The following is a 225,235-nucleotide window of genomic DNA, read 5'->3' as shown; positions in this document are numbered from 1 at the left end:
CGTACGGCCCTGACCGTGTCGGTCGCCTTGGTGGTGCAAGGCGTGCCGGTCGCGCCGGCGAGCGTGCGGGCGGCCCGGCGCGCGGAGCGCAGCGCGTCGCCCGTGAGGAGCAGAAGTGCCAGCCAGACCAGGGCGAAACCGGCCCAGCGCTCGGGCGGCATGGCCTCGTGGAAGTAGAGGATGCCGAGCAGGAACTGGAAGACGGGCGTCAGATACTGCAGCAGGCCCAGCGTGGACAGCGGTACGCGGATCGCCGCCGCGCCGAAGCAGACCAGCGGCAGCGCGGTGACGACCCCGGTGGAGGCGAGCAGGGCCGCGTGCCCGGCGCCGTCGTCCAGGAAGCTCGACTCGCCGTGCGCGCCGAGCCACAGCAGATAGCCGAGCGCGGGCAGGAACTGGATCGCGGTCTCGGCGGCCAGCGACTCGATGCCGCCCAGACCGACCCTCTTCTTGACCAGGCCGTAGGTGGCGAAGGAGAAGGCGAGGACGAGCGAGATCCACGGCGGCCGGCCGTAGCCGACGGTCAGTACGACGACCGCGGCGAAGCCGGTCGCGACCGCCGCCCACTGCACGGGCCGCAGCCGCTCCTTCAGCAGCAGCACGCCCATCGCGATGGTCACCAGCGGGTTGATGAAGTACCCCAAGGAGGCCTCGACCACACGGCCGGAGTTCACGGCCCAGATGTAGACGCCCCAGTTCACGGTGATGACGGTGGCGGCCACGGTGACCAGCCCGAGCCGGCGCGGCCGGCGCAGCAGCTCTCCGGCCCAGGCCCAGCGCCGGACGAAGAGCAGGGCCACGGCGACGACGGCCAGGGACCACACCATGCGGTGGGCGAGGACCTCCACCGCCCCGGCGGGCTTCAGCAGAGGCCAGAACAGGGGCACGAGGCCCCACATGCCGTAGGCGGCGAAGCCGTTGAGCAGGCCTGTTCGGTGCTCACCCTTGGACGTCCCGGCCACGGCCCCTCCCTCTCACATCAGGCATGCGAGAACGAAGGTAGCGCCGGACACCCTCGCCTGTCATGTGCGTATCGGCATACGGTCATGACAGGCGAGGGTGTCCGGCGGCGAGGGTCTCGGAGAGGTCAGTTCCCGAGCGCGGCCGTGACCGCCTCCGCCAGCGGCGTCGTCGGGCGGCCGATCAGGCGCGACAGGTCGCCGGAGGAGATCTCCAGCTCGCCCTTCTCGATCGCGGCGTCCACGCCGGCCAGGATCGCGGCCAGCGGCCCGGGGAGCCCGGCGCCGGTCAGGATGTCGCTGAAGGTCTCGACGGAGACCGGGGTGTAGGCGATCGCCTCGCCGGTCTGCCGGCTCAGCTCGGCCGCGTACTCGGCGAAGCCGAACGCCTCGTCGCCGCCCAGCTCGTACGTCTGGTTCTCGTGGCCCTCGCCGGTCAGCACCGCGACCGCTGCGGCGGCGTAGTCGGCGCGGGAGGCGGCCGAGATCCGGCCGTCACCGGCGGCCTGGACGACCGCGTGGTGCTCCAGCACCGGGGCGAGGTTCTCGGTGTAGTTCTCGAAGTACCAGCCGTTGCGCAGCAGCGTGTACGGCAGGCCGGAGGCGAGCAGCGCCTTCTCCGTCGCCCGGTGGTCGTCCGCCAGTGCGGCCGTGAGGCTGCCCGGCGCGCTGGTGTACGCGAGCAGCGCCACGCCCGCCGCCTTCGCCGCGTCGATGACGACCTGGTGCTGGGCCGGACGGCCCTTGTCGAACTCGTTGCCCGAGATCAGCAGGACCTTGTCGCCCGCGGCGAAGACGTCGTCGAAGGTCTCGGGCGTGTTGTAGTCGGCGACGGCCAGTTTCACTCCGCGGGCCGCGAAGCCGGCGGCCTTCTGCTCGTCGCGCACGACAGCGGTGATCTGCTCCGCCGGAACCTTCTCCAGCAACTGCTCTACGACGAGGCGGCCGAGGTGTCCGGTGGATCCGGTGACGACGATGCTCATGGTTCAGAACTCCTGGTGGGGGTGTGGCTTGTGACACTCACCCTAGGAGGTGCACTAACTCGGCGAAAGTACCCACTTTGAAGTAAGGTACTGGCATGGGAGTAAGGCAGAAGCAGTCCACGGACGCCGAGGCGCTGTGCCCGTACCGGCTCGTCCTGGAGCACGTCACCAGCCGCTGGGGTGTCCTCGTCCTGACCGAGCTGCTGGAGCGGCCGTACCGGTTCAGTGAGCTGCGCCGGGCGGTCAGCCGCTTCGGCGGGCGGACCGTCAGCGAGAAGATGCTCACCCAGACCCTGCAGACCCTGGAGCGCGACGGTCTGGTCCACCGGGACGCCAAGCCGGTCATCCCGCCCCGCGTCGACTACTCCCTCACCGACCTCGGCCGCGAGGCGGCGCAGCAGGTGCGCTCCCTCGCCCAGTGGACACACGACCGCTTGGGCCGGGTGGAGCAGGCCCGCGCCGCCTACGACGAGAAGCGCCGGGCACACGACGAGGCCCGGGAAATCCAGTCCCGGGCCTCGTGAAACGCCGGCTCAGCCGGTGACTTGGCCGGTGGCTCAGCCGACGACCGTCCAGGTGTCCCCGCCGGCCAGCAGCGCGGCCAGGTCGCCCTTGCCCTTCTGCTCGATCGCGGTGTCCAGCTGCTCGGCCATCGCCGTGTCGTACACCGGCCGTTCGACCGAGCGGAAGACACCGATCGGGGTGTGGTGCAGGGTGTCGGGGTCGGCGAGCCGGGACAGTGCGAAGGCGGTGGTCGGGGACGCGGCGTGTGCGTCGTGGACCACGATCTCCGCCTCGTTCTCCGGTGTCACGGTGACGACCTCCAGGTCCCCGGTGGCCCGGTTGCGCACGACACCGCGCGCACCGTCGGTACCGAAGCGGATCGGCTGCCCGTGCTCCAGCCGGATCAGCGTGTCCTCGGCCTGCTGCTTGTCCTTGAGGGCGTCGAAGGCGCCGTCGTTGAAGATGTTGCAGTTCTGGTAGATCTCGATCAGGGCCGTGCCGGGGTGGTCGGCGGCCTGGCGCAGGACCTCGGTGAGGTGTTTGCGGTCGGAGTCGATGGTGCGGGCGACGAAGGACGCCTCGGCGCCGATGGCCAGGGACACCGGGTTGAACGGCGCGTCCAGCGAGCCCATCGGCGTCGACTTGGTGATCTTGCCGAGCTCGGAGGTGGGGGAGTACTGGCCTTTGGTGAGGCCGTAGATCCGGTTGTTGAACAGCAGGATCTTCAGGTTGACGTTGCGGCGCAGGGCGTGGATCAGGTGGTTGCCGCCGATGGACAGCGCGTCGCCGTCACCGGTCACCACCCACACCGACAGGTCCCGCCTGCTGGTGGCCAGTCCGGTGGCGATGGCGGGGGCGCGGCCGTGGATGGAGTGCATCCCGTAGGTGTTCATGTAGTACGGGAAGCGGGAGGAGCAGCCGATGCCGGAGACGAAGACGATGTTCTCCTTGGCCAGCCCCAGCTCCGGCATGAAGCCCTGGACGGCGGCGAGGATCGCGTAGTCACCGCAGCCGGGGCACCAGCGCACCTCCTGGTCCGACTTGAAGTCCTTCATCGACTGCTTGGCCTCGGCCTTGGGGACCAGCTGCAGCAGTCCGTTGCCGGTGTCAGTCATCGATGGCCTCCTTCAGTGCCGCGGCGAGCTGTTCCGCCTTGAACGGCATGCCGTTGACCTGGTTGTAGGAGTGGGCGTCGACCAGGTACTTCGCCCGGATCAGGGTGGCGAGCTGACCGAGGTTCATCTCGGGGATCACCACCTTGTCGTACGACTCGACCACCGTCCCGAGATTGCGCGGGAACGGGTTGAGGTGGCGCAGATGGGCCTGGGCGATCGACTCGCCGGCGCGGCGCAGCCGCCGTACCGCGGCTGTGATCGGCCCGTAGGTCGAGCCCCAGCCCAGGACCAGCGTCTTCGCGCCGTGCGGGTCGTCGACCTCGATGTCCGCCACCTCGATGCCGTCGATCTTGGCCTGGCGGGTGCGGACCATGAAGTCGTGGTTGGCCGGGTCGTAGGAGATGTTGCCCGTGCCGTCCTGCTTCTCGATGCCGCCGATGCGGTGCTCCAGACCCGGCGTGCCCGGGATCGCCCACGGCCGGGCGAGGGTCTGCGGATCCCGCTTGTACGGCCAGAAGACCTCGGTGCCGTCCCCCAGCGTGTGGTTCGGGGCGGAGGCGAACTGCACGCGCAGATCCGGCAGCTCGTCCAGGTCCGGGATCCGCCACGGCTCGGAGCCGTTGGCCAGGTAGCCGTCGGAGAGCAGCATCACCGGCGTGCGGTACGTCAGCGCGATCCGGGCCGCCTCCAGCGCGGCGTCGAAGCAGTCGGCCGGGGTCCGCGGCGCGACGATCGGCACCGGCGCCTCGCCGTTGCGGCCGAACATCGCCTGCAGCAGGTCCGCCTGCTCGGTCTTGGTCGGCAGACCGGTCGACGGGCCGCCGCGCTGGATGTCGACGACCAGCAGCGGCAGCTCCAGGGAGACCGCCAGACCGATCGTCTCGCTCTTCAGCGCCACACCCGGGCCGGAGGTCGTGGTCACCGCGAGCGAGCCGCCGAACGCCGCGCCCAGGGCCGCGCCGATGCCCGCGATCTCGTCCTCCGCCTGGAAGGTCCGCACGCCGAAGTTCTTGTGCCGGCTCAGCTCGTGCAGGATGTCGGACGCCGGCGTGATCGGGTACGAGCCCAGGAACAGCGGCAGGTCCGCCTGCTGGGAGGCGCTGATCAGGCCGTAGGCCAGGGCGAGGTTGCCGGAGATGTTGCGGTAGGTGCCCACGGGGAAGGCCTGGGCGGCCGGGGCGACCTCGTAGGAGACCGCGAAGTCCTCCGTCGTCTCGCCGAAGTTCCAGCCCGCCCGGAACGCGGCGATGTTCGCCGCCATGATCTCCGGCTTCTTCGCGAACTTCGCCTTCAGGAACTTCTCGGTGCCCTCGGTGGGCCGGTGGTACATCCACGACAGCAGACCCAGCGCGAACATGTTCTTGCTGCGCTCGGCCTCCTTGCGGGAGAGGTCGAATTCCTTCAGCGCCTCCACCGTGAGGGTGGTCAGCGGCACCGGATGGAGGTTGTAGCCGTCCAGCGAGCCGTCCTGAAGCGGGGAGGCGGCATAGCCGACCTTCTGCAGGGCGCGCTTGGTGAACTCGTCCGTGTTGACGATGATCTCGGCGCCGCGCGGCAGATCGCCGACGTTCGCCTTCAGCGCGGCCGGGTTCATGGCGACGAGCACGTTCGGCGCGTCGCCCGGGGTGAGGATGTCGTGGTCCGCGAAGTGGAGCTGGAAGCTGGAGACGCCGGGCAGGGTGCCGGCGGGCGCGCGGATCTCGGCGGGGAAGTTCGGAAGAGTGGAGAGGTCGTTGCCGAAGGACGCGGTCTCCGAGGTGAACCGGTCACCGGTGAGCTGCATGCCGTCACCCGAGTCCCCCGCGAACCGGATGATCACCCGGTCCAGGCGCCGCACGTCCTTCGCGCCGCCCGGTGTGCGCTGCTCTCCCACGACGGTTCCGTCGGTCTGCTCCGTTGGGCTGCTGACCTGGCTGGTCACTGAACTGGACCTCCTTCGAGGCGGCTGTCCGGGGCGTGGTCGTCCCACGGACCATCCCAGGATCAACACTACGTCGGTTAGGGTCGCCTTCCCGAGGCGATCCGCAGATTGGACGACATTTCGAGTCGGCCTGTAGCGCATTCGAGTCGGCCTTGAGCTCACTCACGAGCCCGGCCCTGGGCGCCGAAACGCCGGAACTCCTTCCCCCGTTTGTTTTCCGGCACGTTGTGTGCCGGGTGCGCTGTACTGAGTGTCGTTACCGAGTGTCGTTCGCTCAGGAATTCAGGTAGGTGAGCACTGCCAGAACACGCCGGTGGTCCCCGTCGCTCGGGGCCAGGCCGAGCTTCAGGAAGATATTGCTGACGTGCTTCTCCACGGCCCCGTCGCTCACCACCAGTTGCCGGGCGATCGCCGAGTTCGTGCGCCCCTCGGCCATCAGCCCGAGCACCTCGCGTTCGCGCGGGGTCAGCCCCGCGAGCACGTCCTGCTTACGGCTGCGGCCGAGCAGCTGCGCGACCACCTCCGGGTCCAGCGCCGTACCGCCCTGGGCGACCCGTACCACCGCGTCCACGAACTCGCGCACCTCGGCGACCCGGTCCTTGAGCAGATAGCCCACACCCCGGCTGGAACCGGCCAGGAGCTCGGTGGCGTAACGCTCCTCCACGTACTGCGACAGCACCAGCACCCCGAGCCCCGGATGTGCCTTCCGCAGCCGTACGGCCGCCCGCACGCCCTCGTCGGTGTGCGTCGGCGGCATCCGTACGTCCGCCACCACCACGTCGGGCAGCAGGCCCTGTGCCTCAAGGTCGGCGACGGTCTTCACCAGTGCCTCCGCGTCCCCCACACCGGCCACGACATCGTGCCCGCGGTCGGTCAACAGCCGGGTCAGGCCCTCCCTGAGCAGCACTGAATCCTCGGCGATGACCACCCGCACCCTGTCCTCCACGATCTCCTGGCCCCCCAAGCCCGATCCCGCTCCCGACGACGTTCGTCGGTACGTCGTACGAAGGTCCAGCATTCCAGCATTCGGCCCGTGCCGCCGCCCCGCCGGAACAATCCCCCCGCCGGGGAAGGGCGGGGGGACCGGCGGTGTCACCGTGGGTGGCGAATGGGTGACGAATGAGTGATGGGGGGAGGGAGGGTGGGGGACGGGTGTCAGGCCCGCCAGGGCAGTTCCGCGATCACCCGGGTGGGGCCGCCCGTGGGGGAGTCCACGACGAGGACGCCGTCCACCGCGCCCAGGCGTCCGGCGAGACCGGCCAGGCCCGAGCCTCGGGAGACGTCCGCGCCGCCCACACCGTCGTCGGTCACCTGCAGCATCAGCCGGTCCTCGGTGTGCCACACGTCCACCGACGCGGAGCGGGCCCGGCTGTGCTTGCTGATGTTCTGCAGCAGTTCGGAGACCGTGAAGTAGGCGATCCCCTCGATGGCCGGTGCCGGGCGGGCCGGCAGATCCACCTCGACCCGCACCGGGACCGTGCAGCGGGAGGCGACCGAGGACAGCGCCGCGTCCAGACCACGGTCGGTCAGCACGGCCGGATGGATGCCGCGGGCCAGGTCGCGCAGTTCCTGCAGCGCCGTCTTCACCTCGCCGTGCGCCTCCTCCACCATCCGGGCCGCCGCTCGCGGATCCTCCTGCAGCTTCTCCTTCGCCAGCCCCAGATCCATGGCCAGACTGACCAGCCGGGCCTGTGCCCCGTCGTGCAGGTCGCGCTCGATGCGCCGCAGGTCCGCGGCGGCCGTGTCGACCACGACCCCGCGGTCCGACTCCAGCTCCACCACCCGCGCCGACAGCGGCGACGGCCCCAGCAGCCCCCGGACCAGCAGTCCGTCCACCGTCGTCAGGGCCCGTACGATCCACGGCGTGGCCAGCGTGAACAGCAGCCCGACCAGCGCCGTCACGGTGATCTCCCACGGGTTGTCCAGATAGACGCTGTGGTGCTCGTCTCCGTACAGCTGCAGCCCGCCCTGGCCGGCGTACGCGGGGAAGACCCAGAACCACAGCGGGTACGTCAGCAGGGCCCAGCCCATCGTCCACAGGCTCGCCACCGAGAACGAGAACACCGCCCACGGGAACTGCAGCAGCGCGTACAGCATGTTCCGCCAGGAGGTGCCGCTCTTGAGTACCGCGCCCATCCAGGCCAGCGCGCCCGGCCCGCGCATCCGCAGCGGTTCCGGCTCGGCCACGTCCAGCCGGAGCAGTCCGCGCGCCCGCGCCCGCTCCAGCGCGCCGAAGCCCCGGCAGCCGGCGAGCGCCGCCGCGAGCACCGGGACGCCGATGAAGGTCACCAGCAGGCCGGCGCCGAGCGACACCATGGTCACCGTCCAGGTGAACAGCACGATGGAGAGCGGCAGGCTCAGCAGGACATAGCCGAACTCGCGCCAGCTGCGCGCCTCGAAGGGCGCCCGCAGTGCGGCGGGCAGCCGATGGCCTCCGGCGGAGCCGCCGTCCCCCCGCCCGTATCCGTACTCGTGTCCGTACTCCGTGGCCATCGTTCTCGTCCCGTTCTCGTCGTCCGAGCGGCTGTCCAGCCGTGTGTCCAGAGTCGTGTTTCGCGGTGCGCCGGGCCATGGAGTCCGTCGGCGTCTTGGGGCGGGGGTTTTCCCCACCCCGGCCTCCGGCGGTTCGGCCGTCGGCCGGTTCCGTCGGCTTCTCGATGCTGGTGGCCGCGGTTGCCGTAAGGGCTCGCCGTAGGGGCTCGCCGTAGGGGGTTCTGTTCCCGGTCGGCCGCAGGTTTCGTCGTGGCCGGTCGCACAGTTCCCCACGCCCTGGGGGTGCGGGCGCCGCACCCGTAAGGGGGAGCCGTCGGCTACTCGGCCCGGTCCCGCCAGGGCAGCTCGGCCGTGATCACCGTCGGGCCGCCCGTCGGCGAGTCGAGTACGAAGAGGCCGTCCACCGCGCCCAGCCGCTCGGACAGGCCGCGCATGCCGGTGCCGGACTCCAGCCGGGCGCCGCCCCGGCCGTCGTCGCGGACCTGGATGAGCAGGCGTTCCTCCGTGCGCCACACGTCCACGGACGCGGAGCGGGCCCGGCTGTGCTTGCTGATGTTCTGCAGGAGTTCGGAGACCGTGAAGTAGGCGATGCCCTCGATGGCCGGCGCCGGGCGGTCCGGCAGGTCCACGGTGACCTTCACCGGGACCGTGCAGCGGGAGGCGACCGAGGACAGGGCCGCGTCCAGGCCGCGGTCCGTGAGTACGGCCGGATGGATGCCGCGGGCGAGGTCGCGCAGCTCCTGCAGGGCCAGCTTCACCTCGCCGTGCGCCTCCTCCACCATCGCCGCCGCCGAGTCGGGGTCCTCCAGCAGCTTCTCCTTGGCCAGACCGAGCCCCATGGCCAGGTTGACCAGCCGGGCCTGTGCCCCGTCGTGCAGGTCGCGCTCGATGCGCCGCAGGTCGGCGGCGGCCGTGTCGACCACGACCCCGCGGTCCGACTCCAGCTCGGCGATACGGCGTTCCAGCTCGTCCGAGGGCGACAGCAGCCCGCGCACCATGAAACGGTCCACGTTGGTGAACGCACGCGCCACGTACGGCAGCACCGGCCACAGCACGAACAGCGAGGTCAGCGCCATGGCGAAGGTGAGGACGCCCCAGGGCAGCCGGATGGCGTCGTAGAGGAGCGTCCGCCAGCCCACCGGGTCCTTCAGCGCCATCCACAGCCGCTGCGTCAGCCCGCCGGTCTTCGCGAGCGGCAGCGGTGTCGGCTCCTCCACCCGGACCCCGAGCAGCCGCCGGGCGCGGGCCCGCTCCAGCTTTCCCAGCTGCCGGGCACCCAGCAGACCGAGCGCGAGCAGTGGAAGACCGATGACGGTGATCGTCAGGGCCCCGCCGACGGCCAGCGCGGTGACCGCGTAGACGAAGCCGAACACCGTCACCGGCAGGTTCAGCAGGAGATACAGGATCTCCTTCCACGTGTGCGCGTCGTACGCCGGCCGGATCGGCGGCAGCCGGTCGGTGCCGTCCGCCCGGCCGGGGGCAGAGCTGCTGGTAGCGGTCATACCGGTCAGCCTGCCGTGCCGGGCGCCCTCCGCGCCATGCGGTACGCCGCCCTCCGCCTCCGGGGGAAAACCCCACCCCAGGGCTCATCACCTGTCTCAACCTGTCTCATGCCGTGACGGGCTGCTTACCGGTTCTTTATCAGGGCCTAGACTCCGGTGCGTACAGATCGTCGAATCAGGTGCGTCAGTCGAAGCGCGGCGCATCACAGGATTCACGGTTCACCAGGGTCACGAGGTCAGGGAGCGAGGTCGGACGACGGTGCGGGAGACGTTGGGGGACTCGACGGCCGCCGCGGCGCAGGTCATCGCGGCCGGCTACTTCCGGTCGTACTCGGTGGTGGGACTGCTCGCCGTCATCGGCGTGCTGTTCGTCGCGGTCGCGTTCGGCGCCGGCCGCCTGCTGCGCCCGATCGTGCCGACCCCCGAGAAACTCCTGACCTACGAGTGCGGCGTCGACCCCGTCGGTGAGGGCTGGGCCCACACCCAGGTCCGCTACTACGTCTACGCCTTCCTCTACGTGATCTTCGCGGTCGACTCGATCTTCCTCTTCCCCTGGGCGACGATCTTCGCCGCCCCCGGCTACGGCGCCACGACCCTGGTGGAGATGTTCGTCTTCCTCGGCTTCCTCGCCGTGGGCCTGCTGTACGCATACAAGAAGGGCGTCCTGGCATGGACGTGACCCCGGATCCCGTGTACCTGCCGGAGCCCAAGCGGCTCGGCACCCTGGCGCGCCTGGCTCCCGAGCCGATGAAGGTGGTCCTCAACTGGGGCCGCCGCTACTCGCTCTGGGTCTTCAACTTCGGCCTCGCCTGCTGCGCGATCGAGTTCATCGCCGCGTCGATGGCCCGCCACGACTTCATCCGCCTCGGCGTGATCCCGTTCGCGCCCGGCCCCCGCCAGGCCGACCTGATGGTGGTGTCGGGCACGGTGACGGACAAGATGGCCCCGGCCGTGAAGCGTCTGTACGAGCAGATGCCCGAGCCCAAGTACGTCATCTCCTTCGGCGCCTGCTCCAACTGCGGCGGCCCCTACTGGGACTCGTACTCCGTCACCAAGGGCGTCGACCAGATCATCCCGGTGGACGTGTACGTCCCCGGCTGCCCGCCGCGCCCCGAGGCGCTGCTCCAGGGCATCCTCAAGCTCCAGGAGAAGATCGCCCGCGAGTCGCTGGGGGAGCGGTACGGCACCGGGTCCGCCCGGCCGTCGGCGGCCGCGCTGACCAGCGACCTGGTGAAGCCCCCGGCCGTTCAGGGGGACGCACGATGAGCACGGTCGGCTGGCTGCCCGCCCCGGTCGAGGACCTCTTCGGTACGGACGCCACGGCCGAGGAGTCGTACGACCTCCTGACCGTGGACGTACCCCCGTCCTCCTGGCTCACCGCCCTGGAGACGGCCCGTACGACCCTGGGCTGCACCTACTTCGACTGGCTGAGCGCGGTCGACGAACCGGGCACGGGCTTCCGCGTCTCGGCCCACGTCGTCGCCCTGCACCCGGTCCGCCGCCTCCTCGTCCGTACGACCGTCCCGCACGAGGCGCCGACGCTGCCCTCCGCCGTCGGCGTCTACGCGGGCGCCGCCTGGCACGAGCGCGAGACCCACGAGATGTTCGGCGTCCGCTTCGAAGGCCATCCCTCGCTCGAACACCTCCTCCTCCCCGAGAACTTCGAGGGCCACCCCCTCCGCAAGGACTTCATCCTCGCCGCCCGCGTCGCCAAGGCCTGGCCCGGCGCGAAGGAGCCCGGGGAGCCTGCGGCGGGTGCGGCGCACGGTGGCCCCAAGCGCCGCCAGATGCTGCCCCCGGGCGTCCCCGACCCCAACGAGTGGGGCCCCCTGAAGGGCCAGCTCCCCCCAGCCCCGGCCCGCCCGGCGCGCGCCGCGGGTGCGGGTGCGGCGGCGCGCGCCGCCGGTGAGCGCCCGGCCCGCACAGCCGCGGACCGCCCGGTACGACGCACCCGCACGGCAGCAGAGGGCTCGGCAAGCCAGACAACACCGACCACACCGACCGAGCCGACCGGTGAGGCTGTCGCGGGTGCTGGGGGTGCTGGGGGTGCTGGGGGTGCTGGGGGTGCCCCGGGTGCCGGTGCCTCTGCCGGTGCGCGGCCGCGCCGGATGCGGAGCGCGGGCCAGGGCTCGGTGAGCCAGACGGCGACGCGGGGCGAGGCCGACACCGGCCCGACGACGGAAGGCTCGTCCGCCGGGTCTGCCGGTTCCGCCGAGTCCGCTGGGTCCGCCGCGGTGCAGGCATCCGGTCCGGCACCGGCCAGTCCGCGCCGTGCCCGCAGCGCCTCGGAGGGCTCGGCCTCACAACGGGCCGAGGCCCAGCCGCCGGGGCCGGAGCCGGAGCAGGAGCAGCCGCCTGCGCCCACGCAGGAACAGACACCGGCGGAACCGGAGGGTACGGCCCGCCGCAGCACCGCCCCGCGCAGCTCGGACGCTCCGTGGCACCACGCCCGGCCGGCCTTCGACGAGCCGACGCCGCTGCAGGAACCCAAGCCGGTACCGGAGCCCAAGCCGGTACCGGAGCCCAAGCCGGTACCGGAGCCCAAGCTGACGCCGGAGCCGGAGCCGGAGCCGGAGCCGGAGCCGGAGCCTGGACCGCAACGCGAGCAATCTGAGCCGAATCCCGAACCCGGGCGCGAGCCCGAACCCGAGCGGCCGGAGTCGCAGAGCGGGCGAGTCGAACGACCCGTCGCCGAAACCCCCGACGACCACCCCACAGGAGGCCCGCAGTGAACGGCGCGCTGGACGTCGCCCTGCGACTCCTGGTCGTGTTCGTCGTCTTCCTCACCTTCCCGCTGATCGTCGGCCAGACCGAGCACAAGGTGATGGCTCATATGCAGGGCCGCCTCGGCCCGATGTACGCGGGCGGTTTCCACGGCTGGGCCCAGCTCATCGCCGACGGCGTGAAGTTCGCGCAGAAGGAGGACGTGGTCCCGGCCGGTGCTGACCGCCGTGTCTTCCAACTCGCCCCCGCCGTCGCCCTGCTGCCGTACCTCCTCGTCCTGCTCGCCATCCCGATCGGCCCGAGCGAGGGCGCCGTCGGGCAGGTCCTGGACGCGGGCGTGTTCTTCGTGCTCGCGGTGATGGGTGTCGGCGTGCTCGGCTCGCTCATGGCCGGCTGGGCCAGCGCGAACAAGTTCTCCCTCCTCGGCGGTCTGCGCACCGCCGCCCAGCTGCTCGCCTACGAACTCCCGATGCTGCTCGCCGCAGCCTCGGTCGCCATGGCCGCGGGAACGGTCTCCCTGCCCGGCATCCTGCACTCCTTCCACTGGTGGTGGGTGCCCTGGCAGCTCGTCGGCGCGGTCGTCTTCTTCGTCGCCGGACTCGCCGAACTGCAGCGCCCGCCGTTCGACATGCCCGTCGCCGACTCGGAGATCATCTTCGGCGCGTACACCGAGTACACGGGCCTGCGTTTCGCGCTCTTCCTGCTCGCCGAGTACGCCGGCATCGTCGTCCTGTGCGGCCTGACCACCGTCCTCTTCCTGGGCGGCTGGCACGGCCCCTGGGGTGCCGACGGCCTCGGCTGGGTCTGGACCCTGCTGAAGGCCGCGATCCTCGCCTTCCTCGTCATCTGGCTCCGCGTCACCTACCCCCGCCTGCGCGAGGACCAGCTCCAGAAGCTCTCCTGGACCCTCCTCGTCCCCCTCTCCCTCGCCCAGATCGCCCTCACCGGCATCGTCAAGGTGGTGATCTCGTAACCATGGCTGTGCCGCCCACGCCCTCCCGTTCCCGCATCCCAGGCTCCGGCCTCGCCAAGGGTCTGGCCGTCACCCTGCGCACGATGACCAGGAAGTCGGTCACGGAGCAGTACCCGGAAGCCCAGCCCGAACTGCCGCCCCGCACCCGCGGGGTGATCGGCCTGTTCGAGGAGAACTGCACGGTCTGCATGCTCTGCGCCCGTGAGTGCCCGGACTGGTGCATCTACATCGACTCCCACAAGGAGACGGTCCCGCCGACCGCCCCCGGCGGCCGCGAGCGCAGCCGCAACGTCCTCGACCGGTTCGCCATCGACTTCTCCCTGTGCATGTACTGCGGTATCTGCATCGAGGTCTGTCCTTTCGACGCGCTGTTCTGGTCCCCGGAGTTCGAGTACGCCGAGACCGACATCCACGACCTCACCCACGAACGGGACAAACTCCGCGAGTGGATGTGGACCGTCCCGGCCCCGCCGGCCCTGGACCCCGCCGCCGAGGAGCCGAAGGAGATCGCCGCCGCCCGCAAGACCGCCGAGAAGCTGGCGGCCGCGCAGGCCGAACCGGGGGAGGGCGACGCGTGAGACCCGCCTCGTCCCTGAGCCTGGCCGCGGCCCAGCACGGCTTCCTGTCCCCGACCGGCGTCGAGATCGCCTTCCTCCTCGTCGGCCTGGCCACCTTCGGCGCCGCGCTGGTCACCGTCACCACCCGCCAGCTGGTGCACGCCGCCCTGTGGCTGGTGGTCGCGCTCGGCGGCCTCGCCGTCGAATACCTCCTCCTCACCGCCGAGTTCATCGCCTGGGTGCAGGTCCTCATCTATGTCGGTTCCGTCGTCGTTCTCCTTCTGTTCGGTCTGATGCTCACCAAGGCGCCCATCGGCCGCTCCCCCGACGCCGACTCCGGCAACCGCTGGGCCGCCCTGACCGTGGCGGTCGCCGCCGCCGTCGCCCTGGTGTGGGTGGTCGTCGACGCCTTCCGTACCACCTGGATCGATCTGAACGGCCCCGCAGCCGGCAGTACTCGAGTCACCGGCGAGAGCCTCTTCCGGACCTGGGTACTGCCCTTCGAGGCCCTGTCCGTCCTCCTCCTCGCGGCACTGGTCGGCGCGATCGTCCTGTCCCGCAAGGCGAAGGCGGAGCCGAGCCCTCCCCCTGTGAACTCCCGGGCGGTCACCGAGAGTTCCCCTTCCGCCACGGATTCCGGAATTCACCCGGCCGAGAAGGAAGGCGCCCGCTGATGCACCTCGCCTACCCCGCCGTACTCTCCGCCCTCCTCTTCTGCACCGGCCTGTACGGCGTCCTCGCCCGCCGCAACGCCATCCTGGTCCTCATGTCGGTCGAGCTGATGCTCAACGCCGTCAACCTCAACCTGGTCGCCTTCGACGTCTGGCTCAGCCGGGCCGCCAAGGAGAACCTGCACTCCGGCCAGGCGCTGACGCTGTTCACCATCGCCATCGCCGCCGCCGAGATCGGCATCGGCCTGGCGATCGTGCTCGCCGTCTACCGCAACCGCGGCACCTCCGACATCGACAAGCTCCGCGACACCGCCGAGGGCCCCGACACGGCCGGTCCCGACACCGAGGGCCCCGGCACCTCCGCGGCCGAGAAGGCTGAGGCCACCGCGTGACCACGACCACCCTCGCCGTCCTCGTCCCCCTCCTGCCGTTCCTGGGCGCCGTCGCCGGACTGCTGCTCGGCCGCACCGCCCCAGGGTTCGTCCGCCCGCTCGCCGTGCTGCCGCCACTGGCCTCGCTCGTCCTGGCCGCACTGGTCGCTGTACGCCAGGGCGGCGACCAGGCCGTCGACACACACGCCGAGCTGACGCCCACTGGTTCGGTCCCGATCGAGCTGGCGCTGCACATCGACGGCTTCGCCGCGCTCGTCGCGATCCTGGTCGCGTTCGTCGCGGCCTGCGTGCAGATCTACTCGACGGGCTATCTGCGCGACGACCCGCGCTACCCCTCGTACGCCGCCCTCGTCTCCCTGTTCAGCTCCGCGATGCTCCTGGTCGTCTACTCCGGCGACCTGATCGTGCTGCTGGTCGGCTGGGAAGTCATGGGCATCTGTTCCTACTTCCTGGTCGGCCACTACTGGGAGACCCCGGAGGCCCGCGCCGCCTCCCTGAAGGCCTTCCTGGTCACCAAGCTCGGCGACGTGCCGTTCCTCATCGGCCTGTTCGCGCTGGCCACCGACGCAGGGTCCTTCCGCATCACCCGCGTCCTCGGCACCGTGGCGAGCGGCAACCTGCACCACCCGACCCTGATCGCCCTGCTGCTCCTCGCGGGCGTCGCGGGCAAGTCGGCGCAGTTCCCGCTGCATACCTGGCTGCCGGACGCGATGGCGGGCCCCACGCCCGTCTCGGCGCTGATCCACGCCGCGACGATGGTCGCCGCCGGTGTCTACTTCATCGCCCGGCTCCTCCCCGTGTTCGAGGCCTCCCAGGCCGCGATGATCGTCCTGGCCGTCATGGCCGCCGTCACGATGGCCGGCTCGGCGCTCGCCGCGCTCGCCCAGGACGACATCAAGCGCGTCCTCGCCTACTCGACGATCGGCCAGCTCGGCTACATGACCGGCGCCCTCGCCGTCGGTGACCGCGGTGCCGCGGTCTTCCACCTCCTGTCCCACGGCGCCTTCAAGGCGCTGCTGTTCCTCGCGGCCGGCGTGATCATCCACGCCGCCGGCACCAACTCGCTGGCCGCCATGTCCCGTATGCGCGGACTGCGCGACCGCGTCCCGGACGCCTACTGGACGATGACCGTGGCACTCCTCGCACTTGCCGCGATCCCGCCGTTCAGCGGTTTCTTCTCCAAGGAGTCCGTCCTCGGTGCCGCCGAGCACGTCGCCACCGGGAACACCGACCACGCGCCCGGCGCCGCCGGCTGGATCGTCCTCGTCGCCGGCCTGCTCACCGCCCTGCTCACCGCCGCCTACGCGGCCCGGCTGTGGCTGCTGGCCTTCCGCGGCCGGGGCGCCGAGGCCCCCGACCACGGTCGCCAGCCGCTGACGATGACCGTGGTGCTGTGGGTGCTCGCCGTGCCGTCCCTGGCCTTCGGCGGGCTCGCCTACCGCTCGCTGCCCGGCTGGTTCGACGGCCGCGACCTGACCCCGACCCTGCTCACCTCCATCCTCGGCACCGGCCTCGCCGTGGTCGGCGGGCTGCTCACCTACGGCGCCTGGCAGCGCACCAGCGCGCTCGCCGCCCGTGTCCCGGCAGCGCCCACGCCCTCCTTCGCGTGGGAGCACCTCCAGGGCGAGGCCGCCGCACACCCGGAGGGCGACGCGAGCCTGGTCGAGGCCCACGCCCTCGCCGACCACGGGCCGGCCGACCTCGCCCACGCACCCGACCCCGGCCGACTGCTCCTCGGCCCGCTGTACCGGCCCGCGGCCGCCGGTTTCCACCTGGACGCCGTGTACACGGCACTGTTCGTCCGCCCGGTCCAGGCCGGAGCGAGCCTCGTTCGCTTCCTCGACAGCGAGGTCGTCGACACCTACGTACGCGGCGCCGCCGCCCTGCCCCGGCTGCTCGGGGCAGCCGTACGGCGGGCGCAGACCGGCAATGTGCAGACCTATGTGAGCGCGCTGCTCGCCGGCACCGTCGTCCTGGCGGTCGCCGTCGTCCTCGTCGCCACGGGAGCGTGAGCAGGCGTGATCGATATCAACGAGTCCGTGATGCAGTTCCTTCTGGCGTTCGTCGTCGTCGGCCCGCTCCTCGGCGCCGTCGCCGCTCTCCTGCCGGCCCCGCCCGGACTGAAGGGGAAGTCGCCTGAGCAGGCCGTGCTGCGGCACGGTGTGACCGTGACCGGCGCGATCCTCATCGCCGCGATCGTCCTCGCGCTCGGCTTCGACCACGACCATGCGTCGAAGATGCAGGCCACCACCGACATCAGCTGGATCCCCGCACTGGACGTGCGGATCCACCTCGGCATCGACGGCATCTCCCTCCCCCTTCTGGTCCTGACCGCGTTGCTGACCTTCCTCTGCGCGCTGTACTCCTACTTCAAGCCGCCCGCGGGCGGCTCCCCCAAGGCGTTCGTCGCGCTGCTGCTGCTGCTCGAGTCCGGCACCCTCGCGACCTTCGCCGTCCTCGACCTGCTGCTGTTCTTCCTCGCGTTCGAGATGGTGCTCATCCCGATGTACTTCCTCATCGCCCGCTGGGGAGGCGAGGGGCGGACCCGGGCCGCGTGGAAGTTCATCCTGTTCACGCTGCTCGGCTCCGTCGTCATGCTGCTCGGCCTGCTCCTGATCGGAATCAAGGCGGGCACGTTCGACATGGTGGCACTCGCCACTGACAACGGCCGGTCGCTGACCGCATCCGTGCAGGTCATCGCCGTTCTGGCGATCGGGATCGGGCTCGCGGTGAAGACGCCGATGTGGCCGCTGCACAGCTGGCTGCCGGACGCCCACACCGCCGCGCCGACTGTCGGCTCGGTCCTGCTGGCCGGCGTCCTGCTCAAGATGGGTACGTACGGGTTCGTCCGGATTCTGCTGCCGATCGCGCCCCACGGCTTCCACACCTTCGCGCCGTACCTCGCCGCGTTCGCCGTGGTCGGGATCATCTACGGATCCCTCGCCTGCCTGGCCCTGGCCAAGCGGGGCGCGAAGGGCGACCTCAAGCGGCTGATCGCCTACTCCTCCGTCGGCCACATGGGCTTCGTCCTGCTGGGCATCGCCACCATGACCCCGACCGGCGTCAACGGCGCCCTGTTCGCCAACATCGCCCACGGCCTCATCACCGGCCTGCTGTTCTTCCTGGTCGGCGCGCTGAAAGACCGCACCGGCACGACCGACCTCGACTCCTTGGCCGAAGAGACCGGCGCCGCGCTGTACGGCAAGGCGCCCCGCCTCGGCGGGCTGCTCGCCTTCGGCGCCGTCGCCTCGCTCGGCCTGCCGGGCCTCGCCGGGTTCTGGGGCGAGATGCTGGCCCTGTTCGGCGCATTCAAGCCCGCCGCGGACCTCAGCCGGCCCGCGTTCCTCACCTTCATGGCGATCGGCGCGTTCGGCACCCTGCTGACGGCCGCGTACATGCTGATCGTGGTCCGTCGCGTCTGCATGGGCGGCGTCGAACAGGAAGTCCCCAAGCTCGCCGACGTCCACGGCTACGAGTTCGCTGCCTGGACCCCGCTCGTCGCCCTCACCGTCGTCGCCGGACTGTGGCCGAGGGCGCTGCTCGGCCTGACCGACCCGGCCGTGCACCAGCTCCTCGCAGGAGGCACTCGATGAGCGCCCAGCCCGTCGCCGAGTCGCTCGTCCAGTCCGTCGACTGGCTCGCCGTCGCCCCGCCGACCATCGCCGCCGCCGTGGGACTCGTCGTCCTGGTCGCCGACCTCTTCCTGCCCGAGGCCCGCAAGGCCGTCCTGGGCTGGGTCTCGGTCGCCGGACTGGCCGCGGCCGCGCTGATGCTCCTGCCGCTCCTGAACGGCGACCGCAGCACCTTCTGCGTGAACGGCCCCACGCGCGCGTGCAGCTACACCGCCGACCACTTCACGCTCGTCATCCAGTTCCTGGTCCTCGGCGGCGCGCTGCTGGCCGCCCTGCTGTCCGTCACGAACCTCAAGGACGACGAGCGGCGCGTCCCGCCGGGCGAATTCTGGTTCCTGCTGCTGTCCTCGGCGGCCGGCGCCGCCCTGCTGCCCGCCTCCCGTGACCTGGCCACCCTGATCGTCGCCCTGGAGGTCGCCTCCCTGCCCGCCTTCGCCCTCGTCGGCATCCGGCACGGCGACAAGCGGTCCTCCGAGGCCGCCCTGAAGTTCTTCCTGTCCTCGGTGACCGCCACTGCTGTCAGCCTGATGGGCATCAGCTTCGTCTACGCCTCCACCGGCACCCTCTACCTCACCCAGGTCGCCGAGCGCCTGCCGCACGTCGACGGCCAGCTGCACACGCTCGCCCAGACGGGCGTCGTCCTCACCCTCGTCGGCTTCGCCTTCAAGACGGCCGCCGTCCCCTTCCACTTCTGGGTGCCCGACACCTACGTCGGCGCGCCGCTGCCCGTCGCCGCCTACCTGTCGGTCGTCGGGAAGGCGGTCGGCTTCTCCGGTCTGATCCTCGTCACCGTCGTAGCGTTCCCCTCCTACGCCGACGTCTGGGGTCCCGCACTCGCCGCCCTGGCCGCCCTCACCATGACCGTCGGCAATGTCGGTGCCCTGCGCCAGCAAGCCACGCGCGCGTACAGCGCCGTACGGCTCCTCGCCTGGTCCTCCGTCGGCCAGGCCGGCTATCTGCTGGTGCCGATCGCCGCTGCCGGCTACGCCAAGGACCCGCAGAAGGCGATCGGCTCCACGGTGGCCTACGCGCTGATGTACGCCGCCGTGAACCTCGGCGCCTTCGCGGTGGCCGCCCTGGTGGGCCGCAGCCGGGCCCTGAACCGGATCAGCGACTACCGGGGCCTGTACGCCACCAACCCGCTCACCGCGCTGCTGCTGGCGTTCTTCCTGCTGTGCCTGGCCGGGCTGCCGCCGGGCGTCATCGGGCTGTTCGCCAAGGTCACCGTGTTCTCGGCGGCCGTCGACGCGGGCCTCGGCTGGCTCGCCGTCGTGATGGCCGTCAACGTCGTGATCGCCCTCTTCTACTACCTGCAGTGGACGGCCCTGCTGTTCCGCGCCCCCGAGGGCGAACCCGCCCGGCACCGCGTCCCGGCTCCTCTCACGGCCGCCCTCGCCCTCACCGGCGTCCTCGGCGTCGCCCTGTCCGGAGCACCCCAGCTGGTCCTGCGCTTCGCCGCCACCGGCCTGTTCTGAGCCTGTTCCGAGAAGGCCACCGGACCGTACCGAGGACGACACCGGACGGCTGCGAGAAGCCGCCCCGCGCGCGTGGCGCATCCGTGCCGCCACGCGCGCGTGCGCGTGAATGAGCACGTCACCCGTACGGCCGACCGGCGCCCGCGCAGGTATCGGGGAACTCGTGGCCGTCGCCTGGCGTTGTCACAAGCGGGAGGGTCCACTGGACCAAAGTGTTCCCCAGCTGCACGATTTGGAGGGCGCACGGTGCACCGCCGGCACAACGGGCTCAGGACCGCAGTACTCCTCGGGGGACTGTCCGCACTCATCATCGTCATCGGCAGCTTCTTCGGCCGTATGGGACTGATCGTCGCAGTCCTGATCGCCCTGGGGACGAACGCGTACGCGTACTGGAACAGCGACAAGCTGGCGCTCCGCGCGATGCGCGCCCGCCCGGTCAGCGAGTTCGAGGCCCCCGCGCTCTACCGCATGGTCCGCGAGCTGTCCACGCAGGCCCGCCAGCCCATGCCCCGGCTGTACATCTCGCCCACGGAGGCTCCCAACGCCTTCGCCACGGGCCGCAACCCGCGCAACGCCGCGGTGTGCTGCACCGAGGGCATCCTGCGCCTGCTGGACGAGCGCGAGCTGCGCGGCGTCATCGGCCACGAGCTCAGCCATGTCTACAACCGGGACATCCTGATCTCCTCGGTCGCCGGCGCGCTCGCCTCGGTGATCATGTTCCTGGTGAACTTCGCCTGGCTGGTCCCGATCGGCCGCTCGGACGACGATGACGGCCCCGGCCTGCTCGGCATGCTCCTGATCATGATCCTCGGCCCGCTCGCCGCCACCCTCATCCAGCTGGCCATCAGCCGCTCCCGCGAGTACGAGGCGGACGCCTCCGGTGCTCAGCTCACCGGCGACCCGCTGGCCCTCGCCGGTGCCCTGCGCAAGCTGGAGGCCGGCACCCAGCAGCTCCCGCTGCCCCCCGAGCCCCGGATCGAGACCGCCAGCCACATGATGATCGCGAACCCCTTCCGCGCGGGACAGGGACTGACCAAGATGTTCTCCACGCACCCGCCCATGGCGGACCGCATCGCCCGGCTGGAGAAAATGGCAGGTCGCCACCAGTGAAGTGGCTCGTCCTGAGCGGCTTCTGGCTTTTCCTCGGCTACCTGCTCGCCGGCGTCCTGCTCTGCATCACGATCATCGGCATCCCCTCCGGGATCGTTCTTCTGGGTGCAGCATTGCGCTCGGGCCGACGCGTCCTTCGATGATCATCGGAGGCATTGGCTCGGGCCCAGGGAGGGGTCGCCTCCACGGAACGCCGGACGGTGCCCATCCGCCCCTTCAGCAGCGATGGAGCGACCTTGGCCCAGTCGTCATCCGATAGCGAAACCGTGGGGATGTCGAGGCCGGTAGCGGTGTACCAGGCCCGCACTGTGCAGGGGACTCCACCACGGCGCCCATCGGGCACTGGCCCGGTAGTTGTGACCTTCAGCTCCAGCATCGACAGAATCGCGGCCTGCTGCTGTGGGGTCATGTCGGGAAACCACTTCCGCGCCATGCTCGCGAGCCCCCAACGGCGCCCTCCTCTCGCGGTGCGGGCGGCTTGGCCGGGGCCGTGCGCGGATGCGCCAACTTGGGACACAAGGCATGACACAAGGCATGAGGAGTGCGACCCCTTCGCATCAAAAGCAACGCATTTGCTTTAAGTCGCCGTAGGTTCTACAGTCATCTAACGCAAAGCCTTAGCTTTTGTTGTGCGGAGGGCTTCCGATACCTCAGCTGATCAGGAGACAGATCCGTGTCCGCCGATGAACTCACTCCGCCGGAGGCGGCCCGCTGGGCCGCCCGTGCCGGACTCCCGCTGCCGGCCGACCGCCACGACGGGGTCGCGGCCACCGCCAACCACATCCATTCCGTCGTCGCCGTCCTGCGGGAACTCGACTTCGGGGACACCCCGCCCGCCTTCGCCTACCGCGCAGGAGAGGAGAAGCACCATGCAGCCGTTCGAACTGGCTCTGACCGCAGCCGCTGACGCGATCCGGGCACGGCAGCTGTCCCCGGTCGAGCTGGTGGACTCCGTCCTCGACCGCATCGAGAAGGTGGAACCGCACCTTCAGGCCTACGTCACCGTCACGGCCGAGGAGGCCCGCCGGGAAGCCCGCGAGGCCGCGAACGATGCCGCGGGCGGCCGCCTCCGGAGTCCGCTGCACGGCATCCCCATGGGGCTGAAGGACTTGATCGACGTCGCCGGTCTGGCGACGTCGGCCAGTTCCAGGGTTCGCGCGGGCCACCGCGCAGGGGCCGACAGCGCCGTCGCCGCGCGCCTGTCGACAGCCGGTGCGGTCCTGTTGGGCAAGACCCACACCCATGAGTTCGCCTACGGTCTGACCACCCCGCAGACCAACAACGCCTGGAACCGTGACCGGATCGCGGGCGGCTCCAGCGGCGGGTCCGCCGTGGCTGTCGCCGCGGGCACCGCGACCTTCAGCCTGGGCACCGACACCGGCGGGTCCATCCGGGTGCCCGCCGCGCTCAACGGGGTCGTCGGCCTCAAGCCGACCTACGGCCTCGTCCCCCGCACGGGCATCACGTCACTGTCCTGGTCGCTGGACCACGTCGGCCCGATCACCCGGACCGTGGAGGACGCGGCCCTGGTCCTGTCCGTCCTCGCCGGCCACGACCCCCACGATCCCGCCTCGCTGGTCGCGCCCCAGGTGGACTACCGGCCCGGGCCGGGTACGGACCTGACCGGGCTGCGCGTCGGCGTGCCGCGCAACTACTACTTCGACCATGTCGACGCAGAGGTGGAAGCCGCCGTGCGGCACGCCATCGACCAGCTTCAAGCCCTCGGTGCGCGGCTCGTCGAGGTGGAGATCCCGATGACGCGCTACATCCAGCCCACCCAGTGGGGCCTGATGGTGCCGGAGGCCACCGCCTACCACGAGCAGACCCTGCGGACGGTTCCCGAGCTGTACCAGGCGGACGTCCGCATCCTCCTCGAGGCCGGTCAACTCATGCCCGCCGGGGACTACTTGCACGCCCAACGCTCCCGCTCGCTCATGCGGCAGGCCTGGGTCCGCCTGCTGGACGAGGTCGACGTCATCGCCGCCCCCACGGTCCCGGCCACCGCGGTGGCAGCCGACAAGGAGGTGATCACCTGGCCCGACGGCACGGTCGAGAGCGTCTCCGACGCTTACGTACGCCTCTCGTCCCCGGCCAACATCACCGGCGTGCCGTCCCTGTCCGTCCCGGTCGGCTTCGACGCGGCGGGCCTGCCGGTAGGCATGCAACTGCTCGGCCCTCCCCTCGGGGAAAGCGTGCTGCTGCGGGTCGGTCGCGCCTACGAGCAGACCCAGCCGGCCCGCGAACTCGCGCCGGTGGCCTGAGCAAGAGTGTGGGCCCGGGCGGAGCGATCCGCCGGGCCCATTCCCCGGCCGTCGGCCGGGCGGGACGTGAGGTCACAGCAGTGCAGTCGGCGGGATGACGGCATCGAAGGCGGCTCGCTTCAGGTCGCTTCAGAGGTGTGCATCCACACCCTTTTTGACTCCACACCCTTTTTGACTCCACACCCTTTTGACTCCACACCCTTTAGACGCAACAGATTTGCTTTAAGCTGGTGTCATGAGTCGCGAGATGGTACGCCCCGGCGGGCGCAGCGCCCGAGTCCAGGCATCGGTGCACGCCGCCGTCCGCGAACTCGCCTCGGAGGTGGGCCGGGACGCCCTGACCGTACCGCTGGTCGCCCAGCGCGCGGGCGTAACGCCGTCGACCATCTACCGCCGCTGGGGAGACCTACAGGAACTGATGTCGGACGTGGCGGTCGAGCGTCTGCGCCCCGACACGGCGCCCAAGGACCTCGGTGACCTGGCGTCCGACCTGACCGCCTGGGCCGAGCAGTTCTTCGAAGAGATGGCCTCCCCCGCAGGCCGTGCCTACGTCCGCGACGCCCTGCTCGGCGACCCGGACGGCAGCAACGCCGGCCAGTGCTCCGCCTACGCCGCCGAGCAGATCGACGTCATCCTCACCCGCGCAACCGAACGTGACGAGAACACACCCGACACCGAAACGGTCATCGACCAGGTCATCGCCCCCCTGATGTACCGCATCCTCTTCCGCCCGGACGGGCTCGACGCCTCTTACGCCCGCCGACTCGTGGCAACCGCGGTGACTCCCTCACGCACGGGCTCACCGCCTACGGCCTGACCGGCAACCGCCACCGTGCATCGTGAAGTTGCTGGTGATGGCTTTGGCGTGCGTGGGCTTTGGGGTGCCCGGCCTGGTGATGGGCGGGTAGCCACGGTCAGCCGGCTTCGTCAGCTTCCCGCGCAGCGGCTCCGGCTTGCCCCGCACCTCCGTGTCCAGGCCCAGCACCTCGCCGATCTGCCGGACCGCGACCGGAGCGGCGGCCTGCCGCACCGCGGCGAGGATGCGCTGGTACTCCGCCGGCAGCGCGGACTCGGCCACGCCCGGCGCTCGGTCCGGGACCAATCGCACTGTCCGGCTCGCTATGCGGAGCTGCCGCTGGGACATGCTCCGCACGGCTGCGGGCGTCGTCACGCCGTCCACAGCGCGCCGGAAACGTCTGCTCAGGTGCCCCTCACGGGTGGGACGGCTGCCCTTTCTGGCGATTCCGTCCCCGTCACGCCGTGCTCAGAGGCTCGGGTGGGTTGCAGGGGCAGAGAGGGCCACCGGATCGTCTGGGGGCCGTCGGACGGCGCCATCGGCCATGACACGTGTGGATCGGCTGGGTTGGACGGCGTTGACGGTGTGGCGGGGGTACGCGCTCGGGTGTGGGGGAGGGTGTGGTTGCGGATGCCGGAGCGGGTTTCGTGCGGGCCCAGGCTCTGCGGGTGGCGGCGGACGGATTTCACGTATGCGGCGATCAGGGTCAGGCAGGCGGCTGGGGGCAGCAGCAGGACGAACGCTGACGCAGGGTCTGCCGAGAGGGTTCGATGGACGACCTCGTCAGCGATCTTGATCAGCAGGGAGGGGTCGGCGGCGATGGCGAGGACCGCGCCCGTGGCGAGGCATGCGAGCACGAGGGGAGGACTCAGCACCAGGGCGCGCAGAGCGAGCCTGGCGGGGCTCGGCCGTCCGCCGTCCGGCGTGGCCAGCCGTAGCAGCAGCACGTGTTTGCCCGGTGTCGCGCCCGTCAGCCATGGGATGACGACGAACCAGAGCGCGAAGGCCGACGGCAGCGCGCACAGTACTGTGCACTCGCCGAGTTCGCGGTACGTGATGGCCCCGATCAGCCAGCTCATGATGGTGACGCCCGTCGTATCCAGGATGAGTGCGACGAGACGGCGGCCGAAGGGGACCTTGCCGGAGGCGAGAGCCAGGTCGTCGAGGGTGTCCAGCTCGGGCAGTGATCGGGCGAGCGGTCCGGCGATGGCCCAGCCGAGTGCGGCGCCCGCTGTGTTGACGATGAGGTCGTCGACGGCGAAGAGGCGGTAGGGGCAGGCGTAGAGGCCCCAGAGCCCGGTGTACTGGGTCAGTTCGAAGAAGAGTGAGGTGGTGAACCCGGCTGCCGTGGCGGCGGTGAGGCCGCGTCGGAAGTGGATCCGTACGAAGACCCCGAGCGGCAGCAGCAGGAGCACGTTGAACACGTTCTGCCAGAAGGCGGGGTTGTGCAGTACCAGTGCGTCGAGTGTGGCGTGGTGGTGTGCCTCCTTCCAGATGTCGGTGACGGCGACACCCGGTGTGAGCTGGGGGTGGGCGAAGGCCGGATACGCTTTGCAGACGTCCACCGAGGGTTTCGGCAGGGGCACGATCGTCATGCAGAAGGCGGTGAGCGCGTAGTACACGCCGCCGTACAGCGACAGTGCTCGCCAGCGGGTCATCACGCCGTGCCGCCGGTAGAGGACGATCGCCGTCGGCACGAACATCAGCAGCGCCAGCGCGGGGAAGAGCAGCGCGGCCGTACGGATCGGCAGCAGGTACGTCGAGTTCATGTCTTCTCGGTCGGTTTCGTCTCTGCGGTGCGGGCATGTGCAGGCATGTGCGGGGAAGCCATGGCGTTTGCGGGTCCTGGGGCCTGACCCACCGGACAGGCCCTAGTGCGCCTGGATCGCCCGGAGCATGTTCAGCCGTGCGGCTCTGCGGGCCGGCCAGATGGCCGCGAGTACTCCGATCAGCAGGGCCAGCGCGAGGAAGAGCCCGAGCTCGGCCCAGGGCAGGAGCGTCTCGTACAGCGGCATCGACGCTGTTGTCAGGCTGCCCGCGGCCCAGGCCAGGAAGGTGCCCGTGCCGATCCCGAGCAGGGCGCCGAAGAGGGAGATGACCACCGATTCGAGCCGGACCATCTGCCTGATCCCGGAGCGGTCCAGGCCGATGGCCCGCAGCATCCCGATCTCCCGGGTGCGCTCGAAGACCGACATGGCGAGGGTGTTGACGACGCCGAGCACCGCGATGACGACGGCCATGGCGAGCAGCCCGTACAGCATGGTGAGGACGGTCGTCATGGATCCACTGCCGGCCTTGATGAGCTGTTCCTGGGTCTGGACCTTCAGCAGCGGGCTGTTGCCGAGCGCCTGGCGGATCTTCTGCTCCAGTCCTGCGGCCTTGCCGGGCTCGGCCTTGACCAGGACGTTGTCGAGTTTGTGGGTCTCGGCGGAGGGGAGGACGTCGGCCACGGTGCCCAGCGCGTCGTACGCGGCACGGGTCTTGGCGTAGACGGCGACGACCGTCAGCTTCTTCTTGTTCTTCGTGTTCGGCGTGTTCGGCGTGTTCGGCGTGCCCCCGCCGGTGTTCATGTCGGCGTCGATCGTGTCGCGGACATGCAGTCCGGCCTGCCGTGCGAACTCGTCGGAGACCGCGATCCTCCCGGGACCGACGTCACGCAGCGAGCCGGCCTGGAAGTTCAGGTCCACCACCTTGCCGAACGTCTTCGGGTCCGTGCCCGTGATCGTGGCGAAGGCGCCCTGGGTGTCGAAGTTTGCCGAGGTGACGGGGGCGGCCGCCGCGACGCCCGGCAGTTTGGCGATGTCGTCGGCCGCGGCGGTGTCGAGGCCGCGGTAGGCGCCGTTGGAAACCTTGTAGTCGGCGGCCAGGCCCTGGGTCGCTTCCTCGTCGAGGGCCCGCTGGGTGGAGTACCCGCCGACGGCGAGACCGGTGATCAGGGTGAGGCCGATCATCAGGGCCGAGGCGGTCGCGGCGGTGCGCCGCGGGTTGCGCAGGGCGTTCTCCTTGGCCAGCTTGCCGCTGACGCCGAAGCGCGCGGTGACCTTGCCGGCCAGGGTGATCAGCGGCCGGGAGAGCAGCGGGGCCAGCACGATCATGCCGCACAGGGTCAGGGCGGAGCCGAGCATGGCGGTCATCAGGTTCGACTCCTTGCTGGTCTTCAGCGTGGAGACGTACAGCATGACCGCGACACCGAGTCCGGTCAGGAGCGTGCCGAGGACGTTGCGGACCTTCAGGGTGCGGGCGGGCGGTGCCAGGCCGGCGCTGCTGAGCACCGCGACCGGCGCGATCTTCGCGGCCCTGTGGGACGGCAGCCAGGCGGCCAGGACGGTCACGGCGACGCCGACCGCCAGCGATGCCAGCGGGGCGGTGGGCGAGACGACCAGGGGGCCGTCGGGCAACTCGGCGCCGCCGGTGCTGAGCAGGGGGCGCAGGGCGGTGGCGATGCCGAGGCCGAGTACGAATCCGGCGGCGGAGGCGCCGAGTCCGACGAGGGCGGCCTCGATGAGGACGGAGCGGACGACCTGGCGGCGCGAGGCGCCCACGGCCCGCAGCAGGGCGATCTCACGGCTGCGCTGGGCGATCAGCATGGTGAAGGTGTTGACGATGATGAACACCCCGACGAACAGCGCGATGCCCGCGAAGCCCAGCAGCGTCTTGGTCAGCCGCGTGGTGTTCTCGGCGATCTGCTGGGACTGTTCGGCAGCCAGGTCGGCGCCGCTGGTGGCCCTGGCGCCCTTGGCGGGAAGCAGGGACCGCACCTGGGCGGTCAGCGCGCGCTCGTCGGTCCCGGGCTTGGCCGCCACCGCTATCGCGTCGAACCGGCCAGGGGTGAGGAACAGCTTCTGCGCGGTCGTGGTGTCGAACAGCGTCAGCGTGCCGCCCGCGGTGACGCGCGGGTCGTCGGTGGTGACGATGCCGACCAGCTTCTTGTTCAGCGCGGGCCCGTCGGTGGCGAAGCGGACGGTGTCACCGACGCGGTAGCCGGCCTTCTCGGCGGTCGTGGCGTCCAGGGCCAGCTCACCATCGGTGGCCGGGCCACGGCCCGCTTGCAGCGGGAAGCGGCTGTCCTTGCCGTCGTTGCCGGGCAGATAGTTGGTGGCCAGGTTCTGCCGGCTGCTGTCGGCGTTGACCGGGCGGCCGTCCTTGCCGGCCAGCGTGGCCTGGCCGTTGACGGTGGGCCGCACCGAGTCGACGCCCGGCAGCGCGCGGATCTTCTGTGCCAGCGCGGCGTCGAGGACAGAGGTGCGCCCGCCGTCCTTGCCGGCGGCGGTGCCGGCGCCGGGGGGCGCCTGTGTCTCGTCGCCGGGGGACTCCCCCGCCTGGACGGCGACGGCGACGCCCTTGAGGCTCTGGGCGGAGGCGTTGCGGAAGGCGTTCGCGGTGGTGTCGCCGAAGACGAGGGTGCCGGAGACGAAGGCGACGCCGAGCAGGACCGCGAGCGCGGTCATCATCAATCGGCCTTTGTGCGCAAGGACGTTGCGCAGGGCGGTACGCAGCATGGTGGTGGTGTCAGTCCTGGAGGTACGCGGCGGGAAGTTGGAGTCGTGCGGCGGAGGAACGCGTCAGCTCGTCCGGCCGCTGGTGTCGAAGCGCCGCATCCGGTCGAGTACGTCTTCGGCGGTGGGGGCGGGCAACTCGTCGATGAGACGTCCGTCGGCGAGGAAGATGACGCGGTCGGCGTAGGAGGCGGCCACCGGGTCGTGGGTGACCATGACGATGGTCTGGCCCAGTTCGCGTACGGAGTCCCTGAGGAAGCCCAGGACTTCGGCTCCCGAGCGGGAGTCGAGGTTGCCGGTCGGCTCGTCCGCGAAGATGATCTCCGGCCGGCTCGCCAGCGCGCGGGCCACGGCGACCCGCTGCTGCTGTCCGCCGGAGAGTTGTGAGGGGCGGTGCCGGAGCCGTTCGGCCAGGCCGACGGTCCCTACGACGAGGTCCAGCCACTGCTGGTCGGCGTTGCGGCCGGCGATGTCCATCGGCAGCGTGATGTTCTCGATGGCGTTCAGCGTGGGCAGGAGGTTGAACGCCTGGAAGATGAAGCCGATCTTGTCTCGGCGGAGCCTGGTGAGCTGCCGGTCGCCCAGGCGGGAGAGCTCGGTGTCACCGACCCGGGCGGAGCCCGCGGAGATGGTGTCGAGCCCCGCCATGCAGTGCATCAGGGTCGACTTGCCCGAGCCGGACGGGCCCATGATCGCGGTGAACCGGCCGCGCCCGAACTCCACGGAGACCGAGTCGAGCGCCACGACGCGGGTCTCGCCCTCGCCGTAGATCTTGCTCAGTCCGGCGGCGCGTGCGGCGGCCGGGGCGGATGCCGGGACACGCGGGGGTGCAGGGGTGGCGGCTGTGTACGACATGGACGACTGCGGCATGGGGACTCCGGGGACTCCTGGAAGGGGTGCTCGACTCGCCTCCATCGTGGTCGCGCAGGTGGCCCGGATCCGTCGCCCTCAGGTCCCGAATCAACGGCCTGCCAAAGGGCAGAGCCGCCGGACGTGCGTATGCCCCGAGGGAGACAGCGCCTCTACCGAAAGGAAGGCGTGAACGACGGAGCCTCTGTCCGGAGAAAGACCCGCAGTCCGGGCGCCCGCGCGGTAGGCGGCATGTCGGGGCGGTCGTCCGCCTTGTCGGCGCGCCCCAACTCCCGTCCTCCGCCGCTTCCGGCGCACCGCGTCAAGCACATGAAATCGGTCGAGGGTTCACTGTTCGTCACGCGGTACAACCTCAGCGGCGTCGGCCTCCAGGGCTACCACCTGCTCGACCATGTCTTCGCCGCCATGCAGGAACGTGAGCCCTCCCTCGTCACCGACGAGTCACCGACGACGCCCGAGGAGACCAACAGCTACTGCTCCACCGCTCGTTGGCCTCGAACGAGGCCCGTCAGCGCCGGCTGTCCCCCACGGTCCTGTGGGGGACAGCCACGGTCGGGCCGTAGAGGTGCCCCTAGCCCATCAGGCCCGCCTGGTGTGCGAGCAGCGCCGCCTGGACCCGGCTGTCCGACCCCGTCTTGTCCAGGATGGACCGGACGTGCGTCTTGACCGTCCCGACGCCGATGCCCAGCCGCTTGCCGATGCCGAGGTTGGACAGTCCCTCTCCCAGCATGGTCAGCACTTCGCGCTCGCGGGCGGTAAGTCCCGCCAGCCGCTGGTCCGTTGGGCCGTTCAGGCTCTTTGCGCTGTTCGTGACGGATGCTGCGTCGCCGCGCAGCATCCGCTGGATGACGGTCCCGGTGACTCCGGGCGAGAGGACCGCGTCCCCGGCGGCGGCCGCCCGTACGGCGCTGATCAGCTCCTGCGGGCCCTCGTCCTTGAGCAGGAAGCCGGCGGCGCCGGCCGCCAGGGCCCGCAGGACGTTCTCCTCGTCTCCGAAGGTGGTGAGCATGACGACCTGCGGGGCAGGGTCGAGCACGCACAGCCGGTCGATGGCGGCGAGGCCGTCGAGTACCGGCATGCGGATGTCGAGGAGCACCACGTCGGGCCGGCGCTCGGCGGCAAGCTGAACGGCTTCGGCTCCGTTGGCGGCTTCGCCGACCACGTCGATGCCCTCCGCGTGCCGGAGGATCAGCCGGACGCCGTGCCGGATCATCTGCTCGTCGTCGGCGAGCAGCACCCGGATCGCCGAGCCGGCCGCGGAGGTGGTGGAGTCGGCCTGGTCAGTCATGTGTCCTGCTCCCATGCGGCGGTCGCGGTTCGGTGACCAAAGGCACCGTGAAACGGTCGATCGAGATCAGGATGTCGGAGCGGAAGCAGTAGCGGACCATCTGCAGCCGCCCGCCCTTGGCCTGCTCGTCGTCCCACGGGTACATGCAGTCCTGGGCGGACCGAGGGCGTCGCGGTTCCCGGCCGGCGGCGGCCGCCCGCACCACGTTGTAGTCGGAGATCCCCTTGCTCTGCAGCTGGCCCCGGGGCATGCCCACCCGGGGCTCGAAGGGTCGGTATTCGGGGTGTGGCTTCGCCTTGTCCGCCAGGACGACCCCGAACAGCATCATCGCCCCCACGCCCACCAGGCCGAGCAGCCCGGTGGCCGCCCTCGTCAGGCCCTGCTGAAGGCTCCGGTGCCGTCGGTCGGGCCGGGGCCGGCCGGCCGCGCCCTGCAGTCGTTCCTCGTCCGGTGCCGCGTCCGCCGCCCGATCTCCCGGGGCCGGGCGCGCGGCGTCTGCCGGGTCGGCGGGGATGTCGGCCGTCACGCTGAATCCGCCGCCCGGTGTCGCGCCCGCATCGAAGGTGCCGCCGAGCAGGTCCACTCGCTCCCGCAGGCCGGTCAGCCCGCGTCCGGAGCCCAGCCCCGTGGCGGCGGTGGGCGGTACGGGCGGAGCGCCGTTACGCACCCGGACCTCCACCCGCTCTGCGGTGTGGATGACCGCAACCGTCACATGGGCCCCGGTCGCGTACCGGTGCACGTTGGTGAGCGACTCGCGCACCACCCGGTGCACCGCCCGCCGCACCCGGGCAGGCAGCGCGTAGAGATCGTCCCCCTCCCAGGAGAACTCGACGGGAACGCCGACACCACGTGACTCCGCCACCAGTGCCTCGATGTCGGAACGGGTGCCGGTGGCGTCGGTCAGTGCGTCGGTGCCGGTGTCCCGCCCCAGGGGGCCCAGGACCCCCAGCGCCTCACGCAGTTCCCGCATGGCATCGCGGGTGGCACAGCGCACCAGCGACGCCTCCTCCTGCAGCTCGGGGGCCTTCCGCTGCAGTGCGATCTCCAGGCCGCCCGCGTGCAGCGAGATCAGACTGAGCCGGTGCCCGACCAGGTCGTGCATCTCCGCCGCGATGCGCGACCGCTCGTGCATCCGCGACTCGCTGTCGGCCAGCCGCCGTGCCTCCTCGGCGGCGGCCGTGCGCTCCCGCAGTGCCCGCACCAGCTGGTCCTGCTGCCCGCGCGCGGTGCCGACCAAGCCCGGTACCAGGACCGTGGTCGCGGCGAGCACCGCACCGAGCCCGAGCCCGTACGACCTGCTGCCGAGCCCGGTGACGGGAGCCGACGCGAAGCAGGCCAGCATGGCCGACGCAAGCCCCGCGAGCAACAGCGCGATACGCCGTCGCCGCGACTCCGTCTGCCGGGCCGCGGTGTAGGAGGCCACTGCGGTCAGCAGCCCCGTGGGAGGCAGCACGCCCATCAGCGCGGACAGCCCCAGCACGCTCGCCGCAGGGAACCGGCGCCGCACCAGCACCAGCCCGATCCCGGCCAGCGCCAGCACCACCATGACCCAGCCGTCGAGCGTCATGCCGAGCATCGACGGCACACCCCTGTACCAGTCCAGCACCAGGTAGGTGAGCAGCACCAACAGCCCGCCGAGGACCGCCTCACCCACCGTCCGCCACAGCCGCCACCCCTGTTCTCCCGGCCCGGCGAAGGGGCCCCGGGCAGACGCACGCGGTGCGGAGGCTGGTGGAGCGCTGAACGACATACCACCGATTGTCAGGCCCGCTCGCGCTGGAATCCTGCGACCTACGGGGGACTGTCCCTCTACCGGAAGGCAGAGGGACATCCGCCGGTGCGGCGGGGTACGACCGGCCACATGCGACGAACCCGTCCCCATGCGGCTGCGGCATGAGCGGTGCATCAGCTCCCCATCAGCGGTCCGGCAGTGCCTCGGATCACGCTCGAAGCACAACGGACCGACCGTGCCCCCCCGTCCCGGGATGGGGCGTGCACCAGCAGACGAGGCCGCCACCCGCTCGGGCGCCGCGGGCGGCACCGTCCGACTGAAGCCCGGACAGAGCGCACACGCCGTGCTGCACACCGTCAACGACGGTGTCTCGGACACGCCGTGCTGGTCCACGGCGCAACTGGTCCGCGCCTACCCGCCCGGCTCCAGGAACACGGTGACCACCGGTACCGACGGGCTGTGGGTGTGCGGCGGACAGTTCGACGGCCGTCGGTGAAGCCCGGGGCCACGGACTGACGGCGCCGCCGCCCTGCTATGAGGATTCTGAAGAGCCTCTGCCTTGGGGGAGAGGAGCGGTAGACCGTGAGAGGGACACGTCCGCGGCGGGTCTGCCCATGGGCAGGCGGCATATACCCGCCTTGAGAGCGACGCATACGGGGTGCCCCGCGGCCACGATGGTCGGGAGTCCTGCACCCCTTGCAGGAGCACTCATGTCGCAGCCCGCAACCCCGCCCTACGGCCTTCGGCCTCTTTCGGCGCCGCCGCCCGCGACCGGAGATGGTCTTTGCGGACGGGCCGACCGGCAGCCTCGGCTCCCGTTCTGAATACCGGCGCAGCCGACCGGCCGCCGACGTCCGAGCAGTTCCCGGCAAGTAAATGGAGATCCGCGTGTCCACACTTCGCACCGCCCCTGCTCGTCGACACTCACGAAAGGGCGCGCTGGTGACAGGCGCCCTCGCCACCGCCTTCCTCACCGGCATATCGCTGATCGGCTCCTCCACCTCGGCCCACGCCGACGACGGCAACACCTACTTCAAGACCCCTGAGGAAGTCATCGACTTCCTCAGCCAGAGCGCGCCCCTGAACCGGAACGAAGCCATCAAGGGCTACCCGGCCAACGGTCAGGACTCGCAGCAGATCAAGCTCGACGACGTCGAGAAGGTCTACCCGCACGACCAGGCGCTCAACGACGTCTCGTCCAAGCTGGGCAGCGGATTCGACCTCCCGGCGTCGATCCCCACCGAGGATCCCGACATCCGCAAGAGCAGCAGCGACGACAAGGAGCCGTGGCTGAGCAACTGGGACGCCAAGTCGATGTGCGGCCAGCCCAGCCACAACCCCGGCGGTGAGCCGATGCCCTGCGGCTTCGTCGGTGTACTCGACGAGAAGTACCCGATCATGCAGACCTCGGCAGGGGTGATGGGCAAGGCGTCGTTCGACTACAAGTACGGGGCCACCGTCGGCCAGGACACCAGCCAGACCAGTGGCTGGTCCGTGGGTGGAAAGGTCACCTCGCAACTGAACACCCCCGGTGGTCCGGGCGGCGGCAACGCCGGTACGGAGCTCAACTTCACCTACAGCGAGTCGACCACCACCACCAACAAGTGGACGACCATGGTGGAGCAGACCAACAAGTACGAGGTCCCCGACCGCGTGAACGGCTGGGTCGAGGGGCGCGCCAACGGCGGTAAGTACATCGGGTACATCGTCTACAAGCTCGACTTCACCGACGGCAGCGGCAACCGGAAGCAGAAGATGGTCCTGATCCCGGCCCGCGTCCTGATCCAGGCACCGGGCAACTCCGTCCCGATGACGTTCGTCAAGCGCCAGGGGTAGCAGCGCACCTCTGGCGAATGGCACGCACCCCAAAAATGGTCTAGGCAACAACTAAGCCCCAGGTTGCCGACCTGGGGCTTTCGCTATGCAGCGGGTGACGGGAATCGAACCCGCGCTCTGAGCTTGGGAAGCCGAGGTCTTCTGGCGGCAGTTGTTGCACTTACCTGCGGCGGGTCGGCTCCAGCCGGGACTTCCCTCTCACGCGAGGGCGGGTGTCACGTTGGCGTGCCCCTCAGCAGGCGAATACTTCGTGTTGCCGTTGTAGACAGCCTTGTATCCCGTGGTGACCGCCTTGAACCAGAACGCGGGATCCCCCAGGTAGGTTCCGGAGTTCACTTCCGCATTGCCGTTGCTATCGGTGATGCCCGTGCCTGGCCGTCCTGACTGCCCCCGTGCTGACCGTCCTTGTCGGTCGCGTTTTGTTGCTGCTTCTTCTTCAGCTCCTCTTTTTCCTTCTTCAGCTGGTCGCTCTCTGCCTGCAGCCGGGTGATCTGATCCATCAGCTGCTTCTGGAAATCGGTGCTGGTGTCCGGCAGGGGGGCCTCCTTGCTTCTCGTGCCTCGCGGGTTGCGACGACGTCACCAGAATCGACACAAGGGCGTGCCCTCGGCATATGCAACCACTCCCATCGGGTGAGTTCCCGGTGAGTCAACGAGGCGCCGGCAGATCACTCCGGTTCACCCCGGAGGACGAATGCCTCCTGCCGTGCCATGTCATCTGGAGCGAGGAACGACCAGCTCCCAAGAGTGTCCGGCCCGATCACTCATTCGACTCGTTCCGGTCGCGGACCGACGTCTGGTGGCAAAAGGATGGAGGCGAAAGCGGCGATGCCTTTGGCACTTGCCAGCGTCAGACCAGTCGTCTGTAGCCCTGCCGAACACGGAGGAGCCTCATGCCCATCACACCCGTACGCCCTGTACCCCCCTCAGACGCCCCACAGGTGATCGTGCACTCGGTCAGCGGCCTGTTCATCACGCCGGTCGGCCATACGCACGCGTCCGGGGAGGTCCGGTTGTGGCGAGGAGGTCTGAGGACCGGCAACAAGCAGGACATGTGGGAGTTTCTGGCCGCCGACGAACAAGGACTGTGGCGGATCAAGAACGGGCAGGACGATCTCTACCTGACGGTCCGGGACAAGCATCCGAAGGCGGTCGTCTACCAAGACCCGTGGAGCGACAGCAACAAAGGACAGCTCTGGCGAATGGTCCAGGCCGACCCCGCTCAAGCCGACGTGGTCATCGCTTCGGCGCTGGACGAACGACTCGTGATCTCGCCGGTCGAGAGCTGCCAGTCGGCCGAGGCCACCCTGGAGGTCGACCAGGTCGGACCGTACTCGGACCAGTTCTGGCGCTGGCGCAGCCCGCGCGGCTGACCTCTTCGACCACTCGGAGTCGATCGCACGCGACTCGCCAGGCATAAGGCCGTCAGAGGCATGAGAAGAGCCCCCTCCATGTTTTGGAGGGGGCTTCGCTGCGGGCCGTCGCCTCTGGCCAGGGGACGCGTGGCTCGGGCAGACACAATTTCAGTCACCGCAGGTCACTACGGCGTGGTCAGCGCCCGCCGAACGCCTCGTCCGTGGGGACGACCTCACGTCCCAAAGGCATGAGCGAGATGGGGATGAGCTTCAGGTTTGCCCAGCCGAAGGGGATCCCGATGATCGACAGGAACAGAGGGATGCTCGTGATCAGGTGGGCCAGCGCCAGCCACCATCCCGCGAAGATCACCCAGATCACGTTGCCGATGCACGACGGCGCCCCAGCGTCCGGCCGCTCCACGGTGGTCCGGCCGAACGGCCACAGAACGAACCCGGCGATACGCAGCGACGCGATGCCGAATGGGATGGTGACGATGAAGATGAAGCAGATCACCGCAGCGATCACGTAGCCGATCGCCATCCAGAGGCCGCAGAAGAAGAGCCACAGGAGGTTGAGCAGCAGGTTGAGCAGCTTCATGATCGATCCTTCTCCAGGTCACTCCGTCGGCAGGGCCTGCTTCCACAAGTATCAGCTGATCAGACGTCCAGGCGGAACCGGAGGGCCCTTGTAGCGCGATCGGGAACGTTCCGAGACGATTCCGTTCGGCATCGCCAACTTCAAGCTGATCCCCGTCTCCCTGCTGCCGCTGGGCCGCGAAAGCGTCCCCACGGACCAGCCGTTCGCGACCCGCTGAGCGCACCGGTGTACGCAGGACAGGGCACGCGCGTGTGGCCGTAGCCGCGCTGACGGTGCGTCACTCGCTCCGCCGCCGGGCCCATCGCCGTACGCCGTAGGCCGCCGCCCCCACCGCCAGTACGCCCGCCCCGCCGGCCACCGAGACGGCCGGCAGCGCGAACGCCAGCGCGGCGCAGCCCAGCAGGCCGACCACGGGCACTGCACGGGCCGTCGGGGCGGGACCGAGGGTCCAGGCGGAGGCGTTGGCGACGGCGTAGTAGGCGAGCACGCCGAAGGAGGAGAAGCCGATCGCGCCGCGTACGTCCACCGTCGCGGCCAGTACGGCGACCACCACGCCCACGGCCGGCTCGGCCCGGTGCGGCACCTGGAAACGGGGGTGTACGGCCGCCAGCGCCCCCGGCAGATGCCCGTCCCGGGCCATGGCGAGCGTCGTACGGGAGACGCCGAGGATCAGCGCCAGCAGCGAGCCGAGGGCCGCCAGCGCCGCCCCGGCCCGCACCACCGGCACCAGCCCCGGCACGCCGGCCGTCCGTACCGCGTCGGCCAGCGGAGCCGTCGCGTGCCCGAGCCGGTCCGCGCCGAGGACACCGAGCACCGCGACGGCCACGCACGCGTACACCACAAGTGCGATCCCCAGGGCCAGCGGGATCGCGCGCGGAATCGTGCGCGCCGGATCCCGCACCTCCTCCCCGAGCGTCGCGATCCGCGCGTACCCGGCGAACGCGAAGAACAGCAGTCCCGCCGCCTGGAGCACCCCTCCCACGTCCGACGACAGCCCGACGTCCAGTCGTCCGGCGGCGGCCCGCCCGGAGGCCAGGCACACGACCACCACGGCCGCGAGAACGGCCAGCACCACCGCCACGATCACACGCGTCAGCCACGCCGACTTCTGAATGCCGCCGTAGTTCACGGCGGTCAGGGCCACCACGGCCGCGACCGCCACCGCGTGCGCCTGCCCCGGCCAGATATAGGCGCCCACGGTGAGCGCCATGGCCGCACAGGACGCCGTTTTGCCGACCACGAACGCCCAGCCCGCGAGATACCCCCAGAAGGGGCCCAGCCGCTCCCGCCCGTACACGTACGTCCCGCCGGAGGCCGGGTAGCGGGCCGCCAGGCGGGCCGAGGACATGGCGTTGCAGTAGGCCACCACGGCCGCGAGCGCCAGCCCCGGCAGCAGCCCCGTTCCGGCCGCGTGCGCGGCGGGCCCCAGGGCCGAGAAGACGCCGGCCCCGACCATCGATCCGAGACCGACGGCCACGGCGTCCCGCACGCCCAGGGTGCGGCGCAGTTCCGTACCGGAAGGCGTCATGCGCCGCACCCTACTGAGCGCGGCAACCGTGTGATGGACCTGTGGCGTCCTCTTCGACGACACGGCACGAACACGCGCGCGTGTACAGCGGGTCCTCACCGGATTTTCAGCGGCAGGACAGTTCGTACACAACGCGGAAGGGCAGGTTCACGGCATGAGCATCATCGCTTGGATCATCCTGGGACTGCTGGCCGGAGCCATCGCCAAGGTCCTGCTGCCGGGCCGTGACCCCGGTGGCTTCATCGGCACGACCCTCATCGGCATCGCGGGCGCCTTCATCGGCGGCTGGATCTCGGCGCGTTGGCTGCACCACCCGGTCACCAAGAGCTTCTACGACGGCGCCACCTGGGCCGCGGCCATCGGCGGTTCCCTGGTGCTGCTGATCATCTACCGCATTCTGTTCGGCAACTCACGCGACTGAGGAGTCGACAGCGCGGAGCCGGCAGCATGGGCCGGCAGCACGCAAGGGTGGGCACCGCTCGGGGATGCCCACCCTTCTTGCTTCTCGCTTCCTGTGGCCGTCCTGTCCTGTGGCCGTCCTGCCGGTCTCTTACCGGTAGTTCACGAACTGCAGCGCGAAGTCGAAGTCCTTGCCCTTCAACAGCGCGATCACGGCCTGCAGATCGTCCCGGCTCTTGGAGGAGACGCGCAGTTCGTCGCCCTGGACCTGGGCCTTCACGCCCTTCGGGCCCTCGTCGCGGATGATCTTCGCCACCTTCTTCGCGTTCTCCTGGGAGATGCCCTCCTCGATGGACGCGAAGATCTTGTACTCCTTGCCGGACAGCTGCGGCTCGCCCGCGTCCAGCGCCTTCAGCGAGATGCCGCGCTTGATCAGCTTGGACTGGAAGACGTCGAGGACAGCCTTCACCCGGTCCTCGGAGTTCGCCTCCATGAGGATCTTGTCACCGGACCACGAGATCGAGGCACCCACGCCCTTGAAGTCGTAGCGCTGCGAGATCTCCTTGGCGGCCTGGTTGAGGGCGTTGTCGACCTCCTGCCGCTCGACCTTCGAGACGATGTCGAAACTGGAGTCGGCCATGTCCTGTGGCTCCTTGTATCGGGGTGCGAATCGGGTGCGTGCCGGCGTGCGCGGCGGCGGCCGGGCCCGGCCTGGCGCCGAGCCTCATCCGCACCAGCCTAGTCACCTCACGAGCCAAGGGGTGGAGGTCAACCGGGTGGCGAAGCACCCCTGTGTATCGGGTATCGTTTACGACGTCGCCAGCGAGCGCCGCCACAAAGCGGTCCGTCTGGTGGCCAACCCGGCGGTGTGCCCGAGCGGCCAAAGGGAGCAGACTGTAAATCTGCCGGCTCAGCCTTCCCAGGTTCGAATCCTGGCGCCGCCACACGGGAACGAGAGCCCGGTGATCTGTGAGAGCAGATCACCGGGCTCTCGTCGTCGTGCGGCCGCCCCGCACGGCCGCCCCCACAGCTTCCGTGAGGCCTTCCGTGCGGCGGCGGGTCGTCAGTGGAACTTGGCGACCATGCCGGCCTCGTAGTCCCCGGCGGGCTGCTGGGTGATCACGTTTCCGCGGTTGAAGGCGTTGATGACGGCGATCTGGGTCACCAGGTCGGCGAGCTGTTCCTCGTCGTAGTGCTTGGCCGCGTTCGCCCAGACCTCGTCCGGGACGCCACCGGACGCGTCCGCGATACGGGTGCCCTGCTCCGTCAGTTCCAGCGCGGCGCGCTCGGCGTCGGTGAAGACCTTGGCCTCCCTCCAGGCGGCGACCAGGTGGAGGCGCACCGCGGTCTCCCCGGCCGCGGCGGCTTCCTTGGTGTGCATGTCGATGCACCCGGCGCAGCCGTTGATCTGGCTGGCGCGGAGCATCATCAGTTCGCGCGTCGAGGCCGGCACGGTGGATTCCGAGAGCGCCTTGCCCGCGGCGATGATGTGCTTGAAGGCCTTGGCGGCGACCGGGCTGGCCATGACGTTCAGACGAGCTTCCACGGTGTGCTCCTGCGTTCGTTGTCCGATGGTTACGCCTCTTAGACCGAACAGCCCCGCGCGTTGTGACAGCGGCGGATGTGACCCGCGTCTCAGCGGCGATGGTCGTTGCCCGGAAATCCGCTGAGGCGTATGCGGCCGGCCGCACTTTCCGACCCACCTTTCGCCCGTTGTGCCGCCTCGGCACCGCGTCGGGGACTCTGGAATGACCGGTCCGGGTGCGGGCCCCGGTGGTCCGGACGATGCTGGAGCCATGGCCGGGAAGCGACCCATCATCGTGCACTTGCGGTCCCCGACCGGCGGCCGCCGGGTGCGGGTGGGCGGCGAGATCCTGGGCTTGGCGCACAGCGTGCGGGACCTGGTGGAGTTCCTGCGCCGGGCGGGGCTGGAGATGGAGCCGGAGCAGGTGGCCGACTCGCCGCTGATCGACTGGCGTGGCGTGGGCCCCGACCGTTGGGAAGCCGAGACCCGCACCTGACGGCGGTGTCGCCGCCGCCTCGGTGCGGGCACACTGACGGCATGTCCTCCCGACGCAGAACCTGCCCCGTGTGCCACCGCGACATCGCAGTCGTCGCGGGACGCTTCGCGCGGCACGACCCGCCCGGGGCGCGGGAGAACAGTGAACTCGTCTCCTGCGCGGGATCACGGCGGCAAGCACAACTCGGGTCTGTCCAGCCGACGTTGGACGGTTACGCCGTACCGGAGTTCCCCGGGCAGTTGGCCCTGTTCTGAGCCGCGGGGTGCGGCATGCCGGAGGTGTGTGGGACGCGGGACTACGGGATCTGACGGGGCGGCGGCCGGCGGCGCTGAAGGGGTTCGTGACGGGTCCGACCGTTCAACTGCCGGTGACTTTTCGGTGGCCGGTGGCCGGTGGCCATGGCCGGTAACCGGTCAACGGCCGGTGGTCGGTCTCAGTTCCCGGCCACCGACTTCACCGCGACCGACACCGGCGTCGATCCGCTGATCAGCTCCAGCGTCAGGCCGGTCGTCGCCGGGGTGTCCACCAACTCCGCGAGGACGGCCGCCACATCGTCCCGCGGGATCGCGCCGCGCCCGGTGTGCGCCTCCAGACGGACCAGACCGGTGCCGGCGTCGTCCACGAGCGAGCCGGGGCGCAGGATCGTCCAGTCCAGGGCCTCCTGGCGGGTGACGTGCGCGTCCGCCTCGCCCTTGGCGCGCAGGTACGCGTCGAAGACCTCGTCGCCCTGGTGCGCGGGATCGGCGCCCATCGAGGACACGACCACGAAACGGCGCACCCCCGCGCGGACGGCCGCGTCCGCGAACAGCACCGCCGCGCCTCTGTCCACCGTCGCCTTGCGGCCCACTCCGCTGCCCGGGCCCGCGCCGGCCGCGAAGACCGCCGCGTCGGCGCCCTGCAGGTGCGCCGCGACCTCCTCCACCGAGGCGGACTCAAGGTCGAGAAGGACCGGTTCGGCGCCGGCCGCCCGTAGATCGTCGCCCTGCTCGGCGTTGCGGATGATCCCCGCGACCTCGTCTCCGCGCGCGGCGAGCAGGCGCTCCAGCCGCAGCGCGATCTGACCATGACCACCAGCGATGACAATGCGCATGATTCCGACCGTACGCCGGAAGGGGCGCATCCGCCGCACGAGTTAACCGGCATGGCCGGAGCGCGCCGGGCTCACACACAGAGGCACGCGCCGGGCGCGCACAGCACACGCAGGGCGCGCGCTCAGGGGCGGGTGCGAGGCGCACGAACGCGTTCACGTGTCCACGCGCCCGAGGCGACCTTACGACTGCCCGAGCTGCCTCGCGACCCCGAGCTGCCTCGCGACCCCGTGCCGCCTCGCCACGCCCGGGACCGGCTCACAACAGGCTCAGCCACCTCACGACAACTCGCCCCGCCCCTGCCGCGGCAACCCGAGTTCCACCGAGGCCGCCGAGTTGCAGTACTCCCGCACCGCGCTCGTACGCGCCACCACCCGGCCCCGGTGGACCACGATCCGGCTGTAGGCCAGGGACAGGGCGCCGGGCAGGCCGCCGCCGCGCACGGCCAGGAGGTCGGCGGGGAAGCCCGCCTCCACGCGTACCTCCGGCAGGCCCAACACCGCGCGGGCCGAGGCGCTCACGGCCTCGTAGGCGTCCTCCGGGCGCAGGCCGTGGGCGGAGGCGAGGAGGTAGGCGGCCTCCAGGGGGTCGCCGCGGCCGACGGGGTTGGAGGCGTCGCGCAGCGCGCCGCTGCCGGCCGCCACGCGCACCCCGGCCGCGCGCAGCAGCCGTACCGGAGCGGTCCCCCGGCGGTCGGCGCCGCCGCAGCAGCCCTGGGGCAGGCACACGACCGTCACACCGGCCGCCGCGAGCTGGTCCGCGGCGCGGGACGCGGCCTCGGCGGGCAGGCGTGTGATACCGGCGCACGGCCCGATGGTCACGCCGGGGCGCAAGCCGCCCGCCATGGCCGCGAGCCGGGACAACCGGGCCGGGTCGGAGGCGTCCGTGTGCAGGTCCACCGGGCAGCCGTGTTCGGAGGCCACGTCCAGGACGGCCTCGACATAGCCCGTGGGGTCGGGGTCCAGGTCGGGGCAGCCGCCCACCACGGAGGCGCCCATCTTGACCGCGTCGCGCAGCATCGCCAGCCCGTCGGCCCCGGCCGCGCCGGTCAGCAGCCGTGGCATCGCCACCGTCGTCAGCTCCGCGAGCCCCCGTAGTGAGCGCCGGGCGTGCAGGACGGCACCCAGCGCCCCGAGCCCCTGGACATCGCCCACGCGCACGTGCGCGCGTACCGCCGTCGCGCCGTGACCGAGCTGCAGCAGAGTCGCCTCCGTCGCACGGCGCTGGACGTCCTCCGGGGCGTACGACACCGGGCCGGAGTGTTCGGCGGAGAGCGCGGTGTCACCGTGGGCATGCGGTTCGGCGGGGGCCGGCAGGAGCAGGTAGCCGTTCAGGTCCACGCGCGTGGCGCCCGACCGGGCCGGGCCCGGCGCCAGACTGCCCGCCGTGCCCACCGCCTCGATGCGTCCGCCGCCCAGCCGTACGTCCACGGTCCGGCCGTCGGTGAGCCGCGCCCCGCAGAGCAGCAGGGTGGCCGGGTCGGACTGTCCCGAGGATCCCGAGGAGCCCGAGGAGTTCGACGGCGGGTGGGGTTGCGGCTGGCTGTCGGGCATCGCGCTCCAGGGTCGGTGCCGGGGGCTCGGGCGGGCTCCCGCGTCAGGGATCGGGGCGCGGACGCCCGAAGATCACACAGAGTGAGTCGAGCCTAGGGTGACGAGCCGCGCGGGGCGCGCAGGAGCGCAATAGTCGTACCGGTGTGGCCCGCCCTTGGCGGTACGTCTGTCGCCCAGCCGCGTGGCCGCGGCCGACCTCGGCTGTGGCTTCCCGAGTCGTTCCCGCTCGTGTCGACGACCCCCGCCGAGTCGTTTCCGCTCGACCCCCACGCGCGCGTGGCCACACCTGATTCGGCAACGCCCCCTGCGTGTGGCCCGGCCCTCCCCGACGACGTCCGTGCGCGTGTGCCGCTGTCCACGCGCGTGTGCCCGCTTCCCGCGCCGGATGCTCGATGTTCGGCGCCCGGCGAGCGATGCGCAGGCCCTCGTCCTGACCGGCCAGGCTTCGTTTTCCCCGGTCTCGGTCGGCCACCGCTGCGGCTCATGAGGCCGTTGCGCGGGCCGGGATGGGAGGTGCGGTGGGCGGCCGGATACGGATTTGGGTGAACGGCGGCGGACCGTGTAATGTCTTCATCGCTCGCCCCAATAGCTCAGTCGGCAGAGCGTCTCCATGGTAAGGAGAAGGTCAACGGTTCGATTCCGTTTTGGGGCTCTGGTGTGAGAGGCTCCCGTCGCAAGGCGGGGCCCGATCGCATCGCAGCGGTGTAGCTCAGTCGGTAGAGCAAGCGGCTCATAATCGCTGTGTCACCGGTTCAAGTCCGGTCACCGCTACTGACAGTAGCCGATTGCGGGGTCGGTCCTTCGATCGGCTACTCTTTCTTGCGTTGAATTAGTCCATCCGTTCGTCTTAGGAGCACTCACGTGGCTGCCACCGACGTCCGCCCGAAGATCACGCTGGCCTGCGTGGAGTGCAAGGAGCGGAACTACATCACCAAGAAGAACCGGCGTAACAACCCGGATCGTCTTGAGATGAAGAAGCACTGCCCGCGTTGCAATGCGCACACCGCGCACCGCGAAACGCGATAAACAGGCTCGTACGCGAGGCCGTCCCCTTCCGGGGGGACGGCCTCGCGTCGTTTCACCGGCTGCCCGCTGGGCGGTCACCGGCGCAACCGCTGGTCGGCCCGCCCGTCCCCCCGCGCAATTCCCAGCCGGGATCCGGCTAATTTGGGGCCAGCACAGCAAAGATCAGGAGGTGCCGGGCCATGGCGCTCGACCAGTCCTTCGTAGGACGGACCTACCCGCCCACCGCGCCCTATGAAGTGGGCCGGGAGAAGATCCGCGAGTTCGCCGAGGCGGTGGGTGAGACCAACCCGGTGTACACGGATCCCGAGGCCGCGAAGGCGTTCGGTCATTCTGATGTGATCGCCCCGCCGACCTTTGTGTTCTCGATCACCTTCCGGGCCGCGGGACTGGTCATCGAGGACCCCCAACTCGGCCTCGACTACAGCCGCGTGGTGCATGGCGACCAGAAGTTCGCCTACAGCCGCCCGGTGCGTGCCGGCGACCGGCTCACGGTCACCTCCACCATCGAGGGCATCAAGTCCCTCGCGGGCAACGACATCCTGGACATCCGCGGTGAGGTGCGCGACGAGGCGGGCGAGCACGTCGTGACCGCCTGGACCAAGCTCGTGGCCCGCGCGGCCGAGGAGGCGTGAGGACCCTGATGACGGCGAAGACCGCATACGACGACGTCGAGGTCGGCACCGAACTGCCGGCACAGACCTTCCCCGTGACCCGCGCCACGCTCGTGCGGTACGCGGGCGCCTCCGGGGACTTCAACCCGATCCACTGGAACGAGAAGTTCGCCAAGGAGGTGGGCCTGCCGGACGTCATCGCGCACGGCATGTTCACCATGGCGGAGGCGATCCGTGTGGTCACCGACTGGACCGGGGACCCGGGCGCGGTCGTGGAGTACGGCGTCCGCTTCACCAAGCCCGTCGTCGTGCCGAACGACGACCAGGGCGCGCTGATCGAGGTCAGCGGCAAGGTCGCGGCCAAGCTGGACGACAACGCCGTACGCGTGGACCTGACGGCGACCAGCGGCGGCCAGAAGGTGCTGGGCATGTCCCGGGCGGTCGTACGACTGGCCTGACGGCGCGAACGAAGTGCAGAGGTAAGGGGCGTCCTCCTGGTGGGGCGCCCCTTACCTGCGTCTGCGTCACCTGCCCCTGACCGGGAAGGCTTTTGCGGCCGCTCTCCAAGGGATTGCCAAGTTAGTGATTGAGTACTAACTTACGATGCATGGTCAGAATGAGCGCAGCGGAGCGACGCGAGAGCGTCATCCGCGCGGCGATCGAGGAGTTCGCACAGAAGGGCTTCTACGGCACGTCCACGGAAGCGATCGCGACCCGCGTGGGTGTCTCGCAGCCGTACCTCTTCCGGCTCTTCGCGGGCAAGAAGGCGATCTTCGCCGCCGCGTCGCTGCGGTGTGTGGAGGACACGTGCCGGGTCTTCGAGGAGGCGGCCGAGGGGCTGGAGGGCGAGGAGGCCCTGCACGCCATGGCGAACGCCTATGTGCGGCTGATCACGGAGCAGCCCGAGAAGCTCCAGATGCAGATGCAGACGTACATCACGGTCGCGGCGGCCGAGGCGGAGGGCGATCGCGAGTTCGGCGAGGCCGTACGGGCCGCCTGGTTGAAGCTCTGGGACACGGTTCATCTGCCGCTCGGGGCCGACGAGAGCGAGACCACGACCTTCCTGGCGTACGGAATGCTCATCAACACCCTGGCCGCCATGGGGTTTCCGCCCGAACACCGGGTCTGGCAGGGGATGTATCCCTCGGCTCGGATCACCGGGCGGCTGGAGAAGTAGCGCGCGGCTGGAGAAGTAGCGCATCGAGGCGGTGGCCCCGCCTCTTTCATGGCCCAATTCATGGCTCGAACATGGCCCAAAAAGTTAGTCATCAATAACTAACTAGAGATGCTCTCTGGGGGAGAGATGTCGGATCAGACAGCGCAGGGCAGCGCGCGGCGCGGAAGCGCCGCCTGGGCTCTCGTCATCACCAGTGTCGCCGGATTCATGGCGGCGCTCGACAACCTCGTCGTCACCACCGCCCTGCCCTCCATCCGCAAGGACTTCGGCGGTGCGCTGGACGACCTCGAGTGGACCGTGAGCGCGTACACGCTCACCTTCGCCGTCCTGCTGATGTTCGGCGCCGCGCTCGGCGACCGCTTTGGGCGCCGCCGGCTCTTCATAGCCGGTCTCGCCGTCTTCGCGGGCGCCTCCGCCGCCGCGGCCATGGCACCCGGCATCGGCTCCCTGATCGCCGCCCGCGCGGTCCAGGGCGTCGGCGCGGCCGTGATGATGCCGCTCACGCTCACCTTGCTGACGGCGGCCGTACCCGCCGCCAAACGCGGGACGGTGTACGGCATCTGGGGCGCCGTCAACGGGCTCGCCGTCGCCTCCGGACCGCTCATCGGCGGCAGTCTCACCGAGCACGTGTCCTGGCACTGGATCTTCTGGCTGAACGTCCCGCTCGGCCTGATCGCGCTGCCGCTCGCCCGGCTGCGCCTCGCCGAGTCCTACGGCACCGGAGCCCCGCTCGACCTCCCCGGCACCCTCCTCGCCAGCGGCGGCCTCTTCGGGATCGTGTACGGCCTGGTCCGCGGGCCCGCCGACGGCTGGACCGACGTCGTGGTGCTCACCGCGCTGTCCGTGGGCGCCGCGCTGCTCGCCGGCTTTGTGCACCACGGCATCCACAACAAGAACCCCATGCTGCCCATGCGGCTGTTCCGGTCCCGTGCCTTCTCCGGGATCAATGCGGCCAGCCTGCTGATGTTCGTCGGCATGTTCGGCTCGATCTTCCTGCTCAGCCAGTACATGCAGGGCGTGCTCGGCTACTCGCCCACCGAGGCGGGACTGAGGATGCTGCCCTGGACCGGCATGCCGATGCTCGTCGCGCCGGTGGCCGGGATCCTCTCCGACCGCATCGGCGGCCGGCCGGTCGTCGCCGCGGGCCTGTTGCTGCAGGCCGTCGGTCTCGGCTGCATGGCCGTCGTGGCGACCGCGGACGCGTCCTACGCCGCCCAGCTGCCCGCCCTGATCATCAGCGGAGTCGGCATGGCCCTGTACTTCGCGCCGGCCGCCAACCTGGTCATGTCCAGCGTCCGTCCGCAGGAGCAGGGCATCGCCTCCGGCGCCAACAACGCGCTGCGCGAGGTGGGCGGTGCGCTCGGTATCGCGGTGATGTCGTCGATCTTCTCCGCGCAGGGCGGCTACGAGAGCGCGCAGAGCTTCGTGGACGGCCTGCGGCCCGCCCTGGTCACCGGCTCGGCAGTCGTCGCCCTCGCCGCGCTCGCGGCCCTGGTGATCCCGGCCCGGCGGAACACCGTCCGGCTCGCCGCGGCGGACGGACGGACGCCCACGACCGGCCCAGGGGCCACGGCCACGGAGGCTCCCGCCGTGGAGATGCCCACCACGGAGGCTCCCGCAGTGGAGGCGCCTGCCGATGCCTCGTCGGCCGCCGCTACGCGGACCACTGCCCTGGAGACCACCGCCCGCTGAAGCCCGCCCGGAACCTCGCCCCGGAACTCGCCCGGAAAGCTCGCCACAAGGAGATCGCGATGCCCGGCATTCCCGCACTTCCCTGGATCGTGCCGAACACTCCGCCGCAGGACACCGAGGTGCACGTCTTCGCCTCGCGCTTCGAGACCCGCACTCTGTGGGGCGCGCTCCGTTTCCTCGTCCGTACCCCGGCCGTGTGGCGGCAGGTCGGCCGGGCGCCCGGCGCCTACGGAGCCTCCCTCAAGGCACAGCCCCTGCGGAAGACGTTCTGGACGCTGTCGGCCTGGGAGTCCGCCGACGCGCTGAAGGCCTTCGCCCGCTCCGGCGCCCACCGGCCCACCTCGCGTGCCCTGGCCGGCCGGATGCGCGACGCCGCGTTCGCCACCTGGCAGACATCCAGCGATCAGCTGCCGGTGAGCTGGGAGGAGGCGGAGCGGCGGCTCGCGTAGACCGCGGGCCGGCCGTCCTTCACTTCCCGATACGCGCGCGTGGGCTTCGAGAAGAGTCCACGCGCGCGTACACGTGTGTCCCCACAGGGCAGCGAGTGAGCGCCGCCCGCGCGGATGCGGTGCTGTCGGAGCCGTCTCGTAGTCTTGGGCCCGTGCAGGTACTCCATGACGCCCCTCTTGCCCCGCTGACCACCTTCCGGCTGGGCGGTCCCGCGACGCGGCTGGTCACCGCCGTGACCGACGCCGAGGTGATCGCCGCCGTCCGTGCTGCCGACGACAGCGGGACGCCGCTGCTGATCATCGGCGGCGGATCGAACCTGGTCATCGGCGACAAGGGCTTCGACGGCACCGTCGTACGCATCGCCACGCGCGGTGTCGAGCTGCGCGGCACGACACTGGAGCTGGCGGCCGGCGAGGTGTGGACGGATGCCGTCGCCCGCACGGTCGAGGCCGGGCTCGCCGGGATCGAGTGCCTGGCAGGCATCCCGGGATCGGCGGGAGCCACGCCGATCCAGAACGTGGGTGCCTACGGCCAGGAGGTCTCCTCCACCCTCACCGAGGTCGTCGCCTACGACCGGCGCGCAGGCGAGACCGTCACGCTGACGAACGAGGAGTGCGCGTTCTCGTACCGCCACAGCCGCTTCAAGGCGGACCCGGATCGCCATGTCGTGCTGCGTGTCCGCTTCGAGCTGGAGGACGCGGGCGGGCTGTCGGCGCCGCTCAAGTACGCCGAGGCGGCCCGCGCGCTCGGCGTCGAGCAGGGCGACCGGGTGCCGCTGGCCGACGCCCGCGCGACCGTGCTCAAGCTGCGGGCCGGGAAAGGCATGGTCCTCGACGCCGAGGACCACGACACCTGGTCCGCCGGGTCCTTCTTCACCAACCCGATCCTCACCGACGAGCAGTTCGCCGCGTTCCACGCGCGCGTGCGCGAACGGCTGGGCGACGGCGTCGAGCCGCCCGCCTACCCGGCAGGGGAGGGCCGTACGAAGACGTCCTCGGCCTGGCTGATCGACAAGGCGGGCTTCACCAAGGGCTACGGCAGCGGGCCGGCCCGTATCTCCACCAAGCACACCCTCGCCCTCACCAACCGGGGCGAGGCCACCACCGAGGACCTGCTGGCGCTGGCCCGCGAGGTGGTCGCGGGCGTCCGCGAGGCCTTCGGGATCACCCTCGTCAACGAGCCGGTGACGGTGGGCGTCAGCCTGTAGAGCCAATATGACGAGCCTGTAGGGCCGGTGGGCGAGCCGGCAGGGCCGGTGCCCACCTCGCGGCATCCAGGCCCTGGGTGTGACGTCCCGGGACGACACACCTTGGCCTAGTACGCCACCCCCACCCCCTGCTTCACCGTCCCCTCGTCGTCGATCATCGCCAGCATCGCGTGCGCGACGTCCGCGCGTGCGATGAAGCGGCCCTTGCGCGGGAAGCCGCCGACGACGGTGCGGTAGCGGCCGGTGAGCGGCTTGTTCTGCAGGCGTGGCGGCCGTACGGACGTCCAGTCCGTGCTGCTGCGGGCCAGCTCGGCCTCCATCCTGCGCAGGTCGGTGTAGACGTCCTTGAGGACGGCCGACACCACCCCGCGCATGGCCCGGTCCAGGGGACCGTCGCCCTCGGGAGCCGGGCCGACGGGAGCGGCGCTGACCACGAGCAGCCGTCGTACCCCCTCCGCCTCCATGGCACGCAGGAGCGTGCGGGTCAGCCGGGTGGCGACCCCGGCGTCCTTGCGGCTGCGCGCGCCCAGACCGGAGAGGACCGCGCCGCGGCCCCGGACGGCGGCGCGCAGCTCCTCGGGGTCGGTCAGGTCGGCGCGGAACACCTCCAGCGTGTCCCCCGTGACGTCCAGCCGGGCCGGATCGCGGACCACGGCGGTCACCCGGTGGCCGGCGTTGAGCGCCTGACGCACGATCTCCCGGCCGATGCCGCCGGTGGCGCCGAAAACGGTGAGGTTCATGTGTGCTCCCGTACTCGGGATAGGTGGGTGAGTATTCACTCACCTCTGCTTCCCTCTAGAGTGAGTAAGTACTCACCCACTCGTCAAGCCTGAGGGGACGACCCATGGACCCGAAGCCGGCGCGCGTCCGCATCCTCGACGCCGCCCACGAGCTGATGCTCACCGTCGGACTCGCCCGCGCCACCACCAAGGAGATCGCCCGTGCGGCCGGCTGCTCCGAAGCGGCCCTCTACAAGTACTTCGACAGCAAGGAAGAGCTGTTCGTCCGGGTGCTCGCCGAGCGCCTGCCGCAGCTCACCCCGCTGCTGGGCCGCCTCGCCGCCGAACCGGGACCGGGCACCCTGGAAGGCAACCTCACCGAGATCGCCCGCGAGGCCGCCCTCTTCTACGAGCAGAGCTTCCCGATCGCCGCCTCCCTGTACGCCGAGACCCAGCTCAAGCGGCGCCACTTCGAGGCCCTGCGCAAGCTCGGCTCGGGCCCGCACCGGCCCATCCAGGAGCTGGACGCCTACCTCCGCGCCGAACAGGCCCTCGGCCGGGTGCGCGCCGACGCCGACACCTTCGCGGCCGCCTCGTTGCTGCTGGGCGCCTGTGCGCAGCGCGTGTTCGCCTACGAAGCGACCGACCCGGGGGAGCGGCCGCCGGTCGACGACTTCGCCGCGCGGCTCGCGAAGACGCTGCTGGGCGGAATCTCCGTTGCGCCGGGCTCCGCGTGAACCGCATGCTGGGGCCATGACAAGCGCCTCCGGGGTCACGACCCCATGCGGCTGAGACTGCGCGAGTTCCGGCCCCGGATCGGGCCCTGCGAACACCGGGTCGTCCAGCCCTGGCAGCCGCTGCGCCACACCTCGCTGCGCGCACCCGCGCCGATCGGCACGCTCATGGGCGACCACGACGGACTCAACCGGCTCGCCGGGCTGATCTCGTTCGCCGCGCATGCGCGGCACACGATCGTCCATGTGCCGCTGCGGGAGGGCCTGCCGCCCGACGAGGGCCAGGGGCCGCTCGTCGATCTCGTCCTGGCCCACCACTCGCTGGGCCTGCGCGCCTCACAATGGCCCGAAGTGCGCCGCCGGCTGCGGCAGGGCGGCTCCCCGCTCACCGTCCGCACCGACGAGGCGCGCACCGCGCGGGACGCCGCCGCCTGGCGCGCGCGGGAACAGCGCGCCGACTGCCGGGACGAGCTGCGCCACACCACCCACGCGAACACGTTCTTCCTCTTCGGCAGCCGCGACGTCTTCGCCGAGGCCGCCATGTCCCTGGCCTACGCCGCCGGCCAGGGGCCGCGCGAGAAGAACGCGCCCAAGGGACACGCGTCTGTGGTGTCCGGGCTGCGGGGGCTCGAGCAGCCGCCCGGCGGCGGGCACCCGGTCGAGGTCCTGGTCTGCTTCACGGCGTATCCGCCCTACGCCCACTTCAGACGGCCGGGCGCGCCAGCCAGTCGTCGACGTCGGCCAGCAGCCGCGCCCTGACGTCCTCCGGGGCGGCCGAGGCCCGCACCGACTGGCGGGCCAGTTCGGCGAGTTCGGCGTCCGAGAAGCCGTGGGCGTGCCGGGCGATCTCGTACTGGGCCGCCAGCCGGGAGCCGAACAGCAGCGGGTCGTCGGCGCCGAGAGCCATCGGGACGCCGGCCTCGAAGAGGGTCCGCAGCGGCACGTCCTCGGGCTTCTCGTACACACCGAGCGCCACGTTCGACGCCGGGCACACCTCGCAGGTCACGCCCCGGTCGGCCAGCTGCTTCAGCAGCCGCGGGTCCTCCGCAGCGCGCACGCCGTGCCCGATCCGGGAGGCGTGCAGGTCGTCCAGGCAGTCGCGCACCGAGGCCGGGCCGGTCAGCTCGCCGCCGTGCGGGGCCGACAGCAGACCGCCCTCGCGCGCGATGTGGAAGGCCCGGTCGAAGTCCCGCGCCATGCCCCGCCGCTCGTCGTTGGAGAGCCCGAAACCGACCACGCCCCGGTCCGTGTACCGCACCGCCAGCCGGGCCAGCGTCCGGGCGTCCAGCGGGTGCTTCATCCGGTTGGCGGCGACCAGCACGCGCATCCCGAGGCCGGTCTCCCGGGAGGCGGTCTCCACCGCGTCCAGGATGATCTCCAGCGCCGGGATCAGCCCGCCCAGCCTCGGCGCGTACGACGTCGGGTCCACCTGGATCTCCAGCCAGCCCGAGCCGTCCTTCAGGTCCTCCTCGGCGGCCTCCCGCACCAGGCGCTGGATGTCCTCCGGCTGCCTCAGGCAGGAGCGCGCCGCGTCGTACAGCCGCTGGAAACGGAACCAGCCGCGTTCGTCCGTGGCCCGCAGCTTGGGCGGTTCGCCGCTGGTCAGTGCTTCCGTCAGGGTCTCGGGCAGCCGTACGCCGTACTTGTCGGCCAGTTCCAGGACGGTCCCGGGTCGCATCGAACCGGTGAAGTGCAGGTGCAGATGGGCTTTCGGCAGCTCAGAGAGGTCACGTACACGCTCCATCCAAGGATCCTGCCGTACGTCCCCGAATTCCCGGAAGCCATTTCCCTGAACGTGGTCTTGCTCGCACACAGAAGCGGGCCGCCTCCCCGAAGGGAAACGGCCCGCACACACGCGTGTCGCGCAGGAACTAGTCCCGCGCCTCCGCCAGCAGCTTCTGCATACGGCTCACGCCCTCGACGAGGTCCTCGTCACCGAGCGCGTACGACAGCCGCAGATAGCCCGGCGTGCCGAAGGCCTCGCCCGGGACGACCGCGACCTCGGCCTCCTCCAGGATCAGCGCGGCCAGCTCGACGGTGTCCTGCGGGCGCTTGCCGCGGATCTCCTTGCCGAGCAGGGCCTTGACCGACGGATAGGCGTAGAACGCGCCCTCGGGCTCCGGGCAGAGCACGCCGTCGATCTCGTTGAGCATCCGCACCATGGTCTTGCGGCGGCGGTCGAAGGCCTCGCGCATCTTCGCCACGGCCTCCAGGTCACCGGAGACGGCGGCCAGCGCGGCCACCTGGGCCACGTTGGAGACGTTCGACGTGGCGTGCGACTGCAGGTTGGTGGCGGCCTTGACGACGTCCTTCGGGCCGATGACCCAGCCCACGCGCCAGCCGGTCATGGCGTACGTCTTCGCCACGCCGTTGACCACGACGCACTTGTCGCGCAGCTCGGGCAGCAGCGCCGGCAGGGACACCGCGGAGGCGTCGCCGTAGACCAGGTGCTCGTAGATCTCGTCGGTGAGCACCCACAGACCGTGCTCCACGGCCCAGCGGCCGATCGCCTCGGTCTCGGCCTCGGAGTACACCGCGCCGGTCGGGTTGGACGGGGAGACGAAGAGCACGACCTTCGTCCGCTCCGTGCGGGCCGCCTCCAGCTGCTCGACCGTGACGCGGTAGCCGGTGGTCTCGTCGGCCACCACCTCCACCGGGACACCGCCCGCGAGCCGGATCGACTCCGGGTACGTCGTCCAGTACGGCGCCGGGACGATGACCTCGTCGCCCGGGTCGAGGATCGCGGCGAACGCCTCGTAGATGGCCTGCTTGCCGCCGTTGGTGACGAGGATCTGGGAGACGTCGGGCTCCCACCCGGAGTCGCGCAGCGTCTTCGCGGCGATGGCGGCCTTCAGCTCGGGCAGGCCGCCGGCCGGGGTGTAGCGGTGGTACTTGGGGTTCTTGCAGGCCTCGACGGCCGCCTCGACGATGTAGTCCGGGGTCGGGAAGTCGGGCTCGCCCGCGCCGAAGCCGATCACCGGACGCCCGGCGGCCTTCAGGGCCTTGGCCTTGGCGTCCACGGCGAGGGTGGCGGACTCGGAGATCGCGCCGACTCGGGCGGAGACCCGGCGCTCGGTGGGAGGGGTTGCAGCGCTCATGGAGCCCATCGTTCCAGACCGGAAACTTCTCCGGCACGCGGGTTTCACGGACTGAACAGCCAGGGGGCGGGGTATGAACACGGATCCGAATCCGGGCTCCGGCCAGGACGATCTTTGGTCAAGTGGCTCCGGACGGGCACTTTCTGTTCGACGCCGGGCCCCGGACCACGTACACTCTCACCTCGTTGGCCTTCAGCAGCCACCGCCGAAACCGGTGCACACCGCGCACCCGGTCGGATGCGGTACGTTGGGGGACACACAAAGGGTCGTAGCTCAATTGGTAGAGCACCGGTCTCCAAAACCGGCGGTTGGGGGTTCAAGTCCCTCCGGCCCTGCTACACACACCGCCAAGATGTGTGCGCATGTACGTACAGCAATGCACCGCCGTGCGGCTCAGGAACCGGGCGCGGCACGGCCACGACCCGGGATCAGGTGAGGACGAATGACGGACGCCGTGGGCTCCATCGACACGCCTGATGCCCAGGACGAGGTGTCGGAGTCCAAGAAGAAGGCTCGCAAGGGTGGTAAGCGCGCCAAGAAGGGCCCGCTGAAGCGCCTCGCCACCTTCTACCGCCAGATCATCGCGGAGCTCCGCAAGGTCGTCTGGCCGACGCGCAACCAGCTGACGTCGTACACCACCGTGGTGATCTTCTTCGTCGCCATCATGATCGCGCTGGTGACCGTGATTGACTATGGGCTCAACCACGCGGCCAAGTACGTCTTCGGCTGAGCCAAGAGCGAAGGGCGCCGTGGCACCGGCGCCCGTTTTCGCATGTTCCACCCCTATGTATCCAGGAAGAAGCAGCCATCGTGTCTGATCCGAACCTGAACGACGACGCCACCGAGCCTCGCGGGACCGCCGCCGAGATGGTGGACGACGAGCTCGACATCGTCGAGGGCGCGGACGAGCAGGACGAGTTCGAGGCTGCCGAGGCCGAGGCGGGGGAGCCGGCCGAAGAGGCGGCCCTGCACGTCGAGGACGAGAGCGAAGAGGCATCCGAGGAGGCCGACGCCGAGGCCGGCGAGGAAGAGCCGGCCGAGCCCGTCGACCCCATCGCGGCCCTGCGCGAGGAACTGCGCACCCTGCCCGGCGAGTGGTACGTCATCCACACCTACGCCGGCTACGAGAACCGCGTGAAGACCAACCTGGAGCAGCGCGCCGTCTCGCTGAACGTCGAGGACTACATCTTCCAGGCCGAGGTGCCGCAGGAAGAGGTCGTCCAGATCAAGAACGGCGACCGCAAGACGATCAAGCAGAACAAGCTGCCGGGTTACGTCCTGGTCCGCATGGACCTGACCAACGAGTCCTGGGGCGTCGTCCGCAACACCCCGGGTGTCACCGGCTTCGTCGGCAACGCCTACGACCCGTACCCGCTGACTCTGGACGAGATCGTCAAGATGCTCGCCCCGGAGGCCGAGGAGAAGGCCGCCCGCGAGGCCGCCGAGGCCGAGGGCAAGCCCGCCCCGCAGCGCAAGGTCGAGGTCCAGGTGCTGGACTTCGAGGTCGGCGACTCGGTCACGGTCACCGACGGCCCGTTCGCCACGCTGCAGGCGACCATCAACGAGATCAACCCCGACTCGAAGAAGGTCAAGGGCCTGGTGGAGATCTTCGGCCGGGAGACCCCGGTCGAGCTGTCCTTCGACCAGATCCAGAAGAACTGATCCAGAAGAGCTGGTCCGTTTTTGGACTTCATGCTTCCGCGCAGGTCAGGCAGGCCGTCCCGGTCCGCCTGACCTGCACGGTTTTTGGCCGCGCATCCATACCCGTTATCGTTGTGCGGTATGCCTGCGTCAGGATCGCGATCCTCGCGCGGGCATGGACCCGAATGAAAGGACCCGGAGAGCAATGCCTCCCAAGAAGAAGAAGGTCACGGGGCTCATCAAGCTCCAGATCAACGCCGGTGCGGCGAACCCGGCCCCGCCGGTCGGCCCCGCGCTCGGTCAGCACGGCGTCAACATCATGGAGTTCTGCAAGGCCTACAACGCCGCGACCGAGTCGCAGCGTGGCTGGGTCATCCCGGTGGAGATCACGGTCTACGAGGACCGTTCCTTCACCTTCGTCACCAAGACCCCGCCGGCCGCGAAGATGATCCTCAAGGCCGCTGGTGTCGAGAAGGGCTCCGGCGAGCCGCACAAGACCAAGGTCGCCAAGATCACCGAGGCGCAGGTCCGCGAGATCGCCCAGACCAAGATGCCCGACCTCAACGCCAACGACCTGGACGCCGCGTCGAAGATCATCGCCGGCACCGCCCGCTCCATGGGCATCACGGTCGAGGGCTGACCTCACCCCCCAGCAGTCATGCGGCCGTAGCCGGTCGCACGTGGCAGGGCCTGCTCGGCCCAGAGACCACGACTCCTTTCAGAACACACAGGAGCAAGTTGTGAGCAAGCGCAGCAAGGCTCTCCGCGCTGCGGACGCCAAGGTCGACCGGGAGAAGCTCTACGCCCCGCTCGAGGCCGTCCGTCTCGCCAAGGAGACCTCCACGACCAAGTTCGACGGCACCGTCGAGGTCGCCTTCCGTCTGGGTGTCGACCCGCGCAAGGCCGACCAGATGGTCCGTGGCACCGTGAACCTCCCGCACGGCACCGGTAAGACCGCCCGGGTCCTGGTCTTCGCGACCGGTGACCGTGCCGAGGCCGCGCGTGCCGCGGGCGCCGACATCGTCGGCGCCGACGAGCTGATCGACGAGGTGGCGAAGGGCCGTCTGGACTTCGACGCCGTCGTCGCCACCCCGGACCTCATGGGCAAGGTCGGCCGCCTCGGCCGCGTCCTCGGCCCGCGTGGTCTGATGCCGAACCCGAAGACCGGCACCGTGACCCCGGACACCGCCAAGGCCGTGACCGAGATCAAGGGCGGCAAGATCGAGTTCCGCGTCGACAAGCACTCGAACCTGCACTTCATCATCGGCAAGGCGTCCTTCGACGACGCCAAGCTGGTGGAGAACTACGGCGCCGCGCTGGAGGAGATCCTCCGTCTGAAGCCGTCCGCCGCCAAGGGTCGCTACATCAAGAAGGCCGCCATCACCACCACGATGGGCCCCGGCATCCCGGTCGACCCGAACCGCACCCGCAACCTCCTCGTCGAGGAGGACCCGGCCGCCGTCTGAGCCTCCCGCTCACCCGGTAGCCGCGTCAGGTACGCGTAAGTAGAGGGCGGGCCCTGCAACCTTCCAGGTGCAGGGCCCGTCCTTTCTTCGTACGAGCTGTCGCACGACTGTCAGTGGCCTGGGCTACGGTGCGGGCACACGACTTGCATGGGGGTAGGACACGATGAAGAGCACGACGGCGCGCCGGATGAGCCTTTCCGTGGCGGTGGTCGCCGCGCTGACCGGGGTGGCCGCCTGCGGTTCCTCGGACTCCAGGAAGGGCGACAAGGCGGCCGGCGATGCCGCGATCCACGTCAGCCCCATCGCCGCGCTGCGCTCCGCCGAGCAGTCCACCGACAAGGCGGACTCGGCCAAGGTGCGCTCCACCACCTCCATCGGCGACCTGATGGCGATGACGGCGAACGGCGCGCTCACCTGGGGCGACGGCCTCAAGGGCAACCTCACCATCACCTACACCGGCGGCAAGATGGCCGACATGATGCGCCAGGCCGGCACGTCGTCGATGGAGGCCCGCTATCTGCCGGACGCCTACTACGCGCACATGAGCGAGGCCTACGCCCAGCACACGGGCGGCAAGCACTGGATCAAGTACTCGTACGACGAGCTGGCCAAGCTCGGCGGCGCCTCGGGCTCGTACCTGAAGGACCAGCTGCAGAACTCCACGCCGAAGCAGTCCGTGAAGATGCTGCTGGCCTCCGGTGACGTCAAGAAGGTCGGCGAGGAGACGGTCTCCGGCGCCCACACCACGCACTACGCGGGCACGGTGAACGTCGCCGACCTCGCGGGCAAGAGCAGCAATCTCAGCGCGGACCAGCTGGCGGCCCTGAAGAAGCAGCTCGACCAGGCGGGCGTCACCACCGACACCATCGACATCTGGATCAACGACCAGAATCTGCTGGTCAAGAAGTCCGAGAAGGCCGACACGGCGAACGGCAGGATGACCAGCACCGCCTACTACAGCGACTACGGCGTGAAGGTCTCCGCCGAGGCACCGCCGGCCGGCGACACCACCGACTTCGCGAACCTGCTCAAGTCCGGTGGTATGACCGGCGGCACGACGGGTGGCATGTCCGGCGGCACCGGCACCGGCGCGGGCACCGTGGCGGGCGGCTCCGGCACCAGCTCCTGAGGCTCGTGAACACCAGCTCCTGAGCCTTGTGAGCAACCAGCTCCTGAGCCCTGTGAACACCAGCTCCTAGCCCCAGGACGCAGCGGGACCGGGGCGCCGTAGAGCCCGATTTGCTCGGCGGCGCCCCGGTCCCGTACTCTCTTGCAGAAGCCAAAGACCGCTGGTCGTTGCCGTGCGCTCTGAACGAGGGTGCGGTGGCCGAAGGATCCGCTGAAAAGTGGGCGACCCGCGCAGGTGTCAGTGGAAGAACTCCCGGAGTGCGCGCGCCGAGCGCGTGTGCGGCCGGTCGAGTCCGCCCCGTGCGCCTGCGCCGGGGCGTTTCGTTTACCCAGTCCTCCTTCGGGTCCGCGCGGTCCGAATCACCCGGAAGGAGGCCGAGGCTCTATGGCGAGGCCCGACAAGGCTGCCGCGGTTGCCGAGCTGACGGACAAGTTCCGCAACTCGAACGCCGCCGTGCTGACCGAGTACCGCGGTCTTACCGTGGCGCAGCTCAAGACGCTGCGTCGTTCTCTCGGTGAGAACGCCCAGTACGCCGTGGTGAAGAACACGCTGACCAAGATTGCGGCCGACGAGGCCGGGATCACGCTGCCGGGCGAGCTTTTCGCTGGTCCGACGGCCGTCGCCTTCGTCACCGGTGACCCGGTGGAGTCGGCGAAGGGTCTCCGTGACTTCGCCAAGGAAAACCCGAATCTCGTCATCAAGGGCGGTGTCCTTGACGGCAAGGCGCTGTCCGCCGACGAGATCAAGAAGCTTGCGGACCTCGAGTCCCGCGAGGTTCTGCTCAGCAAGCTGGCCGGTGCCTTCAAGGCGAAGCAGTCCCAGGCTGCCTCCGTCTTCCAGGCGCTGCCGTCGAAGCTCGTCCGCACCGTGGACGCGCTGCGCGCCAAGCAGGCCGAGCAGGGCGGTGCCGAGTAATTCGGCTCGCTTTCTGATCCTGGCCGCCTGACGCGGCGAGGGTCGCAGCGGGCCGACGTACGCCCGCCTTACCCAGTACATCCGGCACCTGCCGATTGAGTGGAAGGACCGCCATCATGGCGAAGCTCACCCAGGACGAGCTGCTTGCCCAGTTCGAGGAGATGACCCTCATCGAGCTCTCCGAGTTCGTGAAGGCCTTCGAGGAGAAGTTCGACGTCACCGCCGCCGCTGCCGCGCCGGTCGTCGTCGCCGGTGGTGCCGCTGGTGGCGCCGCCGCCGAGGCCGAGGAGGAGAAGGACGAGTTCGACGTCATCCTCACCGGCGCCGGCGACAAGAAGATCCAGGTCATCAAGGTCGTGCGTGAGCTGACCTCGCTGGGTCTGAAGGAGGCCAAGGACCTCGTCGACGGCACCCCGAAGCCGGTCCTCGAGAAGGTCAACAAGGAGGCCGCCGAGAAGGCCGCCGAGTCCCTCAAGGCCGCCGGCGCCTCCGTCGAGGTCAAGTAAGACCTTCCGGGTCCGCACACGGACTCGAACGCGCGCCGACCACAGCCTCGTGGCGCCGTGAAAAGCGCCCCGTAGGGCTGTAACGCGAACGCACCGAAGAGCGATCATCCATCCGGGTGGTCGCTCTTCGGCGTATCCGGCGGGCCCGACCGCGGTTGCCTTGAACTCGCCTCGGCGAGGGGTATGGTGATCTTCGTTCTGTCTCCGGACGGTCCGCTTCGGACTGGGGGGCCTTGACGAACCGCACGCAGCGCGCAATTCTCAGGACGCGTCGTCACAAGGATCCGAATCCGAGGCATGGATCGACGGCGAAGAGGGCAGTATCAACGTGCGTTGAGGGCAGGCATGCCGAGGGCGTTGACAAGAGCGGTGAGGACAGCGAGGGTCTCGAGAAACCCGCACTGGACATCAGTGTGCCAAGTGGCTACACTGACCCTTTGCGCTGCCTGTTAGCTGTCCCCTGCCCGTCACCAGGGGTCTGCCCTCACTCGAGCACGGATGACAAAAGCTCCCTTGACCTGGGGTTTCTGTCTCTGTGTACGGGGGAGGGGCCGGCACGCGCGTAGTGAGTCCGAGCCCTCGGAAGGACCCCCTCTTGGCCGCCTCGCGCAATGCCTCGACCGCGAATACGAACAACGGCGCCAGCACCGCCCCGCTGCGCATCTCCTTTGCAAAGATCAAGGAGCCTCTCGAGGTTCCGAACCTGCTCGCGCTGCAGACCGAGAGCTTCGACTGGCTGCTCGGCAACACCGCCTGGCAGAGTCGGGTCGAGGAGGCTCTGGAGAACGGTCAGGACGTCCCCACCAAGTCCGGTCTGGAGGAGATCTTCGAGGAGATCTCCCCGATCGAGGACTTCTCCGGGTCGATGTCCCTGACGTTCCGGGACCACCGCTTCGAGCCGCCGAAGAACTCCATCGACGAGTGCAAGGAGCGCGACTTCACGTACGCCGCCCCGCTCTTCGTCACCGCCGAGTTCACCAACAACGAGACCGGTGAGATCAAGTCCCAGACGGTCTTCATGGGCGACTTCCCGCTCATGACGAACAAGGGCACCTTCGTCATCAACGGCACCGAGCGTGTCGTGGTGTCCCAGCTGGTCCGTTCCCCCGGTGTCTACTTCGACTCCACCATCGACAAGACGTCCGACAAGGACATCTTCTCCGCCAAGATCATCCCGTCCCGGGGTGCCTGGCTGGAGATGGAGATCGACAAGCGCGACATGGTCGGTGTGCGTATCGACCGCAAGCGCAAGCAGTCGGTCACCGTGCTGCTGAAGGCGCTCGGCTGGACGACCGAGCAGATCCTCGAGGAGTTCGGCGAGTACGAGTCCATGCGCGCCACCCTGGAGAAGGACCACACCCAGGGCCAGGACGACGCGCTGCTCGACATCTACCGCAAGCTGCGTCCGGGCGAGCCCCCCACCCGTGAGGCCGCGCAGACGCTGCTGGAGAACCTCTACTTCAACCCGAAGCGCTACGACCTCGCCAAGGTCGGCCGCTACAAGGTGAACAAGAAGCTCGGTGCGGACGAGCCGCTGGACGCCGGTGTGCTCACCACCGACGACGTCATCGCCACCATCAAGTACCTGGTGAAGCTGCACGCCGGCGAGACCGAGACGGTGGCCGAGTCCGGTCGCACGATCATGGTCGAGACCGACGACATCGACCACTTCGGCAACCGCCGCATCCGCAGCGTCGGTGAGCTGATCCAGAACCAGGTCCGTACGGGTCTCGCCCGTATGGAGCGTGTCGTGCGCGAGCGCATGACCACCCAGGACGTCGAGGCGATCACGCCGCAGACCCTGATCAACATCCGCCCGGTCGTGGCGTCGATCAAGGAGTTCTTCGGTACGTCGCAGCTGTCCCAGTTCATGGACCAGAACAACCCGCTGTCGGGGCTGACGCACAAGCGTCGTCTGAACGCCCTCGGCCCGGGTGGTCTCTCCCGTGAGCGGGCCGGCTTCGAGGTCCGTGACGTGCACCCCTCGCACTACGGCCGCATGTGCCCGATCGAGACGCCCGAAGGCCCGAACATCGGTCTGATCGGCTCGCTCGCCTCCTACGGCCGGGTCAACGCGTTCGGTTTCATCGAGACGCCGTACCGCAAGGTCGACGAGCACGGTGTGGTCACCGACGAGGTGGACTACCTGACCGCCGACGAGGAAGACCGCTTCGTCATCGCGCAGGCCAACGCGCCGCTGACCGACGAGCTGCGCTTCGCCGAGGCCCGCGTCCTGGTCCGCCGCCGTGGCGGCGAGGTCGACTACGTCGCCCCCGAGGACGTGGACTACATGGACGTCTCGCCGCGCCAGATGGTGTCGGTCGCGACCGCCATGATTCCCTTCCTTGAGCACGACGACGCCAACCGTGCCCTCATGGGCGCGAACATGATGCGCCAGGCCGTGCCGCTGATTAAGTCGGAGGCCCCGCTCGTCGGCACCGGCATGGAGTACCGCTCCGCGGTCGACGCCGGCGACGTGGTCAAGGCCGAGAAGGACGGTGTGGTCCAGGAGGTCTCCGCGGACTACATCACCACCGCCAACGACGACGGCACGTACATCACGTACCGCCTGGCCAAGTTCTCCCGGTCCAACCAGGGCACCTCGGTCAACCAGAAGGTCATCGTCAACGAGGGCGACCGGATCATCACGGGCCAGGTGCTCGCCGACGGTCCGGCCACCGAGAACGGCGAGATGGCCCTCGGCAAGAACCTGCTCGTGGCGTTCATGCCGTGGGAGGGTCACAACTACGAGGACGCGATCATCCTGTCGCAGCGCCTCGTGCAGGACGACGTCCTCTCCTCGATCCACATCGAGGAGCACGAGGTCGACGCCCGTGACACCAAGCTGGGCCCCGAGGAGATCACCCGGGACATCCCGAACGTCTCCGAGGAGGTCCTCGCCGACCTCGACGAGCGCGGCATCATCCGCATCGGTGCCGAGGTCATCGCCGGCGACATCCTCGTCGGCAAGGTGACCCCGAAGGGCGAGACCGAGCTGACCCCCGAGGAGCGCCTGCTGCGCGCGATCTTCGGTGAGAAGGCCCGTGAGGTCCGTGACACCTCGCTGAAGGTGCCGCACGGCGAGACCGGCAAGGTCATCGGCGTGCGCGTCTTCGACCGCGAGGAGGGCGACGAGCTGCCGCCGGGCGTGAACCAGCTGGTCCGCGTCTACGTCGCGCAGAAGCGCAAGATCACCGACGGTGACAAGCTCGCCGGCCGGCACGGCAACAAGGGTGTCATCTCCAAGATCCTGCCGATCGAGGACATGCCGTTCCTGGAGGACGGCACCCCGGTCGACATCATCCTCAACCCGCTGGGTGTGCCGTCCCGAATGAACCCGGGACAGGTCCTGGAGATCCACCTCGGCTGGCTCGCCAGCCGCGGCTGGGACGTCTCCGGCCTCGCGGACGAGTGGGCCCAGCGCCTGCAGGTCATCGGCGCCGACCAGGTCGCCCCGCGCACCAACGTCGCGACCCCGGTCTTCGACGGTGCCCGCGAGGACGAGCTGGCGGGTCTGCTGCAGCACACCATCCCGAACCGCGACGGCGAGCGCATGGTGCTCCCGTCCGGCAAGGCGCGGCTGTTCGACGGCCGTAGCGGTGAGCCGTTCCCGGACCCGATCTCGGTCGGCTACATGTACATCCTGAAGCTGCACCACCTGGTCGACGACAAGCTGCACGCCCGTTCGACCGGTCCGTACTCGATGATCACCCAGCAGCCGCTGGGTGGTAAGGCGCAGTTCGGTGGCCAGCGCTTCGGTGAGATGGAGGTGTGGGCCCTCGAGGCCTACGGCGCCGCGTACGCCCTCCAGGAGCTGCTGACCATCAAGTCCGACGACGTCACCGGCCGCGTGAAGGTCTACGAGGCCATCGTCAAGGGCGAGAACATCCCGGAGCCCGGCATCCCCGAGTCCTTCAAGGTGCTCATCAAGGAGATGCAGTCGCTCTGCCTGAACGTGGAGGTGCTGTCCAGCGACGGTATGTCCATCGAGATGCGTGACACCGACGAGGACGTCTTCCGCGCTGCGGAGGAGCTCGGTATCGACCTGTCCCGGCGCGAGCCGAGCAGCGTCGAAGAGGTCTGACGGGAGTCGGGCGGGCCTCCTGACCAGGAGGCCCGCCGACCCCCAGGCCCCCGTTTCAGACCACAGACTTACGACCCTGAGAGGGATTGACGCATAGTGCTCGACGTCAACTTCTTCGACGAGCTCCGGATCGGCCTGGCCACCGCTGACGACATCCGTCAGTGGAGCCACGGCGAGGTCAAGAAGCCCGAGACGATCAACTACCGCACCCTGAAGCCCGAAAAGGACGGACTCTTCTGCGAGAAGATCTTCGGTCCGACCCGGGACTGGGAGTGCTACTGCGGCAAGTACAAGCGCGTCCGCTTCAAGGGCATCATCTGCGAGCGCTGTGGCGTCGAGGTCACGCGCGCCAAGGTGCGCCGTGAGCGGATGGGCCACATTGAGCTGGCCGCCCCCGTCACGCACATCTGGTACTTCAAGGGCGTCCCGTCGCGCCTGGGCTACCTGCTGGACCTGGCGCCCAAGGACCTCGAAAAGGTCATCTACTTCGCCGCGTACATGATCACGTACGTCGACGAGGAGCGCCGTACGCGCGACCTGCCCTCCCTGGAGGCGCATGTCTCGGTCGAGCGCCAGCAGATCGAGAACCGCCGCGACGCCGACCTGGAAGGCCGCGCCAAGAAGCTTGAGGCCGACCTGGCCGAGCTGGAGGCCGAGGGCGCCAAGGCCGATGTGCGCCGCAAGGTGCGCGAGGGTGCCGAGCGCGAGATGAAGCAGCTGCGCGACCGTGCGCAGCGCGAGATCGACCGCCTCGACGAGGTGTGGAACCGGTTCAAGAACCTCAAGGTCCAGGACCTGGAGGGCGACGAGCTGCTCTACCGCGAGCTGCGTGACCGCTTCGGCACGTACTTCGACGGTTCGATGGGTGCCGCGGCGCTGCAGAAGCGCCTGGAGTCCTTCGACCTGGAGGAGGAGGCCGAGCGGCTCCGCGAGATCATCCGCACCGGCAAGGGCCAGAAGAAGACCCGTGCCCTGAAGCGCCTGAAGGTCGTCTCCGCGTTCCTGCAGACGTCCAACAGCCCCAAGGGCATGGTCCTGGACTGCGTCCCGGTCATCCCGCCGGACCTGCGTCCGATGGTGCAGCTGGACGGTGGCCGCTTCGCGACCTCCGACCTGAACGACCTGTACCGCCGTGTCATCAACCGCAACAACCGCCTGAAGCGGCTTCTCGACCTCGGTGCGCCCGAGATCATCGTGAACAACGAGAAGCGCATGCTCCAGGAGGCCGTCGACGCGCTCTTCGACAACGGCCGTCGTGGTCGCCCGGTCACGGGCCCCGGCAACCGTCCGCTGAAGTCCCTCAGCGACATGCTGAAGGGCAAGCAGGGCCGCTTCCGGCAGAACCTGCTCGGTAAGCGAGTCGACTACTCGGCGCGTTCCGTCATCGTCGTCGGCCCGCAGCTCAAGCTGCACCAGTGCGGTCTGCCGAAGGCCATGGCGCTGGAGCTGTTCAAGCCGTTCGTGATGAAGCGCCTGGTCGACCTGAACCACGCGCAGAACATCAAGTCCGCCAAGCGCATGGTGGAGCGCGGCCGCACGGTCGTGTACGACGTCCTCGAAGAGGTCATCGCCGAGCACCCGGTCCTGCTGAACCGTGCTCCCACCCTGCACCGCCTCGGCATCCAGGCCTTCGAGCCGCAGCTGGTCGAGGGCAAGGCCATCCAGATCCACCCGCTCGTCTGCACCGCGTTCAACGCGGACTTCGACGGTGACCAGATGGCCGTGCACCTGCCGCTGTCCGCGGAGGCGCAGGCCGAGGCCCGCATCCTGATGCTGTCCTCGAACAACATCCTCAAGCCGGCCGACGGCCGTCCGGTGACGATGCCGACCCAGGACATGGTCCTCGGTCTGTTCTTCCTCACCACCGACGGCGAGATGCGTGACGTCAAGGGCGAGGGCCGCTCGTTCGCGTCCGTGGCCGAGGCGATCATGGCGTTCGACGCCGGCGAGCTCTCGCTGCAGTCGCGCGTGGACATCCGCTTCCCGGTGGGCACCATCCCGCCGCGCGGCTGGACCCCGCCGGCCCGCGAGGAGGGCGAGCCGGAGTGGCAGCAGGGTGACTCGTTCCGTCTGAACACGACCCTGGGCCGCGCGCTCTTCAACGAGCTGCTGCCCGAGGACTACCCGTTCGTCGACTACGAGGTCGGCAAGAAGCAGCTCTCCGAGATCGTCAACGACCTCGCCGAGCGCTACCCGAAGGTCATCGTGGCGGCGACGCTCGACAACCTGAAGGCGTCCGGCTTCTACTGGGCCACCCGTTCCGGCGTCACCGTCGCCATCTCCGACGTCGTCGTTCCCGAGGCGAAGAAGGAGATCGTCAAGGGCTACGAGGCGCAGGACGAGAGGGTCCAGAAGCAGTACGAGCGCGGTCTGATCACCAAGGAAGAGCGCACGCAGGAGCTCATCGCGATCTGGACCAAGGCGACCAACGAGGTCGCCGAGGCGATGAACGCGAACTTCCCGAAGACCAACCCGGTCTCGATGATGGTGAACTCGGGTGCACGAGGCAACATGATGCAGATGCGTCAGATTGCCGGTATGCGTGGTCTGGTGTCGAACGCGAAGAACGAGACCATCCCGCGTCCGATCAAGGCCTCGTTCCGTGAGGGCCTCTCCGTGCTGGAGTACTTCATCTCCACGCACGGTGCCCGTAAGGGTCTCGCGGACACCGCCCTGCGTACCGCCGACTCGGGTTACCTGACCCGTCGTCTGGTGGACGTCTCGCAGGACGTCATCATCCGCGAGGAGGACTGCGGCACCGAGCGTGGCCTCAAGCTGGCGATCGCCGAGCGGGGCGAGGGCGGTGTCCTGCGCAAGACGGACAACGTCGAGACGTCCGTGTACGCGCGCTGCCTCGCCGAGGACATCGTGGTCGACGGAAGGGTGCTGGCCCCGGCCGGTACCGACCTCGGCGACGTGCTCATCGACGAGCTGGTCAAGAACGGTGTCGCGGAGGTCAAGACCCGCTCGGTCCTGACCTGCGAGTCCGCCGTCGGCACCTGCGCGATGTGCTACGGCCGTTCGCTCGCCACCGGCAAGCTGGTCGACATCGGTGAGGCGGTCGGCATCATCGCCGCCCAGTCCATCGGTGAGCCCGGTACCCAGCTGACGATGCGTACCTTCCACACCGGTGGTGTGGCCGGTGACGACATCACCCAGGGTCTGCCGCGTGTCGTCGAGCTCTTCGAGGCCCGTACCCCGAAGGGTGTCGCCCCGATCTCCGAGGCGAGTGGCCGCGTCCGCATCGAGGAGACCGAGAAGACCAAGAAGCTCGTCGTCACCCCGGACGACGGCAGCGACGAGACGGCCTTCCCGATCTCCAAGCGTGCCAAGGTCCTGGTCAGCGAGGGCGAGCACGTCGAGGTGGGCCAGCAGCTCACCGTGGGTGCCACCAACCCGCACGACGTGCTGCGCATCCTGGGCCAGCGTGCCGTCCAGGTCCACCTGGTCGGCGAGGTCCAGAAGGTCTACAACTCGCAGGGTGTGTCGATCCACGACAAGCACATCGAGATCATCATCCGGCAGATGCTCCGCCGTGTGACGATCATCGAGTCCGGTGACGCCGAGCTGCTGCCCGGCGAGCTGGTCGAGCGCTCGAAGTTCGAGACCGAGAACCGTCGTGTGGTCCAGGAGGGCGGTCACCCGGCCTCCGGTCGTCCGCAGCTGATGGGTATCACGAAGGCCTCGCTGGCGACGGAGTCCTGGCTGTCGGCCGCCTCCTTCCAGGAGACGACCCGAGTCCTGACGGACGCGGCGATCAACGCCAAGTCCGACAGCCTCATCGGCCTCAAGGAGAACGTCATCATCGGTAAGCTCATCCCGGCCGGTACGGGTCTGTCCCGCTACCGCAACATCCGGGTCGAGCCGACCGAGGAGGCCAAGGCCGCGATGTACTCGGCCGTCGGCTACGACGACATCGACTACTCGCCGTTCGGCACCGGCTCCGGCCAGGCCGTTCCGCTGGAGGACTACGACTACGGTCCGTACAACCAGTAGGCGAGCAGCATGAGTTGAAGGGCGGCTACCCCGTGGGGGTGGCCGCCCTTCGGCGTGCTCGGGGACCGTCAGCGGTGCAGGCCCAGGTAGGGCTCCAGGGCGCTCAGCCGGGTGTGGTCGTCCGGGTGGCTGGACAGGAGCCTGGCCAGGGTGCCGGGCTCCTTGAGCCTCTGGCCCTGCGCGGCCAGGGCCGCCTTCGCCGCCGCCTCCTCGGCCTGGGAGTGGTGGAGGACCTCCGCCAGTTGCCGGGCGAAGCCCAGCTCGGCGGCCTGCTGGTCCGCACGCAGCTCGCCGCGCCGGCCCGCGTAGGCCAGCAGGTAGGGGGCGAGCACGAGTGGGATCGCGAGGTACCAGGCGGTGAGGAACGCGGCGATCACCACCACCGCCATGAAGAGGACCAGAATCCCGGTCGCCGCCATGGAGAAGACGCTGGCGACTGCGATCGCGAACCGGGCCAGCCCGCGGGTCACCGCCCAGGCGATCCGGCCGGGCAGCGAGTACCAGTAGCCGAGCAGACCGGCCCAGGCGTGGCCGCCGGTGTGGTGACCCAGCTCGTGCGCGAGTACGGCCGCCAGGTTGCTGGTCGGGATCCGGTTGAGGGAGTAGGTCGTGACGCCGACGACATGGCCGGCCACCGCCACCGCGTTCAGCTCGTCGCTGTTCTCCACCATCAGCTCGTACGTGCCCGGTTCGATGCCCGCGCGGGCGGTCACCTCGTTCCAGATCGGCTCCAGGCGGAAGCGCTCCGCCTGAGTGGGCGGGCGGAGCTTGAGCACATACCGGGCGAAGGCCAGCTCGGTCGGCCGGTGGAAGACGAGCAGTCCGGAGGCGACCCAGGCCACGACCACCACCGTTCCCACCACGTTCCCGAACAGACCGAGCGCTAGGGAGCTGACCAGCGCGAGGCTCACCAGGGCCCCGGGCAGCTGCACCGCGAGCCGTCCGATCGCCGTGGCGTCGGCCCCGCGCTGATACTCGGCCACGTGCAGGCGGGCGCCGCGGTGACGGTAGTCGAGATCGTCGGGAGCGGGTTCCGGCACCGGCGCCGAGGCGCCCGGGGCATGCGACGGCGGAGGCGGCACCGCGGCGGTCTGTGGAGGCACGGGGTAGCCGGGAGCGGGGTACTGCGGGGGCTGGGGCGGTATGTGCCCGGGGTGGGCCGGGCCCCCGGCCGGATGCGCGGCCGGCTGGTCCGCGGGTGCCGGCGGGGCGGTGGGGTATGCCGGAGGGACCGGGGGCGTCGTGGGGTGACCCGGAGCGGCGGCCGGGTACTGCGGCGCGGCCGTGGGGTACGTCGGCTCGCCCGGATACGGGGGTGGGGTGGCGGACGGTGCGGGGTGACCCGGAGCGGCCGGGTACTGCGGCGCGGCCGTTGGATAGGTCGGCTCGCCCGGATACGAGGGCGGGGTGGCGGGTGGTGTGGCGGGTGGTGTGGGGTGGACGGGCGGCGTCGGAGCGGTGGCTTCGGGGTACGTCGGCTCGGGGTACTGGGGCGGTGCGGACGACTCCGGGTACTGAGGCGGTGCGGGCGGCTCCGGGTACTGGGGTGGTACGGACGGGTCCGGCGGCTGGGACATGAGCGGGGCTCCTTCGAGTACGGGGACGTCAGCCGATGAGTGCGGCGGTGGGCAGCAGCAGGGTGCCGACGCAGAAGGCGATCAGGCCGGTACGGATCCAGAGGTGCTTGGACGAGGCGATCCGGCTCTTCTCGGCGAGGGCGGCGAGCACGGCGGCAGTGGGGTCCCGGTCGGTGTCGGCGAGCGCCTCGGCCAGCCGGCCCGCCCGTACCGCCTGCAGGATGTCGCCGAAATAGCACAGGGGGCGTCCCTCGGCCCACGCCCCGGAGCGGAAGCGGGGCAGGACCGCGAGCAGCAGTGCGACCAGTGACAGGGCCAGCGCCGTCGACCCCGCCCACCACAGAGCGGTACCGGGTGCGGACAGCCGGCTCGGCGACCAGTTCTTGCCGGCGACCAGCCCGGTGAACACCCCGGCCGCCATGCCCAGCGCCGCCACCAGGACGGAGGCCTTGGTGTCGGCCCGCGCGATCTCGTCGCGCAGCTCGGCGAGCAGCCGTTCCGCCGTCTGGGGGGCGAAGAGGGCGGGGACGGCCGGGGACGCGGTGCTGTCGGGGGAGGTCATGCCGGACCCGCCTCGCCGGACTCCTCCCGGGCTGCGCCGGGCGCGGGCGGTACGGCCGGTGCGGGCCCGTCGGACACGAGCGTCGCAGGAGGCACGGCGGGTGCGGGCGGCGGGGGAGGCGTCGGGGAGGCGTAGGGCACCTGGTCGTGAACCGCCTGCCCGTACGACGGCTGACCGGGCACCGGCTGCCCCAACGGCGCCTGCTCGTACGCCGGTTGTCCCATCTGCGCCTGACCGTACGGGGGTTGCGCCTGCGGTGCCTGGCCGTACGGGGGTTGTGCCTGCGGCGCCTGGCCATACGGCGGCTGTGCCTGCGGCGGCTGATCGTACGGCAGTTGTGTCTGCGGCGGCTGAGCGTACGGGGCCGGGGGCTGGGTGGGCGGCGGGCCCGGGGCATAGGACTGCGGTGGGGCGTATGGCTGCTGCGGGGACATGCCCGGGGGCAGGGCCTGGGGTGGCGCCGCCTGCTCCCGCATGAACTCGTCGACGGAACGCAGGACGGAGCGGGCCGACTCGGCCTTCTGATAGTCCTCCAGGGTGTCCCCGGCGATCAGTTCCAGTTCCTTGCGGATGGCGCCGAGCTGGTCCTTCTGCAGGGTGCTGACGACCATTCGGGTGTCCGTGGGATGGGCCGCCAGGTGCAGGGCCCAGGTGGCGACCCCGCCGTGCTGGAGCCAGTACTGATAGAAGGCGATCTTCTGCGCGATCAGTTCCTGGGACTGCTGCTCGCGCAGAACGTCCAGCTGGTGCTGGAGCTGTGCCTGCCGCATCCGGTACTCGTGCTCGGGGTCGAGCATCTCCGACTCGTAGCGCAGGGTGCGCTTGCGCCGCCGGTGGGCGATCGCGTCGTCGTCCAGCCGCAGCCGCACCACGCACGACACGTTCAGGCCGGTGCCCGCGGCGAAGGTGTCCTCCTCGACCGCCTGCTGCACGGCCCGTTCGGCGGCGGGGCTGTCCTCGATGGTGAAGCGCCGGGTGACCGGCCGGGCCGCCTGCTGCAGTTCGCGGGTGAGCCGGGTCGGCACGTCCCGTTCGCCGCTCGCCACGAAAGCGATCGGATCGGCCACCCGCCAGGTGAAGTCGGCGGTGGCGCCGAAGGAGAACGCGTCGTCGTCGCTGGGCAGTTCAAGGTCCAGCTGTACCGGGTGGCTGCCCATGTCCACCTCGTAGACGGAGGTGTAGCGACGGGCCGCCGCGTCCGTGCGGCTCGGGCGGTGCGGTGGCATATAGACGTCGTACGAGCCGCTCGCGGTGACGAAGACCAGGGCGTGGTCGATCGCGCCGACCTGGCGGCGGACGGTGTAGTCGAACCGCGAGATCGGACGCACGGTCAGCACCGGGTCGATCAGCGCGGTGTGCCGGTCGGCGTTCTGTGTCCACTCCGGCGGTCGGCGGAAGTCCGCCATGGCTCAACTCCTTTTGTTCCCAGGGTTGTTCAGTTCGCGGCCGGCACCGGGTGCAGCACCGTGAGCAGGTGCCCGGCCATCGGCGGGCGTGGGCTGCCGTCCTCGGCCCGCATGGTGCGCAGCTCGTGGTCGAGGCGCTTGCGGTCCTCGGCGGTGACGACCAGCGCGGGCAGCAACAGCTCCAGGGCTCGCGCCGCGTCCGCACGCCGGGCGGCGACGTGCACCCAGGTCTGCAGGGCGTTCAGCGCCGGCCGGGTGTGGGCGCGGTCGCCCAGCGCGGTGCGCCACAGGGTGGCCATGTCCCGGGCGGTGTCCGCCTGGTACATGCCGGTCTCGGCGTACCAGCCGACGAGCGAGCCGTCCTCGTCGTTGTCGCAGGCGCGGGCGAAGGCGGCCAGGGCGAGGTCGCGGACCGCGGGGGTGTCCCGGTACAGCAGCCGTACGAACTCGGCGAGCACCTCTCCGCGGCGCTGGCCGGCGGACAGCAGCAGGGCGGCGGACTCGGTGAGGTTGTTCTGTTCGGCCTGGCTGCTGGCGGCGACCCGGGCACGGGAGGCCAGCGCGTCGAGGGCCGGCCCGGCCAGGTCGGGGCGGAGCGGGGCGAGCAGACCGAAGGCGCGGATGGCGGTCCACCGCCGCCCCCAGTGGCCGTCGTTGCACCACTGGCTCAGCAGTCGCAGGACGACCGGCGCGCCGAGGAGCTGGGCCAGCGTGAGGGTGTTGGCGGCGGTGACGCGCGGGCCGACGGTACGTGCGGTCGCCCAGCCGTCGACGAGCAGGGCCATCGTGGAGGGCAGGTCGGCGGCGGCGAGCAGCGCGGTGGCCGCGGCGGCTCGGGTACGGACCAGGGGACGGCCGTCGCGGGCGAGCCGTCTCAGCCACTCGACCACGGCCGGGCGGGCCGAGGGGTGGCTGGTCCACACCTCGGTGAGCAGCACCTGGGGGGTGCGTTCGTCGCGGAAGGCGGCCATGAACTGCGGAACCGGACCCCAGTCGGTCTGCTCCTGCCGTATCTCACCGTCGGCACGCGCAAGAGCGAGGCGGTCCTCGGCGGTCGGTCCGAAGACCGGGATGGTCGGCGGTGTGTCGGGGTGCTGCAACCGTTCGAAGTGCACGAACAGCGAGTCGGCGAGTTCGGCGGCCAGGACGTAGGGCGCCTGGTCGAAGACGGCCAGTGAGATGAGGAAGGCCTTGTCGCGCAGCCCGGTGTCCGGATCGCCGAGCCAGTCCCGGCACTGCTTCTCCACGGCGGCCTGTCCGAAGTCCGCGAGCCGGGCCAGCGCCTGAGGGGTGCCGTCGTACGCCGACAGCGCCTCGGCGAACGCGGCGGCCTCGGCCGGATGACGGCCGGTGTCGGCGAGGAAGTCGGTCACCGGCTCCAGCGCGAGCAGGGCATCGGCGTCGGCGGGTCTGCGCCGGGCCAGCAGGGCCCGTACGACGTCCTCGGCGGGCGGCGCGGTCCACGGGCAGGGGGTGACGCCGGGCAGGTGTGGTGAGTTCTCGACGGTGACGACGAGATAGCCGCCGGCCTTGGCGAGCTGGTCGCGGGCGGCGAACAGGTGGGTGTCGCGCAGCGGCCGGTTGCGGCTGAGGGGCAGGTCGCGCAGGACGTGGCCGCCGGGCCGGGCGAGCGCGCCGCTCAGGGCGGCGGGCGGGGTCTCGGGGCTGAGCGCGTGGACGGCGGGGACGCCCAGCCGGTGCACCAGCATCAGGGCGGCGGCGTTGCGGCCGGTCGCGTGGGCGCCGGAGAGGACCAGCACCCGTTCCTCGCGTAACCGCTCCAGCGCGGTGGTGAAGGCGGGCCCCTCGGCGAAGACGGCCGCCAGCTCCTCGATCTGCTCGCGGGGTATCTCGCCGGAGGTCTCGGGCGTGCTGCCGGGGGCGCCATGGTGGTGGATCTCGGTGCGGCCGCCCAGGTAGACGTCCCCGGTGACCTGTCCGCCCGACACACCGTGCTGGGCGCCGCCGACCAGGCTGCCGCCGAAGCGGGCCTCGTCACCGAGGAAGAAGCCGGGGGTGTGCGCGAACAGCTCCCGCTGGGCGGCCCGTGCCTCCTGGGTGCCCTCCGCCTCCGGCTCCATACCGGCGTCGGACAGCGGATCCTCGGCGGACGCCTGCGGGCCCTTGGGCGGTTCTCCGGGTGGAGGCTGCTTCAACGGAGCGGCGCCGGGTGCACCGCCGTCGGGGGCGGCTGCCGCCGCGGCCGTCACGACTCCTCACCCGCCGTTCCGCCGAGGTGCACGTCCCCGGTGACCTGTCCGCCCGACACACCGTGCTGGTCACCGGCGACGAGGCTGCCGCCGAAGCGGAGCGAGCCACTGCCGAAGTTGAACACGACGCCACCGGCGGCCGCGGGGGGCTGCGCGGCCGACGTCTGCGGCGCGGGTGAACCGGACGCGGGCGGCGCGGACGCGGGCGGTGCGGGCGTGGGCGTTCCCGCGGTCGGTGAGACCTGGGCGTGGGCGGTCGGCTCCTCGGCCGGCGACCCCGGTGCCGGGACGTCCCCCGACGTGCCCGGCACCGGGGTTTCCCCCGCCCCCGTCTCACTGTGGTTCGTGGCGCCGTGCGGTACCGGCCCGTGGAGCCAGGCGCGCAACGGCCCGTTCTTGCTGGTCACGGTCACCGCGTGAAAGGCCTCGGCCGGGATGCCGTGGTGGTCGTGGCGCACGATCCCCGTGTGCACGCCCTCCGACACGCACAGCGCGAAGCCGCCGGTCCGCTCCCGCAGGGCCGCGCGCAGCAGCGGGGCGTCGAGCAGCCGGCAGGCGTGGTTCAGGTCGGAGCCGACCCAGCCGCCGTGCTCGTCGACGGCCACGTAGCCGGTGGCGACCACGCCTCGCAGACGGATCTGGGCCGAACTCGACGCCAGCCGGTTGTAACCGTGCAACTGGGCCGGCACCTCGGTGAGGAGGGCCCGCAGCAGTGCCGTGACGGAGGCGTCCGCGTCGATCAGCTCCATGACCGAGTCGCCCCGGTCGGCCCGCAGCCGCCGTGTCTCGTCGATGCCGGCCTGTTCCAGGGTCCGGTCGGCGATGTTGTAGAGAACGCGTCGCAGATACGCCTGCTCCACGTCGTCCCGGTCGCTGTACCTCTCGATGTCGAGCAGGAGCATGGTCCGGTTCACGGGGTCGTTCATGAGCGCCTCTCGGTGAGTGCCGCAGGGGATAGGGGCCGTAGCGGAGCGGGGCCTTGGCGGAGCGGGGCCTTGGCGGAGCGGGCCGCGCCGCCGTCAGAAGGGTGACGCGGGGGGTCGCAGGGACGTGAGGACGGATGAACCACTCGAACTGTGACCGTGTGCACAGAAGGCGCCTCAGGCCAGGCAGGGCGCCGCAGGCACTTGGTGCGCGCCCTTCACCGCGGCGGCTGCACCCGCGCGATCGTGCGCAGCACGTCCGGCCGCACGATCACCAGCGCCCGGCGGCCGGTGCGGACCACGTCACGCTCCCGCAGCTCCTTCAGCAGCCGCTGCACCGCCTCGCGCGAGGCGCCCACCGAGCCCGCCAGTTCCTGCTTGCTCAGCGGGACGGACACCTCGATGCCCTCCGCGGTGCGGCGGCCGTGCGTGCGGGTCAGGTCCAGCAGCAGTACGGCGAGCCGCTCGCGCACGTTCATGGAGGCGAACTCCAGGCGGCGCCGGTCGGCCGCGCGGGTGCGGTCGGAGGTGAGGCCCAGCAGGGCCAGCGAGGCGGCGGGGGAGCGCCCGAGGAAGTCCCGGAACCGCTCGTGCTCCACGGCCAGCGAGCGCACCGGCTCCAGCGCGGTCACCGTGGCCGAGCGCGGCCGCCCGGTGAGCGCCGCCGACTCGCCGACGATGTCACCGGGGCCGCGCAGCGCGAGCAGTGCCTCATAGCCGTTGGCGGCCGCCGCGGTCACCTTGGTCCAGCCCGTGAGCAGAAAGATCACGTGCGAGGACGGGTCGTGCTGGTGGATCAGCACCGTGCGGGCGGTGAAGGCCAGCTCCCGGCCGAGCGCGAGCAGCGCCGCCCGGTCCTCGGCCTCCAGCCGCGCCAGGAACGGCACCCGGTCGTCCAGACCGCCGTCGTCCCGCGCATACGGCGTGGTCCACGTGCTCGTCATGCCGGCCCCCCGAATCGTTCACCCGCACCGGACGGATCAACGTACTGAAAGCGCACCGCTCCTCTCCCCGGCAAGAGTGGAAACCGGCCAGAAATGTCCGAAGAACGTCTGCGACCGCTCCGACCAGGGATGACGTGGCACTCGGGCGCCCTCTCGGCAGGCGCCGGACAACTGGGACCAAACCCGGCTTACGAGGTGAGAAGTCCGGCGTGTCGGGGGCCGCTCCATTTGTTTTGACCGAAGTCCGTGAGGTAGGTACGCTCAGACCTTGTGCCTGGGGTGTGCCCTGGCTCTCGTGCGTGCCTTCAAACCGCATTGCGAGCCTCGACCGGCCACCGTAATCTGCGCCCTTTTTGCCTGGCGGCAAAGGTCCGCGGGATTCGACACACCCGACCGCGTGGGTCGGCGACGTTCCAGGTTAGCTGTACCCATCGGCACACAGAAACCGGAGAAGTAGTGCCTACGATCCAGCAGCTGGTCCGCAAGGGCCGGCAGGACAAGGTCGAGAAGAACAAGACGCCCGCACTCGAGGGTTCCCCTCAGCGTCGTGGCGTCTGCACGCGTGTGTTCACGACCACCCCGAAGAAGCCGAACTCGGCCCTGCGTAAGGTCGCGCGTGTGCGTCTGACCAGCGGCATCGAGGTCACCGCTTACATTCCGGGTGAGGGACACAACCTGCAGGAGCACTCCATCGTGCTCGTGCGCGGCGGCCGTGTGAAGGACCTGCCGGGTGTTCGCTACAAGATCATCCGTGGCTCCCTCGACACCCAGGGTGTCAAGAACCGCAAGCAGGCCCGTTCCCGCTACGGCGCCAAGAAGGAGAAGTAAGAATGCCTCGTAAGGGCCCCGCCCCGAAGCGCCCGGTCATCATCGACCCGGTCTACGGTTCTCCTCTGGTCACGTCGCTCATCAACAAGGTGCTGCTGAACGGCAAGCGCTCCACCGCCGAGCGCATCGTCTACGGCGCCATGGAGGGTCTGCGTGAGAAGACGGGCAACGACCCGATCATCACGCTGAAGCGCGCGCTGGAGAACATCAAGCCGACCCTCGAGGTCAAGTCCCGCCGTGTCGGTGGTGCGACGTACCAGGTTCCGATCGAGGTCAAGCCCGGTCGTGCCAACACGCTCGCGCTGCGCTGGCTGGTCGGTTACTCCCGCGCCCGTCGCGAGAAGACCATGACCGAGCGTCTGCTCAACGAGCTTCTCGACGCTTCGAACGGCCTCGGTGCGGCCGTCAAGAAGCGCGAGGACACGCACAAGATGGCCGAGTCCAACAAGGCCTTCGCGCACTACCGCTGGTAGTCGCTACCCACATCGAGACCGAGAGAAGACTGAAGCCTTATGGCTACCACTTCACTTGACCTGGCCAAGGTCCGCAACATCGGGATCATGGCCCACATCGACGCGGGCAAGACGACCACCACCGAGCGGATCCTGTTCTACACCGGTGTGTCGTACAAGATCGGTGAGGTCCACGACGGCGCCGCCACCATGGACTGGATGGAGCAGGAGCAGGAGCGTGGCATCACGATCACCTCTGCTGCCACCACCTGTCACTGGCCGCTGGAAGACGTCGACCACACCATCAACATCATCGACACCCCGGGTCACGTCGACTTCACCGTCGAGGTGGAGCGCTCCCTGCGCGTGCTCGACGGTGCCGTGACGGTGTTCGACGGCGTCGCCGGCGTGGAGCCCCAGTCCGAGACGGTGTGGCGTCAGGCGGACCGCTACGGCGTGCCGCGTATCTGCTTCGTCAACAAGCTCGACCGCACGGGCGCCGAGTTCCACCGCTGCGTGGACATGATCTCGGACCGCCTGGGCGCGCAGCCGATCGTCATGCAGCTCCCGATCGGTGCCGAGGCCGACTTCAAGGGCGTCGTCGACCTGGTGACGATGAAGGCCCTGGTCTGGTCCGCCGAGGCCACCAAGGGCGAGATGTACGACGTCGTCGACATCCCGGACACGCACACCGAGGCTGCCGAGGAGTACCGCGGCAAGCTGCTGGAGGCCGTGGCCGAGAACGACGAAGAGATCATGGAGCTGTACCTGGAGGGCACCGAGCCCTCCGTGGAGCAGCTGTACGCCGCGATCCGTCGTATCACCATCGCGTCCGGCAAGTCCAAGGACACCACGGTCACCCCGGTGTTCTGCGGCACCGCGTTCAAGAACAAGGGCGTCCAGCCCCTGCTCGACGCGGTCGTGCGCTACCTGCCGTCCCCGGTCGACATCGAGGCCATCGAAGGCCACGACGTCAAGGACCCGGAGACGGTCGTCAAGCGCAAGCCGTCCGACGACGAGCCGCTGTCCGCGCTGGCGTTCAAGATCATGAGCGACCCGCACCTCGGCAAGCTCACCTTCGTCCGGGTCTACTCGGGCCGCCTGGAGTCCGGCTCTTCGGTGCTGAACTCCGTCAAGGGCAAGAAGGAGCGCATCGGCAAGATCTACCGCATGCACGCCAACAAGCGTGAGGAGATCGAGTCGGTGGGCGCCGGTGACATCGTCGCCGTCATGGGCCTGAAGCAGACCACCACCGGTGAGACGCTGTCCGACGACAAGAACCCGGTCATCCTGGAGTCCATGGACTTCCCGGCGCCGGTCATCCAGGTCGCCATCGAGCCCAAGTCGAAGGGTGACCAGGAGAAGCTGGGCGTCGCGATCCAGCGCCTGGCCGAGGAGGACCCGTCCTTCCAGGTCCACTCGGACGAGGAGACCGGCCAGACCATCATCGGTGGCATGGGCGAGCTGCACCTCGAGGTGCTGGTCGACCGTATGCGCCGTGAGTTCAAGGTCGAGGCCAACGTCGGCAAGCCGCAGGTCGCGTACCGCGAGACGATCCGCAAGGCCGTCGAGCGCGTGGACTACACCCACAAGAAGCAGACCGGTGGTACCGGTCAGTTCGCCAAGGTGCAGATCGCGATCGAGCCCATCGAGGGCGGCGACGCCTCGTACGAGTTCGTGAACAAGGTGACCGGTGGCCGCATCCCGAAGGAGTACATCCCTTCGGTGGACGCCGGTGCGCAGGAGGCCATGCAGTTCGGCATCCTCGCCGGCTACGAGATGACCGGCGTGCGCGTCATCCTGATCGACGGTGGCTACCACGAGGTGGACTCCTCCGAGCTCGCCTTCAAGATCGCCGGTTCGCAGGCCTTCAAGGAGGCCGCGCGCAAGGCTTCGCCCGTGCTCCTCGAGCCGATGATGGCCGTTGAGGTCACCACGCCCGAGGACTACATGGGTGAGGTCATCGGCGACATCAACTCCCGCCGTGGCCAGATCCAGGCCATGGAGGAGCGGGCTGGTGCCCGCGTCGTGAAGGGCCTCGTGCCCCTGTCGGAGATGTTCGGCTACGTCGGCGACCTCCGCAGCAAGACGTCGGGTCGCGCAAGCTACTCGATGCAGTTCGACTCCTACGCCGAGGTTCCGCGGAACGTCGCCGAGGAGATCATCGCGAAGGCCAAGGGCGAGTAACGCACCGCGTTCACACGCTTTAGGCTTGACTCCGGAGCCTCACGGGTCATTCATCCGCGTTCGTGGCTGAATGACCCGGGGCCCGGGACTTAACAGCAAAGATCACCTGGCGCCGACGAACCAAGGCGTACAGAACCACTCCACAGGAGGACCCCAGTGGCGAAGGCGAAGTTCGAGCGGACTAAGCCGCACGTCAACATCGGCACCATCGGTCACATCGACCACGGTAAGACGACCCTCACGGCCGCCATTACCAAGGTGCTGCACGACGCGTACCCGGACCTGAACGAGGCCACCCCGTTCGACAACATCGACAAGGCGCCCGAGGAGCGCCAGCGCGGTATCACCATCTCCATCGCGCACGTCGAGTACCAGACCGAGGCGCGTCACTACGCCCACGTCGACTGCCCGGGTCACGCGGACTACATCAAGAACATGATCACCGGTGCCGCCCAGATGGACGGCGCCATCCTGGTGGTCGCCGCCACCGACGGCCCGATGCCGCAGACCAAGGAGCACGTGCTCCTGGCCCGCCAGGTCGGCGTTCCGTACATCGTCGTCGCCCTGAACAAGGCCGACATGGTGGACGACGAGGAGATCCTGGAGCTCGTCGAGCTCGAGGTCCGTGAGCTCCTCTCCGAGTACGAGTTCCCGGGCGACGACGTTCCGGTCGTCAAGGTCTCCGCTCTGAAGGCCCTTGAGGGCGAGAAGGAGTGGGTGGACTCCGTCCTCAACCTGATGAACGCCGTCGACGAGTCGATCCCGCAGCCGGAGCGCGACGTCGACAAGCCGTTCCTCATGCCGATCGAGGACGTCTTCACGATCACCGGTCGTGGCACCGTCGTCACCGGTCGTATCGAGCGTGGTGTCCTCAAGGTCAACGAGACCGTCGACATCATCGGCATCAAGACCGAGAAGACCACCACCACGGTCACCGGCATCGAGATGTTCCGCAAGCTGCTCGACGAGGGCCAGGCCGGTGAGAACGTCGGTCTGCTGCTCCGCGGCATCAAGCGCGAGGACGTCGAGCGCGGCCAGGTCATCATCAAGCCGGGCTCGGTCACCCCGCACACCGAGTTCGAGGCGCAGGCCTACATCCTGTCCAAGGACGAGGGTGGCCGCCACACGCCGTTCTTCAACAACTACCGCCCGCAGTTCTACTTCCGTACGACGGACGTGACCGGCGTGGTGACCCTCCCCGAGGGCACCGAGATGGTCATGCCGGGTGACAACACCGAGATGTCGGTGGCGCTCATCCAGCCCGTCGCCATGGAGGAGGGCCTGAAGTTCGCCATCCGCGAGGGTGGCCGCACCGTGGGCGCCGGCCAGGTCACCAAGATCACCAAGTAAGCTCCGCTTGCTTGAGGGTCATCTGACCTAAGGGGAGGCCCGTACGACTCCGGTCGTACGGGCCTCTTCGGCGTTTTGTCACCCGTAGAGCGGTAGCCCCTCCGTCGAGATCGTCCAGTCGCCGATGGTGACGTCCTCGCCGTAGACGAAGTCCTTACGGGTGGCGTAGCGGGGGCCGGCCGGGGTGGAGTGGATGTCCGTGAAGACGGCGCCGGTGCCGGTGCGGGGGTCGAAGATGGCGTATACGGGGATGCCCATCAGGGGATAGTCGCGGATCTTGCCGACCCAGTCGTTGTCGGGGTTGGAGCGAGAGACGATCTCGACGGCGGCGATGAGTGTGCGGGGATCGAAGGAGCCATCACCCTCCATATCGGCCAGCGCGATCACCATCACGTCGGGGTGCCGCAAGATAGTCTCGGGTTCGTCCTCCACGTCGGGTTCGCCCGTGTGGGCCACGATCTCCTCCGGCATGACCTTCTCCAGGCGCTTCCGGAGATACAACGCGGTCAGCTCGTGTTGCTTCACGGGCGACATCATGTCGTGGACGAGTCCTTCCTTGGTGATCTCGAACTTGCCAGGGAGGGTGTCCTCCACGGACTGAACAAAGTCCCGCATGGCTCGATAGGCGTGGGAGGCGCCCTGCCGCGCGTCGTCCGGTGCGATGGTCATGGCGCTCGCTCCTCGTCTGTGCCCAGGGGCAAGGATCGTCGCTTTCATGCTAGGCGGCCTCCAGGAGATCGGTTCGGCAGTCGCGGCAGCGGCCGGGTCGGGGCGCCCGGAAGGCGCGGTCACAGCCGTCGCAGGTCTGGAGCGAGTGCCGTACGGGTGGCGGAGCGGCCGGTACGTGGAACGGCGGTGGGGGCGGCAGCTGCGTGGCCAGGCGGTGGGCCAGCAGGGCGGCGGGCCGGCGTAGCTCCTCGGGTGGCAGGTCGGTGGTCAGGGCCCGGCCTACGGCGGTGGGGCTGACGTCGCGTTCCAGCCAGGCCGCGACGCCAGGGGCCAGGTGAGCCGCGTCGATCTCGGAGAGCAGCAGGCGGGGGTCCTGACGGCGCAGGCCCGCGAGCAGGTCCGTGGCCGTCCGGAGGAGCGCGAGGGAGGGGCAGGCCGGGCGCGGTACCGCCGGGAGCGCCTTGCGCGGTGCGGGGATCTTCCGAGCCGTGGCCGCCCTGGGCCCGTGAGCGTCCCTCCGGCCGCCGGGCTGGTTGCAGGAGATGGTGTGGGTGACGATACGGCCGCCGGGGACGCGTTGGCGCTCGCGGCGCAGGTAGCCGTGGGCTTCCAGCTCGCGCAGCGCGGCGGCGATGCGGGTCGCGCCCTCGGGGAAACGGGCGGTGAGCGTCTTGATGTCGACGCGGGCGCCCTTCGGCAGCGACTGGATGTGGCAGGCCAGACCGATCGCGAGGAGGGAGAGGTCCGGATGCTGGGTGAGGTGGTTGCCGATCACCGTGAAACGGGTGGTGTGGCGGGTGTGGTCGTGGACGAGCCCGCCGGAGTGTGCGACTTCGGGGCCCCGGTTCGGGTGCTTGTTGCCCGCAACAGGGGGCTGGGCGTGCGGGGGCACGCTAGGGTGCTGGGTGTCCATCAGGAAGCTGCTTCTTCCTCGGTGGTCAGGCCCTCGCACTGGGATGCCAGTCCCGGCGAGGGCCGTCGCATGTCTGGGTTGTGTTGCGCTGAGCGTAAGACAGGCAACGGGCTGGAAATCCAGCTGAGTTGGCGATGTTCACCCGTGAGGGTGAGGTGGCGCCACGGGCGGGAGGGGTGGGGCTTGGTCGGGTTCTTTCACCCTCGTGTTCCTTGGGAAAGACCGCCTGGCGCACCGGAACACGGGCGGCCGCGTTCCGGCGCCGGGACGGTGATCTCGGCCCATACGGTCTTGCGCGGAGTCCGGCCCGACGCGACGCCCCAGCGATCGGCCAGCGCCTCCACGACGACCAGCCCCCGCCCCGAGTCGCCCTCCGCGGAGGGGAGTTGGATCCGGGGCAGGCGGTCACCGCGCGTGTCGGTCACCTCGATGCGGAGTGTGTCGCCGACGACGTAGAGCGTGAGGCGGAAACTCCTCCCGGGAACCCTGCCGTGGGTCGCGGCGTTGGCCGCCAGCTCGGCCACGATGTGCTGCGCCGCGTCCAACGGAAGCCCCCAGGTGCGGAGTTGTTCGGTGGCGAGTAGTCGGGCCAGGCGGGCGCCGCGAGGCGTGGGGGACAGGAGCACCGTGAAGTTGGGGATGGGGCTGGGGAGTTCGGCCGGGGGCGCGGCGGTTTCCTGATTCATGTCACTCAGCGTGTCGGAGCCTGCTTCCCTGGGTGAGCGACAAGGCCCTTACGGCCGGTGACTGTCCCGTCTTTGTCTCGGCTGTCTCGGCTGTCTCAGGCGTTGTACGGGTACGACTGCGCGGCGAAGGAGGAGCCATGGGCGAGGGTGTGGACGAGGCGGGTTGGGATGTCGAGCCGGGCGACGAGATCGAGCCGGTGGTTCAGGCGGTGGGGCGACTGCTCAGGGTGTGCCGGGAGGCGGCCGGGCTGACGGTGTCCGAGCTGGCCGAGGCCATGGGGTACGGCGAGGACATGATCCGCAAGATCGAGCGGGGCGCCCGCATCCCCCGACCGGAGTTCCTGGACAGGGCGGACCAGCTCCTGAGGGCGCAGGGGCATCTGCGGGCGTTCATGGAGGACATGAAGAGGGCCCGGTATCCGAAGAAGGTGCGGGAGCTGGCGGACTTGGAGGCGCGGGCGGTGGAGATGCTGGCGTACGGCAACCACAACATCCATGGCTTGCTTCAGACGCCGGAGTACGCGCGCACGCTGTTCGAGATGACGCAGCCCGCACTCACCGAAGACGTCGTGGAGCGGGAGACCTCCGCACGTATGGCTCGCAAGGCCGTCTTTGAACGCGAGCCGGCCCCGACGCTCAGTTTCGTCCTGGAGCAGGTGACTCTCGAACGTCCCTACGGTGGGAAGATGGTGTTGCGCCGACAGCTCGAACACCTCTTGGAGGTAGCGAAGTTGCGGAACGTCACGCTTCAGGTCATGCCGACCGGCCGGGAGGAACACGCCGGAACGCAGGGCGAGATCCGGGTGTTGAAGTTCGCCGATGGCACGTCGATCGGACGTTCCGACGGTGCGTTCAACGGCCGTCCGGTCTCAAGCCCAAAGGATCTTCGGATCCTTGAACTGCGCTATGGCATTATCCGGGCGCAGGCTCTCACGCCGAGGGAGTCGCAAGCCTTCATCGAGCGAGCACTGGGGAGACTATGAGCACCGCCGAACTCCACTGGTTCAAGAGCAGCTACAGCGACAGCGGTGAGCCCGGCTCCTGCCTCGAAGTCGCCCCCACCCCCACCACCATCCACATCCGCGACTCCAAGAACACCGAAGGCCCCCGCCTCGCCGTCACTCCGACGGCCTGGGCCGACTTCCTGCCGTACGCGACCGAGACTCCCCGTCCCTGAGGGCCCTACGGGTGGTAGAGGGCGTGGGCGCGCGTCAGGTCTGCACGCGCGTCCTCGCCGAGGTGCAGGAAGTAGTTCGCCTGCCATGCCTGCGTGCTGTGTGCCTGGCGATTCGTCGTGGTCACCCAGGGCGGGTAGACGCGGAATCCTCGCTTCCCGGCGGAGCCGTTCCGTGACATGATCCCGCGCTCGCACAGCACCTCGCGCGAGAACACGAACTGTCCGAAGTGGTCGTTGTCGCGGCTGCTGATCACGACGAGGTCAACCCCGTCGTCGGCATCGAAGGGCCTGATCGGACCCTCCGGGGACCGCTGCCACACGGTGACGAACTGGCCCACCTTCGTCGGGGTCGTCTTGGCCACGCGGAACCTGACAGGGAGCCCGTCGAGCGTGAATCGGTGAGCCGCGTACTCGGCGCTCTCCGGTTCGGGCACCGGCTGCGAGCAGGCAAAGCCGCACGGGTCGTACACCTGTGACTTCGCTGCCAGGAGGTCGCAGTGGAGCCCCGACCACGGCTGATTCGCCATCATCCCCTCATCCTGCCATCACGCCCGCCACCCGCTGCGGGGTGATCCTCGCCGACGGCCGACACCCCACACCAGCAGGGCCAGGGTCAGCAGCGCGGCCCCTGTCGCCGGGACGGCACCCCACCCGCCGAACCGGTACGCGGTGATGCCGAGGGCGGAGCCCGCCGCGCCGCCGAGGTAGTACGACGTCATGTAGACCGAGGCGATCCGGGCCCGGGGGTGGTCCGGAAGGCCGTAGACCACGCTCATGTTGAGCAGCTGGACGCCGTGGACGGCGGCGTCCAGCACCAGCACCCCGGCCACCAGCCAGGCCAGGCTGCTGCCGCCCGGCCACATCGCGGCGAACGCGGCCACACCGAGGAGGAGCAGCACGCCGGTGGCCACGCCCTGGCGGCCGGTGTCGGCGAGCCGGCCCGTCGCCTTGGCCGCGATCGCGCCCGCCGCGCCCACCAGCGCGAACAGCCCGATCGCGGAGGCATCCCAGCCGTAGTGCGGGCCGGCCAGCAGGAACGCCGAGGTCGCCCAGAAGGCACTGAAGGCTGCGAAGCAGCACGCCCCGATCAGTGAGCGCCGACGCAGAACCGGCTCCGCAGCCGCCAGCCGTAGCGTGGCGGCGAGCTGGGCGCCGTAGCCGATCGGCACGTCCGGAGGTGACGACGGCAGCACCCGGACGAGGAACAGGGCCACGGCCGCCAGCGTCCCGGCCGCGGCCAGGAACACCGCCCGCCAGCCGAACGCCCCGCCGACCAGGCCGGCCGCGGTGCGGGAGAACAGGATGCCGAGCAGGACGCCGGTGAGCAGGGTGCCCATCGCCCGGCCGCGCTCCTCGGCGGGGACGACGGAGGCCGCGTACGGGATGAGGACCTGCACGACGACCGCCCCGGCGCCCACGGCCGCGCCTCCGGCCAGCAGCACCCACAGCGAGGGGGCCGACCCCGACAGGAGCATTCCGGCGCCGGCCGTGCCGAGCAGGATCCCGACCAGGCGGCGGCGCGCCACGATGTCGCCGAGTGGCACGATCAGCAGCAGGCCCAGCGTGTAACCGGCCTGGGTGGTGGTCACCAGCATCCCGGTCGCGGACGGGGAGGCGTCGTAGGAGTCCGCGATCCGGGGGAGCAGGGGTTGGCAGTAGTAGAGGCAGGCGGCGATCAGGCCGCAGGCCGCCGCCAGGAGGCCGATCAGGCGTGGGTGCGGCGGGGCCGGTATCGCGGCCCGGTCGGCCGGCTGCGGCGACCGGCCGGGGTCTGCCCTATCGGCCGGGGCGGGAATCGTCATGACAGGGACGCTAGGCAGCTCCTGGCCCCATCCCAAGATCCAATTCCGCGCACCGGGAGAGGTCCATTCCGCGCCGTGGCTCGCATCGACCGCGGCCCCGGTTTGACCTACGTCACCCTGGGGGTATTCTCTCCGGCTCGATTGGCGGAGGCCCCGCCGTATATGGCAGACTGTCGGAGTTGCTCGGTCGAGTGTTGATGCTGCGCGCCTCCCGCCGGGAGGACCGGAAGCGAGTCCCACAGTACTCGTCGTCCTAACTGCCCTCGGGCAGCACTGGGGCGGACGTACGGGAATCTTCCGGGAAGTGTGAGCGCGGCACCGGCCAGGCGCCCGGTGGGCCCGAGGTCCCCGGTCCGCGGTTCCGGAAGGGCCGTCGCATTTCCCGGCAGGGATGTTCGAACAAGGGACATCTGTGTCAGCGAGAGCGCGACACGCCCGACCGCGTGGGTCGGAGAAGCGAAGGCAGCAGAAGGAATCCGCCGGGTTCCAGAGCGTTAGAAGAGACAGGACTACTGAGTAGCCATGGCGGGACAGAAGATCCGCATCCGGCTCAAGGCCTACGACCACGAGGTCATCGACTCCTCGGCGAAGAAGATCGTCGAGACGGTGACCCGCACTGGTGCGTCGGTCGCGGGCCCGGTGCCGCTGCCCACTGAGAAGAACGTGTACTGCGTCATCAAGTCGCCGCACAAGTACAAGGACTCGCGCGAGCACTTCGAGATGCGCACGCACAAGCGCCTGATCGACATTCTCGACCCGACCCCCAAGACCGTTGACTCTCTGATGCGACTCGACCTCCCGGCCGGTGTCGACATCGAGATCAAGCTCTGAGGCTGGTGGGCTGAGAATGGCTAAGCAGATCAAGGGCATCCTGGGCGAGAAGCTCGGCATGACGCAGGTGTGGGACGAGAACAACCGTGTTGTTCCGGTCACCGTCGTCAAGGCCGGCCCCAACGTCGTGACCCAGGTCCGTACCAACGACGTCGACGGCTACGAGTCGGTCCAGATCGCCTTCGGCGAGATCGACCCGCGCAAGGTGAACAAGCCCCTCAAGGGCCACTTCGCCAAGGCCGACGTCACCCCCCGTCGTCACCTCGTCGAGATCCGGACGGCCGATGCCGCCGAGTACACGCTCGGTCAGGAAATCACCGCCGAGGTCTTCGAGGCCGGCGTGAAGGTCGACGTCACCGGCAAGAGCAAGGGCAAGGGCTTCGCCGGTGTCATGAAGCGCCACAACTTCCGTGGCCTCGGCGCCGGACACGGCACCCAGCGCAAGCACCGCTCTCCCGGTTCCATCGGTGGCTGCGCCACCCCGGGCCGTGTGTTCAAGGGCCTCCGCATGGCGGGTCGCATGGGCAACGAGCGGGTCACCACCCAGAACCTGACCGTCCACGCCGTTGACGCGGAGAAGGGTCTGCTGCTCATCAAGGGCGCGGTTCCCGGTCCGAACGGCGGCCTCGTCCTGGTCCGCACCGCGGCCAAGGGGGCCTGAGGTAACCGATGAGCACTGTTGACATCCTTTCGCCGGCTGGCGACAAGGCCGGTTCCGTCGAGCTCCCCGCGGAGATCTTCGACGCCAAGGTCAGCGTTCCGCTGATCCACCAGGTCGTCGTCGCGCAGCTGGCCGCTGCCCGTCAGGGCACGCACAAGACGAAGACCCGTGGCGAGGTCCGTGGTGGCGGCAAGAAGCCGTACCGCCAGAAGGGCACCGGTCGCGCCCGTCAGGGTTCGACCCGCGCGCCGCAGTTCGCCGGTGGTGGCGTCGTGCACGGCCCGCAGCCGCGTGACTACTCGCAGCGCACCCCGAAGAAGATGAAGGCCGCCGCCCTGCGCGGTGCCCTCACCGACCGGGCGCGTCACAACCGCATCCACGTCGTCTCCGGCGTGGTCGAGGGCGAGACCCCCAGCACCAAGGCCGCCAAGTCGCTGTTCGGCAAGATCTCGGAGCGCAAGAACCTGCTCCTGGTCGTCGACCGCGCCGACGAGGCCGCGTGGCTGTCCGCCCGCAACCTGCCCCAGGTCCACATCCTGGAGCCGGGCCAGCTGAACACGTACGACGTTCTCGTCTCGGACGACGTGGTCTTCACCCAGGCCGCTTTCGAGTCCTTCGTGTCCGGCCCGAAGGCCACCGACACCGAAGGGAGCGAGGTCTGATGGCCATCCGTCACCCCGCTATCGCCTCGAAGGCCGCCAAGGCCGCCAAGGCCGCGCGCGTCGCCAAGGCGCGTCGTCACGCCGCCGAGGGCAAGAACACCGTCGAGACGCCGCTGAGCAAGTCCTTCACGGACCCCCGTGACGTGCTGCTCAAGCCGGTCGTCTCCGAGAAGAGCTACGCGCTCCTCGACGACAACAAGTACACGTTCGTCGTCGCCCCGGGCGCCAACAAGACCCAGATCAAGCAGGCCGTCCAGGCGGTCTTCGACGTCAAGGTCACCGGGGTCAACACGATCAACCGCCAGGGCAAGCGCAAGCGCACGAAGACCGGTTTCGGTCAGCGTGCCGGCAGCAAGCGCGCGATCGTGACCCTCGCCGAGGGCGACCGTATCGACATCTTCGGCGGTCCGACCGCCTAAGGGCGGTCCGGATCGTCCGATATCGGACGAGGACTGAGAAATGGGAATCCGCAAGTACAAGCCGACTACGCCGGGCCGTCGTGGCGCCAGCGTCGCCGACTTCGTCGAGGTCACGCGGTCCACGCCGGAGAAGTCGCTGGTCCGCCCCCTGCACAGCAAGGGCGGCCGTAACAACGCCGGTCGTGTGACCGTTCGCCACCAGGGTGGCGGACACAAGCGCGCCTACCGAGTGATCGACTTCCGTCGTCACGACAAGGACGGCGTGCCGGCGAAGGTCGCGCACATCGAGTACGACCCCAACCGCACCGCGCGCATCGCGCTGCTGCACTACGCCGACGGCGAGAAGCGCTACATCCTCGCCCCGCGCAACCTGCAGCAGGGTGACCGCGTGGAGAACGGTCCCGGGGCCGACATCAAGCCGGGCAACAACCTGGCCCTCCGCAACATCCCGGTCGGTACCACGATCCACGCGATCGAGCTCCGTCCCGGTGGCGGTGCCAAGTTCGCCCGCTCCGCCGGTGCCTCCGTGCAGCTGCTCGCGAAGGAGGGCGCCTACGCCCACCTGCGCATGCCGTCCGGCGAGATCCGTCTCGTCGACGTCCGCTGCCGCGCCACCGTCGGTGAGGTCGGCAACGCCGAGCAGAGCAACATCAACTGGGGTAAGGCCGGCCGTAAGCGGTGGCTGGGCGTTCGCCCGACCGTCCGTGGTGTCGTGATGAACCCGGTTGACCACCCGCACGGTGGTGGTGAGGGCCGGACCTCCGGTGGTCGCCACCCTGTGTCCCCGTGGGGCAAGAAGGAAGGCCGTACTCGTTCGCCCAAGAAGGCGTCGAACAAGTACATCGTCCGCCGCCGCAAGACGAACAAGAAGCGCTAAGGACGGGTTGAGATGCCTCGTAGCCTGAAGAAGGGGCCCTTCGTCGACGACCACCTGATCAAGAAGGTGGACGCCCAGAACGAAGCCGGCACCAAGAACGTCATCAAGACCTGGTCCCGTCGCTCCATGATCGTCCCGGCCATGCTGGGCCACACGCTCGCGGTGCACAACGGCAAGACCCACATCCCGGTGTTCGTCACCGAGTCGATGGTCGGCCACAAGCTCGGCGAGTTCTCGCCGACGCGCACCTTCCGGGGTCACGTCAAGGACGACCGGAAGTCGAAGCGCCGCTAGTAGCGGATCGCATTCAGACACGTAAGTAACTGAGAGGGACAACCATGGAAGCCAGGGCCCAGGCGCGGTACATCCGCGTCACGCCCATGAAGGCCCGCCGCGTGGTGGACCTGATCCGTGGCATGGACGCCACGGAGGCTCAGGCTGTTCTGCGATTCGCTCCGCAGGCAGCCTCCGTGCCGGTCGGCAAGGTGCTCGACAGCGCCATCGCCAACGCCGCGCACAACTACGACCACACCGACGCCGACAGCCTCTACATCTCCGAGGCGTACGTCGACGAGGGCCCGACCCTGAAGCGGTTCCGTCCGCGTGCCCAGGGCCGTGCCTACCGGATCCGCAAGCGGACCAGCCACATCACCGTGGTCGTCAGCAGCAAGGAAGGAACCCGGTAATGGGCCAGAAGGTTAACCCGCATGGGTTCCGGCTCGGTGTCACGACCGACTTCAAGTCGCGTTGGTACGCCGACAAGCTGTACAAGGACTACGTCAAGGAAGACGTCGCCATCCGTCGGATGATGACGTCCGGCATGGAGCGCGCCGGCATCTCGAAGGTGGAGATCGAGCGCACCCGTGACCGCGTCCGTGTGGACATCCACACGGCTCGCCCGGGCATCGTCATCGGCCGCCGCGGCGCCGAGGCCGACCGCATCCGCGGTGACCTGGAGAAGCTGACCGGCAAGCAGGTCCAGCTGAACATCCTCGAGGTCAAGAACCCGGAGACGGACGCTCAGCTGGTGGCCCAGGCCGTCGCCGAGCAGCTGTCCTCCCGCGTCTCCTTCCGCCGTGCCATGCGCAAGAGCATGCAGTCGGCGATGAAGGCGGGCGCCAAGGGCATCAAGATCCAGTGCGGTGGCCGTCTCGGCGGCGCCGAGATGTCCCGCTCGGAGTTCTACCGCGAGGGCCGTGTGCCCCTGCACACGCTCCGCGCGAACGTGGACTACGGCTTCTTCGAGGCCAAGACGACCTTCGGCCGCATCGGTGTGAAGGTCTGGATCTACAAGGGCGACGTCAAGAACATCGCCGAGGTCCGCGCCGAGAACGCTGCGGCCCGTGCGGGTAACCGCCCGGCCCGTGGTGGTGCCGACCGCCCGGCCCGTGGTGGCCGCGGTGGCGAGCGGCGCGGTCGCAAGCCGCAGCAGGCTGCCGGCGCCGAGGCCCCCAAGGCCGAGGCTCCGAAGGCCGAGGCTCCGGCTGAGAGCACCGGAACGGAGGCCTGACCGACATGCTGATCCCCCGTAGGGTCAAGCACCGCAAGCAGCACCACCCGAAGCGCTCCGGCGCTGCCAAGGGTGGCACGACGGTTGCGTTCGGCGAGTACGGCATCCAGGCGCTCACCCCGGCGTATGTGACGAACCGTCAGATCGAGGCCGCTCGTATCGCCATGACGCGTCACATCAAGCGTGGTGGCAAGGTCTGGATCAACATCTACCCGGACCGTCCCCTCACCAAGAAGCCTGCCGAGACCCGCATGGGTTCCGGTAAGGGTTCCCCGGAGTGGTGGATCGCCAACGTCAAGCCCGGACGCGTGATGTTCGAGCTGTCGTACCCCAACGAGAAGATTGCGCGTGAGGCCCTGACGCGTGCGGCTCACAAGCTGCCGATGAAGTGCCGGATCGTCAAGCGCGAGGCAGGTGAAGCGTGATGTCGGCCGGTACCAAGGCGTCCGAGCTGCGCGAGCTGGGCAACGAGGAGCTTCTGGCGAAGCTCCGCGAGGCCAAGGAAGAGCTGTTCAATCTCCGCTTCCAGGCGGCGACGGGTCAGCTCGAGAACCACGGCCGTCTGAAGGCGGTCCGCAAGGACATCGCGCGGATCTACACCCTGATGCGCGAGCGTGAGCTGGGCATCGAAACGGTGGAGAACGCCTGATGAGCGAGAAGAACGTGACTGAGAACGCAGAGGCCCGCGGCTTCCGCAAGACCCGTGAGGGTCTCGTCGTCAGCGACAAGATGGACAAGACCGTCGTCGTCGCCGTCGAGGACCGCGTCAAGCACGCGCTGTACGGCAAGGTCATCCGCCGTACCAACAAGCTCAAGGCGCACGACGAGCAGAACGCCGCGGGTGTCGGCGACCGCGTCCTCCTGATGGAGACCCGGCCGCTGTCCGCGACGAAGCGCTGGCGCGTCGTCGAGATCCTCGAGAAGGCCAAGTAATTTCCTGCGGGGCTAACCTCGCAGGTCAGTTCCGCCAGGCTCGGCAGGGGCGCTCGTACTGAGGCCCCTGCCGGGAACCGGCAGACAAACAGGAGATAGACGTGATCCAGCAGGAGTCGCGACTGCGCGTCGCCGACAACACGGGCGCGAAGGAAATCCTTTGCATCCGTGTGCTCGGTGGCTCCGGTCGCCGCTACGCGGGCATCGGTGACGTCATCGTCGCCACCGTCAAGGACGCGATCCCCGGTGGCAACGTGAAGAAGGGTGACGTCGTCAAGGCGGTCATCGTTCGCACCGTCAAGGAGCGCCGCCGTCCGGACGGCTCGTACATCCGCTTCGACGAGAACGCCGCCGTCATTCTGAAGAACGACGGCGACCCTCGCGGCACCCGCATCTTCGGCCCGGTCGGCCGTGAGCTGCGCGAGAAGAAGTTCATGAAGATCATCTCGCTCGCGCCGGAGGTGCTGTAAGCATGAAGATCAAGAAGGGCGACCTGGTCCAGGTCATCACCGGTAAGGACAAGGGCAAGCAGGGCAAGGTCATCGCGGCCTACCCCCGCGAGGACCGTGTCCTGGTCGAGGGTGTCAACCGGGTCAAGAAGCACACCAAGGCCGGTCCGACCGCTCGCGGTTCCCAGGCCGGCGGCATCGTCACGACCGAGGCGCCGATCCACGTCTCCAACGTCCAGCTGGTCGTTGAGAAGGACGGCAACAAGGTCGTCACGCGTGTCGGCTACCGCTTCGACGACGAAGGCAACAAGATCCGCGTTGCCAAGCGGACGGGTGAGGACATCTGATGGCTACCACCACCACTCCGCGTCTGAAGCAGAAGTACCGCGAGGAGATCGCGGGCAAGCTGCGTGACGAGTTCAAGTACGAGAACGTCATGCAGGTTCCCGGCCTCGTCAAGATCGTGGTCAACATGGGTGTCGGCGACGCCGCCCGTGACTCGAAGCTGATCGAGGGCGCGATCCGCGACCTGACCACCATCACCGGTCAGAAGCCGGCCGTCACCAAGGCCCGCAAGTCCATCGCGCAGTTCAAGCTGCGTGAGGGCCAGCCGATCGGTGCCCACGTCACGCTCCGTGGCGACCGCATGTGGGAGTTCCTGGACCGCACCCTGTCGCTCGCGCTGCCGCGCATCCGCGACTTCCGTGGTCTGTCCCCCAAGCAGTTCGACGGCCGTGGCAACTACACCTTCGGTCTCACGGAGCAGGTCATGTTCCACGAGATCGACCAGGACAAGATCGACCGTACCCGGGGCATGGACATCACCGTGGTCACCACGGCGACCAACGACGCTGAGGGCCGCGCGCTCCTTCGTCACCTCGGCTTCCCGTTCAAGGAGGCGTGAGCGAGATGGCGAAGAAGGCTCTGATTGCCAAGGCTGCTCGCAAGCCCAAGTTCGGTGTGCGTGGCTACACCCGCTGCCAGCGCTGCGGCCGTCCGCACTCCGTGTACCGCAAGTTCGGCCTGTGCCGCGTGTGCCTTCGTGAGATGGCTCACCGTGGCGAGCTGCCGGGCGTGACCAAGAGCTCCTGGTAATCCCACTTTTAGGGATTCCTGAAGCTCTCGGTAAGCATCTGGGTCGGCAGGGGCCCTTCTCCACATGCCGTAGGCTTGTGGGGTTGGGCGTCTGCCGCGCCCGTACGACTTACTACGCCGTAGGTCCACCGCGCCGCACCCGTCCCGTCTCGGATCGGGGAGAGGGATGGCGCACCAGGAAACCCCGGCGAGAGAGGCCGAAGGCCAATTCATGACCATGACTGATCCGATCGCAGACATGCTTACGCGTCTGCGGAACGCGAACTCGGCATACCACGACTCCGTGACGATGCCGGCATCGAAGATCAAGTCGCACATCGCGGAGATCCTCCAGCAGGAGGGCTTCATCACGGGCTGGAAGGTCGAGGACGCCGAGGTCGGCAAGAACCTCGTTCTCGAGCTGAAGTTCGGCCCGAACCGTGAGCGCTCCATCGCGGGCATCAAGCGGATCTCCAAGCCCGGTCTCCGGGTGTACGCGAAGTCCACCAACCTGCCGAAGGTGCTCGGCGGCCTCGGCGTGGCGATCATCTCCACGTCCCACGGGCTCCTCACCGACAAGCAGGCCGGCAAGAAGGGCGTGGGTGGGGAAGTCCTCGCCTACGTCTGGTAACGGAAGGGAACGGAGGAAACAGCTATGTCGCGTATTGGCAAGCTCCCCATCACGGTTCCCGCCGGCGTGGACGTCACCATCGACGGCCGTACGGTCTCGGTCAAGGGCCCCAAGGGCTCGCTGACCCACACCGTTGCCGCGCCGATCGACATCGCTAAGGGCGAGGACGGCACCCTCCAGGTGACCCGCCCGAACGACGAGCGTCAGAACAAGGCCCTGCACGGCCTGTCCCGCACGCTGGTGGCGAACATGATCACCGGCGTGACCCAGGGTTACGTGAAGAAGCTCGAGATCAGCGGTGTCGGTTACCGAGTGACCGCCAAGGGTTCGAACCTGGAGTTCGCTCTCGGTTACAGCCACCCGATCCTGGTCGAGGCCCCCGAAGGCATCACCTTCAAGGTCGAGGCGCCCACGCGCTTCTCGGTCGAGGGCATCGACAAGCAGAAGGTCGGCGAGGTTGCGGCCAACATCCGCAAGCTGCGCAAGCCCGACCCGTACAAGGCCAAGGGCGTCAAGTACGAGGGCGAAGTCATCCGCCGCAAGGTCGGAAAGGCGGGTAAGTAAGCCATGGCATACGGGCAGAAGATCCTCAAGGGCGACGCCTACAAGCGCGCCGCGATCAAGCGCCGTCACATCCGGATCCGCAAGAACCTTTCCGGTACGGCGGAGCGTCCCCGTCTGGTCGTAACCCGCTCCAACCGCCACATCGTGGCGCAGGTGATCGACGACCTGAAGGGCCACACCCTGGCGTCGGCGTCCACGCTGGACAGCTCGATCCGCGGTGGCGAGGGCGACAAGTCCGCGCAGGCCAAGCAGGTCGGCGCCCTGGTCGCCGAGCGTGCCAAGGCCGCCGGCGTCGAGGCTGTCGTGTTCGACCGTGGTGGCAACCAGTACGCCGGGCGCATCGCCGCCCTGGCGGACGCCGCCCGCGAAGCCGGGCTCAAGTTCTGAGCCTGCCGTAGCTAGCGGAAACAGAGAGAGGTAATTCCAATGGCTGGACCCCAGCGCCGCGGTGGCGGTGCCGGTGGCGGCGAGCGGCGGGACCGGAAGGGCCGTGACGGCGGCGCTGCTGCCGCCGAGAAGACCGCGTACGTTGAGCGCGTTGTCGCGATCAACCGCGTCGCCAAGGTTGTGAAGGGTGGTCGTCGCTTCAGCTTCACCGCGCTGGTCGTGGTGGGCGACGGTGACGGCACCGTGGGTGTCGGATACGGCAAGGCCAAGGAGGTGCCGGCCGCCATCGCCAAGGGCGTTGAGGAGGCCAAGAAGCACTTCTTCAAGGTCCCCCGGATCCAGGGCACCATCCCGCACCCGATCCAGGGTGAGAAGGCTGCCGGCGTCGTGCTGCTCAAGCCCGCGTCCCCGGGTACCGGTGTTATCGCCGGTGGTCCGGTGCGTGCCGTGCTCGAGTGCGCCGGTATCCACGACATCCTGTCGAAGTCGCTCGGCTCCGACAACGCGATCAACATCGTGCACGCGACCGTGGAGGCCCTGAAGGGCCTGCAGCGTCCCGAGGAGGTCGCGGCCCGCCGCGGTCTGCCGCTGGAGGACGTCGCCCCCGCGGCCCTGCTGCGTGCGCGTGCCGGGGCTGGTGCGTAATGGCTCAGCTCAAGATCACGCAGGTTAAGTCGTACATCGGCAGCAAGCAGAACCACCGTGACACCCTGCGCTCCCTTGGTCTCAAGGGCATCAACACGCAGGTCGTCAAGGAGGACCGCCCCGAGTTCCGCGGCATGGTGCACACCGTCCGCCACCTCGTGACGGTCGAGGAGGTCGACTGATCATGGCGGAGCAGAACCCGCTGAAGATCCACAACCTCCGTCCCGCCCCGGGCGCCAAGACCGCCAAGACCCGTGTGGGTCGTGGTGAGGCGTCGAAGGGTAAGACGGCCGGTCGTGGTACGAAGGGTACGAAGGCTCGTTACCAGGTTCCGGAGCGCTTCGAGGGTGGCCAGATGCCGCTCCACATGCGCCTCCCGAAGCTGAAGGGCTTCAAGAACCCGTTCAAGACCGAGTTCCAGGTCGTGAACCTCGACAAGCTGGCCGCGCTCTACCCCGAGGGTGGCGAGGTCACGGTCGAGGGTCTGGTGGCCAAGGGTGCCGTTCGCAAGAACAGCCTCGTCAAGGTCCTCGGCCAGGGCGAGATCTCCGTGGCGCTGCAGGTGACGGTCGACGCCGTCTCCGGCTCCGCCAAGGAGAAGATCACCGCCGCCGGCGGTACGGTCACCGAGCTGGTCTGAGCCCCTCAGGTCCCTCGATGACGTGAACGATCCCGACCGGGGATACCCCACAAAAGGGGTATCCCCGGTTGGTCGTTCCTAGGGCGGTGCTCTCGCCGGTAAGGTGGCCAGCACTGCCTACTTTCATCGGGTGCTTCCCATGGGGCACCCTGAGCGGCAGTTGACCGTTATCCATTCGTCCATTCGTCGAACCTCAAGACCGTCACCCTTGACGCAGTTGCGCGGGGGTCGCAGGAGGCACCGTGCTCACCGCGTTCGCCCGGGCGTTCAGGACGCCCGACCTGCGCAAGAAGCTGCTCTTCACGCTGGCCATCATCGTGGTCTACCGGGTAGGCACCCACATCCCGATCCCCGGCGTCAACTACAAGGCCGTCCAGCAGTGTGTGAGCGAGGCGGGGGCCAACCAGGGCCTGTTCGGCCTCGTGAACATGTTCAGCGGCGGCGCGCTGCTGCAGATCACGGTCTTCGCGCTCGGCATCATGCCGTACATCACGGCCAGCATCATCCTTCAGCTGCTGACCGTGGTCATCCCGCGTCTGGAAGCCCTGAAGAAGGAGGGCCAGGCCGGCACGGCGAAGATCACGCAGTACACCCGTTATCTCACCGTGGCGCTCGCCATCCTCCAGGGCACCGGCCTCGTCGCCACCGCCCGCAGCGGGGCGCTCTTCAACGGCTGCTCGGTCGCGGCGAGCATCGTCCCGGACCAGGCGATCTTCACGACGATCACGATGGTCGTCTGCATGACCGCCGGTACGTGTGTCGTGATGTGGCTGGGTGAGCTGATCACCGACCGCGGCATCGGCAACGGCATGTCGATCCTGATGTTCATCTCGATCGCCGCGACCTTCCCGTCCGCGCTGTGGGCGATCAAGAAGCAGGGCACCCTGGCCGGCGGCTGGATCGAGTTCGGCACCGTGATCCTGGTCGGCCTGGTCATGGTCGCGCTGGTGGTCTTCGTCGAGCAGGCCCAGCGCCGTATCCCGGTGCAGTACGCGAAGCGCATGATCGGCCGTCGTTCCTACGGCGGTACGTCCACATACATCCCGCTCAAGGTGAACCAGGCGGGTGTGATTCCCGTCATCTTCGCCTCGTCGCTGCTCTACATTCCGGCGCTCGTCGCGCAGTTCGCGGGGAGCAAATCGGACTGGGCCATCTGGATCAAGGACAACCTGACCAAGGGCGACCACCCGATTTACATCACTCTGTACTTCTTGCTCATCGTTTTCTTCGCGTTCTTCTACGTGGCGATCTCCTTCAACCCCGAGGAAGTCGCCGACAACATGAAGAAGTATGGTGGCTTCATCCCGGGCATCCGGGCTGGCCGACCGACCGCTGAGTACCTCAGCTACGTGCTCAACCGGATCACCTGGCCGGGTTCGCTGTATTTGGGTCTGATTGCTCTCGTGCCAACAATGGCGTTGGTCGGGTTCGGGGCGACGAACAACTTCCCGTTCGGCGGTACCAGCATCCTGATCATCGTGGGTGTCGGTCTCGAGACGGTGAAGCAGATCGAGAGCCAGCTCCAGCAGCGCAATTACGAAGGGTTCCTCCGCTGATGCGTATCGTCCTCGTCGGGCCGCCGGGCGCCGGTAAGGGAACGCAAGCCGTCCGGCTCGCCAAGGAGCTGGCCATCCCGCACATCTCCACAGGCGACCTGTTCCGGGCCAACATCAGCCAGCAGACCGAGCTGGGCAAGCTCGCGAAGTCCTACATGGACGCCGGCAACCTGGTCCCGGACGAGGTCACCATCGCGATGGCCAAGGACCGCATGGAGCAGCCGGACGCCGAGAACGGCTTCCTGCTCGACGGCTTCCCGCGGAACGTGCAGCAGGCCGAGGCGCTGGACGAGCTGCTCACGACCGAGGGCATCAGGCTGGACGCCGTCCTGGACCTGGAGGTCCCCGAGGACGAGGTGGTCAAGCGGATCGCCGGCCGGCGTATCTGCCGCAACGACTCCTCGCACGTCTTCCATGTGACGTACAGCCCGGCGAAGAAAGAGGGCGTGTGCGACGTCTGCGGCGGTGAGCTGTACCAGCGCGACGACGACCGCGAGGAGACCGTCCGCACGCGGCTCGAGGTCTACCACACGCAGACCGAGCCGATCATCGACTACTACAAGACGCAGGGCCTGGTCGTGACGATCTCCGCCCTGGGTCCCGTGGACGAGATCACGCAGCGGGCGCTGGGGGCACTCAAGCGCGAGAAGGCCGAGCAGTAGAGCCCGGCCCGCCCGGCCGCGGTGCCCTTCCCCGGGCGCCGCGGCCGTAGTGTTGTACAGGTAAACCCAGCCGACGTGAGTGATGGAGAGCGCAGGCCCCCATGGTGCAGATCAAGACGCCCGAGCAGATCGCGAAGATGCGGGCGGCGGGCCTGGTCGTAGCCGCCATCCACGCGGCCACCCGTGAGGCGGCGGTGCCCGGCGCCTCCACCAAGGACCTGGACGAGGTCGCCCGCAAGGTCCTCGCCGAGCACGGCGCGAAGTCGAACTTCCTGGGCTACGGCGGCTTCCCCGCCACGATCTGCACGTCGGTCAACGACGTGGTCGTCCACGGCATCCCCTCCGACGAGGTCGTCCTGAAGGACGGCGACATCATCTCCATCGACTGCGGCGCGATCATCGACGGCTGGCACGGCGACGCGGCCTACACGGCCTTCGTGGGCTCCGGTCACGCTCCGGAGCTGGTCGAGCTGTCCCGGGTGACGGAAGAGTCGATGTGGGCCGGCATCGCGGCCATGAAGCAGGGCAACCGCCTGGTCGACATCTCCCGCGCCATCGAGACGTACATCCGCCGCCAGCCGAAGCCGGGCGGCGGCAAGTACGGGATCATCGAGGACTACGGCGGCCACGGCATCGGCACCGAGATGCACATGGACCCGCATCTGCTGAACTACGTCGAACGCCGCCGCGGCAAGGGCCCCAAGCTGGTGCCCGGCTTCTGCCTCGCGATCGAGCCGATGGTCTCGCTCGGCACCCCGAAGACCGAGGTCCTCTCCGACGACTGGACGGTCATCACCACCGACGGCACCTGGTCCTCCCACTGGGAGCACTCGGTCGCCCTGACCCCCGAGGGCCCGCTGGTACTGACCGCGCCCGACGGCGGCAAGGCGAAGCTCGCCGAGCACGGCATCACCGCCGCTCCGGATCCGCTCGCTTAGTGATCTTCCCGGTGGGGCAGAATTCCTCGATTCGCCTTTCCGGGTACGCCGACGTAGACTGACTCGTCGGCTCTTGTGCACCCTCATGCCTGCATGCATGCACGGTCACGGGAGCCGATCAGGGTAGTCGATTCGAAGGGCGAAGCGTGGCCAAGAAGCAAGGTGCCATCGAGATCGAGGGCACTGTCGTCGAGTCTCTTCCGAACGCCATGTTCAAGGTCGAGCTCCAGAACGGCCACCAGGTCCTGGCACACATCAGCGGCAAGATGCGTATGCACTACATCCGCATCCTCCCTGACGACCGGGTCGTGGTGGAGCTGTCTCCGTACGACCTGACGCGTGGCCGGATCGTCTACCGGTACAAGTAGATCTTGCCCGCATCCCGCCTCGGCGGGGTGATGGCACTGACCCGGAGAACCTCAATCCCATGAAGGTCAAGCCGAGCGTCAAGAAGATCTGCGACAAGTGCAGGGTGATCCGCCGTCACGGTCGGGTCATGGTCATCTGCGAGAACCCGCGCCACAAGCAGCGCCAGGGCTGACGCACGACCATCACCCTCTGCACCTCTATCGCAGAGATTCGCGCGACGCGAGCTGAATATGTTCATACGCAGAGCCCGAGCCATCCAGCTCGACACCCCCGGTTCGGAGGCCGGGGACCCGGTTCGTACCTGGTACGGCGGCCGGGAGCCGGTTCTGCGGAAGACCTCCGAAGATCACCAGGAGCCATTGAATGGCACGCGTTTCCGGTGTTGACATCCCGCGCGAAAAGCGCGTGGAGGTCGCCCTCACCTACGTGTTCGGCATCGGCCGGACACTCTCGCAGCAGACGCTGGCCGAGACCGGTATCGACCCGAACACCCGCGTCCGCGACCTGACCGAAGAGCAGCTGGTCGCGATTCGTGAGTACGTCGACAACAACATCAAGACCGAGGGTGACCTCCGTCGCGAGATCCAGGCCGACATCCGCCGCAAGGTCGAGATCGGTTGCTACCAGGGTCTCCGTCACCGTCGCGGTCTGCCCGTCCGCGGTCAGCGCACCAGCACGAACGCCCGTACCCGCAAGGGCCCGCGTCGCGCCATCGCCGGCAAGAAGAAGCCGGGCAAGAAGTAGTCCGCAGCGGACAACGCTTCATCAGCGGTCTTCGCTGTAGGACCGACCACCTCCCCGTAGGAGTTTGTAGATGCCCCCCAAGGGTCGTCAGGGCGCTGCCAAGAAGGTGCGCCGCAAGGAAAAGAAGAACGTCGCTCACGGCCACGCGCACATCAAGAGCACGTTCAACAACACGATCGTCTCGATCACGGACCCGTCCGGCAACGTGATCTCCTGGGCCTCCGCCGGCCACGTCGGCTTCAAGGGCTCCCGCAAGTCCACGCCGTTCGCCGCGCAGATGGCCGCCGAGTCGGCTGCCCGCCGCGCCCAGGAGCACGGCATGCGCAAGGTCGACGTGTTCGTGAAGGGCCCGGGTTCCGGTCGTGAGACCGCGATCCGCTCCCTGCAGGCCACGGGCCTCGAGGTCGGCTCCATCCAGGACGTCACCCCGACCCCGCACAACGGCTGCCGTCCGCCGAAGCGTCGCCGCGTCTGACGCTTCACGGTCTGCGGTTGCGGGCGGTACGGCTCCTTCGGGCCGTGCCGCCCGTACCCTTGCAGTACCCGCGCTTTTCACGGGCGCGGTTTCCGTCGGGCGTCAAATAGCGGGCGCCCACGAATGAAGGATCTGATCCACACATGCTGATCGCTCAGCGTCCCTCGTTGACCGAAGAGGTCGTCGACGAGTTCCGCTCCCGGTTCGTGATCGAGCCGCTGGAGCCGGGCTTCGGCTACACCCTCGGCAACTCCCTGCGCCGTACGCTCCTGTCGTCGATCCCCGGTGCTGCTGTCACCAGCATCCGCATCGACGGTGTCCTGCACGAGTTCACCACCGTGCCGGGTGTCAAGGAGGACGTCACCGACCTGATCCTCAACATCAAGCAGCTGGTCGTCTCCTCGGAGCACGACGAGCCGGTCGTGATGTACCTGCGCAAGCAGGGCCCGGGTCTGGTCACCGCCGCCGACATCGCGCCGCCGGCCGGTGTCGAGGTGCACAACCCCGACCTGGTCCTCGCCACGCTCAACGGCAAGGGCAAGCTGGAGATGGAGCTGACCGTCGAGCGCGGTCGCGGTTACGTCTCCGCCGTGCAGAACAAGCAGGTGGGCCAGGAGATCGGCCGTATCCCGGTCGACTCGATCTACTCGCCGGTTCTGAAGGTCACGTACAAGGTCGAGGCCACGCGTGTCGAGCAGCGCACCGACTTCGACAAGCTGATCGTCGACGTCGAGACCAAGCAGGCGATGCGTCCGCGTGACGCCATGGCCTCCGCCGGTAAGACGCTGGTCGAGCTGTTCGGTCTCGCCCGTGAGCTGAACATCGACGCCGAGGGCATCGACATGGGCCCGTCCCCGACGGACGCCGCCCTTGCCGCCGACCTGGCGCTGCCGATCGAGGAGCTGGAGCTCACCGTTCGGTCGTACAACTGCCTCAAGCGCGAGGGCATCCACTCCGTGGGTGAGCTGGTCGCGCGCTCCGAGGCCGACCTGCTGGACATCCGCAACTTCGGTGCGAAGTCCATCGACGAGGTCAAGGCGAAGCTGGCCGGCATGGGCCTGGCCCTGAAGGACAGCCCGCCCGGATTCGACCCCACGGCCGCCGCGGACGCCTTCGGCGCCGACGACGATGCCGACGCGGGCTTCGTCGAGACCGAGCAGTACTAAGAGCTCGGGCCAGACGGTCCGTACTTGGGTGCGGGTGCGCTGTGCTTGATCGCGCAGTTCCCCGCGCCCCTTCCGGGCGCCCCTTCGGGGACGCCCGGATCTCCGACGGGCAACCGCCCGCTCGGATACTGACCCCGGTACCTGACACGGCCGGGGCAGACACACAGGAGAAGAACAATGCCGAAGCCCACCAAGGGTGCCCGTCTGGGCGGCAGCGCCGCGCACGAGAAGCTGCTCCTCGCGAACCTCGCGAAGGCGCTCTTCGAGCACGGCCGTATCACCACCACCGAGGCGAAGGCCCGCCGCCTGCGGCCGTACGCCGAGCGTCTGATCACCAAGGCGAAGAAGGGCGACCTTCACAACCGCCGCCAGGTGCTCCAGGTCATCACGGACAAGGGCATCGTCCACACGCTCTTCACCGAGATCGGCCCGCGGTACGAGAACCGTCCGGGTGGCTACACCCGCATCACCAAGATCGGTAACCGCCGTGGCGACAACGCGCCCATGGCTGTCATCGAGCTGGTCGAGGCGCTGACGGTCGCCCAGCAGGCGACCGGCGAGGCCGAGGCCGCCACCAAGCGTGCGGTCAAGGAGGCCGAGGAGGCCAAGGTCGAGGAGACCAAGGCCGACGAGGTCGTCGAGGACGCGGCTCCGGCTGAGCCCGCCGCGGAAGCGGCTGGTGAAGGCGACAAGGACGCCTGAGGCTCTGCCTTGCAGTGAACGGGTCCGCCCCTCGGGGCGGGCCCGTTCCGCGTTTCCTGAGAGGATCCAGGAGTGAGTGACGAAGTACTGCCCGGGTACGTCCGGGTCCGCCTCGACATCTCCTACGACGGCACCGACTTCCACGGCTGGGCCAAGCAGGCCGGCGGGAAGCGGACCGTGCAGGGGGAGATCGAGGACGCCCTGCGTACGGTGACGCGGTCGAGGGAGACGTACGAACTGACCGTCGCCGGGCGGACCGATGCCGGGGTGCATGCGCGGGGGCAGGTGGCGCACGTGGATCTGCCGGAGGAGGTCTGGCGGGAGCACAACCAGAAGCTGCTCAAGCGGCTCGCCGGGCGGCTGCCGAAGGATGTGCGGGTGTGGGCCCTCAGGCCGGCGCCGAGCGGCTTCAACGCCCGTTTCTCCGCCGTCTGGCGCCGGTACGCGTACCGGGTCACGGACAATCCCGGTGGTGTCGACCCCATCCTCCGCAACCACGTCCTCTGGCACGACTGGCCGCTCGACGTCGACGCCATGAACGAGGCCGCCCGGCAGCTGCTGGGCGAGCACGACTTCGCGGCCTACTGCAAGCGGCGGGAGGGCGCGACCACCATCCGTACGCTCCAGGAGCTGAGCCTCGTGCGCGGCTCCGACGGGATCGTCACTGCCACCGTGCGCGCCGACGCCTTCTGCCACAACATGGTGCGCTCGCTGATCGGGGCGCTGCTGTTCGTCGGGGACGGCCACCGCGGCCCGGAGTGGCCCGGGAAGGTGCTGGCCGCGGGGGTGCGGGACTCCGCCGTGCATGTCGTACGGCCGCACGGGCTGACCCTGGAGGAGGTCGGCTACCCCGCCGACGAGCTGCTGGCCGCGCGCAACAAGGAGGCGCGGAACAAACGCTCGCTGCCGTCGGCGGGGTGCTGCTGAGCGGGGGACCGTCCGGCGGGTCGGGCCCTACCGGTTCGCCGCCGCGGACGCCTCGGCCTGGCCGCGGCGGTAGATCTGGTTGAAGGTGAACTGCTGCAGGTCGTCGCCGACGCGGAAGACCTTCGTGTCCTTGTCGGTGACGTCCTTGCCGTTGAGGAAGCCGCCGGTCGTGAAGTAGACGTAGCGGCCGACGGCGTTCGTGGTGGTCAGGCAGATCGCGGCGTCGCAGAAGTTCTTGACGCCCTTGCCGGGCAGGGAGCGCACCACGGCCTTCTTGGCGGCCTGCGCCTTGACCTTCGCGGCCTGTGCCTGGTCGTCGAAGAGGGCGACGCCGACGGTGATCGCGATCCCCTGGCCGTTGGTGTAGGTCGCGCGGATCAGGCGGGTGCAGCGGTTGGCGTCGAGGATCTTCGGCAGGGTGCCGCCCGCGACGGTGGCGCACTTCGTGGTGTCGTCCGTGGCGCCCTTCTTGTACACCGTGTCGCCCATGGTCAGCTGCGTGCCGGGGAAGAGGCTGTCGGCGCTGAGCGGGGCGGTGTCCTTCTTGGCGCTGGCGATGAACTCCTTCGGGTCCAGCGGCGGCGGGGCGCTGGTGGGCGCGAAGGACGGCGTGGCCGAGCCGCTCGGCACGGAGGCGCTGGCGGGCAGGTTGGTGGGGGTGCCGTGGGCGTCGTTGCCGCTGTTCGCCGAGACGACGGCCATGGCGACCGCCGTGCCTATCGCGACCGTGGCGACCGCGCCGCCGCCTATGAACAGCAGCTTGCGGCGCTTGTTCCGGGACTCCGAGGCCTCGGCGAGCGCGGCCCAGTCCGGGGTCCCGTCATCGTCGCCGCTGCTCCAGGGCTGCTGGGAATGCGGTTTCCAGGGATCCCACTGAGACTGGGGTCCCCCCTGCCCGTAACTCATGGGGCGCATCTTAGACGGGGCGCGCGGGGTGCCGGAGCGCGTCCGGCGGCATGCCGCGTTTGTCCCCCGGCGCGAGCGGGAAGAGCGCCGTTTTGACCCGTCCGGGGAGGCCCAGGTATTCTGCTTCTTCGTTGTGTATTGGCTTGCTCATTCTCACGGGACGGGCCCTTACACCGGTCCGCCGGGCCGATGACCAGCGACCAGCACGCGGTTTGCGTCACCGCGGTGCGGTCAAGGCTGTCGTGATCGTTTCGGTGACCTGTTCAGGACCATTCACTCGAAGCGAAGGCTACGAACCGTGCGTACGTACAGCCCCAAGCCCGGCGATGTGACGCGCCAGTGGCACGTCATCGACGCTCAGGACGTTGTCCTGGGCCGTCTCGCCACCACCGCAGCGACCCTCCTCCGGGGCAAGCACAAGCCGATCTACGCGCCGCACGTCGACGCTGGTGACTTCGTCATCATCATCAACGCCGACAAGGTGCACCTGTCCGGCAACAAGCGGACCCAGAAGATGGCGTACCGCCACTCCGGCTACCCGGGTGGTCTGCGCTCCGTCCGCTACGACGAGCTGCTGGACAAGAACCCCGAGAAGGCCATCGAGAAGGCCGTCAAGGGCATGCTCCCCAAGAACTCCCTGGGCCGTCAGATGCTCTCCAAGCTGAAGGTCTACCGCGGCGAGAACCACCCGCACGCTGCCCAGCAGCCGGTTCCGTTCGAGATCACCCAGGTCGCGCAGTAAGTCCGGCCACCCCCTAAGACTGAAGAGAATCTGAGGAGAATCGTGGCCGAGACCACTGCCGAGCAGCCGATCGAAGAGATCGAAGACATCGAGAGCTACACCACCGAGTCCGAGGTTCCGGTGGAGGGTGAGTACACCTCCGAGTCCCTCGCCTCGCGCTTCGGTGAGCCCCAGCCCGCCGCCGGCCTGGGCCGCCGCAAGAACGCCATCGCCCGTGTCCGGATCGTCCCGGGCACCGGCAAGTGGAAGATCAACGGTCGTACCCTTGAGGACTACTTCCCGAACAAGGTGCACCAGCAGGAAGTCAACGAGCCCTTCAAGGTGCTCGAGCTCGAGGGCCGTTACGACGTCATCGCCCGCATCGCGGGTGGCGGCGTCTCCGGTCAGGCCGGTGCGCTCCGTCTCGGTGTCGCCCGCGCGCTGAACGAGGCCGACGTCGACAACAACCGTGGCCCGCTGAAGAAGGCCGGCTTCCTGCGCCGCGACGACCGCGCGGTCGAGCGGAAGAAGGCCGGTCTGAAGAAGGCCCGCAAGGCCCCGCAGTACAGCAAGCGCTAAGCTTCGCTGCCTGCTCGTACGTTCTACGGGTTACGGCCCCTACGTACTCCGAACGCCCCGGCGGCACGCCACATGTGCTGCCGGGGCGCTCGTTTATCCCGGTCAAGGGCGTATAACGACAAAAGACGCTCAAAGGCTGGTGTGATCGGATGACCCGGCGTCTGCCACCATGCATGGCAGCAAGGACGCTTCCTCAGGAGGACAAGTGGGACGACTCTTCGGTACGGACGGCGTGCGCGGTGTCGCCAACGCGGACCTGACGGCCGAGATGGCGCTCGGCCTGTCCGTGGCGGCGGCGCACGTGCTGGCCGAGGCGGGCACCTTCGAGGGCCACCGGCCGAAGGCGGTGGTCGGACGGGACCCGCGGGCGTCCGGGGAGTTCCTGGAGGCGGCCGTGGTCGCCGGCCTCGCGAGTGCCGGCGTGGACGTCCTGACCGTCGGCGTGCTGCCGACCCCGGCGGTCGCGTTCCTGACCGGCGCGCTCGGCGCCGACCTGGGCGTGATGCTCTCCGCCAGCCACAACGCCATGCCGGACAACGGCATCAAGTTCTTCGCCCGCGGCGGCCACAAGCTCGCCGACGAACTGGAGGACAGGATCGAGGCGGTGTACGACTCCCACCGGCACGGGGAGCCGTGGGAGCGGCCGACCGGCGCGGGCGTGGGGCGCGTCCGCTCGTACGGCGAGGGCTTCGAGCAGTACGTTGGCCACCTGCTGTCCGTGCTGCCCAACCGGCTGGACGGGCTGAAGATCGTCCTGGACGAAGCGCACGGCGCGGCCTCGGGGGTCTCGCCGGAGGCGTTCTCCCGGGCGGGCGCCGAGGTCGTCACGATCGGTGCGGCGCCGGACGGGCTCAACATCAACGACGGGTGCGGCTCGACCCATCTCGACCAGCTGAAGGCCGCGGTCGTGGAGCACCGCGCGGACCTCGGCATCGCGCACGACGGCGACGCCGACCGCTGCCTGGCCGTGGACCACACCGGCGAGGAGATCGACGGCGACCAGATCCTGTCCGTGCTGGCGCTGGCCATGCGGGAGCGCTCCGCGCTGCGGGCGGACACCGTGGTGGCCACCGTGATGTCCAACCTCGGCTTCAAGCTGGCCATGGAGCGGGCCGGGATCCGGCTGGTGCAGACGGCCGTCGGCGACCGGTACGTGCTGGAGGAGATGAAGCAGCACGGGTACGCCCTCGGCGGCGAGCAGTCCGGGCACGTGATCATCCTCGATCACGCGACGACCGGTGACGGCACGCTGACCGGTCTGCTGCTGGCCGCGCGGGTCGCGGAGACCGGCCGTTCGCTGCGGGAGCTCGCCTCTGTGATGGAGCGGCTGCCGCAGGTCCTCATCAACGTGCCGGATGTGGACAAGTCGCGGGTGAAGACGTCGGCGGATCTCGCCGCGGCGGTCGCCGAGGCGGAGCGTGAACTCGGCGAGACGGGGCGGGTGTTGCTCCGTCCCTCGGGTACCGAGCCGTTGGTTCGGGTGATGGTCGAGGCCGCGGACATCGAGCAGGCTCGGTCCGTTGCCGGGCGGCTGGCCGATGCCGTGAAGTCGGCGTTGGGCTGAGATCCGGGTCCGGGGTGCCGGGAACTGTGCGTTGCGGGCCGCGAGTTCGTCGTGGCTCGTCGCTCCCCTCAAGTTCTCGACCAAGTTCTCGACTTCGCTCGAACCCGGGGGGACCCCCATCGCGGCGGAGCCGCACATCGACACAGTCCCGGGCCCCCGGGTGGTTACAGCTTGCGCAGTCTCAGGCGCTGCACCTTGTGGTCCTGGCCCTTGCGCACGATGAGGGTGGCCCGGCCTCGGGTGGGGGCGATGTTCTCGGTCAGGTTCGGCTTGTTGATCGTCCGCCAGAGGGTGCGGGCGTAGTCGAGGGCCTCCTCCTCGGAGACCTGGGTGTACTTGCGGAAGTACGAGTCCGGGTTCTGGAAGGCGGTCTGGCGCAGCTTCTTGAAGCGGTTGAGGTACCAGCGCTCGATGTCCTCGGCGCTCGCGTCGACGTACACGCTGAAGTCGAAGTAGTCGGCGAGGCCGACCCGGGTACGGCCGTCCTTGCCGGGCAGGGCGGGCTGCAGGACGTTGAGGCCCTCGACGATCAGGATGTCGGGGCGGCGGACCGTGAGCTTCCGGTCCGGGACGATGTCGTAGATGAGGTGGGAGTAGACGGGGGCCGTCACCTCGTCCTTCCCCGCCTTGATGTCGGCGACGAAACGGGTGAGGGCCCGGCGGTCGTAGGACTCGGGGAATCCTTTCCGCGACATCAGGCCGCGGGCCTCCAACTCCTTGGTGGGCAGGAGGAAACCGTCCGTCGTGACCAGTTCCACGCGCGGGTGTTCCGGCCAGCGGGAGAGCAGGGCCTGGAGGAGACGGGCGACCGTGGACTTTCCCACGGCCACCGAGCCGGCGACGCCTATGACGAACGGGGTGCCGGACTGGGAGCCCTGCTCGCCGAGGAAGGTGTTCAGGGCGCCTCTGAGGCCGTCCGTGGCGCCGACGTAGAGGTTGAGGAGCCGGGAGAGCGGGAGGTAGATGTCCCGCACCTCGTCCAGGTCGATCACATCGCCCAGACCGCGCAGCTTCTCCACCTCCTCGGCGGTGAGCGGCAGCGGCGTCTTGTCGCGCAGCGCGCTCCACTCGGCGCGGGTGAGGTCGACGTAGGGAGTCGCCTCCGGCCTGTGCCGGTGAGCGCTCCGGGGCATCGGGGAGACCGGTGAGATCACATTCCATTGTTAACGGAGTTTGAACTCCGTGGTGGGTGGGGTCCGTCACGCAGCCCGGTCACGCAGCCAGGGCCGCTTCGACGCGCTCGCGGTCGCCGGTGATCAGCAGGTCGGCCCGGAGGCTGGAGAAGGCGCTGTTGAGGAGGGTGGCGCAGGTCGGGGCGGCTCCGGGGCTCCGGCCCGGAGCCGGCGGAGGATCCGCGGTGCACGATCGGCGCCCGCGCGGTGCCGCTCCAGGTGCGCTGGGAGCCGCGCCAGCCGGTCGTGCGGCCGTGTTCGGCGTTCGTATGGCGGTGGGAATTTCCGAATCCGGGCAGACGGAAGCGTTTTCTGTCGCCTGATGGGCCGTAGGCTGCGGCTCATGTGCGGAATCGTGGGATACGTAGGGTCGCAGTCGGCGCTCGATGTCGTGATGGCCGGGCTGAAGCGACTGGAGTACCGGGGATACGACTCGGGGGGCGTCGCCGTCCTCGCCGACGGCGGACTGGCCGCGGCGAAGAAGGCCGGGAAACTCGTCAACCTGGAGAAGGAACTGGTCGAACGGCCGCTGCCGACGGGCGCGACCGGCATCGGACACACCCGATGGGCCACACACGGCGGCCCCACCGACGGCAACGCCCACCCGCATCTCGACAACGCGGGCCGGGTCGCCGTCGTACACAACGGCATCATCGAGAACTTCGCGGTCCTGCGGACCGAACTGGCCGAGCGCGGCCATGAGTTGACCTCGGAGACGGACACCGAGGTCGTCGCCCATCTGCTCGCCGAGGAGTTCTCGGCGACCGCCGACCTGGCGGAGGCCATGCGGCTGGTGTGCCGGCGGCTGGAGGGCGCGTTCACGCTGGTCGCGGTGCACGCCGACGAGCCGGACGTGGTCGTGGGCGCCCGCCGGAACTCGCCGCTCGTGGTGGGCGTGGGGGAGGGCGAGGCCTTCCTCGCCTCCGACGTCGCCGCGTTCATCGCCCACACCCGCTCGGCGATCGAACTGGGCCAGGACCAGGTCGTGGAGCTGCGCCGGGACGGTGTCACGGTGACCGGCTTCGACGGCCGCCCGGCCGAGGTCCGCAGCTACCACGTGGACTGGGACGCGTCGGCCGCCGAGAAGGGCGGCTACGACTACTTCATGCTCAAGGAGATCGCCGAGCAGCCCAAGGCGGTCGCCGACACGCTGCTGGGCCGTATCGACCCGTCCGGCTCCCTCACCCTGGACGAGGTGCGGATCGCCCCGTCCGAGCTGCGCGAGATCGACAAGGTCGTCATCGTCGCCTGCGGTACGGCCTTCCACGCCGGCCTGATCGCCAAGTACGCCATCGAGCACTGGACGCGCATCCCGTGCGAGGTGGAGCTGGCCAGCGAGTTCCGCTACCGGGACCCGATCCTGGACGGGCGCTCCCTGGTGATCGCCATCTCCCAGTCCGGCGAGACCATGGACACCCTGATGGCGCTGCGGCACGCCCGCGAGCAGGGCTCCAAGGTGCTGGCCATCTGCAACACCAACGGCTCGACGATTCCCCGTGAGTCGGACGCGGTGCTGTACACGCACGCGGGCCCGGAGGTCGCCGTCGCCTCCACCAAGGCGTTCATGACCCAGCTGGTGGCCTGCTATCTGGTGGCGCTGTATCTGGGCCAGGTGCGCGGCACCAAGTGGGGCGACGAGATCCAGGCCGTCATCAAGGACCTCGCCCGGATCTCGGAGGAGGTCGAGCGGGTCCTGGAGACGATGGAGCCGGTACGGGAGCTCGCGCGGACCCTGGCCGCGAAGAACACCGTGCTGTTCCTCGGCCGGCACGTGGGCTATCCGGTCGCCCTCGAAGGCGCCCTGAAGCTCAAGGAACTCGCCTATATGCACGCCGAGGGCTTCGCGGCGGGCGAGCTGAAGCACGGCCCGATCGCGCTGATCGAGGAGGACGTGCCGGTGGTGGTCGTCGTACCGTCGCCGCGCGGCCGCTCGGTCCTGCACGACAAGATCGTCTCCAACATCCAGGAGATCCGGGCCCGTGGGGCGCGCACGATCGTGATCGCGGAGGAGGGCGACGAGGCGGTCGTCCCCTACGCCGACCATCTGATCCGCATCCCGGCCACCCCGACCCTGCTGCAGCCGCTGGTGGCCACGGTCCCGCTGCAGGTCTTCGCCTGCGAGCTGGCCACCGCCCGGGGCAACGAGGTGGACCAGCCGCGGAACCTGGCGAAGTCGGTGACGGTGGAATGACGAAGAGGGGCGAACGGCAGCCTGCCGTTCGCCCCTTGACGGGTCGGGCCGTTACCAGCTGATGCAGGTCGCGGGGACCCAGCCGGTGCTCTTGTCACCGCCGTAGAGCCACATGGTGCTCGTCTTGCCGCAGGCCTTGTACGAGCCGCCCTTGTAGGCCTTGCCGGTGTTGCAGAGAGCGCCCTTCTTGCCCTTGGCCCAGATGCCGATGGCGGTGGCGGACGTCCTCGGCGCGGTGCGCACGTTGACGGTCTCCTTGGCCGGCACGTTGATGATGTACCTGCTGCAGTCCTGCGGCGGGTTGGCAGCGGCGGCGGTGCCGGCCGTGGCGGTGCCGGCGGTGGCGACGACGCCGGTGAGGGCCGTGCCGACGAGGGCCGCGGTGGTGAGCGCGCTGCCCAGGGACTTCAACTTCAAGGCGGTGTCCTCCCGTGGTGTGCGAGGGCGTCCGTCGGAAAACGGATCACCGGTCGCGGGTCGCGCGGAAGACTACGGGGGGCCTGAACTTGCCGCGATCTTGGGGTGGTCGTGGGCCGGTTTTTGCTCAGTGGACCGAGAAGCCCCCGTCGACGGGGATCGACTGGCCCGTGACATAGGCGGAGGCGCGGCTCGCGAGGAAGACGGCCGCGCCCTCGAAGTCCTCGGCGAGACCGTTGCGGCCGGTCATCGTGCGCGCGGCCAGCGCCGCCACCTTCTGGGGATCGCTGGACAGCCGCTGGTTGAGCGGGGTCATCACGAAGCCCGGCACCAGCGTGTTGACGGTGACGCCGTACGGCGACCAGGCCTCGGCCTGCGAGCGGGCCAGCGACTCCAGCGCGCCCTTGGAGACGCCGTAGGCCCCGCTCTGCACGAAGGCGCGGTGGGCCTGCTGGGAGGTGATGTGGATGATCCGGCCGTAGCCCCGCTCGGCCATGCCGGGCCCGAACCGCTGCCCCAGCAGGAACGGCGCCTGGAGGTTCACGGCCATGGTGGCGTCCCACACGTCCTCGCCCAGCTCGGCGAGCGGCGGCCGCAGGTTGATCCCGGCGGAGTTGACGAGGATGTCGGGCTCGCCGAAGACACCGGCCGCCTCCTCGGCCGCCGCGCGCACCCCGTCACGGGTGCCCAGATCGCCCGCGACCCAGGCGGCCCGGCAGCCGGCGTCGGTCAACTCGCCCACGGTTTCCGCCAGTTGCTCCTTGCCGCGGGCTACGACCACCACCCCCGCGCCGGCCCGCGCCAGCGCTCCGGTGATGGCCCGGCCGATGCCGGAGCTGCCTCCGGTCACCACGGCGACACGGCCGTCCAGCGAGAACAGTTCGGAGAGATAGGCCTGGGACGTCATGGACGGAGCGTAGACGGCACGTATGCGGCTCGGCAGGGGGTTTCGGCAGGTGGGACGGGGCGCGACCGTAGGCTTCCGGGCATGAGCATCATCGGAGTGGGGATCGACGTCGCCGAGATCGACCGCTTTCGCGCGTCGATGGAGCGGACACCCTCGATGGCCGAACGGCTGTTCGTGGAGCGGGAACTGCTGCTGCCCAGCGGGGAACGGCGCGGGATCGCCTCGCTCGCGGCCCGGTTCGCCGCCAAGGAGGCGCTGGCGAAGGCTCTGGGCGCGCCGCCCGGCCTGCACTGGACCGATGCCGAGGTCTACGTCGAGGACAGCGGCCGGCCCCGGCTCCGGGTGAAGGGCACCGTGGCCGCACGCGCCGCCGAACTGGGCGTGCGCTCCTGGCATGTCTCCCTCAGCCACGACGCGGGCGTCGCCTCGGCCGTGGTGGTCGCCGAGGGCTGAAGCCTAGGCCCTGTCGTCAAACTCCCGCCTGCCCGGCGACGCCTGGCACGCACTCCCCCAGAGGGGGCACCCCCAGCCGCGTTGCCGAAGCGCCCACGTGGCGCCTCCCCCACGCTCGAATTCGCTCGCGCGGGGGGACCCCCATCGAGGGCGCTCCGGCGCCTTGCGATCGCACGCCCCCCACGCTCGGCTTCGCTCGCGCGGGGGGACCCCCATCGCCGCCGCCGGGCCCGCCCTGCGGGCGGACGACGGGAGTCTGACGACAGGACCTGGGGTGTGGGCCGTGGGGGATCCGGGGCAGACTCGGTGGCATGCGTAGTGCGTACAGCGTGGAGACGGTGCGGGCGGCCGAACGGGCCCTGATGGCACGGCTGCCGGAGGGTGCGCTGATGCAGCGGGCCGCGGCGGGGCTGGCCGCCGCCTGCGCCGAGTTGCTCGGGCGGGTGTACGGCAGCCGGGTGGTGCTGCTCGTCGGCAGCGGCGACAACGGCGGGGACGCGCTGTACGCGGGGGCGCGGCTGGCGCGGCGGGGGGCCGGGGTCACGGCCGTACTGCTGGCGCCGGAGCGGGCGCATGCCGGGGGGCTCACCGCGCTGCGCAGGGCCGGGGGATCCGTCGCCGCGTCCGCGGCCGTCGACGAGCTGATCGAGCGGGCCGATCTCGTCGTGGACGGGATCGTCGGGATCGGCGGCAAGGGCGGGCTGCGGCCCGAGGCCGCGGCGCCGGCCGGGGTGGCCGAGCGGTCCCGGGCCGCCGTGGTGGCCGTGGACCTGCCCAGCGGGGTCGAGGCCGACACCGGGGAGGTACGGGGGGCCGCGATCCGGGCCGACCTCACGGTCACCTTCGGCACCTACAAACCCGGGCTGCTGATCGATCCGGCGCGCGCGTACGCCGGGGTCGTCCGGCTCGTCGACATCGGTCTCGAACTGCCCGCCGAGGGTGACCTGCAGGCCCTGCAACACGCGGACGTGGCACGGCTGTTGCCGGTGCCGGCCGCGGAGAGCGACAAGTACCGGCGCGGCGTCGTGGGCATCGCCGCCGGATCCGCGCGCTATCCGGGCGCCGCCGTACTCGCCGTCTCCGGGGCGCTGCGGGGCGGGGCGGGGGCCGTACGGTACGTCGGGCCCGCGGCGCAGGCGGTCATCGCCCGCTTCCCGGAGACCCTCGTGTCCGATCGGGGGCCGGCCAAGGCGGGGCGCGTACAGGCCTGGGTGGCCGGGCCGGGCGCCGGGGACGACGCGGCGACCGTGGCCGAGGTGCTGGACGCGGACGTGCCGGTGCTCCTCGACGCGGACGGGCTGCGGCTGGCCGAGCGGGACGCGGTGCGCGGGCGTACGGCGCCGACGCTGATGACCCCTCACGCCGGGGAGGCGGCCGCGCTGCTGGGGGTGCGCCGCGAGGAGGTCGAGGCGGCCCGGCTGGCCGCGGTGCGGGAGCTGGCGGCGGTGTACCGGGCGACGGTGCTGCTGAAGGGGTCCACGACGCTGGTCGCCGACGCGGGCGGCGGGCCCGTGCGGGTCAACGCCACGGGGACCTCCTGGCTGGCCACGGCCGGGAGCGGGGACGTGCTGTCGGGGCTCGCGGGGTCCTTGCTGGCGGCGGGGCTCTCCGCCCGGGACGCGGGCAGCGCGGCGGCGTACCTGCACGGCCTGGCCGGGCGCTTCGCGGCCGACGGCGCACCGGCGGGGGCGCATGACGTGGCGGCGCGGATTCCGGACGCGTGGCGGAACGTGCGGGACTGGGCCGGGGGCACTGCGGTTCCCTAGGGGGCGCGGGGCTCTGTTGATGTGCGGCTGCCGCCGCGCGGGCGCGACCGGCCCTGACGGCGCCGCAGGTGAACGACTGCACCCCTCGGGTGACCCTCCCGCGCGCCACCGCTGATCCGGCGGAGCCACCCCGTTGGCTGATTGCATGATCAGCAGACGAATCGCGTCCCGGGCGGTCACGGTGCTGCTCGCCACCGTGACAGCCCTCCCCGCGACCGCGCACACAGCGGCCGGCGCCCCCGCGCCGCCCGCCCCGGCCCCCGCCCCCGCCCTGGAACCCGACCTGGTCCCCGGAGTCGCCCTCGGGCCCGGTCAGCCCTGGCAGATCGACACGCCCGACCAGGCGCTGCCGCCGGACGTGTACACCCCGACCGAAGCCGAGGACGCCGTAGAGCCGAAGGACGCGGCTCCGGGGGCCTACGACCTCATCGAGTACGTGCCGCTCTCCGACGCCGTCGCCAAGGTGAGCTGCAGCAAGAAGACCGGGCCCTATCAGCGGCAGGTGGAGCGCTGGCTGAAGCTGAAGGCCGACGGGAAGCAGTCCGCCGGTGACTGCGAGGCGATCCGCGCCTTCCAGACCAAGCACAAGATCAAGCCCGCCAGCGGGTTCGCCGGGCCCGTCACCTGGTCGACCATGATGCTCATCGGGGCGAAGAAGGATCCGAACGCCGCCAAGAAGTGTCCCGTCCGCTCGTACAAGGTCGCCTGCGTCGATCTGGACCGCCAGCTCACCTGGGTGCAGCAGGACTCCAAGGTGGTGTTCGGGCCCGTCCCCATGCGCAGCGGGCGCACCGGGCATCTCACCCGCAAGGGCTGGCACACCGTCTACTGGCGGCACAAGAACCACGTGTCGACCCTGTACAACGAGCCCATGCCGTACGCCCAGTTCTTCGACGGCGGCGAGGCCTTCCATGCCGTCTACGGCAGCATCTACACCACCGTCGGCTCCTACGGCTGCGTCAACATGAAGCTCGGTGACGCGCGCAAACTGTGGGACGTACTGAAGACGGGCGACCACGTCTACGTATGGGGGAAGCGACCGGCTAGCTGAGACTGCGACCGGGGCCCGCGGGGCCCTCTGAGACACTGGGGGCGCGATGAGTGAGACTGCGACTGTGCCGACCGCCCCCCTGCGCGCCCGCGCCGAGATCGATCTCGGTGCCCTGCGGGCCAATGTGCGTGCCCTGCGTGCCCGGACGCCGGGCGCGGCCCTGATGGCCGTCGTCAAGTCCGACGGCTACGGCCACGGGGCCGTGCCGTGCGCCCGCGAGGCCCTCGCGGCGGGCGCGACCTGGCTCGGCACGGCCACGCCCGAGGAGGCGCTCGCCCTGCGCGCGGCCGGGCTGCCGGGCCCCGTCCTGTGCTGGCTGTGGGTGCCGGGCGGCCCCTGGCGGCAGGCGATCGAGGCCGATATCGACCTCTCCCTGAGCGGGATGTGGGCCCTGCGCGAGGCCGTCGCGGCCGCCCGCGAGGCCGGCCGCACCGCGCGGGTGCAGCTCAAGGCCGACACCGGGCTCGGCCGCAACGGCTGCCAGCCGGGGGACGACTGGGCCGAGCTGGTCGGGGAGGCCCTGCGGGCCGAGCGCGCCGGGCTCGTCCGCGTCACCGGCCTCTGGTCCCACTTCGCCTGCGCCGACGAGCCCGGGCACCCCTCCATCGCCGCCCAGCTGGCCCGGTTCCGGGAGATGACGGCGTACGCCGAGGAGCAGGGCGTGCGGCCCGAGGTGCGGCACATCGCCAACTCGCCCGCCACGCTCACCCTCCCCGAGACCCACTTCGACCTGGTCCGCACGGGCATCGCCATGTACGGCATCTCGCCCAGCCCCGAGCTGGGCACCCCCGCCGACTTCGGGCTGCGCCCGGTGATGACGCTCAGGGCCTCGCTCGCGCTGGTCAAACACGTCCAGGGCGGGCACGGCGTCAGCTACGGCCACCACTACGTCACGCCCGGCGAGACCACCCTCGGCCTGGTGCCGGTGGGCTACGCGGACGGCATCCCCCGGCACGCCTCCGGCACCGGCCCGGTGCTGGTCGACGGCAAGTGGCGCACGGTCGCCGGACGGGTCGCCATGGACCAGTTCGTGGTGGACCTCGGCGGGGACGAGCCCGCGGTGGGCAGCGAGGCCGTGCTGTTCGGGCCCGGCGACCGCGGTGAGCCCACCGCCGAGGACTGGGCGCAGGCCTGCGGCACGATCGCGTATGAAATCGTCACGCGCATCGGAACCCGGGTTCCTCGCGTCTATGTGAACGGGAAAGAACTCGGGTAAGCCGGTCGAGAGCGACCCGGCTCACCTGTGACACCCGTCGCAGACTTCACCTGTGACACCAGTTGCATGGGCACCATCGGTTCCATCGGTTTCACCACCCAGGCGAACTGCAGTACGGCGAAGAGGAGCGGTACGTGAGCGAGAGCAGTGCGGAGGCCGTGGCGGACGCCGTCGCCTCGGCGGCCGCCGCCTCGGCCGCGGGGGCGGCCGGGAGCTGGCGCAGGGCGACCGGCATCGCCGGTACCGCGATAGGCGTGCTCGCCGCGGGCGCGGCGGCCGGCGTCGCCATCGAGCGGATGACGGTGGGCCGGGGCATGCGCAGAAAGGCCCGGCTGGCGCTGGACTCCGCGGGCCCCTACGGCACGCTGCGCGGCACCCCGGGCAAGGCGCGGGCCGACGACGGCACCGAGCTGTACTACGAGGTCGACGAGGTCGAGCCCGACCCGGGCCCGAACGTCTCCCCGCGCAGGCGAAGGCTGTTCGGCCGCAAGGCCCCGGCCCCGGTCACCGTCGTCTTCAGCCACGGCTACTGCCTCAACCAGGACTCCTGGCACTTCCAGCGGGCGGCCCTGCGCGGGGTCGTGCGGACCGTGCACTGGGACCAGCGCAGCCACGGCCGGTCCGGGCGGGGCGTGGCCCAGACCCGGGACCGGGTGCCGCTCACCATCGACCAGCTCGGCCGCGATCTGAAGGCCGTCCTCGACGCCGCCGCACCGGACGGGCCGATCGTGCTGGTCGGGCACTCGATGGGCGGCATGACCATGATGGCCCTCGCCGCCCAGTACCCCGAGCTGATCCGGGACCGGGTCGTCGCCACCGCCTTCGTCGGTACGTCGTCCGGGCGGCTCGGCGAGGTCGACTTCGGGCTGCCGCTGGCCGGCGTCAACGCGGTGCGCCGGATCCTGCCGGGCGTGCTGAAGGCGCTCGGACAGCAGGCGGAACTGGTCGAGAAGGGGCGCCGGGCCACCGCCGATCTGTTCGCCGGGGTCATCAAGCGCTACTCGTTCGCCGGGCGGGACGTCGACCCGGCCGTGGAGCGGTTCGCCGAGCGGATGATCGAGTCCACGCCGATCGACGTGGTCGCCGAGTTCTACCCGGCCTTCACCGACCACGACAAGACCGAGGCGCTCCCCTCCTTCCGGGAGATGCCGGTGCTCGTGCTGGCCGGCGTCCAGGACCTGGTCACGCCCAGCGAGCACAGCGAGGTCATCGCCGACCTGCTGCCCGACGCCGAGCTGGTCCTCGTCCCGGACGCCGGGCACCTGGTGATGCTGGAGCATCCGGAAGCGGTCACCGACCGCCTCGCCGACCTGCTCACCCGCGCGGGCGCGGTGCCCGCAGGAGCTACGGTTAGTGGCTATGGAAGCACCAGCAGCACCGCACGACCCCGCTGAGACCCGGCTGACGATCACCTCGCCCGAGCAGATGCGGGAGCTGGGCCGCAGGCTGGCCAAGCTGCTGCGCGCGGGTGACCTGGTGATGCTCAGCGGTGAGCTGGGCGCCGGCAAGACCACGCTGACCCGCGGGCTCGGCGAGGGCCTCGGTGTGCGCGGCGCGGTCACCTCGCCGACCTTCGTGATCGCCCGGGTGCATCCCTCCCTCGGCGGCGGCCCGCCCCTCGTCCACGTCGACGCCTACCGCCTCGGCGGCGGCCTGGACGAGATGGAGGACCTGGACCTCGACGTCTCGCTGCCCGACTCGGTGATCGTCGTGGAGTGGGGCGAGGGCAAGGTCGAGGAACTGACCGAGGACCGCCTCCAGGTCGTCATCCACCGCGCGGTCGGGGACACCACGGACGAGGTACGGCACGTGACGCTGACCGGGCTGGGCACGCGCTGGGCCGAGGCCGGCCTGGACACGCTCGCCGCCTGAGCGCTGCCTCGGCATCAGGATTCCGACAGGCCGTCGGCAACTTATTGCGCAGGACGTCCCGGGCGTGGTCACATGGTACCCAGCCCGTAGTTAGGTGTGCCTAACTATGCCCGCCCCCGCACCACAGGAGGCGTCCATGCCCGCAACCGGCCCCACTGGTCCCACCGGCATCTCCATGCACGACCTGCTGGCGGCATGCGCGGCGGCGGAGGCGGTCTCCAGGCCGCCGCGGCCCGAGGAACGCCCCGAAGGGGCACCAGGGGCGGGGGGGACCGCGCGGCCAGCCGCAACGGACCCGCACACGGCCGACAACCTCTCATCGCATGCCTCACGGCACCCCCGAGCCGCCGCTTAGCGGATGACCATCACCCGCACCCCGATGGTCGCGAAGTCCCACATTGCCTCGCCGTCCACCCGCGTCTCCCGGATCCCCCCGGTCCGTACGTTCGGGTCGCCCGCGGGGCGCACCGGGCTGCTCACCGCCGCGCTGAAGCCGACCGCCAGCCCGTCCACCTCGGTGAACCGCACGACATGCTCGATGGGGACACCGTCGGTGCCGGTGATCGCGCTCGACCGGGACGTGACCCAGTACATGCCCGGCAGCGGGTCGACCGTGCCCGGGGCGACCTTGAAGGTGCGCTCCAGCTGGTTCCTGCGGTCGACCAGCCAGACCCGGTTGGCGCCCAGCGAATACACGACCCGTTCGCCCGTACCGGAGCCGCCCGGCAGGGCCGTCGAGCCGGGGTCGGAGCCGGGCGTGCCGGTGGCGGTCGTCGAGGGGGACGCGCTCGCCCCGGCCCTGCCGCCGAGGCTCGCCGGTACGGTCGCCTGGGCCTGGAAGGCGAGGAAGCCGACGGCTCCGAGGGCCACCGCGGTGAGGCCGGCCACGATCCCCGAGCTGGTCCCTGCCACGCGCGTCCACCTCTCCCTCGTATCGACTGATGCGATATGTCGTACTTCGTACAGACCGTAGCAGTCAGTGACCGTACGACCCGGACGGCGCTGCCCGAGCCGTGAGCGCCGTAGGCTGTTCGCGTGCTCTTGCTCGCTCTGGATACCGCCACCCCCGCCGTCACCGTCGCGCTGCACGACGGCACGGACGTCATCGCCTCGTCGAGTCAGGTGGACGCGCGCCGGCACGGAGAGCTGCTGCTGCCGGCCGTGGACCGTGTGCTCGCCGAGGCCGGGCTCGGACTGGACGCCGTCACCGGCATCGTCGTCGGCACCGGACCCGGCCCCTACACCGGCCTGCGCGTCGGCCTGATGACGGCCGACACCTTCGGCCTCGCGCTGGGCGTCCCGGTGCACGGCGTGTGCACACTTGACGGCCTCGCCTATGCCGCCGACATCGAGAAGGGCCCCTTCGTCGTGGCGACCGACGCCCGGCGCAAGGAGGTCTACTGGGCGACGTACGCCGACTCCCGCACCCGGCTGACCGACCCCGCCGTGGACCGGCCGGCCGACATCGCCGAGCGGGTCGCGGGCCTCCCGGCGGTCGGCGCGGGCGCGCTGCTCTACCCGGACACGTTCCCGAACGTCCACGAGCCCGAGCACGTCTCCGCCGCCGCCCTCGCCTCGCTCGCCGCGGAGCGGCTGGCCGCGGGTGCGGAGCTGCCGGAGCCGAGACCGCTGTACCTGCGCCGGCCCGACGCCCAGGTCCCCAAGAACTACAAGGTGGTCACCCCGAAGTGACCGTGCGAATGCGCGAGATGCGCTGGTGGGACATCGACCCGGTCCTGGAGCTGGAGAAGGACCTGTTCCCCGAGGACGCCTGGTCGCGGGGCATGTTCTGGTCCGAACTGGCCCACGCCCGGGGCGCCGAGGCGACCCGGCGCTATCTGGTCGCCGAGCGGGAGGGCCGGATCGTCGGGTACGCGGGCCTCGCCTCCTCCGGCGACCAGGCCGATGTGCAGACCATCGCCGTCGCCCGCGACCTCCAGGGCACCGGCCTCGGCGGCCGGCTGCTGGAAGAGCTGCTGCGCGCGGCCACCGCGTTCGAGTGCCACGAGGTGCTGCTGGAGTGCCGGGTCGACAACGTCCGCGCCCAGAAGCTCTACGAACGCTACGGCTTCGAGCCCATCGGCTTCCGCCGCGGCTACTACCAGCCGGGCAACGTGGATGCGCTCGTGATGCGCCTGATCACCAGCCAAGCCCCCGAAGAAGCAACCTCAGAAGCAACCTCAGAAGCAACCGAAGAGAAGAACCATGGCTGACGAACCCCTCGTCCTCGGCATCGAGACCTCCTGCGACGAGACCGGCGTCGGCATCGTCCGCGGCACCACCCTGCTGGCGGACGCCGTCGCCTCCAGCGTCGACGAGCACGCCCGCTTCGGCGGTGTCGTCCCGGAGGTGGCCTCCCGCGCCCACCTGGAGGCGATGGTCCCCACCATCGACCGCGCGCTGAAGGAGGCGGGCGTCTCCGCCAAGGACCTCGACGGCATCGCGGTCACCGCCGGTCCCGGTCTCGCGGGCGCCCTCCTCGTCGGTGTCTCGGCGGCCAAGGCCTACGCCTACGCCCTCGGCAAGCCCCTGTACGGCGTCAACCACCTCGCCTCGCACATCTGCGTCGACCAGTTGGAGCACGGCCCGCTGCCCGAGCCGACGATGGCCCTGCTGGTGTCCGGCGGCCACTCGTCGCTGCTGCTGTCCACGGACATCACCTCCGACGTCCGGCCGATGGGCTCGACCATCGACGACGCGGCCGGCGAGGCCTTCGACAAGATCGCCCGCGTGCTGAACCTGGGCTTCCCCGGCGGCCCGGTCATCGACCGCTACGCCCGCGAGGGCGACCCGGCGGCGATCGCCTTCCCGCGCGGCCTGACCGGCCCGCGCGACCCGGTCTACGACTTCTCCTTCTCCGGTCTGAAGACGGCCGTGGCCCGCTGGATCGAGGCCAGGCGCGCGGCCGGCGAGGAGGTCCCGGTCCGCGATGTGGCCGCGTCCTTCCAGGAGGCCGTCGTCGACGTGCTGACCCGCAAGGCCGTCCGCGCCTGCAAGGACGAGGGCGTCGACCACCTGATGATCGGCGGCGGTGTCGCGGCCAACTCCCGGCTGCGCGCCCTCGCCCAGGAGCGCTGCGAGGCGGCCGGCATCCGCCTGCGGGTCCCGCGCCCCAAGCTGTGCACGGACAACGGCGCGATGGTGGCCGCCCTCGGCGCCGAGATGGTCGCCCGCAACCGGGCCGCCTCCGGCTGGGACCTGTCCGCCGACTCCTCCCTGCCGGTCACCGACCCGCATGTGCCGGCCCACGACCATGTGCACGAGGTCAGCAAGGAGAACCTGTACTCGTGACCGTCGCGCTGATGTGGGAGGCCCGGGCGGTCGTCGGCCGGGGTGCGGAGCTGCTCGCCTGGGCGCGGGAACAGCCGCTGGCCGCCGAGCCGTTGCGGCGCGAGACCTTCCGGGCGCCGCAGGACCGGGTGCTGGTCATCACGTGGTGGGACGCGTCGTACGAGGCCGAGCTTCCCGAACTGCCGGAGCCCGACGGTGAGTTGGTGACCCGGGCCGTGCACCGCTGGCGGTTCGAGACGGTGGCGGACGGCTGAGGTTTGGCGGCCCCGGCTCGACTGGGCTATGATCATCACACAGCGAACGGCCGGAACCGGGAAACCGGAAACCGCCCCGGACGCAGTGCGTTGGTGGTCCAAGGAAAGACGTCCCGCTTCCTGCGGGGAGATGCAGGTGCAAGGCCTGCCCGGCGCTCCACAGAAACCCCGCCCCGGTTCTCCGGGGCGGGGTTTCGCGTTCAGCGGCGTCCGGCCTCCTGCGGACGGGCCGCCTCCGGGCTCGCGGCCTGCGGGACCGTCGCCGCCCGCCGCTCCTTGAGGTGCGCGTACCCCATGAGGCCGAACAGCACCGTGAGCAGCACCGCCGAGGAGCCCTGCGTCCCCAGATCCAGACCGCCCTTGGCGACCGGCTTGGTCAGGAGGTCACCGGCCGTGGCGCCCAGCGGGCGGGTCAGCACGAACGCGATCCAGAACAGCAGGACGTTCGGCACCGCCGGGACCCTCATCAGGGCGACCAGCACCAGCAGGACGCCGGTCACCAGGGCCGCACCGCCCAGATAGCCCAGGCCCGAGCTGTCGGACAGGAAGTCGCCCATCGAGGTGCCGAGAGTGTTGGAGACCAGGATCGCCGCCCAGAACAGGGCCTCGCCCCGGAACGTGACGATCTCGGTGATCTGGAAGGTCATCCCGCTCAGCTTCCAGCCGAGGAAGATCAGCAGCAGGAGCGAGATCAGGATCGCGGCGCCCTCCGGGTAGCCGAGTCCCAGTCCCTGCGGGCCCCAGCCGAGGTGTGTGGCGCCGTTCGAGAGGAACTTCGCGCTGGCGTCCCGGTTCATGAAGTCGGACATGGTGGTGCCGGCCATGGAGGTCGACAGGATCACGGTCCAGTAGAAGAACGGGTTGTAGCGCCGGGAGCGCAGCTGCACCACCAGCGTCACCACGAACACCAGGAACAGGGCGATGGTGGTGAGGAAATAGCCGAGCTTGAGCGTCTGGGCGAACAGATCGCCCGCGGTCTCGCCCAGGGTCGTCGCCGCGATCTTCATGATCCAGAACGCGAGGGTGACCTCGGGCAGCTTCTTCATGACGGACTTCGTCGTCACGGACTTCGTCGTCGTCAAAGGTGCTCCTGCCGGGTGTGGGGGGTGATCGTTTACGGCCCGACCCTGCCAGGGGCAACCTGAAACCTTCCTGAACGCCCGCGTCAGGGGTCTTGCGGAAGTACGTTCGGTGTGCTTCCGCCGTGGCTCAATACGTTCCACCCGGCCCCAGGCGTTCAATCGGCTCCCCGGGACACCTCCACCTCGCACCGCAGCCGCAGGTCCGCGCCCACCACCCGTACCGGCCCGGTCAGCCGGAGCCGGACCGTGTGCCGTACGTCCGTGCTCGACGCCGCCGGCCGCAGCTCCAGTGCGCCCGGTTCCACCACCCGGGCCCCCGTGCGGTCCGTGAAGGAAGACAGATCGACGTGGAAGCGGAAGGTCAGCCGGCGGGACTCGCCGGGGGAGAGCGTGATGCGCCGGTAGCCGATCAGGCGGACGTCGGGGCGGGTCACGCTCGCCACCGGGTCGTGCAGGTACAGCTGGACGACCTCGGCGCCCGCGCGGTCGCGCGTCCAGCAGACCCAGCTCGCACTTCTGCGTCAGGACCCGCCGGGCCGCCCGGTCCACGAGCGCGTGCGGGATCCGGCCCTGGTGTACGGCGGTGACGAGCGGTGCGCCGTAGCACTTCGGGGTCGGCAGCTCGACGTCGACGCCCGCGGCCGGCGCCAGCTGAGCCGCCGCCGCCTCGTCCGCCGCGACCCGGTGCAGGGTCTGCAGGAAACCGATGCCGACGTAGTCCGCGACCACCGTGCCGGTGAAACCCCACTCCTCGCGCAGCAGTTCGGTCAGCAGCCGTGGATCGGCGGAGGCGGGCACGCCGTCGGTCTCGGTGTAGGCCGCCATCACCGAACGGGCCCCGCCCTCGCGCAGCGCCATCTCGAAAGGGGGCAGGGTGATGTCCGCGAACTCCCGCACGCCCGCCCGCACCGGGGCCGGATTCCGGGCCCCGGCCGAGGACGCGTACCCGGCGAAGTGCTTGAAGCCATGGAGGTTCCTCGCAAGGGTCTGCTGAAAAATTCTTCGAAGAAGTCCGGCGTGTGTGTCGATCCGGGTGTCTGTCGTTCGACGCAAGGGGTGAGAGCGGGGAACGGCCCCGCCCGCACCGAAGGAGTCACCATGCCGCGTTACCTCTCCATCGTGAAGATCGACGAGAGCACCGTCCCTCCGGAGGGCCCCAGCCCCGAGCTGATGGAGCGGATGGGCGCCCTGATCGAGGAGATCACCAAGGCCGGCGTCATGCTCGACACCGCCGGGCTGACCCCGCAGAGCCAGGGCAAGCGGGTCAACTGGGAGGGCGGGAAGCTCAGCGTCACCGACGGGCCGTTCACCGAATCGAAGGAGGTCATCGGCGGGTACGCCCTCATGCAGTGCAAGGACATGGACGAGGCCCTGGAGTGGACCAAGCGGTTCGTCCGGACCCATGAGGAGTACTGGACGGTGACCTGCGAGGTGCGGGAGATCGCCGAGGCCGAGTGATCGGTGGCTCCGTAGCCCCGGAGGGTGTTGCATGGTGGGCTGTGGAACCACAGCCCACCGCGCCGCGCTCCGCCGCACCGCAGGCCCCCGCGGCCCCCGCGGCCCCCGCGGCTCTCGCCCTGGAGACCGTCTTCCGCCTGGAGTCGCCCCGCGTCGTCGCCGGTGTCGCCCGGATCGTCCGGGACGTCGGCATCGCCGAGGAGCTGGCCCAGGACGCGCTGGTCGCCGCCCTGGAGCGGTGGCCCCGCGACGGTGTGCCCGACAACCCCGGCGCCTGGCTCATGGCCACCGCCCGGCACCGCGCCGTCGATCTGATCCGCCGCCGCGAGACCTACGCCCGCAAGCTCGCCGAGCTCGGCCGGGACCTGGAGACGGCCCCGCCGTCGTACGACGCGCCCGCCGACCCGGACGACATCGACGACGACCTGCTGCGGCTCGTCTTCACCACCTGCCACCCGGTGCTGTCCGCCGAGGCCCGCACCGCGCTCACCCTGCGTCTGCTCGGCGGTCTGTCCACGGCCGAGATCGCCCGCGCCTACCTCGTCCCGGAGCCGACGATCGCCCAGCGCATCGTCCGCGCCAAACGCACCCTGGCGAAGCAGAACATCGCCTTCGAGGTGCCCTGCGGCCCCGACCGCGAGAGCCGTGTGGGCTCCGTCCTGGACGTCATCTACCTGATCTTCAACGAGGGGTACGCGGCGACCGCCGGCGACGATCTGCTGCGCCCCGGCCTGTGCGAGGACGCGCTGCGCCTGGCCCGCGTCCTGTCCGCGCTGATGCCCAAGGAGGCGGAGGTGCACGGCCTGACCGCGCTGCTGGAGTTCCAGTCGTCCCGCACGGCTGCCCGCACCGGGCCCGACGGCGAGCCCGTCCTCCTCAAGGACCAGAACCGCCGCCGCTGGAACCGCATGCTGATCGCCCGCGGCATCCGCGCCCTCGACCGCGCCGACGCCACGGCGACCGGGGCCCCGGGCCCGTACGCCCTCCAGGCGGCCATCGCCGCCTGCCACGCGCACGCCCACGCCTACGAGGACACCGACTGGCGCGCCATCGCCACCCTGTACGGCCTGCTGGCCGTCCGTGCCCCGTCGCCGGTGGTCGAGCTGAACCGCGCGGTCGCCGTGTCGATGGCCGACGGCCCGGCCGAGGCCCTGAAGCTGGTGGACGCCCTGGCCGCCGAGCCGGCCCTGCGCGACTACCACCTGCTGCCCAGCGTCCGTGCCGACCTGCTGGCCCGGCTCGGGCGTACGGCTCAGGCGCGGGCGGAGTTCGAGCGGGCGGCCGGCCTGGCCCGCAACGAGAAGGAGCGCGCACTGCTGCGGCGCCGGGCCGCTGAACTGCCGTCCTAGGACCTAGGCCCTGTCGTCAAACTCCCGCCTGCCCGGCGCCTTGCGATCGCACGCTCCCCCACGCTCGGCTTCGCTCGCGCGGGGGGACCCCCATCGCCGCCGCCGGGCCCGCCCTACGGGCGAACGACGGGAGTTTGACGACAGGACCTAGGCGGGACGTCCCACGAGCATCGTGGGTGCCCCCGCGACCCGGGTGAGGAACACGGTCGCCGCGTTCGGCCCCTGCGGTTTGACCTTCTTGCGCAGTTCCTCCGGCTCGACGGCCGACCCGCGCTTCTTCACGGTCAGCGTGCCGACTTCGCGCTCCCGCAGCAGGGCCTTCAACTTCTTGACGTTGAAGGGGAGTTGGTCGGTGATCTCGTAGGCGGAGGCGTACCGGGTGGGCCGTAGCGCGTCGGCGGTGACGTAGGCGATGGTCGCGTCGACGAGGCCGCCGTCGACCTCCTCGGCGACCTCGGCGACCAGATGGGCGCGGATGACGGCGCCGTCGGGCTCGTACAGATACCGCCCGACGGGCCGGACCGGGGGATCGGGCAGCCGCTTGCCGAGGAGCGTGCGCGGGCCGGGCAGCAGCGTGGCGCGTACGGCGCCCGGCGCCCCGGTCCCGAACCACACCACCGCCTCCTTCACGTCCCCGCCGTCCGAGATCCACTCGGCCTCGGCATCGGCGGGCACGGCCTCGTGCGGAATGCCGGGCGCCACCTTCAGCGCCGCGTGCGGTGCTGCGCGGGCGGCCTCGACGGCCCAGGACAGGGGCGGGGAGTAGGCCTCGGGGTCGAAGATCCTGCCGCGTCCGCCGCGCCGGGCGGGGTCGACGAACACGGCGTCGTAGCCGCCGGTGTCCACCTCCGTGACGTCCGCCTCCCGCACCTCGATCAGCTCGCCCAGCCCCAGTTCCTCTGCGTTCGCCCGCGCCACGGCCGCCGTCAGCGGGTCCCGGTCCACGGCGAGCACCCGGATGCCCGCGCGGGCGAGCGCGATCGCGTCCCCGCCGATCCCGCAGCACAGGTCGGCCACGGAGGTCACACCCAGGCCCTTGAACCGCTCCGCTCGGTAGCTCGCCACCGTGGTCCGCGTCGACTGCTCGACCCCGTTCGGCGTGAAGAACATCCGCCCCGCGTCCGCCGCGGTGAACTTCGCCGCCGCCCGCTGCCGCAGCCGGGCCTGGCCGAGCGCGGCCGACACCAGCTCGGCGGGGTGGTCGCGGCGCAGCCGGGTGGCGACGGCGAGTTCGTCCGCCGGGGCGGTGTCGCGGACCTCGTCGAGGAGGGCGCGGCCTTCGGGGGTGAGGAGCAGAGCGAGGTCGTTCACCGGGTCATTGTGGGCCAGTCGGTGGATCGTCGCCTTCCGGCGGCGGTGTCGGCCCGGCCGCCGGAGTCCGGGCTGGGAGGATCCGGCACCATGCGAGCAGTCGTACAAGACGATGAAAACGCTACAAGAAGGTCATTTTTCGGTCGTCTGGTCCGGAGCTGCGGAGCCGTCGCGCTTGCCTCCGCCGCCCTCCTCTCCGGCTGCGCCGGCGGCGCCGTATCCCACCCCGCGCCCAGCCAGGGCGGCTCCGGCCAGGGCGGTCCCAGCCAGGGCGGCCCCGCTGCATCCCGCCCCGCGCCCGGCCATGGCGGCCCCGGGCAGGCCCTGAGCCCCGAGGCCCGGCGGACTGCCGCACACGCCCAGCTGGTCGCCGCCGCCAAGCGCTGGGGGCTGGACCGCGCGCCGCTGGCGCCCCCGCCGCCGCCCGCGAAGAAGCCGCGGATCACCGCCCGGTCCGGCTTCGAGGTGGACCACCAGGAGGACTGGAATCTGCCCCCGGTCTTCACCACGATCCCCACCCAGCAGAAGATCGTCTTCCTCACCATCGACGACGGCTCGAACAAGGACCCCAGGTTCCTGCGGATGATGCAGGACCTGAAGATCCCGTACACCGCGTTCCTCAGCAACTACCTGGTCGAGGACGACTACGGGTACTTCCGCACGATGCAGTCCTACGGCCACACCCTCAACAACCACACGCTGCACCACCCCTACCTGCCGGCGCTGTCCTACGAGGACCAGAAGACCGAGATCTGCGACATGCAGGACATCATGGAGAAGCAGTTCGGCAAGCGCCCGACGGTCTTCCGCCCGCCCTACGGCAACTACAACCAGGACACCCTGCGCGCCGCCAAGTCCTGCGGCATCAAGTACGCGCCGATCTGGAACGAGGAGGTCTTCGTCGACCACTGGGAGTACCGCGAGGACGACCAGAAGATGCGCCGCGGCGACATCGTCCTCACCCACTTCCGCGGCCGCTCCGACTGGAACGGCACGATGATCGACGACATGCGCCGCTTCCTGAACAAGGTCACGCGCGAGGGCTACGCCGTGGCCCGCCTGGAGGACTACCTGTGAGGCCGGGGAGGCGCCCGCGGGCGGCGCGCACGCGGACCGGCTGCGGGCGCCGCCCGTGCCGCCGCCTGGCCGCACTCCTCGCCTCGGCCCTCCTCCTCGGCGGCTGCGCCCAGTCCGTCGACCCCATCGAACGCCTCGGCAAGAAGGCCGCCGAGGGCGTACGCCCGCACGGCCCCACCCCCGACCAGAGCTTCCGACGCTGGGGCCTGGCCGAGCCCCTCGCCCGCCCGCCGCGCCCCGCCGCCCGCGCCCTGGCCCTCGCCCCGCAGACCGGCGGCCGCGCCCTGCCCCGCGTCGTCGACCACGTCCCCACCCGCGACCGGGTCGTCTTCCTCACCTACGACGACGGCGCCGAGCAGGACCCCCGGTTCGTCGACATGGTCCGCGAACTCCGGCTGCCGGTCAGCATGTTCCTCACCGACAGCGCCGCCGGCCCCGGTTACGGCCACTTCGCCCGCCTGCGCAAGCTGGGCGCCGGCATCCAGAACCACACCCTCGACCACCGCACGCTGGCCGGACTGCCGTACGCCGGACAGCGCGCCGAGATCTGCGGCCAGCAGAGCAGGCTCAGATCCCGCCTCGGCGTACGCGCCCGTCTCTTCCGCCCGCCGTACGCCTCGTACGACACCACCACGCTGCGCGCGGCGGCCGACTGCGGCATCTCCGCGATCGTCCTGTGGCGCGCCGCGATGACCCCGACGGACCTCGTCTACACCCACGGCACACACCACCTGCGCCCCGGCGACATCATCCTGGTCGGCCCGGACGAGACGACGGGGGTGTCGTCGCGCGAGCGCACGACCCGGGTCCTGCGGAGGGTGCAGCGGCGGGGGCTGACGGTCGGCAGGCTTGAGGACTATCTGTAGGGCGCTTTCCGGGGCAGGCCCGCAAGAACCGGCCTGCCCGGTGCTGGGGGCGAGGCCGTTCAGGCCGAAGCGGGGGTGTGGCGGCGGCAGCCCCCGGCGACGGCGGGGCGGCACCGTGCGCCAAAAGGGACCGCGCGCCGACAATCTTCGGCCGACGCGCCGCAGGGATTGGCACTCCGCTTGACCGAGTGCTAACTCCCGCCATAGTCTCGGCTCTGGCACTCCGCAGGTGAGAGTGCCAAAACGCGACGGGCAGGTCCGGCACCCGCGACGACGGATCGACCTGGTCGCCACCTCAGACAGTCAAACCCCGTGAGATCTCCGAAGGGGGAGGTCGGATCGTGACGACCACCAGCTCCAAGGTTGCCATCAAGCCGCTTGAGGACCGCATCGTGGTCCAGCCGCTCGACGCCGAGCAGACCACCGCCTCTGGCCTGGTCATCCCGGACACCGCGAAGGAGAAGCCCCAGGAGGGCGCCGTCCTCGCCGTGGGCCCGGGCCGCTTCGAGAACGGCGAGCGCCTGCCGCTCGACGTCAAGGTCGGCGACGTCGTCCTGTACAGCAAGTACGGCGGCACCGAGGTGAAGTACAACGGCGAGGAGTACCTCGTCCTCTCGGCTCGCGACGTGCTCGCGATCATCGAGAAGTAATCACCTCGAGCAAACCTTTGCTCCTGAGCTGCGCCCCTGGCCCCCGCGACCGATAACGAAGCCGGGCGTCCGGGGCGCAGTTGTCTTTCCACCCATTAGCTTTCCGAGAGGGCTCCCGCTGTCATGGCGAAGATCCTGAAGTTCGACGAGGACGCCCGTCGCGCCCTCGAGCGCGGCGTCAACAAGCTGGCCGACACGGTGAAGGTGACGATCGGCCCCAAGGGCCGCAACGTCGTCATCGACAAGAAGTTCGGTGCCCCCACCATCACCAACGACGGTGTCACGATCGCCCGTGAGGTCGAGATCGAGGACCCGTACGAGAACCTCGGCGCGCAGCTGGTGAAGGAGGTGGCGACCAAGACCAACGACATCGCGGGTGACGGCACCACCACCGCCACCGTGCTCGCCCAGGCGCTGGTGCGCGAGGGCCTGAAGAACGTCGCCGCCGGCGCTTCCCCGGCCGCCCTGAAGAAGGGCATCGACGCCGCCGTCAAGGCTGTCTCCGACGAGCTGCTGGCCACGGCCCGCCCGATCGACGAGAAGTCCGACATCGCCGCCGTCGCCGCGCTGTCCGCCCAGGACCAGCAGGTCGGCGAGCTGATCGCCGAGGCGATGGACAAGGTCGGCAAGGACGGTGTCATCACCGTCGAGGAGTCCAACACCTTCGGTCTGGAGCTGGACTTCACCGAGGGCATGGCCTTCGACAAGGGCTACCTGTCGCCGTACTTCGTGACGGACCAGGAGCGCATGGAGGCCGTCCTCGACGACCCGTACATCCTCATCAACCAGGGCAAGATCAGCTCCATCCAGGACATGCTGCCGCTGCTGGAGAAGGTCATCCAGGCCGGCGCCTCCAAGCCGCTGCTGATCATCGCCGAGGACGTCGAGGGCGAGGCCCTGTCGACCCTGGTCGTCAACAAGATCCGCGGCACCTTCAACGCCGTCGCGGTGAAGGCCCCCGGCTTCGGCGACCGCCGCAAGGCTATGCTGCAGGACATGGCGGTCCTCACCGGCGCCACGGTCATCTCCGAGGAGGTCGGCCTCAAGCTCGACCAGGCCGGTCTGGACGTGCTGGGCTCCGCCCGCCGCGTGACCGTCACCAAGGACGACACCACGATCGTCGACGGCGCCGGCAAGTCCGAGGACGTCCACGGCCGCGTTGCGCAGATCAAGGCCGAGATCGAGAACACCGACTCCGACTGGGACCGCGAGAAGCTCCAGGAGCGCCTCGCGAAGCTGGCCGGCGGCGTGTGCGTGATCAAGGTCGGCGCCGCCACCGAGGTGGAGCTGAAGGAGAAGAAGCACCGTCTGGAGGACGCCATCTCCGCGACCCGCGCCGCGGTCGAGGAGGGCATCGTCTCCGGTGGTGGCTCCGCGCTGGTCCACGCCTCCAAGGTCCTTGAGGGCAACCTCGACAAGACCGGCGACGAGGCCACCGGTGTCTCCGTGGTCCGCAACGCGGTCGTCGAGCCGCTGCGCTGGATCGGCGAGAACGCCGGCCAGGAGGGCTACGTCATCGTCTCCAAGGTCAAGGACCTGGACAGCGGCCAGGGCTACAACGCCGCCACCGGCGAGTACGGCGACCTGGTCAAGGCCGGCGTCATCGACCCGGTCAAGGTGACCCGCTCCGCCTTGGAGAACGCCGCCTCCATCGCCTCCCTGCTGCTCACGACCGAGACCCTGGTCGTCGAGAAGAAGGAAGAGGAAGAGCCGGCCGCCGCGGGCCACGGCCACGGCCACGCCCACTGAGCCAAGCGCTCCTGAGCGAAGGCCCGGCGCCCCTTGCGGGGTGCCGGGCCTTCGCCCTGTCCGTCCAGCCCTAGTGCTCCAACTCGTCCAGTGCGCCCAGCTGTTGCATCAGCCCGAGCTGGTCGTGCTGCCACCAGGTCTCGGCGATCTTGCCGTCGCCGCGGAACCGGAACAGCGTCATCCCGGTCATGGTGACCAGCCGGCCGGTGGCCGGGATCCCCAGGAAGTCACCCTTGTGCGTGGCGTTCCAGGTCCACCGCGCGCAGGCCCGGTCGCCCAGCGCGAACACGTCCTCGACCGTGAACGTGAAGTCGAAGCCGCCGCGCCACATCCGGTACTCGCTCAGGGTGTTGTCCAGCCCGATGGTGTCGCTCGGATTCACCGGGTCGTGGCTGTGGATGTCCTCGTCCAGCAGATCGTTGAGCGGCGGCAGTTCACCCGGCGCCTGAAGCACCGCGAAGAACCGCCGTACGGTGTCCTCGGCCAGCCGCTCGTCGCGTACGACGTCCAGATCGGTGAACGTCGGTGTCTCGTCGCACAGGGCGACCAATCCCTGGAAGATCTTGTCGGTCTCCGGGAGGTGCGAGTTCCGCATCGCCTCCTCGTAGGACGGGAACTCCACCACTTCGACGATGTGCGACGCGTCCGAGCGGTCCTTGCCGACCAGCGCGTGCGTCGCCGTCCGCTTCCCCTTGGTCTGTGCGACCCAGTCGTCCATGAGCCGGTTCATCTCGTCCAGCCGGCTCGTCCTGCACTCGATGAGCTGCACGAAGGTCATGACGCCGCCTCCCGGCCCCCCTGACCCGGATGTCCACCCCCATCTTCGCACCGGGACGGCAGCGCCACCCGTTCGCTACTGCGGCCCGTACTTGCGTCCGGTGCGCGAGGAGATCCCGCCCATCAGCCCGCGCGGGGCGACCTTCACCAGGCCCATCAGCGCCTTGTAACGGGGGTCGGGGATGGACAGCGACTTGCCGCGCGCCAGATCGGCCAGGGCCGTCGCGACCAGCTTGTCGGCGTCCAGCCACATCCAGCCCGGGATGTTGTCGGTGCCCATCCCGGCCCGCTGGTGGAACTCGGTGCGCACGAAGCCGGGGCACAGCGCCATCAGCCGGACACCGCTGCCGGCCAGGTCCCTGGCCGCGCCCTGGGTGAACTGCACGACCCATGCCTTGGAGGCGCCGTAGGTGCCCCGCGGTACGAAGGCGGCCACGGAGGCGACGTTGACGATCCCGCCCCGGCCGCGCTCGCGCATCGCCCCGGACGCCGCCGAGGTCAGCCGGAGCACCGCCTCGCAGTGCACCTTGAGCATTTTCAGCTCGTCGGCCATCGGGACCTCCAGATAGCGGCCCTTGTTGCCGAAGCCGGCGTTGTTGACCAGCAGGTCGACCGGGTTCTTCCGGTCGCCGAGGCGGTCGGCCACCGTCTCGATGCCCTTGTCCTCGGACAGGTCGGCGGTCAGCACCTCCACCTCGATGCCATGCCGGTCGTGCAGTTCGGTCGCCTGTTCGCGCAGCCGTCCGGTGTCCCGGGCCACCAGGACGAGGTCATGCCCGTCAGCCGCCAGCCGCCGCGCGAACGCGGCACCGATCCCCGCGGTCGATCCCGTAATCAGAGCCGTTGTCATGGCCCAAGGGTAGTGACCCGGAGCCGGGGCGTCCGCTGCCCGCGGGCCCGGGCGCCGCGCGCGCGTCCGCTGTCCGTGGGGCCCGGGCGGCCGTCCGGCCGACGGCCTTTCAGCCCTCCTGCTCGGCCACGTACTTGCGCGCCTTCGCCAGTGCCTCCGCGGGCAGCGCCTCGCCCGCCGCGAGCAGTCGCGGCAGCAGTTCCCGCTCGGTGGTGACCGCGCGGAACTGCATCGCGACCGTCACCCCGTGGTCCGGCCGGTGCACGATCTCGACCGGGTCCCCCGCCCGCACCTCGCCCGGTTCGATCACCCGGAGGTAGGCGCCCGTTGCGCCCTTCTGCGTGAATCTCCTGACCCAGCCGCGCTCGCCCACATGGCCCTGGAACGTGCGGCACGGGATCCGGCCCGAGGTCACCTCCAGCACCACCTCGGCGCCGATCCGCCAGCGCTCGCCGATCAGCGCCCCGGACAGGTCCAGGCCCTCCGTGGTCAGGTTCTCCCCGAAGCAGCCGTTGCCCAACGGCCGGCCCGTCTCGCGCTCCCAGGCGTCGAGATCCTCGCGCGCATAGGCGTACACCGCCTGGTCGTCCCCGCCGTGATGCCGCAGGTCGCACACCGCGTCCCCGGCCAGCCCGCTCGCCCCCACGCCCTTGGGACCCGGCGCCGTCACCCGCACCGGCCCGTCGACCGGACGCTTGTCGATGCCTGTCACACCGTCCGCCTGGTCCGTGTACGCCACCGGCCGGGGCCGGCCCAGATTGACCGAGAGAACCTTCATATCCGCACGGTACGACACCCCGCCTCAAAGCGCCGACCGAATATCGCGCGCCATCTCCAAGCGAGTCTTATACTCGAAGGGTGATCGAGGCCCGTCATCTCCGTGTCCTGCGTGCCGTCGCCGCCACCGGCTCCTTCTCGGCGGCGGGGCGCGAACTGGGCTGTACCCAGCCCGCCGTGAGCCAGCAGATGAAGGCCCTGGAGACCTCGGTCGGCACCCCGCTGCTGGTCCGCAACGGCCGCGAGATGCGGCTGACCCAGGCCGGGGAGGCCCTGGTCAGGCACGCCTCCGGCATCCTCGCCGGGCTCACCGCGGCCGAGGAGGAGGTCGCCGCCATCGCGGGCCTGCGGGCCGGCCGGGTCCGGCTGGTCTCCTTCCCCAGCGGCAGCTCCACCCTGGTCCCCACCGCACTGGCCGCCCTGCGCGCCGCCCACCCCGGCACCCGCGTCTCCCTGGAGGAGGCCGAGCCTCCGAAGTCCGTGGAGCTGCTCCGCGAGGGTGACTGCGACCTGGCCCTGGCCTTCCGCTACGAGGGAGCGGCGGTCGCCGAGGACTGGGACGACCTGGTCGTACGGCCCCTGTTGACCGACCGCCTGGTCGCGCTGGTGCCCGAGCGGCACCGCCTCGCCCGCGCGGAGGCCGTCGCCATCGGCGAGCTGGCCCAGGAGCCCTGGATCGCGGGCTGCCCGCGCTGCCGCGGCCAGCTGGTCGAGGTGTGCGAGGGGGCCGGTTTCACCCCGCGCATCGACTTCGCCACGGACGACTACCCGGCGGTGGTCGGCCTGGTCGGCGCGGGCCTCGGAGTCGCGGTCCTGCCGCAGCTGGCGGTGGAGTCGGTACGGCCCAGGGGTGTGCGCACGGTGCGGCTGGAGCCGGCGGTGCGCCGCGAGATCGTCGGCCTCACCCTGCCCGACCTGGCACAGGTCCCGGCCGTGGCGGCGACGCTGGAACAGCTGGCCCGCGCGGCCGGTCGCTCCTAGAGGAGGGCGCGGCAGCGGGCGCGCGGCGGCAGAGCGCAGCGGCAGAGACGAGGGCACGCGCGTGGTGATGCGGCGTGCCCTGGTGGAGGGAAAGAGCGCACCCGGCGCGCCGGGGAGTCACTCGACACGCCAGGAATTGCAGAAACGTTCCTTCAGTGGTTCGGGGCGGTGTCCGCACCGGCGGCCGAGGCCGTCACCAGGCGGTTGCGTGCGCGCCCCATCAACTCCTCACGCTCGTCCTCGGTCAGGCCGCCCCACACGCCGTACGGCTCGCGCACCGCCAGCGCGTGCGCCGCGCACTGTGCGCGCACAGGGCACCTCATGCAGACCTCCTTGGCCGAGTTCTCGCGAGCGCTCCGAGCCGCCCCGCGCTCGCCCTCCGGATGGAAGAAGAGCGAGCTGTCCACACCGCGGCAAGCAGCCAGCAGCTGCCAGTCCCACAGGTCCGCGTTCGGTCCGGGAAGGCGGGAGAAATCTGCCATTACGTGACCCCTTGTAGCCGTTCTGAGCGGATACGGTGCCATCGACCGTACATCTCCGGTCTAAGGAGATGAAAATATGACTCATTGCGAATCTAGCCTCGGACACCATGAAACGGGAAGAAAAGCGGCCAAATGGGGCATAGTTGTGATGAAAAGTTGAGGGTCTGTCGGCCATGTCTGCACCGTGTCGAGACCCTCACGTAGAGTGCCGAAGACGGCATGTAGCCCCGTAACTCTTTCGAGTGACCGTCGTTGAGAGTGCGGAGGCGGTTGAAAACACAAGCGCTCGGGCAGGCGTCCGAGACGGTCGACCGCACAGGTGACGATTCCGTACCAGCCTGGAGGCTCAAGGTGACGCGCATCAGCTGCGGAGGGCGGTCATGACATCCGTCCTCGTCTGCGACGACTCCCCGCTTGCCCGAGAAGCGCTCCGCCGCGCGGTGGCGACCGTGCCCGGTGTCGAGCGCGTGACGACGGCGGCCAACGGCGAGGAAGTCCTCCGCCGCTGGGGCGCCGACCGTTCCGATCTCATCCTGATGGACGTGCGCATGCCCGGCCTGGGCGGCGTGGAGACCGTGCGCCGTCTGCTGTCCGCCGACCCCGGCGCGCGCATCATCATGCTCACCGTCGCCGAGGACCTCGACGGCGTGGCCCTCGCGGTCGCCGCCGGTGCCCGTGGCTACCTGCACAAGGACGCCTCGCGCGCGGAGCTGCGGGCCACGGTCACGCAGGCCCTCGCCGACCCGACCTGGCGACTGGCCCCGCGCCGGCTCCGCTCGGCCGAGATGGGCGCCGCGCCCACGCTCACCGCGCGTGAGATCCAGGTGCTGGAGGGCATGAGCCACGGCCGCTCCAACGCCGAGATCGGCCGCGAGCTGTTCCTCTCCGAGGACACCGTCAAGACGCACGCGCGGCGCCTGTTCAAGAAGCTCGGCGCCTCGGACCGGGCCCACGCCGTGGCGCTCGGCTTCCGCTGGGGACTGGTCCGGTAGGCGGTGCCCAGCCCTGCGGGGCAGGCGGGACCGGCCGTCACCGGGCACCACACCCGGAGCCGGACGCGTGTCCGCCTCACCTGGCAGCAGCCGGGCGCGCCATCGGCGCCCGAACCGTCCACGGAAGCAGACCCGGCACGCCCCACGGGGTGTCCGGGCCGTCCGCCCACCCGGGAGTGTCCGGGCCCGTACGGCCCCCCGCACCACGACCCGCCCATCCGCCTGCCCGCTCGCGGCTCGGTGCCGGGCTTTTCAGGTGCCGACGGGCCGGGGCTTGGCGGGTGCGGGGTACGGCCGGGTGCGACGGGGTACCGGCCGGACGAGTGCGCTCCTTGCACCAGAGGCGTGTCGCGGCGGTGCGTCGATGCGCCTCGGGCGTGCGTGGCGCGGTATTCCGATGTGCCTCGGCGTGTGCGGGGCGGTGTCGCCGTGAGGTGCCGCGGCCGCGCGCGGGGTGGCCGAAGGCGTCCTACGGCTGCCGGAGGTGCCCTGCGGCTCCGGGGTCGTACCGCCGTGTCCCGGTCCGTCCGTCAGAGCGGTGCACGCACGCGTGCGTGTCTCGTACGCGTCCTCGTTCGCCGCGGAGGTGGGTGCCCGTGAAATGCCTTGACGGGTGTTCCGGTTGCCCGTGGACGCGGCCGTGAGGCGGCTTCCAGGGGTGGACCCGGTCACACTCGGGGAGCCGTGCGGTGGGCCGTCGGCCGGGTGGCCGCCCGCGCGCGGGCACGGAGATCCACATGATGAACACCCGTGGTCGGAGCCGCGCGACGAGCGCCGAGGCGGCCGCGGGAGGGCTGTTCGCGCCCCCGGCGTACGACTCCGTCGGACGCTTCGGCGGGCACTGTACGAGGCGGCCCGCCGGACGCGCGATGCTCGTTTCGGCGCGGATGCCGCATCCTTGAGATGTGGAGTCTCTCGGGGACGAGTCGGTCGAGGTGAAGGGGAGGGCGCAGGGGATGAGTGCCGGCGCGCCTGCTCATAACGCTTCGGTGCACAACCACGGGCACGATGCGACGGACCGGACGGCCGCAAGGCACCATGGACCGATGCGCGACGACGATGCGGGCACGGCCCAGGGGGCGATCGGTGCCCTCGTGCATCGTGCCGTCGACGGGGACGAGCAGGCCACGCACGATCTGCTCGCGCACGTCCACCCGCTGGCGCTGCGCTACTGCCGTACCCGGCTGTCCCGGCTCCCCGGCGACGCGCGCCACTTCGTGGAGGACCTCGCCCAGGAGGTCTGCGTGGCCGTCCTGCTCGCGCTGCCCCGCTACCGCGACACCGGCCGCCCCTTCGAGGCGTTCGTCTTCGCCATCGCCTCCCACAAGGTCGCCGACCTGCAGCGCGCCGCCATGCGCCACCCGGGCTCCACGGCGGTGCCGTCGGACGAGATGCCGGAGCGGCCCGACGACTCCCTCGGCCCCGAGGAGCGCGCCCTGCTCAGCAGCGACGCCGAGTGGGCCAAGAAGCTGCTGGCCAACCTCCCGGAGAACCAGCGCGAACTGCTCCTGCTGCGCATCGCCGTGGGCTTGACCGCGGAGGAGACGGGGCAGATGTTGGGAATGTCACCCGGCGCGGTCCGGGTCGCCCAGCACCGAGCGCTGAGCCGCCTGCGGGCACTCGCCGAGCAGTAACCCCCTTGAGCGGAGCCTCTGAAGCTCCCTTGGTTGAACAGGCATGCTTCCGTTCCCGTACGAACATACGAAGCCTGAACTGACCCCCTACCGTGGAATTTGCTAGCGATGCTTCCCGTTAGCATGGACATCCGCACCGATCAAGGCCATTTGGGGAAGGTGTCATGACTGCCAACGTCGACGGAGTGCCCAGTAAATTCGCGACACTCGGGCTGACCTACGACGACGTGCTGCTGCTGCCGGGCGCATCCGAGGTGCTCCCCAACGCGGTCGACACCTCGTCCCGCATCTCCCGCAACGTCCGGGTCAACATCCCGCTGCTGTCGGCGGCGATGGACAAGGTGACCGAGTCCCGCATGGCGATCGCGATGGCCCGGCTGGGCGGCGTCGGCGTGCTGCACCGCAACCTCTCCGTCGAGGACCAGGTCAACCAGGTCGACCTGGTGAAGCGGTCCGAGTCCGGCATGGTCACCGACCCGATCACGGTGCACCCGGAGGCCACGCTCGCCGAGGCGGACGCCCTGTGCGCCAAGTTCCGCATCAGCGGTGTCCCGGTCACCGACCCGGCCGGCAAGCTGCTGGGCATCGTCACCAACCGTGACATGGCCTTCGAGAGCGACCGCACGCGCCAGGTGCGCGAGGTCATGACCCCGATGCCGCTGGTCACCGGCAAGGTCGGCATCTCCGGGCCCGAGGCCATGGAGCTGCTGCGCAAGCACAAGATCGAGAAGCTTCCGCTGGTCGACGACGCGGGCGTCCTCCAGGGCCTGATCACGGTCAAGGACTTCGTCAAGGCCGAGCAGTACCCCAACGCCGCCAAGGATGCCGAGGGCCGCCTGCTCGTCGGTGCGGCCGTGGGCGCCAGCCCCGAGGCGCTGGAGCGCGCCCAGGCGCTCGCCGAGGCCGGTGTGGACTTCCTGGTTGTCGACACCTCGCACGGCCACAACAGCAACGCGCTCAGCTGGATGTCGAAGATCAAGTCCAGCGTGAACGTCGACGTGATCGGCGGCAACGTCGCCACCCGCGACGGCGCCCAGGCGCTCATCGACGCCGGGGTCGACGGCATCAAGGTGGGCGTCGGCCCGGGCTCGATCTGTACCACCCGCGTGGTCGCCGGGATCGGAGTCCCGCAGGTCACCGCCATCTACGAGGCCTCGCTCGCCGCTCGTCCGGCGGGCATCCCGCTGATCGGCGACGGCGGTCTGCAGTACTCCGGCGACATCGGCAAGGCGCTCGCCGCCGGTGCGGACACGGTCATGCTGGGCAGCCTCCTCGCCGGCTGCGAGGAGTCGCCGGGCGAGCTGATGTTCATCAACGGCAAGCAGTTCAAGTCGTACCGCGGCATGGGCTCGCTGGGTGCCATGCAGTCCCGCGGCCAGGGCAGGTCGTACTCGAAGGACCGCTACTTCCAGGCCGAGGTGGCGTCCGACGACAAGCTCGTGCCCGAGGGCGTCGAGGGCCAGGTGCCCTACCGCGGTCCGCTCTCCAACGTGCTGCACCAGCTCGTCGGCGGCCTGCGCCAGACCATGGGCTACGTCGGCGCCGCCACCGTCGGGGAGATGGAGTCCAAGGGCCGCTTCGTGCGGATCACCTCGGCGGGTCTGAAGGAGAGCCACCCGCACGACATCCAGATGACGGTCGAGGCGCCGAACTACAGCAAGAAGTGACACACACGCACGCGTGACGGCAGTGGAAGGGCGGCTCCGGAGCATCCGGGGCCGCCCTTGTCGTACCCGTCGGCGATACTGGGAGGCGCTGCAACGCATAGGGAAAGGCCACCATCGTGACTGAGATCGAGATCGGGCGCGGCAAGCGCGGCCGCCGGGCGTACGCCTTCGACGACATCGCCGTCGTCCCCAGTCGCCGTACGCGGGACCCGAAGGAGGTCTCGATCGCCTGGCAGATCGACGCCTACCGCTTCGAGCTGCCGTTCCTGGCCGCCCCCATGGACTCGGTCGTCTCCCCGGCCACCGCGATCCGCATCGGCGAGCTGGGCGGCCTCGGCGTGCTCAACCTCGAAGGCCTCTGGACGCGGTACGAGGACCCGCAGCCGCTGCTCGACGAGATCGCCGGGCTGCCCGCCGAGCAGGCGACGCGCCGCCTCCAGGAGATCTACGCGGCGCCCATCAAGGAGGAGCTGATCGGCGCCCGCATCAAGGAGGTGCGCGACTCCGGCGTGGTCACGGCGGCCGCGCTCTCCCCGCAGCGCACCGCCCAGTTCTCCAAGGCGGTCGTGGACGCGGGCGTGGACATCTTCGTCATCCGGGGTACGACGGTCTCGGCGGAGCACGTCTCGTCCTCGCACGAGCCGCTGAACCTGAAGCAGTTCATCTACGAGCTGGACGTCCCGGTGATCGTCGGCGGCTGCGCCACGTACACGGCGGCCCTGCACCTGATGCGCACGGGTGCCGCGGGTGTCCTCGTGGGCTTCGGCGGCGGCGCGGCGCACACCACGCGCAACGTGCTGGGCATCCAGGTCCCGATGGCCACGGCGGTCGCGGACGTGGCGGCGGCCCGCCGGGACTACATGGACGAGTCCGGCGGCCGGTACGTGCACGTGATCGCGGACGGCGGTGTCGGCTGGTCCGGCGACCTGCCCAAGGCGATCGCCTGCGGCGCCGACGCGGTGATGATGGGCTCCCCGCTGGCCCGCGCCACGGACGCGCCCGGCAAGGGCCACCACTGGGGCATGGAGGCGGTCAACGAGGAGCTGCCCCGTGGCAAGAAGGTCGGCCTCGGCACGGTCGGCACCATCGAGGAGATCCTCACCGGCCCCTCCCACACGCCCGACGGCTCGATGAACTTCTTCGGCGCCCTGCGCCGCGCGATGGCCACCACCGGCTACAGCGAGCTGAAGGAGTTCCAGCGGGTCGAGGTGACGGTCGCGGACAGCCAGCACCGCCGCTGACCCCGTACGACGCCGAAGGGGCCCGTCCACCGGTGCGGTGGGCGGGCCCCTTCGCGCGCGTGCGCCCTGCTATCGGGCGGCCTTCTTGGTGCCCGAGAACGCGGCGAACCCGGCGATGCCGAAGAAGAGGAAGGTGAGCGGGTCGGCCTCCTCCTTCCAGGCCTTCTGGACCACGTCGAAGTGGTCGAAGAAGACCGTGGAGAAGCTCAGGCCGGTGTCCTTGGCGCCGATCATGGCCTCGCCCACGAGCTGGCCGAAGTAGACGGAGGCCAGGGCCAGGACGACGGCGGCGATCGGGAGGACCGGATTGCGGCCGCCCGCCTTGCCCGCCGCCAGACCGATCACGAAACCGACGCCGACGGCCGCGTAGCCGATCTCGTGCTTGGTGGCGCCGATGATGACGCCGTACAGCGCGGCGGCGGCCACGGCGGCGACGACCGCGGCGAGCACGCCGAGGACGAGGTTGTTCCGGCCCGGCGCGGGCGGCGCCGGCGGCGCGAAGGCACCCGGCTGGGCGGCGTACCCGCCCGGCTGCGGCGGGTAGGGCGCGCCGGCCGGGGCCTGCTGGGCGTACGGGTTGCCGCCGACCGGACCGGACTGCGGCGGCTGCGGCGATGGAGCTGACTGGCTCATGACAGAGATCCCCCCGAGGTGGAGCACACCTGAATGACGGAAACGGAAAACCCTCGCACGCGCGTGTGCGACGAGTGCGGTGAGTCCGGGGGAGATTAACAGCCAGGGGCGACAACTCCCTTGGCTGTTTTCCGTTCGTGATCAGGCTCAGAGCCGGTGCGCCGCCCCCGCGGGTGTCGCTCCTCGCGTGTCCAGCAGCAGCTGGGCCTTCACCGACAGCGCCTGCAGGTCGTACGTGCGGTGGTTCTGCAGCAGGATCGTCAGGTCGGCGTCGGCGGCGGCGTCGTAGAGCGCGTCCGCGCGCGGCACCGGGCGGTCCAGGACGGTCCAGGAGGCCACGAGCGGGTCGTGGTAGCTCACGGAGGCGCCCAGCTCCATCAGCCGGATCGCGATCTCCCGGGCGGGCGTGCCCTGCTGGTCGGGGACGTCGGGCTTGTAGGTGACACCGAGCAGCAGAACGCGCGCCGCGCGGGCGGACTTGCCGTGCTCGTTGAGGAGGGTGGCGGCGCGCTGGATGACATAGCGCGGCATCCGGTGGTTGACCTGCTGGGCCAGCTCCACCATGCGCAGGGTGCGGGTGGCGTGGCCGGTCAGGTCCTGCGGGACGCCGTGCCCGCCGACGCCCGGTCCCGGCCGGAACGCCTGGAAGCCGAAGGGCTTGGTCTCCGCGCACCGGATGACGTCCCACAGGTCGACACCCAGCTCATGGCAGAGGACGGCCATCTCGTTGACGAGCGCGATGTTGACGTGCCGGAAGTTGGTCTCCAGCAGCTGCACGGTCTCCGCCTCGCGCAGCCCACGCGCGCGTACCACCTTGTCGGTGAGCCGGCCGTAGAAGGCGGCGGCGGACTCGGTGCACGCGGGAGTGAGGCCGCCGATCACCTTGGGGGTGCCGGCGGGGGTGTGGTCGCGGTTGCCGGGGTCGACCCGGCTGGGCGAGTAGGCGAGGTGGAAGTCCCGCCCGGCGCGCAGCCCCGAGCCCTCCTCCAGCAGGGGCCGCAGGAACTCCTCCGTCGTGCCGGGCAGCACCGGCGACTCCAGGATGACGGTGGTGTGCGGGCGCAGCCGCTCGGCGAGCGCGCGGGCCGCCGCCTCCACCTGGCCGAGGTCGAGTCCGCCGTCGGTGTCGCTTGCGGTCGACGGGCAGATCACGGCGGTGCGCACCCGGCCGAGCTGGGCCGGGTCGGTACCGGGCCGGAAGCCGGCCAGATGCATCCGGCGCAACTCGGCCGGACTGAGGGAGCCCGCCTCGGGCCCCGTGGTGAAGCCGAGCGTGGAGATGCCTGCGGCGACGGCGGCCTGGGCCAGCGGCAAGCCGTAGGAGCCGAGTCCGATGACGGCGAGGTCTGCGGGCATGCGTGGGCCGTCCTTCCAGTAGCCGAAGCGGGACAGGTGCGCAACCGCTGTCGACAGGTTGAGCAAGAGCTCTGCTGAGCGAATGCTCTGCCAGACTAGGTACACATATGACAGTTATGTGTGATTGTGTTCGTGTGTCTTCCGAGGGTTGTACGCAAGTTGTCCACAGCGTGCGAGCCCGTGGTGGCTGAAGTCGGGCAACCCGGTCAGAATTTGGGCATGAGGAGGGGATGAACCGGGCTTCGCCCACCGGGTGCGGCCGACGCGAGCGGGTCTGCGACAGCGGGAGGCAGCGGTGAGGACAGCGACTCTGGGTCCGGTGCAGCGCGCCGAGGCACTGGCGGCGATGGCGGAGCGGGAGCTGGACGTGCTCGTGATCGGCGGCGGAGTCGTCGGTGCCGGCACGGCGCTGGACGCCGTCACGCGTGGCCTGTCCACCGGGCTGGTCGAGGCCCGTGACTGGGCGTCCGGCACGTCCAGCCGGTCCAGCAAGCTGATCCACGGCGGGCTGCGCTATCTGGAGATGCTCGACTTCGCCCTCGTAAGAGAAGCGTTGAAGGAGCGCGGGCTGCTGCTGGAGCGGCTCGCCCCGCACCTGGTCAAGCCGGTGCCGTTCCTCTACCCGCTGCAGCACAAGGGCTGGGAGCGGCTCTACGCCGGCTCGGGCGTGGCCCTGTACGACGCGATGTCCATGGCGCGCGGGCACGGCCGGGGCCTGCCCCTGCACCGCCATCTGACCCACCGTCACGCCCTGCGCGTCGCCCCCTGCCTGAAGAAGGACGCCCTGGTCGGCGCCCTGCAGTACTACGACGCCCAGATGGACGACGCCCGTTTCGTGGCCACGCTGGTGCGCACGGCCGCGTCCTACGGCGCCAAGGTGGCCAACCGCGCGCGGGTGACCGGGTTTCTGCGCGAGGGCGAGCGCGTGGTGGGCGCCTTGGTGCGGGACGTGGAGGGCGGCGGGGAGTACGAGATCCACGCCAAGCAGGTGGTGAACGCGACCGGCGTGTGGACCGACGACACGCAGGCCATGGTGGGGGAGCGCGGCCAGTTCCACGTCCGCGCCTCCAAGGGCATCCACCTGGTCGTGCCCAAGGACCGCATCCACTCCACGACCGGCCTGATCCTGCGTACCGAGAAGTCTGTCCTCTTCGTCATCCCCTGGGGCCGGCACTGGATCATCGGCACCACCGACACCGACTGGGACCTCGACAAGGCGCATCCGGCCGCGTCCAGCGCCGACATCGACTATCTGCTGGAGCACGTCAACTCGGTGCTGGCGGTGCCGCTCGGCCGCGACGACGTCCAGGGTGTGTACGCGGGTCTGCGCCCCCTGCTCGCCGGGGAGTCCGACGCCACCAGCAAGCTGTCCCGCGAGCACACGGTCGCCCACCCGGCGCCGGGCCTCGTGGTCGTGGCGGGCGGCAAGTACACCACCTACCGGGTGATGGCGAAGGACGCCGTCGACGAGGCGGTGCACGGCCTGGACATGCGGGTCGCCGACTGCGTCACCGAGGAGACCCCGCTGCTGGGCGCGGAGGGATACCAGGCGCTGTGGAACGCCAGAGCGCGCATCGCCGCCCGCACCGGACTGCACGCGGCCCGCGTCGAGCATCTGCTGAACCGCTACGGCTCCCTGGCCGAGGAGGTATTGGACCTCGTCGCCGCCGACCCCGCCCTGGGCGCGCCGCTGCAGGGCGCCGACGACTATCTGCGCGCCGAGGTGGTGTACGCCGCCTCGCACGAGGGCGCCCGCCATCTGGACGACGTCCTCACCCGCCGTACCCGCATCTCCATCGAGACCTTCGACCGGGGCACGCGCAGCGCCCGTGAGGCCGCCGAGCTGATGGCGCCGGTCCTCGGCTGGGACAAGGACCAGATCGAGCGCGAGGTCGAGCACTACGAGAAGCGGGTGGAGGCCGAGCGGGAGTCCCAGCTCCAGCCCGACGACCAGACGGCGGACGCGGCACGGCTGGGGGCACCGGACATCGTGCCGCTCAACTGACGCCCGCCACCGCGGAAGACCGGGCCGCGGCCAGGGGCCCCCTGGGCGTGGGGCACTTGTCGAGTGAGAGACAATGGAGGCTCTGTCAGGGCGGGTTGTATGAGGGGACGCATGTCGGAGACGGAGCGGGCGGGTACATCTCGTCAGGAGACTCGTCAGGACAAGAGCGAGCGTCGTCTCCTCGCCGGGCGGTACCGGCTGGGAGACGTGCTGGGCCGGGGCGGCATGGGCACGGTCTGGCGCGCCGAGGACGAGACGCTGGGCCGGACGGTCGCCGTCAAGGAGCTGCGGTTCCCGTCGAACATCGACGAGGAGGAGAAGCGGCGCCTGATCACGCGTACCCTGCGCGAAGCCAAGGCGATCGCCCGGATCCGCAACAACAGCGCGGTGACGGTCTTCGACGTGGTCGACGAGGACGACCGGCCGTGGATCGTCATGGAGTTGGTGGAGGGCAAGTCCCTCGCCGAGGTCATCCGCGAGGACGGTCTGCTGGAGCCGAGGCGCGCCGCCGAGGTGGGCCTCGCCGTCCTCGACGTGCTGCGCTCCGCGCACCGCGAGGGCATCCTGCACCGGGACGTGAAGCCGTCCAACGTGCTGATCGCCGAGGACGGCCGGGTCGTGCTCACCGACTTCGGTATCGCGCAGGTCGAGGGCGACCCGTCCATCACCTCCACCGGCATGCTGGTCGGCGCCCCCTCCTACATCGCGCCCGAGCGCGCCCGCGGTCACAAGCCGGGCCCTGCGGCCGACCTGTGGTCGCTCGGCGGCCTGCTGTACGCCGCGGTCGAGGGCGTGCCGCCGTACGACAAGGGGTCGGCGATCGCCACGCTCACCGCGGTGATGACCGAGCCCCTGGAGGAGCCCAAGAACGCGGGCCCGCTCAAGAACGTCATCTACGGCCTGCTGGCCAAGGATCCGGCCGAGCGGCTCGACGACGCCGGGGCCCGCGCCATGTTCCAGGCGGTGATCCACGCACCCGAGCCGGAGCCGATGGACGCCACGCGGGTGGTGCCGTTGCCGGCGCTGCCCGGGTCGTCCGAGGGCCGGCGGGGCGAGGAGGCCGGGGAGAAGCTGCGCGGCGCGCTGCGTTCGGTCCGCAAGGCGGCCGGGGCGGCCGGTGCCGCGGCGTCGGCACGGACGAAGAACGCCGGGGACGCGGCCGCACCGAACGCACCGACCGCACCGAACGCACGAGGTGCGGGTGGTGCGGCGGGCGCGGGTGGTGCAGGTGGCGCGACGGGCGCTGGTGGCAAGGGCGGTGCCACCGCCGGCGGGGCACGCCAGGCCAACTCCGGCGGCGCCCGCCCGGCCACTCCTGGCGGGGCACGTCAGGCAGCCCCCGGCGGCGCCCGCCCGGCGACCCCCGGTGTCTCCTCCGGTGGGGCGCGGCCCGGCGCCTCCCCCGGGACCGGTGCCGGACCGGCCGGGAGACGGACGGGGTCCGCTTCCGGCGCCGCCGGAACCGCCGGCAGCACCGGTACGCCGAACTCCATCGCGAACAAGCCGAGTTCGGGCTGGCCGGTGATGCCGCCGCCGGACCTGGACCTGCCGCCGCGGCCGGTGCCCCGGGCGCCGCTGACCGACGTCGTACCCAAGCGCACGCTGGTGATCATCGCCGTGGTGGTCGCCCTCGCGGTCCTCGGCACCGTCCTGGCCCTCGCGCTGAACGGCGACGACGGCAAGGACGGCAAGAGCAGCGGGGCCAAGGCGGCGGCGAGCGCCAGCGCGTCCACCAAGCAGGACAAGGGCGGCAGGGCCAAGGGCGGCGGGGCGAGCCCGTCGTCGGCCGGCACCGGTTCGGGCGCCGGTTCCGGCACCGCCGTCGACGCGAGCGCCTCCACCGACGGTTCGTCCGGTGCGAAGGGCGGCGGAGGCGCGCCGGTGGTGTCGACCCGCAAGAGCGGCCAGGGGTACTCGATCGGGCTGCCCAAGGGATGGTCGTACCAGTCCAGCGATGACGCGGGTGACCGCTACACCGGTCCCGACGGGCAGAAGCTGCTCGTCGGCTGGACCGGCAGCCCCAAGGACGACCCGGTGGCGGACTGGAGGAACCAGGAGCGCTACATGGTCCGTTCGCAGTACCGGAAGATCCGCATAGAGAAGGTGGACTACCGCGGCTGGAACACGGCCGACTGGGAGTTCACCTACGTCGACGGCGGCACCGGGTACCGCACCATCGACCGGGGTTTCGTCGTCGACGACCACCAGGGCTACGGGCTGATGTACACCGCGAAGAGCGCGAACTGGGACAGCGCGCTGCGCAAGGACACCTGGAAGACGTTGACGCAGTCCTTCGAGCCCAAGTCGTAGGATCCGGCCGCCGGTTTTGGGGCGTGAGAATCCGTCATCCACGCGATGCGGGTTGCCTCCGGCACGTATCGTGAATGGTTGCGGACCGTACGCAGCCGGATGTGTGTGCGAAACGGGTCGCGAGGCGAACGGATGTGACCGACCGGGCGGCCGGGGGAGGCAACGTGGACGACTACGCGGGTCGGGTGCTGGCCGACCGCTACCGCCTGCCGTTGCCGCCCTCCGACGAGTACGAACTCACCGAGACCCGCGCCTTCGACACCTACAGCGGCCAGGAAGTGCTCGTCCGGCAGGTGCCCTTGCCGGAGGTCGTCGAGGCCGAGGTGCTCGACGCGGAGGGACTGCCCGAGGGGTTCACCGCGCGTGAGCGCGCCACCCGGCGGACGCCGGACGCCCGGACCGCCACCCGGCGGCCCGCGGACCCCGCCGTGCGGCGCGCCGTCGAGGCGGTGCAGGCGGCGGCCCGCATCCCCGATCATCCGCGGCTCGACCAGGTCTTCGACGTGTTCGCCGAGGGCGGGTCGCTGTGGATAGTGAGCGAGTCGGTGGCCGCGCGCCCGCTGGCCGCACTCCTCGCCGAGCAGCCGCTGTCGCCGTACCGGGCGGCCGAGGTCGCCGCCGACGTGCTCATGGCGCTCCGGGTGCTGCACGCCCACGGCTGGGTGCACCGCAACATCACCGCCCGTACGGTGCTGGTCTGCGACGACGGCCGGGTGATGCTGACCGGCCTCGCGGTCGGCGCCGCGGAGGAGGCGCTCTGCGGGTACGACCCGGTGCCGGACGAGTCCGGTGCGGGGCCCGTGGGGGCGGCAGCCGGAGCGGAACGAGCGGAGCCGGGAGCCGCCCGCCCGGGAGCCGCCGACGGACCGAGTGGTGGCTCGGGCGGCGGTACGTTCGCCGGTGGACCCGGTGCGCAGGATGGTGCCCGCTCTTCCGGCGGCCCGGTCGGCGGTGTTCCTTCCGCCGACGTCGACCCCGAGGCTGCCCGCCGGGCCGCGATCCAGGCGAGGGCCGCCGGCGGACTGCCGGTGCCGGGAGCGAACGGGGCGCCGGGCGGACCGGGGATGCCCGGTGGAACCGGGGCGCCGGGCGGGACCGGAGCGTCCGGTGGACCCGGGATGCCCGGTGCGGCGGGCCAACGCCCCCTGGAGAGCGGCGCGGACATCCGTGCCGCACGCGCCGGGGCGATTGCCGCGTACCGCGCGGGCGCGCGTGCCGCCGCCCGGGTGCAGGAGTCCCGGGAGAACGGGCGCCCCGCGCTGCCCGGCGCCCGGCCACCCGCGGAGAACGGGACCGGCGCCGACCGGGCCGACGGCGCGCCCCAGCCGTCGTACCCCGGCGGACCCGCGTCGTACCCCGGCGGACCCACGACGCCCCCCGGGCGGACAGCCGACCCCCACGATGTGCAGGGCGCCCCCTGGCACGGCGCCTCGCCCCGCACCGCTTCCGGCGCCTCTGCGGCGCTGGACGGCGCCACGCAGCGCCCCGGGCCGCCCCCGGCGGACCCCCGCCCCGGCCGCCCGCCGGTCCCGGGCGACCCCTACGGCACGCACGCCCAGGGCCCCGCCCACCGCACCGGTGCCGGCCCCGGTCTCCCCGGCCGGGCCCCGGCCCCTCGCAGCACGCACCCCCACACCCCGGAGTTCTCCCAAGCCCCCGAGCGGATCCCCCTCCCACAGCAACCCGCCGCCCTCTCCCACTGGGACGAAGCCGGAGATCCCGCCGCGCCCCGGCGGGGACCGGGGACCGCCCTGGCCGCCGAGCGGGCGCGGCAGGTGCGGATGACCGTCGTGGGGCCGGTGACCGAGCGATGGGCGCCGGAACAGGCCGGGCCCGTGCACGAGAACTGGCAGCTGGCGGCGCCGATCGGGCCCGCCACCGACCTGTGGGCGCTCGGCGCGCTGCTGTTCCGGGCCGTACAGGGGCACGCGCCGTACCCGGAGGAGTCCACGGCCGAGCTGGTGCAGCTGGTGTGTGCCGAGCCGCCCGCCTTCGCCGAGGAGTGCGGTCCGCTGCGCCCGGTCGTGGAGTCGCTGTTGCGCCAGGACCCCACCGAGCGCCTGGACTTCGAGGAGCTGAACGGCTGGCTGCGCTCGCTGGTGCGGTCCGCGCCCGAGCCCGACGCCGGTACGCATGTCGTGCCCGTGCCGTCCGCCGATCCGCGCCGGCTGCCGATCGTCCGGCGCCGCGGCGAGCTGGTACGGCTGCGCCGCCGCCGCTCCGGCGTGCCCGAGAGCCATCCGCACGGCCGGCACAAGCGGGCCCGGGAGCAGCGGGCCCGGGAAGCGGCGGGGTCGTCGCCGCGCAGCCTCGGCCGGACCCTGCTCCTGGTGATACTGCTCCTGCTCGCCGGGGCGATCGCGTACGCGATGCTGTTCATGCCGAAGCAGGGCGAGAGCGGGGCCGCGGGCAGCGAGCGCACCGGCAGCGCGGGAGAGGCGAGTACCGCGCCCTCGCGCACCCCGGAGCCCTCCTCCGGGCAGGGCACGCCACAGAGCAGTGCCCCCGCCACCGATACCCAGACCGACGGTGACCCGTCCGTCGCCGACGGCTTCACCCTGCGCAAGGATCCGGAGGGTTTCGAGATCGCCGTGGCCAAGGGCTGGGACCGCACCCCGAAGAACGGCAGCGGCCAGGTGGTCTACGGCCAGGGGAACTTCGAGCTGATCGTCGTACCCGGACGGGACGGCGCCGCGACGTACGGCAGTGACCCGATGGCCTACCAGCGGGACAAGGAGAGCGAACTCCAGCCGTACCGCAGCTCCAGCTGGGCCACGGCGACCGGTCTGCGAACCATCGAGGTGGGCGGACGGACCATGGCCGAGGGGCAGTTCACCTGGACCGACGGGCAGGGACAGGACCTGTTCGTACGGAACATGGCGATCCTGCTGAACGGCCGCTACCACATCGTCCAGGTCCGCGGCCCGGAGTCCCAACGGGACGCGGTGACCCGGTTCTACGAGCAGGCCACGGCGACGTACCGCTACACGCGTTGAGCGCCCCGTATACGGGCGGGCCGGGTCTGGCCGGTTTCCGGCGGCGGCAACCGTCACAGTGCTGTCACCTTGGTACCCCGCTGGTTCCCTGATGGCAGACCGGTCCTTAATCTGACCCTGTCAAGAGCATTGCGGGGCAACGTGAATCAGATGCAGGGCCTGCTCGTAGCGGGCCGCTACCGACTCGCCGAATCCATCGGCAGCGGCGGCATGGGCCGAGTGTGGCGTGCCCACGACGAGGTGCTCCACCGGACGGTCGCCGTCAAGGAGTTGACCGCGGCGCTCTACGTCTCCGACGGCGACCGGGCCGTGCTGCTGGCCCGCACCCGGGCCGAGGCCCGCGCCGCCGCGCGCATCAGCCACTCCGCCGTCGTCACCGTGCACGACGTCCTGGAGCACGACGGCCGCCCGTGGATCGTCATGGAGCTGGTCGAGGGCAACTCGCTGGCCGACGCGGTCAAGGAGCGCGGGCGCGTCGAGCCGCGGGAGGCCGCGCGGATCGGGCTGTGGGTGCTGCGGGCGCTGCGTGCCGCGCACTCCGCCGGCGTCCTGCACCGGGACATCAAGCCCGGCAACGTCCTGCTGGGCCGGGACGGCCGGGTGCTGCTCACCGACTTCGGCATCGCCCAGATCGAGGGCGACTCCACCATCACCCGCACCGGAGAGGTCGTCGGCTCGGTCGACTATCTCGCGCCCGAGCGGGTGCGCGGCCACGATCCGGGCCCGTCCTCGGACCTCTGGGCGCTCGGCGCCACCCTGTACACGGCGGTCGAGGGCCGTTCACCGTTCCGCCGTACCTCACCGCTGAGCACCATGCAGGCGGTCGTCGAGGAGGAGGCCGACGAGCTGCGCCACGCGGGTGCGCTCGGCCCCGTCATATCCGCCCTGCTGCGCAAGGAACCGGACCGGCGGCCGAGCGCGGAGGAGGCGGAGCAGATGCTCGCCGAGGCGGCGGAGGGCCGCCGCCCGTCCACGGCCCAGGCGTTCGTCCCCACCCAGAGTTCGGGCGTGGGCACCGGCGGGGCGGGCACCTCGGGCTACGGCTCCCACAGCTATACGACGGGTGCCACCGTCCCCGGAGCGCAGGCGGCACCGGGCCGGTCCGCGACCGGGCAGACGGCTGTCGCCCCCGCGCCTGCCGGCCCGGCGCCGGTACGGCCCAGACCGAAGCCCCGGCGCCGGCTGCGCACCCTCGCCCTGGTCGTCGCCGTCGCGGCCGTGCTCGGCGGGGGCGCGGCGGTGGCCTTCCAGGAGTGGGGCGGCACGGCGCAGGACACCGGGGCGAGCGGGGGCGGCGCCGGCCCCGCGACGTCACCGTCCGCGAGCGGCAGCACGCCCCCGGGCCCCGAGGGCGGGGTCCCCGCCGACTGGCAGCTGTACCACGACCCGCTCGGTTTCAGCCTCTCCCTGCCCAAGGGCTGGAAGCGGACGGTCTACCAGAACCTGGGCAACCTCAAGCAGATCGACTACAGCCCGGACGGCGGCCTGCACTTCGTCCGTATCGCCATCGACAGCTCGCCGGACTTCGCCAACGCCTTCCAGCACCAGACGGATCTGGAACAGCAGTTGCAGCGGCTGGTCGACTACAGGCGAGTGACCCTGAAGGCGAACATCTACCGCGACCGCAACGGCTCGCTGTGGGAGTACACCTGGACCGCGCTCAAGAAGGACCCGCCGCACGTCGCCGGTCCGCGGCACGCCATCGAGGAGACGTATTTCTCGCGCGCGGGCATCGAGTACGCCCTCTACATGTCGACGCCGGCGGAGGACTGGGCGAAGACCAGCAAGCAGTTCAAGTGGGTGCTGCAGAGCTGGCAGCAGCCGAACGACGGGTGACGCGACGGGTGCGGCGACCGAACGGCGGCCGACGCGAGGGCTGATGCGACGGCCGACGCGTCGGCTGATGCGACGCTGATGCGGCCGAACGACCGCTGCCGACGGCCTGTTCGGCCGAAAATCGCTGGTTGAACGGCCCGGCTTGGCCGATCGGCGCCCCGGAGCGCATGGGTCCGGTGCGGCATGATGGGGCGCATGGGGACCGAGAGCGCCGACTTCCGGGTGATCGCGGGCCGTTACCGCCTGGAGGCACGCATCGGGCGTGGCGGCATGGGCGTGGTGTGGCGGGCCACCGACCAACTGCTGGGGCGCCTCGTCGCGGTCAAGGAACTCCTGCCGGACGACTCCCTGTCCGAGGACGACGCGCGGCGCCGCCGGGACCGCACCTTCCGCGAGGCGCGAGCGGTCGCCCAGCTGCGGCATCCGCACATCATCGTCGTGCACGACGTGGTGGAACAGGACGAACGCCCTTATCTGGTCATGGAGTTGGTCGAGGGCGGCTCGCTCGCCGACCGGATCTCCCGGCAGGGCCCGGTCGACGCCGCCGAGGCCGCGCGGATCGGCATCGCCCTGCTCGGCGCGGTGCACACCGCGCACGCGGCAGGGGTGCTGCACCGGGACATCAAGCCCGCGAACGTCCTGATCGAGTCCGGCAGCGGCCGGCTCGTGCTGACCGACTTCGGCATCGCGCAGGTCGCGGGCGCCACCACGCTCACCGAGACCGGCTCCTTCGTCGGCTCGCCCGAATACACCGCGCCGGAGCGGATGTCGGGGCTGCGCACCGGGCCGGAGTCCGACCTGTGGTCGGTCGGCGCGCTGCTGTGCACGGCGCTGAGCGGCGAGTCGCCGTTCCGGCGGGACTCGCTCGGCGGCATCCTGCACGCCGTCGTCGCCGCCGACATCCGGCCGCCCGCCGAGGCCGAGCCGCTGCTGCCGGTCGTACGAGGGCTGCTGGAGCGCGACCCCGACCGACGGCTCGGCGCGGCCGCGGCCGAGCAGATGCTGCGTACGTTCCTGGAGACGGGCCGGACCCCGGAGGCACCGGGTACGCCCGGCGCGCCGGCCCCCGGGCTCGGCCACCGGATCGTCGGAGGCCTCGTGCCGAGGCCGGGGGCGTCCGGAGCGGCGGGGAGCCGTACGCCGGCACCCGATGCGGCGGGAGGCCGTACGCCGAACGCCGCGTACACGCCGACCCAGCGGGACGTTCCGCACGGCGGACCGCAGCCGGCCGGCGCGTCCGGGGCGGGAACGGAGGCTCCGGCCCGCACCTCCACGCGCGGTGTGCTGCTCGCGGCGCTGCTCGTCGCCGCCCTGGCGGGGGCCGGCGTGTCGGCGGCGGCGCTGCTGCTGCACGGAAGCGGGGACGGGGGCGGCAGCAGCCCCGGCGGTACGGCGACCTCCCCGGCCACCGGGACCAGCACGAGCCCGGCCATGCCGCCGTCCTCGTCCCCCTCGCCCACCACCGGCGGTCCGACGCCGACCGGCTCGAAGACCTCGGCCGGCTCGCGTACCGCGCCCTCCGGCTACCGCACCTCCCGGGACCCGGCCGGCTTCTCCCTCGCCGTACCGCAGGACTTCAGCCGCAGTCCGCAGGGCGAGCGCGTCTTCTACCTCTCGCCGGGGAACACCTTCCGCCTCGGCGTCAAGGTGGCCGATCCCCAACCGGGCGGCCCGCAGGGCGTGATGGCACGCTCGGCCGCCAAGGGGCCCGCCACCAACCCCGGTTACCACGACGGCAGGGTCACCGGCACCACGCACGACGGACACCCGGCCGCGCTCTGGGAGTTCACCTGGGACGGCTACAGCGCGGCGGAGGGCCCGCGCCACACCTACGACCTGTGCTGGGAGGAGTCCGGGCGGATGTACGACGTGTGGGTGTCGGCGCCGCTCGGCAAGGTGCGGGAGGCGCGGGAGTACTTCGACGTGGCGCTCGACACCTTCCGGGCGGGGGCCTGACGGCCGCTCGGTCACGGGTTCGTGACCGGTTGCCCATCCCTGTGGCTGGGCGGCGCAGGGCGCGATAGGGATGACGCATGAGCAGTGACGGGGGAGCCGGCCAGGGAGCCGACGAAACGACGAGTTACCTTCTGCAACCGCCGAAGCGGGACCCGGACGCAGCGCCGCACGCGCCGTCGGACGTCCGGCCCGGCCCCCTCCCGCCCCAGCGGCAGGAGGCGGGCGACGGGCGGCTCATCGCCGGCCGGTACCGGCTGCTGGGCAAGCTGGGCCACGGCGGGATGGGCACCGTGTGGCGGGCCCAGGACGAGACGGTGGACCGGGAGGTCGCCGTCAAGGAGCCCCGGCTGCCCGACCACCTTCCCGAACAGGAACGCGCCAACGCCTTCGAGCGCATGCGCCGCGAGGCCCGCGCGGCGGCCCGGCTGGACCATCCGGCGGTGGTGAACGTCCACGACGTCGCGGTGGTCGACGACCGGCCCTGGATCGTGATGGAGCTGGTGCACGGCCGCAGCCTCGGCGACGTCCTCGGTGAGGGCACGCTCGGCGCGCGCGAGGCGGCCCGGATCGGCCTCCAGGTGCTCGGCGCGCTGCAGGCGGCGCACGCGGCGGGCGTCCTGCACCGGGACGTCAAGCCCGACAACGTCCTGCTCGGCCGGTACGACCGGGTGGTCCTCACGGACTTCGGGATCGCCCGGATCGAGGGCGACACCCGGCTCACCGACACCGGCGGCTTCGTCGGCTCGCCCGAGTACATCGCCCCGGAACGGGTGCTGGGGCAGCGGCCGGGGCCGGCGAGCGACCTGTGGTCCCTCGGGGTGCTGCTCTACGCGGCCACGGAGGGCGTCTCGCCGTTCCGCCGCAGCAACACCCCGGCCACCCTCCAGTCCGTGCTCAACTCCACCCCGGCCGCGCCCGCGTCCGCCTCCGGCCCGCTGGCCGAGGTCATCGAGGGGCTGCTCCGGAAGGACCCCGCGCACCGGCTCCCGGCGGACCGGGTCCGCGCGCTGCTGGAGGAGGCGACGAGCCCCCCGGTGCCCACCCGGCAGGTCGTCCGGGTGTCCGCCCCCGCCGCGCCCGTCCGGCGCCTCGGCCGTGCCGTGTGGCTCGGCGCGGGCGCGCTGCTGGCCGCGGCCGCGGTGGCGGCGTACCTGGTGCTGGCCGATCCCTTCGCGGGCCCGCTGCCCGCCGGCTGGGCGCAGCAGCCGGAGGCGAGGCTGGGCGCCACCGTCGCCGTGCCCGCGGGCTACCGGGCCGTCCGGCCCGCCAAGGACGCCCCCGACAAGAACTGGGTGACGTACGAGGACTGGAGCGGTGGCGTCTGGATCACGCTGTCGCTGGCCAGGAAGTCGCAGGACTCCCTGAACGAGATCAAGAACAGCGCGCGGTCCCAGATGTACGCCGACGACGAGAAGTTCCGCAGCTCGGGCGAGTACACCCTCGCCATGCCCGCGGGTGCGCGGACACACCCGGACGACACCGCGACGTACCACGGCAAGGAGGCCGCGGAGAACACCGCCGTGTACACGACCAACGACAGCCAGAACCCCCGCCCGCGCGAACTCCGGATCTTCTACTACCGGACCACTGCCGGAGACATGTACCGACTCACCGTCGGCTACCCGGGCAGGGGCGACTTCACGGCCCGCGGCCGTGAGGTGGCCAAGGCGGCGATCGCGAACCTGGGCATCGACAAGCTCTGAACCCCCGTTTCGACAAGGGTGTGGTGTACACGGTACTCATGTGACATGAGTGGAGACGGCGAACACCCGCCCGACGCACGTCTGATCGGTGGCCGCTACCGGCTCACCGGGCGCCTCGGGGCCGGGCCCGCCGGGACCGTCTGGCGGGCCCGGGACGAACAGGTGCCGGGCCGCGAGGTCGCCGTCAAGGAGCCGCTGCTGCCCGGCGATCCGGCCGCCGACGAGGACTGCCGCCGCATCGCCCACCGGCTCTACCGCGAGGCCCGCGCCGCGGCTCGGGTGCGCCATCCCTCCGCCGTCGCGGTGTGCGACGTCGTCACCGAGGGTCAAGTCCCCTGGATCGTCATGGAGTTGGTGGCGGGCGAGTCGCTGCAGGAGGCCCTGCGCCGCGGCCCCCTCCCGCCGGCCGAGGCCGCCCGGATCGGGCTCGCCGTCCTCGGTGCGCTGCGCGCCGCGCACGCCGTCGGCATCGTGCACCGGGACGTGAAGCCGGCCAACGTCCTGCTGGAGTCCGGCACCGGGCGGGTGGTCGTCACCGACTTCGGGACCGGTGACGGACATCCGGGGGACGCGCCCGCCGGTTTCGTCGCCCCCGAGCGCACGGGCCCCGGCGCCGGCCCCGCCGCCGACCTGTGGTCCCTGGGCGCCCTGCTCCGCGCCGCCCTGGGGGACACGGATCCCGGCCCACTGGGCCCCCTGCTGGACCGACTGCACGCCGACGAGCCGGCGGCGCGTCCCGGCGCGGAGGAGGTCACGGCGGCACTGCGGACGTACCTGGGCGTCGGGCCCGTACGAGATCCGGCCCCGGACCCGGCGCAGGCCCCCGCCCCGGATCCTGAGCCGGAAGCCACATCTCCTGAGCCGGAAGCCGCATCCGACCCCGCCTCCGGATCCGCACCCGCACCGGCACCCGCGTCCGGATCTGCACCGGCACCCGCCCCCCGTCGCCGTACCCCGCGCACCGCGCTCGGGCTGCTGCTGGCGAAAAAAGCCGGATTCGAATGATCGTTCTGCTCGCCGCCGTGCCGACGCCCTGATCAGCACATTCACTGCCAGTGATCACTGGCAGTATGTGAGCAGTCGGTGAATCCGCGTTACCGACGGGTACACAAAGCCTGCGCTCCGGCATACCCTGCGCGTCATGACGGACACGCAGGCCCCGGACAGCACCGGCACCAACCCCCTCGCGCCCGCACCCGAAGGCGCCCGCACCGCCGCCGACGTGGTCACCCCGGAGCTGGTCGCCCAGCTCACCAAGGGCGTCGTCGGCTCCGGCCGTACGGCCAACCACACCCCGTTCACCGGCGAGAAGCTGGCCGACCTGCCCGAGTCCACGCCCGAGGACGTGCTCCAGGCCTTCGAGGCCGCGCGCACCGCCCAGGCCGTGTGGGAGAAGACCCCGGTACGGCAGCGGGCCGCGGTCCTGCTCCGCTTCCACGACCTGGTGCTGGAACGCCAGGCCGAGGTGCTCGACCTCATCCAGCTGGAGACCGGCAAGGCCCGCCTGCACGCGCACGAGGAGGTGCAGGCCGTCGCGGTCGCGGCCCGCCACTACGGCCGCAAGGCCCCCGCCTATCTGCGGCCCAAGCGGCACACCGGCGCCGTCCCCACGCTCACGAAGGTCACCGAACTGCGCCACCCGCGCGGGGTGGTGGGCCAGATCGCCCCCTGGAACTACCCCCTGGAGCTGTCCGTCGGCGACGCGCTGCCCGCCTTCGTCACCGGCAACGCGGTCGTGATGAAGCCGGACACCGAGACCTGCCTCACCGCGCTCTGGGCGCGCGACCTGCTGATCGAGGCCGGCCTGCCCGAGGGCGTCTTCCAGGTCGTGCTCGGCGAGGGCCCGGTCGTCGGCCCGGAGGTCGTCCGGCACGCCGACTACGTCTCCTTCACCGGCTCCACCCGCACCGGGCGCGAGGTCGCGCAAGGCGCGGCGGCCCGCCTGGTCGGCGTCTCCCTCGAACTCGGCGGCAAGAACGCCATGCTGGTGCTGGACGACGCCGACATCGAGAAGGCCGCCGCCGGCGCCGTACGCGCCTGCTTCTCCTCGGCCGGACAGCTCTGCATCTCCATCGAGCGGCTGTACGTCCACGAGTCGGTCGCCGACGCCTTCCTGGAGCGCTTCGCCGCCCGCACCCGGGCCATGCGGCTCGGCAACTCCCTCGCCTACGGCGCCGACATGGGCTCGCTGGTCGGCGAGCGCCAGCTGAAGACCGTCGAACGGCACGTCGAGGAGGCCGTGTCGAAGGGCGCCAAGGTGGTCGCGGGAGGCAAGGCCCGCCCGGACATCGGCCCGTACTTCTTCGAGCCCACCATCCTCGACGGCGTCGAGGACTCCATGGCCGTGTGCGAGGAGGAGACCTTCGGCCCGGTCGTGTCGGTCTACCGCTTCTCCTCCGAGGACGAGGCGGTCGAGCGCGCCAACGGCACGCCGTACGGCCTCAACTCCTCGGTCTGGACGAAGAACCCCCGGCGCGGCCGCGAGGTCGCCGCCCGCCTGCGCACCGGCACGGTCAACGTCAACGAGGGCTACGCGCCCGCCTACGGCAGCGTCCAGTCCCCGATGGGCGGCATGAAGGACTCCGGCCTAGGCCGCCGCCACGGCTCCGAGGGCATCCTCAAGTACACCGAGGCCCAGACCGTGGCCCAGCAGCGCCTGCTGCCGATGGCGCCGTCGCTGGGCATGGACGACGAGGGCTACGCCCGCTTCATGAGCACGAGTCTCCGCCTGATGAAGGCATTCCGGTTCAGGTAATTCCCCAGGGGCGCGGGGCTGCATTTGATATGCGGCTCCGCCGCAGGGGCGCGATCAACCACAGACGGCCCGCCCGCGAAACTCAACGAGGAGACCCCGTGCCCCAGGACGCTTACGACTACGACGTCCTCGTCATCGGCTCCGGCTTCGGCGGATCGGTGTCCGCCCTCCGCCTGACAGAAAAGGGCTACAAAGTCGGCGTGCTGGAGGCGGGACGCCGTTTCACCCGTGAAGCCCTGCCCAAGAACTCCTGGGACCTGAAGAACTACCTCTGGGCCCCGAAACTCGGCATGTACGGCATCCAGCGGATCCACCTGCTGGGCAACGTCATGGTCCTCGCGGGCGCAGGCGTCGGCGGCGGCTCGCTCAACTACGCCAACACCCTCTACGTACCGCCGAAGGCCTTCTTCGACGACCCCCAGTGGCGGGAGATCACCGACTGGCAGGAGGAGTTGAAGCCGTACTACGACCAGGCCCAGCGCATGCTCGGCGTACGGCTCAACCCGACCATGACCCCCTCCGACGTGCACCTGAAGGCGGCGGCCCAGCGGATGGGCGTCGGCGACACCTTCCACCTCGCCCCGGTCGGCGTGTTCTTCGGCGACGGCAAGGACTCGGACGGTACGGCGAAGGCGCAGCCGGGCGGGCAGGTCGCCGACCCGTACTTCGGCGGAGCCGGTCCGGCCCGCAACGCCTGTACCGAGTGCGGGGAGTGCATGACCGGCTGCCGGCACGGTGCGAAGAACACCCTGAACGAGAACTACCTCCACCTCGCCGAGCAGGCGGGCGCGGTCGTCCACCCCATGACGACGGTCGTGTCCGTCACGGACGACTCACGGGGCGGGTACGCGGTGGCGACCCTGCCGACGGACCGGAAGAAGAAGGGCGAGGGCCGGCTCTTCACCGCCCGCAGGGTGGTCCTCGCCGCCGGCACCTACGGCACGCAGACCCTGCTGCACCGTATGAAGGCCGGCGGCCAGCTGCCGTACCTGTCGGAGCGACTGGGCGACCTGACCCGCACCAACTCCGAGGCCCTGGTCGGCGCGCAGACCGACAACCGCCGCTACCGCAGGGCGACCGGCGAGCCGCGGGCCGACTTCACGCGCGGTGTCGCCATCACGTCCTCGATCCACCCCGACGAGAACACCCACATCGAGCCGGTCCGCTACGGCAAGGGCTCGAACTCCATGGGCGGCCTGTCGATCCTCCAGGTGCCCTACGCCGAGGGCTCCTCCCGGGCCCTGGCCTGGCTGGCGAACGCGGCCCGGCACCCGCTCCTGGTCCTGCGCTCCCTCTCCAACCGGCGCTGGTCCGAGCGGACCATCATCGGCCTGGTCATGCAGTCGCTGGACAACTCCCTGACGACGTACCTGAAGCCCGGCGGCGTCGGCAAGGGCCTGCTGACGGCCCGCCAGGGCCACGGCGCCCCCAACCCGAAGCAGATCAAGGCCGCCACGGAGGCGGCCACCGCGCTCGCCGCCGAGATCAACGGTTTCGCTGGCAGCAACGTGGGCGAGCTGATGGGCACGCCGCTGACCGCGCACTTCCTCGGCGGCTGCCCCATCGGCGACTCCGCGGAGACGGGAGTGATCGACCCGTACCACCGCGTCTACGGCCACCCCGGCATCTCGGTCGTGGACGGCGCCGCCGTCTCGGCCAACCTGGGCGTGAACCCCTCGCTGACGATCACCGCGCAGGCCGAGCGCGCGATGTCCTTCTGGCCGAACAAGGGCGAGGAGGATCCGCGTCCGGCGCCGGGAGCGGCGTACGAGCGGCTGAAGCCGGTGGAGCCGCAGGCCCCGGCGGTCCCGGCGGAGGCGTTCGGCGCGCTGCGCCTGCCGTTCCTGGGGATGCCGGCGGTACCGCCGAAGAAGTAGGCCCCCGCTCCGGGGAAGCGAACAGGCCCGGCGCGGGCCAGTGAAGAGGGACCTGCATCCCCCTCCGAAGGCAGGTCCCTCTCGCCGTCTTTCCGACGTGCAGGTTTGATCAGCGACGACCTTCGACAGTTGCTCCAGCAACACCTCATTTTCGTGTGACGTGAGTCACGCCCCCCGGCTGCCGCTTCCCCGGTCATGACGAAGGGCCCCGCGGGACGGAGAGGCCGCGGGGCCCTTCTTTCAGTCAGCACCGACGTCAGGGCAGCGTCGGTGCCTGGGGCGGCGCCGGGGGGTGCGCCGCTGGTTCCGGGGTCCTCCGCCTCGGGGCGGACGGACGGGATACAGCAATGCCGTTGTCCGCGCGGGGACTTGGGGCTTCTACGCATCGTGCGGGATGGGCAACACGTCCGCAACCGTTCGACCCGGCACTGGTGCATCTATGCATGTTCCGCCGGTCGGCCCCGGGCGTCCCCGGGGCCGACCGTTCTCTTGGGTGACCGGGCTGCTGTCCCCTGCCGTCCGGTCACTTCCCTGGAGCGAGGTCCCACGGCGTACGGCACGACCCGTACGCCTCATCGCCCCAGTGAGCCACGCGTGGTTCTGTTCGGGCCCGCCCCTGGCTGGCACGGACACCCGGCTCAACGAAGCGATGCGCTGGCCGGTCACGCGCCGTACGGGTGAGACGGCGGTCGAACTCAGATCCGGCACTAGGGCCCGGGTCCCCGGACGGGCGGAACCGGACGCTCAGACGCGACCCCGGCACAGCTCCAGCAGGGTCATCGCGAGGCCGGTGCCCGGCTTGCCGAGCGCCTCGCGGTAGCGGCCGAGGATCTCCATCTCACGGGAGAGGTGCACCCGCCTGCCGCCCGAGGCGATACGGGCCTCCTGCACGACGGTGGACACGGCCATCCGCTCCTGGATGAGGCCGATGATCCGGTCGTCGAGCGCGTCGATGCGCTCGCGGGCGTCGGCGATGGTCGCTTCCGCGGTGGTGGTGGTCACGTGGGGCTCCTTGATCGGGAAGGTGGATGCCCCGGAACGACAGACCCCGGAAAACGACAGGCGCCCCGGGCCTTGTCGGCCCGGGGCGCCTGGGAAGTCGCTTGGCGGTTGGCTCAAGCAGCACGACCATGGCAGCCGGCGGGCCGGTTGCCATAGGTAAAGACGAAGGTCGAGTGCGTGAGCATGGCGTCAGTATGCCACGGGGGTCCGGGGGCGAGTGCCCGGTGACCGGGACCGTCCCACCCGCACCCCGTTAGAATCGGAACCACAGACCCCCGCCCGACCGCCGGAAGGCACCCCGTGTCATCAGCGACTCCCGCTGCCGCCGCCCCCGACACCGTCCTGGTCGTCGACTTCGGCGCGCAGTACGCCCAGCTCATCGCCCGTCGCGTCCGCGAGGCCCGGGTCTACAGCGAGATCGTGCCGAGCACCATGCCGGTCGCGGAGATGCTCGCCAAGAACCCGGCGGCGATCATCCTGTCCGGCGGACCCTCGTCCGTGTACGAGGAGGGCGCCCCCCGCCTGGACCGCGCGCTCTTCGAGGCCGGCGTCCCCGTCTTCGGCATGTGCTACGGCTTCCAGCTGATGGCACAGGTCCTCGGCGGCACCGTCGACAACACCGGCGCCCGCGAGTACGGCCGTACGGACCTGCACGTCTCCAGGACGTCCTCCACGCTCTTCGAGGGCACCCCGGCCGAGCAGCACGTGTGGATGTCGCACGGCGACGCCTGCTCCGCCGCCCCCGAGGGCTTCGCGGTCACCGCGTCCACGGACGTCGTCCCGGTCGCCGCGTTCGAGAACGACGAGAAGAAGCTCTACGGCGTCCAGTACCACCCCGAGGTCATGCACTCCACGCACGGCCAGCAGGTGCTGGAGCACTTCCTGTACCGCGGCGCGGGCCTGACCCCGTCCTGGACCACGGGCAATGTGATCGAGGAGCAGGTCGCCGCGATCCGCGAGCAGGTCGGCGACAAGCGCGCGATCTGCGGTCTGTCCGGCGGCGTGGACTCCGCCGTCGCCGCCGCCCTCGTCGCGCGCGCCATCGGCGACCAGCTGACCTGCGTGTACGTCGACCACGGCCTGATGCGCAAGGGCGAGACCGAGCAGGTCGAGAAGGACTTCGTGGCCGCGACCGGCGTCAAGCTGGTCGTCGTGGACGCCGAGGAGCGCTTCCTCACCGCGCTCAAGGGCGTCTCGGACCCCGAGGAGAAGCGGAAGATCATCGGCCGCGAGTTCATCCGCGTCTTCGAGCAGGCGCAGGCCGAGATCATCGCCGACGAGGGCCCGGCGGTCGAGTTCCTCGTCCAGGGCACGCTCTACCCCGACGTGGTCGAGTCCGGTGGCGGCACCGGCACCGCCAACATCAAGTCGCACCACAACGTCGGCGGTCTGCCCGAGGACCTCGAGTTCCAGCTGATCGAGCCGCTGCGCAAGCTGTTCAAGGACGAGGTCCGGATGGTCGGCCAGGAGCTGGGCCTGCCGGAGGAGATCGTCCAGCGCCAGCCGTTCCCGGGCCCCGGCCTCGGCATCCGTATCGTCGGCGAGGTCACCAAGGAGCGTCTGGACCTGCTCCGCGACGCCGACGCCATCGCCCGCGAGGAACTGACCGCGGCCGGCCTCGACCGCGACATCTGGCAGTGCCCGGTGGTCCTGCTCGCGGACGTGCGCAGCGTGGGCGTCCAGGGTGACGGCCGCACCTACGGCCACCCGATCGTGCTGCGCCCGGTGTCCTCCGAGGACGCCATGACCGCCGACTGGTCCCGGCTGCCGTACGACGTCCTGGCCCGGATCTCGACCCGGATCACCAACGAGGTCCGGGACGTCAACCGAGTCGTCCTCGACGTGACCTCCAAGCCCCCGGGCACCATCGAGTGGGAGTGAGCCCCCTTACCTACGGGGCTCAGGTCCGCCGGAGAGTCCGCACCGGCTCTCCGGGCTTCCAGACCTGGACGACGAGGTACTTCTCGTCCTCGACGTAGGTCCGTACGACCTCCGTCAACTCGGTGCGGAAGAGGTGGAACGGCTGCGGCGGTTCCACCTCTTTCACGTACGCCTCCTTCACCGCCGTACCGACGACCTCGTACGCCCGTCCCGCGATCCGCACGTCCCCGCCGGCCATGTCCGCGCCGTCGCCGGGATTCGCCTGGAGCGCGAAGCGCGGGTCGCGGCGCAGATCGAGGGCCTTGAGGGAACCGTCCATCATGCCGAGCCACAGCTCGCCCGCGCGGAAGTCGGCCTCCAGGCCGCTGGTGCGCGGCGAGCCGTCCCTGCGCAGGGTCGCGAGGACGTGATGACGGAAGGCGCCGAAGCGCTTCTCGACGATCGCGGCCAGTTCGGGTGCGGCCGTGGTGAAGGCCGCCCAGTTCACATGGGTCATACCGGCCAGTCTCACCGGAAATCCAGACAGGCTCTGTCGTGTTTACGGCGTGTACGTCATCTTTACAAAACAGCTCTGCCCTTTTGCGCTGACCGGCGGTAACTTCCGGCCCGTACGGCTATCCCCCCGCTGGAGGACCTATGCACGGGCCCACCCCGCCCCTGCCGCTGCCCACCGACCAGCTGCAGTTCGCCATGCCGCCGATGCACGACTCGGTCGAGGACGAGCGCCGGCACCGCAAGGAGCGGCTCGCTGGAGCCCTGCGGATCTTCGGGCGGGCCGGGCTCGAGGACGGGGTCTCCGGCCACATCACCGCACGCGATCCGGAACACACCGACTGCTTCTGGGTCAACCCGTTCGGGATGCCGTTCAAGCACGTGACCGTCGGCGATCTCGTCCTCGCCAACCAGGACGGGCAGGTCGTCGAGGGCCGCTATCACGTCAACCAGGCCGCGTTCACCGTGCATGCCCAGGTCCACGCCGCCCGCCCCGACGTCGTCGCCGTGGCCCACTGCCACTCGGTGCACGGCCGCGCCCTCGCCGCGCTCGGCGAGCTGATCGACCCCATCACCCAGGAGAGCTGCGCCTTCTACGAGGACGTGGCCCTCTACGACGGCTACACCGGTGTCACCGTCGACATCGAGGAAGGCCGCCGGATCGCCGGGGCGCTCGGTTCCCGCAAGGCGCTCGTGCTGCGCAACCACGGACTGCTCACCGTCGGCGACTCGGTGGACGCGGCCGCCTGGTGGTTCCTGTCCATGGAGCGGTCCTGCCAGGTGCAGCTGATGGCGAGGGCGGCCGGCCGCCCCGTCCTCATCGACCACAAACTGGCCGTCGCCACCCGCGAACAGCTCGGCGGCGACCTGGTGGCCTGGATCAACTACCAGCCCCTGTGGCAGGACATCAGCCGCAGCGAGCCGGACCTGCTCAGCTGACCCGAAGCCCGCGGCCGACCGGACCCGCTCAGCCGAAGCCTCTGAGCACGGCGGCCTTGGTCCGCGTGAACTCCTCGTCCGTGAGCACCCCGTCCCGGTGCAGCGCGCCCAACTCCCGCAGCCGGCGCAGCAGTACGTCATGGTGGTCGGTCTGCGCCGGTACGACCGGCCGCTGCCGGCCCCGGCCGTCCGCGGCGCCGCCCGCACGCGTGGAGGGATGCGGCAGCCGGGTGGTGACGGCCGTCGCGACCAGCGCGGTCAGCAGATCCCGCCGCACGCTGCCCCACAGATCCAGGGTGTAGGGGTCCCGCTCGGGCGGCAGCTTGGAGAACACCGTCTCCGGCGTCACGAACCGCAGAAAGCCGTCCTCGAACCCGGAGTTGGGCAGCCACTCCACCTGCAGCAGCTCGCGCAGGGCGATGATCCGCGGGCCGGTCGCGCGTTTGACCCGGTCGGAGGAGTCGGCCCAGTCGATGCGCACCTGCGTGCCGTCGAAGGAGACCGTGCCGTCGGAGGTCCGCACGGACACCGGCACCGGCGGGCCCGGCAGCAGATAGGCGGTCGTGGGCACCTTGGGGATCCGCTCCAGCAGCAGGGCGTGCCGGATCTCCTCCGCGACGTACTCCGCGACCCCGCCGCGATCCGCGGCCACCGTCAGCCGGTACGGGTCGGCCGGGTCCGGCAGCCGCCCGCCCGTCGCCTGCAGCAGCGGATCGGCGCCCTCGCGCAGCCGCAGCCGCAACCGGCCGCGCCTGCGCTCGGGTTCGTATCCGACGTCCGAGACCGCTTCCAGCGGTACGGAGATCTCCCCGTACGTCTGCCGGAACAGCGGCACGCAGCGGTGCAGTCCGGGGGTGATCCGGATCGTGCTGCCGTCGAAGGCCCAGGTCCCGTCCCGCTGGATGATCTCGGCCATAAGGGAATTCTCGCAGCCGGGTCAACACGGCGGCCCGTACTTCACCCGCCGTGACCCGGCCCGACGGTCCCGGACGGCCTGTCGTAGGGCACAATTCGCTTTCGATGCAAGGGAGTTGCACGGCGGCGAAGCCCTCTATCCCGGGGCCGCCGACCGGGCCGGTGAGTCGTGGGAGGAGGGCGCCGGGCGTGGCGGTACAGGAGGCGGGACTGGGCACGGATGTCGAGGGGATGCACGGAGGTGGCTGCACCTGCGGGGACTGTCCGCACGGCGTCCGCGAGGGGCACCGGCGGGCCGTTGCCGCGTTTCTGCGCCGGCGCGACGAGTTCGCGGCCGGACAGGGTTTGCCGGCGGCCGTGGCGTACTCGGCCTCGGCGTCCCGCCAGTGGGTGTCCGAGGAACTGACCCAGCGGGCGGAGGCCGTTGCCGAACGCGGCCGCGCGGAGGGTGCGGCCCGGCTCGCCCGGCTGTGGCTGCGCACGGTGTGGGCGGTGTGGGGCGCGGTTCTCGCGCTGCTGCTCGGCGAGGCGCTCACCGCCTTCGGCGCGGGCTGGACCGGCGCCCGCACCGGGGCCCTGGCCGCCGCGCTCGTCGTCGCCGGCACGCTCAGCGCCGCCTCCTGGCTGCACCGGGCGCGCGGCGGGGTGCTGGCCCCGGTGATCGGTGAGGACAACCGGATGTCCACCTCCCGTACGGTCGCCGCCTGCTGGGTGCTGTTCGTCGCCTACGCCGTGCTGCTGCTGGCCGCCCGGCTGGCCGGCGCCTCCGACCACGCCGAACGCGACGCGCTGATCTCGGGCCTCGATCTCGCGCGCGGCGCAGGCATGGTGACCGTGCTCGCCGTGGTGTGCGGCATCGCCATACTGGTCCGCCGGGTGGTGGGCCTGCGGGTCCTCGCGCAGCGGCTGCAGAAGGTGTCGGCGCACCGGCCGCGCGCCGCCGACCTGCTCACCGACGACTCCGGCCGGGGCGCCTTCGCCGACATCCAGTACGTCGCCATCAGCGCCGTCGCCCTGCTGTTCGCCGCCGTACGGCTGGCCCGCCGCCCCGACCAGCTGCCCGACCTGCCCTGGGGGCTGGGCGTGGTGGTGCTGATCTCGGCGGCGACCTATCTCGCCGGCAAGTACGCCGAGGGCGGCCGCCCGGTCGTCCTCTCCGTGGTGCGCGTCCGCGAACCCGGCGACCTGGACGGGCCGATCCGCACCGGCGACGACATCGAGATTCGCGGCGCCGGCTTCGTGCCCCCCGGCGCCCGGAGCGCCGACCGGCTCTCCCGCATGGTGGTCCGCATCGGCACCGTCGACGTGCACGTGCCGCTGGTCCCCGTCGCGGGCGGCTTCAGCAACCCCACCGACACCGTCCTGACCGTGCCCGTACCGGCCGATGTCGAGCCCGGAGCGGTCGAGGTGCAGGTGGTCACCGCGGCCGGGGTGGCGACCAACCGGTGCATCGTCCAGGTGACCGACTGACCCGTCCGCGTACCCGGCCGAACGCCCCCGCCGCCCGACGACCCCTGCATGCCGATCGCATCCGACGCACCCCGCCCGCCCCCTCCTCGCCCGAGAGATCGCACACGGGGCCGAACTCCGGAAAAACGTCCGGGAAGGGATTGAACCGCGCCCCCCAGCCGTACGTATGGTCAGGTGAGGGGTGGGACGGCGGGCGAGAGGCGGTTGGCGATGATGACTCACGGTATGCGGACCGACACGCACATGGACCGGCTGAACGGCCCGCACGGCTTGCGCGACACCGCCGCCCACTACGCCCTCCTGCCGCTCCGCGTCTTCCTCGGCGTCACCTTCATCTACGCCGGCCTGGACAAGCTCACCGACAGCGCCTTCATGAAGTCCGGCGGCGCCGGGTCCATCGGTGAGACCATGCGCGCGGCCCGCGACTCCGCCGCCATCCCGGCTCTGGTCGACCTGGCCCTGAAGGCCCCGGTCGGCTTCGGCTACGCCATCGCCGTCGGCGAACTGGCCGTCGGTATCGGCACCCTGCTCGGCCTGCTCGGCCGGCTGGCCGCCCTCGGCGGCGCGCTGATCTCGTTCAGCCTGTGGATGACGGTGAGCTGGGCGACGACCCCCTACTACTACGGCAACGACCTCGCCTACCTGATGGCCTGGCTCCCCCTGATCCTCGCCGGCGCCCCCTACCTCTCCGTCGACGCGGCCTGGCGAGCCCGCCGCCGCCACCGCCTGGGCGGCTACCGCTAGGCCTTTCCTACCGGGGCTGCCCCTTCAGGGGCTGCCTGATCCGGGCCGGACCGCTAGCCGCCCTCCGCGCCGCCCCGTCTGCGTATGCCCCGCGCCACCGTCGCGGTGGCACCGGCCAGGCACAAGCCGCCCACGATCAACGGCACGACCGCGAACCACGGCGTCTCCCACCATCCGCCCGCGTCCCCGGCGAAAACCACACCGGTGGCGATGAGGGAAAGCCCGGCGACCAGCCTCCCGGGCTGGAACTCATGACGCAGCACGACTGACCTCCACATCTCCCAGACCGACGCCGAGCTTGAGATCCAGCGTGCCCGCGTCCTTGACGCCCTTGGCCGGAGCCAGCGTCACGCTCTTGTGCCTGCCCGGCTGCACGTCCACGTCCTTTCCGTTCCCCCCGGGCAACCGGATGTCGCCCACTCCCACATCGATCTTCATCCGCACGGTCGCGCCCGCCGGCACGATCACCTTCAGCTGTCCCGCACCCACGTGGGCGTCCGTCGCGACCGTCCGTCCCTTGCCCGGCCGCACCCGGCTCAGGTCGAGGGTGCCGCGCCCGGTGCCGAGGTCGTACGCCGGCTGCACCTGCGCCGTCGCGGCGGGCGTCCAGGAGGTGTCCCTCCAGTGGGTGGTGATGTCCTTGGGCAGGGCCGACGCCCCGGCGAGCAGCGCCGCCGTGACGATCCCCAGGAACACCGTCCCGGCTCCCGTGCGCCCCAGGAACGCGCTGACCATGAGGCCCAGTCCGAAGACTCCCAGCGCGCATGCCAGACCGGCCTGCAAGCTGGTGCCCAGTGGATGCGTGTCCCAGGTCAGCCCGGTGCCCAGGCCGCCCGCTGTCAGGGCGAGCAGGAACACCCAGCCGCCTATCCAGCGCGGGCCGCGCGGTCTCGGGGGCGCGGGGGTCTGCGGCCGTAGGGAGCCGGGGTGGGTCCAGGGGGTCGCGATGCCGATGTCGATGACCGAGGTGAGGTCCCGGTCCCGGCTGTCGCCGGGTCCCCAGAGATAGCCGGTGCCGCCGACATGGGTGCCGTCCTTGACGATCGGGTCCCGCCACCACGACGGGTAGATGGCGACGATCGGCGGTGCCTGGGCCTCCGGCGGGGCGTCGGCGGCGGCCTGCGCGGACAGCGGGTCGGGGTCGGGGGCGCCACGGCGCCGCGACCAGTACCCGGTGCCCGCCAGCAGCAGGGAGAGCACCGCGGCGAAGGCCAGCACCCCGCCGTTTCTCAGCATGGTCAGGAAGATTCCGCAGCCGACCAGGGCGAACAGCACGGCGGCGAGCGCCTGGCCGTCGACCCGGCCGGTCAGCAGCTTGCGAACCTCGTTCTCCTCCTCGTCCTCGTACGGCACGAGGAGCCAGGCGAAGCCGTAGAAGATGAGGCCGATGCCGCCGGTCGCGGACAGCACGGCCAGGGTGATCCGGAAGATCACCGGGTCCATGTCGGTGTGCTGGCCGAGGCCCGCGCACACGCCCGCGATCATCTTGTGCCGGCGGTCGCGCCGGAACCGCTCGGGGGCTGCGGCGGCCGACTGGTCCTGGTCATGCCGCTGTTCGTCGGCATGCGTGTCGGTGCCGGCGCCGGCCGCTCCCCTCTTCTCCGTCGCGGCGGGCGCGGCATCCGTCGGTCCGGTGCCCGGGGCCGGGCGCGGGCCGGGGCCGGGTCCCGGACCCGTCGCGGCGTGCTCGTGATCCGTCATGCGTCCATGGTGACGGCCCGGCCGCCGCCGCGGCAGTCGGGACGACCCTGGGCGAACCCTGAAATCGGCCCTGAGACGGGCCGGGGAAGCGTTCGAGCGGCCCGGCACCGCCCCGCTCCGGTGCTCCCCGACCCGGCCCCGCCGAAGATCAGGGGTGTCTCGGGGGCCGACCCTGATGCCTGGCCCCGCCGGCCATGTGACCATCGTTGGCATGCCGGAAGCCGCAAGCCTGCCAGTCGACGACCCGCGGCCGCCGCGCAAGCTCTACCGCAGCAGCGACGGACGCTGGCTCGGGGGAGTGGCGCGGGGCCTCGCCGGGCATCTCGGGCTGCCCGTCATCTGGGTGCGGCTCGCCTTCGTCGGCCTGTTCATGGCCAACGGCCTCGGCGCGCTGCTGTACGCGGCGTTCTGGTTCTGGGTCCCGCTCGGCGTCGGCGGTGTCGGGGAGCAGAAGCAGTCCCTCGTCGGCACCGCGACCGCGCCGGACGGCCGCCGCAGACTCGTGGCCCGCAAGCCCGAAAAGGGCCAGATCGTCGCGCTGCTCCTCATGGTCATCGTGTCCATGGTCTTCGTGGGCAGCGTCAATCTGGGCAGCGCGGCCAAGGCGTATCTGGTGCCCGCCGTCCTCGTGGCAGCCGGTGTCGCCCTGGTCTGGCGCCAGGCGGACAACGCCCGGCGGGCCCGCTGGGTCGAGGTCGGCCGCCGGCGCCGCACCCTCACCCTGCTGCGCGCGGCCGCCGGCGTCCTGCTGGTCACGGCCGGTGTCTCCGCCATCTTCGTGCTGCAGGGCTCGGCCGCCCACCTCGGCGCGGTCCTCCAGGCGGCTCTCGTCGTCATCGTCGGCATGACCCTCCTCGCCGGGCCGTACCTGGTCCGCATGACCCAGGACCTGTCCGAGGAACGCCTGATGCGCATCCGTGCCCAGGAGCGGGCCGAGGTCGCCGCCCACGTACACGACTCCGTGCTGCACACCCTGACCTTGATCCAGCGCAACGCCGACAACGCGAACGAGGTGCGCCGCCTCGCCCGTGCCCAGGAACGAGACCTGCGCACCTGGCTGTACAAGCCGGAGGGCACAGGCAAGGACGAGGCCGACGAGCCGGGCACGGTCGCCGAGGCGGTGCGGCGCAGCGCCGCCGAGGTGGAGGACAAGCACGGTGTGCCCATCGAGGTCGTCGTCGTCGGTGACTGCCCGCTGGACGAGCGGACGGGCCCGCAGATGCAGGCCGCGCGCGAGGCGATGGTGAACGCCGCCAAGTACGGTGGCGAGGGCGGCGCCGTACAGGTCTATGCCGAAGTCGAGGGAAAGACGGTCTTCGTGTCCGTGCGGGACCGTGGCCCGGGCTTCGACCTCGACTCGATACCCGCCGACCGCATGGGCGTCAGAGAATCGATCATCGGCCGCATGGAGCGCAACGGCGGCACGGCACGGCTGCGGTCGGTGCCGGGCGGCGGCACGGAGGTCGAGCTGGAGATGGAGAGGGCGGAGAAGACGTCATGAGCGACGCGACCGAGACGAACGGCACGGCGGGAGCCAGCGAGGGGGCCGGTTCCGGGGCTGCCGGAGGCGGCGCGGGCGGACGGCACGTACGGGTGGTGCTCGTGGACGACCACCGGATGTTCCGCACCGGCGTCCAGGCCGAGATCGGGCAGACCGCCGAGACCGGTGTCGAGGTGGTCGGCGAGGCCGCGGACGTCGACCAGGCGGTCACGGTCATCACCGCGACCCGGCCCGAGGTGGTCCTCCTCGATGTCCATCTGCCGGGCGGCGGCGGTGTCGAAGTGCTGCGCCGGTGCGCGGCGTTGACGGCGGGCGCCGAGCGGCCGGTCCGCTTTCTCGCGCTGTCCGTGTCGGACGCGGCGGAGGACGTGATCGGCGTGATCCGCGGCGGCGCCCGCGGCTATGTCACCAAGACCATCACGGGCATCGATCTGGTCGACTCGATCTTCCGTGTCCAGGAGGGCGACGCCGTCTTCTCCCCGCGGCTGGCCGGGTTCGTCCTGGACGCCTTCGCCTCCACCGACGCCCCGCCCGTGGACGAGGACCTGGACCGCCTCACCCAGCGCGAGCGCGAGGTGTTGCGCCTGATCGCCCGCGGCTATGCCTACAAGGAAATCGCCAAGCAGCTGTTCATCTCGGTGAAGACGGTCGAATCCCATGTCTCGGCGGTCCTGCGCAAGCTTCAGCTGTCCAACCGCCACGAACTGACCCGCTGGGCGACGGCCCGCCGCCTGGTCTGACCCCTGCGGACCCGCCCCTACGCCACCCGGGTCGCCCCCGCGAACGGCATCAGGTCGACCGGGGCCAACCGGACCGGGGCCGAGGGATTCGGGGCGTGGATCATCTGCCCGTTGCCCACGTAGATGCCGACGTGACTGACCCCGGAGTAGAAGAACACCAGGTCCCCGGGCTGGAGTTCGGAGCGGGAGACGCGTCGGCCCGCGTCGATCTGGGCGTAGGTGGTGCGGGGCAGGGAGATGCCGGCCGAGCGGTAGGCGGCCTGGACCAGGCCCGAGCAGTCGAAGGCGTCCGGGCCTGCCGCTCCCCACACATAGGGGCTGCCGAGCTTGGCGTAGGCGTAGGAGAGGGCCGCCGCGACGCGGTCGTTCGGAGCCGTGGCCGTCCTGGCCTGCGCCTGCGTGTGCCGGGTGTCCGGGGCCGACCGGGAGGCTCGCCCCGGCGTGGCGCCGCCACCGGTGACCTCGGTCCGCTGTCGCGCGGTGAGTCCCGCCAGCAGCCGCCGGGCCGCGTCCAGCTTGGTGGTGATGGTCTTCTTCTGCCGTCTCAGCTGCGCCTGCCGCGACCGCAGCGACGTCAGCTCGACGCGCGCGGCGCCGCGCAACTGCTCGATCTCCCGCAGCTGTTCGCGCACCTGCGACACCGCGGCGGCCTGCCGGTCGCCGACCCGCTCCGTGAACGCGGCGGCGTCCAGATACCGGTCGGGGTCGCTGGACAGGGCGAGCTGTACGGCCGGGGCGAAGTCGCCGTCGCGGTACTGCGCCGCCGCGAACGAACCGAGCGTGCCCCGGGCCGAGTTGAGCTTGCCCTGTTTGCGGGCGGTCTCGTCGCGCAGCGCGTTCAGCCGTTGCTGCGCCGCGTCCGCGTCCTCCTTGGCGCCGTCGTACTTCTCGGTCGCTTCCTCGGCCTCCTGGTACAGCTGGTTCACCTTCGCCTTCACCTGCGTCGGCGTCAGCTGTGGCTCGGCGTGTCCCGTCCCGTCGAACCCCGTCGCGGTGGCCGCGCCCGCCAGGGCGAGCGTGGCGGCCGTCCGGGCCGTATGGCCACCGAGCGAGCGTTGCCGGGGCTTGCGGTGCGCTGCCACCTGGACCGTCACGTCCTTCCGTGCGACTCGTACGACCGAGGGGTCCGACCGGCCGGTCCGACCGAGTGGTGCGTACGTCACGTCCGGCGGCGGCCCGCACAGGGGAAACGGGCCACCGCCGGACCTTTCTCGGCGGTGGTGGCCGACTGCCGCCCCTGGCCGGGCGGCGGTGGGGAGCCGGTCACCTGGGGGAGGACGCTAGGCCTGTCTGTGACGAGCAGGTAACGGGGTGTACGGAACTGGCCCCGACAGAACGAGATGTGACCGCATGTGACCGCGAGCCCGTTCTGGAGTCGTCGCCTTCACGCAGCGTGGTGACCGAACCGCGGAAAGCGGGACGGGCGGGAGGTGCGGGGTGCTATGGGGCGCATAAATGCAAGACCGGAGCGAGCCCGATGAAAGGCCTCCACCACAAGATCGTCAGGCTGCGGCCGGGCCCGGTGACACAAGGCCCCTGTGCCCATGGTTAGGCTCCGGCCTCATGGACGTACTCATCCATCTCTTCGTCGGCCTGCACATCATCGGTATCGCCGCGCTGCTCGGCGGTTTCCTCACTCAGATGAAGGCGATGGGCCAGGGCACGGCCCGGTTCGTGCCCGGGATGCTGCACGGCGCGGTGACCATGCTGGTCACCGGCGTGATCCTGGTCGGGCTCAACCAGGCCGACCACCACCACGTCAACGCCATCAAGATCGGCGCCAAGCTGGCGCTGCTGATCGTGATCCTCGGGCTGGTCTACGTGAAGCGCGACGAGGAGAAGATCGAAAAGGGCGCGTTCGGCGCGGTCGGCCTGCTGACCATGGCGAACATCTTCATCGCCGTGCTGTGGACCTGACGGCCGTGCTGTGGACCTGACGGTCATCCGACCCCGCCGCCGGCGCGGGCCGCGCGCACCGCATCGGCGGCGAGCACGAGCCACACCACCACGGCCGCCCACAACAGCACCTGTCCCGGCCGGCTGAGCCACGGGACACCGACGGCGGTCGCGACCGACAGTGCCGCCGCCGTCATTCCCATCGGGAACACCGTCGACCACCGCCGCTCGTCGTGGCCGAGCCGGGGCCGCGCCGCCTCGGCGGCCGGCAGTACCGGACACCAGGCCAGATCCAGCACGAGCAGCAGGACCGTCACGGCGCGCAGCACACCGCGATCGTCGTCGTCCCACAGATACAGGCCCGCATCGTCCCCGGCGATGAGCAGTCTCGCCCCCCGGTCAGCGCCGAGATGGCGAGCGCCCCGCCCGGTATCCAGTGGTCGCCCGTCCCCTCCAGCACCTGCCGCACGTCGAAGTGCGCCAGCGCGAAGCCGTAGAGCACCAGGCCCAGCCGGCACAGCACCAGCGCCGTGTGCGCGAGCCACACCGTGCGCTCGGCCGCGGCCAGCGTGGCCGCCAGCACGGCCAGCCCCTGTGTGGTCACACAACACAGGAACACTGCTCACGGCGGCCCCGGCCGCGGGAAGCCGGTCCACCCACCCCCGCACGCAGACCCGAGATGCCGGGCATGCGCCCGATGCCGGAAGCCACGCGATCCCTGCCCGGGAAGGGCACGCGTGCGTGGACAGCGAAAACGTGGACAGCGAAAACGTGGACAGCGAAAACGTCGGTACGCGCGCGTGAGCCGCAAGAACGCCGCCAGGCACGACGGGAGCAAAAGACCGCAAGGCGCGGTGGGTGGCAAAAGGGGGCCAGGCGCGCGTGGGGAGCACGACGCCCCCACACGCGCATGGGGCGCAAGAACCCGCTGCCCACGCGTGGGCGGCAAAGACGCCGGCACGCGCGCGTGGGCGTTCAAAAGACGCGGCACGCGCGCGTGGAGCGCGGAAGGCCGGGGCGTACCCCGGCCCGGCGGCGATCAGCCCGGTCGGACCACGCTGTGGATGATCGATTCGCCGCCGTAGTAGATCGACTCCTCGCGGACGTACGCGCCCGGCTTCGGGGCGTGGATCATCATGCCGTTGCCTATGTAGACGCCGACGTGGCTGATGTCGTCGTAGAAGAAGACCAGGTCACCCGGCCGCGCATTCGCCAGGGAGACCGTGGTGCCCGCGTTGACCTGGTCGTACGTGGTGCGCGGAAGCGAGACGCCGGCGGCTCTCCAGGCGGCCTGGGTCAGGCCCGAGCAGTCGTAGGAGCCCGGCCCGGTGGCGCCCCACACATACGGCTTGCCTATCTGCGAACGGGCGAAGGCGATCGCCTTCTCCGCCTTCGTGTCGTACGAGCCGGACGTCGAGGAGCCGCCGGAGCCGGAACCCGTCGAACCGGACCCAGAACCGGAACCGGACCCAGAACCAGAACTGGAGCCGGATCCCGTGGACGAGGACGACGACGAGCCGGCCTGCTGATCGGCCTGCTGCTTCGCCAGCTCGGCCGCCTTGCGCGCCGCCTCCTCCTGCTTCTGCCGCTCGATCTCGGCCAGCCGCGCCTTCTCCTGGGCCGTCAGCTGCGACAGCAGCTCGCGCGCGGAGGCGAGTTTCTTCTGGACGGTGGTCTTGGCGGTCTGCAGGTCGTGCTGCGAGTCCGTGAGGGTCTGCAGGCTCTGCGCGGCCTCCCGCCGCATCTTCATGGTCGAGGCCTGCTCGCCGATGTAGGCGTCGACCGCGCTCTTCTCCCGCGTGGTCAGCCGGTTCATCAACTGGCTCTGGTCGAAGTAGTCCTGCGGGTTGTTCGCGAGCAGGAACGTGGCCGTGGGAGGAGCGGCCACGCCGGAGCGGTACTGGGCCGCGGCGAAGGAGCCCAGCTCCTCGCGGGCCTTGTTGAGGCGCTCGGTGCGCCGGGCGACGTCGTTGCGGAGCGAGTCGACGCGTCCCCGCTGTTTGCCGGTGCGTTCCTTGGCCGCGTCGTACTTTTCGGTCGCCGACTCGGCCTGGCGGTAGAGGTCATCGACCTTCTTCTCGACCTCCTCCAGGCTCGGCTTGGCGTGATCGGTTCCCGGGGCGGCCTCGGCGCTCTGCGAGAGCACGGCCATGGAGGTGAGGGCGGCGGTGGCGAGAGCGGGGGTGCGGAAGCCCGCGCCGATGGTCCCGCCGGGGCGCGGCTTGCGATGCGACGCCAAGGGAGGCGACTCCTTCCAATGGACCGCCTACCGGGTTAGCTGTCGGGTTCGGGCGGCGGTTCGGAAGGGTTGCCCTACGGCGTCGTCCCGGGCGGGAGTCGGCCGATTCACCCCGGGATCGGTGGGTCCCCGGCTCCGGGCGCCACGCGGGCACGCCGGACTCGGCGGAGGCCGCGCGGCCCGGCGGGGTTCGCCGGTAGGGGTCGTACGGCCCGACCGCACGCTAGCCAACTCGTGTGACTCCTGTGAAGGTTGGTGCGCGATATGTCCGATACATTTTCGTGACCTGAGGGCGGTTTCACGGCTGTGTCATCGGACGGTTCCGCAGCGTGAGTGGGTGATGGGTCCCTCGGCGGTGAAGACCGGCTCTCGCTCGAACCGGCCATGTTCCGGGGACGGCGAACGGTTGTCGGTGGGGCGCCCTAGACTCGGAGAGCGATGAGCAGCCTCTTTGACGACAGCTTCCTGGCGGACCTCCAGACCCCTCGCGGGCGCGAGGAGGAGACCCCGCCGCCGCCCGAGGACGATCACGCTCCGGAGTCGCTTCCGGACGATCTGTTCGGCGGGAAGTTCGACGTGCCGCCGGACCGGGACGCCTACTACCGCGACGGCGCCCCCCGCCCCGCGATCGACCCGGCGGCCCTCCTGGCGGGGCTGAACGACAACCAGCGCGCCGCGGTCGTGCACGCCGGTTCCCCGCTGCTCATCGTCGCCGGCGCCGGCTCCGGCAAGACCCGTGTGCTCACCCACCGCATCGCCCACCTGCTCGCCGAGCGGAATGTGCACCCGGGCCAGATCCTCGCGATCACCTTCACCAACAAGGCCGCGGGCGAGATGAAGGAGCGCGTCGAGCACCTCGTCGGCCCGCGCGCGAACGCGATGTGGGTGATGACCTTCCACAGCGCGTGCGTGCGCATCCTGCGCCGGGAGAGCAAGAAGCTCGGCTTCACCTCGTCGTTCTCGATCTACGACGCCGCCGACAGCAAGCGGCTGATGGCCCTGGTCTGCCGCGATCTGGACCTCGACCCCAAGCGCTTCCCGCCGAAGTCGTTCAGCGCGAAGATCAGCAACCTGAAGAACGAGCTGATCGACGAGGAGGACTTCGCCGCCCAGGCCGCCGACGGCTTCGAGAAGACCCTCGCCCAGGCCTACGCGCTCTACCAGTCGCGGCTGCGCGAGGCCAACGCACTCGACTTCGACGACCTGATCATGACGACGGTGAACCTGCTGCGCGCCTTCCCGGACGTCGCCGAGCACTACCGCCGCCGCTTCCGGCACGTCCTGGTCGACGAGTACCAGGACACCAACCACGCCCAGTACGCCCTGGTCCGCGAGCTGGTCGGCACCGGCGAGCGGGCCGCCGAGGACGTGGACGTACCGCCTGGCGAGTACGACATCCCGCCCGCCGAACTGTGCGTCGTGGGCGACGCGGACCAGTCGATCTACGCCTTCCGAGGCGCGACGATCCGCAACATCCTCCAGTTCGAGGAGGACTACCCGGACGCGACGACGATCCTGCTGGAGCAGAACTACCGCTCCACGCAGACCATCCTGTCCGCCGCCAACGCGGTCATCGAGCGCAACGAGTCCCGCCGCCCGAAGAACCTGTGGACCAACGCCGGCCAGGGCGCGCGGATCACCGGATACGTCGCCGACACCGAGCACGACGAGGCCCAGTTCGTCGCCGACGAGATAGACCGCCTGGTCGACGCGGGCGAGGCCAAGGCCGGCGATGTCGCGGTCTTCTACCGCACCAACGCCCAGTCCCGTGTCTTCGAAGAGATCTTCATCCGCGTCGGCCTGCCCTACAAGGTCGTCGGCGGTGTCCGCTTCTACGAGCGCAAGGAGGTCCGCGACGTCCTCGCCTACCTGCGCGTCCTCGCCAACCCCGAGGACTCGGTGCCGCTGCGCCGCATCCTCAACGTGCCCAAGCGGGGCATCGGCGAGCGCGCCGAGGCGATGATCGACGCCCTCTCCCAGCGCGAGAAGATCAGCTTCCCGCAGGCGCTCAAGCGCGTGGACGAGGCGTACGGCATGGCGGCGCGCTCCACCAACGCGGTCAAGCGGTTCAACACGCTGATGGAGGACCTCCGTACGATCGTCGAGTCCGGCGCCGGACCGACGACCGTCCTCGAGGCCATACTCGAACGCACCGGCTATCTGGCCGAGTTGCAGGCCTCCACCGACCCGCAGGACGAGACCCGCATCGAGAACCTCCAGGAACTCGCCGCCGTGGCCCTGGAGTTCGAGCAGGAGCGCGGCGAAGGCGAGGCGGGCACGCTCGCCGACTTCCTGGAGCAGGTGGCGCTGGTCGCCGACTCCGACCAGATCCCCGACGAGGAGGAGGACGGCTCCGGCGTCATCACCCTGATGACCCTGCACACGGCCAAGGGCCTGGAGTTCCCGGTCGTCTTCCTGACCGGCATGGAGGACGGCGTCTTCCCGCACATGCGCGCCCTCGGTCAGACCAAGGAGCTGGAGGAGGAGCGGCGCCTGGCGTACGTCGGCATCACGCGCGCGCGGGAGCGGCTCTATCTCACCCGCTCGGCGATGCGCAGCGCCTGGGGCCAGCCGTCGTACAACCCGCCGTCCCGCTTCCTGGAGGAGATCCCGCCTGCCCACGTGGAGTGGAAGCGGACGGGCGCGGCGGCGCCGGTGTCCTCCGGCCCGGCCTCCGGGATCGCGGCCTCGCTGTCCTCGTCCCGCTCGCGCTCCTCGGCATCGGGCGCCTCCGGGTTCGCCACGCGGCGCACGGCGGAGAAGCCGGTGGTCGCGCTGGCCGTCGGGGACCGCGTCACCCACGACCAGTTCGGACTCGGCACGGTCGTCGCCGTGAAGGGCACGGGCGCGAACGCGGAGGCGACGATCGACTTCGGTGACACCAAGCCGAAGCGGCTGCTGCTGCGGTACGCGCCGGTGGAGAAGCTGTAACTTCAAGGGCCCTCGCCGTCGGCGAGGGCCCGCTGAATACTCAGGTCGGATCGAGTCCGTGGCTTCTCAGCCACGGCAGCGGGTCTATGGCCGCCCCGCCCGCGGGACGTACCTCGAAATGGAGGTGCGGGCCGGTGGAGTTTCCGGAGTTGCCGGAGTAGGCGATCGGATCGCCGGCCTTGACGCTCGTACCGGAGGTGACGCGGTAGCTGGACAGGTGGCAGTACCAGGTCTGCGTGCCGTCCTTCGCCGTCACTATCAACATGTTGCCGTAGGCGCTGTTCCACTTGGTGGAGACGACGCCGTCGGTCGCGGCCATCACCGTGGTGCCGTACGACACCGGGAAGTCGATGCCCGTGTGCACGGACATCCAGTTCACGCCCGCCTGGCCGAAGAAAGCGCTGAGCCCCTTCTGCGTGACCGGCAGCACGAACTTCGGGCGCAGCCGCTCCTTGAGCGCGGCCGCCGCGGCCGCCTTCTTCTTCTCCAGCGCCTGCTGGTTCTTGAGGTCGATCCGCTCCTGCGTCCGGCTCGCCCGGCCGGCGAAGTTCTCGGCGCCCGCGGAGAGGGTCGTGAGCTGGGAGTCCAGCTTGCTGTTGGCGGCCGACGGCTGGACCGCTTGCGCGTCCGAGGCGGAGGCGGTGACGTCCTTGGAGTCGTCGGTCAGGGCGCCGACCGAGGCGGCGGCGATCCCGGCGACCCCCATCACACAGACCGAGGGCACGGCGACGGTCAGCAGCGCGGAGCGTTTGGCGGGCGTACGACGGCGGGAACGCGCGGCGCTGCGTGAGCCGGCCCGGGTCATCGGCGCCGGAGCGGCCTCTTCCTGGTCGTCCAGCAGATCGGTCGCGGCGGGCAGCAGGCCCGTGGCGGCCGACTCGTCGGCCCCGGACGGCTGTTCACCGAAGACACCGCCCTCGTAAGGCGTCCCGTCGCTGTACGGCGCCTGGTCGTCGAACGGCACCTGCTGCTCGTAAGGCACCGGCTGCTCGTACGGCACGTGCGCGAAGGCGCCGGTGGCCTGTGGGTCGCCGACCTGGTCGAAGGCACCGGTGGCGTGCTGGTCGAACGGTTCGGCAGCCTGCGCGGGCACGGTCTGGCCGCCGGAGTTCCACTGCGTGGCGTCGTACGTGCCCGTCTCGAAGGTCTGGGTGCCCCACTCCCACTGCTGAGTCGGCTCGGCGACACCGGACTGGTCGGGCTCCAGCCACGCGGTCGCGTCCCTCTCCCAGAGGGGGGACCCCCAGCCGCTGGTGTCGTTGCCCGTCGCCTGGGCGGGGACCGTCCAGGCGGTGGTGTCGTGGGCGCCGGTGCCGTAGGCGGCGTGGTGGGCCGCGTACGGGTCGTAGTGCGGGGTCTGACTGGTCTGCCACTGCGTGGTGTCGTACGCGCCGGTGCTCTGCTGGCCGGGCAGGCTGCCGAAGAGCGGATCGGTGGAGAAGGAGCCGGTGCCGTCCGGAAAACCGGTGGTGCCGTAGTCGCCGTACGTGGTGAAGTCACCGTAGGGGGCTTCATGGCTTCCGTACGGCGCGTAGTGCGCGGCGGAGGCGTCGGAAGCCCGGGCCGGGGTCGTCATGATCCCCGACGGGTGACGGTCGTTCACCAACTTCTCTTTCGCCTCGACAACAGGGGCTGCCAGAGCAGTGCGGTGACTGTACCCGCCGGTACCTGGGCGCGACAATCTTCAGCTGGTTTCGCGTTGGCGGGAAACGGGCATTCGGCGGTGTTTCGGGGGGCGCCGGACACGAGTTTGGCCGAGAGTTCGATTGGCGTTCGACGTGCGACGACTGTGTTTCACCCGTACGTCACGCCACCGTCAGGCCGCCGGCGATCCGGTCCCCGGGGCGCGCGGTGTCGAGAGCCTCGCGTATCCCGGCCGCGACGGCGGGATGGACGGGCAGGGCGAGATGCCCGATACCGGTCACCCGCACGTTCTGCACGTCGAGATCGGCGTGCTCCAGGCAGGCCGTCTCCAGCGGCACCATCACGGCGTCCAGATCGCTCCAGAAACTGACGAACCGCGTACGACAGCCGGGCGCGGACCCGGCCAGCTCCTCGATCACCTCCGAATCCGGCCGCATCTGGCGCACGATCGGATGGGCGTTGGCCAGCGGTGCCGCGCTGGTCCCGGAGTGCGGCGTACCCAGCGTGACCAGTGTGCGCACCCGCAGATCACCGCCCTGGCACTGCACGTAGTAGCGGGCGATCAGTCCGCCCAGGCTGTGCCCCACGATGTCGACCCGGTCGCTGCCGGTGCGCTCGCAGATCTCCTCGATGTGCCGGCCGAGCAGCTCGGCGGCGGCGCGGATGTCGCACGTCAGCGGGGAGTAGTTGAGCGATATGACGCGCTGCCCGCCGTGCTGGGCGAGGTTGCGGCGGAGTAACACGAACACCGAACGGTTGTCGATGAAACCGTGCAGCAGCACCACCGGCGGGCCGGACCGCACCGGTAGCTGGGCGGTGCCGCCCTGGGCGGGCAGGGCGGGGGAGCGGCGCTCCTGGGTGAGGCCGGTCGGATACAGCAGGAGGTGGCCGGCCAGGATCGCGGCTTCGAGGGCGGTCGCCTTGAGTAGCGCAACGGACAGTCCGGTCAGTCTGCCGGGCCACAGCCGGCGGCAGAACGGGAGGAAAAGCGGCAGTACCCCGGTGACCTTCATGGCCGACCTCCTGTCGGCACGCCGAAGGACGGCTCGATCCCCCGTGTGCCCTCATGTCCCATCATGTGATTTCCCCCTCGCTGCGCACCGTAAAACTGCCGGTTGCGGGATGCTGGAGATAACGTTCGTTCACTTCGCGACGGGTGGCGGAACGCGCCAAAAGTGCGGTACTTGTCGTTACGGACGGAAGCGATCGCTTCCGTGGTCGTGTGATGGAGGCAGTGATGGGTGTGGCAGCCGGTCCGATCCGCGTGGTGGTCGCCAAGCCGGGGCTCGACGGCCACGATCGCGGGGCCAAGGTCATCGCGCGCGCCCTGCGCGACGCCGGTATGGAGGTCATCTACACCGGGCTCCACCAGACGCCGGAGCAGATCGTCGACACCGCCATCCAGGAGGACGCCGACGCGATCGGACTGTCCATCCTCTCCGGCGCGCACAACACGCTGTTCGCCGCGGTGATCGAGCTGCTCAGGGAGCGCGACGCCGCGGACATCCTCGTCTTCGGCGGCGGCATCATCCCGGAAGAGGACATCCTGCCGCTGAAGGAGAAGGGCGTCGCGGAGATCTTCACGCCGGGTGCGACGACCGCCTCGATCGTGGAGTGGGTGCGGGAGAACGTCCGTCAGGCGGCCGCGTCCGGGAGCTGAGCGGATGCCTGCGGCGGTCGAGCCGACGGTTGCGGTGGGCGGCGGCTGGTGTCCCTGAGGGCTGCTGCCCCCGGACCCCCGCTTCGGCCTGAACGGCCTCGTCCTCAAACACTCCCGGAGAGGGCATCCCCCGCCGGGCCGACGGTGCCGACCGGTGCCAGTTCGTCGGCCATCTCCGCCCTGAGCCGCAACGTGGTGACCAGCCGCTGGAACGCCTCCGCCCAGTACCCGCCGGACCCCGGTGCGGAGTCCTCCCGTTCGTCGGGTATCGCCAGCAACACCTCCAGCCGGACGGCTTCCGCGGGGTCCAGGCAGCGCTCGGCCAGACCCATCACCCCGCTGAAGCTCCAGGGGTAACTGCCCGCGTCGCGCGCGATGTTGAGCGCGTCCACGACCGCCCGGCCCAGCGGCGCGGCCCAGGGCACGGCACACACCCCGAGCAGCTGGAACGCCTCCGACAGGCCGTGCGTCGCGATGAACCCGGCCACCCAGTCCGCCCGCTCCACCGGTTCCAGGGCGGCCAGCAGCTTCGCCCGCTCGGCCAGCGACACCGCCCCCGGCCCGCCGGCCTCCGGCGCCGACGGCGAGCCGAGCAGTGCCGTCGACCACTCGGCGTCCCGCTGCCGCACCGCGGCTCGGCACCAGGCCGCATGCAGCTCGTCCTGCCAGCCGTCCGTCACCGGCAGCGCCACGATCTCGCGCGCCGTCCGCCCGCCGAGCCGCCCCGGCCAGGTGCCGAGCGGAGCGGACTCCACCAACTGCCCCAGCCACCATGACCGTTCCCCTCTGCCCGCGGGGGGCGTGCCCGTCACACCGTCCCGCTCCATGCCGGAGTCGCACTCGAGCGGCGGTTCCACCACGATCGCCGGCGCGTTGTCCGTACGGTCGAGGGCCACACATGCCGCGGCCCGCACGGCCATGCGCGCGGCGAGCGCCGAAGCGGGCAGCGCCGACAGCAGTTCCGCCGCCGTCGCCCGCACATTGCGGCTGCGGTCGCCCAACGCCTGCTCCAGAAACGGCTCGTCCGCGGCGGACAGGCCCGTGCGCAGCGAGTCCAGGAACATCAGCCGGTCCTCCGCCCGTTCCGTGGCCCAGGTCGACGCCAGCAGCTCGCGCGCGCGGGCAGGTGTGCCGGTGCGCAGCGCCCCCAGCAGGGCCGCCCGCTCGGCGAACAGGCCCTCCTGCCAGAGCCGGCGTACCGCCTCGGTGTCCTCGGGGCCGGGTAGCGCGGTGCCGCCGCCGGGGGCCGCGCGCAGGGCGAACCGCCAGTCCGCGTTCAGCCGGGCCAGCCACAGTGCGCGCGGGCCCGCGAACGCCAGCGCCGCCGGGCGCAGGTCCGTACGGCCCCGGGCCGCGTCCAGCAGGGCGGGCAGCGCCTGCGGGGGCGCCGCGTACCCATGCGCGTTGGCCGTCGCCAGCCACTGCGGGAGCAGCTCGGTGAGGTCCGGGGAGCTGCCCCGGCGGCCACCCGTCCCGCCGCCGGAACGGTCGGCCAGCAGCGTGGCCAGCCTTCGGGTCGCCGCGGCGGGCAGGGCCGGGCGCGGGTCCTCGGGCGCCGGCTCCGGCCGGCGGGCCGCGCGTGCGGGGCGTAGCCCGGCCCGTCGCCGTACGGTCGCCATGGCGGCCTCGTCGAGCAGCGCCAGGGGAGCCTCCCGGCCCGATCCGCCGTATAGCGCGGGGCGTCGGTCGGTGCCGAGGAGAGCGGTCGTGACGAGGTCTTCCCAGGAGCTGGGGGCAGCCGCGGTGGCTGATGCGGCCGAGTCGGTCGAGGACGTCGCGTTCATCGCGTTCCCTTTCCCTGCGCGGTGTCCGAGGGGTGCCGGTGTCGCTTCGTCGGCGTCATTTCCTGGAGGAGGGTCAGCACAGCGGTACCGCCTCGTCCGTGCTCCGTGGCCAGGCCGTGAGGGGGGTGAAGCCGTGGTGGCCGCACTCGCCGAAGACCGTGACCGGGGCGCCGCCGGACAGCGCGACCAGCCGCCACAGGCCAGGGCGGGAGCGGGCTGCCCGGGTCAGCGGCAGGGCGGAGTCCGTGTCCGCGTCGGCCAGTTGCCACAGGTCGCCGTCCGGGACCGGTATGACCCGGTCGAGCGTCACCGGGACCGACTCCAGCCAGGGATCGTCGCGCAGCGCCTCGCCGTACCGGGCCGCCGCCTCGGCCGTGGTGGTGCCCGGTGGGCGGAACGCGGCCGGTGCGGGCGGGGCGAACCGCTCGCCGAGGGCGGACCGGGCCTGACCGGCACCCGGATAGGCGGACAGCTCCGCGTCCAGGGTCAGCCCGACCGGCAGGGACAGCTCGGGGGCCCGGCCGGCCGCGCCGTAGGACAACAGCAGCCGGGTGCGGCCCGATGCGTTGCCGTGCAGCCATATCCGCCGGGTCGTCAGTTTCGGGTCCACGGTGTCGTACTGGGCGAGGACCAGCCAGTGGTCGCGGACCGGTGCTCCGTCGGCCGTGGCGGGCAGGCCCAGCCGGGAGCGGACCGTGGCCGCGAGGGGGTCCGGCAGCCGGTCGCGGCGCAGCCAGCCCTGGTCGAGCAGGTGCAGCAGGGCGCACTCCTCCAGCAGCCGGGACGGCCAGCCCGCGCCGGACGCCGGGATCGCTCCCAACTCCCGTACCCGCGCCGCGAGTCCGGGCGCCTGTGCGTCGACCATGCGGGCCGCCGTCTCGTCCCACAGGCCGTACCCCGCCTGCTCGGCCGCGACCAGTCCGCCACGCAGCAGGTCGGCGAGGCGCTGCTCCAGCTCGGTCGCGCCTGCGGTGACCCGCTCGGCTCGGCGTTCGGCCCGCCGCCGCGCCGCCTCCGGATCGGCGGTCCCGGTCCCGGAACTCCCCTCGCTCCGCCGCTGCTTGCCCTCGACGCGCTCGCGTCTGCCCGCGAGCCACTGCGCGGCCCAGTCCGGCGGCTCGGCGGACGCCGGCACCGAGCCGTCGTCGCCCGCCCACAGCAGAAGCAGTCCGAGCGCGTGCTTGCACGGGAACTTACGGCTCGGGCAACTGCACTTGTACGCCGGCCCTGCCGCGTCGGCGAGATCGACCACCGTCTGATACGGCCTGCTGCCACTGCCCTTGCACAGCCCCCACACCGTCCCCTCTCCGCTCCCCGCCTCGGACCACGGACCGGCCGTGCCGAGCCTGCCTCCCGCTTTGCGTGACGCGGCGTCAGGCGCCAGTGACAGCACCTGCTCCGTGCTCCAGCGCACCCCCTGCTCAGTCATGCCACCGACGGTAGGTCCCGCCACTGACAATCGGTCCGGAGCGGTCGTTTGCGCAGGTCAGAGCGATTGTCAGTGGCGTGGTGCACGGTGGATGCCAGATCCGAACCGGCCGAGCTGGAGGGGGCCTCAGCCATGTCCGCCATGCCTGTCACGTCTGCGTCTGCCACGTCTGCGTCTGCCGCGTCTGCGTCTGCCGCGTCTACGTCCGTGCGACCGACCACCGCCGAACCAAGCCACGGCGAAAACGCAGCCGCGCTGCGCCCGCACGCCGAGCACGCCTTCGCCGCCGAACTGATCGCGCTCGCCGCGCAGGACGACCGCCCGCGCCCGGCCCGCTGGAAACTGTCGCCGTGGGCGGTGGCGACGTATCTGCTCGGCGGCACCCTGCCGGACGGCACGGTGATCACACCCAAGTACGTGGGCCCGCGCCGGATCGTCGAGGTCGCGGTCACCACGCTCGCCACCGACCGCGCCCTCCTCCTGCTCGGCGTGCCAGGCACCGCCAAGACCTGGGTGTCGGAGCACCTGGCCGCCGCCGTCAGCGGTGACTCCACCCTGCTGGTGCAGGGCACGGCCGGCACCCCGGAGGAGGCGATCCGCTACGGCTGGAACTACGCGCGGCTGCTCGCGCACGGACCGAGCCGCGACGCCCTCGTGCCGAGCCCCGTCATGCGCGCCATGGCCGAGGGCATGACGGCCCGCGTGGAGGAGCTGACCCGTATCCCCGCCGATGTGCAGGACACGCTCATCACGATCCTGTCCGAGAAGACCCTGCCGATTCCGGAGCTGGGCCAGGAGGTCCAGGCGGTCCGCGGGTTCAACCTCATCGCCACCGCCAACGACCGGGACAGAGGCGTCAACGACCTCTCCAGCGCACTGCGCCGCCGCTTCAACACCGTGGTGCTGCCACTGCCGGAGAGCGCCGACGCCGAGGTCGACATCGTCACCCGCCGGGTCGACCAGATCGGCCGCTCCCTCGACCTGCCGGCCGCGCCCGACGGCATCGAGGAGATCCGCCGGGTCGTGACCGTCTTCCGCGAGTTGCGCGACGGCATCACCGCCGACGGCCGCACCAAGCTGAAATCGCCCAGCGGCACGCTCTCCACTGCCGAGGCGATCTCCGTCGTCACCAACGGCCTCGCCCTGTCCGCGCACTTCGGCGACGGCGTGCTGCGCCCGGGCGACGTCGCCGCCGGCATCCTCGGCGCCGTCGTGCGCGACCCAGCGGCCGACCGGGTCGTCTGGCAGGAGTACTTGGAGACCGTCGTCCGCGAGCGCGAGGGCTGGACCGACTTCTACCGAGCGTGCCGGGAGGTGAGCGCATGAACGACACGCGCCGGCCCCAGGCCTACGACTCCGGGCCGCTCCTGCTGGGGGTGCGGCATCACGGTCCCGGGTCCGCCCGCGCGGTACGCACCGCGCTCGACGCCGCCCGGCCGGCCGTCGTCCTGATCGAGGGCCCGCCCGAGGCCGACGCGCTGATCCCGCTGGCCGCCGACCCGGACCTGCGGCCCCCGGTCGCCCTGCTCGCCCACGCCGTGGACGAGCCAGGACGCTCGGCGTTCTGGCCCTTTGCCGAGTTCAGCCCCGAATGGGTGGCGATCCACTGGGCCCTGGACCACGGCGTCCCGGCCCACTTCATCGACCTGCCGGCCGCGCACACGCTCGCCTGGGAGGAGGGCGAGAAGGGGCTCGGGGAGGCTCCCACCGGTTCCGGAGCGCCCGCTGGACCCGGCACCGAGGAGACCGCCGCGGGTCCACAGGACGCCGACGAGAGCACGGACGCCGACGAGAGCCGGGACAGCGACGAGAGCCGGGACGGCGAGGCGCAGGTCCGTGTCGATCCGCTCGCCGCGCTCGCCGAGGCTGCCGGATACGACGATCCCGAACGCTGGTGGGAGGACGTCGTCGAGCACCGAGGCCCGGGGGAGCGGGACCCCTTCGCCCCGTTCGCCGCGCTGGCGGAGGCCATGGGCGCGCTGCGCGAACGGTACGGCGCGGGCGGGCACGCCCGGGACGTCGTCCGCGAGGCGCACATGCGGCTCCGGCTGCGGGCGGCACGCAAGGAGTTCGGGGACGAGGTGGCCGTGGTCTGCGGTGCCTGGCACGTGCCCGCGCTGCGCGAGAAGACCACCGTCGCCGCCGACCGGGCCCTGCTGAAGGGGCTGCCCAAGGTCAGGACCGATCTGACCTGGGTGCCCTGGACGCACCGTCGGCTCGCCCGGTCCAGTGGATACGGCGCGGGCATCGACTCACCGGGCTGGTACGGCCATCTGTTCCACGCCCAGGACCGGCCGGTCGAGCGGTGGCTGACCAAGGTGGCCCGACTGTTGCGCGAGGAGGATCGGGTCGTCTCCGCCGCCCACGTCATCGAGGCCGTCCGGCTCGCCGAGACCCTGGCGGCGCTGCGCGGCCGCCCGCTGCCCGGGCTGGGCGAGACCACCGACGCGGTGCGCGCGGTGATGAGCGACGGCTCGGACGTGCCGCTGGCGCTGGTGCACGACCGGCTGGTGGTCGGGGACGTCCTCGGCGAGGTCCCGGAGTCGGCGCCGGCGGTGCCGCTCCAGCGCGACCTGGCCCGGCAACAGCGTTCGCTACGACTCAAACCGGAGGCACGGGAGCGCGAACTGGAGCTGGACCTGCGGGGGGACACCGACGCCGGCCGCAGCAGGCTGCTGCACCGGCTGCGGCTGCTCGGCGTCGGCTGGGGCGAGCCCGCGCGGTCCCGGGGGAGCACGGGTACGTTCCGGGAGACCTGGCGGCTGCGCTGGGAGCCGGAGCTGTCGGTGCGGGTCGCCGAGGCGGGTGTGTGGGGGACGACCGTACTGGCCGCGGCGCAGGCCAAGGCCAAGGCCGAGGCGGACGCGGCCGCCGCGGGCACGCTCGCCGACGTCACCGCGCTCGCCGAGCAGTGCCTGCTGGCTGGCCTGCCGGACGCGCTGCCGGTGGTCATGCGGGTGCTCGCCGACCGGGCGGCGCTCGACGCGGACGTCGGCCATCTCGCCCAAGCCCTGCCCGCCCTCGTCCGCTCCCTGCGCTACGGCGATGTGCGCGGCACGGACACCGGTGCGCTGGCCGGCGTCGCCGCGGGCCTCGCCGAGCGCGTCTTCGTCGGCCTGCCCCCGGCGTGTGCGGCGCTCGACAGGGACGCGGCGGACGAGATGCGCGGGCATGTGGACGCGGTGCACACGGCAGTGGGGCTCCTGTCGGAGACGCCGGCCGGTGCCGCTGCGCCACCCCGCACGCGCGAGCAGGCGACATCGCCGACGGCACCAGCGGCACCAGCACCAGCAGCACGACTGCCCGCAGCCGCGTACAACGTGCCGCTGCCTGGTCGGCGCGGCACGACCGCCCGCAGCCACGACGACGGCCCCGGTGCCGGACAAGGCGATCTGCGGGACCGTTGGCGGGCCGTGCTGCGGACGCTGTCGGTGCGGGACAGCGTGGCCGGTGTGCTCCGGGGGCGGGCGGTGCGGCTGTTGCTGGACGATGGTGCGTTGCGGCCGGAGGAGGCCGCGCGGCTGATGGGGCTCGCGCTGTCGCCGGGGACGCCGCCCGCCGACGCGGCCGCCTGGATCGAGGGGTTCCTCGGTGGCGGGGGCGGGCTGCTGCTGGTGCACGACGAGCGGCTGCTCGGTCTGGTGGACAGCTGGCTGACCGGGGTTTCGGCGGAGGCGTTCACGGACGTACTGCCGCTGCTGCGGCGCACGTTCGCGGCATACGAGCCGGGGGTGCGCAGAACACTCGGCGAACTGGTCCGCCGCGGCCCCGGAGACCGGGCGGCCGGGCGGGTGGCCCACGGCGTCGTGACACCCGGCTTCGCCGCCGAGCCGGACACCGGGCGCGCCGACGCCGTACTGCCGGTACTGCGGTTGCTGCTCGGACTGGACGACGACGTGTTGGGCACGACGGACGACAACAGCCTTGCGGGGGTGGGTGCATGAGGAGCGAGTCGATGCCGGTGGACATGGACGATCCGGCGCGGGAGCGACTGCGGCGCTGGCGGCTGGTGCTGGGCGGCGACCAGGCCGACGGCACCGGATGCGCACTGTCCGGCCGGGACGCGGCGATGGACGGCACGCTCGCCGCGCTCTACGGCAAGGGCGACAAACCCCAGGCCGGCCGGGAGCGTTCGGCGGGACTCGGCGCCTCCGCACCGTCGGTGGCCCGCTGGCTCGGTGACATCCGTACGTACTTCCCGGCCTCCGTCGTCCAGGTCATGCAGCGCGACGCCATCGACCGGCTCGGCCTCGCCTCACTCCTGCTGGAGCCGGAGATGCTGGAGGCGGTGGAGGCGGACGTGCACCTGGTCGGCACGCTGCTCACGCTGAACAAGGCGATGCCGGAGACGACGAAGGAGACGGCACGCGCGGTCGTGCGCAAGGTCGTCGAGGACCTGGAGAAGCGGCTCGCGACCCGGACCCGGGCCACCCTGACCGGCGCCCTCGACCGCAGCGCGCGCATCAGCCGGCCGCGCCACCAGGACATCGACTGGAACCGCACCATCGCGGCCAACCTCAAGCACTATCTGCCCGAGTACCGCACGGTGGTGCCGGAACGGCTCGTCGGATACGGGCGCGCCGCGCGGTCGGTGAAGAAGGAGGTCGTGCTCTGCATCGACCAGTCCGGGTCGATGGCCGCGTCGGTGGTCTACGCGTCCGTGTTCGGCGCGGTCCTCGCCTCCATGCGGTCGATCAGCACCCGGCTGGTCGTCTTCGACACGGCGGTGGTCGATCTCACCGACCAGCTGGACGACCCGGTCGACGTCCTCTTCGGCACCCAGCTCGGCGGCGGTACGGACATCAACCGGGCGCTCGCCTACTGCCAGTCCCGGATCACCCGGCCCGCCGAGACCGTGGTCGTGCTGATCAGCGACCTCTACGAGGGCGGTATCCGCGACGAGATGCTCAAAAGGGTGGCGGCGATGAAGGCGTCCGGGGTGCAGTTCGTGACGCTCCTCGCGCTGTCGGACGAGGGCGCGCCCGCCTACGACCGGGAACACGCGGCGGCGCTCGCCGCGCTCGACGCACCTGCCTTCGCCTGCACGCCCGATCTGTTCCCCGAGGTCATGGCCGCGGCACTCGAGAAGCGGCCGTTGCCGATACCGGACACCGTGTGACGCCGGACACGAAGAGAGGAGTACGAAAGAGGAGGGGCACGGAAGGGCACGGAAGAGGAAGGCCGCGAAGAGGGGAAAAACGGCATGAATACCCATCGGCAATAGGGGGGTTGCGCGGCCTCGGGCGGGCCGTGCAAGGATCGGCGGAGCCCGTACCGTGCCGACCCGAGGAAGTCCGCCTCCTTGACCTTCCCAGCAGCCCTCCTTGGTACTGCTGTGCGCATGCTGCGTACGGCGGCGGGACGGCGTGCGCTCCAACTGGCGCTGCTGGTGGGCGGGCTGTTCGCGCTGGGATTCCTCTGCGGCGAGCAGGCGCACGCGGCCGAGGGAGTGCCGCTGCCGGTGAAGGCGACTTCGGCGCGGCCCGCGGTGACCGGCCACGAGGATCCGGTAGGCGCGGTCACCAAGCAGGTCGTCGCCCCTGTGCACCAGGTCGGCGACCAGGCCGTCGCGCCCGTACGTGACGCGGTGACCACCGTGTCCCGGTCCCTCGAAGTCTCAGCCGGCCGAGCTGCCGAAAGGCCCCGGACCTCCGCGCCCGCCCTGCCGTTGCCCGGTCTCGGCCAAGTCCCGGACGTGCCCGAGCAGCTGACGTCGGCGGCGCACTCCGCGGCGTCCGGCCCGCAGCGGCATGGGGACGCGAGGACGTTCGCCCCGGCGGAGCAGAAGCAGCGGCACGCCGGCGGCCGCGTCCACGCCCAGGCGGCCCGCACCGCCGCGGGCGCATCGGCGCCGGGCGCCTGGTCCGGCCCGGAGATCACCTCCGTGCCGCAGCCCATGGCGCACACCTCGGCGCGGCGCGGCACCCCCCTCGGCGTTCCCGACCGGCCCGCGCCCACCGGGGATCCGGGCGGTGTGCTCGGCAAGCAGGCCGCCGACGGCACCGCGTCCCGGCACGGTGACGCGTATGCCGTCGCCTTCGACGACCGGGCGCCCCTGCGGCTCGCGCCCGGCGCCACCGCGCGCGTCGACGCGCCTCGCACCCGGGAACGGCACCGGGACATCCCCGTCTTCCCCGGCTAGACAGCAGGGCCGAGCTCCCCGCCACGGACCTGTCGCGCGGGGGCGGAACAGGTCCGCCCGCCCGTCCGGACCCCCACTGATCAGAGCGATCCGCGCTCATGTGATCCGCGTTCGGCATGCACGCAAGCCGCGCTCGCATGGTGCGCGTTCCGCGGTCCCCGGACGGAACCCCCAGCCGTTTTCCGGCTGCTTCCAGCCGTTTCCAGCCGTTTCCAGCTGTTTCCGAAGGACTTGACGCACGCAATGAACAAGAACATCCGTCGTTCGATCGTGATAGCCGCCGGAGTCACCGGCGCGTGGGCGCTCGGCTCGGCCGCCGCCAGCGCCGACGAACTGTCCACCACCTCCGTGTCCGCGCCGGACGCGGGCACCGGCACCGACTCCGTCGCCGGGACGGTCGACGGCGTCCTCACCGGTGTCCACGACACCGTCTCCGGCGTTCAGAACACCGTCTCCGACCTGGTCGACCCGGCCGGTGCGGCCGCCTCGGGCACGTCGACCGTCTCGGGCGCCACCGGCGCCACCGTCTCCCTCACCGGCACCGCCGACCACGCCCGCCGCTACGTCGACGCCAAGGTTCCGGCCGCCGCGAAGATCCGTGGCGCCGAGGCCGTCAGGGGCGCCCGGGCGGCCCGCGCGATGCAGCAGCGGGCGAACGGGCAGGTACCGGTGCACGTTCAGGCCCGTGTCGAGGCCGAGGGCGCGCAGCACCTCACCGGCCATGTCGCCCACGCGGCCGCGCACGCCGCGTCGACCGTGTCCCAGGTCGCTCCGCTCGGCACCGCGCAGGACGAGATCGACTACCTCTTCGGCCCGCTCACCTCCTTCGCCCCCGAGGTGCAGGAGGCCCTGGCCGCCGCCCAGACCAAGCTCCAGGCCACGCAGGCGGCCGCCCGTGCGAAGGCGCAGGGCGCCGAGGGTGCCGTACGGACGACGGCGCAGCAGATCGTCGCCGGCGCGCAGGGCCGGACCGCCGGTGCCACGGCCGTCGCGCGTGGCACGGCCGCCGAGGCGACCGGCGCGGCCGAGGCCTCCGTCGCCGGGGTGCCCGCCCAGGTCACCGGTACGGCCACGGGTGTAGAGCAGCGGGTCGTCGGCACGGTCCGGGCCGTGCCCGGCGCGGTCACGCCGGTGGTGGACGAGACGACCGCCGCCGCCGTCCCGCCGGTGGCCTCCGCGGCGCTGGACGGCGCCGTACCGGTCGCCGGCCAGGCGGTGACGGGCGTACGGGCCACGGCCGGGCATGCCGTGACGGGCGGATACGGGACCGCCCAGGGCACCGTCTCGGGTGTGCACGGGGTTGCCGGGGGCGCTGTCTACGGGGCGCTGGGCGTCGCCGAGGGCGCTGTGTCCGGTGGATACGGGACCGCCGAGGGCACCGTTTCCGGGGTCCACGGGGTCGCCACGGGGGCCGTCGGTGAGGTGCGGCCGGTGGCCGCGGACGCGGCGTCGTACGCCGGCGGGCTGGTCGGGCAGGTCGCCCGGAACACCACGGAGGCCGTGCTCCCGCCGGTGGCCACCGGAGCCGTGCACGCGGCCGTGCGCGCGGCTGTGCACGGGGTCGTGCCGGTCGGCGGGCAGGCCGTCGCCGACGCGGGCGCCCTCGGTCACGGCGTGGCCGGTGACGTCCAGCCCTTCGCGGGAGGCGTGGCCGGTGCCGTACCGCCGCTCGCGTACGGCGTGACCGCGCAGACCGGAGCCTTCGGCGAGGGCGTGACCGCCCAGGTGCCGCCCTTCGCGGCCGGGGTCACGGACGCGACCACGCCCCTCACCGGCACCGCCACCGGGGCCGTGCACCAGGCGGTCGGCACCGCCATGGGCACCGTGGCGCCCGTGACCGGCCAGGTCACCGGGACCGTGCGGCCGGTCGCCGGCGGGGTCGGCGCGAGCACGGCCGGCCTGGCCCACGGCGTCGCGGGCGAGACCGGGCCCTTCGCGGCGGGCGTCACGGACAACCTCACGGGCACCGAGGCTCCCCTCGCTCAGCAGACCGGAGCCTTCGCGCACGACCTCGACGGCACGGTCCGGTACTCCGGTGGCCCGCTCGCCGGGCACGCCGCCGGCGGGGCCGAGGGGATCGCCCGTACGGCCGTACCGACGACGCATTTCCAGGACGGGTACGGCGTGTGGCAGGCCGCTGCCCAGGACGGGTACGGCGTGCAGGAGGCCGCTGGCCAGGACCTGTACGGCGTGCAGCAGGCCGTTGCCCACGACCCGTACGGCGTGCGGGGCGGCGTTGTCCGGAACTTGGCGCAGGGTGCCGTGGTCCAGGGCTCGTACGGCGTGCAGGACGTCGTATCGGGCATCCGGTACCAGGGCTGAGCGCCCCGATTCGCTCCGTGGGGGTCCGGACCCGGACGGCCGAATTCCGTCGGTCCGTCCGGCCGGGGTCCCGCGGCCCGGGCGCGTGGTCCCCATTGGGGTGGGGATCAACCGCCCCGGCCCCGGAACCACCGGGGTCGTCCCCGAGGCCTCACCGGGTCAACCCCAGCCCGGTGAGGCCTCACACTTCAGCCCGAAGCCCCGGATCCGCACCCGTTCCGCCCTGATCCATCGGCACGCCGTGCCAGGAAATCCGGCATCATGTGACAGGTATCACCGCTCGCGTGTGACCCTCGATTTAGGGAGCCCCCGCAAGCGGCGATAACCTGCGAGACGGACATGCCGCGCGCTCGGACACCGTGTGCGCCTCCCTTGTGACAAGCGGACGTCACGTTGCCCTTCGCGGCACGCCCACGCATCCAACGAACCGCGAGATCACTGATAGGGACGGAAGCGCGTGGACCTGTTCGAGTACCAGGCGAGGGACCTCTTCGCCAAGCACGATGTACCGGTGCTGGCCGGTGAAGTCATCGACACGCCTGAGGCGGCGCGCGAGATCACCGAGCGGCTGGGCGGCAAGTCCGTCGTCAAGGCGCAGGTGAAGGTCGGTGGTCGCGGCAAGGCCGGTGGCGTCAAGCTGGCCGCCTCCGCGGACGAGGCCGTCGCCCGTGCGACGGACATCCTCGGCATGGACATCAAGGGCCACACGGTCCACAAGGTCATGATCGCCGAGACCGCTCCGGAGATCCTCGAGGAGTACTACGTCTCCTTCCTCCTCGACCGTGCCAACCGCACCTTCCTCTCCATCGCCTCCGTCGAGGGCGGCGTGGAGATCGAGGAGGTGGCGGCCACCCGCCCCGAGGCCGTCGCCAAGACGTCGATCGACCCGATCGACGGTGTGGACGAGGCCAAGGCCCGCGAGATCGTCGCGGCCGCCAAGTTCCCCGCCGAGGTCGCGGACAAGGTCGCGAACGTCCTGGTCAAGCTGTGGGACACCTTCATCAAGTCGGACGCCCTCCTCGTCGAGGTCAACCCGCTCGCGAAGGTCGCCTCCGGTGACGTCATCGCCCTCGACGGCAAGGTGTCGCTCGACGAGAACGCCGAGTTCCGCCACCCCGAGTACGAGGAGCTCCACGACAAGGACGCGGCCAACCCGCTTGAGGCCGCCGCCAAGGAGAAGAACCTCAACTACGTCAAGCTCGACGGTGAGGTCGGCATCATCGGCAACGGCGCCGGTCTCGTCATGAGCACCCTGGACGTCGTCGCGTACGCCGGTGAGAACCACGGTGGCGTCAAGCCCGCCAACTTCCTGGACATCGGCGGTGGCGCCTCCGCCCAGGTCATGGCGAACGGCCTGGAGATCATCCTGGGCGACCCGGACGTCAAGTCCGTCTTCGTGAACGTCTTCGGTGGCATCACCGCCTGCGACGAGGTCGCCAACGGCATCGTGCAGGCCCTGAAGCTCCTGGAGGACCGCGGCGAGAAGGTCGAGAAGCCGCTCGTCGTCCGCCTCGACGGCAACAACGCCGAGCTGGGCCGCAAGATCCTCACGGACGCCAACCACCCGCTGGTGCAGCGCGTCGACACCATGGACGGCGCGGCCGACAAGGCCGCCGAGCTGGCCCACGCCGCCAAGTAAGCACTCAGGACGAGGACACAACACACCATGGCTATCTGGCTCAACAAGGACAGCAAGGTCATCGTCCAGGGCATGACCGGTGCCACCGGCATGAAGCACACCAAGCTCATGCTCGGGGACGGCACCAACGTCGTGGGCGGCGTGAACCCGCGGAAGGCGGGCACCACCGTGGAGTTCGACGGCACCGAGGTACCCGTTTTCGGTACCGTCAAGGAGGCCATCGACAAGACCGGCGCCGACGTCTCCGTCATCTTCGTGCCGGAGAAGTTCACCAAGGACGCGGTCGTCGAGGCCATCGACGCCGAGATCCCGCTGGCCGTCGTGATCACCGAGGGCATCGCCGTGCACGACACGGCGTCCTTCTGGGCGTACGCCGGCAAGAAGGGCAACAAGACCCGCATCATCGGCCCGAACTGCCCCGGCATCATCACCCCGGGCCAGTCGAACGTCGGCATCATCCCGGGCGACATCACGAAGCCGGGCCGCATCGGCCTGGTCTCGAAGTCCGGCACGCTGACGTACCAGATGATGTACGAGCTCCGTGACATCGGCTTCTCGACGGCCGTCGGCATCGGTGGCGACCCGATCATCGGCTCCACGCACATCGACGCCCTGGCCGCGTTCCAGGACGACCCGGAGACCGAGCTCATCGTGATGATCGGTGAGATCGGTGGCGACGCCGAGGAGCGTGCGGCCGCGTTCATCAAGGAGAACGTGACCAAGCCGGTCGTCGGTTACGTCGCGGGCTTCACCGCGCCCGAGGGCAAGACCATGGGCCACGCCGGCGCCATCGTCTCCGGCTCCTCCGGCACCGCACAGGCCAAGAAGGAGGCCCTGGAGGCCGCGGGCGTCAAGGTCGGCAAGACCCCGACCGAGACGGCGAAGCTCGCCCGCGAGATCCTGGGCGGCTGAGCGTCTCAGCTCCGACTGCCGGTAGGCCCGTCCCGTTGGCTGGGGCGGGCCTGCCGGCGTTTTCGCTCACCGGAGTTCCGGAGCCAGTCTCTCCGGTCCCCCCGCCGCGACCTTCCGCATCTTCGCCCGCCGCACCTGTTCCTTCGGGGGCGGCGGACCCATGAGCCCGAGCGGCGGAAGGACCCCGACCGGCGGAACCCCCTCCACGGCCTGGGCCGGAGCGATCGGCGCCTCGAAGTGTGTCGGTGCCGTCCACAGCGTGAGCGCCGTCGCGCCGGCGATCGTCATCGTGAACGCGATCGCCGCCCGGGTCCAGAACACACTCCGCCGCTCGCCCTCGCACCGCACCGGCTCCGCCCCGGCCGCGCGCAACCGCTCCGTCGAGGCCAGTCCGAGCAGCCGGCGGTGCAGTTCGCCGGGGTCGGCCAGTTCCGGCAGCCGCGCGGCCACCGCCTCGCGGGCGTGGGTCAGCCGGTGCGCGGCGGCCGGCGTGCTGGCCTCCGTCTCCGCCGCCGTCTCCGGCAGATCGAGGCCCACGCCGTCGTACAGGACGAGCGTGCGCCGGTACGACGGCGGCAGGTTCAGCAGGACGTGCAGCAGCGCCCGGTCGGCAGGGTCGGCCGGCGGCGGCTCGGCGTGCCGGTACCGGGGGCGGAAGCGGTGCCACGGCGAGAGCGCGCAGTCGTACGCCATCGCCCGTACCCAGCCGCCCGGATCGCGGTCCCGTGCCACCTCGGGCCAGCGCTGCCAGGCCAGCTGGAAGGCCCGTTCCACGGCCGCGCGGGCCAGCTCCCGGCGCCCGGTGAGCAGATAGGCCTGGCGTACGAGGGCGGGGGCACAGAACGCGTACAGCGCGTCGAAGGCCTGAGGCGGCGTCAGGGGCTCGTCGTGCGTCGGGCTCGTCACTGTGCACCCTTTCGTACGAAAAAGCAGATAAACATATATTGAGCGACACATCGGTATTTTGCCTGTTACGCCGGGAAAGCGCGTGTCGTTGGGAGCATGGAGCGCGTGAATCTGATGACCGTTCACCGCACCTCGCCGGCGGCGCTGCTGGCCCGGATGCGGGACCGCGAGCCCGGACTGGCCGCGAGCTTCCTGGCCGGCGCCGTCGCGGCCGGACTCGGTGTCGCCTCGTTCGCCGCGCTGTTGATGGTGTTGTGGGTCAGCTCGCCGTATCCCGACAGCGGTCCGGGCGGCGCGCTGCACACGGCGGCCGCGCTGTGGCTGCTGGCGCACGGCATCGAACTGGTCCGCACCGACACGCCCTCCGGGGCGCCCATGCCGGTGGGGGTGACGCCGTTGCTGCTGCTGACGCTGCCCGTGTGGCGGGTGTACCGGGCGGCCAGGGACGCGGTGGACGCGCCCGACGACGCCGACGGCCCGCCGCCGGTACCGGCGCGCACGGTGTGGACCGGGGTCGTCCTCGGCTACCTCGGCGTCGGCGTCGCGGTCGCGCTGTACTGCTCGGACGGTGAACTGCGGCCCTCATGGGCCGGGGTGGCGGTGTGTCTGCCACTGGTCGCGGCGGGTTCGGCGGCGGCCGGGGTGTGGTCGGCGTACGGCAGCCCGCGCGAGCCGGTGCTGCGTGCGCTGGTGGTGGTACCGGGGCCGGTGCGGCGGCTGGTGTTCGGCGCGGACGCGCGGGCCCGGCTGGGTACGGCCGTACGGGCCACCGGTGCGGCTACGGCGGTGCTCTGCGGCGGTGGGGCGTTGCTGCTCGGGGTGTCACTGATCTGGCACGGCGCCGCGGCACGGGTGTCCTTCCTCCAGCTGACGGAGGGGTGGACGGGGCGGTGCGCGGTGCTGATGCTCGGCATCGCGCTGATCCCCAACGCGGCGGTGTGGGCCGCGTCCTACGCCCTCGGCCCCGGGTTCTTTCTCGGCGCCGGGCATCTGGTGCACCCGTTCGCCTCCCATCCGGCCCCGATGCTGCCGCCGTTCCCGCTGCTGGCGGCGGTGCCGGACCCGGGCGTCGGGACGCCGCTGAACTGGGCGGCGGGGGTGGTGCCGGCGGCGGCCGGGGTGACGGCGGGGTGGTTCGTGGCGCGGGGGGCGGTGTACCGGGCGGAGCCGGGCGCACCGGTGTCGGCGCGCTGGTCGGTCCTCCGTACCGCCGGGGAGGTGCTGCTGACGGCGGTGGTCTGCGCGGCGGCCTTCGCCCTGCTCGCCGAGCTGGCGGGCGGGCCGTTGGGCGTTGCCGCGCTGACCCGTTTTGGGCCGGTGTGGTGGCAGGCCGGGGGAGCGGTGGGGATGTGGACGGCGGCGTTCGCGATGCCGGTGGCGCTCGTGGTGCGGGGGTGGCGGGTGTGGGGTGTACGGGCGCGGAACCGGACAGCGGAGGGGGAGCGGCGGACGGGGAATCCGGCCAAGGCCACGGACACGCTCCCGGGCAAGGAGACCGCCAGCGGCGAGGCCGAGGGCGAGGGCGCAGGAGAGGAAACGGCTCAGGGCAAGGAGACCACCAAGGGCACGAAGGGCACCAAGGGCGCGAACGGCAGGGACTCGGGCAAGGGCGAGCACTCCACGCGCCCGGGTACGGCGCCGGGGACGACCGCCGCCGACGCGGAGGAGCTGTACGACTTCCTCCCGGCCGACGACCCGTTCCCCTCGGACCTGGACGACGACCTGGCGCGCGTCTCCCACCGGTCGGCGCTACGAGAACCCGCCGACGCGCACGCCCCGACCGAAGCCCCGGCAAGCCCGGTCACCCCCGAGCCACCTCCGGCCGAGCCCCGACCGCCCCTCACCGACCCGCCGTCGGACACCCAGGAGCCCCCAGACACCACCGGGGTCACCCCAGGCCCTTGAGACACGGGGGAAGGCACGACTGGGGGGAGGAAGGTACGACTGCCCGCAGCTACGCGGGTACGACGACTGCCGCTGCGCTGCGCTGCCCTACATGGGCGGGGCCTCAGCTGTTCCCCACCCCCAGGACCCCCCGCAACTGCTGCGGGAGCAGGCGGTCGCAGGACTGTTTGGCCTCGTGGGTGAGGGCGTCGTTGACGCAGGTGTAGTAGTCGCGGTAGACGAACTGGACCGTGAAGGTCGAGGCCACCAGGACCAGGGCCAGGGAGGCAGTGACGAGACCGCCGACGGCCGCTGTCGTCTGGGGGCGGTTCGCGCCGGGGGCGGGGGCCGGCGGGGCGTCCGGGCTCGTGCCGCGCGGCTTGGCGCGCAGCGCGCTGACGCCCCAGTACAGAGCGAGCACACCCAGCAGCAGAGCCACGTACGGCCAGCTGAACAGCGCGAAGAAGACGGCCCACATGCCGGACAGGAGGGCGTAGCGCGCGCGGCGCTGGGCGGGGTCGGTCGGGTCCCACCGCATACCGGGGCCGACCGGTCCACCGGGCCCCTGGGGGCCGCCGCCGGGCCGCTCGCCAAAGCCGCCGGGGGAGCGGCCGGGCTGGCGGTCGCTCCACTGGCCGCCCCACGGGGAGCCGCCCCCGGGACCGGAGCCCTGACCCTGACCGTGCCCCTGGGATCCTTCGGGGTGCCGGGGCTGCCAGGGCCGATCCGGGGCGCCCTCGGGCGGCGGCGCGAACGGGTTGTCGTCCTGCGGCCCGCCCCCGCGACCGTCGCCTCGCTGCCCGCCCCCGCGACCGTTACCTCGCTGCCCGCCACTTGGTCCGTTGTCGCCTGGTCCGTTGTCGTCCCGGCCGCCCTGCCCCGCAGGCCCGCCCTGCCCGCCTTGGCCGGCGGGCCCCCCGGCGTCGTCGGACCCGTCCCGCCGGGCCTCCGGAGGTGAGGTCGGGTGTTCTCGCAGCAGGGCGGAGCCGCGCTCGCCTCCCCGGGGTGGGTAGGAAGGGAACGTGAGCAGTCGCAGGCTGCGATCGGGCATCAAAAGAGCGTCTTCCCCTAGGCGAATACGGCTGTCCGATATGAGCTTCCACCCCGACAACGCACCGCACGACCACCGCGTTCCCAAGGCTGCCCCTTCGTGATTCCTTGCGAACGCTACCTTCCGGCCAAGCCCCCGTCCCGTGGGGGCCTTCCCGTGTGCCGGTATCGTTGCTGACGGTCGGCCGCTTCGTAGACTTCCCCGTATCGCGGGGCGCGAAGCATTCGTATGAATGTACAGAGCGCAGTACAGAGCGCCGGCCGGAACCGTCGCCACCCGAGAAAGGGCCCCATCGTGGCCGCCACCCCCGCTGGCCCCGCGGTCAAGCGCCTCGTCGTGCTGGTCTCCGGATCCGGCACCAATCTGCAGGCGCTCCTGGACGAGATCGAGCGCACCGGAGCCGAGCGGTACGGCGCACGGGTCGTCGCCGTCGGGGCCGACCGTGACGGCATCGAGGGCCTCGCCCGTGCCGAGCGGGCCGGGCTGCCGACCTTCGTGCGGAAGGTGAAGGACTACGACAGCCGTCAGGAGTGGGACGCCGCCCTCGCCGAGGCCGTGGCGGCGTACGAGCCCGACCTCGTGATCTCCGCCGGGTTCATGAAGATCGTGGGGAAGGAGTTCCTCGCGCGCTTCGGCGGGCGGTTCGTGAACACCCATCCCGCCCTCCTCCCCAGTTTTCCCGGGGCCCACGGCGTCCGCGACGCGCTCGCGTACGGCGCCAAGGTCACCGGCTGCACCGTCCACTTCGTCGACGACGGCGTCGACACCGGCCCGATCATCGCTCAGGGCGTGGTCGAGGTCCGGGACGAGGACGACGAGAGCGCGCTGCACGAGCGCATCAAGGAAGTCGAGCGAAGGCTGCTCGTCGAGGTCGTGGGGCGGATCGCCCGCAACGGCCATCGCATTGAGGGACGAAAGGTAGTAATCCTGTGACCGCCGAGAGCACCGTCACGGCCGAGAGCGGCAAGCGGGCCCTGCGCCGCGCGCTCGTCAGCGTCTACGACAAGACCGGGCTGGAAGAGCTGGCCCGCGGGCTGCACGAGGCCGGGGTGGAACTGGTCTCCACCGGGTCCACGGCAGGCCGCATCGCCGCCGCCGGCGTCCCCGTCACCAAGGTCGAGGAACTGACCGGCTTCCCCGAGTGCCTGGACGGCCGGGTGAAGACCCTGCACCCGAAGGTGCACGCGGGCATCCTCGCCGACCTGCGGCTGGACAGCCACCGCGAGCAGCTCGCCGAGCTGGGCGTGGAGCCGTTCGACCTCGTCGTCGTGAACCTCTACCCGTTCCGCGAGACCGTCGCCTCGGGCGCGAGCGACGACGAGTGCGTGGAGCAGATCGACATCGGCGGCCCGTCCATGGTCCGCGCCGCCGCCAAGAACCACCCGTCGGTCGCCGTGGTCACCAGCCCCGAGCGATACGCGGACGTCCTCGCGGCCGTCAAGGACGGCGGCTTCGACCTCGCCGCCCGCAAGCGGCTCGCCGCCGAGGCGTTCCAGCACACGGCCGCGTACGACGTGGCCGTCGCCTCGTGGTTCGCGTCCTCGTACGCCCCGGTCGACGAGTCCCACTTCCCCGACTTCCTCGGCGCCACCTTCGAGCGCGCCAACACCCTGCGCTACGGCGAGAACCCGCACCAGCCCGCCGCTCTCTACGTCGACGGCAGCGGTGGACTCGCGGCGGCCGAGCAGCTGCACGGCAAGGAGATGTCGTACAACAATTACACGGACACGGACGCCGCCCGCCGTGCCGCGTACGACCACGACGAGCCGTGTGTCGCGATTATCAAGCACGCCAACCCCTGTGGAATCGCGGTCGGTTCGGACGTCGCCGAGGCGCACCGCAAGGCCCACGCCTGCGACCCGGTCTCCGCGTACGGCGGTGTGATCGCCGTGAACCGCCCGGTCAGCAAGGAGATGGCCGAGCAGGTCGCCGAGATCTTCACCGAGGTCATCGTCGCGCCGGACTACGAGGAGGGGGCGCTGGAGGCCCTCGCCAAGAAGAAGAACATCCGCGTCCTGAAGGCCCCGAGCGCGCCCTGCAACCGGGTCGAGGCCAAGCAGGTCGACGGCGGTCTCCTGCTCCAGGTCACCGATCGGCTCCAGGCCGAGGGGGACGACCCCGCGAACTGGACCCTGGCCAGCGGCGAGGCGCTGTCGCCCGAGGAGCTTCAGGACCTGGCCTTCGCCTGGAAGGCATGCCGCGCGGTGAAGTCCAACGCGATCCTGCTGGCGAAGGACGGCGCCTCGGTCGGCGTCGGCATGGGCCAGGTCAACCGCGTCGACTCCTGCAAGCTCGCGGTCGAGCGGGCCGGCGAGGAGCGCGCCCGCGGTGCCTACGCGGCCTCCGACGCCTTCTTCCCCTTCCCCGACGGCCCGGAGATCCTCATCAACGCCGGTGTCCGCGCGATCGTCCAGCCGGGCGGCTCGATCCGTGACGAGCAGGTCGTCGAGGCCGCCAAGAAGGCGGGCGTGACGATGTACTTCACGGGAACGCGCCACTTCTTCCACTGACGCTGATGCCTCCGGCGTTTTCGCCGGGAAGCTCGCACCATACGGTCTTGCCGCCGGGGCAGTGCTCCACGCCCCAGCGCACGGCCACTGCGTCGACCAGTAACAGGCCCCGGCCGGACTCCTCGTCCGCGCCGGGGCGTCGTCGTACGAGCCAGGCGTGGGCGTCCGGGTCACTCACCTCCAGTCGGGTACGGCCGCCTTCCAGTCGGGCCAGCCGTACGGTGACCGGTGTGCCCTCGCCTACGTGGTTGATCACGTTGGCCAACAACTCGCTGACACAGAGCTGGAGTTCGGAGCACGGGGTGTGGTTCAGGTGCGCGCGCACGGCCCGCCGCACCTCCGGTACGGCCTTGGGCAGCGCGAGCAGATCGAGGATCAGCGGCTTCACCGGTCGGATGCCTTGCGCAGAACCTCGGCCAGAGCGTCGCGGAGCTGTACGACGCTGGTTTCGGTGTCTTTGTGGGGTCGGGGGAGCATGGCCATGTGCCTTTCTGTGACGAAGCGCTCACAGAGTGGCGTCGGTTGCCCTAGCGTGGAAGGGGTTTCGGTTGCGCTGGGTAACTGGTAAACGGCGGTGGTGAGTTGTGCCTGCGAAGAAGGATCCCGACGCATCGGTCAGCGTCCCTTGCTTTTACGGCGCCGAGTTGCGCTTCAAGCGGGAGGCGGCCGGGCTGACGCTGGAGCAGTTGGCCGAGGGGAGTTTCCGGGGGATCTCGTTCCTCAGCCAGATCGAGCGCGGGGAGCGGGGGATGCCGATGGATCTGGCCGTGCATGTGGATCGGAAGCTGGGGACAGACGGGTTTTTCAAGCGGAGGTGTGAAGACGCGGCCAAGGCCCGTAGGGTCGGTATTGCCGAGCACTTCGCAGACGCTGCCGACCTGGAGAAGACAGCGCGGACCATCGAGGACTGGGCTCCTTTGCTGGTGCCCGGTCTGCTCCAGACCAAGGCGTACGCTACGGCGATTGCCCGGTCGGCAATGCCACGAGCCTCGGACACCGAGGTCAATGAGGTCGTGAGTGCTCGTCTGGACCGAGCGAGGCTCTTTGCGCAGGAGGATCCGCCGAAGTTCTGGGCGATCCTCGACGAGTCGGTCATCCGACGGCGGACGCTGTCACCTGCGGGGATGGCCGAGCTATTGGGCCACATTGTCAGCGTGATCAGCGCAACGCGGTCCATCGTGCAGATCGTTCCGGCAACTGCTCCGGCTCACCCGTTCATGATGGGCCTGACCCGCATCATGACCTTCGTTGACGCGCCTCCGCTGGTGTACACCGAGGGTCTGCACAGCGGCCAACTCGTTGATTATCCAGCGCTCGTGATGGCCTACCGCGAGTCGTACGATCTGCTTAGGGCCGCCGCACAGCCGCCAGAGGCGTCCCTGGCCATGATCGCGGAAGCGGCAGAGGAGTACCGGAATGAAGCGCAGCAGCATCGATCCGAGTTGCGTGCAGTGGCGCAAGAGTAGCTACAGCAGTGGAACTGGCGGCGAGTGCGTCGAAGTAGCCGACACCCTCCCCGGAGTCGTCCCCGTCCGCGACTCCAAGACCCCCAACGGCCCCGTACTCCTCTTCCTCACCCCCGCCTGGGCCCCCTTCCTCGCCGAAGTCAAGACCGGCGAACTGTAGGACACCCGCTGCCGCGGGGCGCCCCCGACTGGTCCCCGTGGCGCGGTTTCGGCCAGGCGTACGGCGAAACGTCTCCCCCATGGTCACGGAGTTGCCCGTGGCAAGCCTCCCGGTCAACATACGAAAGGCCCTTCGATAAGTTTGGGCCGGTCACGGTGAATCCCCAGGTGGGCGCCGCCCGTTTTCGGACTGGCCGGATTAGCCAGGAAACGTATGCGTGGCCGGACCGTGCCGTATCCGGTCGTGCGACCGCGCACCTACGTTGGCATCGGCGAATCCGATTCTGGAAGGAGAGCCGATGGCCGAAACACTGATATTCGTGTGCACCATCGAGAACCTGACGGCCGCCCCGCTGAAGGTGAAATCGAAAGAACTCTACTGGGGCAAGTGGGTCGACCGGGGAAACCACGAGCCGATCGAGATCCCCGCGGGTGAGCGACGCCAGGCGTTCCGGACCAGTGGCAGGCAGAGCAGTGCCTCCGGCACCGAGGGAAAGGTCGTCTATCAGATCGGGGACGAGCAGACGGCTACGGTCGAGATCTACTGGGACGTTCCCTGGGTCTCCGGTTCGAGCAATACGGTGCGGGTGACGCCCTCGAACAAGTACATCCTCGCGCCCATGGAGGGCTTCGTCGGAAGCGGCAGCACGGAATCGGTGACCATCACGGTTGGCCGCATCAAGTGATCGAGCACCGAGAAACCGGCGGAAGGAGTCACTCGTGAGCGACATCCCATTCTCGTGCACCATCGCCAACAGGGCGTACGACGAACTACGGATGCAGAGTTCGACGCTGTCGATGGGGCGCTGGCTGATGCCTCCGGAGCCGGTTCCGGGGCGTAAGGAGGCGACCGCCATCGGCGTCATCCCGCAGGCGCGCTCCCCGTACCTGAAGGGGCAGGCGGTATACCAGCTGGGAAGTGACGAGGCGGCCTGGGTGAAGATCGGCTGGGACATTCCGGGGATTTCCGGGACCACGAGCATCGTGAACGTGGAGACGTCCCACCCGGACATCATCGCGACTCTCGACGGGTTCATCGGTTCGAGCGAGAGGGAGGACATCACCCTCATCGTCGCCGACGTGCGGACGAGGCCGAACGGCAGCAACGGCGGCAGCAACGGCGGCGGTAACGGCGCCGCCTGAGCCATCAAAGGGCAGCATGAACGATTCGTGCTGCCCTTCCTTCTCCGAGAGTTTCGAGAGTTCGAGGAGTGAGGCCTGTGACGGAACACGACACGGCGGCGTCGGGCGCCCAGTCCAACAAGTACCAGCTGTGGTGGATTCCCGGGGAGGGGCTGCCCGAGCCGGTGGACTCCCAGCCGGGGACCGACTCCGCTCTTGACCCTGCGACCACCGGCCCCGAGTACGACGACCGGGGACCGGGGGAGTACGTCCGCGTCGCCTTCACCCGCTCCGGAGTGCCGGAAAGGATCGAGAGCGTCAGCCCGGGCCCGCCCGAGGACCCGGTGGACCTCGGCGCGTACCTGGCCTCCCTCCGGGCCTGGGACGCGATCGCGCCGCAGCAGCCCGACGAGCAGAGCCGCACGTGCGAGCCCCAGCACACTCACCTGACGTCACCGCGCGGCTACGTGACCGAGGTGCGCACCTCGTACTCGCTCACCCGCACGCCCGAGGAGATCATCACCTTCCACCCCAATGTGGAGGGGCTGTGGCCCGGTGCGCTGGTCTCCGGGCAGACCGCCGTGAACGGTCTGCTGCGCGAGATCGGCATCACGGCCGACAAGCGCCGGCCCGTCCGCATCACCATCGACAATCTCGCGACCAAGCCCTCGCAACTCGTGGAGAACCCGGACACCGGCACGGTGACCGACGCGATCAAGAGCATGGTGCAGGATGTCTCCGGCGGCTACCGCAGCCAGGTCTTCACCTCGCGCGAGGCGTTCAGCGACGAAGAGATCGCCCTCAACTTCGGTTTCTCTGCGTCGTACGGTGGATTCACCGGAGGAACGAAGGTCTCGGCCAGCCGCAGGGAAACGATGAACACCGTCGTGGCCTATCTCAAGGAGACGGCGTTCACCGCGTCCTGTGACACCAACCGCCTGCCCAACGACTGGATGAACGACGCCTTCACCTACCGGGTGCTGGAGGACCTGAAGAAGGCGGGCCGCATCGGTGTGGAGAATCCGCCGCTGGTCGTCTCCTCCGTGACCTACGGCAGGATCCTGATGTTCACGTTCACGTCCTCCGAGAGCATCACGGACATCACGGCCGCGCTCAACTTCGGCTACAACTCCGCGATCAAGGTCGATGCCGAACTCGAGCTCAAGTACAAGAAGATCATTCGCGAGGCGCAGATCTCGCTCGTCAGCGTAGGCGGCAGCGCGAAGGCCGTGCACGAACTCCTCCAGACCCGTTCCCTCCCGGACTACTTCAAGGAACTGCCGAGCCTCGCCGACTACGCCCCCATGGGTTTCGTGCTGAAGACGCTCGACACCAACATCCCGGCGCGGATGAGCGAGACGACGGCGTACGACGAAATCCGCTACGAGCCCGCGGTGTTCGACCTCAAGCTGGAAATCCTGGGCCTGACCGAGCAGATGACGCGGAATTACTGGCTGAAGCTCGACGGAAAGCGCGGCGACATCAGCCACGACGGCAGCATCTTCCCGCCGCCGACGAGCCGTCACCGGTACGCGGGCGACGGCACGGGAGACCCGTTCTGCATCGAGCTGTTTCTCAACCGCAGCGGCACGGATTTCCACATGGGTGACGCGGCGCTCAGGCCCGAGCTCCACCGGATCGCCAACCAGAAGGAATACACGTCGGAGGAGGACGTGCCGTTCGCCTTCCGCTCGAAGCCGCTGAGCCTGAAAATGCGGCTGCGGGTGACGAACATGGCATACGGCAATGGCGGGGGCGCGAGGACACGCAAGACCGACCTGGAGAAGTTCGTCGACCTGATGAAGCGGCTGTCGGCGGTCAGGGACCCCGAGGAGTTCGGCTCGCTGTACGACTCGGCCCTCGACTTCGTCGTGTACGAGAGCCGGATGAGCACGGCCAACGCGACGATCATGTCGCGGCAGCTGCGGGACACGGCGTACGACGTGTGGGCGCGAGCGGTGAAGGACAAGCTCCGGTACCACCAGAAGGTCGCCTCGGCACACGCGGTGCAGTACGGGAGCGACGCCTTCGCCAAGGAGTTCATGGCGGGCGCGGCGCCCGCCGACCGCCGGGACCACGGCCTGCACGTACTGGGCGATCTCTATGGGCTGGAGGCGGCCACGACCGGCGGCGACTGCAGGCCCGCGGTGGACCGTGTGAAGGCGGGGGTGAAGGCCGCCGGGCTGCCGGACGCCGCGGTGCGGGTGGTGGCGGCGGACCCGGTGTGCCACATCAGCGGCAGCGGCAACACGACGGTCCTGGTCATCGGCAAGCACTGAACGTCCAGCCGGCAGCGGGGTTCGCTCTGCCGGCAGAAGGCCGACGGCCTCCGGCCCTCCCCCGAGGGAGCCGGAGGCCGTCCGTTCTGTTACGGCATCAGCAGGGGCGCAGCGAGTAGATCGGGTCCCACGTCGCCGTGCCGGCCTCGTACGCCGTGGACGTCCAGCGGGTGCTGCCGTCCTGGTTGTAGAAGCTGGCGACCGTGCCCGGCGTCTGGTTGTTGGTGAACGGGCCGTCCCCGGTCCAGTTGTTCACGGTCCAGGTCTGGCACTTGTAGAAGTCGAACTTGGTGCCCTTGACGATCATGCAGAGGTGACCGTAGGCGCAGTCCAGGTCCTTGGCGGTGACCTTCCCCTTCGGGGCCTCGGTGAGGGTCAGGCCCTCGTACCGGACCTGGTCGGAGGTGGCCGACAGCGGCTTCGGGTGCCCTGCGAGCACCTGGTCGGCCACCTGCTGGACGCCGGTGACCCGGACGCCGTCGGGTGTGGCGGCGGTGGCCGCCACCGTGGAGCCGGCGAGCAGGGCGGTGGCCGCGACGAGCAGCGCGGCGGGCTTGGCGATGTTCACGATTCCCCCATGTGAACGAGTGGTGTCGGTCGCTCCGCCCCGGCCCCCGTGACGTTCCGGACCGCATGGCGGAGTGGTCCCACCGTGCCGCCGTATCCCGTCCGCCGGTACCTCGGAACTCTCAGGGTCACGTCTTTCCCGGCGGGGTGTACTCCTTGAGGTAGTGAGCGACGCGGGCGCAGTAGTCGCGGTACTTCGGGGGAACTCCGCCCGTGTCGTTCACCTTCTCGTACGACGTCCGGTAGGAGGCGGCGAGCAGGATGCGGCGGTCGCCCTTCAGGGAGGTCTTCAGACGTGGGTCGATGGAGCAGAGGTAGCGGCCCATCGCCGGGATGGAGACGGCGGGGGACAGGGGCGGGGTGGGGGTCGCGGAGGCGGGGACACCGTCCGCGCGGATCCACCAGCGCAGCACGCCCGGGGTCCAGCGGGCGATGCCGTACTCGCCCCCGCCCGGCACCGAAGGGTCCGAGAGATCGGGGTCGAAGTTGCTCTCCGTCTTCAGCATCGCCGCGATGAGCGCCGGGGTCACTTCTCGTTGGAGGCATGCGTGGGCCGAGTCGACGATCAGCCGGCGGTACTGCACCGGGATGCCCTGGTCCGTGCGGAGGTCGGAGGCGCCGTAGGCGGCGGCCGAATGCCCGGCGCCGGCGGTGCCGGCCCAGTCGCTGAGGGCGTAGCCGAGTGTCGCCATGGCCACGGTGGCGATCGCCGAGCCCACGGCCACCGCCGTCCGGCGCCGGCGCGGCAGCAGGGACCGGGGCAGCCGCGGCGAGCGACCCGTGCCGGCCGCCGCCTCGACACGGCGCAGCAGTGCGTCCGTGCCGATCCGGTCGGCATGCGTACGGGCCAGACAGTCGCGCACGATCTCCCGCCAGACGTCCGGCAGTTCGGGCGACAGACGCAGTTCGTCGGTGCCGCGCGCATAGGCGGCGGCCGCGTCGCGGCGGGCGGTCGGGGTGCCGCCGGGGAGGGGATAGGAGTCCGTCAGGACCAGATGCGCGAGGACACCGAAGGCCCACACGTCCGCCGACGGGCGGATACGACGGCCGCGTTCGCCGATCTCCGACCAGAGGAGTTCGGGGGGTGTGTAGTCGGGCGTGGAGAAGGCGGGCGTGTACGCGTGCGTGCCCTCCAGCTCCGCCGCCATGTTGAAGTCCGTCAGCCGCGCCGAACCGTCCTTCATCAGCAGCACGTTGGCCGGTTTCAGGTCACCGTGCACCCAGCCGGCGTGGTGCAGCTGAGCCAGGCCCTCGCAGATCTGCGCGAGCAGGGCGGGCCCGCCCGCCGGGCGGGGCGAGGCGGCGAGCAGGGCGGACACGGAGCCTTCCGCCTTCTCCAGTACGAGGACGGTGGCGCCGTCGAGTTCCGGGCGGGCCTGGTCGTCGACGACGAGGGTCTCGTACATCCGGATCAGCCGCGGCCGGCTGAGCCTGCGGTGCAGGCCGACCTCGCGCTCGATGAGTTCGCGCAGATGGGTCAGTTGACGCGGGGTGCCGGTGCCGGTGGGCAGGAACTTGAGCGCGGCGGTGCCGGGCAGCTCCGCGGAGGCGCCGGTGCGCCGGCCCGTGTACACGCTGCCGAAGGCCCCCGTCGCGATCGGCTCGCGCACCTCCCAGTCGCCGACCCGGTAGCCCTTGGGCACCGGCACGGCGTACGGCTCGGTCATCGGGCCGTCCGGCTCGGGGACCCGGTCTCGGACAGCACGACCAGATCGTCCTCCCGCACCAGGTCGAAGCGGAGCGCCAGGGAGACCAGGGACTCCTTCTTGCCGTTGAGGCGGGGACCGGTGTCCGCGGTGTCCGGGCCGGGCTTGAGCCGCAGCTTCACGGCCAGGTAGTCGATGTTCCACTGCACCGAGGTGCGCGAGGCGGCCGGCCAGGCGGGGCGCAGCCGGTCGACGACCTGGTCGACGGTGGGCAGCGGGGCGTGCGGGTCGCCGCGCAGCCGGGGTTCGCACAGGGCGGCCAGGACGGCGAAGTAGCGCTTGGTGCGGTCGACGGAGAAGGCCGGGGCGGTGGGCTCGCCGTCGGGCCCGCCGCCGTCGCGCAGATAGTCGTGGCGCGGCGCCCACACCTCGATCGTCAGCAGATCACCGGCGGCGGGCAGCACGATCCGCGAGAACTCGAACGGGATGGGCGCCTCCAGCCGGCCCGGGCCGACCTTGATGTGCTCGCCGGCGCCTTCCGGGTTCTCCACGACGTACGTCTGGTGCGCGGACAGGTTGCTCAGTATCCAGAACGCGCCCTGCGCGCTCAGCTCGCCCGCCCGGCGCGAGACCCCGTCGTGCGGGATCGTCAGATCATTGCCGGAGGCCCGCCCGAAGGTGAGGCGCTCGCCGGGGGCGAGCTGGATCTGGCTGCGCTGCGGTCGGTCCTCCGGGGTAGGCGGAGGTACGACGATGATGCTGTACAAGGTGCGTCTCCCCGAGCCTGACGGCCACCCCGGCCGGTACGGCTACGCCAGTCAGAGTAGGGGGAGACACCCGGGCCGTGCCTCCCCTGGACGGGTGAGACACGGCCCTCGACCGGGAATGGCGCGAACTGTTCTGTCGCGCGGCGGGGTCAGTAGCGCGCGCGGTTGAACCAGGCCTTGCCGCCGGAGCCGCCCACGAAGCAGGCGATCAGGATGGCCAGCACCGTGTGGACGAGGCCCACGACGACGAACGGGTACAGACCGAGGACCGCGGTGATGATGCCGAACACCAGGACGGTGACGCGGACGCCGTTGCCGCCGGTGTTGAACTTCGCCGCCAGCACGGCCGCGAACACGCCCCAGGCGAGCGCGAACACCGCCATGGCCAGCAGCACGCCGGTGCCGTAGTCGGCGACCCGCTGGAAGGAGGAGTCGTCCTGCAGCCTGCTGTCGTTCTTCGCGTGGTTCACGACCGCCGCGTAGAACGCGAACAGCGCCACACCGATCACCTGGAGGCCGACGATCACCCAGAGCATCACGCGGGCCGCGCTGACGTTGCCCGGCATGGCGGCCATCGGGGCGCCGACACCGTACGGCTGCTGGACGGGCGGCGCCTGGGGGTAGCCGTACCCCGGCTGCTGGCCCTGCGGGTAGCCGTAGGCCTGCTGCTGGCCCTGCGGCGGGCCGTACGGGTTGTTCGGGTCGCCGAAGCTCATGGCGGTCTTTCCTCCGTTGGTTCGAGTGCTGGGGACGAGGCGCGGCACTGCACGGAGGAGAGTTTCTACAGATGCGGTCCGTCCCCCCTTGAGCTGCCCGCTGCACTGTGCTGCTCATGGTTCTTGACCGGTTACCGACTTGTCCAGCCGGAAGCCGCAGGTGTTGTGCAAGTGCAACATCATCGATCATTCGCCGACATGGGGGTGCGGCGTCGGGGCACCCGGATTGGAACCGTGGCCCGGTCATCCGCGAGGATGGGAACATGACCGCCCAGATTCTCGATGGCAAGGCCACCGCAGCCGCGATCAAGTCCGATCTGACCGCCCGCGTGGCGGCGCTGAAGGAGAAGGGCGTCACGCCCGGCCTCGGCACGATCCTGGTCGGGGACGACCCCGGCAGCCAGAAGTACGTCGCCGGCAAACACCGCGACTGCGCGCAGGTCGGCATCGCCTCCATCCAGCGTGAACTGCCCGCCACGGCGACCCAGGAAGAGATCGAGGCCGTCGTCCGCGAGCTGAACGAGGACCCGGCCTGCACCGGCTACATCGTCCAGCTGCCGCTGCCCAAGGGCATCGACGAGAACCGCGTCCTGGAGCTGATGGACCCGGCCAAGGACGCCGACGGGCTGCACCCGATGAACCTCGGGCGGCTGGTGCTGAACGAGCCCGCGCCGCTGCCCTGCACCCCGAACGGCATCCTGACCCTGCTGCGCCGGCACGGCGTGGAGATCAAGGGCGCCGAGGTCGTGGTCGTCGGGCGCGGCGTGACCATCGGGCGGCCGATGCCGCTGCTGCTCACCCGGCGCAGCGAGAACGCCACCGTGACCCAGTGCCACACCGGCACCCGCGATCTGTCCGCCCACCTGAAGCGGGCCGACATCATCATCGCGGCGGCCGGCGTCCCGCATCTGATCCGCGCCGAGGACGTCAAGCCGGGCGCCGCCGTGCTGGACGTCGGTGTCTCGCGCAATGCCGAGGGCAAGATCGTCGGCGATGTGCACCCGGACGTGACCGAGGTGGCGGCCTGGATCTCTCCGAACCCCGGCGGTGTCGGCCCGATGACCCGGGCGCAGCTGCTGGTCAACGTGGTCGAGGCGGCGGAGCGCAGTGCCGGCTGAGGACGCCCGCGCGGGGGCGGTCACCCGCGGAGCGCAGGGCGCGGGAGCGGTCACCCGCGGTAATACGCGGCACGGTGCGGAGGAGCTCCAGCGGCCCACCCGCCGCTTCCCGCGGATCACCCGGGACACCGCCCGGCCGGAGGGCGGCGGCCGGGCCGCGGGCCGCGACGCCCCGGCCCCGGCGCGGCAGTGGCCCCTGCTCGTCGTGCTCGGCGCGGTCGCGCTCGGCCTGCTGCTGACCGCGCTCGACATGTTCCGCTTCGGCACCCTGCTGATCGGCGCCGCCCTGCTGGCCGGCGCGGTCATGCGCTGGACCCTGCCGAGCGTCGGCATGCTCGCCGTCCGCTCCCGGTTCACGGACATCGTCACCTACGGCATCCTCGGCCTCGCGATCGTCCTGCTCGCGATGATGGCCCAGCCCAAGCCGTGGCTCGTGATCCCGTTCCTGAAGGGCACCTTGCACTTCACGATCAGCAGCAACAGGTAGCGGTGCCCGCGACCACGCAGCGGCGCCCGCGCTGAACGGCGGTTCGTCCTCTCCCCCGAGGAAGGACGAACCGCCGCCCGGAATCAGCCTTCGCCCTGTGAACTGCCTGGTCAACGCCTGTTCTTGCGCTGTGGCACGGAAGTGACCGTTCCGCTGCGGTGCCCGCGCGCCCCCGTCGATGCACCCGTGCGCCCCCACTCCGGGAACTGGGATCCTTAGGCAGCGCATCCCTGTGGGTAGCCAGCACGGGTACCGGAACGCGGGGACGGGCCGGGGGCCGGGCGCGAGACCAAGAGCGAGACCAAGAGCATTGAAACCGGGGGAAGAGGGGGAATCCATGCCTCGCTGGAAGGACCTGCCCGATGATCTGGACCCGCAGATCAAGGAGTTCGTCAGCCAGGTACGCCGGCTCGTGGACCGCGGCGGCCTGAGCGTCGCGGCACTCGCCGACCGCACGGGCTACAGCAAGACGTCCTGGGAGCGTTATCTGGGCGGCCGGCTTCTCGCGCCCAAGGGCGCGATCGTCGCGCTCGCCGAGGTCACCGGCACCAATCCGGTGCATCTGACCACGATGTGGGAGCTGGCCGAACGCGCCTGGAGCCGGGCGGAGATGCGGCACGACCGCACCATGGAGGCGATCCGCATCTCCCAGGCGCGCGCCGCGCTCGGGGAGTTCGGGGCGGCGGAGGCCACCGGGGGGCCGTCCGGCCGTACGAGCGCCGACTCGTCCGGTCGTACGGGCGCCGGACCCTTGGGCCGTACGAGCCCCGGGCCCTCCGGACGTACCGGCGGGGGCTCGTCGGGTCGTACGGGCGGCGGAATCGGTGCGACCACGGGGATCGCCGGCCCGGCCGGTGTCTCCCCGACGATTCCCCCTCAGCCGACGGCCCCCGACGCCGACGCCCGCGAGGGCGCGGGCCGCGCTGCGGCCGACCGGGACGGTGCCGGGACCTCGGGCGACAGCAACTCCTGGGGCCTGGCCGGATATCAGGGCCCGTCCCAGGCGAGCGCGCGCCCCGTCGGCGGCGCAGCCGCGGGCACGGGCAGCGGGGCGGCCGCGCGTGCCGGTGACGGTGACGGTGACGGGGCCGCGGACGGTGCCCGGCCCGCCGCCTCGCCCGACCGTCCCGGCCGGCCGCCGAACACCCCGAACCCGTACGACGGACAACCGCCGGCGGCCGGGCCCGCCGGGGGCACACCGGCCCGGGGGAGCGGCGGCCGGCAGCGGGTGATCATGTTCGTCGCGGGGCTCGTCGGCGTGCTCGTCGTCATCGCCGCCGTCTTCTACTTCACCGACCGGAGCGGTGCGCGGCACGAGAGCGCCGCCAAGCCCTCGCCGAGTGCGACCCAGGCGAGCCCGCCGCCCGGCGTCAAGTGCACCGGCTCCGCCTGCGACGGCAAGGACGCCGAGGCCATGGGGTGCAGCGGCGACCTGGTGACCACCGCCCGGACCGCCGCCATCGGCACCACCACCCTGGAGGTCCGCTACAGCAAGGCCTGCGGCACCGCCTGGGGCCGCATCACCGGCGCCGCCCAGGGCGACACGGTCCAGGTCTCCGCCGGCCGGGTCCGCCAGACGGGCCGGACCAGCGGCGTCGGCGACACCATCGCCTACACCCCGATGGTCGCCGTCCAGGACGCGGCCCAGGCCAAGGCCTGCGCGACGCTGGCGTCCGGACGGACGGGGTGCACGCAGTAGGACGCGGACGGGGTGCATGAGGGAGTACGTGGCGGTACGCGGGGCTGGAAGAGGGCCCGAAAAAGGGGCCGGAAAAGGGGCCGGAAAACTGGTGGGTGAAATTCCGGGCACGGGCGCATGGGAGGGCGGATCCTGGGCACGCGTGGGATACCCCCACGGGAGTCCGGCGATCCGGTACCCCCACCCGGCGGCCGCCTCCGTCCTCTCCCCCTCTCCCGGACGGGCGGCCGCCCTTTCGTTCGACACGCGTGCGCCCTCGTTGCGCCTTGTGGGGTGAGCCACAGGGCCCCGTACGTCTCGCATGCCGGATGCGCGATAGCCTGACCGCTGGATCTCTCTTGACGCCAAGAGATCGATCATCCGCCCGGGGCAGGGACGCCCCACCGCCAGCTGTCATACGGAGAACGCCATGACCCGCACTCCCGTGAACGTCACCGTCACCGGCGCGGCCGGCCAGATCGGTTACGCCCTGCTCTTCCGCATCGCCTCCGGCCAGCTGCTCGGCGCGGACGTGCCGGTCAGGCTTCGCCTTCTGGAGATCACCCCGGCGCTGAAGGCCGCCGAGGGCACGGCCATGGAGCTGGACGACTGCGCCTTCCCCCTCCTCCAGGGCATTGAGATCAGCGACGACCCGAACGTCGCCTTCGACGGCGCCAACGTAGCCCTCCTCGTGGGCGCCCGCCCGCGCACCAAGGGCATGGAGCGCGGCGACCTGCTGGAGGCCAACGGCGGCATCTTCAAGCCGCAGGGCAAGGCCATCAACGACCACGCCGCGGACGACATCAAGGTCCTCGTCGTCGGCAACCCGGCCAACACCAACGCGCTCATCGCGCAGGCCGCCGCGCCGGACGTCCCGGCCGAGCGCTTCACCGCGATGACCCGCCTGGACCACAACCGCGCGCTGACCCAGCTCGCGAAGAAGACGGGCTCCACGGTCGCCGACATCAAGCGCCTGACCATCTGGGGCAACCACTCCGCCACCCAGTACCCGGACATCTTCCACGCCACGGTCGCCGGCAAGAACGCCGCCGAGGTCGTGAACGACGAGAAGTGGCTGGCCGAGGACTTCATCCCGACCGTCGCCAAGCGCGGTGCCGCGATCATCGAGGCCCGCGGTGCGTCGTCGGCCGCCTCCGCCGCCAACGCCGCCATCGACCACGTGTACACCTGGGTCAACGGCACGGCCGAGGGCAACTGGACCTCCATGGGCATCCCGTCGGACGGCTCCTACGGCGTCCCGGAGGGCCTGATCTCCTCCTTCCCGGTCACCACCAAGGACGGCGCGTACGAGATCGTCCAGGGCCTGGACATCAACGAGTTCTCCCGCGCCCGCATCGACGCGTCGGTGAAGGAGCTCGAGGAGGAGCGCGAGGCGGTCCGCGCGCTCGGCCTGATCTGAGTACGCGTCCGGCGCCGACGGCGTAGGACGGCCACGGGCCCCGCTCCGGTTCTTCGGAGCGGGGCCCGCGTGCGTTCGGCCGCCGGCCGCCTCCCCGTGCGGAGTTGGGCGTTCCGGGGTCCTGAAGGGTCATCGCTCAGCAGACTGAGCTCATGAGCAGCGCACACTCCGGTGCAGAGCCGCCCGGTCCAGAACTCCCCGTCATCACCGTCGACTACGGAGTGGACGACGGTGAGAAATCCGTCTTCGGCCGTACCAGGGCGGCCGTCACGCAGGTGACCCGGATCAGCTCCGACGTCCTCGCCCGCGGTGTCGCCGATCTCTGCCAGTACGTCGGCGGGGTCTTCGACCAGGCCTCCACCGCGTCGGACACCCTCGAACTGACCGGCCTCGAGGTCCACGTCCAGGTCACGGGCAAGGGTGAGGTACGGCTGGTCGGCGCCGCCTCCGCCGAGGTGAACGGCGGCATGAAGCTGATCTTCCAGCGAAAGCAGGGCGGCACGCCGTGAACGTGGCCCTGGCCGTGGGCTGCTCTCACTACGAGGACGACGACATCGCGGACCTGAGGTTCGCCCACCTCGACGCACAGCGCATGCGCCAGGTGTTCCTGGACGCCATGGACGTGTCCGACGAGGCCGTCTTCACCTTCGCCGACGGGCTGCCGGAGGCCGAGCCCACCCGGTACAACGTCATCCACACCCTGTCCAGGCTGGCCAAGTACGCCGCGGCCCCCATCGACCGGCTGTACTTCTTCTTCAGCGGCCACGGCTGCCACTCGACGGCGGACGGCGAGGACTACCTGATCACCCGGGAGACCCTCACCGACGCCCTGGCGCCCACCAGCCTCAACTTCGCGTTCCTCCTGCGCATGCTGCGGGCGACCGGTGCCCGGCACGTGGTACTGCTCCTGGACGCCTGCCGCACCCCGCTCGCCGGCGGCAAGTCCCTCTTCCCCGCGACCCGGAAGGTCGACGTCGAACGGCTCTGCCCGCCCGGAGTCGTCTCCTTCTGCTCGTGCGCGCCGGGCACCAGCTCCTACGAGAGCGACCGGCTGAAGTCGGGCATCTTCACCGAAGCGCTCTGCGGCGCCTTCGGCGACGACGGCCGCTGCATCACGGTCGGGCAGCTCGACGGCTATCTGACCGCCCATGTGCCGCGGCTGGCCCGCGAGTACGGCAAGCCACGGCAGCAGCCGTACTCCCGGCTGGAGCCGGCGGCCCTGCTGGACCTCGAGGTCGTCTCATCGCGCAAGCGCAACGAGTGGCGGGCGTCGGCGCGGGTGGGGGAGGAGCTGCGACAGCGGTCGGTGCTGCGCACCAGCCGGGTGAAGTTCCCCGAACGGCCCCTCTTCGCCATCGACTTCGGCACCACCAACTCCGTCATCGCGGTGGCCGACGACGACGCGGAGGTCCACTTCATACCCGGCGGCGACGGGCGCAGGCTGGTGCCGTCCGTCGTCACCTTCGCACCCGGCCTCGACTACCTGGTCGGCTCGCGCGCGGTCGACCTGGAGCGCTACTCGGCGGGCCGTACGGTACGGGCGGTCAAACGCCACCTGGGCACGGATCACACGGTGCCCCTCGACGGCAGGGAACTGCCGCCCGAGCTGGTGTCGTCGCTGGTGATCCGCAGCCTGTGCGGGAACGCCGAGGACGTGCTGGGCACGCTGCCGCGCGAGGTGATGATCTCGTACCCGGCGAACTTCAGCATCCGGCAGAACAACAGCCTGCTGCGCGCCTTCGAGCTGGCGGGGCTGAAGGTGCGGCGCATGGTGGGCGAGCCCAATATCGCCTGCCTCCTGCTGCATCTGGACCGGCCGGAGTGGGAGGGGGTCGCCCTGGTGGTCGACCTGGGCGGCGGCACGCTCGACGTGGCGGTCACCGACGTCGGCGAAGGGGTCTACGAGATCAGGTCCGTGTACGGCGACAACGCCCTCGGCGGGCTCGACTTCGACGAGGCACTGGCCGATCTGTTCCGCCGGCGGCTGCGCGCGTGGAACAGCGCGGTGATCTTCGACGTCGAGCTGGGGGCCCAGATCCTCAGGGAGGCGGAACGGGCCAAACACGTGCTCACCGAGGACGAGTCGGCCGCCGTAGTGATCCAGGACATGGAGATCGGCAGCCAGGTGCTGTCCTACCGCTTCACCGTCGGCCGCGCCGAATTCCGCGAAGCATGCGCCGAGTTGACCGCGCGCTTCGCCGGCGTGGTGCGGACGGCCGTCGAGGACGCGTACGAGAGCGGGCTGGTGAGCGGTCCCCTCGGCGTGGTCCTGCTCACCGGGCTCGGCGGCAAGATCTTCACCGTGCGGGAGAGCCTGGAGGACATGCTCGACGACGTCGAGTTCGTCGAGCAGTACCAGGATCTGGCGGTCGGTCACGGTCTGGCCCTGTACTCGTCGCTCCTCGCCGGCGCATCGGCAACGCGGGCCGGACCGTTCCCCCTGCTCCTGGATCTCAGCCACCGGGGGATCGGCATCAGGTGTTCTCCGATCGGGGACGACCGTCCTCGGGCCGGACGAGGAAGGCTCCGGACGCGGACGGTCCCACGCAGGTGCTGGTCGGGCGGCTGTCGTCCATCCCGACCAGAGGCGGCGCCGACTTCACGTTCGTGGGTGCCGAGGGCGCCGACATCGTCCTGCCCGTCGTCGAGAGGTCCAAGACATCGGACAAGGACGTCGAGATCGGCACCGTGTCCTTCCCGGCGGCACAGGCGGAGGTGCGGCTGGAAGTGACCCTGGAAATCGACGTGAACGGGGTGTTCCTGCTCTGCGTGGCCGATCGCACGAACGCGGCCTACCGCCTCTACCAGCTCAACCAGTACTACCGGAAGCCGGTCTGGAGCCGTGACCAGACCCTCGATCTGCTGCTGGGCGGCTGGACGGTGTACGACGTCGAGCCCCTCGATCCCGCGTTCCGCACGTCCGGCGGCACCGATGCCCCTGTGCCGACCCGCCTTGCGGATCTCGACATCCCGGCGGAGATCGACCGCCTGGCCAGGGAAGCCGAACACGAGGCCGCCCGCCTCGAAGCCGCCTCGCACTCCTCTGCCGGGAACGTCCACCGGCGCCTGTCCGGCATCCGCCTGCGTATCGCGCGGTTCCTCTTCGAAACCGGCCGGCGAGAGGAAGGCGCCCACGCCCTCGCGGAGTCCCTGCAGTTGCTGCTCACCCTGCCCGGCGCGGACCGGCCTTGGGACGACATCACCGTGGGGCTCGTCGTCGCCGACGTGTATCTGCTGGGTACTGCGGACATGCGCCCGGTCTCCGGCGTGCTGGCCCAGATCCTCGGATGGACCCGGGCCGATCTCGCCCCGGACATCCGGGGCCTGCCCGGCGCCCTCCATGGGCTGGTACGAGTAGGTGCCGAGCGGGAGGCCCGGCACCTGGAGCAGCTCGCCGAGCCACTGCTTCGCAGGAGCCGGTCCTTCAACTCGCACGGGACAGCTCCCGCTCCCGATCTTCCGCCACCGTGGGACTGGGTGCCCGAGTTCCGTAGCCCGCCACCACCAGCGCCGTAGCCACCAGCACCACCACCCCCACCGTGCGCAGGGCCGGTCCCATGCCGTGCGTCAGGTCGGTGTGGGCCGACAGGACCGTGCCGGTGACGGCGACGCCCAGCGCCGCGCCGGTCTCGCGGGCCGTGGTGCCCAGGCCCGAGCCGAGGCCCGCCTGGTGGGCGGGGAGCGAGGTGACCACGCCGAGGGTCAGGGCCGGCATGGACAGGCCGGTACCGGCCGCGATGACCAGCAGCCAGCAGGCGTACACCGCGTAGGGGGTGCCCGCGTCGGCGGTGGACACACTGAGCAGGCCGAGGCCGATCAGGGTGAGTCCGGTGCCGATGACCGCGCGGGGGCGGCCCGCCCAGCGGGTGGCCAGCCGCTGGGCGACCGCCATGCCGACCGGCAGCGGCAGGATCGCGACGCCGGTGACGGCCGCGCCGAAGCCCTTCAGGTCCTGCAGATACTGCGAGTTGACGAAGAACAGGGCGAACAGGCCGAAGAAGCCGGTGGCCGTGCCGAGGGAGGACGCCCGCAGCCGGGCGGAGGCGAAGACGCGCGGGTCGAAGAGAGGCGCGGGTGCGCGCAGGGCGTGTGCCGTGAAGGCCGCCACGAGCACCGCGCCCGTCGCGAAGGCGCCGAGGATACGGGCCGAGGCCCAGCCGTAGGTGGAGCCCTCGATGATGCCGAACAGGACGGCGACCAGGCCCGCCGTCAGCAGCAGGGTGCCGAGCAGGTCGGGGTTGCTGCGGGCCGGGCGTTCGGTGCGCGGGACGGTGATCGCGACGGACGCGGCGAGTACGGCCGCGAGCGGGACCATGACCGCGAACAGGGCGCGCCAGCCGAGGAATTGACCGGCCAGGCCGCCGCCCAGGTTGCCCGCTGCGCCGCCCAGGCCGATCGACAGCGTCCAGGCGCCCATCGAACGGGCCCGGTGCCCGGGTGCGGACAGGTGCATGAGGATCGACAGGGTCGCCGGTGTGATCAGGGCGGCTCCGGCGCCGGACAGGCCCCGGCCCGCTATCAGCGCGGCCGGGCCGGTGGCGAGGGCACTCGTGGCGGCGCCCGCCGCGAACAGGGCGAGCCCGGCGAGCAGGGCGCCCTTGCGGCCGTATCGGTCACCGAGCGCGCCGGCCGGGATCAACAGGCCCGCGAAGACGATGACATACGCGTCGACCGTCCACAGGATCTCGGTGTGCGTGGGGTGCAGGGGCGATGAACTCAGTTGCGGGATGAGGAGGTTGATGGCGGCGACCATGCTCTGTGCGACCAGGACACAGGCGCACAGCGCGAGCCGGGTGGGGCGTTTCAGGGCGTGCGTGGGCACGGCTCCTCCCGGGAGCTTCGAGAAAGTGGTGTCGGGATCCAGGAAGTGGTGTCGGGATCGCCCTCACCGTAGGCTCGCCGCTGACCTGCTTTCCAGTGCAATCTTTGCAAGGGATGCCTGCACATGACGCAATCCACCGGGCCGGACCCGAGACTGGACCTGAACCTGCTGGTCGCGCTCGACGTGCTGCTGGAGGAGCAGAGCGTGCAGGGCGCCGCGCACCGGCTGCATCTGTCCGAGCCCGCCATGAGCCGCACCCTCGGCCGGATCCGCAAGGCGCTCGGCGACCCCGTCCTGGTGCGCGCCGGACGCCGGATGGTGCCCACCCCGCACGCGCTGGCCGTACGGGCCGAGGTGAGCGCGGTGGTGGAGCGGGCCCGCGCCCTGTTCGCGCCGGGCCGGGACGCCGATCTGCGCACGGTGACCCGCACGTTCACGATCCTCGGCCACGACTCGATCGCCGCCACGCTCGGCGCCGCCCTCTTCGAGCGCGCCGCCCGCGAGGCCCCCGGCATCCGGCTGCGCTTCCTCTCCGAGAGCCATGTGGACGCCCCGTTCCTGCGCCAGGGCACCGCCGACCTGGAGGTCGGGGTGATCGACACGAGCGCGCCCGAGGTGCGGGTGGAGACGGTGTACGAGGAACGCATGCTGGGCGTCGTACGGGCCGGACATCCGCTGCTCACCGGGGAGTTGACGGCCGAGCGGTTCGCCGGGGAGGCCGGTCATCTGATCGTCTCCCGGCGCGGCAAGCAGCACGGGCCGATCGACGAGGCGCTCGCCGAACGGGGCCTGGAGCGCCGGGTGGTGGGCAGCGTCGGCACCTACCCCGCCTCGCTGTTCGTGCTGCGCGAGACCGATCTGGTCGGACTGATCAGTCACTGGGGGAGCCCGCTGGCCGCCATCCTCGGCCTGGTCACCTTCGAGGTCCCGCTGCCGCTCCCGCCGGTCGGCGTCGGCTTCGCCTGGCACCCGCGCCATGACGCGGACCCCGCCCACGCCTGGCTGCGCGACCGTGTACGGGAGCTGATCCTCCAGGCGCCGGGCGCCCGATAGACCCTGGAGCCGCTTCTCGGGCCAGTGGGCGGCGCAGGTGCCGCGCGCCCGGCCGCGCGCTCCAGCCGGGGGTGGTGGGCGGCCACGTACGGGTCTCACTCGTTCGCTGTCCACGCCGGGCGCCCGGCCGCGGCCGCTCCTACCGTGGCCTCATGACGCCTGTTTCAGCCCCCTCCCCGTCGACCGTCCAGCCCGTCGGCTACTGGACCTGGGTCGCCCATCAGGCCGTCGTAGGTCATCTGCGCGGCGCCCTGGCCGGAATCGATCTCACCCAGCCGCAGTGGTGGGTACTGAAGGAAATCGCCGCGGAACCGGCCCCCTGTACCCGTGCCGAGCTCCAGAACCGGCTGGCCCCGCACCTCGACGCCGGCCCGGAGGTGATCGGTCGTGCCGTCGACACCCTGACCGCCCGCCAGTGGCTGACCGTCGACGAGGCCGGCGGGCTGCGCGCCACCGACTCCGGCCGGGCGGCCACCCGGCGCGCCATGGCACTGCTCAAGCGGGTGCGCGCCGAGATCCACGACGGCATCCCGGAGGAGGACTACGCCATCACGCTGGAGGTCCTGCGCCGGATGATCCGCAACCTCGGCGGCCCCGCCGACCTGTACTCCTGACCGCCCGACCTGTATTCCTGACCGCCCGCGTCCTGTGTTCTTGACCGGCCGTCCCGCCCAGGCTTGGCGTGCCTCTTTCAAGCGGCACCGACATCCGGCCCCCTTTGTCCCTTTTCCGTCATATTTTCAGTGACGAGCCGCACTTTCGGCCATCGATTACGCATGCCCTCCACCGGGGCGGGGCAGGCGGACGCGGTCCCCAAGGGTGACACGTGTGTGACACAGGGGCACGGATCAGGAACGGAAGGCAACACCGAACATGGCGGACAGAACGGCACGACAGGCCCAGGCGACCATCCACGCGGGCGGCGAGTGGCTGGGAGCGATCTCCGGCGCGACGCGCGAGATCCTCGACCCCGCGGACGCCCGGCCGTTCGCCGTGGTCGCAGAGGGTGACGAGAAGGACGCCGAGCGCGCGGTGGCCGCCGCCCGGCAGGCCTTCGACCAGGGGCCCTGGCCCCGCACCCCGGTCGCCGAACGCGCCGCGCTGCTGCGCCGCGTCGCCGATCTCCTCGTGCGCGACCGCGAGGAGCTCGGCCTGCTGGAGAGCCGCGACGCGGGCAAGACCGCCGAAGAGGGCCGTATCGACATCGACTGTGTCGCCGACGCCTTCCGCTACTTCGCCGACCTGGTCGCCGCCGAGGCGCCCGGCCGGGTCGTGGACGCCGGCTCGCCCGACATCCACAGCGTGGTCGTGCACGAGCCCGTCGGTGTGTGCGCACTGATCACCCCCTGGAACTACCCGCTCCTCCAGGCCAGTTGGAAGATCGCCCCGGCGCTCGCCGCCGGCAACACCTTCGTCGTCAAGCCCAGCGAGATCACGCCGATGACGACCATCGCGCTGATCGAGCTGCTCGCCGAGGCCGGGCTTCCCGCCGGTGTCGCCAACATCGTCACCGGCCCCGGCCACACCGTCGGCGCCCGGTTCGCCGAGCACCCCGACGTCGACCTGGTCTCCTTCACCGGTGGCCTGGTCAGCGGCGTCAAGGTCGCCCAGGCCGCCGCCCCGAGCGTGAAGAAGGTCGCCCTCGAACTCGGCGGCAAGAACCCCAACGTCGTCTTCGCCGACGCCTGCGCCACCGAGGAAGGCTTCGACACGGCCGTCGACCAGGCCCTCAACGCCGCCTTCATCCACAGCGGCCAGGTCTGCTCGGCCGGTGGCCGGCTGATCATCGAGGAGTCGATCCGGGACCGCTTCGTCACCGAGCTCGCCCGCCGGGCCCAGAAGATCAAGCTCGGGCGCGGCACCGCCGACGGTGTCGAGTGCGGCCCGCTGGTCAGCGAGCAGCAGCGCGCCAAGGTCGAGGCGTACGTCGCCTCCGCGCTGGCCGAGGGCGCGGTGCTGCGCTGCGGCGGCAAGCGGCCCGAACCGAGCGAGGCCCGCCCGGAAACCGGCTACTTCTACGAGCCGACCGTGCTCGACGCCTGCCACCGCGAGATGAAGGTCGTCCGCGAGGAGGTGTTCGGCCCGGTCCTCACCGTGGAGACCTTCCGCACCGAGGACGAGGCGGTGTTCCTCGCCAACGACACCGAGTACGGCCTCGCCGGCGCCGTCTGGACCACCGACGCGGGCCGGGCCCGCCGCGTCGCGGGGCGGCTGCGCCACGGCACCGTCTGGATCAACGACTTCCACCCCTATCTGCCGCAGGCGGAGTGGGGCGGCTTCGGCAAGAGCGGCACCGGCCGCGAGCTGGGGCCCGCCGGACTCGCCGAGTACCGCGAGAGCAAGCACGTCTACCAGAACCTCGCGCCGAAGCCCGTGCGCTGGTTCGCCGGCTGAGCCTCGACTTCGTTCCACACCCCCTGGAGTAGTACCCCCATGCCCGAGACCCCCCACATCTACGACTACGTCGTCATCGGCGGCGGCACCGCCGGCTCCGTCATCGCCTCCCGCCTCACCGAGAACCCGGACGTCACCGTCGCCGTCATCGAGGGCGGCCCGAGCGATGTCGGCCGCGACGACGTGCTCACCCTGCGCCGGTGGATGGGCCTGCTCGGCGGCGACCTCGACTACGACTACCCGACCGTGGAACAGCCGCGCGGCAACTCCCACATCCGGCACAGCCGCGCCCGGGTCCTCGGCGGCTGCTCCTCGCACAACACCCTGATCTCCTTCAAGCCGCTGCCGTCCGACTGGGACGAGTGGGAGGCGGCCGGCGCCGAGGGCTGGGGCGCCGTCCCGATGGAGGCCTACTTCGCCCGCCTGGAGAACAACATCGTCTCCGTCGACGAGAAGGACCGGAACGCGATCGCCCGCGACTTCGTCGACGCCGCCCAGGCGGCCCTCGGGGTGCCCCGCGTCGAGGGCTTCAACAAGAAGCCGTTCACCGAGGGCGTCGGCTTCTTCGACCTCGCCTACCACCCGGAGAACAACAAGCGGTCGAGCGCGTCCGTGGCCTACCTGCACCCGGTGATGGACGAGCGCCCCAACCTGACCGTCCTCCTGGAGACCTGGGCGTACCGGCTGGAGCTGACCGGCACCCGCGCCGAGGGCGTCCACGTGCGCACCAAGGACGGCGAGGAACTGCTGATCCGCGCCCGGAGCGAGGTCGTCCTGTGCGCGGGCGCCGTCGACTCCCCGCGCCTGCTGATGCACTCGGGCATCGGACCCCGGGGAGACCTCGAAGAGCTGGGCATTCCCGTCGTACACGACCTGCCGGGCGTCGGCGAGAACCTGCTCGACCACCCCGAGTCGGTCATCGTCTGGGAGACCCACGGCCCGATCCCGGAGAACTCCGCGATGGACTCCGACGCGGGTCTGTTCGTGCACCGCGACCCCGAGCACGCGGGCCCGGACCTGATGTTCCACTTCTACCAGATCCCGTTCACGGACAACCCGGAGCGCCTCGGCTACCAGCGGCCGGAGTTCGGGGTGTCGATGACCCCGAACATCCCCAAGCCCAGGTCCCGCGGCCGGCTGTACCTGACCAGCGCCGACCCGTCCGTGAAGCCCGCCCTCGACTTCCGGTACTTCACCGACGAGGACGACTACGACGGCCGGACCCTGGTCGACGGCATCCGCATCGCCCGTGAGATCGCCAGGACCGAGCCGCTCGCGAGCTGGCTCAAGCGCGAGGTCTGCCCCGGCCCGGAGGTCCTCGGCGACGCCGAGCTGAGCGAGTACGCCCGCAAGGTGGCGCACACCGTCTACCACCCGGCCGGTACCTGCAAGATGGGCGCCGCAGACGACCCACTCGCCGTGGTGGACCCGGAGTTGAAGATCCGCGGCCTCGACGGCATCCGGATCGCCGACGCCTCCGTCTTCCCGACCATGCCCGCCGTGAACCCGATGATCGGGGTGCTCATGGTCGGGGAGAAGGCCGTCGAACTGATCGGTGGTGATGCGTGATGAGCAAGGCGATGGAGTCCCCCGTCTTCTCCGTCTCCGGCCTGTGGAAGGTCTTCGGCCCCAAGCCGGAGCGGATACCCACCGACCCGGAACTCGGCGCACTGGACCCCGCCGACCT

The 225,235-nt window shown here is 70.8% G+C and carries 212 protein-coding genes, 4 tRNA genes, 3 pseudogenes and 1 riboswitch (2 of these 220 only partly in view); of the genes and pseudogenes, 150 read left to right on the top strand and 69 right to left on the bottom strand.

The features are described from left to right. Both rarD and AB5L52_RS18390 read right to left on the bottom strand, forming a co-directional pair. Positions 1-962, bottom strand: partial view of an EamA family transporter RarD gene (gene rarD, locus AB5L52_RS18395; protein WP_369365053.1) — the 5' portion only. It extends 58 nt beyond the left edge of the window; the window shows 962 of its 1,020 coding nt (coding positions 1-962); its start codon is at positions 960-962; the stop codon falls past the left edge of the window. A gap of 125 nt (positions 963-1,087) precedes the next feature. Further along, the gene (locus AB5L52_RS18390; RefSeq protein ID WP_369365051.1) at positions 1,088-1,942 is read right to left on the bottom strand and encodes an SDR family oxidoreductase; all 855 of its coding nucleotides are present in this window, start codon (positions 1,940-1,942) and stop codon (positions 1,088-1,090) included. Between the two features lie 95 nt (positions 1,943-2,037). On the opposite strand from AB5L52_RS18390, the gene AB5L52_RS18385 reads away from it, so the two are divergent. Then, positions 2,038-2,466 carry a winged helix-turn-helix transcriptional regulator gene (locus AB5L52_RS18385; protein ID WP_369365050.1) on the top strand — a complete coding sequence of 143 codons (429 nt, stop codon included), beginning with the start codon at positions 2,038-2,040 and terminating at the stop codon, positions 2,464-2,466. Positions 2,467-2,499: 33 nt separating this feature from the next. On the opposite strand, the gene AB5L52_RS18380 is transcribed toward AB5L52_RS18385, so the two are convergent. The 5 genes from AB5L52_RS18380 to AB5L52_RS18360 all read right to left on the bottom strand — a co-directional run bounded on the left by AB5L52_RS18380 (position 2,500) and on the right by AB5L52_RS18360 (position 9,477). Further along, complete coding sequence (locus AB5L52_RS18380) at positions 2,500-3,561, bottom strand: 2-oxoacid:ferredoxin oxidoreductase subunit beta (protein WP_369365049.1); 1,062 nt, start codon at positions 3,559-3,561, stop codon at positions 2,500-2,502. Next, positions 3,554-5,482, bottom strand: a complete 1,929-nt coding sequence (locus AB5L52_RS18375) for a 2-oxoacid:acceptor oxidoreductase subunit alpha (RefSeq protein WP_369365047.1) — start codon at positions 5,480-5,482, stop codon at positions 3,554-3,556. Before AB5L52_RS18375 ends, AB5L52_RS18380 begins: the two co-directional genes overlap by 8 nt. A gap of 274 nt (positions 5,483-5,756) precedes the next feature. After that, the gene (locus AB5L52_RS18370; RefSeq protein WP_351575942.1) at positions 5,757-6,416 is read right to left on the bottom strand and encodes a response regulator transcription factor; all 660 of its coding nucleotides are present in this window, start codon (positions 6,414-6,416) and stop codon (positions 5,757-5,759) included. A 221-nt stretch (positions 6,417-6,637) separates the two neighbouring features. Further along, positions 6,638-7,975, bottom strand: a complete 1,338-nt coding sequence (locus AB5L52_RS18365; protein ID WP_351575819.1) for a sensor domain-containing protein — start codon at positions 7,973-7,975, stop codon at positions 6,638-6,640. Positions 7,976-8,292: 317 nt separating this feature from the next. Then, positions 8,293-9,477: a sensor domain-containing protein gene (locus tag AB5L52_RS18360; protein WP_351030129.1), complete on the bottom strand. Its 1,185-nt coding sequence runs from the start codon at positions 9,475-9,477 to the stop codon at positions 8,293-8,295. A gap of 259 nt (positions 9,478-9,736) precedes the next feature. Between AB5L52_RS18360 and AB5L52_RS18355 the strand changes: the two genes are divergently transcribed. The 15 genes and pseudogenes from AB5L52_RS18355 to AB5L52_RS18285 all read left to right on the top strand — a co-directional run bounded on the left by AB5L52_RS18355 (position 9,737) and on the right by AB5L52_RS18285 (position 24,089). Beyond that, on the top strand, positions 9,737-10,156 hold the full coding sequence (locus tag AB5L52_RS18355) for an NADH-quinone oxidoreductase subunit A (RefSeq protein ID WP_351030128.1): 420 nt from the start codon (positions 9,737-9,739) through the stop codon (positions 10,154-10,156). Continuing rightward, positions 10,147-10,743 carry an NADH-quinone oxidoreductase subunit B family protein gene (locus tag AB5L52_RS18350; RefSeq protein ID WP_351575814.1) on the top strand — a complete coding sequence of 199 codons (597 nt, stop codon included), beginning with the start codon at positions 10,147-10,149 and terminating at the stop codon, positions 10,741-10,743. Before AB5L52_RS18355 ends, AB5L52_RS18350 begins: the two co-directional genes overlap by 10 nt. Further along, on the top strand, positions 10,740-12,209 hold the full coding sequence (locus AB5L52_RS18345; protein ID WP_369365044.1) for an NADH-quinone oxidoreductase subunit C: 1,470 nt from the start codon (positions 10,740-10,742) through the stop codon (positions 12,207-12,209). Before AB5L52_RS18350 ends, AB5L52_RS18345 begins: the two co-directional genes overlap by 4 nt. Beyond that, positions 12,206-13,174, top strand: coding sequence for a complex I subunit 1 family protein (locus AB5L52_RS18340; RefSeq protein WP_351030123.1), 969 nt, complete (start codon positions 12,206-12,208; stop codon positions 13,172-13,174). Before AB5L52_RS18345 ends, AB5L52_RS18340 begins: the two co-directional genes overlap by 4 nt. Positions 13,175-13,176: 2 nt before the next feature. Further along, positions 13,177-13,752, top strand: a complete 576-nt coding sequence (locus AB5L52_RS18335; protein WP_351030122.1) for an NADH-quinone oxidoreductase subunit I — start codon at positions 13,177-13,179, stop codon at positions 13,750-13,752. 14 nt (positions 13,753-13,766) lie between these two features. Then, the gene (locus AB5L52_RS18330) at positions 13,767-14,405 is read left to right on the top strand and encodes an NADH-quinone oxidoreductase subunit J (protein ID WP_369368921.1); all 639 of its coding nucleotides are present in this window, start codon (positions 13,767-13,769) and stop codon (positions 14,403-14,405) included. Beyond that, positions 14,405-14,794, top strand: a complete 390-nt coding sequence (nuoK, locus tag AB5L52_RS18325; protein ID WP_351030120.1) for an NADH-quinone oxidoreductase subunit NuoK — start codon at positions 14,405-14,407, stop codon at positions 14,792-14,794. Before AB5L52_RS18330 ends, nuoK begins: the two co-directional genes overlap by 1 nt. After that, on the top strand, positions 14,791-16,806 hold the full coding sequence (locus tag AB5L52_RS18320) for an NADH-quinone oxidoreductase subunit L (RefSeq protein ID WP_369365042.1): 2,016 nt from the start codon (positions 14,791-14,793) through the stop codon (positions 16,804-16,806). Before nuoK ends, AB5L52_RS18320 begins: the two co-directional genes overlap by 4 nt. A gap of 6 nt (positions 16,807-16,812) precedes the next feature. Next, positions 16,813-18,387, top strand: a complete 1,575-nt coding sequence (locus AB5L52_RS18315; protein ID WP_351030117.1) for an NADH-quinone oxidoreductase subunit M — start codon at positions 16,813-16,815, stop codon at positions 18,385-18,387. Then, positions 18,384-19,901: an NADH-quinone oxidoreductase subunit N gene (locus tag AB5L52_RS18310; RefSeq protein ID WP_369365040.1), complete on the top strand. Its 1,518-nt coding sequence runs from the start codon at positions 18,384-18,386 to the stop codon at positions 19,899-19,901. The genes AB5L52_RS18315 and AB5L52_RS18310 overlap by 4 nt, the downstream gene beginning before the upstream one ends. Positions 19,902-20,147: 246 nt before the next feature. Beyond that, a complete protein-coding gene (htpX, locus tag AB5L52_RS18305; protein ID WP_369365038.1) occupies positions 20,148-21,011 on the top strand; it encodes a zinc metalloprotease HtpX in 864 nt (287 codons plus the stop codon). Next, a pseudogene (locus AB5L52_RS18300) lies at positions 21,008-21,106 on the top strand (YccF domain-containing protein); the annotation flags it as partial. The gene htpX and the pseudogene AB5L52_RS18300, both read left to right, overlap by 4 nt. 578 nt (positions 21,107-21,684) lie before the next feature. Continuing rightward, positions 21,685-21,918, top strand: coding sequence for a hypothetical protein (locus AB5L52_RS18295; RefSeq protein ID WP_351030110.1), 234 nt, complete (start codon positions 21,685-21,687; stop codon positions 21,916-21,918). Then, positions 21,881-23,272, top strand: a complete 1,392-nt coding sequence (locus tag AB5L52_RS18290) for an amidase (protein ID WP_351030108.1) — start codon at positions 21,881-21,883, stop codon at positions 23,270-23,272. Before AB5L52_RS18295 ends, AB5L52_RS18290 begins: the two co-directional genes overlap by 38 nt. Positions 23,273-23,507: 235 nt before the next feature. Further along, positions 23,508-24,089, top strand: a complete 582-nt coding sequence (locus AB5L52_RS18285; protein WP_369365035.1) for a TetR/AcrR family transcriptional regulator — start codon at positions 23,508-23,510, stop codon at positions 24,087-24,089. On the opposite strand, the gene AB5L52_RS18280 is transcribed toward AB5L52_RS18285, so the two are convergent. The 6 genes from AB5L52_RS18280 to AB5L52_RS18255 all read right to left on the bottom strand — a co-directional run bounded on the left by AB5L52_RS18280 (position 24,072) and on the right by AB5L52_RS18255 (position 32,472). Continuing rightward, a complete protein-coding gene (locus AB5L52_RS18280; RefSeq protein WP_369365034.1) occupies positions 24,072-24,350 on the bottom strand; it encodes a hypothetical protein in 279 nt (92 codons plus the stop codon). The two genes, AB5L52_RS18285 and AB5L52_RS18280, sit on opposite strands and share 18 nt — an antisense overlap. A gap of 122 nt (positions 24,351-24,472) precedes the next feature. Then, entirely contained in the window at positions 24,473-25,837 is a 1,365-nt protein-coding gene (locus AB5L52_RS18275; protein WP_369365032.1) for a VanZ family protein, read from the bottom strand. Between the two features lie 102 nt (positions 25,838-25,939). After that, entirely contained in the window at positions 25,940-28,567 is a 2,628-nt protein-coding gene (locus AB5L52_RS18270; protein ID WP_369365030.1) for an ABC transporter permease, read from the bottom strand. A gap of 63 nt (positions 28,568-28,630) precedes the next feature. Beyond that, complete coding sequence (locus AB5L52_RS18265; protein ID WP_369368919.1) at positions 28,631-29,419, bottom strand: ABC transporter ATP-binding protein; 789 nt, start codon at positions 29,417-29,419, stop codon at positions 28,631-28,633. 586 nt (positions 29,420-30,005) lie between these two features. After that, positions 30,006-30,722 carry a response regulator gene (locus tag AB5L52_RS18260; RefSeq protein ID WP_369365028.1) on the bottom strand — a complete coding sequence of 239 codons (717 nt, stop codon included), beginning with the start codon at positions 30,720-30,722 and terminating at the stop codon, positions 30,006-30,008. After that, positions 30,715-32,472: a sensor histidine kinase gene (locus AB5L52_RS18255; RefSeq protein ID WP_369365027.1), complete on the bottom strand. Its 1,758-nt coding sequence runs from the start codon at positions 32,470-32,472 to the stop codon at positions 30,715-30,717. Before AB5L52_RS18255 ends, AB5L52_RS18260 begins: the two co-directional genes overlap by 8 nt. Before the next feature lie 235 nt (positions 32,473-32,707). On the opposite strand from AB5L52_RS18255, the gene AB5L52_RS18250 reads away from it, so the two are divergent. Further along, positions 32,708-32,950 (top strand): DUF4232 domain-containing protein, encoded by a 243-nt coding sequence (locus AB5L52_RS18250; protein WP_369365026.1) that lies wholly within the window; start codon positions 32,708-32,710, stop codon positions 32,948-32,950. 446 nt (positions 32,951-33,396) lie between these two features. Continuing rightward, on the top strand, positions 33,397-34,290 hold the full coding sequence (locus tag AB5L52_RS18245; RefSeq protein ID WP_351030097.1) for a hypothetical protein: 894 nt from the start codon (positions 33,397-33,399) through the stop codon (positions 34,288-34,290). 198 nt (positions 34,291-34,488) lie between these two features. Here the strand turns inward: AB5L52_RS18245 and AB5L52_RS18240 are convergent, their stop codons facing one another. Next, positions 34,489-34,626, bottom strand: coding sequence for a hypothetical protein (locus tag AB5L52_RS18240; protein WP_369365023.1), 138 nt, complete (start codon positions 34,624-34,626; stop codon positions 34,489-34,491). After that, the gene (locus AB5L52_RS18235) at positions 34,623-34,790 is read right to left on the bottom strand and encodes a hypothetical protein (RefSeq protein WP_369365022.1); all 168 of its coding nucleotides are present in this window, start codon (positions 34,788-34,790) and stop codon (positions 34,623-34,625) included. Before AB5L52_RS18235 ends, AB5L52_RS18240 begins: the two co-directional genes overlap by 4 nt. 392 nt (positions 34,791-35,182) lie before the next feature. On the opposite strand from AB5L52_RS18235, the gene AB5L52_RS18230 reads away from it, so the two are divergent. Beyond that, on the top strand, positions 35,183-35,662 hold the full coding sequence (locus AB5L52_RS18230; RefSeq protein ID WP_369365020.1) for an RICIN domain-containing protein: 480 nt from the start codon (positions 35,183-35,185) through the stop codon (positions 35,660-35,662). Positions 35,663-35,840: 178 nt separating this feature from the next. Here the strand turns inward: AB5L52_RS18230 and AB5L52_RS18225 are convergent, their stop codons facing one another. Further along, positions 35,841-36,242, bottom strand: coding sequence for a YccF domain-containing protein (locus AB5L52_RS18225; protein ID WP_351575182.1), 402 nt, complete (start codon positions 36,240-36,242; stop codon positions 35,841-35,843). A gap of 277 nt (positions 36,243-36,519) precedes the next feature. Next, positions 36,520-37,770, bottom strand: a complete 1,251-nt coding sequence (locus AB5L52_RS18220) for an APC family permease (RefSeq protein ID WP_369365018.1) — start codon at positions 37,768-37,770, stop codon at positions 36,520-36,522. Between the two features lie 154 nt (positions 37,771-37,924). Between AB5L52_RS18220 and AB5L52_RS18215 the strand changes: the two genes are divergently transcribed. Beyond that, positions 37,925-38,191, top strand: coding sequence for a GlsB/YeaQ/YmgE family stress response membrane protein (locus AB5L52_RS18215; RefSeq protein ID WP_351030090.1), 267 nt, complete (start codon positions 37,925-37,927; stop codon positions 38,189-38,191). Between the two features lie 129 nt (positions 38,192-38,320). Here AB5L52_RS18215 and AB5L52_RS18210 read toward each other — a convergent pair whose 3' ends face one another. Further along, positions 38,321-38,809, bottom strand: coding sequence for a YajQ family cyclic di-GMP-binding protein (locus AB5L52_RS18210; protein ID WP_019756392.1), 489 nt, complete (start codon positions 38,807-38,809; stop codon positions 38,321-38,323). Positions 38,810-39,031: 222 nt separating this feature from the next. On the opposite strand from AB5L52_RS18210, the gene AB5L52_RS18205 reads away from it, so the two are divergent. Then, positions 39,032-39,113, top strand: a tRNA-Tyr gene (locus tag AB5L52_RS18205). 119 nt (positions 39,114-39,232) lie between these two features. Here AB5L52_RS18205 and AB5L52_RS18200 read toward each other — a convergent pair. Further along, on the bottom strand, positions 39,233-39,715 hold the full coding sequence (locus AB5L52_RS18200) for a carboxymuconolactone decarboxylase family protein (protein ID WP_351030089.1): 483 nt from the start codon (positions 39,713-39,715) through the stop codon (positions 39,233-39,235). Positions 39,716-39,965: 250 nt separating this feature from the next. Between AB5L52_RS18200 and AB5L52_RS18195 the strand changes: the two genes are divergently transcribed. Together AB5L52_RS18195 and AB5L52_RS18190 are read left to right on the top strand one after the other, a co-directional pair. Beyond that, positions 39,966-40,190: a hypothetical protein gene (locus tag AB5L52_RS18195; protein WP_369365016.1), complete on the top strand. Its 225-nt coding sequence runs from the start codon at positions 39,966-39,968 to the stop codon at positions 40,188-40,190. A gap of 41 nt (positions 40,191-40,231) precedes the next feature. Further along, positions 40,232-40,444, top strand: a complete 213-nt coding sequence (locus AB5L52_RS18190; RefSeq protein WP_351030086.1) for a hypothetical protein — start codon at positions 40,232-40,234, stop codon at positions 40,442-40,444. A 179-nt stretch (positions 40,445-40,623) separates the two neighbouring features. Here the strand turns inward: AB5L52_RS18190 and AB5L52_RS18185 are convergent, their stop codons facing one another. Together AB5L52_RS18185 and AB5L52_RS18180 are read right to left on the bottom strand one after the other, a co-directional pair. Beyond that, the gene (locus AB5L52_RS18185) at positions 40,624-41,280 is read right to left on the bottom strand and encodes an SDR family oxidoreductase (protein WP_351030085.1); all 657 of its coding nucleotides are present in this window, start codon (positions 41,278-41,280) and stop codon (positions 40,624-40,626) included. A 276-nt stretch (positions 41,281-41,556) separates the two neighbouring features. Then, positions 41,557-42,831, bottom strand: coding sequence for an amidohydrolase family protein (locus AB5L52_RS18180; protein ID WP_351030083.1), 1,275 nt, complete (start codon positions 42,829-42,831; stop codon positions 41,557-41,559). 579 nt (positions 42,832-43,410) lie between these two features. Here AB5L52_RS18180 and AB5L52_RS18175 point away from each other — a divergent pair. The 9 genes from AB5L52_RS18175 (at position 43,411) to AB5L52_RS18135 (ending at position 48,994) form a co-directional block, all read left to right on the top strand. Then, a tRNA-Thr gene (locus tag AB5L52_RS18175) sits at positions 43,411-43,483 on the top strand. 46 nt (positions 43,484-43,529) lie between these two features. Further along, positions 43,530-43,602 (top strand) — tRNA-Met (locus AB5L52_RS18170). A 90-nt stretch (positions 43,603-43,692) separates the two neighbouring features. Beyond that, positions 43,693-43,857 (top strand): 50S ribosomal protein L33, encoded by a 165-nt coding sequence (gene rpmG, locus AB5L52_RS18165; RefSeq protein WP_003948671.1) that lies wholly within the window; start codon positions 43,693-43,695, stop codon positions 43,855-43,857. Positions 43,858-44,036: 179 nt separating this feature from the next. Further along, a complete protein-coding gene (locus tag AB5L52_RS18160) occupies positions 44,037-44,489 on the top strand; it encodes a MaoC family dehydratase N-terminal domain-containing protein (protein WP_369365013.1) in 453 nt (150 codons plus the stop codon). 8 nt (positions 44,490-44,497) lie between these two features. After that, positions 44,498-44,926 (top strand): MaoC family dehydratase, encoded by a 429-nt coding sequence (locus tag AB5L52_RS18155; protein ID WP_369368918.1) that lies wholly within the window; start codon positions 44,498-44,500, stop codon positions 44,924-44,926. A 149-nt stretch (positions 44,927-45,075) separates the two neighbouring features. Then, positions 45,076-45,645 carry a helix-turn-helix domain-containing protein gene (locus AB5L52_RS18150; protein ID WP_351030077.1) on the top strand — a complete coding sequence of 190 codons (570 nt, stop codon included), beginning with the start codon at positions 45,076-45,078 and terminating at the stop codon, positions 45,643-45,645. Positions 45,646-45,771: 126 nt separating this feature from the next. Further along, positions 45,772-47,337 carry a DHA2 family efflux MFS transporter permease subunit gene (locus tag AB5L52_RS18145; protein WP_351766127.1) on the top strand — a complete coding sequence of 522 codons (1,566 nt, stop codon included), beginning with the start codon at positions 45,772-45,774 and terminating at the stop codon, positions 47,335-47,337. 68 nt (positions 47,338-47,405) lie between these two features. Then, positions 47,406-47,786, top strand: coding sequence for a DUF3291 domain-containing protein (locus AB5L52_RS18140; RefSeq protein ID WP_351030133.1), 381 nt, complete (start codon positions 47,406-47,408; stop codon positions 47,784-47,786). A gap of 152 nt (positions 47,787-47,938) precedes the next feature. Then, positions 47,939-48,994, top strand: a complete 1,056-nt coding sequence (locus AB5L52_RS18135) for a UDP-N-acetylmuramate dehydrogenase (protein ID WP_351030074.1) — start codon at positions 47,939-47,941, stop codon at positions 48,992-48,994. A 107-nt stretch (positions 48,995-49,101) separates the two neighbouring features. Here the strand turns inward: AB5L52_RS18135 and AB5L52_RS18130 are convergent, their stop codons facing one another. Continuing rightward, positions 49,102-49,734, bottom strand: coding sequence for an NAD(P)-dependent oxidoreductase (locus AB5L52_RS18130; protein WP_369365010.1), 633 nt, complete (start codon positions 49,732-49,734; stop codon positions 49,102-49,104). Positions 49,735-49,838: 104 nt separating this feature from the next. Between AB5L52_RS18130 and AB5L52_RS18125 the strand changes: the two genes are divergently transcribed. Continuing rightward, on the top strand, positions 49,839-50,450 hold the full coding sequence (locus AB5L52_RS18125) for a helix-turn-helix domain-containing protein (RefSeq protein WP_351030071.1): 612 nt from the start codon (positions 49,839-49,841) through the stop codon (positions 50,448-50,450). 45 nt (positions 50,451-50,495) lie between these two features. Beyond that, a complete protein-coding gene (locus tag AB5L52_RS18120) occupies positions 50,496-51,206 on the top strand; it encodes a hypothetical protein (RefSeq protein WP_369365008.1) in 711 nt (236 codons plus the stop codon). Here AB5L52_RS18120 and AB5L52_RS18115 read toward each other — a convergent pair. Both AB5L52_RS18115 and AB5L52_RS18110 read right to left on the bottom strand, forming a co-directional pair. Then, positions 51,151-52,191 carry an adenosine deaminase gene (locus tag AB5L52_RS18115; protein WP_369365006.1) on the bottom strand — a complete coding sequence of 347 codons (1,041 nt, stop codon included), beginning with the start codon at positions 52,189-52,191 and terminating at the stop codon, positions 51,151-51,153. The two genes, AB5L52_RS18120 and AB5L52_RS18115, sit on opposite strands and share 56 nt — an antisense overlap. A gap of 127 nt (positions 52,192-52,318) precedes the next feature. Beyond that, entirely contained in the window at positions 52,319-53,545 is a 1,227-nt protein-coding gene (locus AB5L52_RS18110) for a pyridoxal phosphate-dependent aminotransferase (protein ID WP_351030065.1), read from the bottom strand. Positions 53,546-53,807: 262 nt separating this feature from the next. Between AB5L52_RS18110 and AB5L52_RS18105 the strand changes: the two genes are divergently transcribed. From AB5L52_RS18105 to AB5L52_RS18060, 10 genes are all read left to right on the top strand, one after another. Further along, positions 53,808-53,880: transfer RNA gene (locus AB5L52_RS18105), tRNA-Trp, on the top strand. A 107-nt stretch (positions 53,881-53,987) separates the two neighbouring features. Continuing rightward, on the top strand, positions 53,988-54,275 hold the full coding sequence (secE, locus tag AB5L52_RS18100; RefSeq protein WP_071385039.1) for a preprotein translocase subunit SecE: 288 nt from the start codon (positions 53,988-53,990) through the stop codon (positions 54,273-54,275). Between the two features lie 80 nt (positions 54,276-54,355). Next, a complete protein-coding gene (nusG, locus tag AB5L52_RS18095; protein WP_369365005.1) occupies positions 54,356-55,207 on the top strand; it encodes a transcription termination/antitermination protein NusG in 852 nt (283 codons plus the stop codon). Positions 55,208-55,391: 184 nt separating this feature from the next. Further along, complete coding sequence (rplK, locus tag AB5L52_RS18090) at positions 55,392-55,826, top strand: 50S ribosomal protein L11 (RefSeq protein ID WP_031167035.1); 435 nt, start codon at positions 55,392-55,394, stop codon at positions 55,824-55,826. A gap of 100 nt (positions 55,827-55,926) precedes the next feature. Further along, positions 55,927-56,652 carry a 50S ribosomal protein L1 gene (gene rplA / locus AB5L52_RS18085; protein WP_023547414.1) on the top strand — a complete coding sequence of 242 codons (726 nt, stop codon included), beginning with the start codon at positions 55,927-55,929 and terminating at the stop codon, positions 56,650-56,652. Positions 56,653-56,815: 163 nt separating this feature from the next. Continuing rightward, complete coding sequence (locus tag AB5L52_RS18080; protein ID WP_369365003.1) at positions 56,816-57,781, top strand: hypothetical protein; 966 nt, start codon at positions 56,816-56,818, stop codon at positions 57,779-57,781. A 384-nt stretch (positions 57,782-58,165) separates the two neighbouring features. Then, the gene (gene rplJ, locus AB5L52_RS18075; RefSeq protein WP_351030060.1) at positions 58,166-58,696 is read left to right on the top strand and encodes a 50S ribosomal protein L10; all 531 of its coding nucleotides are present in this window, start codon (positions 58,166-58,168) and stop codon (positions 58,694-58,696) included. Between the two features lie 116 nt (positions 58,697-58,812). Next, positions 58,813-59,202, top strand: a complete 390-nt coding sequence (gene rplL / locus AB5L52_RS18070; RefSeq protein ID WP_351030059.1) for a 50S ribosomal protein L7/L12 — start codon at positions 58,813-58,815, stop codon at positions 59,200-59,202. Positions 59,203-59,797: 595 nt separating this feature from the next. Then, positions 59,798-63,286 (top strand): DNA-directed RNA polymerase subunit beta, encoded by a 3,489-nt coding sequence (gene rpoB / locus AB5L52_RS18065; RefSeq protein ID WP_351030058.1) that lies wholly within the window; start codon positions 59,798-59,800, stop codon positions 63,284-63,286. Between the two features lie 96 nt (positions 63,287-63,382). Then, entirely contained in the window at positions 63,383-67,282 is a 3,900-nt protein-coding gene (locus tag AB5L52_RS18060; RefSeq protein ID WP_351030057.1) for a DNA-directed RNA polymerase subunit beta', read from the top strand. Positions 67,283-67,350: 68 nt separating this feature from the next. On the opposite strand, the gene AB5L52_RS18055 is transcribed toward AB5L52_RS18060, so the two are convergent. From AB5L52_RS18055 to AB5L52_RS18030, 6 genes are all read right to left on the bottom strand, one after another. Next, positions 67,351-68,859, bottom strand: a complete 1,509-nt coding sequence (locus AB5L52_RS18055; protein WP_369365001.1) for a M48 family metalloprotease — start codon at positions 68,857-68,859, stop codon at positions 67,351-67,353. Positions 68,860-68,887: 28 nt separating this feature from the next. After that, positions 68,888-69,421 (bottom strand): Pycsar system effector family protein, encoded by a 534-nt coding sequence (locus AB5L52_RS18050; protein WP_369365000.1) that lies wholly within the window; start codon positions 69,419-69,421, stop codon positions 68,888-68,890. After that, complete coding sequence (locus AB5L52_RS18045) at positions 69,418-70,827, bottom strand: PE-PGRS family protein (protein ID WP_351030053.1); 1,410 nt, start codon at positions 70,825-70,827, stop codon at positions 69,418-69,420. Before AB5L52_RS18045 ends, AB5L52_RS18050 begins: the two co-directional genes overlap by 4 nt. 29 nt (positions 70,828-70,856) lie before the next feature. Beyond that, positions 70,857-73,037 (bottom strand): hypothetical protein, encoded by a 2,181-nt coding sequence (locus tag AB5L52_RS18040; RefSeq protein WP_369364999.1) that lies wholly within the window; start codon positions 73,035-73,037, stop codon positions 70,857-70,859. Further along, the gene (locus AB5L52_RS18035) at positions 73,034-73,963 is read right to left on the bottom strand and encodes a hypothetical protein (RefSeq protein WP_369364997.1); all 930 of its coding nucleotides are present in this window, start codon (positions 73,961-73,963) and stop codon (positions 73,034-73,036) included. The genes AB5L52_RS18040 and AB5L52_RS18035 overlap by 4 nt, the downstream gene beginning before the upstream one ends. Positions 73,964-74,178: 215 nt before the next feature. Beyond that, entirely contained in the window at positions 74,179-74,904 is a 726-nt protein-coding gene (locus AB5L52_RS18030; RefSeq protein ID WP_351030049.1) for a Crp/Fnr family transcriptional regulator, read from the bottom strand. Positions 74,905-75,360: 456 nt separating this feature from the next. On the opposite strand from AB5L52_RS18030, the gene rpsL reads away from it, so the two are divergent. The 4 genes from rpsL (at position 75,361) to tuf (ending at position 79,721) form a co-directional block, all read left to right on the top strand. Beyond that, the gene (rpsL, locus tag AB5L52_RS18025; protein WP_003948652.1) at positions 75,361-75,732 is read left to right on the top strand and encodes a 30S ribosomal protein S12; all 372 of its coding nucleotides are present in this window, start codon (positions 75,361-75,363) and stop codon (positions 75,730-75,732) included. 2 nt (positions 75,733-75,734) lie between these two features. Further along, complete coding sequence (gene rpsG / locus AB5L52_RS18020; protein WP_003992340.1) at positions 75,735-76,205, top strand: 30S ribosomal protein S7; 471 nt, start codon at positions 75,735-75,737, stop codon at positions 76,203-76,205. A 39-nt stretch (positions 76,206-76,244) separates the two neighbouring features. Further along, positions 76,245-78,371 carry an elongation factor G gene (gene fusA, locus AB5L52_RS18015; RefSeq protein WP_351030048.1) on the top strand — a complete coding sequence of 709 codons (2,127 nt, stop codon included), beginning with the start codon at positions 76,245-76,247 and terminating at the stop codon, positions 78,369-78,371. Between the two features lie 156 nt (positions 78,372-78,527). Continuing rightward, on the top strand, positions 78,528-79,721 hold the full coding sequence (tuf, locus tag AB5L52_RS18010; RefSeq protein ID WP_351030046.1) for an elongation factor Tu: 1,194 nt from the start codon (positions 78,528-78,530) through the stop codon (positions 79,719-79,721). A gap of 78 nt (positions 79,722-79,799) precedes the next feature. Here tuf and AB5L52_RS18005 read toward each other — a convergent pair whose 3' ends face one another. From AB5L52_RS18005 to AB5L52_RS17995, 3 genes are all read right to left on the bottom strand, one after another. Beyond that, a complete protein-coding gene (locus tag AB5L52_RS18005) occupies positions 79,800-80,390 on the bottom strand; it encodes a Uma2 family endonuclease (RefSeq protein WP_351766148.1) in 591 nt (196 codons plus the stop codon). A gap of 49 nt (positions 80,391-80,439) precedes the next feature. Beyond that, the gene (locus AB5L52_RS18000) at positions 80,440-81,303 is read right to left on the bottom strand and encodes a helix-turn-helix domain-containing protein (protein WP_369364994.1); all 864 of its coding nucleotides are present in this window, start codon (positions 81,301-81,303) and stop codon (positions 80,440-80,442) included. Positions 81,304-81,500: 197 nt separating this feature from the next. Then, positions 81,501-81,989, bottom strand: coding sequence for an ATP-binding protein (locus tag AB5L52_RS17995; RefSeq protein ID WP_351575257.1), 489 nt, complete (start codon positions 81,987-81,989; stop codon positions 81,501-81,503). Positions 81,990-82,126: 137 nt separating this feature from the next. Between AB5L52_RS17995 and AB5L52_RS17990 the strand changes: the two genes are divergently transcribed. Together AB5L52_RS17990 and AB5L52_RS17985 are read left to right on the top strand one after the other, a co-directional pair. After that, on the top strand, positions 82,127-82,972 hold the full coding sequence (locus tag AB5L52_RS17990; protein ID WP_351766154.1) for a helix-turn-helix transcriptional regulator: 846 nt from the start codon (positions 82,127-82,129) through the stop codon (positions 82,970-82,972). Further along, the gene (locus AB5L52_RS17985; RefSeq protein WP_351766156.1) at positions 82,969-83,166 is read left to right on the top strand and encodes a DUF397 domain-containing protein; all 198 of its coding nucleotides are present in this window, start codon (positions 82,969-82,971) and stop codon (positions 83,164-83,166) included. Before AB5L52_RS17990 ends, AB5L52_RS17985 begins: the two co-directional genes overlap by 4 nt. Positions 83,167-83,171: 5 nt before the next feature. Here the strand turns inward: AB5L52_RS17985 and AB5L52_RS17980 are convergent, their stop codons facing one another. Both AB5L52_RS17980 and AB5L52_RS17975 read right to left on the bottom strand, forming a co-directional pair. Beyond that, positions 83,172-83,696, bottom strand: a complete 525-nt coding sequence (locus AB5L52_RS17980; protein ID WP_369364992.1) for a MepB family protein — start codon at positions 83,694-83,696, stop codon at positions 83,172-83,174. Positions 83,697-83,711: 15 nt separating this feature from the next. Next, entirely contained in the window at positions 83,712-84,968 is a 1,257-nt protein-coding gene (locus AB5L52_RS17975; RefSeq protein ID WP_369364991.1) for an MFS transporter, read from the bottom strand. Between the two features lie 522 nt (positions 84,969-85,490). Here AB5L52_RS17975 and rpsJ point away from each other — a divergent pair. The 31 genes from rpsJ to truA all read left to right on the top strand — a co-directional run bounded on the left by rpsJ (position 85,491) and on the right by truA (position 102,790). Continuing rightward, positions 85,491-85,799: a 30S ribosomal protein S10 gene (rpsJ, locus tag AB5L52_RS17970; RefSeq protein WP_003948644.1), complete on the top strand. Its 309-nt coding sequence runs from the start codon at positions 85,491-85,493 to the stop codon at positions 85,797-85,799. 16 nt (positions 85,800-85,815) lie between these two features. Continuing rightward, positions 85,816-86,460 carry a 50S ribosomal protein L3 gene (rplC, locus tag AB5L52_RS17965; RefSeq protein ID WP_067045344.1) on the top strand — a complete coding sequence of 215 codons (645 nt, stop codon included), beginning with the start codon at positions 85,816-85,818 and terminating at the stop codon, positions 86,458-86,460. Between the two features lie 8 nt (positions 86,461-86,468). Further along, positions 86,469-87,122, top strand: coding sequence for a 50S ribosomal protein L4 (gene rplD, locus AB5L52_RS17960; protein ID WP_351030034.1), 654 nt, complete (start codon positions 86,469-86,471; stop codon positions 87,120-87,122). Further along, positions 87,122-87,541: a 50S ribosomal protein L23 gene (gene rplW / locus AB5L52_RS17955; protein WP_351030032.1), complete on the top strand. Its 420-nt coding sequence runs from the start codon at positions 87,122-87,124 to the stop codon at positions 87,539-87,541. Before rplD ends, rplW begins: the two co-directional genes overlap by 1 nt. Before the next feature lie 40 nt (positions 87,542-87,581). After that, a complete protein-coding gene (rplB, locus tag AB5L52_RS17950) occupies positions 87,582-88,418 on the top strand; it encodes a 50S ribosomal protein L2 (protein ID WP_018543909.1) in 837 nt (278 codons plus the stop codon). 12 nt (positions 88,419-88,430) lie between these two features. Beyond that, entirely contained in the window at positions 88,431-88,712 is a 282-nt protein-coding gene (gene rpsS / locus AB5L52_RS17945) for a 30S ribosomal protein S19 (protein ID WP_003992359.1), read from the top strand. Between the two features lie 44 nt (positions 88,713-88,756). Continuing rightward, positions 88,757-89,104, top strand: coding sequence for a 50S ribosomal protein L22 (gene rplV, locus AB5L52_RS17940; RefSeq protein ID WP_019329637.1), 348 nt, complete (start codon positions 88,757-88,759; stop codon positions 89,102-89,104). Then, on the top strand, positions 89,104-89,928 hold the full coding sequence (rpsC, locus tag AB5L52_RS17935; protein ID WP_067045333.1) for a 30S ribosomal protein S3: 825 nt from the start codon (positions 89,104-89,106) through the stop codon (positions 89,926-89,928). Before rplV ends, rpsC begins: the two co-directional genes overlap by 1 nt. 5 nt (positions 89,929-89,933) lie before the next feature. Beyond that, the gene (gene rplP, locus AB5L52_RS17930; protein WP_030967307.1) at positions 89,934-90,353 is read left to right on the top strand and encodes a 50S ribosomal protein L16; all 420 of its coding nucleotides are present in this window, start codon (positions 89,934-89,936) and stop codon (positions 90,351-90,353) included. Then, positions 90,353-90,577 (top strand): 50S ribosomal protein L29, encoded by a 225-nt coding sequence (rpmC, locus tag AB5L52_RS17925; RefSeq protein WP_007494763.1) that lies wholly within the window; start codon positions 90,353-90,355, stop codon positions 90,575-90,577. The genes rplP and rpmC overlap by 1 nt, the downstream gene beginning before the upstream one ends. After that, positions 90,577-90,861 (top strand): 30S ribosomal protein S17, encoded by a 285-nt coding sequence (gene rpsQ, locus AB5L52_RS17920; protein ID WP_018543912.1) that lies wholly within the window; start codon positions 90,577-90,579, stop codon positions 90,859-90,861. Before rpmC ends, rpsQ begins: the two co-directional genes overlap by 1 nt. A gap of 101 nt (positions 90,862-90,962) precedes the next feature. Beyond that, positions 90,963-91,331: a 50S ribosomal protein L14 gene (gene rplN, locus AB5L52_RS17915; RefSeq protein WP_003998823.1), complete on the top strand. Its 369-nt coding sequence runs from the start codon at positions 90,963-90,965 to the stop codon at positions 91,329-91,331. 2 nt (positions 91,332-91,333) lie between these two features. Next, complete coding sequence (gene rplX / locus AB5L52_RS17910; RefSeq protein ID WP_030671805.1) at positions 91,334-91,657, top strand: 50S ribosomal protein L24; 324 nt, start codon at positions 91,334-91,336, stop codon at positions 91,655-91,657. Continuing rightward, the gene (gene rplE, locus AB5L52_RS17905; RefSeq protein ID WP_061920719.1) at positions 91,657-92,214 is read left to right on the top strand and encodes a 50S ribosomal protein L5; all 558 of its coding nucleotides are present in this window, start codon (positions 91,657-91,659) and stop codon (positions 92,212-92,214) included. The genes rplX and rplE overlap by 1 nt, the downstream gene beginning before the upstream one ends. Before the next feature lie 5 nt (positions 92,215-92,219). Beyond that, the gene (locus AB5L52_RS17900; protein ID WP_003948630.1) at positions 92,220-92,405 is read left to right on the top strand and encodes a type Z 30S ribosomal protein S14; all 186 of its coding nucleotides are present in this window, start codon (positions 92,220-92,222) and stop codon (positions 92,403-92,405) included. Positions 92,406-92,616: 211 nt separating this feature from the next. Beyond that, the gene (rpsH, locus tag AB5L52_RS17895; RefSeq protein ID WP_007384075.1) at positions 92,617-93,015 is read left to right on the top strand and encodes a 30S ribosomal protein S8; all 399 of its coding nucleotides are present in this window, start codon (positions 92,617-92,619) and stop codon (positions 93,013-93,015) included. 24 nt (positions 93,016-93,039) lie between these two features. Then, positions 93,040-93,579 (top strand): 50S ribosomal protein L6, encoded by a 540-nt coding sequence (gene rplF, locus AB5L52_RS17890; protein ID WP_351030028.1) that lies wholly within the window; start codon positions 93,040-93,042, stop codon positions 93,577-93,579. Between the two features lie 3 nt (positions 93,580-93,582). After that, positions 93,583-93,966, top strand: a complete 384-nt coding sequence (gene rplR / locus AB5L52_RS17885; protein ID WP_030745253.1) for a 50S ribosomal protein L18 — start codon at positions 93,583-93,585, stop codon at positions 93,964-93,966. Between the two features lie 39 nt (positions 93,967-94,005). Then, a complete protein-coding gene (gene rpsE / locus AB5L52_RS17880; RefSeq protein ID WP_015658456.1) occupies positions 94,006-94,611 on the top strand; it encodes a 30S ribosomal protein S5 in 606 nt (201 codons plus the stop codon). Further along, entirely contained in the window at positions 94,611-94,793 is a 183-nt protein-coding gene (gene rpmD, locus AB5L52_RS17875) for a 50S ribosomal protein L30 (RefSeq protein WP_003974250.1), read from the top strand. Before rpsE ends, rpmD begins: the two co-directional genes overlap by 1 nt. A 2-nt stretch (positions 94,794-94,795) precedes the next feature. Beyond that, positions 94,796-95,251: a 50S ribosomal protein L15 gene (gene rplO, locus AB5L52_RS17870; protein ID WP_023547373.1), complete on the top strand. Its 456-nt coding sequence runs from the start codon at positions 94,796-94,798 to the stop codon at positions 95,249-95,251. Between the two features lie 242 nt (positions 95,252-95,493). Further along, entirely contained in the window at positions 95,494-96,807 is a 1,314-nt protein-coding gene (gene secY / locus AB5L52_RS17865) for a preprotein translocase subunit SecY (RefSeq protein ID WP_351575278.1), read from the top strand. After that, positions 96,807-97,469, top strand: a complete 663-nt coding sequence (locus tag AB5L52_RS17860) for an adenylate kinase (protein ID WP_351030024.1) — start codon at positions 96,807-96,809, stop codon at positions 97,467-97,469. Before secY ends, AB5L52_RS17860 begins: the two co-directional genes overlap by 1 nt. A gap of 101 nt (positions 97,470-97,570) precedes the next feature. Then, complete coding sequence (map, locus tag AB5L52_RS17855) at positions 97,571-98,407, top strand: type I methionyl aminopeptidase (protein ID WP_369364983.1); 837 nt, start codon at positions 97,571-97,573, stop codon at positions 98,405-98,407. 146 nt (positions 98,408-98,553) lie between these two features. Continuing rightward, positions 98,554-98,775: a translation initiation factor IF-1 gene (infA, locus tag AB5L52_RS17850; protein ID WP_003948620.1), complete on the top strand. Its 222-nt coding sequence runs from the start codon at positions 98,554-98,556 to the stop codon at positions 98,773-98,775. A gap of 59 nt (positions 98,776-98,834) precedes the next feature. Beyond that, on the top strand, positions 98,835-98,948 hold the full coding sequence (rpmJ, locus tag AB5L52_RS17845) for a 50S ribosomal protein L36 (protein WP_003998809.1): 114 nt from the start codon (positions 98,835-98,837) through the stop codon (positions 98,946-98,948). A gap of 191 nt (positions 98,949-99,139) precedes the next feature. Beyond that, positions 99,140-99,520 carry a 30S ribosomal protein S13 gene (rpsM, locus tag AB5L52_RS17840; protein ID WP_031167100.1) on the top strand — a complete coding sequence of 127 codons (381 nt, stop codon included), beginning with the start codon at positions 99,140-99,142 and terminating at the stop codon, positions 99,518-99,520. Between the two features lie 70 nt (positions 99,521-99,590). Beyond that, positions 99,591-99,995, top strand: coding sequence for a 30S ribosomal protein S11 (gene rpsK / locus AB5L52_RS17835; protein WP_003956432.1), 405 nt, complete (start codon positions 99,591-99,593; stop codon positions 99,993-99,995). 143 nt (positions 99,996-100,138) lie between these two features. After that, positions 100,139-101,161: a DNA-directed RNA polymerase subunit alpha gene (locus AB5L52_RS17830; protein WP_003966937.1), complete on the top strand. Its 1,023-nt coding sequence runs from the start codon at positions 100,139-100,141 to the stop codon at positions 101,159-101,161. A 177-nt stretch (positions 101,162-101,338) separates the two neighbouring features. Continuing rightward, entirely contained in the window at positions 101,339-101,863 is a 525-nt protein-coding gene (gene rplQ / locus AB5L52_RS17825) for a 50S ribosomal protein L17 (protein WP_351021624.1), read from the top strand. A gap of 72 nt (positions 101,864-101,935) precedes the next feature. Continuing rightward, positions 101,936-102,790: a tRNA pseudouridine(38-40) synthase TruA gene (gene truA / locus AB5L52_RS17820; RefSeq protein WP_351021622.1), complete on the top strand. Its 855-nt coding sequence runs from the start codon at positions 101,936-101,938 to the stop codon at positions 102,788-102,790. 27 nt (positions 102,791-102,817) lie between these two features. Here truA and AB5L52_RS17815 read toward each other — a convergent pair whose 3' ends face one another. Further along, positions 102,818-103,696: a hypothetical protein gene (locus tag AB5L52_RS17815; RefSeq protein WP_351021620.1), complete on the bottom strand. Its 879-nt coding sequence runs from the start codon at positions 103,694-103,696 to the stop codon at positions 102,818-102,820. A gap of 298 nt (positions 103,697-103,994) precedes the next feature. On the opposite strand from AB5L52_RS17815, the gene rplM reads away from it, so the two are divergent. The 3 genes from rplM (at position 103,995) to glmM (ending at position 106,560) form a co-directional block, all read left to right on the top strand. Then, positions 103,995-104,438, top strand: coding sequence for a 50S ribosomal protein L13 (gene rplM / locus AB5L52_RS17810; RefSeq protein ID WP_171114355.1), 444 nt, complete (start codon positions 103,995-103,997; stop codon positions 104,436-104,438). Positions 104,439-104,480: 42 nt separating this feature from the next. Further along, entirely contained in the window at positions 104,481-104,996 is a 516-nt protein-coding gene (rpsI, locus tag AB5L52_RS17805) for a 30S ribosomal protein S9 (RefSeq protein WP_023547363.1), read from the top strand. A gap of 205 nt (positions 104,997-105,201) precedes the next feature. Beyond that, positions 105,202-106,560 carry a phosphoglucosamine mutase gene (glmM, locus tag AB5L52_RS17800; protein ID WP_351021617.1) on the top strand — a complete coding sequence of 453 codons (1,359 nt, stop codon included), beginning with the start codon at positions 105,202-105,204 and terminating at the stop codon, positions 106,558-106,560. A 164-nt stretch (positions 106,561-106,724) separates the two neighbouring features. On the opposite strand, the gene coaA is transcribed toward glmM, so the two are convergent. After that, the gene (gene coaA, locus AB5L52_RS17795) at positions 106,725-107,693 is read right to left on the bottom strand and encodes a type I pantothenate kinase (RefSeq protein WP_351021615.1); all 969 of its coding nucleotides are present in this window, start codon (positions 107,691-107,693) and stop codon (positions 106,725-106,727) included. A gap of 382 nt (positions 107,694-108,075) precedes the next feature. Here coaA and glmS point away from each other — a divergent pair, with 382 nt between their 5' ends. After that, complete coding sequence (gene glmS, locus AB5L52_RS17790; protein WP_351021614.1) at positions 108,076-109,923, top strand: glutamine--fructose-6-phosphate transaminase (isomerizing); 1,848 nt, start codon at positions 108,076-108,078, stop codon at positions 109,921-109,923. A gap of 51 nt (positions 109,924-109,974) precedes the next feature. Here the strand turns inward: glmS and AB5L52_RS17785 are convergent, their stop codons facing one another. Both AB5L52_RS17785 and AB5L52_RS17780 read right to left on the bottom strand, forming a co-directional pair. Then, positions 109,975-110,340, bottom strand: a complete 366-nt coding sequence (locus tag AB5L52_RS17785) for a hypothetical protein (protein ID WP_369364976.1) — start codon at positions 110,338-110,340, stop codon at positions 109,975-109,977. A gap of 127 nt (positions 110,341-110,467) precedes the next feature. Next, positions 110,468-111,247 carry an SDR family NAD(P)-dependent oxidoreductase gene (locus AB5L52_RS17780; protein ID WP_369364974.1) on the bottom strand — a complete coding sequence of 260 codons (780 nt, stop codon included), beginning with the start codon at positions 111,245-111,247 and terminating at the stop codon, positions 110,468-110,470. A gap of 81 nt (positions 111,248-111,328) precedes the next feature. Between AB5L52_RS17780 and AB5L52_RS17775 the strand changes: the two genes are divergently transcribed. The 6 genes from AB5L52_RS17775 (at position 111,329) to tsaE (ending at position 117,605) form a co-directional block, all read left to right on the top strand. Further along, entirely contained in the window at positions 111,329-111,700 is a 372-nt protein-coding gene (locus tag AB5L52_RS17775) for a holo-ACP synthase (protein ID WP_351021609.1), read from the top strand. Between the two features lie 311 nt (positions 111,701-112,011). Next, positions 112,012-113,466 (top strand): NAD(P)H-hydrate dehydratase, encoded by a 1,455-nt coding sequence (locus AB5L52_RS17770; RefSeq protein WP_369364972.1) that lies wholly within the window; start codon positions 112,012-112,014, stop codon positions 113,464-113,466. A gap of 145 nt (positions 113,467-113,611) precedes the next feature. Then, entirely contained in the window at positions 113,612-114,517 is a 906-nt protein-coding gene (locus tag AB5L52_RS17765; protein ID WP_351021605.1) for a L,D-transpeptidase family protein, read from the top strand. 46 nt (positions 114,518-114,563) lie between these two features. Then, positions 114,564-115,733, top strand: coding sequence for an alanine racemase (gene alr, locus AB5L52_RS17760; RefSeq protein WP_351021603.1), 1,170 nt, complete (start codon positions 114,564-114,566; stop codon positions 115,731-115,733). A gap of 134 nt (positions 115,734-115,867) precedes the next feature. Next, the gene (locus tag AB5L52_RS17755) at positions 115,868-117,127 is read left to right on the top strand and encodes an alpha/beta hydrolase (protein ID WP_351021601.1); all 1,260 of its coding nucleotides are present in this window, start codon (positions 115,868-115,870) and stop codon (positions 117,125-117,127) included. Further along, entirely contained in the window at positions 117,093-117,605 is a 513-nt protein-coding gene (gene tsaE, locus AB5L52_RS17750; RefSeq protein WP_351021599.1) for a tRNA (adenosine(37)-N6)-threonylcarbamoyltransferase complex ATPase subunit type 1 TsaE, read from the top strand. The genes AB5L52_RS17755 and tsaE overlap by 35 nt, the downstream gene beginning before the upstream one ends. 351 nt (positions 117,606-117,956) lie before the next feature. On the opposite strand, the gene AB5L52_RS17745 is transcribed toward tsaE, so the two are convergent. Further along, the gene (locus tag AB5L52_RS17745) at positions 117,957-118,517 is read right to left on the bottom strand and encodes a hypothetical protein (protein WP_369364970.1); all 561 of its coding nucleotides are present in this window, start codon (positions 118,515-118,517) and stop codon (positions 117,957-117,959) included. A gap of 123 nt (positions 118,518-118,640) precedes the next feature. Here AB5L52_RS17745 and tsaB point away from each other — a divergent pair, with 123 nt between their 5' ends. The 4 genes from tsaB to AB5L52_RS17725 are packed head-to-tail and all read left to right on the top strand — an operon-like array spanning position 118,641 to position 121,150. Beyond that, on the top strand, positions 118,641-119,297 hold the full coding sequence (gene tsaB / locus AB5L52_RS17740; RefSeq protein ID WP_351021595.1) for a tRNA (adenosine(37)-N6)-threonylcarbamoyltransferase complex dimerization subunit type 1 TsaB: 657 nt from the start codon (positions 118,641-118,643) through the stop codon (positions 119,295-119,297). Between the two features lie 8 nt (positions 119,298-119,305). Then, positions 119,306-119,818 carry a ribosomal protein S18-alanine N-acetyltransferase gene (gene rimI, locus AB5L52_RS17735; RefSeq protein WP_369368916.1) on the top strand — a complete coding sequence of 171 codons (513 nt, stop codon included), beginning with the start codon at positions 119,306-119,308 and terminating at the stop codon, positions 119,816-119,818. Then, positions 119,811-120,896 (top strand): tRNA (adenosine(37)-N6)-threonylcarbamoyltransferase complex transferase subunit TsaD, encoded by a 1,086-nt coding sequence (tsaD, locus tag AB5L52_RS17730; RefSeq protein WP_351021593.1) that lies wholly within the window; start codon positions 119,811-119,813, stop codon positions 120,894-120,896. The genes rimI and tsaD overlap by 8 nt, the downstream gene beginning before the upstream one ends. Then, positions 120,893-121,150: a hypothetical protein gene (locus AB5L52_RS17725; RefSeq protein ID WP_369364968.1), complete on the top strand. Its 258-nt coding sequence runs from the start codon at positions 120,893-120,895 to the stop codon at positions 121,148-121,150. Before tsaD ends, AB5L52_RS17725 begins: the two co-directional genes overlap by 4 nt. A 200-nt stretch (positions 121,151-121,350) precedes the next feature. Here the strand turns inward: AB5L52_RS17725 and AB5L52_RS17720 are convergent, their stop codons facing one another. Beyond that, the gene (locus AB5L52_RS17720; protein WP_351021589.1) at positions 121,351-122,232 is read right to left on the bottom strand and encodes a hypothetical protein; all 882 of its coding nucleotides are present in this window, start codon (positions 122,230-122,232) and stop codon (positions 121,351-121,353) included. A 155-nt stretch (positions 122,233-122,387) separates the two neighbouring features. Beyond that, a pseudogene (locus AB5L52_RS17715) lies at positions 122,388-123,192 on the bottom strand (glycoside hydrolase family 3 N-terminal domain-containing protein); the annotation flags it as partial. Between the two features lie 138 nt (positions 123,193-123,330). Between AB5L52_RS17715 and AB5L52_RS17710 the strand changes: the two are divergent. Both AB5L52_RS17710 and AB5L52_RS17705 read left to right on the top strand, forming a co-directional pair. Continuing rightward, positions 123,331-123,690 (top strand): YciI family protein, encoded by a 360-nt coding sequence (locus AB5L52_RS17710; RefSeq protein WP_351021587.1) that lies wholly within the window; start codon positions 123,331-123,333, stop codon positions 123,688-123,690. A 119-nt stretch (positions 123,691-123,809) separates the two neighbouring features. Then, positions 123,810-125,039, top strand: coding sequence for an RNA polymerase sigma factor (locus AB5L52_RS17705; protein ID WP_369368914.1), 1,230 nt, complete (start codon positions 123,810-123,812; stop codon positions 125,037-125,039). 147 nt (positions 125,040-125,186) lie between these two features. On the opposite strand, the gene AB5L52_RS17700 is transcribed toward AB5L52_RS17705, so the two are convergent. After that, complete coding sequence (locus tag AB5L52_RS17700; protein ID WP_351021585.1) at positions 125,187-126,350, bottom strand: methyltransferase domain-containing protein; 1,164 nt, start codon at positions 126,348-126,350, stop codon at positions 125,187-125,189. A 90-nt stretch (positions 126,351-126,440) separates the two neighbouring features. Between AB5L52_RS17700 and AB5L52_RS17695 the strand changes: the two genes are divergently transcribed. The 4 genes from AB5L52_RS17695 (at position 126,441) to groL (ending at position 130,692) form a co-directional block, all read left to right on the top strand. Beyond that, the gene (locus tag AB5L52_RS17695) at positions 126,441-127,427 is read left to right on the top strand and encodes a polysaccharide deacetylase family protein (protein WP_351021583.1); all 987 of its coding nucleotides are present in this window, start codon (positions 126,441-126,443) and stop codon (positions 127,425-127,427) included. 65 nt (positions 127,428-127,492) lie between these two features. After that, positions 127,493-128,293: a polysaccharide deacetylase family protein gene (locus AB5L52_RS17690; RefSeq protein WP_351021670.1), complete on the top strand. Its 801-nt coding sequence runs from the start codon at positions 127,493-127,495 to the stop codon at positions 128,291-128,293. 341 nt (positions 128,294-128,634) lie between these two features. Next, positions 128,635-128,943, top strand: a complete 309-nt coding sequence (gene groES / locus AB5L52_RS17685) for a co-chaperone GroES (RefSeq protein WP_020132158.1) — start codon at positions 128,635-128,637, stop codon at positions 128,941-128,943. A 123-nt stretch (positions 128,944-129,066) separates the two neighbouring features. Continuing rightward, positions 129,067-130,692, top strand: a complete 1,626-nt coding sequence (gene groL / locus AB5L52_RS17680; protein ID WP_351021581.1) for a chaperonin GroEL — start codon at positions 129,067-129,069, stop codon at positions 130,690-130,692. A 70-nt stretch (positions 130,693-130,762) separates the two neighbouring features. Here the strand turns inward: groL and AB5L52_RS17675 are convergent, their stop codons facing one another. The 3 genes from AB5L52_RS17675 to AB5L52_RS17665 form a co-directional block, all read right to left on the bottom strand. Then, complete coding sequence (locus tag AB5L52_RS17675; protein ID WP_351021579.1) at positions 130,763-131,470, bottom strand: ester cyclase; 708 nt, start codon at positions 131,468-131,470, stop codon at positions 130,763-130,765. A gap of 75 nt (positions 131,471-131,545) precedes the next feature. Then, positions 131,546-132,319, bottom strand: coding sequence for an SDR family oxidoreductase (locus AB5L52_RS17670; protein ID WP_351021577.1), 774 nt, complete (start codon positions 132,317-132,319; stop codon positions 131,546-131,548). A 109-nt stretch (positions 132,320-132,428) separates the two neighbouring features. Next, positions 132,429-133,097, bottom strand: a complete 669-nt coding sequence (locus AB5L52_RS17665) for an MOSC domain-containing protein (RefSeq protein WP_369364964.1) — start codon at positions 133,095-133,097, stop codon at positions 132,429-132,431. Between the two features lie 80 nt (positions 133,098-133,177). Between AB5L52_RS17665 and AB5L52_RS17660 the strand changes: the two genes are divergently transcribed. Further along, positions 133,178-134,077, top strand: a complete 900-nt coding sequence (locus tag AB5L52_RS17660; protein ID WP_351021573.1) for a LysR family transcriptional regulator — start codon at positions 133,178-133,180, stop codon at positions 134,075-134,077. A gap of 152 nt (positions 134,078-134,229) precedes the next feature. On the opposite strand, the gene AB5L52_RS17655 is transcribed toward AB5L52_RS17660, so the two are convergent. Then, on the bottom strand, positions 134,230-134,559 hold the full coding sequence (locus AB5L52_RS17655; RefSeq protein WP_351021571.1) for a WhiB family transcriptional regulator: 330 nt from the start codon (positions 134,557-134,559) through the stop codon (positions 134,230-134,232). Between the two features lie 380 nt (positions 134,560-134,939). Between AB5L52_RS17655 and AB5L52_RS17650 the strand changes: the two genes are divergently transcribed. The 4 genes from AB5L52_RS17650 to AB5L52_RS17635 all read left to right on the top strand — a co-directional run bounded on the left by AB5L52_RS17650 (position 134,940) and on the right by AB5L52_RS17635 (position 140,093). Next, on the top strand, positions 134,940-135,551 hold the full coding sequence (locus AB5L52_RS17650) for a response regulator transcription factor (RefSeq protein ID WP_003948568.1): 612 nt from the start codon (positions 134,940-134,942) through the stop codon (positions 135,549-135,551). 1,046 nt (positions 135,552-136,597) lie between these two features. Beyond that, positions 136,598-137,185, top strand: coding sequence for a sigma-70 family RNA polymerase sigma factor (locus tag AB5L52_RS17645; protein WP_351021569.1), 588 nt, complete (start codon positions 136,598-136,600; stop codon positions 137,183-137,185). Positions 137,186-137,349: 164 nt separating this feature from the next. Next, complete coding sequence (gene guaB / locus AB5L52_RS17640; RefSeq protein WP_351021567.1) at positions 137,350-138,852, top strand: IMP dehydrogenase; 1,503 nt, start codon at positions 137,350-137,352, stop codon at positions 138,850-138,852. 116 nt (positions 138,853-138,968) lie between these two features. After that, complete coding sequence (locus AB5L52_RS17635) at positions 138,969-140,093, top strand: GuaB3 family IMP dehydrogenase-related protein (protein ID WP_351021565.1); 1,125 nt, start codon at positions 138,969-138,971, stop codon at positions 140,091-140,093. A gap of 69 nt (positions 140,094-140,162) precedes the next feature. Here the strand turns inward: AB5L52_RS17635 and AB5L52_RS17630 are convergent, their stop codons facing one another. Beyond that, the gene (locus AB5L52_RS17630) at positions 140,163-140,726 is read right to left on the bottom strand and encodes a hypothetical protein (RefSeq protein WP_351561422.1); all 564 of its coding nucleotides are present in this window, start codon (positions 140,724-140,726) and stop codon (positions 140,163-140,165) included. 147 nt (positions 140,727-140,873) lie between these two features. Next, positions 140,874-142,082: a nucleotide sugar dehydrogenase gene (locus AB5L52_RS17625; RefSeq protein ID WP_351021561.1), complete on the bottom strand. Its 1,209-nt coding sequence runs from the start codon at positions 142,080-142,082 to the stop codon at positions 140,874-140,876. Between the two features lie 295 nt (positions 142,083-142,377). On the opposite strand from AB5L52_RS17625, the gene AB5L52_RS17620 reads away from it, so the two are divergent. The 9 genes from AB5L52_RS17620 (at position 142,378) to AB5L52_RS17580 (ending at position 159,520) form a co-directional block, all read left to right on the top strand. Then, positions 142,378-144,087 carry a glycerol-3-phosphate dehydrogenase/oxidase gene (locus AB5L52_RS17620; protein ID WP_351021559.1) on the top strand — a complete coding sequence of 570 codons (1,710 nt, stop codon included), beginning with the start codon at positions 142,378-142,380 and terminating at the stop codon, positions 144,085-144,087. A 111-nt stretch (positions 144,088-144,198) separates the two neighbouring features. Beyond that, positions 144,199-146,397, top strand: a complete 2,199-nt coding sequence (locus tag AB5L52_RS17615; protein ID WP_369364959.1) for a protein kinase — start codon at positions 144,199-144,201, stop codon at positions 146,395-146,397. Between the two features lie 164 nt (positions 146,398-146,561). Further along, positions 146,562-149,393, top strand: coding sequence for a protein kinase (locus AB5L52_RS17610; RefSeq protein ID WP_369364957.1), 2,832 nt, complete (start codon positions 146,562-146,564; stop codon positions 149,391-149,393). Between the two features lie 150 nt (positions 149,394-149,543). After that, a complete protein-coding gene (locus AB5L52_RS17605) occupies positions 149,544-151,229 on the top strand; it encodes a serine/threonine-protein kinase (protein ID WP_369364955.1) in 1,686 nt (561 codons plus the stop codon). A 195-nt stretch (positions 151,230-151,424) separates the two neighbouring features. Continuing rightward, entirely contained in the window at positions 151,425-153,185 is a 1,761-nt protein-coding gene (locus tag AB5L52_RS17600; protein WP_369364953.1) for a serine/threonine-protein kinase, read from the top strand. 77 nt (positions 153,186-153,262) lie between these two features. Next, positions 153,263-154,888, top strand: coding sequence for a serine/threonine-protein kinase (locus tag AB5L52_RS17595; RefSeq protein WP_369364951.1), 1,626 nt, complete (start codon positions 153,263-153,265; stop codon positions 154,886-154,888). A gap of 45 nt (positions 154,889-154,933) precedes the next feature. Then, complete coding sequence (locus AB5L52_RS17590) at positions 154,934-155,893, top strand: protein kinase (protein ID WP_369364949.1); 960 nt, start codon at positions 154,934-154,936, stop codon at positions 155,891-155,893. 136 nt (positions 155,894-156,029) lie between these two features. Beyond that, positions 156,030-157,643 (top strand): succinic semialdehyde dehydrogenase, encoded by a 1,614-nt coding sequence (locus tag AB5L52_RS17585; protein ID WP_369364947.1) that lies wholly within the window; start codon positions 156,030-156,032, stop codon positions 157,641-157,643. A gap of 98 nt (positions 157,644-157,741) precedes the next feature. After that, positions 157,742-159,520 carry a GMC oxidoreductase gene (locus AB5L52_RS17580; protein WP_369364945.1) on the top strand — a complete coding sequence of 593 codons (1,779 nt, stop codon included), beginning with the start codon at positions 157,742-157,744 and terminating at the stop codon, positions 159,518-159,520. Between the two features lie 744 nt (positions 159,521-160,264). Here AB5L52_RS17580 and AB5L52_RS17575 read toward each other — a convergent pair. Next, a complete protein-coding gene (locus AB5L52_RS17575) occupies positions 160,265-160,522 on the bottom strand; it encodes a chorismate mutase (protein ID WP_351021542.1) in 258 nt (85 codons plus the stop codon). A gap of 300 nt (positions 160,523-160,822) precedes the next feature. Between AB5L52_RS17575 and guaA the strand changes: the two genes are divergently transcribed. Then, positions 160,823-162,403, top strand: coding sequence for a glutamine-hydrolyzing GMP synthase (gene guaA / locus AB5L52_RS17570; protein ID WP_351021540.1), 1,581 nt, complete (start codon positions 160,823-160,825; stop codon positions 162,401-162,403). A 19-nt stretch (positions 162,404-162,422) separates the two neighbouring features. On the opposite strand, the gene AB5L52_RS17565 is transcribed toward guaA, so the two are convergent. Beyond that, entirely contained in the window at positions 162,423-162,899 is a 477-nt protein-coding gene (locus AB5L52_RS17565) for a pyridoxamine 5'-phosphate oxidase family protein (protein WP_351561449.1), read from the bottom strand. Between the two features lie 140 nt (positions 162,900-163,039). Here AB5L52_RS17565 and AB5L52_RS17560 point away from each other — a divergent pair, with 140 nt between their 5' ends. Then, positions 163,040-163,834, top strand: coding sequence for a class II aldolase/adducin family protein (locus AB5L52_RS17560; RefSeq protein ID WP_369364942.1), 795 nt, complete (start codon positions 163,040-163,042; stop codon positions 163,832-163,834). 28 nt (positions 163,835-163,862) lie between these two features. On the opposite strand, the gene AB5L52_RS17555 is transcribed toward AB5L52_RS17560, so the two are convergent. Beyond that, entirely contained in the window at positions 163,863-164,750 is an 888-nt protein-coding gene (locus AB5L52_RS17555) for a DUF4429 domain-containing protein (RefSeq protein ID WP_369364940.1), read from the bottom strand. Positions 164,751-164,938: 188 nt separating this feature from the next. On the opposite strand from AB5L52_RS17555, the gene AB5L52_RS17550 reads away from it, so the two are divergent. Further along, a complete protein-coding gene (locus AB5L52_RS17550) occupies positions 164,939-166,219 on the top strand; it encodes a hypothetical protein (protein WP_351561455.1) in 1,281 nt (426 codons plus the stop codon). A 213-nt stretch (positions 166,220-166,432) separates the two neighbouring features. Next, positions 166,433-166,963 (top strand): DoxX family membrane protein, encoded by a 531-nt coding sequence (locus AB5L52_RS17545; protein ID WP_351021668.1) that lies wholly within the window; start codon positions 166,433-166,435, stop codon positions 166,961-166,963. Positions 166,964-167,016: 53 nt separating this feature from the next. Here the strand turns inward: AB5L52_RS17545 and AB5L52_RS17540 are convergent, their stop codons facing one another. Both AB5L52_RS17540 and AB5L52_RS17535 read right to left on the bottom strand, forming a co-directional pair. After that, complete coding sequence (locus tag AB5L52_RS17540; protein ID WP_369364938.1) at positions 167,017-167,226, bottom strand: hypothetical protein; 210 nt, start codon at positions 167,224-167,226, stop codon at positions 167,017-167,019. Further along, positions 167,213-168,664: a PspC domain-containing protein gene (locus AB5L52_RS17535; protein WP_369364936.1), complete on the bottom strand. Its 1,452-nt coding sequence runs from the start codon at positions 168,662-168,664 to the stop codon at positions 167,213-167,215. The genes AB5L52_RS17540 and AB5L52_RS17535 overlap by 14 nt, the downstream gene beginning before the upstream one ends. A gap of 211 nt (positions 168,665-168,875) precedes the next feature. Between AB5L52_RS17535 and AB5L52_RS17530 the strand changes: the two genes are divergently transcribed. Both AB5L52_RS17530 and AB5L52_RS17525 read left to right on the top strand, forming a co-directional pair. Further along, positions 168,876-170,165, top strand: a complete 1,290-nt coding sequence (locus tag AB5L52_RS17530; protein ID WP_351021526.1) for a PspC domain-containing protein — start codon at positions 168,876-168,878, stop codon at positions 170,163-170,165. Next, on the top strand, positions 170,162-170,905 hold the full coding sequence (locus AB5L52_RS17525) for a LuxR C-terminal-related transcriptional regulator (protein WP_369364933.1): 744 nt from the start codon (positions 170,162-170,164) through the stop codon (positions 170,903-170,905). The genes AB5L52_RS17530 and AB5L52_RS17525 overlap by 4 nt, the downstream gene beginning before the upstream one ends. Positions 170,906-170,922: 17 nt before the next feature. On the opposite strand, the gene AB5L52_RS17520 is transcribed toward AB5L52_RS17525, so the two are convergent. Continuing rightward, positions 170,923-171,987, bottom strand: a complete 1,065-nt coding sequence (locus AB5L52_RS17520) for an NlpC/P60 family protein (protein WP_369368911.1) — start codon at positions 171,985-171,987, stop codon at positions 170,923-170,925. A gap of 481 nt (positions 171,988-172,468) precedes the next feature. Here AB5L52_RS17520 and AB5L52_RS17515 point away from each other — a divergent pair, with 481 nt between their 5' ends. Next, a complete protein-coding gene (locus AB5L52_RS17515) occupies positions 172,469-172,822 on the top strand; it encodes a hypothetical protein (protein ID WP_351021522.1) in 354 nt (117 codons plus the stop codon). A 23-nt stretch (positions 172,823-172,845) separates the two neighbouring features. On the opposite strand, the pseudogene AB5L52_RS17510 reads toward AB5L52_RS17515, so the two are convergent. Continuing rightward, positions 172,846-173,423 (bottom strand): annotated as a pseudogene (locus tag AB5L52_RS17510) (hypothetical protein); the annotation flags it as partial. A 417-nt stretch (positions 173,424-173,840) separates the two neighbouring features. Then, positions 173,841-175,040 (bottom strand): NlpC/P60 family protein, encoded by a 1,200-nt coding sequence (locus AB5L52_RS17505; protein ID WP_369364931.1) that lies wholly within the window; start codon positions 175,038-175,040, stop codon positions 173,841-173,843. A gap of 7 nt (positions 175,041-175,047) precedes the next feature. After that, a riboswitch (cyclic di-AMP (ydaO/yuaA leader) is annotated at positions 175,048-175,217 on the bottom strand. A 261-nt stretch (positions 175,218-175,478) separates the two neighbouring features. Between AB5L52_RS17505 and pcrA the strand changes: the two genes are divergently transcribed. Further along, positions 175,479-177,971, top strand: a complete 2,493-nt coding sequence (pcrA, locus tag AB5L52_RS17500; protein ID WP_369364929.1) for a DNA helicase PcrA — start codon at positions 175,479-175,481, stop codon at positions 177,969-177,971. Positions 177,972-178,011: 40 nt separating this feature from the next. Here pcrA and AB5L52_RS17495 read toward each other — a convergent pair whose 3' ends face one another. Further along, entirely contained in the window at positions 178,012-179,574 is a 1,563-nt protein-coding gene (locus AB5L52_RS17495; RefSeq protein WP_369364928.1) for a M23 family metallopeptidase, read from the bottom strand. Positions 179,575-179,776: 202 nt separating this feature from the next. Then, on the bottom strand, positions 179,777-180,628 hold the full coding sequence (locus AB5L52_RS17490; RefSeq protein WP_369364926.1) for a lipase family alpha/beta hydrolase: 852 nt from the start codon (positions 180,626-180,628) through the stop codon (positions 179,777-179,779). A 224-nt stretch (positions 180,629-180,852) separates the two neighbouring features. On the opposite strand from AB5L52_RS17490, the gene AB5L52_RS17485 reads away from it, so the two are divergent. Beyond that, complete coding sequence (locus tag AB5L52_RS17485; RefSeq protein WP_369364924.1) at positions 180,853-181,275, top strand: cobalamin B12-binding domain-containing protein; 423 nt, start codon at positions 180,853-180,855, stop codon at positions 181,273-181,275. Between the two features lie 104 nt (positions 181,276-181,379). Here the strand turns inward: AB5L52_RS17485 and AB5L52_RS17480 are convergent, their stop codons facing one another. Both AB5L52_RS17480 and AB5L52_RS17475 read right to left on the bottom strand, forming a co-directional pair. Beyond that, on the bottom strand, positions 181,380-183,059 hold the full coding sequence (locus tag AB5L52_RS17480; RefSeq protein ID WP_369364922.1) for a DUF5691 domain-containing protein: 1,680 nt from the start codon (positions 183,057-183,059) through the stop codon (positions 181,380-181,382). Between the two features lie 73 nt (positions 183,060-183,132). Then, the gene (locus AB5L52_RS17475; RefSeq protein WP_369364921.1) at positions 183,133-184,488 is read right to left on the bottom strand and encodes an SWIM zinc finger family protein; all 1,356 of its coding nucleotides are present in this window, start codon (positions 184,486-184,488) and stop codon (positions 183,133-183,135) included. A 141-nt stretch (positions 184,489-184,629) separates the two neighbouring features. Here AB5L52_RS17475 and AB5L52_RS17470 point away from each other — a divergent pair, with 141 nt between their 5' ends. The 7 genes from AB5L52_RS17470 (at position 184,630) to sucD (ending at position 195,503) form a co-directional block, all read left to right on the top strand. Continuing rightward, positions 184,630-185,814, top strand: a complete 1,185-nt coding sequence (locus AB5L52_RS17470; protein WP_369364919.1) for an AAA family ATPase — start codon at positions 184,630-184,632, stop codon at positions 185,812-185,814. Further along, positions 185,811-188,432, top strand: coding sequence for a DUF5682 family protein (locus AB5L52_RS17465; protein WP_369364918.1), 2,622 nt, complete (start codon positions 185,811-185,813; stop codon positions 188,430-188,432). Before AB5L52_RS17470 ends, AB5L52_RS17465 begins: the two co-directional genes overlap by 4 nt. Then, positions 188,429-189,607, top strand: coding sequence for a VWA domain-containing protein (locus AB5L52_RS17460; RefSeq protein WP_351021502.1), 1,179 nt, complete (start codon positions 188,429-188,431; stop codon positions 189,605-189,607). Before AB5L52_RS17465 ends, AB5L52_RS17460 begins: the two co-directional genes overlap by 4 nt. A 222-nt stretch (positions 189,608-189,829) precedes the next feature. Beyond that, positions 189,830-190,630 carry a hypothetical protein gene (locus tag AB5L52_RS17455; RefSeq protein WP_369364917.1) on the top strand — a complete coding sequence of 267 codons (801 nt, stop codon included), beginning with the start codon at positions 189,830-189,832 and terminating at the stop codon, positions 190,628-190,630. A 243-nt stretch (positions 190,631-190,873) separates the two neighbouring features. Then, positions 190,874-192,952, top strand: coding sequence for a hypothetical protein (locus AB5L52_RS17450; RefSeq protein WP_369364916.1), 2,079 nt, complete (start codon positions 190,874-190,876; stop codon positions 192,950-192,952). 457 nt (positions 192,953-193,409) lie between these two features. Next, positions 193,410-194,591, top strand: a complete 1,182-nt coding sequence (sucC, locus tag AB5L52_RS17445; RefSeq protein WP_351021496.1) for an ADP-forming succinate--CoA ligase subunit beta — start codon at positions 193,410-193,412, stop codon at positions 194,589-194,591. A 27-nt stretch (positions 194,592-194,618) separates the two neighbouring features. Further along, entirely contained in the window at positions 194,619-195,503 is an 885-nt protein-coding gene (gene sucD, locus AB5L52_RS17440; protein ID WP_351561503.1) for a succinate--CoA ligase subunit alpha, read from the top strand. A 66-nt stretch (positions 195,504-195,569) separates the two neighbouring features. On the opposite strand, the gene AB5L52_RS17435 is transcribed toward sucD, so the two are convergent. Next, on the bottom strand, positions 195,570-196,460 hold the full coding sequence (locus AB5L52_RS17435; RefSeq protein ID WP_351561506.1) for an RNA polymerase subunit sigma-70: 891 nt from the start codon (positions 196,458-196,460) through the stop codon (positions 195,570-195,572). 45 nt (positions 196,461-196,505) lie between these two features. On the opposite strand from AB5L52_RS17435, the gene AB5L52_RS17430 reads away from it, so the two are divergent. Then, positions 196,506-198,314: a DUF6350 family protein gene (locus AB5L52_RS17430; RefSeq protein ID WP_369364913.1), complete on the top strand. Its 1,809-nt coding sequence runs from the start codon at positions 196,506-196,508 to the stop codon at positions 198,312-198,314. 103 nt (positions 198,315-198,417) lie between these two features. Here AB5L52_RS17430 and AB5L52_RS17425 read toward each other — a convergent pair whose 3' ends face one another. Then, positions 198,418-199,344, bottom strand: a complete 927-nt coding sequence (locus AB5L52_RS17425) for a hypothetical protein (protein ID WP_369364912.1) — start codon at positions 199,342-199,344, stop codon at positions 198,418-198,420. 294 nt (positions 199,345-199,638) lie between these two features. Between AB5L52_RS17425 and purN the strand changes: the two genes are divergently transcribed. Together purN and purH are read left to right on the top strand one after the other, a co-directional pair. Next, entirely contained in the window at positions 199,639-200,277 is a 639-nt protein-coding gene (gene purN, locus AB5L52_RS17420; protein ID WP_351021487.1) for a phosphoribosylglycinamide formyltransferase, read from the top strand. Beyond that, entirely contained in the window at positions 200,274-201,854 is a 1,581-nt protein-coding gene (gene purH, locus AB5L52_RS17415; protein ID WP_369364909.1) for a bifunctional phosphoribosylaminoimidazolecarboxamide formyltransferase/IMP cyclohydrolase, read from the top strand. The genes purN and purH overlap by 4 nt, the downstream gene beginning before the upstream one ends. On the opposite strand, the gene AB5L52_RS17410 is transcribed toward purH, so the two are convergent. Beyond that, entirely contained in the window at positions 201,826-202,242 is a 417-nt protein-coding gene (locus AB5L52_RS17410) for an ATP-binding protein (RefSeq protein ID WP_369364907.1), read from the bottom strand. The genes purH and AB5L52_RS17410 overlap by 29 nt on opposite strands. A 196-nt stretch (positions 202,243-202,438) precedes the next feature. Between AB5L52_RS17410 and AB5L52_RS17405 the strand changes: the two genes are divergently transcribed. The 5 genes from AB5L52_RS17405 (at position 202,439) to AB5L52_RS17385 (ending at position 206,880) form a co-directional block, all read left to right on the top strand. Then, positions 202,439-203,320, top strand: a complete 882-nt coding sequence (locus AB5L52_RS17405) for a helix-turn-helix transcriptional regulator (protein WP_351561521.1) — start codon at positions 202,439-202,441, stop codon at positions 203,318-203,320. Then, entirely contained in the window at positions 203,271-203,480 is a 210-nt protein-coding gene (locus AB5L52_RS17400) for a DUF397 domain-containing protein (RefSeq protein WP_351021479.1), read from the top strand. The genes AB5L52_RS17405 and AB5L52_RS17400 overlap by 50 nt, the downstream gene beginning before the upstream one ends. Positions 203,481-203,778: 298 nt before the next feature. Then, the gene (locus AB5L52_RS17395) at positions 203,779-204,165 is read left to right on the top strand and encodes an aegerolysin family protein (protein WP_351021477.1); all 387 of its coding nucleotides are present in this window, start codon (positions 203,779-203,781) and stop codon (positions 204,163-204,165) included. 34 nt (positions 204,166-204,199) lie between these two features. Next, entirely contained in the window at positions 204,200-204,622 is a 423-nt protein-coding gene (locus AB5L52_RS17390; RefSeq protein ID WP_351561526.1) for a hypothetical protein, read from the top strand. A 77-nt stretch (positions 204,623-204,699) separates the two neighbouring features. Further along, positions 204,700-206,880, top strand: coding sequence for a thiol-activated cytolysin family protein (locus tag AB5L52_RS17385; RefSeq protein ID WP_369364905.1), 2,181 nt, complete (start codon positions 204,700-204,702; stop codon positions 206,878-206,880). A gap of 97 nt (positions 206,881-206,977) precedes the next feature. Here AB5L52_RS17385 and AB5L52_RS17380 read toward each other — a convergent pair whose 3' ends face one another. From AB5L52_RS17380 to AB5L52_RS17365, 4 genes are all read right to left on the bottom strand, one after another. Next, positions 206,978-207,448 carry a hypothetical protein gene (locus AB5L52_RS17380; protein ID WP_369364903.1) on the bottom strand — a complete coding sequence of 157 codons (471 nt, stop codon included), beginning with the start codon at positions 207,446-207,448 and terminating at the stop codon, positions 206,978-206,980. Positions 207,449-207,575: 127 nt separating this feature from the next. Further along, entirely contained in the window at positions 207,576-209,114 is a 1,539-nt protein-coding gene (locus AB5L52_RS17375) for a serine/threonine protein kinase (RefSeq protein WP_369364901.1), read from the bottom strand. After that, positions 209,111-209,860: an FHA domain-containing protein gene (locus AB5L52_RS17370; protein ID WP_351021467.1), complete on the bottom strand. Its 750-nt coding sequence runs from the start codon at positions 209,858-209,860 to the stop codon at positions 209,111-209,113. The genes AB5L52_RS17375 and AB5L52_RS17370 overlap by 4 nt, the downstream gene beginning before the upstream one ends. Before the next feature lie 149 nt (positions 209,861-210,009). Next, positions 210,010-210,576: a hypothetical protein gene (locus AB5L52_RS17365; RefSeq protein ID WP_351021465.1), complete on the bottom strand. Its 567-nt coding sequence runs from the start codon at positions 210,574-210,576 to the stop codon at positions 210,010-210,012. A 263-nt stretch (positions 210,577-210,839) separates the two neighbouring features. On the opposite strand from AB5L52_RS17365, the gene AB5L52_RS17360 reads away from it, so the two are divergent. The 6 genes from AB5L52_RS17360 to AB5L52_RS17335 all read left to right on the top strand — a co-directional run bounded on the left by AB5L52_RS17360 (position 210,840) and on the right by AB5L52_RS17335 (position 218,010). Next, entirely contained in the window at positions 210,840-211,694 is an 855-nt protein-coding gene (locus AB5L52_RS17360) for a bifunctional methylenetetrahydrofolate dehydrogenase/methenyltetrahydrofolate cyclohydrolase (protein WP_351021463.1), read from the top strand. Beyond that, a complete protein-coding gene (locus tag AB5L52_RS17355) occupies positions 211,684-212,181 on the top strand; it encodes a DUF3017 domain-containing protein (protein WP_369364899.1) in 498 nt (165 codons plus the stop codon). The genes AB5L52_RS17360 and AB5L52_RS17355 overlap by 11 nt, the downstream gene beginning before the upstream one ends. A gap of 337 nt (positions 212,182-212,518) precedes the next feature. Then, positions 212,519-213,880 carry a DUF2690 domain-containing protein gene (locus AB5L52_RS17350; RefSeq protein WP_369364898.1) on the top strand — a complete coding sequence of 454 codons (1,362 nt, stop codon included), beginning with the start codon at positions 212,519-212,521 and terminating at the stop codon, positions 213,878-213,880. 409 nt (positions 213,881-214,289) lie between these two features. Beyond that, positions 214,290-215,279 (top strand): malate dehydrogenase, encoded by a 990-nt coding sequence (locus AB5L52_RS17345; RefSeq protein ID WP_351021457.1) that lies wholly within the window; start codon positions 214,290-214,292, stop codon positions 215,277-215,279. Positions 215,280-215,431: 152 nt separating this feature from the next. After that, on the top strand, positions 215,432-215,788 hold the full coding sequence (locus AB5L52_RS17340) for a hypothetical protein (protein WP_369364896.1): 357 nt from the start codon (positions 215,432-215,434) through the stop codon (positions 215,786-215,788). Beyond that, positions 215,785-218,010 (top strand): Hsp70 family protein, encoded by a 2,226-nt coding sequence (locus AB5L52_RS17335; RefSeq protein ID WP_369364894.1) that lies wholly within the window; start codon positions 215,785-215,787, stop codon positions 218,008-218,010. The genes AB5L52_RS17340 and AB5L52_RS17335 overlap by 4 nt, the downstream gene beginning before the upstream one ends. Positions 218,011-218,703: 693 nt before the next feature. Here AB5L52_RS17335 and AB5L52_RS17330 read toward each other — a convergent pair. Beyond that, positions 218,704-220,101 carry an MFS transporter gene (locus AB5L52_RS17330; RefSeq protein WP_369364893.1) on the bottom strand — a complete coding sequence of 466 codons (1,398 nt, stop codon included), beginning with the start codon at positions 220,099-220,101 and terminating at the stop codon, positions 218,704-218,706. 123 nt (positions 220,102-220,224) lie between these two features. Between AB5L52_RS17330 and AB5L52_RS17325 the strand changes: the two genes are divergently transcribed. The 5 genes from AB5L52_RS17325 to AB5L52_RS17305 all read left to right on the top strand — a co-directional run. After that, the gene (locus tag AB5L52_RS17325; protein WP_351021449.1) at positions 220,225-221,154 is read left to right on the top strand and encodes a LysR family transcriptional regulator; all 930 of its coding nucleotides are present in this window, start codon (positions 220,225-220,227) and stop codon (positions 221,152-221,154) included. Between the two features lie 152 nt (positions 221,155-221,306). Next, on the top strand, positions 221,307-221,768 hold the full coding sequence (locus tag AB5L52_RS17320; protein WP_351021447.1) for a MarR family winged helix-turn-helix transcriptional regulator: 462 nt from the start codon (positions 221,307-221,309) through the stop codon (positions 221,766-221,768). A gap of 259 nt (positions 221,769-222,027) precedes the next feature. Continuing rightward, the gene (locus AB5L52_RS17315; protein WP_369364891.1) at positions 222,028-223,548 is read left to right on the top strand and encodes an aldehyde dehydrogenase family protein; all 1,521 of its coding nucleotides are present in this window, start codon (positions 222,028-222,030) and stop codon (positions 223,546-223,548) included. A gap of 39 nt (positions 223,549-223,587) precedes the next feature. Next, positions 223,588-225,117: a GMC oxidoreductase gene (locus AB5L52_RS17310; protein WP_351021443.1), complete on the top strand. Its 1,530-nt coding sequence runs from the start codon at positions 223,588-223,590 to the stop codon at positions 225,115-225,117. After that, on the top strand, positions 225,117-225,235 hold the beginning of the coding sequence (locus AB5L52_RS17305) for a glycine betaine/L-proline ABC transporter ATP-binding protein (protein WP_351021441.1). The gene runs 946 nt beyond the window's last position; the window shows 119 of its 1,065 coding nt (coding positions 1-119); the start codon lies at positions 225,117-225,119; its stop codon lies off the right edge, out of view. Before AB5L52_RS17310 ends, AB5L52_RS17305 begins: the two co-directional genes overlap by 1 nt.

It is taken from the genome of Streptomyces sp. CG4 (assembly GCF_041080655.1).
Lineage (GTDB): Bacteria > Actinomycetota > Actinomycetes > Streptomycetales > Streptomycetaceae > Streptomyces.
Note: the sequence above shows the minus strand (reverse complement) of the source record. Positions and strands in the feature narration are given on the sequence as shown.

Bases quoted from the DNA above. Each gene is read 5' to 3' on its own strand.
- AB5L52_RS17985 (WP_351766156.1), top strand. From the start codon at position 82,969: ATGAGCACCGCCGAACTCCACTGGTTCAAGAGCAGCTACAGCGACAGC.
- rplQ (WP_351021624.1), top strand. From the start codon at position 101,339: ATGCCGAAGCCCACCAAGGGTGCCCGTCTGGGCGGCAGCGCCGCGCAC.
- AB5L52_RS17995 (WP_351575257.1), bottom strand. From the start codon at position 81,989: ATGAATCAGGAAACCGCCGCGCCCCCGGCCGAACTCCCCAGCCCCATC.
- sucD (WP_351561503.1), top strand. From the start codon at position 194,619: ATGGCTATCTGGCTCAACAAGGACAGCAAGGTCATCGTCCAGGGCATG.
- rpsJ (WP_003948644.1), top strand. From the start codon at position 85,491: ATGGCGGGACAGAAGATCCGCATCCGGCTCAAGGCCTACGACCACGAG.
- AB5L52_RS17765 (WP_351021605.1), top strand. From the start codon at position 113,612: ATGATCAGCAGACGAATCGCGTCCCGGGCGGTCACGGTGCTGCTCGCC.
- AB5L52_RS18230 (WP_369365020.1), top strand. From the start codon at position 35,183: ATGCCCATCACACCCGTACGCCCTGTACCCCCCTCAGACGCCCCACAG.
- AB5L52_RS17590 (WP_369364949.1), top strand. From the start codon at position 154,934: ATGAGTGGAGACGGCGAACACCCGCCCGACGCACGTCTGATCGGTGGC.
- AB5L52_RS17770 (WP_369364972.1), top strand. From the start codon at position 112,012: ATGCGTAGTGCGTACAGCGTGGAGACGGTGCGGGCGGCCGAACGGGCC.
- AB5L52_RS18120 (WP_369365008.1), top strand. From the start codon at position 50,496: ATGCGGCTGAGACTGCGCGAGTTCCGGCCCCGGATCGGGCCCTGCGAA.
- AB5L52_RS18000 (WP_369364994.1), bottom strand. From the start codon at position 81,303: ATGGACACCCAGCACCCTAGCGTGCCCCCGCACGCCCAGCCCCCTGTT.
- AB5L52_RS17365 (WP_351021465.1), bottom strand. From the start codon at position 210,576: ATGAGCTTCGGCGACCCGAACAACCCGTACGGCCCGCCGCAGGGCCAG.
- AB5L52_RS17320 (WP_351021447.1), top strand. From the start codon at position 221,307: ATGACGCCTGTTTCAGCCCCCTCCCCGTCGACCGTCCAGCCCGTCGGC.
- AB5L52_RS17780 (WP_369364974.1), bottom strand. From the start codon at position 111,247: ATGACGTCCCAGGCCTATCTCTCCGAACTGTTCTCGCTGGACGGCCGT.
- AB5L52_RS18050 (WP_369365000.1), bottom strand. From the start codon at position 69,421: ATGACCTCCCCCGACAGCACCGCGTCCCCGGCCGTCCCCGCCCTCTTC.
- rplK (WP_031167035.1), top strand. From the start codon at position 55,392: ATGCCTCCCAAGAAGAAGAAGGTCACGGGGCTCATCAAGCTCCAGATC.
- AB5L52_RS17605 (WP_369364955.1), top strand. From the start codon at position 149,544: ATGCAGGGCCTGCTCGTAGCGGGCCGCTACCGACTCGCCGAATCCATC.
- rplO (WP_023547373.1), top strand. From the start codon at position 94,796: ATGGCGGAGCAGAACCCGCTGAAGATCCACAACCTCCGTCCCGCCCCG.
- rplB (WP_018543909.1), top strand. From the start codon at position 87,582: ATGGGAATCCGCAAGTACAAGCCGACTACGCCGGGCCGTCGTGGCGCC.
- AB5L52_RS18345 (WP_369365044.1), top strand. From the start codon at position 10,740: ATGAGCACGGTCGGCTGGCTGCCCGCCCCGGTCGAGGACCTCTTCGGT.
- AB5L52_RS17435 (WP_351561506.1), bottom strand. From the start codon at position 196,460: ATGTGTCGCTCAATATATGTTTATCTGCTTTTTCGTACGAAAGGGTGC.
- rpsK (WP_003956432.1), top strand. From the start codon at position 99,591: ATGCCCCCCAAGGGTCGTCAGGGCGCTGCCAAGAAGGTGCGCCGCAAG.
- rpsH (WP_007384075.1), top strand. From the start codon at position 92,617: ATGACCATGACTGATCCGATCGCAGACATGCTTACGCGTCTGCGGAAC.
- pcrA (WP_369364929.1), top strand. From the start codon at position 175,479: ATGAGCAGCCTCTTTGACGACAGCTTCCTGGCGGACCTCCAGACCCCT.
- AB5L52_RS18350 (WP_351575814.1), top strand. From the start codon at position 10,147: ATGGACGTGACCCCGGATCCCGTGTACCTGCCGGAGCCCAAGCGGCTC.
- AB5L52_RS17980 (WP_369364992.1), bottom strand. From the start codon at position 83,696: ATGATGGCGAATCAGCCGTGGTCGGGGCTCCACTGCGACCTCCTGGCA.
- AB5L52_RS17345 (WP_351021457.1), top strand. From the start codon at position 214,290: ATGACCCGCACTCCCGTGAACGTCACCGTCACCGGCGCGGCCGGCCAG.
- coaA (WP_351021615.1), bottom strand. From the start codon at position 107,693: ATGCCCCGGAGCGCTCACCGGCACAGGCCGGAGGCGACTCCCTACGTC.
- AB5L52_RS17360 (WP_351021463.1), top strand. From the start codon at position 210,840: ATGACCGCCCAGATTCTCGATGGCAAGGCCACCGCAGCCGCGATCAAG.
- tsaE (WP_351021599.1), top strand. From the start codon at position 117,093: ATGGAAGCACCAGCAGCACCGCACGACCCCGCTGAGACCCGGCTGACG.
- AB5L52_RS17775 (WP_351021609.1), top strand. From the start codon at position 111,329: ATGAGCATCATCGGAGTGGGGATCGACGTCGCCGAGATCGACCGCTTT.
- AB5L52_RS18215 (WP_351030090.1), top strand. From the start codon at position 37,925: ATGAGCATCATCGCTTGGATCATCCTGGGACTGCTGGCCGGAGCCATC.
- AB5L52_RS17375 (WP_369364901.1), bottom strand. From the start codon at position 209,114: ATGACCGAGCCGTACGCCGTGCCGGTGCCCAAGGGCTACCGGGTCGGC.
- AB5L52_RS17490 (WP_369364926.1), bottom strand. From the start codon at position 180,628: ATGAAGGTCACCGGGGTACTGCCGCTTTTCCTCCCGTTCTGCCGCCGG.
- rpsM (WP_031167100.1), top strand. From the start codon at position 99,140: ATGGCACGCGTTTCCGGTGTTGACATCCCGCGCGAAAAGCGCGTGGAG.
- AB5L52_RS17670 (WP_351021577.1), bottom strand. From the start codon at position 132,319: ATGACAACGGCTCTGATTACGGGATCGACCGCGGGGATCGGTGCCGCG.
- AB5L52_RS17625 (WP_351021561.1), bottom strand. From the start codon at position 142,082: ATGCCCGCAGACCTCGCCGTCATCGGACTCGGCTCCTACGGCTTGCCG.
- AB5L52_RS18220 (WP_369365018.1), bottom strand. From the start codon at position 37,770: ATGACGCCTTCCGGTACGGAACTGCGCCGCACCCTGGGCGTGCGGGAC.
- tsaD (WP_351021593.1), top strand. From the start codon at position 119,811: ATGGCTGACGAACCCCTCGTCCTCGGCATCGAGACCTCCTGCGACGAG.
- AB5L52_RS17470 (WP_369364919.1), top strand. From the start codon at position 184,630: ATGCCTGTCACGTCTGCGTCTGCCACGTCTGCGTCTGCCGCGTCTGCG.
- rpmD (WP_003974250.1), top strand. From the start codon at position 94,611: ATGGCTCAGCTCAAGATCACGCAGGTTAAGTCGTACATCGGCAGCAAG.
- alr (WP_351021603.1), top strand. From the start codon at position 114,564: ATGAGTGAGACTGCGACTGTGCCGACCGCCCCCCTGCGCGCCCGCGCC.
- AB5L52_RS17400 (WP_351021479.1), top strand. From the start codon at position 203,271: ATGAAGCGCAGCAGCATCGATCCGAGTTGCGTGCAGTGGCGCAAGAGT.
- AB5L52_RS17525 (WP_369364933.1), top strand. From the start codon at position 170,162: ATGAGCGACGCGACCGAGACGAACGGCACGGCGGGAGCCAGCGAGGGG.
- AB5L52_RS17815 (WP_351021620.1), bottom strand. From the start codon at position 103,696: ATGAGTTACGGGCAGGGGGGACCCCAGTCTCAGTGGGATCCCTGGAAA.
- AB5L52_RS17695 (WP_351021583.1), top strand. From the start codon at position 126,441: ATGCGAGCAGTCGTACAAGACGATGAAAACGCTACAAGAAGGTCATTT.
- AB5L52_RS18285 (WP_369365035.1), top strand. From the start codon at position 23,508: ATGAGTCGCGAGATGGTACGCCCCGGCGGGCGCAGCGCCCGAGTCCAG.
- AB5L52_RS17655 (WP_351021571.1), bottom strand. From the start codon at position 134,559: ATGGCAGATTTCTCCCGCCTTCCCGGACCGAACGCGGACCTGTGGGAC.
- AB5L52_RS18290 (WP_351030108.1), top strand. From the start codon at position 21,881: ATGCAGCCGTTCGAACTGGCTCTGACCGCAGCCGCTGACGCGATCCGG.
- AB5L52_RS17645 (WP_351021569.1), top strand. From the start codon at position 136,598: ATGCGCGACGACGATGCGGGCACGGCCCAGGGGGCGATCGGTGCCCTC.
- rplV (WP_019329637.1), top strand. From the start codon at position 88,757: ATGGAAGCCAGGGCCCAGGCGCGGTACATCCGCGTCACGCCCATGAAG.
- AB5L52_RS17565 (WP_351561449.1), bottom strand. From the start codon at position 162,899: ATGACCCATGTGAACTGGGCGGCCTTCACCACGGCCGCACCCGAACTG.
- rplR (WP_030745253.1), top strand. From the start codon at position 93,583: ATGGCATACGGGCAGAAGATCCTCAAGGGCGACGCCTACAAGCGCGCC.
- rplC (WP_067045344.1), top strand. From the start codon at position 85,816: ATGGCTAAGCAGATCAAGGGCATCCTGGGCGAGAAGCTCGGCATGACG.
- AB5L52_RS18110 (WP_351030065.1), bottom strand. From the start codon at position 53,545: ATGAGCGCTGCAACCCCTCCCACCGAGCGCCGGGTCTCCGCCCGAGTC.
- AB5L52_RS17675 (WP_351021579.1), bottom strand. From the start codon at position 131,470: ATGACCTTCGTGCAGCTCATCGAGTGCAGGACGAGCCGGCTGGACGAG.
- AB5L52_RS18225 (WP_351575182.1), bottom strand. From the start codon at position 36,242: ATGAAGCTGCTCAACCTGCTGCTCAACCTCCTGTGGCTCTTCTTCTGC.
- AB5L52_RS17450 (WP_369364916.1), top strand. From the start codon at position 190,874: ATGAACAAGAACATCCGTCGTTCGATCGTGATAGCCGCCGGAGTCACC.
- nuoK (WP_351030120.1), top strand. From the start codon at position 14,405: ATGCACCTCGCCTACCCCGCCGTACTCTCCGCCCTCCTCTTCTGCACC.
- AB5L52_RS17975 (WP_369364991.1), bottom strand. From the start codon at position 84,968: ATGACGATTCCCGCCCCGGCCGATAGGGCAGACCCCGGCCGGTCGCCG.
- AB5L52_RS17310 (WP_351021443.1), top strand. From the start codon at position 223,588: ATGCCCGAGACCCCCCACATCTACGACTACGTCGTCATCGGCGGCGGC.
- secE (WP_071385039.1), top strand. From the start codon at position 53,988: ATGACGGACGCCGTGGGCTCCATCGACACGCCTGATGCCCAGGACGAG.
- AB5L52_RS18180 (WP_351030083.1), bottom strand. From the start codon at position 42,831: ATGCCCGACAGCCAGCCGCAACCCCACCCGCCGTCGAACTCCTCGGGC.
- AB5L52_RS18130 (WP_369365010.1), bottom strand. From the start codon at position 49,734: ATGAACCTCACCGTTTTCGGCGCCACCGGCGGCATCGGCCGGGAGATC.
- AB5L52_RS17585 (WP_369364947.1), top strand. From the start codon at position 156,030: ATGACGGACACGCAGGCCCCGGACAGCACCGGCACCAACCCCCTCGCG.
- glmS (WP_351021614.1), top strand. From the start codon at position 108,076: ATGTGCGGAATCGTGGGATACGTAGGGTCGCAGTCGGCGCTCGATGTC.
- AB5L52_RS17650 (WP_003948568.1), top strand. From the start codon at position 134,940: ATGACATCCGTCCTCGTCTGCGACGACTCCCCGCTTGCCCGAGAAGCG.
- AB5L52_RS18390 (WP_369365051.1), bottom strand. From the start codon at position 1,942: ATGAGCATCGTCGTCACCGGATCCACCGGACACCTCGGCCGCCTCGTC.
- AB5L52_RS17600 (WP_369364953.1), top strand. From the start codon at position 151,425: ATGGGGACCGAGAGCGCCGACTTCCGGGTGATCGCGGGCCGTTACCGC.
- AB5L52_RS17630 (WP_351561422.1), bottom strand. From the start codon at position 140,726: ATGAGCCAGTCAGCTCCATCGCCGCAGCCGCCGCAGTCCGGTCCGGTC.
- rimI (WP_369368916.1), top strand. From the start codon at position 119,306: ATGCGCGAGATGCGCTGGTGGGACATCGACCCGGTCCTGGAGCTGGAG.
- AB5L52_RS17485 (WP_369364924.1), top strand. From the start codon at position 180,853: ATGGGTGTGGCAGCCGGTCCGATCCGCGTGGTGGTCGCCAAGCCGGGG.
- AB5L52_RS17990 (WP_351766154.1), top strand. From the start codon at position 82,127: ATGGGCGAGGGTGTGGACGAGGCGGGTTGGGATGTCGAGCCGGGCGAC.
- rpsQ (WP_018543912.1), top strand. From the start codon at position 90,577: ATGAGCGAGAAGAACGTGACTGAGAACGCAGAGGCCCGCGGCTTCCGC.
- AB5L52_RS17430 (WP_369364913.1), top strand. From the start codon at position 196,506: ATGGAGCGCGTGAATCTGATGACCGTTCACCGCACCTCGCCGGCGGCG.
- AB5L52_RS18385 (WP_369365050.1), top strand. From the start codon at position 2,038: ATGGGAGTAAGGCAGAAGCAGTCCACGGACGCCGAGGCGCTGTGCCCG.
- AB5L52_RS17325 (WP_351021449.1), top strand. From the start codon at position 220,225: ATGACGCAATCCACCGGGCCGGACCCGAGACTGGACCTGAACCTGCTG.
- AB5L52_RS18255 (WP_369365027.1), bottom strand. From the start codon at position 32,472: ATGTCGTTCAGCGCTCCACCAGCCTCCGCACCGCGTGCGTCTGCCCGG.
- AB5L52_RS17710 (WP_351021587.1), top strand. From the start codon at position 123,331: ATGCCGCGTTACCTCTCCATCGTGAAGATCGACGAGAGCACCGTCCCT.
- AB5L52_RS17665 (WP_369364964.1), bottom strand. From the start codon at position 133,097: ATGAAGGTTCTCTCGGTCAATCTGGGCCGGCCCCGGCCGGTGGCGTAC.
- AB5L52_RS18115 (WP_369365006.1), bottom strand. From the start codon at position 52,191: ATGGAGCGTGTACGTGACCTCTCTGAGCTGCCGAAAGCCCATCTGCAC.
- AB5L52_RS17480 (WP_369364922.1), bottom strand. From the start codon at position 183,059: ATGAACGCGACGTCCTCGACCGACTCGGCCGCATCAGCCACCGCGGCT.
- AB5L52_RS17595 (WP_369364951.1), top strand. From the start codon at position 153,263: ATGAGCAGTGACGGGGGAGCCGGCCAGGGAGCCGACGAAACGACGAGT.
- AB5L52_RS17515 (WP_351021522.1), top strand. From the start codon at position 172,469: ATGGACGTACTCATCCATCTCTTCGTCGGCCTGCACATCATCGGTATC.
- fusA (WP_351030048.1), top strand. From the start codon at position 76,245: ATGGCTACCACTTCACTTGACCTGGCCAAGGTCCGCAACATCGGGATC.
- AB5L52_RS17460 (WP_351021502.1), top strand. From the start codon at position 188,429: ATGAGGAGCGAGTCGATGCCGGTGGACATGGACGATCCGGCGCGGGAG.
- rpmC (WP_007494763.1), top strand. From the start codon at position 90,353: ATGTCGGCCGGTACCAAGGCGTCCGAGCTGCGCGAGCTGGGCAACGAG.
- rplJ (WP_351030060.1), top strand. From the start codon at position 58,166: ATGGCGAGGCCCGACAAGGCTGCCGCGGTTGCCGAGCTGACGGACAAG.
- AB5L52_RS17315 (WP_369364891.1), top strand. From the start codon at position 222,028: ATGGCGGACAGAACGGCACGACAGGCCCAGGCGACCATCCACGCGGGC.
- AB5L52_RS18185 (WP_351030085.1), bottom strand. From the start codon at position 41,280: ATGCGCATTGTCATCGCTGGTGGTCATGGTCAGATCGCGCTGCGGCTG.
- AB5L52_RS17535 (WP_369364936.1), bottom strand. From the start codon at position 168,664: ATGACGGATCACGAGCACGCCGCGACGGGTCCGGGACCCGGCCCCGGC.
- guaB (WP_351021567.1), top strand. From the start codon at position 137,350: ATGACTGCCAACGTCGACGGAGTGCCCAGTAAATTCGCGACACTCGGG.
- AB5L52_RS18365 (WP_351575819.1), bottom strand. From the start codon at position 7,975: ATGGCCACGGAGTACGGACACGAGTACGGATACGGGCGGGGGGACGGC.
- AB5L52_RS18195 (WP_369365016.1), top strand. From the start codon at position 39,966: ATGGCCGGGAAGCGACCCATCATCGTGCACTTGCGGTCCCCGACCGGC.
- AB5L52_RS17475 (WP_369364921.1), bottom strand. From the start codon at position 184,488: ATGACTGAGCAGGGGGTGCGCTGGAGCACGGAGCAGGTGCTGTCACTG.
- AB5L52_RS18310 (WP_369365040.1), top strand. From the start codon at position 18,384: ATGAGCGCCCAGCCCGTCGCCGAGTCGCTCGTCCAGTCCGTCGACTGG.
- AB5L52_RS18080 (WP_369365003.1), top strand. From the start codon at position 56,816: ATGAAGAGCACGACGGCGCGCCGGATGAGCCTTTCCGTGGCGGTGGTC.
- AB5L52_RS18210 (WP_019756392.1), bottom strand. From the start codon at position 38,809: ATGGCCGACTCCAGTTTCGACATCGTCTCGAAGGTCGAGCGGCAGGAG.
- AB5L52_RS17545 (WP_351021668.1), top strand. From the start codon at position 166,433: ATGACTCACGGTATGCGGACCGACACGCACATGGACCGGCTGAACGGC.
- AB5L52_RS17465 (WP_369364918.1), top strand. From the start codon at position 185,811: ATGAACGACACGCGCCGGCCCCAGGCCTACGACTCCGGGCCGCTCCTG.
- AB5L52_RS17560 (WP_369364942.1), top strand. From the start codon at position 163,040: ATGCACGGGCCCACCCCGCCCCTGCCGCTGCCCACCGACCAGCTGCAG.
- AB5L52_RS18145 (WP_351766127.1), top strand. From the start codon at position 45,772: ATGTCGGATCAGACAGCGCAGGGCAGCGCGCGGCGCGGAAGCGCCGCC.
- AB5L52_RS17615 (WP_369364959.1), top strand. From the start codon at position 144,199: ATGTCGGAGACGGAGCGGGCGGGTACATCTCGTCAGGAGACTCGTCAG.
- AB5L52_RS18270 (WP_369365030.1), bottom strand. From the start codon at position 28,567: ATGCTGCGTACCGCCCTGCGCAACGTCCTTGCGCACAAAGGCCGATTG.
- AB5L52_RS18005 (WP_351766148.1), bottom strand. From the start codon at position 80,390: ATGACCATCGCACCGGACGACGCGCGGCAGGGCGCCTCCCACGCCTAT.
- AB5L52_RS18250 (WP_369365026.1), top strand. From the start codon at position 32,708: ATGGGGCGTGCACCAGCAGACGAGGCCGCCACCCGCTCGGGCGCCGCG.
- rpsS (WP_003992359.1), top strand. From the start codon at position 88,431: ATGCCTCGTAGCCTGAAGAAGGGGCCCTTCGTCGACGACCACCTGATC.
- rpsG (WP_003992340.1), top strand. From the start codon at position 75,735: ATGCCTCGTAAGGGCCCCGCCCCGAAGCGCCCGGTCATCATCGACCCG.
- rplL (WP_351030059.1), top strand. From the start codon at position 58,813: ATGGCGAAGCTCACCCAGGACGAGCTGCTTGCCCAGTTCGAGGAGATG.
- AB5L52_RS17395 (WP_351021477.1), top strand. From the start codon at position 203,779: ATGGCCGAAACACTGATATTCGTGTGCACCATCGAGAACCTGACGGCC.
- AB5L52_RS17830 (WP_003966937.1), top strand. From the start codon at position 100,139: ATGCTGATCGCTCAGCGTCCCTCGTTGACCGAAGAGGTCGTCGACGAG.
- AB5L52_RS18260 (WP_369365028.1), bottom strand. From the start codon at position 30,722: ATGACTGACCAGGCCGACTCCACCACCTCCGCGGCCGGCTCGGCGATC.
- AB5L52_RS18235 (WP_369365022.1), bottom strand. From the start codon at position 34,790: ATGGATCAGATCACCCGGCTGCAGGCAGAGAGCGACCAGCTGAAGAAG.
- rplW (WP_351030032.1), top strand. From the start codon at position 87,122: ATGGCCATCCGTCACCCCGCTATCGCCTCGAAGGCCGCCAAGGCCGCC.
- AB5L52_RS18335 (WP_351030122.1), top strand. From the start codon at position 13,177: ATGGCTGTGCCGCCCACGCCCTCCCGTTCCCGCATCCCAGGCTCCGGC.
- AB5L52_RS18380 (WP_369365049.1), bottom strand. From the start codon at position 3,561: ATGACTGACACCGGCAACGGACTGCTGCAGCTGGTCCCCAAGGCCGAG.
- AB5L52_RS18045 (WP_351030053.1), bottom strand. From the start codon at position 70,827: ATGGCGGACTTCCGCCGACCGCCGGAGTGGACACAGAACGCCGACCGG.
- rplD (WP_351030034.1), top strand. From the start codon at position 86,469: ATGAGCACTGTTGACATCCTTTCGCCGGCTGGCGACAAGGCCGGTTCC.
- rplF (WP_351030028.1), top strand. From the start codon at position 93,040: ATGTCGCGTATTGGCAAGCTCCCCATCACGGTTCCCGCCGGCGTGGAC.
- AB5L52_RS18190 (WP_351030086.1), top strand. From the start codon at position 40,232: ATGTCCTCCCGACGCAGAACCTGCCCCGTGTGCCACCGCGACATCGCA.
- AB5L52_RS18265 (WP_369368919.1), bottom strand. From the start codon at position 29,419: ATGTCGTACACAGCCGCCACCCCTGCACCCCCGCGTGTCCCGGCATCC.
- rpsE (WP_015658456.1), top strand. From the start codon at position 94,006: ATGGCTGGACCCCAGCGCCGCGGTGGCGGTGCCGGTGGCGGCGAGCGG.
- map (WP_369364983.1), top strand. From the start codon at position 97,571: ATGGTGCAGATCAAGACGCCCGAGCAGATCGCGAAGATGCGGGCGGCG.
- rplE (WP_061920719.1), top strand. From the start codon at position 91,657: ATGGCTACCACCACCACTCCGCGTCTGAAGCAGAAGTACCGCGAGGAG.
- rpsC (WP_067045333.1), top strand. From the start codon at position 89,104: ATGGGCCAGAAGGTTAACCCGCATGGGTTCCGGCTCGGTGTCACGACC.
- rplP (WP_030967307.1), top strand. From the start codon at position 89,934: ATGCTGATCCCCCGTAGGGTCAAGCACCGCAAGCAGCACCACCCGAAG.
- AB5L52_RS17350 (WP_369364898.1), top strand. From the start codon at position 212,519: ATGCCTCGCTGGAAGGACCTGCCCGATGATCTGGACCCGCAGATCAAG.
- AB5L52_RS18125 (WP_351030071.1), top strand. From the start codon at position 49,839: ATGGACCCGAAGCCGGCGCGCGTCCGCATCCTCGACGCCGCCCACGAG.
- AB5L52_RS17900 (WP_003948630.1), top strand. From the start codon at position 92,220: ATGGCGAAGAAGGCTCTGATTGCCAAGGCTGCTCGCAAGCCCAAGTTC.
- AB5L52_RS17555 (WP_369364940.1), bottom strand. From the start codon at position 164,750: ATGGCCGAGATCATCCAGCGGGACGGGACCTGGGCCTTCGACGGCAGC.
- AB5L52_RS17340 (WP_369364896.1), top strand. From the start codon at position 215,432: ATGAGCAGCGCACACTCCGGTGCAGAGCCGCCCGGTCCAGAACTCCCC.
- AB5L52_RS18160 (WP_369365013.1), top strand. From the start codon at position 44,037: ATGGCGCTCGACCAGTCCTTCGTAGGACGGACCTACCCGCCCACCGCG.
- rplX (WP_030671805.1), top strand. From the start codon at position 91,334: ATGAAGATCAAGAAGGGCGACCTGGTCCAGGTCATCACCGGTAAGGAC.
- AB5L52_RS18360 (WP_351030129.1), bottom strand. From the start codon at position 9,477: ATGACCGCTACCAGCAGCTCTGCCCCCGGCCGGGCGGACGGCACCGAC.
- AB5L52_RS17455 (WP_369364917.1), top strand. From the start codon at position 189,830: ATGCTGCGTACGGCGGCGGGACGGCGTGCGCTCCAACTGGCGCTGCTG.
- AB5L52_RS18055 (WP_369365001.1), bottom strand. From the start codon at position 68,859: ATGTCCCAGCCGCCGGACCCGTCCGTACCACCCCAGTACCCGGAGCCG.
- groL (WP_351021581.1), top strand. From the start codon at position 129,067: ATGGCGAAGATCCTGAAGTTCGACGAGGACGCCCGTCGCGCCCTCGAG.
- AB5L52_RS18155 (WP_369368918.1), top strand. From the start codon at position 44,498: ATGACGGCGAAGACCGCATACGACGACGTCGAGGTCGGCACCGAACTG.
- AB5L52_RS18275 (WP_369365032.1), bottom strand. From the start codon at position 25,837: ATGAACTCGACGTACCTGCTGCCGATCCGTACGGCCGCGCTGCTCTTC.
- AB5L52_RS17860 (WP_351030024.1), top strand. From the start codon at position 96,807: ATGCGTATCGTCCTCGTCGGGCCGCCGGGCGCCGGTAAGGGAACGCAA.
- AB5L52_RS17530 (WP_351021526.1), top strand. From the start codon at position 168,876: ATGCCGGAAGCCGCAAGCCTGCCAGTCGACGACCCGCGGCCGCCGCGC.
- AB5L52_RS18030 (WP_351030049.1), bottom strand. From the start codon at position 74,904: ATGACGAGCACGTGGACCACGCCGTATGCGCGGGACGACGGCGGTCTG.
- AB5L52_RS17425 (WP_369364912.1), bottom strand. From the start codon at position 199,344: ATGCCCGATCGCAGCCTGCGACTGCTCACGTTCCCTTCCTACCCACCC.
- AB5L52_RS18150 (WP_351030077.1), top strand. From the start codon at position 45,076: ATGGTCAGAATGAGCGCAGCGGAGCGACGCGAGAGCGTCATCCGCGCG.
- rpmJ (WP_003998809.1), top strand. From the start codon at position 98,835: ATGAAGGTCAAGCCGAGCGTCAAGAAGATCTGCGACAAGTGCAGGGTG.
- AB5L52_RS18035 (WP_369364997.1), bottom strand. From the start codon at position 73,963: ATGAACGACCCCGTGAACCGGACCATGCTCCTGCTCGACATCGAGAGG.